This window comes from Sphingomonas sp. TF3 (assembly GCF_003985085.1).
In the GTDB taxonomy this organism is placed as follows: domain Bacteria; phylum Pseudomonadota; class Alphaproteobacteria; order Sphingomonadales; family Sphingomonadaceae; genus Sphingomonas.
The window spans coordinates 1-199,071 of the sequence record NZ_RWKS01000007.1 but is presented as its reverse complement, the minus strand read 5'-3'; the positions used below and the strand labels follow the sequence as shown (position 1 = coordinate 199,071).

The 199,071-nt window shown below is 65.0% G+C and carries 194 protein-coding genes, 1 tRNA gene and 1 pseudogene; 107 read left to right on the top strand and 89 right to left on the bottom strand.

The window, feature by feature from the left end:
- Window positions 1–138 precede the first annotated feature (138 nt).
- Together EJC47_RS08585 and EJC47_RS08580 are read left to right on the top strand one after the other, a co-directional pair.
- Window positions 139–897, top strand: a complete 759-nt coding sequence (locus EJC47_RS08585) for an ABC transporter ATP-binding protein (RefSeq protein ID WP_126846837.1) — start codon at window positions 139–141, stop codon at window positions 895–897.
- The gene (locus tag EJC47_RS08580) at window positions 894–2,354 is read left to right on the top strand and encodes a hypothetical protein (RefSeq protein ID WP_126846835.1); all 1,461 of its coding nucleotides are present in this window, start codon (window positions 894–896) and stop codon (window positions 2,352–2,354) included. Before EJC47_RS08585 ends, EJC47_RS08580 begins: the two co-directional genes overlap by 4 nt.
- A gap of 133 nt (window positions 2,355–2,487) precedes the next feature.
- Here the strand turns inward: EJC47_RS08580 and EJC47_RS08575 are convergent, their stop codons facing one another.
- Complete coding sequence (locus EJC47_RS08575; RefSeq protein WP_126846869.1) at window positions 2,488–3,474, bottom strand: NAD(P)H-dependent flavin oxidoreductase; 987 nt, start codon at window positions 3,472–3,474, stop codon at window positions 2,488–2,490.
- Window positions 3,475–3,907: 433 nt separating this feature from the next.
- Between EJC47_RS08575 and EJC47_RS08570 the strand changes: the two genes are divergently transcribed.
- On the top strand, window positions 3,908–4,969 hold the full coding sequence (locus tag EJC47_RS08570; protein ID WP_126846833.1) for a hypothetical protein: 1,062 nt from the start codon (window positions 3,908–3,910) through the stop codon (window positions 4,967–4,969).
- A 42-nt stretch (window positions 4,970–5,011) separates the two neighbouring features.
- Window positions 5,012–5,686 carry a hypothetical protein gene (locus EJC47_RS08565; protein WP_126846831.1) on the top strand — a complete coding sequence of 225 codons (675 nt, stop codon included), beginning with the start codon at window positions 5,012–5,014 and terminating at the stop codon, window positions 5,684–5,686.
- Between the two features lie 18 nt (window positions 5,687–5,704).
- Here EJC47_RS08565 and EJC47_RS08560 read toward each other — a convergent pair whose 3' ends face one another.
- Complete coding sequence (locus EJC47_RS08560) at window positions 5,705–6,964, bottom strand: aspartate kinase (RefSeq protein ID WP_033966526.1); 1,260 nt, start codon at window positions 6,962–6,964, stop codon at window positions 5,705–5,707.
- A 62-nt stretch (window positions 6,965–7,026) separates the two neighbouring features.
- Here EJC47_RS08560 and ubiG point away from each other — a divergent pair, with 62 nt between their 5' ends.
- Window positions 7,027–7,767 (top strand): bifunctional 2-polyprenyl-6-hydroxyphenol methylase/3-demethylubiquinol 3-O-methyltransferase UbiG, encoded by a 741-nt coding sequence (gene ubiG, locus EJC47_RS08555; RefSeq protein WP_126846829.1) that lies wholly within the window; start codon window positions 7,027–7,029, stop codon window positions 7,765–7,767.
- Window positions 7,768–7,907: 140 nt separating this feature from the next.
- Here ubiG and EJC47_RS08550 read toward each other — a convergent pair whose 3' ends face one another.
- Together EJC47_RS08550 and EJC47_RS08545 are read right to left on the bottom strand one after the other, a co-directional pair.
- Window positions 7,908–9,440, bottom strand: a complete 1,533-nt coding sequence (locus EJC47_RS08550; RefSeq protein ID WP_126846827.1) for an ABC transporter permease/substrate-binding protein — start codon at window positions 9,438–9,440, stop codon at window positions 7,908–7,910.
- Entirely contained in the window at window positions 9,437–10,219 is a 783-nt protein-coding gene (locus tag EJC47_RS08545; protein ID WP_126846825.1) for an ATP-binding cassette domain-containing protein, read from the bottom strand. The genes EJC47_RS08550 and EJC47_RS08545 overlap by 4 nt, the downstream gene beginning before the upstream one ends.
- 51 nt (window positions 10,220–10,270) lie before the next feature.
- On the opposite strand from EJC47_RS08545, the gene EJC47_RS08540 reads away from it, so the two are divergent.
- Window positions 10,271–11,071, top strand: coding sequence for an SDR family oxidoreductase (locus EJC47_RS08540; protein WP_126846823.1), 801 nt, complete (start codon window positions 10,271–10,273; stop codon window positions 11,069–11,071).
- Here EJC47_RS08540 and EJC47_RS08535 read toward each other — a convergent pair.
- Window positions 11,060–11,353 (bottom strand): 4a-hydroxytetrahydrobiopterin dehydratase, encoded by a 294-nt coding sequence (locus EJC47_RS08535; protein ID WP_126846821.1) that lies wholly within the window; start codon window positions 11,351–11,353, stop codon window positions 11,060–11,062. The two genes, EJC47_RS08540 and EJC47_RS08535, sit on opposite strands and share 12 nt — an antisense overlap.
- Window positions 11,354–11,404: 51 nt before the next feature.
- Between EJC47_RS08535 and ccmA the strand changes: the two genes are divergently transcribed.
- The 3 genes from ccmA to EJC47_RS08520 all read left to right on the top strand — a co-directional run bounded on the left by ccmA (window position 11,405) and on the right by EJC47_RS08520 (window position 13,921).
- Window positions 11,405–12,055, top strand: coding sequence for a heme ABC exporter ATP-binding protein CcmA (gene ccmA / locus EJC47_RS08530; RefSeq protein ID WP_126846819.1), 651 nt, complete (start codon window positions 11,405–11,407; stop codon window positions 12,053–12,055).
- The gene (locus EJC47_RS08525; RefSeq protein WP_126846817.1) at window positions 12,052–12,696 is read left to right on the top strand and encodes a heme exporter protein CcmB; all 645 of its coding nucleotides are present in this window, start codon (window positions 12,052–12,054) and stop codon (window positions 12,694–12,696) included. The genes ccmA and EJC47_RS08525 overlap by 4 nt, the downstream gene beginning before the upstream one ends.
- Window positions 12,697–12,817: 121 nt before the next feature.
- Entirely contained in the window at window positions 12,818–13,921 is a 1,104-nt protein-coding gene (locus EJC47_RS08520; RefSeq protein WP_126846815.1) for a glycosyltransferase, read from the top strand.
- Here EJC47_RS08520 and maiA read toward each other — a convergent pair.
- The 6 genes from maiA to pyrE all read right to left on the bottom strand — a co-directional run bounded on the left by maiA (window position 13,905) and on the right by pyrE (window position 18,437).
- On the bottom strand, window positions 13,905–14,543 hold the full coding sequence (gene maiA, locus EJC47_RS08515; protein ID WP_033966930.1) for a maleylacetoacetate isomerase: 639 nt from the start codon (window positions 14,541–14,543) through the stop codon (window positions 13,905–13,907). The two genes, EJC47_RS08520 and maiA, sit on opposite strands and share 17 nt — an antisense overlap.
- Complete coding sequence (locus EJC47_RS08510; protein WP_033966928.1) at window positions 14,540–15,613, bottom strand: AI-2E family transporter; 1,074 nt, start codon at window positions 15,611–15,613, stop codon at window positions 14,540–14,542. Before EJC47_RS08510 ends, maiA begins: the two co-directional genes overlap by 4 nt.
- A complete protein-coding gene (gene lepB / locus EJC47_RS08505; protein ID WP_126846813.1) occupies window positions 15,610–16,524 on the bottom strand; it encodes a signal peptidase I in 915 nt (304 codons plus the stop codon). Before lepB ends, EJC47_RS08510 begins: the two co-directional genes overlap by 4 nt.
- On the bottom strand, window positions 16,521–16,946 hold the full coding sequence (acpS, locus tag EJC47_RS08500; protein ID WP_126846811.1) for a holo-ACP synthase: 426 nt from the start codon (window positions 16,944–16,946) through the stop codon (window positions 16,521–16,523). The genes lepB and acpS overlap by 4 nt, the downstream gene beginning before the upstream one ends.
- A 184-nt stretch (window positions 16,947–17,130) precedes the next feature.
- Window positions 17,131–17,859, bottom strand: coding sequence for a pyridoxine 5'-phosphate synthase (locus EJC47_RS08495; protein ID WP_126846809.1), 729 nt, complete (start codon window positions 17,857–17,859; stop codon window positions 17,131–17,133).
- Window positions 17,856–18,437 (bottom strand): orotate phosphoribosyltransferase, encoded by a 582-nt coding sequence (gene pyrE, locus EJC47_RS08490; protein ID WP_033966935.1) that lies wholly within the window; start codon window positions 18,435–18,437, stop codon window positions 17,856–17,858. The genes EJC47_RS08495 and pyrE overlap by 4 nt, the downstream gene beginning before the upstream one ends.
- A gap of 208 nt (window positions 18,438–18,645) precedes the next feature.
- On the opposite strand from pyrE, the gene coxB reads away from it, so the two are divergent.
- From coxB to EJC47_RS08425, 13 genes are all read left to right on the top strand, one after another.
- Window positions 18,646–19,689, top strand: a complete 1,044-nt coding sequence (gene coxB, locus EJC47_RS08485; RefSeq protein WP_126846807.1) for a cytochrome c oxidase subunit II — start codon at window positions 18,646–18,648, stop codon at window positions 19,687–19,689.
- A 3-nt stretch (window positions 19,690–19,692) separates the two neighbouring features.
- Window positions 19,693–21,354, top strand: a complete 1,662-nt coding sequence (gene ctaD / locus EJC47_RS08480; protein ID WP_126846805.1) for a cytochrome c oxidase subunit I — start codon at window positions 19,693–19,695, stop codon at window positions 21,352–21,354.
- A 149-nt stretch (window positions 21,355–21,503) separates the two neighbouring features.
- The gene (locus tag EJC47_RS08475; RefSeq protein WP_185867608.1) at window positions 21,504–22,409 is read left to right on the top strand and encodes a heme o synthase; all 906 of its coding nucleotides are present in this window, start codon (window positions 21,504–21,506) and stop codon (window positions 22,407–22,409) included.
- Window positions 22,406–22,546: a hypothetical protein gene (locus EJC47_RS21000; RefSeq protein WP_171010507.1), complete on the top strand. Its 141-nt coding sequence runs from the start codon at window positions 22,406–22,408 to the stop codon at window positions 22,544–22,546. Before EJC47_RS08475 ends, EJC47_RS21000 begins: the two co-directional genes overlap by 4 nt.
- Window positions 22,546–23,085 (top strand): cytochrome c oxidase assembly protein, encoded by a 540-nt coding sequence (locus tag EJC47_RS08470; RefSeq protein ID WP_126846803.1) that lies wholly within the window; start codon window positions 22,546–22,548, stop codon window positions 23,083–23,085. The genes EJC47_RS21000 and EJC47_RS08470 overlap by 1 nt, the downstream gene beginning before the upstream one ends.
- Before the next feature lie 30 nt (window positions 23,086–23,115).
- On the top strand, window positions 23,116–23,973 hold the full coding sequence (locus tag EJC47_RS08465; protein ID WP_033965930.1) for a cytochrome c oxidase subunit 3: 858 nt from the start codon (window positions 23,116–23,118) through the stop codon (window positions 23,971–23,973).
- A gap of 10 nt (window positions 23,974–23,983) precedes the next feature.
- Entirely contained in the window at window positions 23,984–24,391 is a 408-nt protein-coding gene (locus EJC47_RS08460; RefSeq protein WP_126846801.1) for a DUF983 domain-containing protein, read from the top strand.
- The gene (locus tag EJC47_RS08455) at window positions 24,388–25,026 is read left to right on the top strand and encodes an SURF1 family protein (RefSeq protein ID WP_126846799.1); all 639 of its coding nucleotides are present in this window, start codon (window positions 24,388–24,390) and stop codon (window positions 25,024–25,026) included. The genes EJC47_RS08460 and EJC47_RS08455 overlap by 4 nt, the downstream gene beginning before the upstream one ends.
- Before the next feature lie 11 nt (window positions 25,027–25,037).
- The gene (thrC, locus tag EJC47_RS08450) at window positions 25,038–26,438 is read left to right on the top strand and encodes a threonine synthase (RefSeq protein WP_126846797.1); all 1,401 of its coding nucleotides are present in this window, start codon (window positions 25,038–25,040) and stop codon (window positions 26,436–26,438) included.
- Window positions 26,439–26,568: 130 nt separating this feature from the next.
- Window positions 26,569–27,435 (top strand): class I SAM-dependent methyltransferase, encoded by an 867-nt coding sequence (locus EJC47_RS08440; protein WP_126846795.1) that lies wholly within the window; start codon window positions 26,569–26,571, stop codon window positions 27,433–27,435.
- Between the two features lie 148 nt (window positions 27,436–27,583).
- On the top strand, window positions 27,584–28,549 hold the full coding sequence (locus EJC47_RS08435; protein WP_126846793.1) for a hypothetical protein: 966 nt from the start codon (window positions 27,584–27,586) through the stop codon (window positions 28,547–28,549).
- Window positions 28,550–28,551: 2 nt separating this feature from the next.
- A complete protein-coding gene (locus EJC47_RS08430) occupies window positions 28,552–29,079 on the top strand; it encodes a DUF2141 domain-containing protein (RefSeq protein WP_171010506.1) in 528 nt (175 codons plus the stop codon).
- Window positions 29,080–29,084: 5 nt separating this feature from the next.
- A complete protein-coding gene (locus EJC47_RS08425) occupies window positions 29,085–30,287 on the top strand; it encodes a glycosyltransferase (protein WP_126846790.1) in 1,203 nt (400 codons plus the stop codon).
- Here the strand turns inward: EJC47_RS08425 and EJC47_RS08420 are convergent.
- Window positions 30,274–31,722, bottom strand: coding sequence for a DUF2029 domain-containing protein (locus tag EJC47_RS08420; protein ID WP_126846788.1), 1,449 nt, complete (start codon window positions 31,720–31,722; stop codon window positions 30,274–30,276). The genes EJC47_RS08425 and EJC47_RS08420 overlap by 14 nt on opposite strands.
- Window positions 31,723–31,808: 86 nt before the next feature.
- Here EJC47_RS08420 and EJC47_RS08415 point away from each other — a divergent pair, with 86 nt between their 5' ends.
- Both EJC47_RS08415 and EJC47_RS08410 read left to right on the top strand, forming a co-directional pair.
- Complete coding sequence (locus EJC47_RS08415) at window positions 31,809–33,434, top strand: alkaline phosphatase D family protein (RefSeq protein ID WP_126846786.1); 1,626 nt, start codon at window positions 31,809–31,811, stop codon at window positions 33,432–33,434.
- Between the two features lie 70 nt (window positions 33,435–33,504).
- Window positions 33,505–34,512, top strand: coding sequence for a LacI family DNA-binding transcriptional regulator (locus EJC47_RS08410; RefSeq protein ID WP_033965262.1), 1,008 nt, complete (start codon window positions 33,505–33,507; stop codon window positions 34,510–34,512).
- Between the two features lie 46 nt (window positions 34,513–34,558).
- Here the strand turns inward: EJC47_RS08410 and EJC47_RS08405 are convergent, their stop codons facing one another.
- The gene (locus EJC47_RS08405) at window positions 34,559–35,599 is read right to left on the bottom strand and encodes a YeiH family protein (RefSeq protein WP_126846865.1); all 1,041 of its coding nucleotides are present in this window, start codon (window positions 35,597–35,599) and stop codon (window positions 34,559–34,561) included.
- 212 nt (window positions 35,600–35,811) lie between these two features.
- On the opposite strand from EJC47_RS08405, the gene EJC47_RS08400 reads away from it, so the two are divergent.
- Window positions 35,812–37,017, top strand: a complete 1,206-nt coding sequence (locus tag EJC47_RS08400) for an MFS transporter (RefSeq protein WP_126846784.1) — start codon at window positions 35,812–35,814, stop codon at window positions 37,015–37,017.
- A 28-nt stretch (window positions 37,018–37,045) separates the two neighbouring features.
- Here EJC47_RS08400 and EJC47_RS08395 read toward each other — a convergent pair whose 3' ends face one another.
- On the bottom strand, window positions 37,046–39,439 hold the full coding sequence (locus EJC47_RS08395) for a TonB-dependent receptor (RefSeq protein ID WP_126846781.1): 2,394 nt from the start codon (window positions 39,437–39,439) through the stop codon (window positions 37,046–37,048).
- A 100-nt stretch (window positions 39,440–39,539) separates the two neighbouring features.
- Window positions 39,540–40,616, bottom strand: coding sequence for a Gfo/Idh/MocA family protein (locus EJC47_RS08390; protein ID WP_126846863.1), 1,077 nt, complete (start codon window positions 40,614–40,616; stop codon window positions 39,540–39,542).
- 36 nt (window positions 40,617–40,652) lie between these two features.
- On the opposite strand from EJC47_RS08390, the gene EJC47_RS08385 reads away from it, so the two are divergent.
- Together EJC47_RS08385 and EJC47_RS08380 are read left to right on the top strand one after the other, a co-directional pair.
- Entirely contained in the window at window positions 40,653–41,561 is a 909-nt protein-coding gene (locus EJC47_RS08385) for an aldo/keto reductase (RefSeq protein ID WP_033965263.1), read from the top strand.
- On the top strand, window positions 41,558–42,628 hold the full coding sequence (locus EJC47_RS08380; protein WP_126846779.1) for an LLM class flavin-dependent oxidoreductase: 1,071 nt from the start codon (window positions 41,558–41,560) through the stop codon (window positions 42,626–42,628). The genes EJC47_RS08385 and EJC47_RS08380 overlap by 4 nt, the downstream gene beginning before the upstream one ends.
- Before the next feature lie 293 nt (window positions 42,629–42,921).
- On the opposite strand, the gene EJC47_RS08375 is transcribed toward EJC47_RS08380, so the two are convergent.
- The 8 genes from EJC47_RS08375 to EJC47_RS08340 all read right to left on the bottom strand — a co-directional run bounded on the left by EJC47_RS08375 (window position 42,922) and on the right by EJC47_RS08340 (window position 54,071).
- On the bottom strand, window positions 42,922–43,923 hold the full coding sequence (locus EJC47_RS08375; protein ID WP_185867607.1) for an alpha/beta hydrolase: 1,002 nt from the start codon (window positions 43,921–43,923) through the stop codon (window positions 42,922–42,924).
- A gap of 71 nt (window positions 43,924–43,994) precedes the next feature.
- Window positions 43,995–46,901 (bottom strand): TonB-dependent receptor, encoded by a 2,907-nt coding sequence (locus EJC47_RS08370; protein ID WP_126846775.1) that lies wholly within the window; start codon window positions 46,899–46,901, stop codon window positions 43,995–43,997.
- A 214-nt stretch (window positions 46,902–47,115) separates the two neighbouring features.
- The gene (locus EJC47_RS08365; protein ID WP_126846774.1) at window positions 47,116–48,684 is read right to left on the bottom strand and encodes a carboxylesterase/lipase family protein; all 1,569 of its coding nucleotides are present in this window, start codon (window positions 48,682–48,684) and stop codon (window positions 47,116–47,118) included.
- The gene (locus EJC47_RS08360; protein WP_126846772.1) at window positions 48,671–49,678 is read right to left on the bottom strand and encodes a sugar kinase; all 1,008 of its coding nucleotides are present in this window, start codon (window positions 49,676–49,678) and stop codon (window positions 48,671–48,673) included. The genes EJC47_RS08365 and EJC47_RS08360 overlap by 14 nt, the downstream gene beginning before the upstream one ends.
- Window positions 49,679–49,801: 123 nt before the next feature.
- Window positions 49,802–50,557: a 2-dehydro-3-deoxy-D-gluconate 5-dehydrogenase KduD gene (kduD, locus tag EJC47_RS08355; RefSeq protein WP_126846769.1), complete on the bottom strand. Its 756-nt coding sequence runs from the start codon at window positions 50,555–50,557 to the stop codon at window positions 49,802–49,804.
- A gap of 106 nt (window positions 50,558–50,663) precedes the next feature.
- Entirely contained in the window at window positions 50,664–51,503 is an 840-nt protein-coding gene (gene kduI / locus EJC47_RS08350; protein ID WP_126846767.1) for a 5-dehydro-4-deoxy-D-glucuronate isomerase, read from the bottom strand.
- Between the two features lie 17 nt (window positions 51,504–51,520).
- On the bottom strand, window positions 51,521–52,963 hold the full coding sequence (uxaC, locus tag EJC47_RS08345; protein ID WP_126846765.1) for a glucuronate isomerase: 1,443 nt from the start codon (window positions 52,961–52,963) through the stop codon (window positions 51,521–51,523).
- 82 nt (window positions 52,964–53,045) lie between these two features.
- Complete coding sequence (locus EJC47_RS08340; protein ID WP_126846763.1) at window positions 53,046–54,071, bottom strand: LacI family DNA-binding transcriptional regulator; 1,026 nt, start codon at window positions 54,069–54,071, stop codon at window positions 53,046–53,048.
- 134 nt (window positions 54,072–54,205) lie between these two features.
- On the opposite strand from EJC47_RS08340, the gene EJC47_RS08335 reads away from it, so the two are divergent.
- The 7 genes from EJC47_RS08335 (at window position 54,206) to EJC47_RS08305 (ending at window position 65,938) form a co-directional block, all read left to right on the top strand.
- Window positions 54,206–55,702: a UxaA family hydrolase gene (locus EJC47_RS08335; protein WP_126846761.1), complete on the top strand. Its 1,497-nt coding sequence runs from the start codon at window positions 54,206–54,208 to the stop codon at window positions 55,700–55,702.
- Window positions 55,699–57,138 (top strand): mannitol dehydrogenase family protein, encoded by a 1,440-nt coding sequence (locus EJC47_RS08330; RefSeq protein WP_126846759.1) that lies wholly within the window; start codon window positions 55,699–55,701, stop codon window positions 57,136–57,138. The genes EJC47_RS08335 and EJC47_RS08330 overlap by 4 nt, the downstream gene beginning before the upstream one ends.
- A gap of 94 nt (window positions 57,139–57,232) precedes the next feature.
- Window positions 57,233–58,027 carry a 2-keto-4-pentenoate hydratase gene (locus EJC47_RS08325; RefSeq protein ID WP_033966175.1) on the top strand — a complete coding sequence of 265 codons (795 nt, stop codon included), beginning with the start codon at window positions 57,233–57,235 and terminating at the stop codon, window positions 58,025–58,027.
- A 55-nt stretch (window positions 58,028–58,082) separates the two neighbouring features.
- Window positions 58,083–59,390: an MFS transporter gene (locus EJC47_RS08320; protein ID WP_126846756.1), complete on the top strand. Its 1,308-nt coding sequence runs from the start codon at window positions 58,083–58,085 to the stop codon at window positions 59,388–59,390.
- Complete coding sequence (locus tag EJC47_RS08315) at window positions 59,380–63,138, top strand: LamG-like jellyroll fold domain-containing protein (RefSeq protein WP_126846754.1); 3,759 nt, start codon at window positions 59,380–59,382, stop codon at window positions 63,136–63,138. Before EJC47_RS08320 ends, EJC47_RS08315 begins: the two co-directional genes overlap by 11 nt.
- Window positions 63,135–64,355, top strand: a complete 1,221-nt coding sequence (locus EJC47_RS08310) for a DUF885 family protein (protein ID WP_126846751.1) — start codon at window positions 63,135–63,137, stop codon at window positions 64,353–64,355. The genes EJC47_RS08315 and EJC47_RS08310 overlap by 4 nt, the downstream gene beginning before the upstream one ends.
- On the top strand, window positions 64,355–65,938 hold the full coding sequence (locus EJC47_RS08305) for a family 43 glycosylhydrolase (protein WP_126846749.1): 1,584 nt from the start codon (window positions 64,355–64,357) through the stop codon (window positions 65,936–65,938). The genes EJC47_RS08310 and EJC47_RS08305 overlap by 1 nt, the downstream gene beginning before the upstream one ends.
- On the opposite strand, the gene EJC47_RS08300 is transcribed toward EJC47_RS08305, so the two are convergent.
- The 7 genes from EJC47_RS08300 to EJC47_RS08270 form a co-directional block, all read right to left on the bottom strand.
- Window positions 65,925–66,563, bottom strand: a complete 639-nt coding sequence (locus tag EJC47_RS08300; RefSeq protein ID WP_126846747.1) for a tetratricopeptide repeat protein — start codon at window positions 66,561–66,563, stop codon at window positions 65,925–65,927. The genes EJC47_RS08305 and EJC47_RS08300 overlap by 14 nt on opposite strands.
- Window positions 66,560–66,967: a cytochrome c-type biogenesis protein gene (locus tag EJC47_RS08295; RefSeq protein ID WP_126846745.1), complete on the bottom strand. Its 408-nt coding sequence runs from the start codon at window positions 66,965–66,967 to the stop codon at window positions 66,560–66,562. The genes EJC47_RS08300 and EJC47_RS08295 overlap by 4 nt, the downstream gene beginning before the upstream one ends.
- Entirely contained in the window at window positions 66,964–67,491 is a 528-nt protein-coding gene (locus tag EJC47_RS08290) for a redoxin family protein (RefSeq protein ID WP_126846743.1), read from the bottom strand. Before EJC47_RS08290 ends, EJC47_RS08295 begins: the two co-directional genes overlap by 4 nt.
- Window positions 67,488–69,491, bottom strand: a complete 2,004-nt coding sequence (locus tag EJC47_RS08285) for a heme lyase CcmF/NrfE family subunit (protein ID WP_126846741.1) — start codon at window positions 69,489–69,491, stop codon at window positions 67,488–67,490. Before EJC47_RS08285 ends, EJC47_RS08290 begins: the two co-directional genes overlap by 4 nt.
- Window positions 69,492–69,639: 148 nt before the next feature.
- Window positions 69,640–70,074, bottom strand: a complete 435-nt coding sequence (gene ccmE / locus EJC47_RS08280) for a cytochrome c maturation protein CcmE (protein WP_033964859.1) — start codon at window positions 70,072–70,074, stop codon at window positions 69,640–69,642.
- A gap of 100 nt (window positions 70,075–70,174) precedes the next feature.
- Entirely contained in the window at window positions 70,175–70,915 is a 741-nt protein-coding gene (ccmC, locus tag EJC47_RS08275; RefSeq protein ID WP_033964858.1) for a heme ABC transporter permease CcmC, read from the bottom strand.
- 63 nt (window positions 70,916–70,978) lie between these two features.
- Complete coding sequence (locus tag EJC47_RS08270; RefSeq protein WP_010405266.1) at window positions 70,979–71,470, bottom strand: winged helix-turn-helix transcriptional regulator; 492 nt, start codon at window positions 71,468–71,470, stop codon at window positions 70,979–70,981.
- A 118-nt stretch (window positions 71,471–71,588) separates the two neighbouring features.
- Between EJC47_RS08270 and EJC47_RS08265 the strand changes: the two genes are divergently transcribed.
- The 3 genes from EJC47_RS08265 to EJC47_RS08255 all read left to right on the top strand — a co-directional run bounded on the left by EJC47_RS08265 (window position 71,589) and on the right by EJC47_RS08255 (window position 75,273).
- A complete protein-coding gene (locus tag EJC47_RS08265; RefSeq protein WP_126846739.1) occupies window positions 71,589–71,903 on the top strand; it encodes a CC_3452 family protein in 315 nt (104 codons plus the stop codon).
- Window positions 71,904–72,018: 115 nt separating this feature from the next.
- Window positions 72,019–74,121, top strand: a complete 2,103-nt coding sequence (locus EJC47_RS08260) for a RelA/SpoT family protein (protein WP_126846737.1) — start codon at window positions 72,019–72,021, stop codon at window positions 74,119–74,121.
- Between the two features lie 60 nt (window positions 74,122–74,181).
- On the top strand, window positions 74,182–75,273 hold the full coding sequence (locus EJC47_RS08255) for a glycosyltransferase family 2 protein (RefSeq protein ID WP_409574478.1): 1,092 nt from the start codon (window positions 74,182–74,184) through the stop codon (window positions 75,271–75,273).
- Between the two features lie 6 nt (window positions 75,274–75,279).
- On the opposite strand, the gene EJC47_RS08250 is transcribed toward EJC47_RS08255, so the two are convergent.
- Window positions 75,280–76,008, bottom strand: a complete 729-nt coding sequence (locus EJC47_RS08250) for a class I SAM-dependent methyltransferase (RefSeq protein WP_033964856.1) — start codon at window positions 76,006–76,008, stop codon at window positions 75,280–75,282.
- Between the two features lie 17 nt (window positions 76,009–76,025).
- Window positions 76,026–76,454, bottom strand: coding sequence for a GtrA family protein (locus tag EJC47_RS08245; RefSeq protein ID WP_231565078.1), 429 nt, complete (start codon window positions 76,452–76,454; stop codon window positions 76,026–76,028).
- A gap of 62 nt (window positions 76,455–76,516) precedes the next feature.
- On the opposite strand from EJC47_RS08245, the gene EJC47_RS08240 reads away from it, so the two are divergent.
- Entirely contained in the window at window positions 76,517–78,292 is a 1,776-nt protein-coding gene (locus tag EJC47_RS08240) for an AcrB/AcrD/AcrF family protein (protein ID WP_126846735.1), read from the top strand.
- A 123-nt stretch (window positions 78,293–78,415) separates the two neighbouring features.
- Here the strand turns inward: EJC47_RS08240 and EJC47_RS08235 are convergent, their stop codons facing one another.
- From EJC47_RS08235 to EJC47_RS08210, 6 genes are all read right to left on the bottom strand, one after another.
- Window positions 78,416–79,033, bottom strand: coding sequence for a MarC family protein (locus EJC47_RS08235; RefSeq protein WP_010405273.1), 618 nt, complete (start codon window positions 79,031–79,033; stop codon window positions 78,416–78,418).
- Window positions 79,030–79,719 carry a hypothetical protein gene (locus tag EJC47_RS08230; protein ID WP_260591520.1) on the bottom strand — a complete coding sequence of 230 codons (690 nt, stop codon included), beginning with the start codon at window positions 79,717–79,719 and terminating at the stop codon, window positions 79,030–79,032. The genes EJC47_RS08235 and EJC47_RS08230 overlap by 4 nt, the downstream gene beginning before the upstream one ends.
- On the bottom strand, window positions 79,716–80,588 hold the full coding sequence (gene folD, locus EJC47_RS08225; RefSeq protein WP_126846733.1) for a bifunctional methylenetetrahydrofolate dehydrogenase/methenyltetrahydrofolate cyclohydrolase FolD: 873 nt from the start codon (window positions 80,586–80,588) through the stop codon (window positions 79,716–79,718). Before folD ends, EJC47_RS08230 begins: the two co-directional genes overlap by 4 nt.
- Before the next feature lie 30 nt (window positions 80,589–80,618).
- Entirely contained in the window at window positions 80,619–80,921 is a 303-nt protein-coding gene (locus EJC47_RS08220; RefSeq protein ID WP_033964852.1) for a YggT family protein, read from the bottom strand.
- Between the two features lie 75 nt (window positions 80,922–80,996).
- Window positions 80,997–81,896 (bottom strand): acetylglutamate kinase, encoded by a 900-nt coding sequence (gene argB, locus EJC47_RS08215; RefSeq protein WP_126846731.1) that lies wholly within the window; start codon window positions 81,894–81,896, stop codon window positions 80,997–80,999.
- 126 nt (window positions 81,897–82,022) lie between these two features.
- On the bottom strand, window positions 82,023–82,673 hold the full coding sequence (locus EJC47_RS08210; RefSeq protein ID WP_033964851.1) for a queuosine precursor transporter: 651 nt from the start codon (window positions 82,671–82,673) through the stop codon (window positions 82,023–82,025).
- A 149-nt stretch (window positions 82,674–82,822) separates the two neighbouring features.
- Here EJC47_RS08210 and EJC47_RS08205 point away from each other — a divergent pair, with 149 nt between their 5' ends.
- A complete protein-coding gene (locus tag EJC47_RS08205; RefSeq protein ID WP_126846728.1) occupies window positions 82,823–84,088 on the top strand; it encodes a NupC/NupG family nucleoside CNT transporter in 1,266 nt (421 codons plus the stop codon).
- A 253-nt stretch (window positions 84,089–84,341) separates the two neighbouring features.
- On the opposite strand, the gene EJC47_RS08200 is transcribed toward EJC47_RS08205, so the two are convergent.
- The 8 genes from EJC47_RS08200 to EJC47_RS08165 form a co-directional block, all read right to left on the bottom strand.
- Window positions 84,342–85,085: a sigma-70 family RNA polymerase sigma factor gene (locus tag EJC47_RS08200; RefSeq protein WP_126846726.1), complete on the bottom strand. Its 744-nt coding sequence runs from the start codon at window positions 85,083–85,085 to the stop codon at window positions 84,342–84,344.
- Complete coding sequence (gene flhA, locus EJC47_RS08195) at window positions 85,082–87,133, bottom strand: flagellar biosynthesis protein FlhA (protein WP_126846860.1); 2,052 nt, start codon at window positions 87,131–87,133, stop codon at window positions 85,082–85,084. The genes EJC47_RS08200 and flhA overlap by 4 nt, the downstream gene beginning before the upstream one ends.
- 48 nt (window positions 87,134–87,181) lie before the next feature.
- Entirely contained in the window at window positions 87,182–88,087 is a 906-nt protein-coding gene (locus tag EJC47_RS08190; protein ID WP_185867606.1) for a lytic transglycosylase domain-containing protein, read from the bottom strand.
- A 99-nt stretch (window positions 88,088–88,186) separates the two neighbouring features.
- Window positions 88,187–88,543 carry a flagellar protein FlgN gene (locus tag EJC47_RS08185; protein WP_010405286.1) on the bottom strand — a complete coding sequence of 119 codons (357 nt, stop codon included), beginning with the start codon at window positions 88,541–88,543 and terminating at the stop codon, window positions 88,187–88,189.
- Window positions 88,540–88,827: a flagellar biosynthesis anti-sigma factor FlgM gene (locus EJC47_RS08180; RefSeq protein WP_010405287.1), complete on the bottom strand. Its 288-nt coding sequence runs from the start codon at window positions 88,825–88,827 to the stop codon at window positions 88,540–88,542. The genes EJC47_RS08185 and EJC47_RS08180 overlap by 4 nt, the downstream gene beginning before the upstream one ends.
- 99 nt (window positions 88,828–88,926) lie before the next feature.
- Window positions 88,927–89,466 carry a flagella basal body P-ring formation protein FlgA gene (locus tag EJC47_RS08175; RefSeq protein WP_171010591.1) on the bottom strand — a complete coding sequence of 180 codons (540 nt, stop codon included), beginning with the start codon at window positions 89,464–89,466 and terminating at the stop codon, window positions 88,927–88,929.
- A 48-nt stretch (window positions 89,467–89,514) separates the two neighbouring features.
- The gene (locus EJC47_RS08170) at window positions 89,515–90,066 is read right to left on the bottom strand and encodes a flagellar motor protein MotB (RefSeq protein WP_260591519.1); all 552 of its coding nucleotides are present in this window, start codon (window positions 90,064–90,066) and stop codon (window positions 89,515–89,517) included.
- Window positions 90,063–90,716: a motility protein A gene (locus tag EJC47_RS08165; RefSeq protein WP_126846724.1), complete on the bottom strand. Its 654-nt coding sequence runs from the start codon at window positions 90,714–90,716 to the stop codon at window positions 90,063–90,065. Before EJC47_RS08165 ends, EJC47_RS08170 begins: the two co-directional genes overlap by 4 nt.
- Window positions 90,717–90,951: 235 nt before the next feature.
- On the opposite strand from EJC47_RS08165, the gene flgB reads away from it, so the two are divergent.
- The 15 genes from flgB (at window position 90,952) to EJC47_RS08090 (ending at window position 104,161) form a co-directional block, all read left to right on the top strand.
- On the top strand, window positions 90,952–91,308 hold the full coding sequence (gene flgB / locus EJC47_RS08160; protein WP_126846722.1) for a flagellar basal body rod protein FlgB: 357 nt from the start codon (window positions 90,952–90,954) through the stop codon (window positions 91,306–91,308).
- Window positions 91,309–91,310: 2 nt separating this feature from the next.
- Window positions 91,311–91,721 carry a flagellar basal body rod protein FlgC gene (gene flgC, locus EJC47_RS08155; protein WP_010405294.1) on the top strand — a complete coding sequence of 137 codons (411 nt, stop codon included), beginning with the start codon at window positions 91,311–91,313 and terminating at the stop codon, window positions 91,719–91,721.
- A 3-nt stretch (window positions 91,722–91,724) separates the two neighbouring features.
- Window positions 91,725–92,411 (top strand): flagellar hook assembly protein FlgD, encoded by a 687-nt coding sequence (locus tag EJC47_RS08150; protein ID WP_126846720.1) that lies wholly within the window; start codon window positions 91,725–91,727, stop codon window positions 92,409–92,411.
- Window positions 92,412–92,444: 33 nt separating this feature from the next.
- A complete protein-coding gene (locus EJC47_RS08145) occupies window positions 92,445–93,692 on the top strand; it encodes a flagellar hook protein FlgE (RefSeq protein WP_126846718.1) in 1,248 nt (415 codons plus the stop codon).
- A gap of 23 nt (window positions 93,693–93,715) precedes the next feature.
- Window positions 93,716–94,459, top strand: coding sequence for a flagellar basal-body rod protein FlgF (flgF, locus tag EJC47_RS08140; RefSeq protein WP_126846716.1), 744 nt, complete (start codon window positions 93,716–93,718; stop codon window positions 94,457–94,459).
- Window positions 94,460–94,471: 12 nt separating this feature from the next.
- Complete coding sequence (flgG, locus tag EJC47_RS08135; RefSeq protein ID WP_029622597.1) at window positions 94,472–95,260, top strand: flagellar basal-body rod protein FlgG; 789 nt, start codon at window positions 94,472–94,474, stop codon at window positions 95,258–95,260.
- Window positions 95,261–95,271: 11 nt separating this feature from the next.
- Entirely contained in the window at window positions 95,272–95,955 is a 684-nt protein-coding gene (locus EJC47_RS08130) for a flagellar basal body L-ring protein FlgH (RefSeq protein ID WP_126846713.1), read from the top strand.
- A gap of 11 nt (window positions 95,956–95,966) precedes the next feature.
- Window positions 95,967–97,061 carry a flagellar basal body P-ring protein FlgI gene (locus EJC47_RS08125; RefSeq protein ID WP_126846711.1) on the top strand — a complete coding sequence of 365 codons (1,095 nt, stop codon included), beginning with the start codon at window positions 95,967–95,969 and terminating at the stop codon, window positions 97,059–97,061.
- The gene (locus EJC47_RS08120) at window positions 97,058–97,402 is read left to right on the top strand and encodes a rod-binding protein (protein ID WP_126846709.1); all 345 of its coding nucleotides are present in this window, start codon (window positions 97,058–97,060) and stop codon (window positions 97,400–97,402) included. Before EJC47_RS08125 ends, EJC47_RS08120 begins: the two co-directional genes overlap by 4 nt.
- Window positions 97,399–98,745: a flagellar hook-associated protein FlgK gene (gene flgK / locus EJC47_RS08115; protein ID WP_126846706.1), complete on the top strand. Its 1,347-nt coding sequence runs from the start codon at window positions 97,399–97,401 to the stop codon at window positions 98,743–98,745. Before EJC47_RS08120 ends, flgK begins: the two co-directional genes overlap by 4 nt.
- A gap of 8 nt (window positions 98,746–98,753) precedes the next feature.
- On the top strand, window positions 98,754–99,674 hold the full coding sequence (gene flgL / locus EJC47_RS08110) for a flagellar hook-associated protein FlgL (RefSeq protein WP_126846704.1): 921 nt from the start codon (window positions 98,754–98,756) through the stop codon (window positions 99,672–99,674).
- Between the two features lie 128 nt (window positions 99,675–99,802).
- On the top strand, window positions 99,803–100,666 hold the full coding sequence (gene motA / locus EJC47_RS08105; RefSeq protein ID WP_126846702.1) for a flagellar motor stator protein MotA: 864 nt from the start codon (window positions 99,803–99,805) through the stop codon (window positions 100,664–100,666).
- Between the two features lie 52 nt (window positions 100,667–100,718).
- The gene (locus tag EJC47_RS08100; protein WP_033964841.1) at window positions 100,719–101,627 is read left to right on the top strand and encodes a flagellar motor protein MotB; all 909 of its coding nucleotides are present in this window, start codon (window positions 100,719–100,721) and stop codon (window positions 101,625–101,627) included.
- Complete coding sequence (locus EJC47_RS08095; RefSeq protein ID WP_260591517.1) at window positions 101,624–103,018, top strand: glycosyltransferase; 1,395 nt, start codon at window positions 101,624–101,626, stop codon at window positions 103,016–103,018. Before EJC47_RS08100 ends, EJC47_RS08095 begins: the two co-directional genes overlap by 4 nt.
- 9 nt (window positions 103,019–103,027) lie before the next feature.
- On the top strand, window positions 103,028–104,161 hold the full coding sequence (locus EJC47_RS08090) for a GNAT family N-acetyltransferase (RefSeq protein ID WP_126846700.1): 1,134 nt from the start codon (window positions 103,028–103,030) through the stop codon (window positions 104,159–104,161).
- Here EJC47_RS08090 and EJC47_RS08085 read toward each other — a convergent pair.
- Genes EJC47_RS08085 through EJC47_RS08060 form a run of 6 tightly spaced genes read right to left on the bottom strand, consistent with a single transcriptional unit; the run spans window position 104,158 to window position 111,618 of the window.
- Window positions 104,158–105,774 carry a hypothetical protein gene (locus EJC47_RS08085; protein WP_126846698.1) on the bottom strand — a complete coding sequence of 539 codons (1,617 nt, stop codon included), beginning with the start codon at window positions 105,772–105,774 and terminating at the stop codon, window positions 104,158–104,160. The genes EJC47_RS08090 and EJC47_RS08085 overlap by 4 nt on opposite strands.
- 9 nt (window positions 105,775–105,783) lie before the next feature.
- On the bottom strand, window positions 105,784–107,535 hold the full coding sequence (locus EJC47_RS08080) for a hypothetical protein (protein WP_185867605.1): 1,752 nt from the start codon (window positions 107,533–107,535) through the stop codon (window positions 105,784–105,786).
- A 46-nt stretch (window positions 107,536–107,581) separates the two neighbouring features.
- Window positions 107,582–108,799, bottom strand: coding sequence for an argininosuccinate synthase (locus EJC47_RS08075; RefSeq protein WP_033966199.1), 1,218 nt, complete (start codon window positions 108,797–108,799; stop codon window positions 107,582–107,584).
- 60 nt (window positions 108,800–108,859) lie between these two features.
- Window positions 108,860–110,086, bottom strand: coding sequence for an SAM-dependent methyltransferase (locus EJC47_RS08070; RefSeq protein WP_033966198.1), 1,227 nt, complete (start codon window positions 110,084–110,086; stop codon window positions 108,860–108,862).
- Window positions 110,087–110,104: 18 nt separating this feature from the next.
- Complete coding sequence (locus EJC47_RS08065; protein ID WP_126846696.1) at window positions 110,105–110,866, bottom strand: molybdopterin-dependent oxidoreductase; 762 nt, start codon at window positions 110,864–110,866, stop codon at window positions 110,105–110,107.
- The gene (locus EJC47_RS08060; protein WP_126846694.1) at window positions 110,863–111,618 is read right to left on the bottom strand and encodes a cytochrome b/b6 domain-containing protein; all 756 of its coding nucleotides are present in this window, start codon (window positions 111,616–111,618) and stop codon (window positions 110,863–110,865) included. Before EJC47_RS08060 ends, EJC47_RS08065 begins: the two co-directional genes overlap by 4 nt.
- A gap of 96 nt (window positions 111,619–111,714) precedes the next feature.
- On the opposite strand from EJC47_RS08060, the gene EJC47_RS08055 reads away from it, so the two are divergent.
- Window positions 111,715–112,344, top strand: coding sequence for a flavin reductase family protein (locus EJC47_RS08055; protein ID WP_033966196.1), 630 nt, complete (start codon window positions 111,715–111,717; stop codon window positions 112,342–112,344).
- A gap of 6 nt (window positions 112,345–112,350) precedes the next feature.
- Here the strand turns inward: EJC47_RS08055 and EJC47_RS08050 are convergent, their stop codons facing one another.
- Entirely contained in the window at window positions 112,351–113,220 is an 870-nt protein-coding gene (locus EJC47_RS08050; RefSeq protein WP_126846692.1) for a 3-hydroxyacyl-CoA dehydrogenase NAD-binding domain-containing protein, read from the bottom strand.
- Between the two features lie 169 nt (window positions 113,221–113,389).
- On the opposite strand from EJC47_RS08050, the gene EJC47_RS08045 reads away from it, so the two are divergent.
- Complete coding sequence (locus EJC47_RS08045) at window positions 113,390–114,052, top strand: hypothetical protein (protein WP_126846690.1); 663 nt, start codon at window positions 113,390–113,392, stop codon at window positions 114,050–114,052.
- A gap of 20 nt (window positions 114,053–114,072) precedes the next feature.
- On the opposite strand, the gene egtD is transcribed toward EJC47_RS08045, so the two are convergent.
- The 5 genes from egtD to gluQRS are packed head-to-tail and all read right to left on the bottom strand — an operon-like array spanning window position 114,073 to window position 118,109.
- Window positions 114,073–115,050, bottom strand: coding sequence for an L-histidine N(alpha)-methyltransferase (egtD, locus tag EJC47_RS08040; protein WP_033966193.1), 978 nt, complete (start codon window positions 115,048–115,050; stop codon window positions 114,073–114,075).
- A 1-nt stretch (window position 115,051) separates the two neighbouring features.
- Window positions 115,052–116,311 carry an ergothioneine biosynthesis protein EgtB gene (gene egtB / locus EJC47_RS08035; RefSeq protein ID WP_126846852.1) on the bottom strand — a complete coding sequence of 420 codons (1,260 nt, stop codon included), beginning with the start codon at window positions 116,309–116,311 and terminating at the stop codon, window positions 115,052–115,054.
- A 35-nt stretch (window positions 116,312–116,346) separates the two neighbouring features.
- The gene (locus EJC47_RS08030) at window positions 116,347–116,946 is read right to left on the bottom strand and encodes a cob(I)yrinic acid a,c-diamide adenosyltransferase (RefSeq protein WP_126846688.1); all 600 of its coding nucleotides are present in this window, start codon (window positions 116,944–116,946) and stop codon (window positions 116,347–116,349) included.
- A 38-nt stretch (window positions 116,947–116,984) separates the two neighbouring features.
- The gene (locus EJC47_RS08025) at window positions 116,985–117,227 is read right to left on the bottom strand and encodes a twin transmembrane helix small protein (protein ID WP_033966191.1); all 243 of its coding nucleotides are present in this window, start codon (window positions 117,225–117,227) and stop codon (window positions 116,985–116,987) included.
- Between the two features lie 9 nt (window positions 117,228–117,236).
- The gene (gene gluQRS, locus EJC47_RS08020; RefSeq protein WP_126846686.1) at window positions 117,237–118,109 is read right to left on the bottom strand and encodes a tRNA glutamyl-Q(34) synthetase GluQRS; all 873 of its coding nucleotides are present in this window, start codon (window positions 118,107–118,109) and stop codon (window positions 117,237–117,239) included.
- Window positions 118,110–118,244: 135 nt separating this feature from the next.
- Here gluQRS and EJC47_RS08015 point away from each other — a divergent pair, with 135 nt between their 5' ends.
- The 3 genes from EJC47_RS08015 to EJC47_RS08005 all read left to right on the top strand — a co-directional run bounded on the left by EJC47_RS08015 (window position 118,245) and on the right by EJC47_RS08005 (window position 122,474).
- Window positions 118,245–118,811: an HNH endonuclease gene (locus tag EJC47_RS08015; RefSeq protein WP_033966190.1), complete on the top strand. Its 567-nt coding sequence runs from the start codon at window positions 118,245–118,247 to the stop codon at window positions 118,809–118,811.
- Between the two features lie 68 nt (window positions 118,812–118,879).
- Window positions 118,880–121,579, top strand: coding sequence for a phosphoenolpyruvate carboxylase (gene ppc, locus EJC47_RS08010; protein WP_126846684.1), 2,700 nt, complete (start codon window positions 118,880–118,882; stop codon window positions 121,577–121,579).
- A 64-nt stretch (window positions 121,580–121,643) separates the two neighbouring features.
- Window positions 121,644–122,474 (top strand): alpha/beta fold hydrolase, encoded by an 831-nt coding sequence (locus EJC47_RS08005; protein WP_185867604.1) that lies wholly within the window; start codon window positions 121,644–121,646, stop codon window positions 122,472–122,474.
- 3 nt (window positions 122,475–122,477) lie between these two features.
- Here the strand turns inward: EJC47_RS08005 and EJC47_RS08000 are convergent, their stop codons facing one another.
- From EJC47_RS08000 to EJC47_RS07985, 4 genes are all read right to left on the bottom strand, one after another.
- Window positions 122,478–123,089 carry a YbhB/YbcL family Raf kinase inhibitor-like protein gene (locus tag EJC47_RS08000; protein ID WP_126846680.1) on the bottom strand — a complete coding sequence of 204 codons (612 nt, stop codon included), beginning with the start codon at window positions 123,087–123,089 and terminating at the stop codon, window positions 122,478–122,480.
- A 104-nt stretch (window positions 123,090–123,193) separates the two neighbouring features.
- Window positions 123,194–123,769, bottom strand: coding sequence for a DedA family protein (locus EJC47_RS07995; RefSeq protein WP_126846678.1), 576 nt, complete (start codon window positions 123,767–123,769; stop codon window positions 123,194–123,196).
- Between the two features lie 127 nt (window positions 123,770–123,896).
- Window positions 123,897–125,972, bottom strand: a complete 2,076-nt coding sequence (locus tag EJC47_RS07990; RefSeq protein ID WP_126846677.1) for a S9 family peptidase — start codon at window positions 125,970–125,972, stop codon at window positions 123,897–123,899.
- A 45-nt stretch (window positions 125,973–126,017) separates the two neighbouring features.
- Window positions 126,018–127,844, bottom strand: a complete 1,827-nt coding sequence (locus EJC47_RS07985; protein WP_126846676.1) for a methyl-accepting chemotaxis protein — start codon at window positions 127,842–127,844, stop codon at window positions 126,018–126,020.
- Window positions 127,845–128,078: 234 nt separating this feature from the next.
- Here EJC47_RS07985 and EJC47_RS07980 point away from each other — a divergent pair, with 234 nt between their 5' ends.
- Window positions 128,079–129,872 (top strand): aminopeptidase P family protein, encoded by a 1,794-nt coding sequence (locus EJC47_RS07980; RefSeq protein WP_126846674.1) that lies wholly within the window; start codon window positions 128,079–128,081, stop codon window positions 129,870–129,872.
- Here EJC47_RS07980 and EJC47_RS21350 read toward each other — a convergent pair.
- The gene (locus tag EJC47_RS21350) at window positions 129,862–129,996 is read right to left on the bottom strand and encodes a hypothetical protein (RefSeq protein ID WP_260591516.1); all 135 of its coding nucleotides are present in this window, start codon (window positions 129,994–129,996) and stop codon (window positions 129,862–129,864) included. The genes EJC47_RS07980 and EJC47_RS21350 overlap by 11 nt on opposite strands.
- An 80-nt stretch (window positions 129,997–130,076) precedes the next feature.
- On the opposite strand from EJC47_RS21350, the gene EJC47_RS07975 reads away from it, so the two are divergent.
- The 8 genes from EJC47_RS07975 (at window position 130,077) to EJC47_RS07940 (ending at window position 138,085) form a co-directional block, all read left to right on the top strand.
- A tRNA-Thr gene (locus EJC47_RS07975) sits at window positions 130,077–130,151 on the top strand.
- A 292-nt stretch (window positions 130,152–130,443) separates the two neighbouring features.
- On the top strand, window positions 130,444–131,655 hold the full coding sequence (locus EJC47_RS07970; protein ID WP_126846672.1) for a DUF932 domain-containing protein: 1,212 nt from the start codon (window positions 130,444–130,446) through the stop codon (window positions 131,653–131,655).
- Window positions 131,656–131,779: 124 nt separating this feature from the next.
- Window positions 131,780–133,915 carry a ParB/RepB/Spo0J family partition protein gene (locus EJC47_RS07965; RefSeq protein WP_260591515.1) on the top strand — a complete coding sequence of 712 codons (2,136 nt, stop codon included), beginning with the start codon at window positions 131,780–131,782 and terminating at the stop codon, window positions 133,913–133,915.
- A 65-nt stretch (window positions 133,916–133,980) separates the two neighbouring features.
- Window positions 133,981–135,024, top strand: a complete 1,044-nt coding sequence (locus EJC47_RS07960) for a DUF7146 domain-containing protein (RefSeq protein ID WP_126846670.1) — start codon at window positions 133,981–133,983, stop codon at window positions 135,022–135,024.
- Window positions 135,025–135,327: 303 nt separating this feature from the next.
- Window positions 135,328–136,245: a DUF2493 domain-containing protein gene (locus EJC47_RS07955; protein WP_126846848.1), complete on the top strand. Its 918-nt coding sequence runs from the start codon at window positions 135,328–135,330 to the stop codon at window positions 136,243–136,245.
- A gap of 415 nt (window positions 136,246–136,660) precedes the next feature.
- Window positions 136,661–136,888 (top strand): recombinase family protein, encoded by a 228-nt coding sequence (locus EJC47_RS07950; RefSeq protein WP_126846668.1) that lies wholly within the window; start codon window positions 136,661–136,663, stop codon window positions 136,886–136,888.
- 217 nt (window positions 136,889–137,105) lie between these two features.
- Window positions 137,106–137,690 (top strand): recombinase family protein, encoded by a 585-nt coding sequence (locus EJC47_RS21570; protein ID WP_185867603.1) that lies wholly within the window; start codon window positions 137,106–137,108, stop codon window positions 137,688–137,690.
- Between the two features lie 56 nt (window positions 137,691–137,746).
- Complete coding sequence (locus tag EJC47_RS07940; RefSeq protein ID WP_126846664.1) at window positions 137,747–138,085, top strand: hypothetical protein; 339 nt, start codon at window positions 137,747–137,749, stop codon at window positions 138,083–138,085.
- A gap of 363 nt (window positions 138,086–138,448) precedes the next feature.
- Here EJC47_RS07940 and EJC47_RS07930 read toward each other — a convergent pair whose 3' ends face one another.
- Window positions 138,449–140,299 (bottom strand): phosphoenolpyruvate carboxykinase (GTP), encoded by a 1,851-nt coding sequence (locus tag EJC47_RS07930; RefSeq protein ID WP_126846662.1) that lies wholly within the window; start codon window positions 140,297–140,299, stop codon window positions 138,449–138,451.
- 107 nt (window positions 140,300–140,406) lie between these two features.
- Window positions 140,407–141,690: an MFS transporter gene (locus EJC47_RS07925; RefSeq protein WP_126846660.1), complete on the bottom strand. Its 1,284-nt coding sequence runs from the start codon at window positions 141,688–141,690 to the stop codon at window positions 140,407–140,409.
- A 234-nt stretch (window positions 141,691–141,924) separates the two neighbouring features.
- On the opposite strand from EJC47_RS07925, the gene EJC47_RS07920 reads away from it, so the two are divergent.
- On the top strand, window positions 141,925–143,214 hold the full coding sequence (locus EJC47_RS07920) for an MFS transporter (protein WP_126846658.1): 1,290 nt from the start codon (window positions 141,925–141,927) through the stop codon (window positions 143,212–143,214).
- Between the two features lie 19 nt (window positions 143,215–143,233).
- On the opposite strand, the gene EJC47_RS07915 is transcribed toward EJC47_RS07920, so the two are convergent.
- The 7 genes from EJC47_RS07915 to EJC47_RS07885 all read right to left on the bottom strand — a co-directional run bounded on the left by EJC47_RS07915 (window position 143,234) and on the right by EJC47_RS07885 (window position 151,440).
- Window positions 143,234–144,925 carry a thiamine pyrophosphate-binding protein gene (locus EJC47_RS07915; protein WP_126846656.1) on the bottom strand — a complete coding sequence of 564 codons (1,692 nt, stop codon included), beginning with the start codon at window positions 144,923–144,925 and terminating at the stop codon, window positions 143,234–143,236.
- A 23-nt stretch (window positions 144,926–144,948) separates the two neighbouring features.
- Complete coding sequence (locus EJC47_RS07910) at window positions 144,949–145,842, bottom strand: phosphate ABC transporter substrate-binding protein (protein WP_126846654.1); 894 nt, start codon at window positions 145,840–145,842, stop codon at window positions 144,949–144,951.
- A 13-nt stretch (window positions 145,843–145,855) separates the two neighbouring features.
- Window positions 145,856–147,403, bottom strand: coding sequence for an acetolactate synthase large subunit (locus EJC47_RS07905; RefSeq protein ID WP_126846651.1), 1,548 nt, complete (start codon window positions 147,401–147,403; stop codon window positions 145,856–145,858).
- Window positions 147,403–148,260: an HpcH/HpaI aldolase family protein gene (locus EJC47_RS07900; protein WP_126846649.1), complete on the bottom strand. Its 858-nt coding sequence runs from the start codon at window positions 148,258–148,260 to the stop codon at window positions 147,403–147,405. Before EJC47_RS07900 ends, EJC47_RS07905 begins: the two co-directional genes overlap by 1 nt.
- A 67-nt stretch (window positions 148,261–148,327) precedes the next feature.
- On the bottom strand, window positions 148,328–149,179 hold the full coding sequence (locus EJC47_RS07895; RefSeq protein WP_126846647.1) for an amidohydrolase family protein: 852 nt from the start codon (window positions 149,177–149,179) through the stop codon (window positions 148,328–148,330).
- A 91-nt stretch (window positions 149,180–149,270) separates the two neighbouring features.
- Entirely contained in the window at window positions 149,271–150,296 is a 1,026-nt protein-coding gene (locus EJC47_RS07890; RefSeq protein WP_126846645.1) for an amidohydrolase family protein, read from the bottom strand.
- Window positions 150,297–150,459: 163 nt separating this feature from the next.
- Window positions 150,460–151,440, bottom strand: a complete 981-nt coding sequence (locus EJC47_RS07885; RefSeq protein ID WP_126846643.1) for a PhnD/SsuA/transferrin family substrate-binding protein — start codon at window positions 151,438–151,440, stop codon at window positions 150,460–150,462.
- A gap of 245 nt (window positions 151,441–151,685) precedes the next feature.
- Between EJC47_RS07885 and EJC47_RS07880 the strand changes: the two genes are divergently transcribed.
- Window positions 151,686–152,927 (top strand): LysR family transcriptional regulator, encoded by a 1,242-nt coding sequence (locus EJC47_RS07880; protein ID WP_185867602.1) that lies wholly within the window; start codon window positions 151,686–151,688, stop codon window positions 152,925–152,927.
- 15 nt (window positions 152,928–152,942) lie between these two features.
- Here EJC47_RS07880 and EJC47_RS07875 read toward each other — a convergent pair whose 3' ends face one another.
- On the bottom strand, window positions 152,943–154,508 hold the full coding sequence (locus EJC47_RS07875) for an aldehyde dehydrogenase (NADP(+)) (protein WP_126846639.1): 1,566 nt from the start codon (window positions 154,506–154,508) through the stop codon (window positions 152,943–152,945).
- A gap of 305 nt (window positions 154,509–154,813) precedes the next feature.
- Here EJC47_RS07875 and EJC47_RS07870 point away from each other — a divergent pair, with 305 nt between their 5' ends.
- From EJC47_RS07870 to EJC47_RS07855, 4 genes are all read left to right on the top strand, one after another.
- Window positions 154,814–155,761, top strand: coding sequence for an amidohydrolase family protein (locus tag EJC47_RS07870; protein WP_126846637.1), 948 nt, complete (start codon window positions 154,814–154,816; stop codon window positions 155,759–155,761).
- A gap of 126 nt (window positions 155,762–155,887) precedes the next feature.
- Window positions 155,888–158,830 carry a TonB-dependent receptor plug domain-containing protein gene (locus EJC47_RS07865; protein ID WP_126846635.1) on the top strand — a complete coding sequence of 981 codons (2,943 nt, stop codon included), beginning with the start codon at window positions 155,888–155,890 and terminating at the stop codon, window positions 158,828–158,830.
- 46 nt (window positions 158,831–158,876) lie between these two features.
- A complete protein-coding gene (locus tag EJC47_RS07860) occupies window positions 158,877–159,866 on the top strand; it encodes an ABC transporter substrate-binding protein (protein ID WP_126846633.1) in 990 nt (329 codons plus the stop codon).
- 96 nt (window positions 159,867–159,962) lie between these two features.
- Window positions 159,963–160,952, top strand: coding sequence for an ABC transporter substrate-binding protein (locus EJC47_RS07855; RefSeq protein ID WP_185867601.1), 990 nt, complete (start codon window positions 159,963–159,965; stop codon window positions 160,950–160,952).
- Here the strand turns inward: EJC47_RS07855 and EJC47_RS07850 are convergent.
- A complete protein-coding gene (locus EJC47_RS07850; protein ID WP_260591514.1) occupies window positions 160,944–162,203 on the bottom strand; it encodes a LysR family transcriptional regulator in 1,260 nt (419 codons plus the stop codon). The two genes, EJC47_RS07855 and EJC47_RS07850, sit on opposite strands and share 9 nt — an antisense overlap.
- Window positions 162,204–162,806: 603 nt before the next feature.
- On the opposite strand from EJC47_RS07850, the gene EJC47_RS07845 reads away from it, so the two are divergent.
- Window positions 162,807–164,048 carry an MFS transporter gene (locus EJC47_RS07845; RefSeq protein ID WP_126846627.1) on the top strand — a complete coding sequence of 414 codons (1,242 nt, stop codon included), beginning with the start codon at window positions 162,807–162,809 and terminating at the stop codon, window positions 164,046–164,048.
- Window positions 164,049–164,346: 298 nt separating this feature from the next.
- On the opposite strand, the gene EJC47_RS07840 is transcribed toward EJC47_RS07845, so the two are convergent.
- Window positions 164,347–164,562: a hypothetical protein gene (locus EJC47_RS07840; RefSeq protein WP_126846624.1), complete on the bottom strand. Its 216-nt coding sequence runs from the start codon at window positions 164,560–164,562 to the stop codon at window positions 164,347–164,349.
- 321 nt (window positions 164,563–164,883) lie between these two features.
- Here EJC47_RS07840 and EJC47_RS20995 point away from each other — a divergent pair, with 321 nt between their 5' ends.
- From EJC47_RS20995 to EJC47_RS21565, 4 genes are all read left to right on the top strand, one after another.
- The gene (locus EJC47_RS20995; RefSeq protein WP_185867599.1) at window positions 164,884–165,048 is read left to right on the top strand and encodes a hypothetical protein; all 165 of its coding nucleotides are present in this window, start codon (window positions 164,884–164,886) and stop codon (window positions 165,046–165,048) included.
- 129 nt (window positions 165,049–165,177) lie between these two features.
- The gene (locus EJC47_RS07835) at window positions 165,178–165,570 is read left to right on the top strand and encodes a hypothetical protein (protein ID WP_126846622.1); all 393 of its coding nucleotides are present in this window, start codon (window positions 165,178–165,180) and stop codon (window positions 165,568–165,570) included.
- A 644-nt stretch (window positions 165,571–166,214) separates the two neighbouring features.
- Window positions 166,215–166,538 (top strand): DUF736 domain-containing protein, encoded by a 324-nt coding sequence (locus EJC47_RS07830; protein WP_126846620.1) that lies wholly within the window; start codon window positions 166,215–166,217, stop codon window positions 166,536–166,538.
- A 181-nt stretch (window positions 166,539–166,719) separates the two neighbouring features.
- Window positions 166,720–167,025, top strand: a complete 306-nt coding sequence (locus tag EJC47_RS21565) for a transcriptional regulator domain-containing protein (RefSeq protein WP_221885164.1) — start codon at window positions 166,720–166,722, stop codon at window positions 167,023–167,025.
- Between the two features lie 61 nt (window positions 167,026–167,086).
- On the opposite strand, the gene EJC47_RS21345 is transcribed toward EJC47_RS21565, so the two are convergent.
- Window positions 167,087–167,374 carry a hypothetical protein gene (locus tag EJC47_RS21345; protein WP_260591513.1) on the bottom strand — a complete coding sequence of 96 codons (288 nt, stop codon included), beginning with the start codon at window positions 167,372–167,374 and terminating at the stop codon, window positions 167,087–167,089.
- Between EJC47_RS21345 and EJC47_RS21560 the strand changes: the two genes are divergently transcribed.
- Complete coding sequence (locus EJC47_RS21560; RefSeq protein WP_409574479.1) at window positions 167,306–167,569, top strand: DNA -binding domain-containing protein; 264 nt, start codon at window positions 167,306–167,308, stop codon at window positions 167,567–167,569. The genes EJC47_RS21345 and EJC47_RS21560 overlap by 69 nt on opposite strands.
- Before the next feature lie 23 nt (window positions 167,570–167,592).
- Here the strand turns inward: EJC47_RS21560 and EJC47_RS07820 are convergent, their stop codons facing one another.
- Complete coding sequence (locus tag EJC47_RS07820) at window positions 167,593–167,790, bottom strand: hypothetical protein (RefSeq protein WP_126846615.1); 198 nt, start codon at window positions 167,788–167,790, stop codon at window positions 167,593–167,595.
- 226 nt (window positions 167,791–168,016) lie between these two features.
- Between EJC47_RS07820 and EJC47_RS07815 the strand changes: the two genes are divergently transcribed.
- Genes EJC47_RS07815 through EJC47_RS07805 form a run of 3 tightly spaced genes read left to right on the top strand, consistent with a single transcriptional unit; the run spans window position 168,017 to window position 169,568 of the window.
- The gene (locus EJC47_RS07815) at window positions 168,017–168,292 is read left to right on the top strand and encodes a helix-turn-helix transcriptional regulator (protein ID WP_126846613.1); all 276 of its coding nucleotides are present in this window, start codon (window positions 168,017–168,019) and stop codon (window positions 168,290–168,292) included.
- Window positions 168,293–168,333: 41 nt separating this feature from the next.
- On the top strand, window positions 168,334–168,873 hold the full coding sequence (locus EJC47_RS07810) for a S26 family signal peptidase (protein ID WP_260591512.1): 540 nt from the start codon (window positions 168,334–168,336) through the stop codon (window positions 168,871–168,873).
- The gene (locus EJC47_RS07805; protein WP_260591511.1) at window positions 168,870–169,568 is read left to right on the top strand and encodes a lytic transglycosylase domain-containing protein; all 699 of its coding nucleotides are present in this window, start codon (window positions 168,870–168,872) and stop codon (window positions 169,566–169,568) included. Before EJC47_RS07810 ends, EJC47_RS07805 begins: the two co-directional genes overlap by 4 nt.
- Window positions 169,569–169,625: 57 nt before the next feature.
- On the opposite strand, the gene EJC47_RS07800 is transcribed toward EJC47_RS07805, so the two are convergent.
- A complete protein-coding gene (locus EJC47_RS07800; protein ID WP_185867596.1) occupies window positions 169,626–169,898 on the bottom strand; it encodes a conjugal transfer protein TraD in 273 nt (90 codons plus the stop codon).
- 37 nt (window positions 169,899–169,935) lie between these two features.
- Window positions 169,936–170,241, bottom strand: coding sequence for a conjugal transfer protein TraD (traD, locus tag EJC47_RS07795; RefSeq protein WP_126846607.1), 306 nt, complete (start codon window positions 170,239–170,241; stop codon window positions 169,936–169,938).
- Window positions 170,242–170,394: 153 nt separating this feature from the next.
- Between traD and traA the strand changes: the two genes are divergently transcribed.
- Window positions 170,395–172,890: a Ti-type conjugative transfer relaxase TraA gene (gene traA, locus EJC47_RS07790; RefSeq protein ID WP_126846605.1), complete on the top strand. Its 2,496-nt coding sequence runs from the start codon at window positions 170,395–170,397 to the stop codon at window positions 172,888–172,890.
- Entirely contained in the window at window positions 172,887–174,680 is a 1,794-nt protein-coding gene (locus tag EJC47_RS07785) for a type IV secretion system DNA-binding domain-containing protein (protein WP_260591510.1), read from the top strand. Before traA ends, EJC47_RS07785 begins: the two co-directional genes overlap by 4 nt.
- A 3-nt stretch (window positions 174,681–174,683) precedes the next feature.
- Here EJC47_RS07785 and EJC47_RS07780 read toward each other — a convergent pair whose 3' ends face one another.
- Window positions 174,684–174,926 carry a helix-turn-helix domain-containing protein gene (locus EJC47_RS07780; RefSeq protein WP_126846603.1) on the bottom strand — a complete coding sequence of 81 codons (243 nt, stop codon included), beginning with the start codon at window positions 174,924–174,926 and terminating at the stop codon, window positions 174,684–174,686.
- Between the two features lie 129 nt (window positions 174,927–175,055).
- Between EJC47_RS07780 and EJC47_RS07775 the strand changes: the two genes are divergently transcribed.
- Window positions 175,056–175,271 carry a hypothetical protein gene (locus tag EJC47_RS07775; protein WP_126846601.1) on the top strand — a complete coding sequence of 72 codons (216 nt, stop codon included), beginning with the start codon at window positions 175,056–175,058 and terminating at the stop codon, window positions 175,269–175,271.
- 44 nt (window positions 175,272–175,315) lie between these two features.
- Here the strand turns inward: EJC47_RS07775 and EJC47_RS21340 are convergent.
- Window positions 175,316–175,509 (bottom strand): annotated as a pseudogene (locus EJC47_RS21340) (L-serine ammonia-lyase, iron-sulfur-dependent, subunit alpha); the annotation flags it as partial.
- 65 nt (window positions 175,510–175,574) lie between these two features.
- On the opposite strand from EJC47_RS21340, the gene EJC47_RS07765 reads away from it, so the two are divergent.
- Both EJC47_RS07765 and EJC47_RS07760 read left to right on the top strand, forming a co-directional pair.
- Window positions 175,575–176,066: a YHS domain-containing (seleno)protein gene (locus tag EJC47_RS07765; RefSeq protein WP_126846598.1), complete on the top strand. Its 492-nt coding sequence runs from the start codon at window positions 175,575–175,577 to the stop codon at window positions 176,064–176,066.
- Window positions 176,063–176,590, top strand: a complete 528-nt coding sequence (locus EJC47_RS07760) for a TlpA family protein disulfide reductase (protein WP_126846596.1) — start codon at window positions 176,063–176,065, stop codon at window positions 176,588–176,590. The genes EJC47_RS07765 and EJC47_RS07760 overlap by 4 nt, the downstream gene beginning before the upstream one ends.
- Window positions 176,591–176,815: 225 nt before the next feature.
- Here EJC47_RS07760 and EJC47_RS07755 read toward each other — a convergent pair whose 3' ends face one another.
- From EJC47_RS07755 to EJC47_RS07745, 3 genes are read right to left on the bottom strand one after another with little or no spacing between them, the layout of a single operon-like run.
- Window positions 176,816–177,595, bottom strand: coding sequence for a sulfite exporter TauE/SafE family protein (locus tag EJC47_RS07755; RefSeq protein WP_126846594.1), 780 nt, complete (start codon window positions 177,593–177,595; stop codon window positions 176,816–176,818).
- Window positions 177,596–177,602: 7 nt separating this feature from the next.
- The gene (locus EJC47_RS07750; RefSeq protein WP_126846592.1) at window positions 177,603–178,121 is read right to left on the bottom strand and encodes a rhodanese-like domain-containing protein; all 519 of its coding nucleotides are present in this window, start codon (window positions 178,119–178,121) and stop codon (window positions 177,603–177,605) included.
- 4 nt (window positions 178,122–178,125) lie between these two features.
- Window positions 178,126–178,440 carry an ArsR/SmtB family transcription factor gene (locus EJC47_RS07745; RefSeq protein WP_126846590.1) on the bottom strand — a complete coding sequence of 105 codons (315 nt, stop codon included), beginning with the start codon at window positions 178,438–178,440 and terminating at the stop codon, window positions 178,126–178,128.
- Window positions 178,441–178,511: 71 nt separating this feature from the next.
- Between EJC47_RS07745 and EJC47_RS07740 the strand changes: the two genes are divergently transcribed.
- The 9 genes from EJC47_RS07740 (at window position 178,512) to EJC47_RS07700 (ending at window position 186,767) form a co-directional block, all read left to right on the top strand.
- Complete coding sequence (locus EJC47_RS07740) at window positions 178,512–179,387, top strand: MBL fold metallo-hydrolase (RefSeq protein ID WP_126846588.1); 876 nt, start codon at window positions 178,512–178,514, stop codon at window positions 179,385–179,387.
- A 289-nt stretch (window positions 179,388–179,676) separates the two neighbouring features.
- Entirely contained in the window at window positions 179,677–180,117 is a 441-nt protein-coding gene (locus EJC47_RS07735) for a CBS domain-containing protein (RefSeq protein WP_126846586.1), read from the top strand.
- A gap of 267 nt (window positions 180,118–180,384) precedes the next feature.
- Window positions 180,385–181,089, top strand: a complete 705-nt coding sequence (locus EJC47_RS07730; RefSeq protein WP_185867595.1) for a hypothetical protein — start codon at window positions 180,385–180,387, stop codon at window positions 181,087–181,089.
- 80 nt (window positions 181,090–181,169) lie between these two features.
- The gene (locus EJC47_RS07725; RefSeq protein WP_260591509.1) at window positions 181,170–182,162 is read left to right on the top strand and encodes a 3-oxoacyl-ACP synthase III family protein; all 993 of its coding nucleotides are present in this window, start codon (window positions 181,170–181,172) and stop codon (window positions 182,160–182,162) included.
- Window positions 182,149–182,889: an ABC transporter ATP-binding protein gene (locus EJC47_RS07720; RefSeq protein ID WP_126846580.1), complete on the top strand. Its 741-nt coding sequence runs from the start codon at window positions 182,149–182,151 to the stop codon at window positions 182,887–182,889. The genes EJC47_RS07725 and EJC47_RS07720 overlap by 14 nt, the downstream gene beginning before the upstream one ends.
- Window positions 182,889–183,962, top strand: coding sequence for an ABC transporter permease (locus EJC47_RS07715; RefSeq protein WP_126846578.1), 1,074 nt, complete (start codon window positions 182,889–182,891; stop codon window positions 183,960–183,962). The genes EJC47_RS07720 and EJC47_RS07715 overlap by 1 nt, the downstream gene beginning before the upstream one ends.
- A gap of 83 nt (window positions 183,963–184,045) precedes the next feature.
- Window positions 184,046–184,435, top strand: a complete 390-nt coding sequence (locus EJC47_RS07710; protein ID WP_126846576.1) for a thioredoxin family protein — start codon at window positions 184,046–184,048, stop codon at window positions 184,433–184,435.
- A 304-nt stretch (window positions 184,436–184,739) separates the two neighbouring features.
- A complete protein-coding gene (locus EJC47_RS07705; protein WP_126846574.1) occupies window positions 184,740–185,465 on the top strand; it encodes a cytochrome c biogenesis CcdA family protein in 726 nt (241 codons plus the stop codon).
- Window positions 185,466–185,588: 123 nt separating this feature from the next.
- A complete protein-coding gene (locus EJC47_RS07700) occupies window positions 185,589–186,767 on the top strand; it encodes a hypothetical protein (RefSeq protein ID WP_260591508.1) in 1,179 nt (392 codons plus the stop codon).
- Here the strand turns inward: EJC47_RS07700 and EJC47_RS07695 are convergent.
- The 3 genes from EJC47_RS07695 to EJC47_RS07685 form a co-directional block, all read right to left on the bottom strand.
- A complete protein-coding gene (locus tag EJC47_RS07695; RefSeq protein WP_126846572.1) occupies window positions 186,710–187,558 on the bottom strand; it encodes a winged helix-turn-helix domain-containing protein in 849 nt (282 codons plus the stop codon). The two genes, EJC47_RS07700 and EJC47_RS07695, sit on opposite strands and share 58 nt — an antisense overlap.
- A gap of 144 nt (window positions 187,559–187,702) precedes the next feature.
- Window positions 187,703–188,287, bottom strand: coding sequence for an alpha/beta hydrolase (locus tag EJC47_RS07690; RefSeq protein WP_260591507.1), 585 nt, complete (start codon window positions 188,285–188,287; stop codon window positions 187,703–187,705).
- A 185-nt stretch (window positions 188,288–188,472) separates the two neighbouring features.
- Window positions 188,473–188,736 carry a hypothetical protein gene (locus EJC47_RS07685; protein ID WP_126846568.1) on the bottom strand — a complete coding sequence of 88 codons (264 nt, stop codon included), beginning with the start codon at window positions 188,734–188,736 and terminating at the stop codon, window positions 188,473–188,475.
- 404 nt (window positions 188,737–189,140) lie between these two features.
- Between EJC47_RS07685 and EJC47_RS07680 the strand changes: the two genes are divergently transcribed.
- From EJC47_RS07680 to EJC47_RS07665, 4 genes are all read left to right on the top strand, one after another.
- Window positions 189,141–190,544 carry an NAD(P)/FAD-dependent oxidoreductase gene (locus tag EJC47_RS07680; protein WP_260591506.1) on the top strand — a complete coding sequence of 468 codons (1,404 nt, stop codon included), beginning with the start codon at window positions 189,141–189,143 and terminating at the stop codon, window positions 190,542–190,544.
- 217 nt (window positions 190,545–190,761) lie between these two features.
- Window positions 190,762–191,712: a helix-turn-helix domain-containing protein gene (locus tag EJC47_RS07675; RefSeq protein ID WP_260591505.1), complete on the top strand. Its 951-nt coding sequence runs from the start codon at window positions 190,762–190,764 to the stop codon at window positions 191,710–191,712.
- Between the two features lie 189 nt (window positions 191,713–191,901).
- Window positions 191,902–192,438 carry a sigma-70 family RNA polymerase sigma factor gene (locus EJC47_RS07670; RefSeq protein WP_126846564.1) on the top strand — a complete coding sequence of 179 codons (537 nt, stop codon included), beginning with the start codon at window positions 191,902–191,904 and terminating at the stop codon, window positions 192,436–192,438.
- On the top strand, window positions 192,428–193,069 hold the full coding sequence (locus EJC47_RS07665; RefSeq protein ID WP_126846562.1) for an NrsF family protein: 642 nt from the start codon (window positions 192,428–192,430) through the stop codon (window positions 193,067–193,069). The genes EJC47_RS07670 and EJC47_RS07665 overlap by 11 nt, the downstream gene beginning before the upstream one ends.
- Before the next feature lie 66 nt (window positions 193,070–193,135).
- Here the strand turns inward: EJC47_RS07665 and EJC47_RS07660 are convergent, their stop codons facing one another.
- Window positions 193,136–194,437 (bottom strand): glycoside hydrolase family 130 protein, encoded by a 1,302-nt coding sequence (locus EJC47_RS07660; protein ID WP_126846560.1) that lies wholly within the window; start codon window positions 194,435–194,437, stop codon window positions 193,136–193,138.
- Window positions 194,438–194,621: 184 nt separating this feature from the next.
- Between EJC47_RS07660 and EJC47_RS07655 the strand changes: the two genes are divergently transcribed.
- On the top strand, window positions 194,622–195,449 hold the full coding sequence (locus tag EJC47_RS07655; protein WP_126846558.1) for a hypothetical protein: 828 nt from the start codon (window positions 194,622–194,624) through the stop codon (window positions 195,447–195,449).
- 165 nt (window positions 195,450–195,614) lie between these two features.
- On the opposite strand, the gene bufA2 is transcribed toward EJC47_RS07655, so the two are convergent.
- A complete protein-coding gene (bufA2, locus tag EJC47_RS07650) occupies window positions 195,615–195,893 on the bottom strand; it encodes a BufA2 family periplasmic bufferin-type metallophore (RefSeq protein ID WP_126846556.1) in 279 nt (92 codons plus the stop codon).
- 227 nt (window positions 195,894–196,120) lie between these two features.
- On the opposite strand from bufA2, the gene EJC47_RS07645 reads away from it, so the two are divergent.
- The 5 genes from EJC47_RS07645 to EJC47_RS07625 are packed head-to-tail and all read left to right on the top strand — an operon-like array spanning window position 196,121 to window position 198,817.
- Window positions 196,121–196,399 (top strand): BufA1 family periplasmic bufferin-type metallophore, encoded by a 279-nt coding sequence (locus EJC47_RS07645; protein ID WP_126846547.1) that lies wholly within the window; start codon window positions 196,121–196,123, stop codon window positions 196,397–196,399.
- Between the two features lie 11 nt (window positions 196,400–196,410).
- Entirely contained in the window at window positions 196,411–197,244 is an 834-nt protein-coding gene (gene bufB / locus EJC47_RS07640; RefSeq protein ID WP_126846545.1) for an MNIO family bufferin maturase, read from the top strand.
- Window positions 197,237–197,965 carry an HvfC/BufC N-terminal domain-containing protein gene (locus tag EJC47_RS07635; RefSeq protein WP_126846543.1) on the top strand — a complete coding sequence of 243 codons (729 nt, stop codon included), beginning with the start codon at window positions 197,237–197,239 and terminating at the stop codon, window positions 197,963–197,965. Before bufB ends, EJC47_RS07635 begins: the two co-directional genes overlap by 8 nt.
- A gap of 2 nt (window positions 197,966–197,967) precedes the next feature.
- Window positions 197,968–198,432, top strand: a complete 465-nt coding sequence (locus tag EJC47_RS07630) for a DoxX family protein (RefSeq protein WP_126846541.1) — start codon at window positions 197,968–197,970, stop codon at window positions 198,430–198,432.
- Complete coding sequence (locus tag EJC47_RS07625; protein WP_126846539.1) at window positions 198,419–198,817, top strand: hypothetical protein; 399 nt, start codon at window positions 198,419–198,421, stop codon at window positions 198,815–198,817. Before EJC47_RS07630 ends, EJC47_RS07625 begins: the two co-directional genes overlap by 14 nt.
- Window positions 198,818–199,071: the final 254 nt, after the last annotated feature.

The following is a 199,071-nucleotide window of genomic DNA, read 5'->3' as shown; positions in this document are numbered from 1 at the left end:
GATGCGGCCTTGCGTCGGCAAATCGAGGTCGGCGTGCGGCATGACGTCGCCCTGTAACGGCACGCGCGCCATCCGAAAACCCCGCATACGCCACCCGTACCCACTGGACGGCCATGGTGTATCGCTTAAACAGAACACATGATCGATTCCCCGCACGTGCCCGCCTTGCGCATCCGAGGCCTGGCCAAGAGCTTCGACAAGCCTGTCATCACCGGGCTCGATCTCGATATTGCAGGTGGCCAACTCTATGCACTGCTCGGCCCCAATGGCGCGGGCAAGACCACGACCTTGCGCATGGTGGCAGGGCTCGCCAAGCCCGACGCCGGATCGATCGAGATCTTCGGCATCAACACGCGGCGCGATCCGCTCGGGGCCAAGGCGATCACCGCCTGGCTGCCCGACGAGCCGATGCTCTACGACAAATTGTCGCCGCTGGAATATCTCGCCTTCGTCGCCGGGCTGTGGCGGATGGACCCCGGCTTCGCGGCGCGCGAAGCCGATCGCTTGCTGCACTGGCTCGATTTGTGGGAGCAACGCGACACGCGCTGCGAAGGCTTTTCACGCGGCATGAAGCAGAAGGTCGCGCTGGCGGGCGCGTTGATCCATGATCCCAAGCTGCTGATCCTCGACGAGCCACTGACCGGGCTCGACGCGAACATGGCGCGCTCGGTCAAGGATGCGCTGCGTGCGCAGGTGGAGGCCGGCAAGACCGTGATCGTCACCACCCATATCCTCGAGGTGGCGGAACGCATGGCGGACCGCATCGGCATCATCGGCGGGGGGCGCTTGCTCGCCCAGGGCACGCTCGACGAACTGCGCGACCGCGCGGGCACCGAAGGCATGACGCTGGAAGACACCTTCATTCGCCTGACCAGTGCGGAGCCCGTCGCCGCATGAACTGGGCGATGCGCTTGGCGCGCCCGGGAAGCTTCGCCTGGCTGGCGCTGCACGAACTGCGCCTGGCCTTTCGCGCCCGGCCCCGCAAAGGCGTTGCCCGCTGGATCGGCTATGGCCTGCTCGGCCTGTGGCTGTTGATCGGCTGCGCGACCGGCTGGGCACTGCGGGATACCCCGATTCCGGTCTTGCCCGAGATGTTGATCGGGGTGCTTGGGGCGAGCCTGCTCGCGCTGACCTTCATGACCGCACAAGCGATGATCGGCAGCCAGCGCACGCTCTATGAGAGCGGCGACCTGTCGCTGCTGTTTACCGCGCCCGTGCCCGAGCGAACGGTCTTGCTGGCCAAATTGCTGGGGATCGCCGGCGCGATTGCGCTGACCTACGCGACGTTGCTGTTGCCGATGGTCGTGCCGGTTGCGATTCTCGGCCATCCACAGCTGTTCGGGCTGGTCGCGTTGCTCGCCGCGCTCGCCTTTGCCGCCGCCGCTCTTGGCCTCGCGCTGACGCTGGCGATCGCTACGCTGGTCGGTCCGCGCGCCGCGCGCACCGTCGGCCAGATCGTCGCCGCAGTGCTCGGCGGCGCGATCTTCCTCGGCACGCAATTGGTGTCGCATAGCGACCGGCGCGCGGGTGCTTTGGTCGCGCTGTTCGAGCGTCTGCGCGCAAACGGCGTTGGATCGCACGGGCTCTCCGCTTTGCCCGGTCGCGCGGCCCTGGGCGATCCGCTCGCCATCTTCATCCTGCTGGGCGGTGCGCTGCTGCTGTTCGTCGCCGCCGGATCGGCGCTGCAGCGGCTGTTCCTGTCCGGCTATCAGGATGGCGGTATGCGCCTGTCGCGCAGCAAGCCGACCGGCCGCGCCAGCGGACGCCTGTTTCACGCCGGGCTGACGCGCACGATTTTCGCCAAGGAGTGGCGGCTGCTCGCGCGCGACCCGGCGCTCGCCTTCCAGATCGTGGTGCGGCTGATCTACATGGCCCCCTTATTGTTCGTCGCCTTTGGCAAGGGGCACACACTCCCGCTCCCGGCGACCCTGGCGTTTGGCAGCGTGTTCATCGCGAGCCAGCTCGTCGGCAGCTTTGCCTGGCTGACGGTATCGGCTGAGGATTCGCCCGATCTGCTGGCGGTCGCGCCCGTCGGCAAGGACGAAGTCGATCTCGCAAAGCTGCTCGCCGCCTTCGCGATGGCCGCGCCGTTCGCGCTGCTGCTGCCGATCGCCATCGCCACCCAGACGGTGCTGGGTGCCGCGATCACGCTGGTGATGACCGCCTTTGGCGGCGCGGCGGCCGGCTATGTCGAACTCAAGCTCGGCAAACCCGGCCAGCGCAGCACCTTCGTGCGCCGCCGTCAGGGCGGCGTGGTCGCGGGCATTTTGTCGCTGCTGATCGCCTTCATCTTCGGCGGCGGCGCGGCGCTGGCGGTGTTTATGCTCGGCGGCGGGCTGGCGCAGCTCGGCTGACGCCTAAGCCTGGCGGCCGTTCTTTGATCCGTTCGTTTCCAGCGTCATCAAGAAACCGCAGCACTCGCTGTTTCAGGTTTCTCGACGTCGCTCGAAACGAACGGAAGGGGTGATCCCTGACGCCGCTATCGGCTCAGGCCGCGCGCTGCGCCAGCGCGGCGGCGGCTTCCTCCATCAGGCTGGCGATGATGTCGGCGACGGGTTCTTCCTTGGTCACCATGCCGACCGACTGGCCCGCCATCAGGCTGCCATGCTCGACATCGCCCTCGATCACCGCGCGCCGCAAGGCGCCCGCCCAATAGTGCTCGATCTGCAATTGCGCCTCGGCCATCGCGATCGTGCCCTCGTCCAGCGCCTGCGCGACTTCGCGCTGCTTGGCGGTAAACAGATCAGCGCCCGCATTCTTCAGCGCGCGCACCGGGATGACGGGCAAGCGCGGATCGATCTGTACGCTTGCCACCGCATCACGCGCCGATGCGCGCAGAAAGGCCTTCTTGAAGTTCGGATGCGCAATGCTCTCGGTCGCGCAGGCGAAGCGCGTGCCGAGCTGCACGCCCGCCGCGCCCATGTCGAGATAAGCCGCGATCGCCTCGCCGCGCCCGATGCCCCCCGCCACGAACACCGGCACCTTGTCGGCGACTTCGGGCAGGATTTCCTGCGCGAGCACGCTGGTCGACACCGGCCCGATATGCCCGCCCGCTTCCATGCCCTCGACGACCAGCGCATCGACGCCCGAGCGGATCAGTTTCTTGGCCAGGCTGAGCGCCGGCGCGAAGCAGATCAGCTTGGCACCCTTGGCCTTGATCGCGTCGATCGATCCCGCCGGGGGCAAACCGCCGGCCAGCACGACATGGCCGACGCCGTGGCGGCTGCACACCTCGATCAGATCGAACAGCGCCGGGTGCATGGTGATAAGGTTCACGCCGAACGGCTTGTCGGTCATCGCCTTGGTCGCGGCGATTTCGGCATCGAGCAATTCCGGCGTCATCGCGCCACAGGCGATCAGGCCGAACCCGCCCGCATTGGAAATGGCCGAGACGAGGTGCCGCTCGGACACCCACGACATCGCGCCACAGATGATCGCGGTCTCGCTGCCCAGAAAGGCCGTGCCGCGCGCCATGCGGCGCTTAAGACGCTCCGCGCCGGAAAGCGGAGATACAATGGAAGTCGCTTGGGTCATGCCATTGTGCCTAGCCGCTACGGTCAAGACCATCTAGCCCCCTCCGACATTCCCCGAAAAGCGGTTTGCGTCGACGAAGCGGACGCTCGCTCTTTCCGCGCGCCATTCGCTCCAGATCGGATCGACCTCGCTCAATCCTCTCTACAAACCGTCAAATTGGTTCAGCAATACGGTGCAATAATATCCATCCATAGTATGATCGCCGTGTCGCTTATAGGATGTTGCGATGACACTATCACCGACGCCTTCTACGCATCATATCTATTGATCGTCTTTCATCGGGATAGCGATCTACCGCCTAGACTGGCTGATCTGATACCTCTTGTCGCAAGTTAGTGATGTGCAGCGTATCCTTCTCGCAATGGAGATGATCATGCCTAGCCAATATACCATCTATCTGGTCAACCAGTCTTCCTCGACTCAGACATTCTGGTGCTTCCTCACCCGGCCTGCGGAAATCGCCAGCGATCCCAATGTCTTTGCCAATTCGAGCGCCTCAATCGCGATCGATTCGAACGATCCGAGCACGAATTACTTTGTCATTCCCGTGCAATATTCGGTCGGCGCGGGTGCCAGCAACAACGCCGTCGGCCTCGACGTTCAAGTCACTTCGACGATCTCGCAAAACAGCGATCTCGCCCAGGTGTGGAACGCCGATTATGCCAACGCTCCGCCCAAAAAGGGGCCAAAACTGACCTTGGCGAGCACGTCGACCGGCCCGAACAGCATCAAACTCGTCACCAACTCCTTCAACCAGGAAGACAACGAATCGCTGGGCTGGTATAGCAACCAGTCGTTCGGCATCCAGACGGCCAGCGGCTTCATGGGGATGACCTGGTCTCCCTCGCCCAACCAAAGCCGGACACTGACGCCGAAGCTGAGCTTCTATATCAGCGTCGGATCGTTCGGATCGTCGACCCTCGCCGACTGGACGCAGGTGAGCAACGACTCCGCCCAAGTCTCGGTCCCCGGCTCCTTCACCGGCGGGGCCTGCACCGTGACCCTACTGAACAACGGAAAGTGGAAGATCGCCCCCGGCAAGCCAGCACAGTTCGCGTTGCTGGAAAATCTCGCTTTCCTGAAATCCGATGAGCATTCGCAGTTGATGGCGATGGCGTATCTGGAAGACGCCACGATCCAACAGGATACCGTGACGCAGGTTCACTGGGACACGTCGTCTGTGGCAAAACTTTCCGCCGAAGAAGAAGCGGAGGGCTATGTCGCAAACACGTTCCTCACCGGGACGATCACCGTGGCGACAGCGTTGACGGCCGGATTTGCCTACTTCGTGGTGAGCGGGGTGCAATTCTCGATCACCAGCGTCAACGGCGCGACCACCGTGAACTTCAGCTATAGCGGCGCGCAGTCGGCCGCCACCATCCAAAACCTCCTGGTCGCGGGTGCCCAGGCCATCTTTGGCGGCAACAGGCCCTGAAGGGCGCAACGGCCCGTACGGTTCGGCAAAGGCGACATCCCGGTGAAAACCACCCCCTTCTCACCGACGCCCGCCGAGATCGCACAGGCAAACCCGCGCTTCACCCCGGTGGCTGCAGACACGCTGTATGCAGCCACCGCATACCCGCCCACCACGACCGTCACCATCAAACCTGCGCAGGATTACGCGATCGCGCTGGTGGCTACTTTTTTTCCGTCGGACCTGGCGCAACTTGGCGGGGAACGCATCGTCGCCGGACTGCAGACCGTCGACACCAACGTGTACATCGCCTTCAACCGCGATCTGCCGGTGTCATGGTTCGCATCGATTTATAAGGCTGGCGAGATCAGCCCCAATGCGGCGGCTTTTCCCTATTCCAGCGATGCCGACAGCTTCATACTGCCGCTCAACAAAGCGGTCACGCTCACCCATGATTCGGCCGGGTGGCATATCCCGAGCTATGATGCCACGCTCTACAAAGTGACCGTCGGCTTTGGCCTCGGCAGCGATCCCATCTTTTGTGCCTATGCGCTGCAAGCCTCGCCCGTCAGCACCGCCGTGGTGGCAGCGGGGGGATTTCAGCTCGTCCGCAATGCGGGCGGGCAGGAGATCGGTGATGTCATCTCGGTGGCGGAGGAAGCCTGGTCGATGCCGATCGGCGGGCAGTATATTCTGACCTTCGATGCCTCCGGCAATGGCACGCTCAGCACCCGCTGAGCGGGCCGTTTTCGCCGTTCAGGCGGCATCCTCGGCATCGAGCCCGTATGCCGTGTGCAGCACGCGCACCGCCAGCTCGGTATAATCCTCCTCGATCAGCACCGAGACCTTGATTTCGGAGGTCGAGATCGCCTGGATGTTGATGCCGCGCTCGCCCAGCGTCGAGAACATCGTGCTGGCGACACCGGCGTGGCTGCGCATGCCCACGCCCACCACCGAAATCTTGGCAACGCGCGTATCGTGCACCAGCGAGGCGAAGCCGATCTTTTCGCGCGCGGCGTTCAGCGCCTCGATCGAGCGCGCCAGATCGGCCGCCGGCACGGTGAAGGTCACGTCGGTCGAGCCTGCCGCATGGGCGATATTCTGGATAATCATGTCGACGTTGATGTTCGCCGCCGCAAGCGGTTCGAAGATCGCCGCGACCGCGCCCGGCTTGTCGGGCACCGCCGTCAGCGTGATCTTGGCTTCGTTCTTGTCATGCGCGATGCCGGTGATGAGCTGGCTTTCCATGTCTTCAATCTCCTCTTCGCCGACGATCATCGTGCCGGGCAATGTATCCGCCATCGGTGCATCCTCGCCAGTGAAGGACGACAGCACTTGCACGCGCACGCCTTCCTTCATGGCAAGGCCGACCGAGCGCGTCTGGAGCACCTTGGCCCCGACGCTGGCAAGCTCCAGCATCTCTTCGTAGGTGACTTTCTTCAATTTGCGCGCGCGCGGGACGATGCGCGGGTCGGTGGTGTAGACCCCGTCGACATCGGTGTAGATGTCGCAGCGATCCGCCTTCATCGCCGCCGCCATTGCTACTGCCGACGTATCGGAGCCGCCACGGCCAAGCGTGGTGACGCGGCCATCGGCATCGATGCCCTGGAAACCGGGGATCACTGCCACTTCGCCCGCCGCGAGACTGGCCTCCAGCGCAGCCATGTCGATGCCTTCGATCCGGGCCGAGGCGTGCGCATCCGACGTCGCGATCGGCAATTGCCAACCAAGCCAGCTGCGCGCCGGCACGCCCGCCGCCTGCAGCGCGATCGCCAGCAGCCCGCTGGTGATCTGCTCGCCTGCCGAGACGACAACGTCATATTCCTTGGGGTCGTAAAGCGACGAGGCTTCGCGGCAGAAGCCGACCAGCCGATCGGTCTCGCCCGCCATCGCCGATACCACCACCGCGACCTGATTGCCCGCAGCAACTTCCCGTTTGACGCGCGCGGCAACGCTGCGGATCCGTTCGATCCCGGCCATCGAGGTGCCGCCGAATTTCATCACGATACGGGCCATGCGCAGCAGACATCCTTGAGCTGGGGCTTGGGCTAGTGGGGGCGTCCTGATAGGAAGCGCGCATGAAGAGCGCAACCGTAACGTCTGTAACCACCATCAACCCGGCCGAGGCCGCCCATTTCGGCGCGATGGCGGCGCAGTGGTGGGATCCGAAGGGCTCCTCGGCGATGCTGCACCGCTTGAACCCGGTGCGCTTGCGCTATCTGCGCGAACGGATCGATGCGCAGTGGCATGGCGACGAGACCGGCTTCACCCCGCTCGCGGGCAAGCGTGCGCTCGATGTCGGCTGCGGCGCAGGTTTGCTGTGCGAACCGCTGGCGCGCTTGGGAGCGAGCGTCACCGGGCTCGACGCGGCGGCCGAGAATATTGCGGTGGCGAGCGCGCATGCTGCGCAATCGGGCCTCGCGATCGACTATCGCACCGGCAGCGTCGAGAATCTGGACGGCGCAACCTTTGATCTCGTCACCAGCATGGAAGTGATCGAGCACGTTACCGACCCTGCCGCCTTCATTGCCGGGCTGGCGGGTGCGCTGGCGGAGGGTGGCCTGCTAATCCTCTCCACCCCCAACCGCACGGCATTGTCACGCCTCGCGCTGATCACCGTTGGCGAAGGGCTCGGGCAAATCCCGCGCGGCACGCATGACTGGGACAAGTTCCTGACGCCGGATGCCCTGACCGAATTGGTCGAGGCGGCGGGCTTGCGCGTCGTCGATGTGCGCGGGCTCGGCTTCTCGGTCGCCAAGGGCTTCGTACTGAGCGACGACACCAAGCTCGATTATTTCGTGACGGCGGTGCGGGCATAACGCCAACACGCGCGCCATTCTTCCCCCCCTCCCTGGAAGGGAGGGGCTGGGGGTGGGTGGCTCTCCGTGCTGGGCGACAGCGCGACCAACGGGCCGACCCACCCCCGCCCCCTTCCTTCCAGGGAGGGGAGCGCCGCTCACTACAACCCCAGCCGACGCTCCAGCCAGCGCGCCGCATCCTCGGGCGACACTTTGCCCCGGTCGCGGTCGACCAGATAATTCGCCTCGCGCATCGCCGCGACCGGGATGCGCCCGACCAGCGGCTTGAGCGCCGCCACCAGCCTAGCGTCCTTCGCCCGCTTGGGTGCCAGCAGCAGAATCGCGTCATAGCCCGGAATCGCGCGGCGCGGGTCGGTGAGCACGGTCAAATGCTCCGCCGCGATCCGCCCGTCCGAGGAAAAGGCCGAGATGACATCGACCTGACCGCTCTCCAGCGCGCGGTACATGAAGGTCGGGCTGTAGGCGTGCGTGGCGGCAAAGCGGATTGGATAAGCGCGCTGCACCGCCGCCCATTCGGGCCGCTCCAGAAATTCGAGGTCGGACCCGAGCGTCAGCCCCGGCGCCGCGCGCGCCAGATCGTCGAGCGAGACGATCCCCTTAGCCCGCGCCGCTTCGCCGCGCATCGCAAAGGCATAGGCATTTTCGAACCCCAAGGCCCCGAGCAGCCGCACGCCCGACGTCTGCGCGCTCCACGCACCGATCGCCGCCACCATCGCGGGCCGCGCGGGCGTGTCGCTGCGCCGCATCGCATTGGTCCAGAGCGTCCCCGCATAATCGACATAGACGTCGATCGCGCCCGAACTGAGCGCGCCATAAATCACCGCCGAGCCCAGCCCCTCGCGATATTCGACACGGTAACCCGCTTGCTCAAGCCGATGCCCGATCACGCGTGCGAGAATATATTGCTCGGAGAAGTTCTTGGCACCGATCACGATCGTCGGCGAACGCGGCACCGCCAGCGGCGCAAGCGCGGCCAGCACGCCGAGCAGCAGCACCGCGCCCGCGCCGTAAACCCGCCCGCGCCTGCGGGTCGCAATACCGCGCTCGATCAGACCGAGCAGCGCATCCACCGCCAGCGCCAGCCCCGCCGCGCTGACGCACCCGGCCAGTACCAACGCCCAATTCTGCGTCTGCAACCCGGCGAAGATCAGATCGCCCAGGCTCGGCTGGCCGACCGTGGTCGATAGCGTCGCCGCACCGATCGTCCACACGGCAGCCGTGCGCACGCCCGCCATCAGCACGGGTGCCACCAACGGGGCCTCGACCAGCCGCAGCTTCTGCCACGCCGTCATGCCGATGCCGTCCGCCGCCTCGATCACGGCGGGGTCGATCCCGGCGAGCCCGGTCACGCCGTTGCGCAGGATCGGCAGCAGCGCATAGAGCGTCAGCGCCAGCAGCGAAGGCAGGAAGCCCAAGGCCGGTATCCCGCCCCCGACCAGCCCCGACACGAACAGCAACAGCGGATAGAAGAGCGCGAGCAGTGCCAGGCTCGGGATCGTCTGCACCAAACTCGCAAAGGCCAGCGCGACCCGCGCAACACCCGGCCGCCGCGCCGACCAGATCGCCAGCGGCAGGCTGATCGCCAGCCCCAGCGCCAATGCCGCCGCCGCCAGCAACAGATGCGCGGCGAGCAGCGGCGGCACGCGCGTCATCGCCTCGAGGAACGGGCTCATGCCCCCTCCTCCAGCGCGCGCAACCGCCGCGCCTGTTCACGCGGTACCGCCACCAAGGCATCCGCCACCGCGCCGCCTTGCCCGGCGAGCAAGGCTTGCGGCGTGGCGTCCGCCACGATCCGCCCAGCATCCATCACCAGCACCCGGTCCGCCAGGATCAACGCCTCGGCCATGTCATGCGTCACCATGATCGTGGTCAGGCCCAACCGATCGTGAAGCGCGCGCACCGCTGTGCCGAGTTGGTCGCGCGTCACCGGATCGAGCGCGCCGAACGGTTCGTCGAGCAACAACAGCCCCGGCGCGGTCGCAAGCGCGCGCGCCACGCCGACGCGCTGCCGTTGCCCGCCCGACAGCGCATCGGGCATCCGCACGGCGAAAGCCTGCGGCAAATCGACCAGATCGAGCAATGCCGCCACGCGCGCGGCAGTGTCGCGCCCGCCCGCCAGCCGCAGCCCTATCGCGACATTCTCGCCCACCGTCATATGCGGGAACAGCCCGATATTCTGGAAGACATAGCCGATCCGCCGGCGCAGCGCGGGTGCCGCACCCTCGGCAACATCCGTCCCGTCGATCCGCACAAGCCCCGCGCTCGGCACGATCAAGCGGTTGATCATCTTTAGCAGCGTCGATTTGCCGGAGCCCGAACTCCCGACCAACGCGACGAAAGCGCCGCCCGCAATTTCCAGCGAGACATCGTCCACCGCGACCGCGCCGCCACGGTAGCGCTTCGTCACCGCGTCGAAGGCAACGCTTGGGCCTGTACTGTGAGAATCCGGCATCGACGCGGACACTGGGGGAGGATACCGTTCGCGTCAAAGGGGAGAGGGATCATGACCCAACAAAAGGCAATCTTCATCACCGGCGGCGGCTCGGGCATCGGCCAGGCGACCGCGCGGCTGTTTGCCGAGCGCGGCTGGCGCGTTGGCCTCGCCGACGTCAACACAACGGGTTTACGCGAAACCGCGGCGATGCTGCCGGCCGGGATGGTCGAGACCTATCAGATGGACGTGCGCGACCGCGCCGCCTGGGTTGAGAGCCTCGATGCCTTCACCGCCACCACCGGCGGGCGGCTCGACGTGCTGTTCAACAATGCCGGGATCGGCACCGGCGGGCCGATTATCGACATGTCCTTCGACGATCTCGACCGCGTCGTGGCGATCAATCTGGTCGGCGTGCTCAACGGTGCCAAGATCGGCTATGCCTATCTCGCGCGCACGCAGGGTTCCTGTCTGCTCAACACCGCTTCCGCCTCGGCGATCTATGGCACGTCGGGGCTACCCGTTTATTCGGCGACCAAGTTCGGGGTGCGCGCGTTGACCGAGGCGCTCGACGGCGAATGGTATGGGGCGGGCGTCAAGGTACGCGATCTGGTGCCAAGCTTCATCGACACGCCTTTGCTGGCAGCGCCAGCGGGCAGCACCAATTATTCGATCAAACAGGTCGTTACCAATGCCGGACTCGAACTGACCGGGGTCGATGCCGTGGCGCAAGCCGCGTGGGATGCGGTGCACGGCGACAAGGTCCACACCTATGTCGGCAAGACCGCCGACCGCATGGCCTTTGCCGCCCGCTGGCTCCCCGGCCGCCTGCGCAAGATGATGCGCCGCAGCCTCGTGGCCTCAGCCCACTAAACTGTCGATCGCCTCCGCCAGCGCCACGTCCTTGTGCGACAGCCCACCTGCATCGTGCGTGGTCAGCAGCACATCGACGCGGTTCCACACATTGGACCATTCGGGGTGATGATCGGCCTTTTCCGCCAGCAAGGCGACGCGCGTCATGAACGCGAAGGCTTCGCTGAAATCGGCGAAGGTGAAGGTGCGGGTGATCGCGTCGCGTGCTTCGTCGAAATCCCATTCGTCGAGCGTGTCGAGCGCCTCGGCCCGTTCGTCATCGCCCAGTGGTTCAACGCGCACCGCTTGCTCTCCTGCTGGCGCACCGTGCGCCTTCGCCGTAAGGCATAGCCGATGGTGCAGGCCGATCAACCTCCGGGCCCGTCTTTTGGCTCCGCCGCCGTTGTCGACGGGCGAGGCACGAACGCCGCTCTCGCCTTCCGCGACGTCACCTGCGTGCGCGGCGGGCGCGTGTTGTTCGAACGCCTGTCCTTTGCGGTGCCACCGGGCGGCGCGGCGCTGGTCACCGGCCCCAACGGCATCGGCAAATCGAGCTTGATCCGCGTCGCCGCCGGGCTGTTGCGGCCCGCCAACGGCGAGATTGCGGGAGCGGCAACGCGCATGCTGATGGCCGAAGCCGCCGCGCTCGATGCCGCGCGCCCTCTGCGCGAGGCGCTCGGCTTTTGGGCGGCGCTGGATGCCGACCCAGACGACCCGTACGGACGCGTCGCCCACGCCCTCCATGCGGTCGGCCTGTCGCATATCGCCGACGTGCCGGTGCGGCTGCTCTCCACCGGCCAGCGCCGCCGTGCCGCGCTCGCCCGCGTCGTGGCGAGCGGTGCGATGGTGTGGCTGCTCGACGAACCCGCCAACGGTCTCGACGTGGCGAGCGTGACGGTGCTCGAACACTTGATCGCGGCGCACCGGGGGCGCGGCGGCGCGGTGCTGGTCGCGACGCATTTGCCGATCGCCTTGCCCGACGCACAGACGATCTCGCTCTTATGACCGGGCTCGGCGCGCTCATCACTCGCGACGTGCGGATCGCCTGGGCCAGTGGCGGGGTGGTCAATGCGCTCGCTTTCTTCCTGCTCGTCACCGTCCTGTTTCCCTTTGCGGTTGGGCCCGACACGGCGTTGCTGGCGCGGATCGGCGGCGGCGTGATCTGGGCGGCGGCGTTGCTCGCGGCGCTGATGCCGGTCGAACGGCTGGTCGGCCCCGATGCCGAAAGCGGCGTGCTCGATCAGTTGAGCGTGCGCGGCTTTTCGATGCCGACGGTGGCGGCCGCAAAAATCGCCGCGCATTGGATCGGCTTCGGCCCGCCGCTGATGCTCGCCACGGTGGTTGCGGCGGGGTTGCTCGGCTTGTCGGCGCAGACGCTCGGCGCGGTCGAGCTCGGGCTGCTGATCGGCACGCCGGGGCTCGCCGCGCTGGCGGTTGCGACCGCCGCGCTGGTCACAGGGCTGCGCGGCGCGGGCTCGGTCGCGGGGCTGGTAATGCTGCCGCTGGCCGTACCGCTGTTGATTTTCGGCGCGGGGTCGATGGAGGGCGGTGTCGGCGCGATCAAACTGCTCGGTGCGGTCAGCCTGATGCTGCTGGCCGGTGCGCCGTTCGTCGCGGGTGCGGCGATGCGCGGAGCACTCGAGTAAGCGAGCCGTCGGCGGCCCCAAGCGCCGGGTTGCGCCCTTCCCCAAAAAAATTCTGAAAAAACTGTCATGCGCGACGGGCCGGGAAACATTTGCGACAAAGCAACGTTACACAAACCCAACGATGTTAAGCCCGCGCCCCCCCGCATCGCATATCCTCGCCTACGCCCAGACCCTTGATGGGGGCGGGGTCGAAAAGGCGCTGCTGCGGCTGGTCCGTAGCTGGAGCGAAGTGGGACGACGCGTAACGCTGGTCCTCGGGGACGTAACCGGGCCGCTTTCGCGCGACCTGCCTACCGGCATAGAAACACGCATCCTCGGACGGCACTCTATGCTTGGCATGGGGGCCATTGCCGCGTTGACCGAGGAAATCGCGCCCGACATCCTGTTTTGCCCAGGCAACCATTATTCGGCACTGGCCGCGTGGACCAAGATGCGACTCGGCCACCGCTGTCCGCCGATCGTGGCGAAAATCTCCAATGCCCTGGTACGGCGCGATCACGGCGCAGCCTTTGCCGCCGCCTATCGCACCTGGCTGCGCTGGCATCCGCACTTTGTCGACGAACTGGTCGCAATGAGCCCGGCCATGGCCGACGAGGCACGGATCGAAATGGGTGCGCGACCGGAGATGCTGCACGTCATCCCCAATCCGCCGCTGCGTCCGGTGCTTGGCGCGAGCATCCCCGCCTTGCCCAACGGGCGCTTTCTCCTTGGAGTAGGGCGACTCGCCCCGCAAAAGCGCTGGGACCGGCTGATCGACGCTTTTGGTCAGGTAGCGCAACGCGATCTGGCGCTGGTGATCATCGGCGAAGGCGGCGAGCGCGCCGCGCTCGAAGCGCAAGTTGCTCGACTTGGCTTGGAGGGCCGCGTGTTGCTGCCCGGCCATGTCGCCGATCCGACACCGATTCTGGCGCGCGCGGCGGCGCTGGCGCTAGTGTCGGATTTCGAGGGGGTGCCGGGCGTGTTGCGGGAAGCGCTCGCCGTCGGCACGCCGGTGGTGACCACCGATTCAAGCGTCGCCGTGCGCGAAATCGTGACCCACCCGTCGCTCGGCAGCATTGTTCCGCCGGGCGATGGTGTGGCGTTGGTGGCAGCGCTCGACGATTGGTTGGTTCCCGGGCGCGCACGCCCGACGCCTGTGCCCCAGCCGGGCGAAAATGCCGCGGCCGCCTATCTCGATTTGTTCGACCGCGTCGTGCTGGATCGCCGGGTCAAGCTTGCGGCTTGACGCGATCGGGATGCGCCGCGGCGATCTCGGCGACGTTTGAGGCTGCGGTGTCGGCAGCGAGCAGTCGCGGGAAAGCGTCGAGCGACACCGAAAAGCGCCGCGCATTATAAAGCTGCGGCACCAGGCACACATCGGCGAGATTCGGCATATCTCCGCCCAAAAAGGGCCCGGGCACATCGGCGGTCATCGCCTCCAGCGCGGCAAGGCCTTCGACCATCCAGTGCACGTACCACGCCTCGCGCGCGGCCTGATCTGCCCCGAACTGGCTGGTCAGCCGGTTGAGCACGCGCAAATTGTCGATCGGGTGAAGGTCGGCGGCGATCACCAGCGCCTGTGCCAGCACCGCCGCCCGCGCGACCGGGTCAGCCGGAACCATGGGGGGCGCTTTGTGGATGGCGTCGAGATAGTCGATGATCGCCAGGCTCTGCGTCAGCACCACCGTTCCGATGTCCAGCGCGGGCAGCAGCCCCTGCGGGTTGCGCGCCAGGAAGGCCGCCGACCGATGCTCACCCTGCGTCAGGTCGACCGCGACCCGTTCATAAGCGACGTGTTTCAGGCCAAGCGCGATCCGCACGCGATAGGAAGCCGAGGAGCGCCAATAATCGTAAAGGACCGGCATCATGCCTTTACCGCCGCTTCGTCCTCGCCTTCCGCCTCCGAGCTGCGCTCCAGCGCGACCTTGATCATCGCGGTCAGCGGATCGGCCAAGGTCAGCCCCAGCACGCCAAACAGCGTCCCCGCCAGAATCTGCATCGACAGCGTCAGCGCGGGCGGCAAATCCACCGTGCGCCGTGCCACCATCGGGATCACGACATAGCCATCGAGAGTCTGGATGAAGACATAGATGGCGATCGCCCAGAAGCCGGTGTGCATCCCCGCACTGAACCCGACCGCGACCATCAGCACGCCGCTGGTGATCGCGCCGATATTGGGCACAAAGGCCAAAATCCCGGTGATGATGCCGAGCACCAGCGCCATCGGCACGCCCGCCAGTGCGAGCGCAATGCCCGTCATCACGCCTTCCAGCGCCATGCCGAACAAGCGCCCGGCCAGCAGCCGCCGCATCGTTGTCGCCATCTGCTCGATCGTGCCGGCGAAGCGCGCGCGCTGGTCGCGCGGGATCAGCCATTGCAACCCGCTTTCATACAGCCGCGGCTCCATCGCGATGAACAGGCCGATCACCAGCACCATCACCAGGCTGGCAAGGGCCCCGAAGGCGATACCGAGATAGGAGGTGAGCTTGCCGAACGAGCCCAGCGCCTGTTGCGCGATGCCATTAAGGTCGGCCTTGCCTGGCATGATGCCGATGCGCGACGCCCAGTCCATCAGCTTGGTCGCTTGCGTCATCAAGGTGCTGCGCAATTGCTGGACCTGTTCGGTGATGCCCGCACCCGTCAGGTACATCACCCCGACGATGAAGGCGACGGTCAGAACCACCACGATCAATAACCGCCACGGCCGCCCGATCGGCAGCACGCGGCGCAGCAGCCGCACCCCGCCGTCGAGCATCGAAGCGAAGACAAGCCCGCCAAAGATGATCAGCAGCGGCTGTACCAGCAGCACCGCCAGCGCGATCGCCCCCGCAAGCCCGAGCCAGATCGTCGCGCGCTTCAGCTCCTGCCGCACGAAGGGATCGCGCAGTTCGTTGGGGGCCGGTTCGCTGACCAGCTCAGGCTTTGCGCCCTGGCTCATTTATCGCGCTCGGCATGAAGCGAGGTTCCCGCGCGACCACCGCGGAAGGACTGCCCCCAGGTCAGCGGATTCCAGCTCCCCAGCCCGGTCTTGGAAAAGGTGATGAACTCGGCGCGGCCGCCGAGATATTCCCACGGCACCGGCCCACCCAGCCCTTGTTCGGCCAGGCTGAAACGGCTGTCGGCACTGCGATCGCGATTGTCGCCCATCAGGAAAACATGCCCCGGCGGGATCAGCGTTTCGGGATAATTGTCGCCCGGCGATGGCCCCAGATCGACCGTCTCATAATGCCGCCCGTTCGGCAGCGTTTCGGTATAGAGCGGCAGACGGCAATAGTTCTTTCCGTCTGCCCCGGTGTGGAGCGCACCGGGATATTGCAGCGGATCGCAGGTCACGCCGGGTTCCGACACCAGCGGCGCGCCACCATAATTGGGAATGTCGACATAATGCAGCGGCCCGCGCTTCAGCGGCACGCCGTTCAGGATGACGATGCCGTCGCGCACCGCGATGCGGTCGCCCGGCAAGGCGATGAGCCGCTTGATATAGTCGGTCTCGGTACCCGGCGGCGTGACGATCACGACATCGCCCCGCTCGGGCAGCTGCCCAAGCAAGCGGCCATGAAGGAACGGCAAAACGTGGAAGGTCGGCGAGACAAACGACCAGCCATAGGGAAATTTGCTCACCACCAGCTGATCGCCGACGAGCAGACCCGGCAGCATCGATTCCGACGGGATATAGAAGGGCTTGGCGATGAAGGTGTGGAAGCCGAGCACCGCCAGGATCAACCACAGGATGCCGCGCAGTTCGGACGCCCAATCGGTCTTGCTTGGTTTGGCGGCGGAGGCGGTGGCGCGCTCGCTTTCGCCGGGCTCCCCGGCTTCGGTCGTGCTCAGCGCCAAGTCGTCCTTCATGTCTCGTCCTTCGGGCGCTCAGCCACTGCGCGCGCTTCAATGACGACCAGCGCCTGTGCCCAGGGATGGTCGTCGGTCATCGTCAAATGTACCACCGCGACGTGGCCGTCGGGCGTCAACGCGTCAAGCCTCGCCTTGGCCCCACCGGTCAGCAGCAAGGTCGGCGCGCCCGAGGGCGCGTTGACCACGCCAATGTCCTTCATGAAGACACCGCGCTTGAATCCGGTGCCGACCGCCTTGGAAAAGGCTTCCTTCGCGGCAAAGCGTTTGGCCAGCGTGCCCGCCTTCGTGAACGGGCGTCGCGCCGCCTTGGCGCGCTCCACATCGGTGAACACCCGCTGCTCGAAGCGGTCGCCGAAGCGGTCAAGCGATGCCTGGATCCGCTCGATATTGCACAGGTCGGAGCCGAGCCCGATAATCATAACGAATTCTCCTCCCGCGTGCGAGTTTTGGGTGAGCAGCGCCCCGCGCTGCTCAGGCTGTGCCGGGGGCACAGCCGACCCAAAACTGGGTTAGGGGAGTGGTGTAGCATCGCCGTAACGCTTGTCGGCGCAGGCCCTCCCCCACCCCCTCCAGCAAGCGGGAGGGGAGAAGGTACGCCGCCGATCACCGCGCCGCGTCCATCGCCGCGCGCATCTGCTGCACGCTGGTCGCCAACCCGACGAACAGCGCCTCGCCGATCAGGAAATGCCCGATATTGAGCTCGCGCACTTGCGGGATCGCCGCGATCGGCGCGACATTGGCATAGGTCAGGCCATGCCCAGCATGGACTTCGATCCCGTTGCGCGCCGCCAAAGCCGCCGCATCCGACAAACGGCGCAGTTCGACCGCCTGCGCTTCGCCCTCGAGCTCGGCATAGCGCCCGGTGTGCAGCTCCACCACCGGCGCGCCCAGGCGAATCGCCGCGTCGATCTGCCGCGCATCGGGTTCGATGAACAGAGAGACGCGAATCCCCGCGTCGCGCAACGCCGCCATCAACGGTGCCAGCGTGTCGAACTGACCCGCCGCGTCGAGCCCGCCCTCGGTGGTCCGCTCCTCGCGCTTTTCGGGCACGATGCACGCGGCGTGGGGGCGATGCCGCAAGGCGATCGCCAGCATCTCGTCGGTCGCCGCCATTTCCAGGTTGAGCGGGATCGTCAATTCGGCTGAGAGGCGCGCGATATCGTCGTCGGTAATATGCCGCCGGTCCTCGCGCAGATGCGCGGTGATGCCGTCCGCTCCCGCCTCCGCCGCCAGCAACGCCGCGCGCACCGGATCGGGATAGCCCGACCCACGCGCATTGCGGACGGTGGCGACGTGATCGATGTTGACGCCGAGGCGGAGCGGGGCGCTCACGCCGCGCGGCTCCCGGGCTTGATCGCGGGGATCGCCGCCAGTTCCGGCGGCAGCGAATCGGCGGCGTAAGTCGGCACGTCGAGCCGGATCAGCGGGAAGAATGGCACGCCCAGCTCGGCGGTGCCGTTCGAACGATCGACCAGAGCCGCCGCCGCCACGGTTTCCCCTCCCGCCCGGGCGATCGCCGCGATCGCCTCGCGCGAGGACAGGCCGGTGGTCACGACATCCTCCATCATCAGTACCTTGGTGCCGGGCGCGAGGCGGAAGCCGCGCCGCAGCTCGAACACGCCCTCGGGCCGTTCGAGGAACATCGCAGGCACCCCCAGCGCGCGCGCCATTTCATGCCCGGCGATCACACCGCCCATCGCGGGCGACACCACGGCCGCGATGCTGTCGCGAATCTCGACGGGAAGGCGAGCAGCCAGCGCCGTTGCCAGACGGCTACCGCGCGCCGGGTCCATCAACACGCGCGCGCACTGCAAATAGCGCGGCGAGCGCAGACCGGACGACAGAATGAAATGACCCTCCAGCAACGCCTCGGCGGCGCGGAATTCGGCCAGAACATCATCGTCGGTCATCGTGGTGGTCATCGTTTCTGATCCTGCGGAATGGGACGCCTGATTAGGGTCCGGGGGGCGGCGGTGCAACGATTGCGCCAAAAAAGGTGCCGCGCGGCTTGAGGCCCCGGCATCCCCTGCGTATAGACACCAGATAGAGGGCACATATCTGCCCCGTCCGGCCCCGCACGATCGGGGCGATTGATAGGGGTAGACGCAGGGGATGCACATGATCGGGATCAAATCGATCGTACTGGCAGCTGGGCTCGCGATGCTGAGCGTCGGCGCGGCGCAGGCGGCACCCGCTGCGCCAGCCGCGAAGCCGGTGGCGGCCCCACCCGCCACACCCGCCGCAGCAGTGTCGCACGATCCCATGCTCGCGGTCGACGGCGCGCCGGCCATGGCGATCGACCCCAAGGTCGGCCAGCCGGTCGATGGTCTCATCACCATCCAACCGCAGGTCACCCCCAATGGGCAACAGGCGCTGTGGTTTCACAACACGCTGCTGATGCCCGTCATCACCGGCATTTGTATCCTGGTGCTGGTGCTGCTCGGCTGGGTGGCGCTGCGCTACCGCCGCGCGGCCAATCCGGTTGCGTCCAAGACCTCGCACAACACCATCCTGGAAGTGTTGTGGACCGGTATTCCGGTGCTGATCCTGCTAGGCCTCGCTCTGCCGTCGATCGGGCTGCTGCAGGCGCAGTACAAGCCCGCGCCCAAGAATGCAGTGACGCTGAAGGCGATCGGCAACCAATGGTATTGGACCTATCAATATCCCGATCATGGCGGGTTCGAAATCACCTCGAACATGCTCAAGGAAGCGGGCGAAGTCGGCAAGGGCGAACGCGCGCGTACCGCGATCGACGGGCCGCGCCTGCTCGCCACCGACAATCGCGTCGTGCTCCCGGTCGGCGTGCCGATCCGGCTGATCACCACCGCCAATGACGTGATCCACAGCTGGGCGATCCCGGCCTTCTGGATCAAGCTCGATGCGGTGCCCGGCCGCCTCAACGAAACCAGCTTCACCATCAACAAGCCCGGCGTCTATTTCGGCGTCTGCTCGGAACTGTGCGGCGCGCGGCATGGCTATATGCCGATCACGGTCGAGGCGGTCAGCCCGGCAGTGTTCGCGCAGTGGGTCAAGGCCAAGGGCGGCACCATGCCCGGCGCGGCCCCTGCGTCGGCCGCACCCCCCGCTGCCGCCACCACCGCTTCGATTGCCACCCCAGGCGCAGCGGCTCCCGCCGCCGCCGTCGCCACCGCTGGACAATAAGCCATGACCGACACCGCCCTCACCCCGAGCGCCTTCGAGGCGCATCACGATGACGCCCATGCGCACGACACGCATGAAATGTCGTTCTTCGCGCGCTGGTTCATGTCGACCAACCACAAGGACATCGGCACGCTGTACCTGATCTTCGCGATCGTCGCGGGCATCATCGGTGGCGGCATTTCGGGCCTGATGCGCGCCGAACTCGCGCAGCCGGGCATTCAATATCTCGGCTATTGGGCAAGCTTCCTGCCCGGCGGCGAGCAGGGCCTCGACCATTCGCTGCACCTGTGGAACGTGCTGATCACCGCGCACGGCATCATCATGGTGTTCTTCATGGTCATGCCCGCGATGATCGGCGGCTTCGGCAACTGGTTCGTGCCGATCATGATCGGCGCGCCCGACATGGCCTTCCCGCGGATGAACAACATCTCGTTCTGGCTGCTCATCCCCGCCTTCACGCTGCTGCTCGCTTCGCCCTTCTTCGGCGGCGCGGGTAACGGCTGGACGCTCTACGCGCCGCTGTCGACGTACGGCGAGCCTGGCCCGTCGACCGACATGGCGATCCTCGCGCTCCACCTCGCGGGTGCCTCGTCGATCCTCGGCGCGATCAACTTCATCACCACCATCTTCAACATGCGCGCGCCGGGCATGACGCTGCACAAGATGCCGCTGTTCGTGTGGTCGGTGCTGGTCACCGCCTTCCTGCTGCTGCTGTCGCTGCCGGTGCTGGCCGCTGCCATCACCATGCTGCTGACCGATCGCAATTTCGGCACCACCTTCTTCGATCCCGCCGGTGGCGGCGACCCGATCCTGTACCAGCATCTGTTCTGGTTCTTCGGCCACCCCGAGGTCTACATCATGATCCTGCCGGGCTTCGGCATCGTCAGCCAGGTGATCTCGACCTTCTCGAAAAAGCCGGTCTTCGGCTATCTCGGCATGGCCTATGCCATGGTCGCGATCGGCGTGGTCGGCTTCGTCGTGTGGGCGCACCACATGTTCACGACGGGCCTCAGCGTGAACACCAAGATGTACTTCACCGCCGCCACGATGGTGATCGCGGTGCCCACCGGGATCAAGATCTTCTCCTGGATCGCGACGATGTGGGGCGGTTCCTTGAGCTTCAAGACGCCGATGCTGTGGGCGATCGGCTTCATCTTCATGTTCACCGTCGGCGGCGTTACCGGCGTCGTGCTCGCCAATGGCGGCATCGATGATTACATGCAGGACAGCTATTATGTGGTGGCGCACTTCCACTATGTGCTGTCGCTGGGTGCGGTCTTCTCGCTCTTCTCGGGTTTCTATTACTGGTTCCCGAAAATGTCGGGCCGGATGTACAACGAATTCCTCGGCCAGCTGCATTACTGGATCTTCTTCATCGGCGTGAACCTGCTGTTCTTCCCGATGCACTTCCTGGGTCTGCAGAACATGCAGCGCCGCGTGCCGGATTACACCGATGGCCTCGCGCATTGGAACTGGGTCGCCAGCATCGGCTATGCGGTGATGGCGGTCGGCATGGGCGTGTTCTTCGTCAACCTGATCTGGTCGCTGCTCGCGGGCAAGAAGGCCGGCGACAACCCGTGGGGCGAAGGTGCGACCACGCTCGAATGGACGCTGTCGAGCCCGCCGCCTTACCACCAGTTCGAAACGCTGCCCCGGATCGATTGATTATGGAGTACCCCTCTTCCACTCGCGGGAGGGGGGTACTTCTTTATTCCCCTCCCGCGTGCGGGAGGGGCTAGGGGAGGGCCATGGACGCCCGCCCGACACAGCCCTCCCCCAACCCCTCCCGCAAGCGGGAGGGGAGGATCGATTCGATGACGACTGCCACTATGCCGATCACCACCCTCCCCGCCGACTGGCGCGATTTCTTCGCGCTGACCAAGCCGCGGGTGATGCGATCGGTCGTGCTGACCGGGCTGTGCGGCATGTTGGCCGCGCCGGTGCATTTGCCCTTCGTGCTCGGCTTCACCGCCATCCTGTGCATCGCGCTGGCAGCGGGTGCGGCGGGCGCGCTCAATCAATGGTATGAATCGGATATCGATGCGCTGATGAAGCGCACCGCCAAGCGCCCGCTCCCGGCCGGCAAGATGGACCGCGAGACCGCGCTCCATTTCGGCGTCGGGCTCGGCGTGTTCTCGGTGCTGCTGATGGGTCTCGCCATCAGCCTGCTCGCCGCCGCGCTGCTGGCGGTGTCGATCCTGTTCTACGTGCTGATCTATACCGTCGGTCTCAAGCGGCTGACCCCGCAGAACATCGTCATCGGCGGGGCCGCCGGGGCCTTCCCGCCGCTGATCGGCTGGGTCGCCGCCACCGGCAGCATTTCGACGCTGCCGCTGCTGATGTTCGCGATCATCTTCCTGTGGACCCCGCCGCACAGCTGGGCGCTGGCGCTGCTGATTCGCGACGATTACGCCAAGGGCGGCGTGCCGATGCTTCCCGTCGTGGCGAGCGCGGCGACGACGCGCTGGCAAATGCTGTTCTACGCGGTGCTGATGGCCGCCGCCGCCGTGTCGCCGTGGGCGCTGGGGTTGGCCGGGATCGCCTATGGCGCGGTCGCCGCGATCGGCTCGGCGGTGTTCCTCGGCCTCACGCTCTGGGTCGTTGCGGCGCGCGCGGGCACCCCCGCCGAGATGAAGGCCGAACGCTTCCTGTTCGCCTATTCGATCGGCTATATTCTGATGATCTTCATTTCCCTCGCAGTCGATCGGCTCATCGCATGACCCCGGACCCGCACAGCGACCTCGTCCGCAAGCGCCAGCGCAGCCGCGCGACTGCGCTCGCGCTCATCCTCGGTGCCTTTGTGGTGCTGGTGTTCGCGATCAGCATCGCCAAGATCCAGGCCGGGATGCCGCACTGATGGCGATCGACCGCAAACTGCGCACGGCGCTGTTCGCGGTGGCGGGCATTTGCTTCATGAGCGGGCTTGGCTGGGCGAGTATCCCGCTCTACCGCCTGTTTTGCCAGGCGACCGGCCTCAACGGCACCACCCAGCGCGGGCTCGTGGCACCGGGCGCGGTCAACCGGCAGATCCGCATCGATTTCGACACCAATGTCGCGCCGCACATGCCGTGGAAGTTCGCGCCCGAACATCCATCCGAAACCGTCGATATCGGCGGACGCGACATGGCGTTCTTCACCGCGACCAACACATCGGACCATCCGATCACGGGCACCGCGACCTACAATGTCACCCCGGCGCAAGCGGGCAAATATTTCACCAAGATCCAGTGCTTCTGCTTCACCCAGCAGACGCTGAAACCGGGCGAAACCGCGCGCATGCCGGTGATCTTCTTCGTCGACCCGAAGATCCTTGCGGATCCGGACGCCAGTGACGTGCAGACGATTACGCTCAGTTACACTTTTTACCCGGTGGATTCCACCAAAGCCAAGAGCTAGAACCGAACGACAAAAGAGGACGAGGGACAGATGGCCGGCGCCAAGAACCACGATTACCACATCCTTCCCCCCAGCATCTGGCCGTTGGCCGGGGCGATGGCGGCGCTCGCCATGGCATCGGGCGGCATCATGTGGATGCATTCGGCGGCCGGGGGCGGCGCGGTGTTCTTCGCCGGCGTCGCGGGCGTGCTCGCAGTCATGTATGGCTGGTGGCGTCAGGTCATCCTCGAAGCCCATGCAGGCGACCATACCCCCGTCGTCCAATTGCACCTGCGCTACGGCATGATCCTGTTCATCGCCTCCGAAGTGATGTTCTTCGTCGGCTGGTTCTGGGCGTTCTTCGACTTTTCGCTGTTCCCGGCGCATATTGTCTATGATTCGGTGACCAAGACCGTCTCGGTCGCCGCCGATGTCGCAGCGCAATGGCCGCCCAAGGGTCTGGAAGTCATCGACGCCTTCCGCTTCCCGCTGCTCAACACGCTGATCCTGCTCACCAGCGGCACCACCATCACCTGGGCGCACCATGCGCTGATCCATGGCGACCGCGACGGCCTGAAGAAGGGCCTGTGGGTCACGATCATCCTCGGCCTGCTGTTCAGCTCGATCCAGGCCTATGAATATGCCGACGCGCCCTTCCCCTTTAAGGGCCTGAACTATGGCGCGTCCTTCTTCATGGCGACCGGGTTCCACGGCTTCCACGTGATGATCGGCACGATCTTCCTGATCGTCTGCCAGATCCGCGTCTATCGCGGCGATTTCACTCCGCAGCAGCATTTCGGCTTCGAAGCGGCGGCATGGTATTGGCATTTCGTCGACGTGGTGTGGCTGTTCCTGTTCGTCTCCATCTATGTCTGGGGTGGCTGGGGCGCGCCCATCCACGCCGGCTGATCGCCGTCCGATGACCGGAGTGCGGGCCGAGGCCGTAACGCCGACGCCCGAACCGGCCCCCTTGCCCGCTGCGTTCAAGGGCCTGTGCCCGCGCTGCGGCGCACCGAGCTTGTTCAAGGGCTGGCTCGCTTTTGCCGATCGCTGCGCCGTGTGCGGGCTCGATTACACCCGCTTCAATGTCGGGGACGGACCTGCCGCGCTGCTCGTCCTGCTGCTCGGCGCGATCGTAGTGGGCGCGGCGATCACGATCCAGCTGACGCTTGCCCCGCCGATCTGGCTGCAACTCATCCTCTGGGTGCCAGTGACGATCGCCGCCGTGATCGGTGCACTCCGCGTCGCCAAGGCAGCCTTGCTCGGTTCCGAATATCGCACCGCCGCGCGCGAGGGGCGCATAACCCCGCTCGACCCCAATCCATGAACCGCATCCCGGTCCTGCCGACCGTACTCGTCGGCATCGCCATCGCCGCGATGATCGCGCTCGGCGTCTGGCAATTGCAGCGCCGCGCCGAAAAGGAAGCGCAGCTCGTGCAGTATGCGCGCAACGTCACGCTGCCGCCTGTCGCCTTCCCGCGCATCCCGGTCGATGAGGATGGCAGCCTGTTGTTCCGCCGCGCCAGCGCCTTCTGCCTGCAACCGGTCAGCTTCCGCATCGAAGGCGGGCGCAATGCGCGCGGCGGCACCGGCTGGCGGCAGCTCGCCGAATGCCGCACCGGCGCAGAAGGCCCCGGCTTCACCGTGCAGATCGGCTTCGGCCGCGATCCCCATGCCAAGCCCAATTGGAAGGGCGGCCCAGTGCGCGGCTATATCTCGCACGTCCCCGGCCACGCCCCGCTGATCGCCTCCGCGCTCGGCGGTGCACCCAAGATGCTGATGCTCGTCGCGGATCCTCCCGCCGCGGGACTCGACCCCAATCCCGCGCCCGATCTGTCGGCGGTGCCCAACAATCACCTCGCTTATGCGGTGCAGTGGTTCGTCTTCGCCGCCATCGCTGCGATCATCTATGCGCTGGCGCTGCGGCGGCGGACGGTTGCCCCGGCGGCTCCACCTCGCTAACCGCAGGGGTCATGCGCTACACAAGCACGCGCGGCTCCGCGCCCACCCTCGATTTCCGCGACGTCACGCTCGCGGGCCTGGCCAAAGACGGCGGCCTCTATCTGCCGGAAAGCTGGCCGCGCTTCTCGACCGAGCAGATCGCGGCTTTGCGCGGCCTGTCCTATGTCGACACCGCCGTCGCGGTGATGCTGCCCTTCGTCGAGGGCACGCTCAGCGAAGCCGATCTGCGCACGCTGTGCACTCAGGCCTATGGCCGCTTCGCCCATGCCGCCGTCGTGCCGCTGGTCCAGCTCGATCCGCAAAACTGGCTGCTGGAGCTGTTCCACGGCCCCACGCTCGCCTTCAAGGACGTCGCGCTGCAATTGCTCGGGCTGTTGTTCGAGCGCTTCCTCACCGGCAGCAGCCAGCAAGTCACCGTGATCGGCGCGACCTCGGGCGATACCGGCTCGGCTGCGATCGATGCGCTGGCCGGCCGCGCCGGGGTCGATGTGTTCATGCTCCACCCCAAGGGCCGCGTGTCCGAAGTGCAGCGCCGCCAGATGACCACCGTCATCGCCCCCAACATCCACAATATCGCGCTGGAGGATGCCAGCTTCGACGATGCGCAGGCGCTGGTGAAGGCGATGTTCAACGACAACGCTTTCTCGGGCAAGTTCGCGCTGTCGGCGGTCAATTCGATCAACTGGGCGCGGCTGATGGCGCAAGTGGTCTATTATTTCTACGCCGCCGTCCGTCTGGGCGCGCCCGAGCGCCCCGTCGCCTTCTCGGTGCCGACCGGCAATTTCGGCGATGTCTTCGCCGGTTACGTCGCCGCCAAGATGGGCCTGCCCGTCGCGAAATTGATCGTCGCCACCAACGTCAACGACATCCTCCACCGTGCGCTCAGCGCCGGCGATTATTCGCAAGGCACCGTCGTGCCCACGCCGAGCCCGTCGATGGACATTCAGGTGTCGAGCAATTTCGAACGACTGCTGTTCGATCTCGGCGGCCGCGACGGTGCCGCGCTCGCCGAACAGATGCGCGGTTTCGAAACAACCAAGGCGATGCGGTTGACCAACGCGCAGCGCGAAGGTGCCGCCGCTCTGTTCGGCAGCGACCGCGTCGACCTCGACGACATGGCGCTGGCAATGCGCTGGGCGTGCGAATCGAGCGGGGAGATCATCGATCCGCACACCGCGATCGGTCTCGCCGCCGCGCGCCGCGCCGGGCTTCCCGCCGATGTGCCGGTGGTGACGCTGGCAACCGCCCACCCCGCCAAATTCGGCGATGCGGTCGAGCGCGCGACCGGCAAACGGCCGCCGCTGCCCGCACGGATTGGCGATCTGCTCGAGCGCGAGGAACGCTACGCCTCGCTGCCGGGCACGTTCGACGCGGTCACCGCCTATATCGCCGAACGCGCGAGCGCACGGTGAACTGCGCCGCCGCGTCCTCCCCTCCCTGGAAGGGAGGGGCTGGGGGTGGGTCGGCCCGTGGAGCGCGCACCGCCTGCCTTAGACCGACCCACCCCCGCCCCCTCCCTTCCAGGGAGGGGAGGAAGACCGCATGACCAATCTCATCACCCTCATCACCGAACCCTGGCCCGATTACGGGCTCATCGACTCCGGCCACGGCCGCAAGCTCGAACGCTATGGCCGGTTCCGCTTCATCCGCCCCGAACCGCAGGCGATGTGGGCCCCGGCGTCGGAAAGCTGGGAAGCCGATGGCGATTTCATCGGTGCGTCGGATGAAGAGGGCGGCGGGCGCTGGCATCTGTCGCGCGATGTGCCGCGCGGTGGCTGGCACGTGCGCTGGGAGGAAGTGCTGTTCCTCGCGCAGAACACGCCCTTCCGCCACCTCGCCTTCTTCCCCGACATGGCACCGCAATGGCAGTGGATGCGCGGGCGCGTCGCCGAGGGGGATCAAGTGCTCAACCTGTTCGGCTATACCGGGGTCGGCACGCTGGCGCTCGCCGCCAGGGGCGCGGCGATGACGCATGTCGATGCCTCCAAAAAGTCGGTCGAGGCGGGCAAGGCCAATGCGTTCCTGTCCGACATGGCCGACCGCCCGATCCGCTGGATGGTCGACGACGCCGCCAAATTCGCCGCGCGCGAAGTGCGGCGCGGGAAGCGGTATGACGGCATCTTCCTCGATCCGCCAAAATTCGGGCGCGGGCCCGATGGCGAAGTGTGGCGGCTGGAAGAGGGCCTGCCCGGCCTGATCGCGGATTGCCGTCGCTTGCTCGACCAGGACAGCAAGTTCCTGGTGCTGACGGTCTATGCCGTGCGCATGTCGGCGCTGGCGATCGGCGAGGTGGTGCGTCAAGCCCTGGCCGATCTCGGCGGCACGGTCGAAGTCGGCGAGATGGCGGTGCGCGAGGAAGCGCGCGGGCTGTTGCTGCCGACCGCGATCTTCGCGCGCTGGTCACGGTAAACCCGTCAGGCCCCCCGCAAAACGCCTCATCATATTGGATGGACCACGGTTCCCGCTCTTTTCTTGGCGTTTGCCGCGCCACACTTATGCCGCTAATGCGCGGCAATGGGGCCGCCCTGACCGGCCAAGAAGCGGACAAACGCGCCACGTGGATAACTATACGACTGGACCAGTGATCGGCGTTTCGACGCAGGGCACATCCGCGCACCTTTCGCTGCCGCCGATGCCCGGAACGCCCGATCTCGCCGGCCTTGAGCCGATGGCACCGCTGGCGCGACGCTGGCCCTCCTATCTGGGCGCAGCGGTCACGCTCGTAATGATCGTGTGGCTCGGCTTGAAGCTCCATGCGCTGGGCGTCGACAGTCTGGTCTCGGCGCTGCCGAGCAGCCCGCTTTTCTATCTGTTCTTCGGACTCTTCTACCTTTCTCCGGTGACAGGCGACTTCATCATCTTCCGCAAATTGTGGGGGATCCCGGCGGCCGGTTACGTGGCATTGACCAAGAAGCGCATCGCCAACGACGTGCTCAATTATTCGGGCGAGGCCTATTTCTACGCCTGGGCGCGGCAACGGTCGTCGATGGTGGCGGCACCGTTCGGCGCGGTGAAGGATGTCAGCATCCTGTCGGCGATTGCCGGCAATATGGTGACACTGGCGATGATCGCGATCGCGATGCCGCTGGGCATCGGCCTGCTTACCGAACAGCAATTGCACAATGCACTCTGGTCGGTGGTCGTGGTATTCGCCATGTCGCTGCCTTTCCTGATCTTCTCGAAACGCGTCTTTTCGCTGCCGCGCGCGACTTTGTGGTGGATCTTCGGCATCCACTGTCTGCGGTTGATTGCGGGATCGGTGCTGATCGCCTTTACCTGGCATTATGGTCTCCCAAGTGTGTCGCTCGGGATGTGGCTGCTGCTGTCGGCAGCGCGGCTGATCGTCGGGCGGCTGCCACTTGTGCCGAACAAAGACCTTCTTTTCGCCACCTTCGCCACCCTATTGATCGGTCAGGACGCAGCCTTGTCGGTGCTGATCGCGGTCACCGCGGCGCTGCCGTTGCTCGTCCATGTTGTGCTCGTCGCGATGTTCGGGCTGGTCGACTTGGTGAGAAAGAGTTGAAAATGGTGCGCAAGGTTTTGATGGCGGCGGCAATCACCGGCGCAGCACTTCTGCCCGTCACGGCAAGCGCGGCGCAGATTCTGGGTAGCGACGCCGCGGCCTGCACCTCGGGCGGCCCCGCGATTCGCGTGACCGTCGACGGGTTGAAGGATCGCACCGGCGAACTGAAGCTCGAGCTGTTTCCCGCCAACGACGCCGATTTCCTGAAGGACGATCGCGACCTGATCAAGGAAGGCAAGTTCTTCCGTCGCGTGCGCCTGCCTACCCCGGCCAGCGGCCCGATCGTGCTGTGCATCCGCGTGCCGACGCCTGGCCCCTATGCCTTGCTGTTCACGCACAATCGCGACGGCAAGAACAAGTTCAACCTGTGGCAGGATGGCGCGGGCTTCCCGACCAACGCGCGGCTCGGCCGGTCGCGCCCCAAGCTTGCCATGGCGCGGATCGTCGTGCCGCAGGGGGTGGTATCCACCGAGATTCGGGCGCAATATCTGCGCGGGCTCGGGGGGTTCGGGCCGCTCAAGGACGAATAGACGCCATGCGGATCGTCGACGTCAACGAATTCTACTCGCCGACCGGCGGGGGTGTGCGCACCTATATCGATCGCAAGATGGGCATCATGTCCGATCTCGGGCATGAGCTGATCGTGCTCGCCCCTGGTCGCGAAAATGCGGTCGAGGAACGCCCCGGCGGCGGCAAGGTTATCTGGATCCAGACCGGTCATTTGCCGCTCGACCAGAATTACGGGCTGTTCTGGGAATCGGCCCCGATCGTGAAGCTGCTCGACCAGTTGCAGCCCGATGTCGTCGAAACCTCCTCGCCGTGGCGCTTGCCGTGGGTGATTGGCAAGTGGCAGCCCAAATATGAGGGCGGTGCGGTGAAAAGCTTCTTCATGCACAATGACAATATGGCCGCTTATGCGCTGCGCTGGTTCGAGGGCCTCGCCCCGCAGGAGCGGATCGAGCGCGCTTTCTCCTGGTACACCCGCTATATGAGCGGCTTCCTCCAGCATTTCGATGCGGTCGTCACCAACGGCCCGGCGCTGGAAAAGCGGCTTAAGGCCCGCGGCGTGCGGATCGACGCGGCGATGCCGCTGGGGATCGAGCGTGGCCATTTCTCGCCCGATCTGCGCGACGATCGCTTGCGTGCCGCCTTGCTCGCGCAATGCGCTTTGCCGCCCAGCGGGCATTTGCTGCTCGGGCTTGGCCGCCATCATCCCGAAAAGCGCTGGCGGCTGGTGATCGACGCGGTCGAGCGCGCCGGTTCGGATTTGCCGGTCGGGCTGATCCTGCTCGGCACCGGGGTCGAAAGCCGCCAGATCGAGGCCCGCATCGCCGGATCCCCGCACATCCGCATGTTCCGCCCGGTCTATGACCGCGAACGCCTCGCCCGCATCGTCGCGAGCTGCGACGCGCTGATCCACGGATCGGAGGCGGAACCGTTCGGCTTGGTCGCGTCCGAGGCAATGGCGGGGGGCCTGCCCCTGATCGTGCCCGACACGGGCGGTTGCGCGGAGGTTGCCGACCGCCACGCCTCCGAATTCTACACCGCGCGCGATGCGCAAAGCGCCGCGGCGGCGATCCACCGGCTGTTCGCACGCGACCAGCGCGTGCTGCGCCGCGCGGTGCTGGTAGCGGCGGGCAAGGTGCGCAGCGACCGCGACCATGCGGTGGAACTGATGGACTATTATCAGGGGTTGGTCGACGCCAAGCGCAACGGAGCGCTGCTCAAGGTCGCCTGACGTACACACGGAAACGCGTACTGTTGATCGGCACCGTCCGATACCCTCGCGCGATCGCCCAGCGTTCGAGCAGGGCGTCGGTGTCGCTGTCGCCCGCTGTCCATGGAGCCTCGCCACCGACCAGCACGGCGGACGGCGGGTTGCGATCAAGGTCGGCGGGGCGATCCGCCGACACAACATGGAAGCGCGGCTCGGTCGCCGGGTCGGCGAGCCGGTGGGTGCGATAATAAAACGGACCGGCCGCAAAACGCGGGTCGGGCAAGCGTCCGGTCGCGCCGAGAAACTGCGGTGACAGCGTCGCCACGCCGCCCTGCACCCCGGCCGAATCGAGCGCGGCGCGGATCGCCCGGCCTTCGCGCAAAGCCACCGGCATCGACGCTCCTTCCAGCGCCTGGACCGCCGCAGCGGTCGTCGGCGCAAGGCCGGCGAAAATCGTCACCACGGTAAAGATCCGCAGGCCCCGCCCCGGCGGTGCCCGGTCCCACACCAACGCCAGCAAGACGAAGAGCGGCGGCAGAACCGGCAGCAGATATTGCCGCCAGGTGGGAAACGGCAGCAGCGCGGCGACCAGACCGGCCAGCACCAGCCACTCGATCACGCCGGGCCGCACCAAGCGGCGGCGCACCATCACCAGCGCCAGCAAGGCCGGGCCGAGCGCGAAAAACTTCAGCGCATCGACCGCCTTGGCGAGATAGGACATCTTCCACGATCCCGGCGTGTAATATTCCGCCGGAGCCAGCGCCGGGAAGCGCAGCGTACCGAACACGAAGGCGGCGGGGGCGATCGCCCAGGTCCAGGCGACAAACGCGACCATTGGCATTGCTCCGGCCAGCACGGCGAGCGGGCGATGCCGCCGATCGACGAGCGTATACACCCCATAAGCCGCCGCAGGCAGCGCGTAGGACACTTTCGCCGCCGCTGCTGCGGCCAGCAACAGCCCGATCAGCACCGCTTGTCCCGTGCTGCCGCGCCCGCGCTGCGTGCGCACGATCGGCACCAGCGCAGCAGCAAGCAAGGCGGCAGGCAAGGCGTCGTTGCGGGCAGTGGCGATGCTGAACAGCAGGATATCGCTCAGCGCGAGCAACCCCGCCGCGATCAGCGCGGCGCGCGCCGAGGCGCCGGCCTCGCGCGCCGCGCGCCAGACGCAGCCGACCAGCACCGCGCCGAGCGTAGCATTGACCAGCCGCAGCGCGGGCCACACCCAGGGCCCCGCCAGCCATGCGACCGGCGCGAACAGGAACGGCTGCAACGGCGTCTGCAGATAGGCAAAATCACGGAACGGCAGAAAACCATGTGCGGTCAGCACGGCCGCCGCAACATATTGGCTTTCGTCATGATCGACCGAGCGGAGCAGCGCGCAGAGCGCGAAGAATATCAAGATGCCCGCGCCATAACGCCAGGGGAACACCAGCGGATCGGTCCTTCGCTCGTCCATGCCCCGGCCTTAGCCAAGGCAGATCTCACTGTCACGCAGACGCCATATCGATGGCGCAGGAACGCGCGATCAGCTGGAGATGCCCCATGACGCTTCGTATCGACCGCCGCTCTTTCCTGCTCACCGGCTCGTTCGGGCTCGGCGCTTTCGCGGTGCCGGGCTTTGCGCAAAGCCCCTCGGTCGCGAATGCGCGCGGCTTCACCCATTCGGTCGCCAGCGGTGAGCCCGCCGGCGATTCGATGCTGCTATGGACGCGCTACGTCCCCGCCAGCGGCGACACTGCCGAACTGCGCGTCGAACTGTCCGAAACACCAGACTTCGCCAAGGTCGTCGCGGGCGGATCGCAAATCACGGGCGTATGGCGTGATTTCACCGCCAAGATCACCGTCGACGGCCTCGCCCCCGGTCGCACCTATCACTACCGGTTCGTCGCGCCCGACGGCAGCTTTTCGCCCGTCGGCACGACCAAGACCTTGCCCGTCGGCCCGGTCGACCGCTTCCGCACCGCGACCTTTTCCTGCTCGAACATGCCCTATGGCTTCTTCAACGCCTATGCCCATGCGGCGGCGCGCGACGATCTCGACCTGACGATCCATCTCGGCGACTATTTTTACGAATATCGCACCGGCGATTATCCCGCGCTGAAGGATCAGGTCACCGGACGCACCCCGCTTCCCGCGACCGAATTGCTCCACCTCGCCGACTACCGCATCCGCTACGCCAGCTATCGCAGCGACCCAGATCTGATGGCGCTGCACGCCAAATTGCCGATGATCGTGCAGTGGGACGATCACGAATCGGCAAACGATAGCTGGGAAGGCGGGGCCGAGAATCACCAGCCCGACGAAGGCGACTGGAATGCCCGCCGCGCCGCCTCGATCCAGGCCTATCGCGAATGGATGCCGGTGTCCGACGAGCCGTGGAAGGCCTATGAGATCGGCACGCTCGCCACGCTGTTCCGCACCGAGACCCGCCTGCTCGCGCGTACCAAGCAGCCTGACGTCGCGCCGCTGTTCAAGGCGAACGACCCGATCGCCGCGCTGAAAAACTTCCGCGATGGCGCGTGGACGGACCCGGCCGTCACCATGATGGGGTCGCAGCAGGAAAGCTGGCTCGGCCACGCGCTCGCGCAATCGGTCCGCCAGGGCCAGCGCTGGCAAGTGGTCGGCTTCGGCACGATCATGGGCGAAACCGTGATGCCGCAGGATGCGCTCGCCTGGGTGGCACCCGATGCCCCCGCGCGCGCCAAAAACTATATTCTGGCGGGCGTTGCTGCGGCCAAGCTGGGACTGCCGTTCAACTACGACAATTGGGGCGGCTACCCCGCCGCCCGCGCGCGCTTCCTGAAGGGCGCGCAGGCGCAAGGGGCCAATCTGATCGTGCTGTCGGGCGACAGCCACAACGCCTGGGCCTATGACCTGGCGCAGGACGGCAAGCCTGCCGGGGTCGAATTCGCAGGTCATTCGGTGACGTCCCCGGGCTATGAAGCCGCCAGCAAGACCGACCCCAAGGTGATTGCCGCCACGCTGGTGCGCGCCAATAAGGAGCTGAAATGGTGCGACACCTCGCGCCGTGGCTATATGGCGATGACGCTCACGCCCGACCGCGCGAGCAACGACTGGATCATGGTCGATACCATCAAGGCCCATACTCCCGCCGCCAGCATCGGCCACAGCGCCACGGTCCAGCGCGGTCGCAATATCATGGCATGACGGTTGCCGATGCCCCGCTGGTGCGGCACACCCGTGCGCCACACCTGCGGGGCTTTCGGGAGCGGCGACTTTGCGCGTAACCATCAAGGACGTATCTCGCGTTTCGGGGGTTTCGATCAAAACCGTGTCGCGCGTCCTCAACAAGGAGCGCTATGTCGGCGAGGAAACGCGCGCCAAGGTCGAGGCGGCGGTAGCCGAACTGAACTTCCGCCCGAATGTCGCGGCACGGTCGCTTGCCGGGCGGCGCAGTTTCCAGATCGCGCTGATCTGCGACAATCCCAGCCCTTATTATGTCTACGAAATGCAATCGGGCATCCGGGATCGCTGTGTGGCGGACGGGGTGCGGATGATCGCCCAGCCGTACGATCGCAATTCCACCACCTTGCTCGACGATATCGAGAATCTGGTCGACGCCACGCATGTCGATGGCCTGATTCTGACCCCGCCCGTATCGGACTATCCGCACGTGCTCGACTTGCTCCAACGGCGCGGGGTGCGGTTCGTGCGGGTTTCGCCGGGGAGCGCGCTCGATCTCGCCCCCTCGACCTTCATCGACAACGCTGCCGCCGCCGCGACGATGACCGCGCACCTGCTGTCGCTCGGACACCGGCGGATCGGCTTCATCGCCGGGCATCCGAGCTATGCCACCAGCGGCCAGCGCTTGCAGGGCTATGCGTCTGCGCTCGGGCAGCAGGGCATTGCCTTCGATCCCGTGCTGGTCCGCGAGGGCAGCTATGATTTCGCCTCCGGCGCGGCGGCGGCGGCGGCGCTGCTGTCGCTCGCCGAACCGCCAAGCGCCGTGTTCGCGTCGAGCGACGACATGGCGGCGGGGGCGCTGACGACGGCGCATCGCTATGGCCTGTCCGTACCGGGGCAGCTCTCGATCGCGGGCTTTGACGACACCGCGCTGGCAGGCTTCGTCTGGCCCCCGCTCACCACCATCCGCCAACCGACCCGGCAAATGGCGTATCAGGCAGCGGACCTGCTGCTCGCGCCCGCGCATGCACCGGTCGAACGCCGCGAAGTCGGCTATGAGCTGATCGTGCGCGAATCGACCGGGCCCGCGGCAACACAATAAGCGCGGCATTTCCTCCCTTCCGAGGAGGGGAGGCAGCGCAAAACGATCACCCGATCAACAGTAGCGCCGCCGCCAGCGCCAGGCCGAACGCCACCAAGGTCGCCGCCAAAATCACCAGCAACGGCTTGGGCCCCGCTTCCAACAATTGCGACAAAGGTGAGCGGATCGCGGTCGCCGTCACCGCCGCTGCCAACATTGCCGCCGCAACCCGCTCCGCGCCGGTCGCGACCACCGCCGGGATCACGCCGAATGAATTGATTCCGGCCAGCACGAAGAACCCAATCACAAACCACGGCACGCCCGGCCCCTTGGCGTGTCCCTCGCCGCCGCCACCCCAGCGCGCCAGGCCCATCGCCACCACCGCCAGCACCGGAGCCAGCAAGGCCACGCGCGTCAGCTTGACGATTGCCGCGATCGCCCCGGCTCCGTCCGAATAGGAATAGCCCGCGCCCAACGCCTGTGCGACATCGTGGATCGACGCGCCCAGCAGGAACCCGGCCTTCAGGTCGCTCATGTGGAAGGCATGTGCCACCAGCGGATACAGCATCATCGCCGAGGCACTCATCGCCGAAATGCCGACCAGCACCAGCGTCAGTTGCGCCTGAGTGGTGCGTTTTTCGCCCAGGGTCGTCGCCAGCGCCATCGCCGCCGACGCGCCGCAAATCGCCACCGATCCCCCCGCCAGCAACCCGAAGGCGGTATCGAAGCCGAAGCGCCGCGCCGCAAACACCCCCGCTGCCATCGTCGCCGCGACGATGCCCACGACGCACAGCAAGGCAACCGGCCCAAGCGCGACGATCTGCCCCGCCGTCACCCGCACTCCGACCAGCACGATCCCCCAGCGCAACAGCGAGCGCGAGGCAAAGGCCAGCCCCGGCGTCAGTCGCCCATCGGCGCTGAGGAAATTGAGCGACAGGCCGATCAGCAACGCCATCAGCGTCAGCGGCACGCCATAATGATCAGACAGGAACCCGGCGGCCAGCGTACCCATCAGCACCACCACCAGCCCGGGGGCATAGCCGCGCCAGTCATGCTTGGGCGCGGTCTCGATGGCACCGTACAAATCGCCATACAGGTCGGCAGCCATCGGAAGCGGGCGGGTTTGCCGGGAAATCGCCATCGTCTTTGCCGCCTCTTCCGTCACCCGGGGCTTGTCCCGGGGGCCACCGTGCCGCACACCGCACGGCACCTCTTGCCGCCCGGTCGCGCTTGGGACAAGCCCGGTGCCAGCACCTTTTGGACCTAGCCGAACCCCACCTTCTGTGACAACGCTGTCTCCATAAAGCCGGGAGCGGATCAATGGCACTACGCGGCGGCGCAGCACGCTGGATCATCGTCGCGATGGTGTTCGTCGCGGTGATGCTCAATTATGTCGACCGCCAGATCCTGGCGCTGCTCAAACCCACCCTGGAAGCGCAATTCCGCTGGTCCAACCAGGATTACGCCAATCTCGGCACCGCCTTCCAGGTGGCGACCGCCTTCGCCTTTCTGGGCACCGGCTGGTTCCTCGATCGCGTCGGCCTGCGCCTGGGCTTCGCGCTCGGCGTGCTGGTCTGGAGCCTGGCTGGCATGGCGCATGCCTTTGCCGCGACCGTCCCCGCTTTCTTCGCCGCGCGCATCGTGCTCGGCATCGCCGAATCGGTGGGCACGCCGGCCGCGGTGAAGACCGCAGCGACCTATTTCAACCATAAGGACCGGCAGATCGCCTTGGGCATCGGCAACATCGCACCCAATATCGGCGCGATCGTCACGCCGCTATTCATCCCCGCGCTTGCCGTCGCTTATGGCTGGCAGGCGGCCTTCCTGGTCGCGGGCGGGCTTGGTGTCGTGTGGGTGGCGATATGGTTCGCGATCCGCATCAAGCCCATCGCGCTCGACGCAGTGGCACCCGCCCCCGTGCCGTGGCTCAGCATCCTGCGCTCACGCGAGACCGCCGCGATCGCCATCGCCAAGGTGCTGTCGGATCAGGTGTGGTTCTTCATGTTGCTGTGGCTGCCCGATCTGTTCCACCGGCTGTTCGACCTGCCACAGGGCACGCTCGGACTGCCGATCGCCTTGGTTTACGGGATGGCGGCGTGCGGCGCGCTGACCGGCGGCTATTTGCCGACACGGCTGATCGCGCACGGGTGGAGCGTCAACCGCGCGCGCAAGCTGACGATGCTCGGCTATGCGCTGCTCGTGCTGCCAGTGATATTCGTCCAGTCGGTCGACAATCCATGGGTCGCGGCGTTGCTCCTCGGCTTGGTGCTGTTCGCGCATCAGGGCTTTTCGACCAACGTGTTCGGCGTAACGACCGACATTACCCCCGCCCGCGCGGTTGGCTCCCGCATCGGCATCGCCGCCTTTTGCGGCAATTTGTGCTCGATCGGGATGATCCAGTTTCAGGTCTACGCGCTGTCGCACGGCTGGGGTTACGCCCCCGCGCTGGCAATCTGCGCGGGGTCGTATCTCGTCGCGCTGCTCGCGATACACCTCCTGATCCCGGTGATCAGGCCGACACCGTGATCCTCCCCGCACGGGGAGGATCAAAGGCTCAGAAATTCACCCGCCCGGTCACGCCGAAGTAGCGATCGGCATCGCGCGGGATCTGGTAGCGATAGGCCTGTCCCGGTCCACCATTGGCGATCGCCGCAGCAAAGCTCTTGTCGAACAGATTGCGCACCTGGAAGGTCAATTTGTAGCGATCGTTCTTGCTGACCAGACCGGCACTGAGGTTGACCAGGCTGTACGCCCCGATCGTCCCCAACTGCCGCTGCACCGCATCGGCCGAGAACAGCCCGAGCTCGCTGCTCTGATACGATCCCTGCGCCCCCAGCAGCACATCGGCAAAGCCGCCGGTGCGCAGCCGATAATCGACGCTGACATTGCCCTTCCACTTTGGCGCAAAGCCAAGCGGCGTGCCCGCCGGAATCGTCGCCGAACCAGCGGGGGCGTTGAACTTGTCGACATGCGCGTCGGTATAGGCAGCACCGCCGGTGATGCTCAGGTCGCGCACCGGCCGCAGCGTGGCATCGAGTTCCACCCCGCGGGTCGACACGTCGCCGGCATTGGTGAAGCGCGTGACGACCACGCCCGCGACCAGATCCGGATTGTTCGCCTGGAAATTCTTATATTTGGCGTAGAATGCGGCGAGGTTGAGCGTCAGCTTGCCGCCGAGCAGCGTGTTCTTCAGCCCGATCTCATAGGAATCGGAGGTTTCCGGCGCGATCACATTGGTGCCGGTCGCGGTCAGATTGTAGAACACGTTGAACGCCGGGCCCTTATAGCCGCGCGCATAGGTCGCATACGCCGTCGAGCCATGCGAAATATCGTACTGCACGCCTGCCTTGCCCGACAGGTTCTCATTGGTCGCCTTGGCGCGGAACGGCACGCCGTTAGAAGCGCTCACCGCCTGCGGCGCGGCTGTCGTCGGCGAAACCCCCAGCGCAACCAGCCGGATATATTCGTTATACACGCCCTGATCGAAATTGGCGTTGATCCCCGGCCCCGCCAGTGTGGTGGCACGCGAATGGAACACGTCGAGCTGGTCGACCGTATAGCGCAAGCCACCGATCACGCGGAAGCGCTCGCTGATGTTGAGCGTCCCCTGTCCGAACAGCGCGACATTCTTGAACACCGAGCCGAAATCGGCGGTGCCGGTCGGAAAGGTCGAGGGGTTGGCGGACGCGCTTGAACACGGCGTCAGCGCGGTCGGCGCGGGCGTCACCGCCGACGTGCAGACCTGATCGTTGCGCGTGAAGATGCGCTCGCTCGCCGCACGCGAATAATATGCGCCCAGCACATAGGTGAGGAACTGGTGCCCCGGCGAGGTCAGCCGGATTTCCTGGCTGAACGTGTCGCCAGTCTGTGGCCCGAAATCGTGAAGCTGGTTGAAGCCGATATAGGCGGCCGGCAGGAAGTCGCCGTCGCGGATCTCGGTATTCTTGTAATTGCGATAGGCGGTGATGGAAGTGACCGTCTGCGTCCCCGCCTGAATATCGGCCTGGAGCGAGAAGCCGTAGCCGGTTTCCTTGGTCCGCGTCGTCAGATTCTGCGCGAGTTCGCGGGTGTCGGTTCCGCGTGGCGTTGGCAGCGCTGCTGTGGACGCATTGGTGGTGACCGCACCCGTCGCGGTGTTGATCGGACCGGTCGCTATCACTTCACCGCAGCAATCGTCATTGTTGCGGTGATAATCGGCGATGAAGGCGAGTTTCACATTGGGCCCGGCATCGGCATCGACCTGCAAGCGCCCGCCATAATGTTCGAAGCCGTTGACCAGCTTGCCAGTGGTGACGTTGCGGATGTTGCCGTCATAATTGGTGTAGAAGCCGGTCAGGCGCGAGCGCACATGCTCGCCCAGCGGCACATTGAGCGCGGCGCGCGCGCGATATTCGCTGTCGCTGAAGAACCCGTCCTCGACATAGCCGCCGAACGTGCTGGTGGGCTTTTTCGAGATGATGTTGATGACGCCGGCGCTCGCATTTTTGCCGAACAGCGTGCCTTGCGGCCCGCGCAGCACTTCGATCTGGTCGACATCGACCAGGTCGCCAAACGCTTCGCCCGCGCGGCTGTACACCACGCCGTCGACCACGGTCGAAATCGACGGCTCGCCCGCGATCGAGAAGGTCGAGGTGCCGACCCCGCGCAGGAACAGCGACTGGTTGAGCGTCGTGCCCGATTTCAGGAAATTGAGCGACGGCACCAGATATTGCGCGCCCTCAAGGCTGGTCTTGCCCTGCGCGGCGATCGCATCACCCGAGATAACGGTGACCGCGAGGGGCACGTCCTGCAAACGCTCGGAGCGCTTCTGCGCGGTAACGATGATGTCGCCGGGGTCGCCCTCTGCTTGCTGGTTCGCTGACGCAGCCGCGGGCGCAGTCTGTGCGGAACCCGGCGAGGCCGCCACCAGCGCGAGCGCAGCCGCACCCGTCAGGTAAAGTGCTTTCATCCTATCCCTCCTTCGAAATCCCATCTTGGCGATGGGTATTATTCTTTTCGCGGATCGGACATCGCTGTCATACTTGTCCGCCGTAAAGCTCGGCTTGGCGTCAGAACCCCAGTTCGGCCATCTCCACCATCCGATGTTCGCGTGCGCTGATCTCGGCGGCGGTGCCGATCGCGACCGCCATCATGCCATCGCGCGCAGTGACCTCGACCGGCCCCGCCCCGCGCACCGCAGCGTTGAAGCGCTGATGCTGGTAGAAGGTCGAACCGTGATGGCTCCCCGCATCCAGCGCGGCCTGGTCGACCTCGATCACGCGCCGCGTCACCTGCTTGGCGTTGCGGAAGCCGACGCGCGGGGAATGCACCAAAGCGCCTTCCGGGATCAGCACGTCGAGCCGGGCTGCGTCCCCCACGGCGGTAATCTCTTCCTGATTCTCCGCGCCATCGGCAAACATCGACAGGTCGAGCAACGCACGCACGCCGTTCGCGAAATCCACAGTCGTATAGCTGTTGTCGATAATGTCGGGCGTCTCGCCGCCATAACGCTCATCGACATGGTTCACGTCCATCGCGCCCGAACAATAGACGCGCACCGCCTCGCTGCCGGTGATCAGCCGCATCAGGTCGAAGAAATGGCAGCATTTCTCGACCATCGTGCCGCCAGTGTTGCGGCTGAAGCGGTTCCAGTCGGCCACCTTGACCAGAAACGGGAAGCGATGCTCGCGGATCGACAGCATCTGCAACCGCCCGATCGCGCCACCTTTGATCTCCTCGATAAAGGCGGCGGCAGGCGGCATGTAGCGATATTCCATCGCCGTCCAGAACACGCGGTCGCTCTGCGCGGCGCGCGCCACCACCCAGCGGCAATCGTCGAGCGTCGTCGCCAGCGGTTTTTCGCACAGGATGTGGAGCCCGGCATCGAACAACGGCTCGAGCACGCGGCGGTGCGTATAATTGGGGCTCGCCACGATCACCGCGTCGCACAGCCCGCTCGCCGCCAGCGCCTCGACCGAGCCGAACACCGCCGCCGCGCCCGCACGATCGCCCAGCGCCGCCGTCGCCCAACCGATCGATTCCGCCACCGGATCGGCAATCGCGGTCACCACCGCCCCCGGCGTAATCGCCAGGTTGGTGATATGCTCGACCCCCATCATGCCGGTGCCGACCAGACCGTAACGCACTTGCTCCATTAAGGTCTTCGCCTCTATATGACAACGATGTCTGAAATCATACTTACACCCGAATTGCGCGCCCTCGGCAAGAGCGGAGTGCAGGTCAGCCCGATCGCCTGGGGCATGTGGCGTTTCGCCAATGCGACGGTAGCGGAAGCGCGCGCACGGATCGAGGCGGCGCTCGCCGCCGGGGTGACGCTGTTCGACACCGCCGACATTTACGGCTTCGATGGTGCCGACGGCTTTGGCGATGCCGAACTGCTGCTGGGGCAAGTGCTTGCCGAAGCCCCCGGCCTCGCCGCGCAGATGGTGCTGGCGACCAAGGGCGGCATCCGCCCGCCATTCCCCTATGACCAAAGCGCCGCGTATCTCGGCCAAGCGCTCGACGCCTCGCTCACCCGGCTCGGGGTCGATCAGGTCGATCTCTACCAGATCCACCGCCCCGACATCCTCGCCCACCCGCAGGAAGTCGCGCGCACGCTGGAAGACATGGTCCGCGCCGGCAAGGTCCGCGCGGTCGGCGTCTCGAACTTCACGCTGGCGCAAACGCGCGCGCTCGAATCCTTCCTGACGATCCCGCTCGCCAGCCTCCAGCCCGAACTGTCGCCGCTCGAACTCGGGCCAATCGAAAACGGCTTGCTCGATCTGGCGATGGAGCGCGATATCGCCGTGCTCGCCTGGTCGCCGCTCGGCGGCGGACGGATCGGCGCGCCCGAGGACGACCGGTCGAAAGCCGTCGCGGTCGCGCTCGATGTCGCAGCCCAGGAGGCCGGCGTTTCCCGCGCCGCGGCGGCCTATGCCTGGATCATGGCGCACCCCGCGCGCCCGATCCCGATCGTCGGCACGCAGAATCTCGCGCGCATCGCCGAGATCGCCGAGGTCTATAAGGTCCGCTTCACCCGCCAGAGCTGGTATGACGTGCTGGTCGCGTCGCGCGGGGAGCGCCTGCCATGACCGCGCTGCCGCCTTGCGAAATCAGCTGGTTTTCCGCTTTGTGCGATGACGATTACGAGTTTCTCGGCGTCCCCGATGCGCATTTGCAATCGAGCTGGGCGCATTGCCGCGACATCGTGCTGCAGGCGGAGACCGGCGGCTTCGACAATATCCTGCTGCCCTCGGGCTATGCGCTGGGCATCGACACCACCGCCTTTGCCGCCGGCATCGCGCCGCTCCTGCGCCGCATCGCACTACTGATGGCGGTGCGCGTCGGCGAAAGCTGGCCGCCGCAACTCGCCCGCCAGATCGCGACGATCGACCAGATGCTGGGCGGTCGCCTGCGCGTCAACATCATCTCGTCTGAGATGCCCGGCGAAACGCTCGCCTCCGCCCCGCGCTACGCGCGCACGGTCGAGGCGATGCACATCCTGAAAACGCTGCTCAACGGCCAGCCGCTCGACCATGATGGTGAGTTCTGGAAACTGAAGGTCGATCCGCCGCGCTTGCGTACCGTCTCGGGCAAGGCGCCCTTGCTCTATTTCGGCGGCCTCTCGCCCGATGCGCGCGACGCCGCCGCCAAGGGTGCCGACGTGTTCCTGATGTGGCCCGACCGACAGGAGGCCGTCGCCGCGATCATCGCCGACATGACCGCGCGCGCCGCCGCTTATGGCCGCACGCTGAAATTCGGTTACCGTGCGCATGTCGTGGTGCGCGAGAGCGAAGCCGAAGCGCGCACCGCCGCCGACCGCCTGCTCTCCAAGCTCGACGCCGCCGAAGGTGCCGCGATCCGCGCCAAGTCGCTCGATTCGCAATCGGCGGGCGTCGCCGCGCAAGCCGCGCTGCGCGAAAATGCGGGCGATGACGGCTATGCCGAGGCGAACCTATGGACCGGCATCGGCCGCGCCCGCTCGGGCTGTGGCGCTGCGATCGTCGGCGATCCCGATCAAGTGCTCGCCAAGCTCGACGCGTACCGCGCCATGGGCATCGAAGCGTTCATCCTCTCGGGCTACCCCCACGCAGCCGAAGCCGATCTGTTCGCGCGGCACGTGCTGCCGAAGATCGAGCATGGGCTTTTGATGGGGTGACCCTCAACAGGGCGATCACACTACCGTAACCCGTTCGTTTCGAGCGAAGTCGAGAAACAGCCACATGCGCTGTGCCGGGTTTCTCGACGATGCTCGAAACGAACGGAAGGGGATAGTTCAAAGAAACGCCGTGCGAACCTATCTCGCATGATCCCCCCGCCTCGCCGAGCGACACCGCTCGGCCAGCGCAGGGCAGGTCCATCGGCACCGGGGCAAGTCTTGTTTCTCGGGAAGGGTTTGAGAAGCGGCAGCCGAGCCACCCAACCCTCGCGCGAAATTCCTATGAGGAGGCGTCACCCAAACCCCTGCGTCCGCGCCCAGCTCAAGAACAACTCCGGCCACGCCGCCACCGGCTTGCCCACCGTGCCGCGCAGGCCAAAGCCGTGCCCGCCCTGGGCGAACAGATGCATCTCCACCGGCACGCCCGCGCGCACGCACGCCGCGCGAAACGCCAGCGTGTTCTCCACCTTCACCACCCCATCATCCTCGGCATGGAGCAGGAAGCAGGGCGGCGTGCGTGGCGACACGTTGGCGGCGGTCGAGTGCGCCCGTTCCAGCGCCGCGCTCGGCGATGGCCCCAGCAGCAGCGCGCGGGAGCCAGCATGGGCGAGGTCCGCCGTCATCGCCTGCACGGCGTAGATCGGCGCGGCGAGGCACGGACGCGCGCTCAGGCGGTCGGCGGCATCGACCGGCGCATAGACCGCAGCGTCGAAGCGCGTCGCCAGATCGCCGCAGACATGCCCGCCCGCCGAAAAGCCCATCGCGCCGACGCGCTCGGGCACGATGCCATAGTCCGCCGCCCGCGCGCGGATCAGCCGCATCGCGCGCTGCGCGTCGGCCAGCGCCACGTCCGGTCCGGCCGCCCAGCCATCCCCCGGCAGCCGATAGAACAGCACGAACACGGTAAAACCGCGCGCCGCGAGCCAGCGCCCGATCTCATAGCCTTCCTTGTCGATCACCACTAGGCGATAGCCCCCGCCCGGCGTCACCAGTAACGCCGCGCCATTGGGGGTCGCCGGGCGGAACACGACCAGGCGCGGACGGCTGATGCCCTGCACCGCACGGTCGTTCAGCGTGCGATCCTTGCTGCGCTCGTCGACGGTCTCCACCGGCAGCGTCGGCGGCGCGCCCGGCGCGCCCTTGGGCCACAGGTCCAACGTTTCGTCGGGTTCGGGCAGCGCCGTCGCCGGTGCGGCACCGCCAACCCGTGGCGGCGGCGTCTGCGCAAGCCCGCGCGCCGCCCACCCGCTCGCCAGTGTCCCGAGGATGGCGCTGCGACGGTCGATCACGGGCATTCTCCGGAAAAACGAACGGGCGTCGCCATAGCTTTGGCAACGCCCGAACGGGGAGGAAGGGTCTTCCAAGCTTACATCTTCACACGCGCGCCGAACAGAATGGTGCGGCCGAAATGGTTGTTCTCATAATTCCGGTTCGCATCGACATCGGTGTAGCGATAGCGATAGGTGTCGGTCAGGTTGGTGCCCTCGACCGAAACCTCAAGCCATTTGGTCAGGCGATAGCGCACCGAGGCGTCGAAATTGGTGGTCGCGGCATAGCCTTCGAACACGTTGCCGGTGCCGCTATTCTGGTCGACATAGGGCCCGCGATAGCTGATCGAACCGCGCGCACTGAACTTGGCGTCCTCATAATAGAGCGTGCCATTGAACGCTTTCTTCGACAGGCCGAACAGCGTCGAGGTCCGCTGCACCGCAGTCGGCGCAACGAGCTTGCAGGTGAACTGCGTCGCGCAGACCAGGCTGGATGGCCCAACCACGCCGTAGGTCGCGCTGCTGTCGATGAACGTCGCGTTCGCAATGCCGCCGAAATTCTTGAGGAAGCCGGGCAGGAACTTGAACGGTGCCTGCACCGACAGCTCGATGCCCTTCAGCGACGCACCGGTGCCGTTCACCGTCGTGCTGACCGTGTAGAGCTGGTTGGGATCGAAATTGATGTAGGCCGGCGAGCTGGGCGGCAAGACCGATTTCGGCAATCCGGTCGAGGCGAAGGTCTGGGTCAGCGTGTTCGACACCGGGAAGCTGTCGATCGATTTCTTGAACAAGGCGATCGACGCGATCGACTGGGGTGCGAAATACCATTCCAGCGCGATATCATACGCCGTCGCGCGGAACGGATCGAGGAACGGGTTGCCGTTGCTGATCTTGTAGTTGAACCCGTCCACCGTACCGCCCGGCGTAAGGTTGCCCAGCGTCGGCCGCGTCATCACCTTGGCGACCGCGCCGCGCACGATGATCTTGTCGGTCGGATAGAAGGCCACGTTGAGCGCCGGCAGCCAATCGTCGTACGAGCGCTGGACCGTGGCGGCGGTGCCGCTGACAAGACCGGTCGAGCTCTGGTCGGTATGGACATACCGCACCCCGGCATTGAACGCATAGTTCAGCCCGAAGAGCGCGCCCTTGGTATCGAATTCCAGATACCCGCCCGTCACCTTTTCCGAAACGCTGCGGGTATTGCCGGCATCGACGACCAGCGCGCGATTATACAGGTTGGTCAGGGTCGCCGCCGCCGGGATGTTGGCAACGACATATTGCGAGGTCGCGCCGGACGGCTGCCCGGCCGAACCCAGATTGACCAGATCGGTCAGCGCCGCCGTCACCGGGAAACCGTAAACCGCGCCCGACCCGAATTGCGAGGATGGCGAACAGGTCAGCGTGCCGAGCACCAGATCCTTGCCGCCATTGCCGCACACCACGGTATCGCGGGTGAAGCCCACGGTGTCGAAGGTGAACTTGCGGTAGACGCCCCCCGCCTTGATCTGGAAGCCATCGGCCACGTCCCATTCGGTGCGCAATTGCACGGTACGGAATTTGTTGACGGTCTCCGACGGACGATCGCGAATTTCGGAAAGCTGGTAGGCGCTCGGGTCGGTCACGCTGCTGCCATAGCTCAGCGTGGGGTTCGACATGTTGGTATAGTCGTATTTGAAGCCCTGCGCCGCTTTGTTGTCCAGCAGGATGGTCGTCTCGACCGGGATATTCGCATCCGATTTCGACAGCCCGCCCAACAAAGTGAAGCGGAACTTGTCGGTTACGTCCTGATCCCAGGTGCCGCCGATCTGATAGAATTCGGTGCTCGATTTGCGCAGATAATGCTCGTTGCGATTATATGCATCGTTCAGCGTCGCCGAGACGATGTTATTGTTCGCATCGTAGACCGGATTGACGAGGTCGATCGAGCGCTCGTTGCTGCGCGCCAGCACCTCCAGCCATTCCTCCTCGCGGGTTTCCTTGAACTTGGAGTAGAGGCCATCGATCGAGATCTTGGTCTTGTCGGTCGGCGCGAACTGCACGCTGGCAGTGATGCCCAGGCGTTCGCGATCATGCTTGATCACACCGTAGCGCGGAATTCGCGGATGGAAGGCCTGCGCTGCCTTGTCGCACGCCGCGCTTTGCCGATAGACGCCGCCGCTATTGGCCGCAGGCGTGGTAAAGGCCTGCGCCGCTCCCGAACCGGTGGTGTTGTAATAACACGGCGTACCGTCAACCGAGTCGAACTGGGCCTGCGCCCAGCGTGTCGTGTTGTTGCCGAGTTCGAGCGTGTTGACCTTCGAATACGCGGCGGAAACCGACGCGCCGAAGGTGCCCGCCTCGTTCCGCCAGGACAGCAGCCCGGCGACGCGCGGCCCGAGCGTCTTGGCGAGGTCGTTATACGACCCCTGCACCGACAGCGCGCCCGAGAAACCCGCCTTTTTGCCGCCAAGCGGGTTGCCCGTGTTGAGATCGACGACCGCGCCCAACGACCCTTCGTCGAGCGACGCTTCGGCGGTCTTATGGACCACCAGCGAACTGAACAATTCGGACGCGAATACGTTGAAGTCGAACGCGCGGTCGCGGTTGGCGCTGGCACCGTCGGTCGAGGTCGCGACGGTTTCCATACCGTTCACGCGGACGCGGGTGAATTGCGCGCCAAGCCCGCGCACGGTGATCGCACGCCCTTCGCCACCATCGCGCTGGATCGAAATGCCCGGGATGCGCTGCAGCGATTCGGCAAGGTTCTGGTCGGGGAATTTGGCGATGTCCTCGGCGACGATCGAATCGACCGCTGCGACCGAGTTTTTCTTTACGTTGAGCGCCGCCTGGAGCGACTGGCGGAAGCCGGTCACCACGATGTCCTGCCCCGTATCCTCGCTGGCCGGAGGCGCGGACGGCGTCGGCTCGGTCTGCGCCAAGGCAACGCTTGGCAAGAACAGTGCGAGCGCAAGCGCGCCTACCGAGACACCGTGCTGCACCGTCGCTGCCGCAGAAATCTTGCGCATTCTTCATCCCCCCTGGGCGTCGCTGTCGCGCGACGCCGATTGACACCGGTAGCCATGCCGCGCCTGCAAATTGGCGGCGGAATGGCGAGCAGAGGAAGGGAAAGGTGCACTTTTGCGGCGCATCGCTCCTCTCCTGCCCGATGGTCGCTCTTCGGCAACTCATCCTGACGCCTAAATGTCGCGTTTGGTAACCGGTGTCAATCGGCTTTTTGGCTTAAGTGCCCGGCTGAATATAGGGAATGCGGGCGAACAGTTCGCGCTGCCAGCGGCGGGGATCGTCCTCGCTATGGGGTATTGAATCGAACACCATCGTCGCGCGTCGCGAAAGATCGTAGCGGGCCCATTGCGGAAGCCCGGCATGATTGGGGTCCCCGGCTTGGGCGAAGGCGACGAAGCTGTCCTGCATCGCCCGCGACGCTGCCTGCGCATCCGCCCCCGTCCCGGTTTGCGAGCCCTTCGCGCCAATCGTGCCGAAGACCAGCGGAATGTCGATGGTGTGAAAGGCCCCGCGTCGGGGGTCGAGGCGCGACGTGAAATCGACTTGATAGACAAAGGCCGGAGCCCCGGCGCTTGCGCGTGCCTCGGCCTCGATCACTTGTCCGCGCCAACTCCGCCCAGCGGTGGTCGCGCCGTAAAATACCTCGGTCGGCGACCATGCCGGGAAGTGCGCGCGATACTGTTCGACCACCCATTCGGGCAGAATGTCGATCCGCAATTCCGGTGCGATTCGCGCGGCGACATTATCCCAGTTGAGCCCGCGCACCTTGTCCGAATCGGGTGAGAGAAAGCCACGGGTCTCGTCTCGGACATTGCCCAGGATCAGCGGAATATCGAGGCCTTGCGGGTTGGCATCGGGCCAGAACGGATGCCGCGCGAGCCACTTCATATCGAGCACCGGCCCGAAATAAACGCCGCCGCCAAGGATCGGGTCGGCCGTGTCGAGTGCGGCGACGAGGCGCTCCTGCGGCATCGCCAGCAGCGGCGACAGCTCGCGCGTGTCCACCCCGAGCCGCGCGAGATACGCCCGCGTCCGCGCAGTGGCGTTGAGCGGCCCCGAAGCGGTCACTTGCTGCCCGCTCATCGTGGCCGCGCGGTGGAACAGCCCGTGCGCCGCGGGCATCCCCAGCATCGTCGCGATCTTCGCGCCTCCGCCCGACTGGCCGAACACCATCACCCGCGCCGGATCACCGCCGAACGCCGCGATATTGTCACGCACCCATTTGAGCGCGAGGATCAGGTCGAGCTGCCCGGCATTGCCGCTATCGGGGAAACGCGAGTCGAGCCGCGCGAGATAGAGATAGCCCAGCGCGTTGAGCCGGTGGTTGACCGTCACCACCACGACATCGCCACGCGCCGCCAGTGCCGCGCCATCATTGAGCGGATCGGTTACGCTGCCGCCGGAATAGGCCCCACCATGAATGTAGAGCATCACCGGTAGTTTGGCCGCGCGATCGGGCCGCGCGGTCCAGATGTTGAGGAACAGGCAATCCTCGCTTTGCGGGCCATAAACGCTGCCAGCTTGCGGGGCGACCGGACCGAAGCTGTCGGCTGGATGCGGCGCAGGCCCGTACACGAACGGCGTCGGTGCGCGAAAGCGTTCGGCCCGCCCGTAGCGGATGCCGCGATAGGCGCGGATCCCGTTCGCCTCTGTCGTACCGATGAATCGCCCCGCCGCGCACGCAACCTGCGGGGCCCGCGCGGCGCGCAACGGTGTGGTGGCTGCGGCCAGCGCTGCCGCGCCGCTGCCTATCAGCGCGCGGCGGGTCAGCTCAGCGCCGGACATCCAGCCCGCCTGCGAGATAGGCGTCGATATCGGCCTGGCGGAACAGGCTGGCATCGCCTGGAAGGGAATGTTTCAGCGCGGCCAGCGCAAGCCCGGTGCGTGCCGCCTCGGCACTGTCGCCGCCCCGGCGCAGCGCGTGCAGTACGCCCGCCGCAAACGCATCGCCGCCGCCGATCCGGTCGACGATTCCGGCGAGCACGACTTCCTCGGTCTGCGCCGATTCTGTCCGGGTATCGACCCGCGCCGACAGTCGGTGGAGATCGACATGCTCGACATGCCGCGCGGTGGAGGCGATCGTCTGGAGCTTGGGGAACGCCGCGAAGGCGGCATCGACCGCCTCGCGCCGCCGCCCCTCGCCTTCGCCGCCAAAATCGCGGCCGAGCAGCAAGGCGATGTCGCGGTGGTTGCCGAACAGCAAATCCGCCTCGGCGACGAGTTGCGTCAGGATGCCGCGCGGATCGCTATCCCAGCGCTCCCACAATTTGCCGCGCCAATTGCCGTCGAACGACACCGCAATCCCGCGCGCAGCCGCGGCTTGCGCCGCCGCAATCGCGCTCGCGGCGGGCACCGGCCCTAGTGCCGGGGTAATGCCCGACAGATGCAGCCGATCGACGCCATGCAGCAGCGTGTCCCAATCCCAGGCGTCGCTCGGCATCTCGGCGAAGGACGACCCGGCGCGATCGTAAATCACCTCGGTCGCGCGCAGCCCTGCCCCCGAGGTCACGAAATACAGCCCCATGCGGTCCCCGCGGAGCTGGATACCGGCGGTCGCGACACCGGCACCGCGCAAATAGGTCAGCGCCGCCCGCCCCAGATCGTTGTCGGGTACCACGCTGGCAAAGGCGACATCGTGTCCGAGCCGCGCCAGCGCCCCCGCAACATTGGCCTCGGCCCCGGCAACCCACACGTCGAGCCTGGGCGTCTGCAACAGCAACTCGCGCCCCGGCGGCGAGAGGCGCAGCATGATTTCCCCGAAAGCCAGAAACGTACTCATGCAAATCCCCTCAACGTCACCCTCACCCTTCCGGCGCTTCGCGCCTCCCTCCCTCTCCCACCGGGAGAGGGAAGGGGCCCGCCCGGCACCGCCGGGTGGGAAGGGTGAGGGTCCGTTCTTCCCTTATCGCGCCAGCCAGCCCCCATCGACCGCCAGAATATGCCCTTGCACATAATCCGCCGCGCGGCTGCACAGGAACACTGCCGCACCACCAAGGTCGGAGGGATCGCCCCATTTGCCCGCCGGAATGCGCTCCAGGATCGAACGGTTGCGGTTCTCATCGGCTTGCAGCGCGGCGGTATTGTTGGTCGCGATATAACCCGGCGCAATCGCGTTGACGTTGATGCCCTTGCCCGCCCATTCATTGGCAAGCAGCTTGGTCAGCCCGCCAATGCCGCTCTTCGACGCGGTATAGCTCGGCACGCGAATGCCGCCCTGAAAGGTCAGCATCGACGCGATGTTGACGATCTTGCCAGACCCTTGCGCGATCATGTGCCGCCCGGCCGCCTGGCACAGGAAAAACACCGATTTGAGATTGGTGTCGATCACCGCATCCCAATCGTCCTCGCTGAAATCGACCGCGTCGGCGCGGCGGATGATCCCGGCATTGTTGATGAGGATGTCGAGCCCGCCCAGCTTATCCACAGCTTCATCCACAACCCTCTGCACAGGCTCGATCGTGGAAAGATCGGCCGAGATGATCTCGGCGCGACGACCCAGCGCGCGGATCTGTTGCACGGTGTCGTCCGCCGGGGTTCGGCCGACGCAGGCGATGTCCGCCCCCGCCGCAGCAAGCGCCAGCGCGATCGCCTGACCGATGCCGGTATTGGCCCCGGTGACGACGGCGACCTTGCCGGAGAGATCGAAGGGATTGTTCATATCTCGGTCCTTCTCCCCTCCCGCTTGCGGGAGGGGTTAGGGGAGGGAATGGAGAGGACCTGCGCGCTGCCCTCCCCCAGCCCCTCCCGCGCGCGGGAGGGGAGCTTCACGCCAGCTGGCAAATATCCAGCACGCTCATATCGGTATAATCCTGATTCTCGCCCGCCATCGCCCAGATGAAAGCATAGGCCTTGGTGCCCGAGCCCATATGCACCGACCAGGGCGGCGAAATCACCGCCTCTTCATTGGCCATCACGATGTGCCGCAGCGCTTCGCCCTCGCCCATATAATGGAACACGCGGTCGTTCGGCCCATCCAGTTCGAAGTAGAAATAGATTTCGCTGCGCCGCTCGTGAATGTGCGGCGGCATCGTGTTCCACACCGAACCCGGCTTCAGCACCGTCAGCCCCATCACCAATTGCGCGCTGTCGCAAATGCCGGGGATGACCATCTGGTAGATCGTGCGCTCGTTCGATTCCTCGAGGCTGCCGCGCTCCAGCTTGGTCGCGTCGCCTACCGAAATCACGCGCGTGGCGAACGCCTTGTGCGCCGGGCACGACGCCAGATAGAAGCGCGCGCCTTCGCCGGAAAACACCACGTCCTTGGCGCCCATCGTCACATACAGGCAATCCTTGTTGCCCAGCGTGAACACCTCGCCATCGACAGAGACGGTGCCGTCCGCGCTGCCGACATTGACCACCGCCAACTCACGCCGTTCGAGGAACGGGTGCCCCGCCGCCGAGGCCGGCTCGGTCTGGTCGGGCAATTTCACCGCGGCATCCGCCACCAGCACGCCCCCGATCACGAAGCGATCGGCATGGGTATAGTTCAGCACGCATTCGCCCGCGCGGAACAGGTCCTGGATCAAATAGCGATCGCGCAGCTCGTCATTGGAGACGCATTCCATCATGTCGGGATGGGTGGCGTAATAGGTGTGGTCGAACATCGGGGGCTCTCCGGGGGTCAGGCCGCTTTGGCGGCGATTTCGGGTGAATCGATACGATAGGCGCGGCGGACGAGGCCGCTGGTCAGCTCGTGCGCGAGCTCGGCGGCCTCCCAATCTTCGAGCCGATGCTCGGCCACGAGGCGCGCGAGAAAACCGCAATCGATCCGACGCGCGACATCGTGCCGCGCCGGGATCGACAGGAAGGCGCGGGTATCGTCGTTAAAACCAACCGTGTTGTAGAAACCCGCCGTCTCGGTGGTCATCTCGCGAAAACGGCGCATCCCCTCCGGACTGTCATGGAACCACCATGCGGGCCCGAGCTTGAGGCAGGGGTAATGCCCGGCCAGCGGTGCCAGTTCGCGCGCGTAGACGCTCTCGTCGAGCGTGAAGAGGATGATCGAGAGCTCGGTCGAGGTGCCGAAGCGATCGAGCAAGGGTTTCAACGCGTGAACGTAATCGGTGCGCATCGGAATGTCGGCACCCTTGTCGCGTCCGTGGCTGGCCAGCAGCCCGGCATTATGGTTGCGGAAAGAGCCGGGATGGATCTGCATCACCATCCCGTCCTCAACCGACATCGCCGCCATTTCGGTCAGCATCTGCGCGCGGAACAGTTCCGCATCCGCGGGGGTCCAGGTGCCGCCGACAATCTTGCCGAACAACGCCTCGGCCTCGGCGTTCGAGAGGTTGGCGGTCGCGGCGGTCGGGTGACCGTGATCGGTCGCGGTCGCCCCCGCCGCGCGGAAATCCGCCCGCCGTTTGCGGTGCGCGGCAAGATAGCCCTTCCAGCCATAGACATCTTCGCCGGTCAGTTCGGCAAAGCGCGCCATTGCGCCGGCGAACTGCTCATGCTCGACATCGATGACGCCGTCCGGCCGATAGGTCGTCACGACGCGCCCGCTCCAACCCGAGGCGCGAATGCGGTGATGTGCGCCCAGATCGTCCTGCGGCCCCTCTGTGGTCGCCAAAAAGTCGATCTTGAAGCGATCGAACAGCGCGCGCGGGCGGAAAGCCGGACTGGCCAGCGTCTCGGCGATCGTATCGAAATACAGATCGGCGGTGTCTGCCGCGAGCGCCACCTCGAACCTGAACACCTCGGCAAAGACATGGTCGAGCCACATGCGCGAGGGCGTGCCGCGAAACAGATGCAGGTTCTGCGCGAACAACCGCCATGCGGCGCGCGGATCGGTCGCGGGCGTGCCGCTGCGACGCGGAATGGCGAGCGCGTCCAGGTCGATGCCCTGGCTGTAGAGCATCCGGAAAATGTAATGATCGGGCGCAAGCAGCAACGCGGTCGCGTCGGTCCAGGCGGTGTCGTCGGCAAACCACCCGGCATCGGTGTGGCCATGCGGGCTGACGATCGGCAGCGCCGCGATCTCCGCGTAAAGCGTGCGCGCAATGGCCCGCGTCGTTGGATCGCTCGGAAACAGGCGATCGGGATTCAGGTCGAGCGGCCGTGCCATTGTCATTCTCCCTCCCCGCACTGTTTTATGCGGGCTCTGGTAACCGGTGTCAGGTTGGGTCGCAACCCCGTTAGTGGATGATCTATATGCTCGGTGCCGCCACCGAGCCACGCCGAATCAAGGTCGACAGGAACAGCGAGGGTTCCTCGACAATCTGTTCCCCGTCCAACCCCGCCGTGAGCTTCAGCGCCGCCGAGCGCGCCATCGATGCAATCGGCCATCGCACCGTGGTCAGCGGCGGCCAGACGTGTGCAGCAACGGGCGTATCGTCGAAGCCGACGATCGACAAATCCTTGGGGATGTCGAGACCGCGCTGTCGTGCCGCATGCATCACGCCCGCCGCCATTTCATCGTTGCTGGCGAAGATCGCGGTTGGACGCGGCATCAGATCGAGCAGGCGCTCTGCTGCGGTCAGCCCGGATTCGAAGGTGTAATTGCCGTCGGCGATCATGCTCCGCGGGAGCGCGATGCCCGCTTTGCTCAGCGCTTCTTCGAAGCCCAGACGTCGCTCGCGCGCCGAGCGGAAGCCATGCGGCCCAGCGATCAGGCCAATCCGGCGATGCCCCTGCTCGATCAGATATTCGGTCGCGGCTCGCACCGCCTCGCAATCGTTGGAGGCAACCATATGATCGTTATCGTCCAGCGGAGCAGACCCCATGCGGACATAGCGACACCCGATTTCGGCACACAATTTGGCAATCGTGTCATTCTCGCTGATCGGCGGGAGCAGGACGAGCCCGAACAGGCGCTGACGTTCGAGGAAATGCCGCAGATCGACCAGCATCGTCGCCGATCCGCGATCGACCGGGCGCACCACCAGTTCGAATTCGGTGCCGTGCAGCGCCTCCAAAATCCCCTGCTGCACATTCATCACCATTTGCGCATTGGGGTTGTCGTGGACGAGCCCGATCAGGAAATTGCGGCGCAGCGCGAGCGCGCGCGCCTGCGGATTGGGAATATAGCCCAGTTCACCGATCACATCCTCGACGCGCCGCCGCGTATCGTCGTTGAGCAAGGGCGAGCGGTTTATAACGCGGCTGACGGTCTTTTTGGAAACGCCCGCGATCCGCGCAACATCGTTGATCGTCGGTTGTCCGGTGCTTTTCATGCCATCGGCTTAAACCCAGGATGACCGGCTTGGCTAGTCCGACGGCGCGCTACGGCGAGCATGGGTGCCCTTGCCAAGCGATACGCGCCTGAGGCAGAGGCTGATACCGGTTACCCAAAATAAGCGAGCGAGGCGTGGCAAAAGCCCTTCTGGTGCATCCCGACGACAGCGTCGCGACCTTGGTCGAACCTGCGTCGGCGGGCGATGCCGTCACTTACGACGGTCACGAGGTCATCGCGCTTGTCGCCATACCGAGCGGACACAAGGTGGCGATCGCGCCGATCGCCGCGGGCGCGCCCGTGCTGAAATTCGGTTTTCCGATCGGCACGGCCACCGTCGCCATCGCGCCCGGCATGCACGTCCATTCGCACAATCTGGCGACCGCGCTCGACGGGACGCTCGACTATCACTTCACCCCCAAGCCCCCCGCACCGACGAGCGACGCGCAAGAAGCGGCGAGCTTCCAAGGCTATGTCCGCGCCGACGGGCGCGTGGCCACGCGCAATGAAATCTGGATACTCCCGACCGTCGGCTGCGTCGCGCGCACCGCGACCCGTATCGCCGCGCAGGCCGATGCCGCATTGGTGAACGAGAGCGCCGACGGCACCGTCGACGGAGTCCACGCCTTCACCCATCCCTTTGGCTGTTCGCAGCTTGGCGACGATCTTGACGGTACGCGCAGCATCCTGGCTGCGCTCGCGTGCCACCCCAATGCCGGTGGCGTGCTGATCGTCGGGCTGGGGTGCGAATCGAACCAGATCGACGCCTTGCTGCGCGAAATCCCGGAGGAACGGCGTTCCGCCATCCGCACGCTCGTCACGCAACTGGCCGGGGACGAGATTGACGAGGGCGTGGCCAAGGTCGCCGAACTGGTCGCGCTCGCACGCAGCAAACGCAGCACCGTCGCGCTCGACCGGCTGGTGCTTGGGGTGAAATGTGGCGGGTCCGATGGCTTGTCGGGGCTCACCGCCAACCCGCTCGTCGGCCGCATCAGCGAGCGCGTGGTCGCGGCAGGCGGAAGCGTGTTGCTAACCGAAATCCCGGAAATGTTCGGCGCGGAACGCCTGCTCATGGACCGCGCGGTCGACGAAAGCGTGTTCGACGGCATCGTCACGATGGTCAATGCTTTCAAACGCTATTTCCTCGACCATGGCGAGCCGGTGTCGGAGAATCCGTCGCCCGGCAATGTCGCGGGCGGCATCACCACACTGGAGGAAAAATCGCTGGGGGCCGTTCAGAAAGCCGGACGCGCACCGGTATCCCACGTCATCCCCTATGGCGCGCGCGTCGGCGGAGCCGGGCTGACTTTGCTCGAGGCACCGGGCAACGATGCCGTATCCTGCACCGCGCTGGCCGCAGCGGGGGCGACCGCCATTCTGTTCACCACTGGGCGGGGAACGCCGCTCGGCTTCCCGGTGCCGACGATCAAGATCGCCTCGAACAGCGCGTTGGCCACGCGCAAACCGGGCTGGATCGACTTCGACGCGGGCGAAGTTCTCGGTCACGGCTTCGACACGGTGGCGCAGGCGCTGGCCACGCAAGTCTGCGCGATTGCGTCTGGCGCGGCGACCGCCGCCGAGCGTAATGGCGAACGCGAAATCGCAATCTGGAAGCGGGGCGTAACCTTATGACGCGTTTGGGATATGGCACGTTCGATACTGTGCCAGCACAGGTGGCCCGCCCCAACCGCACCGCACCGCCGACCACCGGGATCGTCCATTTCGGCCCCGGAGCCTTCCACCGCGCACACCAGGCGGCCTATATCGATACGCTGCTCGACGGCGAGCCGGGTTGGGGCATTGCTGCGGTGTCGCTGCGCAGCGCGGGTACGGTGGCGGCGCTCGCTGAGCAGCAGGGGCTTTATACGCTCGCAGTCCGCGACATCGCGCCCGCCTATCGCATCATCGGTGCTCACAGCCGCTTTCTGGGCCCCGACGACGCAGAGCAGACGCTTGCCCTGCTCGCCGACCCTGCAGTGCGGCTGGTGACGACGACGGTGACCGAGAAGGGCTATTGCCTCACGGCGGACGGCACGCTCGACCTCTCGCATCCCGACATCGTCCATGATCTGGCCGCGCCTGCTGTACCGCGCAGCGTCATCGGCTGGATCATTGCGGGGCTCGCCGCGCGCCAAACCGCCGGGATTGCGCCCTTCGTGGTGATGCCGTGCGACAACCTCGCCAATAACGGGGCCAAGGTGCGTACAGCGCTGATCGGTTTTGCCCAGGCGCATGCGCCCGACCTGGCGACGTGGATTGCCACGCATGTCCGCGTGCCCGGCACGATGGTCGATTCGATCACCCCCGCCGCCGACGAAGCGCTCTATGCCGATGTCGCGGGGGTGCTCGGCGTCGAAGACCGCGCCGCCGTGCAGCGGGAGGCATTCGCGCAATGGGTGATCGAGGATCTCTACGATCCGGTCTGCGCCGCGCTCGGTCGCGCGGGAGCGACGTTGACCGACAATGTCGCTGGCTATGAACAGGCCAAGCTGCGCATTCTCAACGGGTCGCATTCGACGCTGGCCTATGCCGGTTTGCTGCGCGGCCATTCCAGCGTCGCCGACGCGATGGGCGATGCCACGCTGGCCGGATTCATCGATGCGATGATCCGCGACGACATTATCCCGACGTTGCCGCCTGTCACCGGGCTCGATCTCGATAGCTATCGTTCGGCGGTGCTGGCGCGCTTCCGCAACCCCGCGATCGTCCATCGGCTGGAGCAGATCGCCGCCGATGGCAGCCAGAAGATCCCCTATCGACTCGGCGACACGCTGGCGGCGCACCGCGCGCAGGGCCGGTTGCCGCGCCATGTGCTCGCCGCGCTCGGCTGCTGGATCGCCTTTCTGATGCAGCGCGCGCGCGCGGGGGTTCCGATCCTGGACCCGGCGGGCTCCGTCCTCGCCGATCTTGCGGCAACGGGCGACGCTCGCGCGGTGTTGGCCCGGCTGATCGCGGCGAGACTGGGGTTTTCGGGGGCATTGGCCGAAGATTCGGAGGCTGCGCAGTCGATCGCGCTCGCCGCGCAGGCTGCGTTCGACGGCGATTGGGCGACTGCGCTTTCCGGCTGATCGCGCCGATCCGCGATCCCTCTTGTCAATGACACCGGTTTCCCATACCCACTCGTCGAGATCGTCCTAGCGATCCATGAGGGGATGAAGCCACGTGCAGGCCAAGAAACGTCAAGACAATATCGCGCGAGTCGCAACCGAATTTGTCAGCGCCCGGCGCAGCGCGTCCGCACTGGTCGATTACCCCGGCACCATGCCCGCTGCGCTCGCCGAAGCCTATGCGATGCAGGATGCCGCCATTGCGCTTGCCGACCGCGTGATCGCCGGCTGGAAGGTCGGGCGGATCAACCCGCCCCTGGAGGGGGCAGACCGCCTCGCCGGGCCGATCTTCGCCGACCAGACCTTCGACGCTGGAGAAACCCCACGCGCGATGACCGTCTATGCTGGCGGATTCGCGGCGGCAGAGGCGGAATTTCTGCTGCGGATCGGCACGGCACCCGACCCTGCCAAGATCGATTATACGCTGGCCGAAGCGACCGCGCTGATCGACCGGGTGTGTGTCGGCATCGAAATCGCCAGTTCGCCCTTTGGCGGCATCAACGACCATGGCCCCGGTGTCACCATTTCCGATTTCGGCAACAATAACGGGCTGGTGATCGGCCCCGATATTGCCGACTGGCGCGACCTCGACCTCAATCAATGGCCGGTCGAGTTGACCATCGACGGCGCATCGACCGGGGTCGCCACCGCCGCCGCCATGCTTGATGGCCCCTTCGGCGCAGCCCGCTTCCTGTTCGAACTGATGGCGCAGCGTGGCATCGCGCTCAGCGCAGGGCAGTGGATCTCGTCCGGAGCGGTCAGCGGCGTCCACCAAGTTCACATTGGCGCGCAAATTTCGGCCATCTTCGACAACCGGCTGACGGTGGCCTGTAGCATCGCAGCGCAATAACCGCGATTATGATCCGGCAAAGGTTCGAAACAGGGCCGCCGACAGGAGAGAGATGATGGCGACGGCCGAACTTCCGATCGAAACGGGTGCAAGCGGGACGATAGCGGCCGACGCAAGCACGGTCGGACGCTATCGCTGGGTGATTTGCGGCCTGCTCTTTGCCGCCACCGCGATCAATTATGTCGATCGACAGATGATCGGGCTGCTCAAGCCCAACATCTCGGGCGAATTCGGCTGGGACGAGAATGCCTATGCCGACATCGTCTTCTGGTTCCAGGCGGCCTATGCGATCGGCTATATCAGCTTCGGCTCGATCGTTGACCGGGTCGGGGCGCGTGTCGGCTATTCGATCGCCTTCATCATCTGGACGCTCGGCCACACCTTGTGCGGCTTTGCCGGATCGACCTTGCAGTTTGCGGCTGCCCGCGCGGTCCTGGGCCTTGGCGAATCGGGCAATTTCCCGGCGGGCATCAAGGCCGTCTCCGAATGGTTTCCGGCACGCGAGCGGGCACTGGCGACGGGCGTGTTCAACGCCGGTGCCAATATCGGCGCGGTGGTGACCCCGCTGATCGTACCCGCGATCACGCTCGCCTTTGGCTGGCAGATGGCGTTCATCGTCACCGGGGTCGCGAGCCTGGTGTGGCTGGTCGCCTGGATCGCCATCTATCGCCGCCCGCGCGAACAGCCGCGCCTCAGCGCCGCCGAACTCGCCCATATCGAAAGCGACCCCGCCGACCCCGCACAGAAGATCGCCTGGACGCGGCTGCTCGGCTATCGCGAGACTTGGGCCTATGCGCTGGGCAAGTTCCTGATCGACCCGATCTGGTGGCTGTTCCTGTTCTGGACGCCCGATTTCCTGTCCAAGGCCTATCATCTCGATTTGAAAAGCTTCGGCCCGCCCTTGGTGGTCATCTATCTGATCTCGGACTTTGGCAGCATTGCCGGGGGCTGGTCCTCCTCGCGGCTGATGAAGCGCGGCTGGTCGGCCAATGCCGCACGCAAGACGACGATGCTGGTCTGCGCCTTTCTCGTGATGCCGATCTTTTTTGCGCAATATATCGCCAATCTGTGGGCGGCGGTGGCGATCGTTGGGCTGGCGACAGCCGCGCATCAGGCGTTTTCGGCCAATCTCTACACCATCCCGTCGGACATGTTCCCGCGCAAGGCGGTGGGCTCGGTGGTCGGCATCGGCGGCATGGTCGGCGCGATCGGCGGCATGGGGATGGCCAAATTCACCGGCTACATCCTGCAGACGACGGGCAGCTACACACTGATCTTCGCGGTCGCGGGCAGTGTGTATCTGATCGCAGTCGGCGTCATCCATCTGCTGTCGCCGCGCCTGGCGCGCGTCGATGCGCTGTAAGGCCGGGCTGGCGAGCCTGCTCGCCATCGCTGTCGCCGCCCCGGCAGCGGCGCAGGATGCAAGCGGCCTGCTGTTCCGCGTTTCCGCCGACAGGAGCCTGACCGCGGACACCGCAATCGGCGATCCGGTGCCCAATTTCCGCAGCGGCGTCAGCGTCGTGCCCGATGGCGCGATCGGCGGCGCGGCGCGCTGGGCCGATGATGGCTATGTCGCGTGGAAGGCGCCCGGAAATATGCGGGCCGAGCGCGGCACGCTCAGCTTCTTCTGGCGACCCCGCGAAAAGATGGGCGTCGCGCCCTTCGTGATCTTCCGTGCGGGCTTTGCCGATCACAGCAGTTGGGACATGGCCTTCCTGCGAATCGACTGGAACGGCCACGGCTTCGACGCCTTCGTCACCGATGCCAACCTGTCGCGCATCCGCGTCTCCTGGACGATCGACAGCGCGCCCGCTGCCGATGCGTGGAAGCATATCGCCTTTGCCTGGGATGAGACCAAGGGCGTTCGGCTCTTCGTCGATGGCCGCGAAGTCGCGCGCAAGGATCAGGTCGCCGATCTCGATTCGGGGCTCGACCAGTTCGGCCTCGCCGGGCGCGTGCTCTCCCCCCACCAAGTGCAGAGCCGCTACCATTTCATGCGCGGCAGCGACCTGGATGAGATTCGCGTGTACGATCGGATGCTCGCCGCCGCCGACATCGCCGCCTTGGCCGGCAAGGGTGATCCGGCCCCCGCCCCTTCCGTGGACGCCGCCGCGCGCCGCACCGCCTGGCTGCACCGTTATGGCTGGGATGCAGGCGCGCCGCCGGTGCTCGATGCCCCCGCCACCACCGTGCGCAAGGTCGAGTTCGCCGACGCCAAGGATTTGAAGGAATGGATGTGGAAGGGCATCGACGGCATCGCCGAGACGACCTGGCCCGGCGTCTATAACCGCTCCAGACTGCCCGGTCGCGACGATTATTTCGAGCTGCCCGACTGGAACGTCTATGTCGAAGGCGGCAAGCGCTATGACCTGACCGTACCACCCGGCGAACGCTTCAACCGCGTCGAGATTCGCGGCGCGGCTTATGGCTCCCTGCTGTGGTCGGACGGCGGCAAAACCACCACGCTTGCCACCCGCGCCCAAGGCACCGTCCGCAGCGTCAGCGCGGTGTCCGAGCGTCAGGGCGGCACGCTAAGCTTCGTCAACACGATGCAGGAGCAGCCGATCCAGGAACTATGGGCCTATGACGTAAAGGCCGGTGCGGAACCGGCGGGATCGTTCAAACTCTCCTACACCGTCGATGCCAATGCCTCGACCAGGATCGCCGCGCTCGCCAGCCTCGAATCCTTCATCACCGGCCGTTATGCGCCCGACGAGCGCAGCATGGTCGTCGCCTTGCCCAGTTCCGGCATCAAGGCAGCGGTCGGCGCGGCAGCAGCGGGGGCTGGCGCACCAGCGCAAGCCCGCGCGCCCGGCCTGCCGATTGTCCACATCCTGATCCCGGCCAGCCTTGGCGATGCCTATGCCGACAAGCCGCTGGCGCGCGCCTTCGATTATGGTTGGCAGAATCTGCATGACGGGCTCGACGGCATCGCGATCGATCTGCCCGCGCTCGCCGGCACCGGGCCGGTCCCGCTCAATATCCGCGTGAAGGACCCGATCTGGCCCGGGCGGGACATGATCGACCTGTCGGTCAGCGTGCCTGCCGACACGCCGCGCACGCTGTGGCTCGACCTGCGCGACCGCATCCTGTCCAATGACAGCCTGTATCTCAGCATCGCCTCGGCCCTGCCCGGCTTCGATGCCGCTGCGCTCAACGGCGCGAAGATCCGATTGGTGTTCAAGGATCGCGCCGCCGCTTTGCCCGAGCATATCGCCGACCGGCTCAACCAGGTGAAGGACAATTGGGGCTTTCTGGTCGAGGAGCACACCGCCTCCAAGCGCGCAGCGCTGTACGCGCGCCTGTTCGGCGACATTACCGACTTGCTCCGCGTCGACCCCGACAATGTGACCGCGCGCCAATATTGGGCCGACATCAATTACCGCCCCGAAAACCTGCCCGCCGTCCCCCAGCCAACCGCCCCCCCGGGCGTGCCGCTCTGGGCGTTTCGCCAACTGGAAGATCTGAAGCTGGTGCGCCAGTTCGTCAATTGGTGGATCGACCATCGCCAAGTGCCGTATGGCGATTTCGGCGGCGGCATTTCCGACGATACCGATCTGACCCAGCAATGGCCCGGCCTCGCGCTGATGGGGGTCGAGCCCGACAAGATCAACGCTTCGGTCCGCGCCCTCGCCGATGCCGCGTACAAGAACGGGATGCGCGTGAACGGCCTCGGCTACATCGCCACCGACGAGCTTCACGCTTATGAGGAAGGGCTCAACTCGGATGCCGAGCGGCTCTATCTCAACTGGGGCGAGCCACGCTCGATCGAGCGGCTGATGGCAACGACCAAGGCGTTGCAAGGCGTGATCCTGAAGAACCCGGCGGGTCACCTGCATTTCGCCAGCAACTGGTATGGCGGGCGTATGATGTACCGCGAGGGGGCGTGGGAATGGCAGAAGCCCTATAGCTTCACCGTGCTGCACGCGCCGATCCTGCTCGGCCTGTATAATGGCAGCACGCCCGCGCGCGCGCTGGTGACCGGCGTGATCGACGGCTGGATGGCGCATGGCAAACAGGCGGCCGATGGCGCGTGGTCCTACCCCAATGAAATCAACTGGCGCAGCGATGCCGAGCGTGTCGGCGATGGCGGCGGGGTGAGCACGCCGCTGCAGGCAAGCTGGGCGGCGTGGCGCTTTACCGGCGATGCCAAATATCTGCGCCCGATCGAGGCGCGGGTCGCCAAGAGTCCGGCGGGGCTGGCCGAATTCAACGAAAACGCCTTCACCGCCTTGCCCGATGGCACCGCGTTGCGCGCGCGGGCGGCCAAAAGCGAGGAGCCGTTCGGCCGTTATGCCGCTTGGTCGGCAACGGGCGATCTAGACGTGCTCGCCACGCTGCACGGCGAGGCGATCGCCGATAAGATGCAGCATATGGCGATGTACACCGACGGCCATTGGTGGAGCGACCGCGTCGAACAGCCAAGCGACATCCTGCAGCGCGAACGGCTCGGCGGGATCGCGCTGAAGCGCAACCAGACCTGGCCGGGCAATACGGTGAGCTGGCGCTTCGCCACGCCGGACGCGGCGGAGCAGGTCGCGATTCTGCTGCCCGGCGCGACGCGCGACCGCTTCAAGGTGATCGCCTATAACACCAGCAACCGCCCGCAAGCCGCGACGATGACGGCGTGGAACGTCACCGCCGGACGCTGGTCGATCGCAACCGAGCGCGGCGCGGCACCTGAGCGCACGACGGTCGCGCTGGAGCGCAGCGCCGCGATCCCGCTCACCTTCGCGCCGGGCGAGACCGTGCTCGACTTTGCGCTGGTGACACCCACCACGCCGGTCGAAACCCGCCCCGATCTAGGCATTGGCCGCGACGATGTGCGCGTTGCGGGCCAGCGCGTCACGGTCACCGTCCACAGCCTAGGCGCAGTGCCAACCACGGCGGGCCGCGTGTCGCTGTGGCAGCAGGATCGCAGGATCGCCAGCGCCGCCGTGCCGCCGCTCGCCGCGCCGGGCGATCTCATCCCCAAAACCGCGCAGGTGACGCTGACGGTGCCCACGGGCATCGACCCGCAACAGCTCTTGGTTCGTGTCGAACAGGCTGATGGCGGTGCCGAAGTCACCCAGCAGAACAACACCGTCGCCATCGCCGATCGCACGCCATGACGACGCGGCGCGCGCTGCTCGCCGGTGGCGCGGCGCTGGCGCTGGCCGGGCGCGTGCGAGCCACGCCCCCTACTTCCTTACGCGCGGCGCTCGATGCGGCGGCGGCCTTGCCGCACGATCCGGGAGCAGCGCTGTCGCTGCTGGCAGGATATGACCGGAACGGCCTTGGCCCGTCTGCGCAGCTCGACCTCGATACCGCCCGCGCCGGGCTGGCAATCGACCTCGAGATCGTGCGCCGCTTCGCAGTCGATCCCCGCGCCAAGGGGCCGCCGCGCACCCCGGCGCACGCCACGCTCTTGCTCCGCCGCAAGCTCGGCAATGACGTCGATCCGCGCGCGGCGGCGACCCGGCTGGAGGCCGAACGCCGCCGCTGCGCCGCCCGCGCCGATGCCCTGTTCGCGCGGCTGGGGATAGCGGGGGCCACTACCGGCGCGCGCTTCTCGGCATTGTGGCGCGACCCGCGCCAGGCTTATGCCACCCCCGACGCCGCTTTGGCCGATATGAACCGGTGGCTGGCGGAGCTACGCGCGCGTGTCCCGGCCGTGGTCGGCGCGGTGCCGCGCTGGTGCCTGAACGTCGCCGCCGATCCACCAACCGCCTCCGACCGCGCTGCCGCCCATTACGGCTATCGCACGCTGCCCACGCCCACCCAGCCGGGCGGCTACGTCCCCGACCTCCAACGCCTCGCCGATCGCCCGGCGTTCACGCTGCCGAGCGTCGTCGCGCACGAATTGCTCCCCGGCCATATGGTGCAGATGCCGCTGGAAGCCGCTGCCGATCCGCACCCGCTCCGGCTCGATTATGCGCCGGGCTTTGCCGAAGGATGGGCGATCTATATCGAACGCCGCGTTGCCGATGCGGGAGTCTACGCCACCGATCCGCTCGCCGAACTCGGTTATCTCCACTGGCGGCTGTTCCGCATCGGGCGCGCGCTGGTCGACCTTGCCATCCATCTCCACGGCCTGCCCCTGGCCGAAGCACGCGCGCGCCTGGTCGCCTGGCAGGGCGAACCAGCGTATTTCGCGCCATTCGATGCCGATCTCGCGCGGATCATGCAGGAACCGATGACGCGCGCATCGGAAATGCTGTTCGCGCTCGCCATAGAAGACGGCGCGCGCGACCGATCCGGCGCGGCGCTGGTACGCTATCACCACCTACTGCTCGATCACGGCCGGATGCGCAGCGACCAACTGGCGCGCCGCGCCCGGGGGCGATGATGCGCCTCACACGCCGGGACGCGCTCGCAGCGGCTGGCGGCAGCGCTGCATTGCTGCTCCCCAGCGGCACCGCCGCCGCAACCGACACTCCCGCCGCGTATCGGCGCGGACTGGACCAGCAACGCATCGCCGATCTTGGCGACGGACGCTTCCTCAATCCCGTGCTTTCAGGCGACCGCCCCGACCCCGCCATCCTGAAAGACGGGCAGGACTATTACCTGACCTTCTCCAGCTTCGATTCCTATCCCGGCCTGATCCTGTGGCATTCCCGCGATCTGGTGAACTGGCGACCGATCGGCCCCGCGCTCCACCGCAACATCGGCTCGGTCTGGGCGGTGAGCCTCGCCAAGCATGACGGGCGCTATTTCCTCTATATCCCGACCAAAGCCTCGCCCAATGCGATCTGGGTGATCCATGCCGATCGCATCGAAGGGCCGTGGAGCGAACCGATCGATCTCGGCCTGCACGCGCATATCGATCCGTGCCATGTCGTCGGCGAGGACGACTCGCGCTGGCTGTTCCTCTCGGGCGGCGACCGCGTGCGCCTGTCCACCGATGGCCTGTCGACCGTCGGCAGCCCCGAACATGTCTATGATCCGTGGCACTATCCGAGCGACTGGGTGGTCGAGGGATTCTCGCCCGAAGGCCCCAAGATCGTCCGCCACGGCGGCTATTTCTACCTCATCACCGCCGTCGGCGGCACCGCCGGGCCACCGACCGGGCATATGGTGATCGCCGCCCGCGCACGCTCGATCCACGGGCCGTGGGAGGACTGCCCCGCCAACCCGCTGGTGCGCACGCGCGACCGATCCGAACGCTGGTGGTCGCGCGGCCATGCCTCGCTGGTCGAAGGGCCAGCGGGCGATTGGTGGGCGCTCTATCACGGCTATGAGAACGGCTATTGGACGCTCGGGCGGCAGACGCTGCTCGATCCCGTCGCCTGGACCGCCGATGGCTGGTTCAAAATGATGGGCGGCGATCTGTCGCGCCCGCTCGCCAAGCCCAAGGGCGGCAGCGCGATGCCGCACGGCATGGCCCTGTCCGATGATTTCCAGGCCCCAGCGCTCGGCACGCGCTGGAGCTTCTTCCGCCCGCGCCCGAACGAGACCGATCGCCTGTCGGTCGCCAATGGCACACTGACGCTCACCGCCAGCGGCACCGCGCCGGTCGATTCGGTCCCCCTGCTGCTGATCGCAGGCGACACCGCCTATCGCTTCGACTGCGAGATCGAGATCGATCCCGGCACCACCGCCGGGCTGCTGCTCTTCTATGACGACACACTCTATTGCGGCCTCGGCTTCGATCAGGAGCGCTTCGTCACGCACCAATATGGCCAGGAGCGCGGCCGCCCGCACAATCCGCACGGGCACCGGATGCGGCTGCGCGTCACCAATGATCGCCACATCGTCACCTTCGACACCAGCGGCGATGGCGGACGCACCTGGGCACGCTTCGATCGCGGCATGGAAGTGTCAGGCTATCACCACAATGTGCGCGGCGGTTTCCTGATGCTGCGCCCGGGGCTTTATGCGGCAGGCACAGGCAACGCGCGCTTTCGCGATTTCCGTTTCACGGCTTTGTAGAATGCGCCGCCGCCACTCTCAGGAATCGATCCAGCGCCATCACCCGCTCGGCGATATCGGCACGGTACGGCGCACCCGGCGGTGTTGCCGCAAGCGCAGAGTGCCAGGCCGGCTGCGCCGCCGCCAGATCCCCGACATCGACATAAGCGAGGCCCAGGAAGAATAACGGTCCGGGTGTCTCGGGTGCGAGCAGCACCGCACGGCGAAACGCGAACTTCGCCGCAGGGGACACCGCCCGGTCATGCAGCGCGAAGGCATAGCCAAGCCCGGTCCACAGCGCCGCATCGCGCGGACGCAAGGCAATGTCGCCGCGCAGCCCATCGATGGCGGCGCGCGCGTCGCCATCGCGCAACCGCGCATCGGCGCTGGCCAATGCCAGGCCGTCGGCAGGGGACAGCGCGAATATCGCGTCGCGAAACGCGACCATGCCGGGGTCGATCGCGATCGGTGTAACATCGGCGGCAACCGGCTTGCCCGGGACATGGCGTGGCCCCTGCGCGGCAAAACCCGCCGCCCCCAGCATCAGCGCCGCGCCCGCGATCGTCCACAAGGATCGCGACACGCCCAGCGCCGACAACAGGGCCGCCGTCGCAATCCCGACGACCAGCAGGATTCCCCAGTTCATGCCCGCCGCCGCTTCTTGAAGCTCGCCCGCGCAAGCCACGCGCCCAGCGCCAGCAGCACCAGCGGGGTGATCCACAAAGGCGCGGTCAGCGCGCTGAGCGGCGGATCGTAACTGACATAGTCGCCATAGCGCGAGACCAACCACGCGCGGATCGTTTCCGGGCTTTCTCCCGCCGCGATGCGCGTACGCACCAGGGAACGCATGTCCCCCGCCATCTCGGCATTGCTGTCGGCGATCGACTGGCCCTGGCACACCACGCAGCGCAGCGTGACCATGAGCGCCTGCGCCTGCCGCTCCTGCGCCGGATCCGTCAGCTGAACGTTGGCGAGCGGCGCGGGCGGTTGTTTGCTGTCGGCAAAAACCGGGCTGGACGCGATCAGCAAAAGGAGGGCCAGCCGCCTCACCGCGCATTCCTTACGGCCGCGATCAGGCCCGGCACATCCTCCTCGCGAATGTCGCCGACATGCTGCAGCACGATCCGCCCGTCACCGCCGATCACGAAGGTCTCGGGCACGCCCGAAGAACCCAGCGCGAGCTGTACCGCACTGACCTTGTCATCGCCGATCGCGGCATAAGGATCGCCATTGCGGGCCAGGAAATCGGCGATGGCAGCGGGCGTGTCCCGGACTGCCACCGCATCGATCTCGACCCCGGCCTGTTTGAGCGCGAGCAATTGCGGGGCCTCGGCGATGCACGGGATGCACCAACTGGCAAAGACGTTGAGCAGCCGCGGCTTACCCTTGGCGAACGCGGTCGTCGCCAGCCCCGGCTTGCCGGGCACGATCGGCGGCAGGTCGAATTTGGGCAAAGGCTGCCCGACCAGCGCCGAATGAATGGTGCGGTCGGCGGGCTTGTACAGGCCCCAGCCGATCACTGCGAGCAACGCGACCGCCGCCGCGAACGGCACCCAGATCAGCAGCCGCTTCATGCATATGCCTCGCGCAAAGCCGCGCGTCGCCCGCGCGCCAACCGCCCGAGCAACGACAGCGCCCCCCCGATCGCGATCAGCGCACCGCCCAGCCAGATCAGCGTCACGAACGGCTTCCACCACAGCCGCAATTGCCAGCGCCCGGTGCCGTCGGGCTCGCCCAGCACGGTGTAGAGCTGCCCGTCCCAGCGCGTCGCGATCGCGGATTCGCTCGTCACCGTCACCGGATTGGCAAAAAAGCGCGATTGCGGCCGCAGATAGAAGGTCGCGCCGTCATCGCCCCGCCGCACGCTGAGCCGCGCCTCCAGCGCCGACCAGTTGGGCCCGATCACCGGCTTGATCCCGTCAAGCGTCACGGTGAACGGCCCGACATGCTGCGGCTCCCCCACGCGCGCCGCAACCAGCGTCGCCTGCGTGAACGCCGTATCGCAGGCCATGCCGGCCAGGCTCACCGCGATGCCGAGATGCGAAACCACCATGCCATAGGTGAACAGCGGCGTGCGGCGCAGGTTGCGCTTCCACAAAGGTGCCAAGCTCGCCGCCGCCAGCCCGACCGCCAACGCCAGCCCGAGCATCGGCAGCAAGGCCACGCCCCCGATCGTCGCCAGCAGGATCAACACCACGCCCGTCGCCGCGACCGGCACCGTCATTCGCGCGAGCACCGCCGCCAGCGTATCGCGCCGCCAGCGCAACAGCGGGCCCACCGCCATCACCGCCACCAGCACCAAAGCGACCGGCCCGGCGGCCTTGTCGAAAAAGGGCGGGCCGACCGACAATTGTGTGCCGAATGCCGCCGCCACGATCGGGTAGAGCGTGCCGATCAGCACAATGCCCAGGATCACCGTCAGCAGCAAATTGTTGGCGATCAGCGCGCCTTCACGGCTGACGAAATCGAAGCTGTTGCCTTGCTTGACCGTGCCGACGCGCAGCGCAAACAGCAGCATCGCACCACCGATATACAGCGCGAGCAAGGCGAGGATGAAGCTGCCGCGCGTCGGATCGACCGCAAAGGCATGCACGCTGGTAAGGATGCCCGATCGCACGAGGAAGGTGCCGATCATCGACATCGAGAAGGCGACCACCGCCAGCATCAGCGTCCACGCACGCAAGCCGTCGCGCGTCGCCAGCACCGTCACCGAATGCAGCAAAGCCGTCGCCGCCAGCCACGGCATCAGCGAGGCGTTCTCGACCGGGTCCCAGAACCACCAGCCGCCCCAGCCCAGTTCATAATAGGCCCAATAGGAGCCTGCGGTGATCCCCAGCGTCAGGAAAATCCACGCGCCCAGCACCCACGGTCGCATCGCGCGCGCGAAAGCCGGACCGACATCGCGCGTCACCATCGCGCCGACCGCGAAGGAGAAAGCAATCGAGATGCCGACATAGCCGATGTATAAAGTCGGCGGATGGAAGGCGAGGCCGGGGTCCTGCAGCAACGGGTTGAGGCCATTGCCATCGGCTGGTGCCGGATCGAGCCGCGCAAACGGATTGGAGGAGAATAGCAGGAAGGCGTAAAACCCTAGCGCAATCGCGGCTTGCGCGCCGAGCGTCGCGATCAGCGTCGGCTTGGCGAGCGTGCGTTCGAGCACCGCCACCGCCGCCCCGGCTATGCCGAGGATCGTCACCCACAGCAGCATCGAGCCTTCGTGATTGCCCCATGCGCCGGCGATCTTGTACAGCATCGGCTTGTCCGAATGGCTGTTCTCGGCGACCAGCAGCACCGACATGTCGCTGCGCGCGAACACGGTGATCAGCAGCAGCATCGCCAGCAAAGCGAGCAACCCCTGCACCACCGCCACCGGTCGCACGGCGGCCATGATCTCCTCGGTCAGGAGGCGCTTCGCGGCGTCGCCCTCTTGTCCCGTTCGGGCTGAGCCTGTCGAAGCCCCCTGCGCAACGGACAGGCGACTGGTCCGCCACACCCCAAGCGCCGCCAGCACCAATTGCAGCAACGCGAGCGCTGCGGCGAACCACAAAGCGGCAAGGCCAGCTTCGGCGATCATTGCTCTGGCAATCCACAAAATACGCCGCGCGCGTCACCCCGGGCTTGTCCCGGGGCCCACCCAACCGCACGGACACGGTACGCGGCGCGGTGGCCCCCGGGACAAGCCCGGGGTGACGGAGCGAAATAGGCGCGCGGTGCCAGGCCGATCATTGTTTCAGCGTCTTTGTCTCGTGCATCTTGCCCGCAATCTCCGGCGGCATGTATTTCTCATCATGCTTGGCCAGCAAATTGGTCGCGGTGAAGCTGCCATCGGGATTGAACGATCCTTCCGCCACCACGCCCGATTTCTCGCGGAACAGGTCGGGGGCGATGCCCTTGAAGGCCACCGGCACGGTGGCGACGCCGTCGGTAACGACGAAACGCATCGACACGCCGTCGGGAAGACGCTGGATCGAATGATCCGCGACCATCCCGCCGAGCCGCACCGCGCGGCCGAGCGGAAGCCCGTCCTTCTTCACATCGCCCGGCGCATAGAAGAAGGCCGCCTGGTCCTTCAGCGCGGACAGCGCCAGCACGCTCGCCCCGCCGACCGCCGCGACCGCGAGCAACACCAGCGTCAGGCGTTGATGCTTGGCCTTCATCGTTTCTCGCTCCGGCGCATCGCCACGAAGCTCCACGCCGCCAGCCCGACCGAGACGACCCCGGTCAGCGCATAAGCGGCCATCACGAACGGCCAGGGGTTCATACGGCCACATCCACGACATGCGCCATGCGCCGCATCCGCGCCTCGGCCTTGGTCCGCGCGAGAATGGTACGCATCCGCATCAGCACGATCGCGGCGAAGAAGCAGGTGAAGCCGCTGAGCGTGAACCATAAGGGCCACAGGATCGTCGCATCGATCTTGGAGGAAGTGAGACCGATGCTTTGCCCCTGGTGCAGCGTGTTCCACCACACCACCGAATAGCGGATGATCGGCAACAACACCGATCCGGCAATGCCATAAATCGCCGGAATACGTCCGTCGCCGCCGCGATCGTCATCGGCGCGGGTCAGCGCCATGAACCCCAGATAGACGAAGAACAGCAGCAACATCGAGGTCAGCCGTCCGTCCCATTGCCACCACGTGCCCCAGGTGGGTCGCCCCCAGATCGATCCCGTCGCGAGGCACAAAGCCGCGAACGCCGCACCGGGCAGCGCGATCGCGCGCGCCGCGATCATCGCCAGCGGATGCCGCCATACCAGAAAGGTCAGCGACGACACCGCGATCCCGCTCCACCCGGCCATGCCGAGCCACGCCGTCGGCACGTGAATGTAGAGGATCCGCACCGTCTCGCCCTGCAGATAATCGGGCGGGGTCCGCGCCAGCCCGCCCCACACGCCGTAAGCGATCAACAGCACGCCCGCCCAGAACAGCGGCGGCGTCAACGGACGCGCCAGTTTCAGGAAACGCGCCGGATTGGCGAAGGTGTGAAGGCTTGCCACGCATCACCGATACGCAAGATCGATCGGCGAATCTACAGGGCGTTTCGTCGCAGCCCCCGCGGCTTATTCGGCGGCGCGCAACGCCTGTTCGTCATAATTGACGTCCTCCGGCAGCGCCCACAGCAAGTCGGGTTTGGTCAGCACCCGGCCATCCCAGGCGCGCACCTCGATCGGCGCGATCGGGCGCATGTCGCGCTTGTCGACCAGCACCGGGCTGGCGCGAAAGCCCGTTTCCCAGCGCTCGCCCCACTGCCGCAGCGCCAGCATCGTCGGCAGCAACGCCGTGCCCTTCTCGGTCAGTTCATATTGAATCTTGCGCCGGTCCTCGGGCATCGCCGTGCGGGTCAAGATGCCATGATCGACCAGTCGCCCCAGCCGGTTGGCGAGAATGTTGCGCGCGATGCCAAGTTCGGACTGGAACTGCTCGAAATGGTGCAAGCCGTTAAACGCGGCACGCAGGATCATGAAGCTCCAGCGTTCCCCCATCGCCTCCAGCGCCGCGGGCAGGCTGCACTTTACCAGTTCCCGCAAGGGTTCGCGCAGTTTTTCGTCCATAATCGTCAACCTTATCCCATCTTGACCCGTCATGGGACTGAAATATACGTTTCTACTTGCAACTCGCATGTGCAGCATTTAGGTGGCCCTTAGCAACTGATTTATGAGGACCGTCGCCATGATTCGTACGCTCGCCACCGCTGCCGTTCTGGCCTCGGCCACTTTGCTCGCGCCGATGGCCGCCCATGCCGCCGACGACAATGCGTATTACGCCGCCACCCCGGTCGCCGCCCCCACCAAGACCGTGCTCATCACCAGCGGAACGCTGTGGAAGTGGAACAACACTGCCTTCACCGCCGCCAAGGGTCCGCAGCGCGACGTCATCGTGTGTGAAATGGTGGCCCAGCGCGCTGGCAAACTTTCGGCCTTCACCGCAGCGGGTCAGGCGTTCGACGCCGATGCGCTCGCCAAGTGCAACGCCCGCGTCAAATAAGCATCCTCCCCGAGAGGTGCATTGCCCCTTCCGCGCCCGCGCGGGAGGGGCTTTTTTTGGCCTTCGGGCTAAACATGTTGCAAAGCAACAGGCTCAGACGCCATCTTGGGGCTAGATGCTACGCCAATATGAACTCGTCGATCGGGTCCTCGATTACGATCCCACTGCCAATGAGGCGCTGTTGAACCGCGCCTATGTGTTCTCAATGCAGGCACATGGCAGCCAGAAACGCGCCAATGGCGACCCCTATTTCAGCCACCCGATCGAGGTGGCCGGCATCCTGACCGATCTGCACCTCGACGACGAAACGATTGCGACCGCGATCCTGCACGACACGATCGAGGATACCGTCGCCACGCCCGAGGAGATTACACGGCTGTTCGGCCCCTCGGTCGCGCGGCTGGTCGACGGCGTAACCAAACTGTCCAAGATCGAGGCGCAGACCGAAAACGAGCGCGCCGCCGAAAACCTGCGCAAATTCCTGCTGGCGATGTCCGACGACATTCGCGTGCTGCTGGTCAAGCTCGCCGACCGGCTGCACAACATGCGTACGTTGCATTTCATCAAGAATCCCGACAAGCGCAAACGCATCGCGCGCGAGACGATGGACATCTACGCCCCGCTCGCCGAGCGGATCGGCATGTATGAGTTCATGAAGGAGATGCAGACGCTCGCCTTCGCGCAGCTCGAACCCGAAGCCTATGAATCGATCACCAAGCGTCTTGCCCAGTTGAAGGAAGGCGGCGGCGACCGCATCGCCAAGATCGGGTCGGGGCTGAAACTGCTGCTGTCGCGCGCCGGGATCGAGGCCGAAATTTCGGGTCGCGAAAAGCATCCCTATTCGATCTGGAAGAAGATGGCCGAGCGCCATATCAGCTTCGAACAATTGAGCGACATCATGGCGTTCCGCGCGATCGTGCCGACCGAGGAGGCGTGTTACGCGGCGCTGGGCGTGATCCACCGCCGCTGGCCGATGGTGCCGGGGCGCTTCAAGGATTATATCTCGACCCCCAAGCGCAACGGCTATCGCTCGCTCCACACCAGCGTCATCCACGCCGACAATACCCGCGTCGAAATCCAGATCCGCACACACGACATGCATGAAGAGGCCGAGCTCGGCCTCGCCGCGCATTGGGCGTACAAGCAGGACCCGATGAACGGGCGGGTGCGCCCCGACACGCAAGTGAGCTGGATCCGCGATCTGGTCGAAATCCTCGACAATGCCGAGAGCCCCGAGGAGCTGCTCGAACATACCAAGATGGCGATGTACCAGGATCGCATCTTCGCCTTCACCCCCAAGGGCGAATTGCACCAATTGCCAAAAGGCGCGTCGCCGATCGACTTTGCCTACGCCGTCCATACCGATCTCGGCGATCAGGCGGTCGGGGCCAAGATCAACGGTCGCGTCGTGCCGCTGCGCACGACAATCGAAAATGGCGATCAGGTGCAAATCCTGCGGTCCAAGGCGCAGGAGCCGCAGGCCAATTGGCTGAACTTCGCGATCACGGGCAAGGCGCGCGCCGCGATCCGGCGGCATTTGCGCCACAAGGAACGCGTCGAGACGCAGGCGCTCGGCCGCAAGATGTATGACGAGCTGGTCTCGCGCCTGCCCGCCCCGCTCGCCGGCAATGCGCAGGCGATGGCGATGCAGCGGCTGAAGGTCGCGGACGAAGCCGCCTTGCTCGAAGCGATCGCGCGCCGTCGCTTGCCCGATGCGGCGGTGATGGAGGCGCTGATGCCGGGTTCGGCCGGTGCCGATGCGTTGCGCGACTTGCCGCCGCAATCGAGCGCGATCTCGATTCGCGGGCTGACCGCCGGGGTCGCCTTCGATCTCGCCGAATGCTGCCATCCGGTGCCGGGCGACCGCATCGTCGGCTTGCGCCGCCCCGATGCGGGGATCGAGGTGCACACGATCGATTGCCCGATCCTCGCCGCCGCCGACGATGCCGATTGGGTCGATCTGTCATGGGGTGACAAAACCGAAGGCGCGACCGGGCGCATCTCGGTCGAGGTCAAGAACGAACCCGGCGCGCTTGGCACGATCGCGACGATCATCGGCGCGCAAAAGGCCAATATCGTCAATTTGCGGCTCGACAATCGCGACACCGGTTTTCACACCAACACGATCGATGTGGAAGTGCATGATGTCCACCATCTGATGCACGTCATCGGGGCGCTGCGCGCGGCGGACGCGGTTAACAGCGTGGTGCGGGTCTGATCTTGCCCCGCCGCGCAACTTCTCCATGACGGGGCCGTGACGACACGCTATTCAGCGCACATGTCGCGTCCCATATCCCCCCCAGCGTTATCCGTTGTCATTCCCTGCTATAACGAAGCCGCGTGCCTTGCCGTGCTGCACGCGCGCGTCACCGCCGCCGCGCGCGCTGCGGTCGGGGATGATTACGAAATCCTGTTCATCAACGACGGTTCCCGCGACGATAGCTGGGGCGAGATGCAGCGCCTTGCCGCCGATGACCCACGGCTGGTCGTCATCAACCTGTCGCGCAACCACGGCCACCAGCTTGCGCTCACCGCCGGGCTCGATCTGTGCTCGGGCGCGCAGATCCTGATTATCGATGCCGATCTGCAGGACCCGCCCGAATTGCTGAGCGACATGCGCGCCGCGATGGCCGCGCAGGGGGCCGATGTCGTTTATGCCGTGCGCCGCAAGCGCGAGGGCGAGACACTGTTCAAGAAAGCCACCGCCGCCGCTTTCTATCGCTTGCTCGACCGCGTCACCGACACCGCCATCCCGCTCGATACCGGTGATTTCCGCTTGATGAGCAGGCGGGCGCTCGACGCCTTCCTGTCGATGCCCGAACAGGCCCGCTTCATTCGCGGCATGGTCGCCTGGGTCGGCTTCAAGCAGATCCCCTTCCCTTATGACCGCGCCGAGCGCCATGCGGGGGAAACCAATTATCCACTCGGCAAGATGATCCGCCTCGCGCTCGACGCGGTCACCGGCTTTTCGACCGCGCCGTTGCGCTTCGCCAGCCATTTGGGCCTGGCGCTGACGGCGGCATCGTTGCTGCTGTTCCTCTATATCGCGGTCGGCTTTTTCAGCGGCAGCGCGGTCGCGGGTTGGACCTCGACGATGCTCGTCGTCGTGCTGCTCGGCGCGTTCCAGATGTTCGTGCTGGGCATGATCGGCGAATATCTCGGGCGGCTGTATGTCGAATCGAAGCGCCGCCCGCTCTATCTGGTTGCCGATGTGGTGGGGCCGATCCAGGGGCGGGCGACGCTCGGCTATCGCGCGGAAGCCCAGCCCCAGCCCGTTCGCCCGGAGCTTGTCGAAGGGCAGCGCTCACCGCAGGAACCAGACCTTGCGGAAAGCAGTGCTTCGACGGGCTCAGCACGAACGGAGGGGTGACCCCCCTTATTTCACCGAAGCGAGCGTCACGATCGACACGCCCGGCGACAGCGGTACACGACCGACCAGGTGACGCTCCAGCCGGAAAACCGCCTCGAACAGCGCGTTCACCGGCCCGGGCGGCGGCGAATCGTCGCTATCGTCCTTGCCGCGAATCCGCCCCGCCACGCGCGACGCCACCGCCAGCGGGAACAGCAGCGAGTTGAACCAGCGCAGGCCATTATGCTTCAGCCCCGCCTTGCCGATCGCCGCGCCCAGCGTCGCCTTGGAATAGCGGCGGTGATGGTGGTTGACGACATCGTGCGCGCTCCACATCCATTGGTGCGCGGGCACCGCGATCAAAATCTTGCCGCCGGGCTTCAGGCATTCCCCCATCGCCTTCAACGCCGCGACATCGTCTTCGATATGCTCGACCACATCGAGCACCGCGATCAGATCATAGGCACCGCGCTCGACCCCGGTCAGCTCGGGCAAGGGGGCAGCACCAACCGGCTTGCCCAGCCGCTCACTGGCAATCGCACGCGCGGCGGGATCAATCTCAATTGCCTCGACCGTGCCGAAAGCGCCAAGCATCGGCAGATTGTGGCCTGTGCCGCAGCCAATCTCCAGGATACGCGCATCGGCCGGCAAATGCCCTTCGCGCGCCAGATAGTCGGCCAGGATGTCGCGCCGCGCGCGATACCACCAATGCGTCGAATCATGCGCCGCCATGCGGTCGTAAACGATTCTATCCAAGGTCGACGCATCCCATCTTATTTGAACACCAGATAGCGGTTGAGCACGAAGGTCATCCCCGTTGCCAGCACGATCGCGGGCAGCAGCGGCACCCAGCCGGGATAGCCGAGCTTGGCGGTGCCGATCCAGGTGATCAGCGCGTTCAGCGCCATCCCCGATGCTTGCACCAGCACGAACTGCACTTGCTGCGCCGCCCCCCGCGCGCCCGTGCCATGCCCTTTGAAGCTCCAGCGGCTGTGCAGGAAAAACCCCGCCGTCACCGCGACCGCAAACGCGAACGGCACGGCATAGACCGCATGCTGCCGCTCGAACACATACAGCGTCAGCGGCAGGTACACCGCCGAATAGAGCACCGTCGACAATCCGCCGGCGATGCCGAACCGCACCATCTGGCCGAACAGCGGGTTCGACCGCCAGCGATCGACGTGTTGGAGGAGTGTCGTCACGTTTGCTTGCCCTTTACGCGTGCCGCAGTAGAGCGCGATCTCGGTCTAGGAAAGCGGTTTGGATGAAGCTTGGTTCGTTGACGCGCATGGTGGATCGCGATTGGATCCGTCTGAGCCTGATCGCCTGGCTGTGTATCGCAGTCTATTTCCTCCACGATCGCTGGGTCGGCATTCATTATCTGCAGCTGGGCGACACCGACGACAATATGCGGCTGATGCAGGTGCGTGCCTGGCTGGGCGGGCAGGGCTGGTACGACCTGCGCCAATATCGACTGAACCCGCCGGGCGGCTATGACATTCACTGGAGCCGAATCGTCGATTTGCCGATCGCCGGGCTGATCCTGCTGCTGCGCCCGTTCGTCGGCGCGCGCGAAGCCGAGATGCTCGCCTGCGGCATTGCCCCGCTGCTGCCGCTGAGCATCGCCATCCTTGGCCTGGGGGCCACGGTCCGGCGCCTGATCAGCCCCTATGCCTGGCCGCTCGCGATCGCCTTGCTGCTATGCTGTTCGGCGACGCTCTTGATGTACATGCCCGAACGCATCGATCATCACGGCTGGCAACTCGCCATGCTCAGCCTGACGGTGGCGGGCCTGTCCGATCCAAAGGGGATACGCGGCGGTGCGATCGTCGGATTGGCCAGCGCGGTATCGCTGGCGATCGGGCTCGAAATGCTGCCTTACACCGCGATTGCCGGTGCGATCCTGGCGCTGCGCTGGATCTGGGACCGTGCCGAAGCGCAGCGCTTGTCCATCTATGCACTGTGCCTGGGGGCGGGCAGTGGCCTCGGCTATGCGCTGTTCGCCTCTTACGGCAACGCCGCCTTGCGCTGCGACGCGCTGACGCCGGTGTGGCTCAGCGTGATGGTGATGGCGGGCGGGCTGCTGTTCGCGCTCGCCTGGGTCAATCCGACCAACCGCTGGGTGCGGCTTGCGCTCGCCATCGCGGCGGGCGCGGTGATCGTGATCGGCTTCGCTTTGGTCTTCCCGCAATGCCTCGGCCGCCCCGAACAGGCCTCGCCCGAATTGCAAAAGAACTGGCTCAACATGATCCGCGAGGCGCGGCCAATCTATGTCCACCCGTTCCGCGTCGCCTTCCCGGTCGCGATCATGCCGGTGGTCGGCGTGATCGGCGCGATCATCGCGACGTGGCGCGCGCGCGGCACCGCGCTGGGTGCGGCGTGGGCGACGGTCTTGCTGTTCGTCACCGGGGCCGCCTTGCTGTTGCTGTGGCAAGCGCGCGCGGGGCCGGCCGCGCAAATGCTGGCGGTGCCGGGCGCAGTGGCGCTGGCATGGCTGTTAATCCCCTATCTGCAAGCCCAGCGCTCACCGCTGGTGCGCGTGCTCGGGACGGTGGCGGTGATATTGCTGGTTGGCTCAGGCCTGTTCGCCGGGCTCGCTTTTCGCTTCTTGCCGATCGACCGACCGACCAAGCGCGTCCAGATCATCGATCGCGCCAGCGGTTCGTGCCCGACAATGACGGCGCTGAGCCCGCTCAACCGTTATCCGGCGCAAACGATCTTCAGCTTCGTCGATCTGGGTCCGCGCATCATCACCATCACGCATCACAATGCGGTGGCGGGGCCGTATCATCGCAATGGCGATGCGATCCTGGATGTGCAGCACGCCTTTTCCGGCACGCCGGACACTTTCCGCGCCATCGCCAAGCGCCACGGCGCGACGCTGCTGCTGATTTGCCCGAACATGGCGGAATCGACGATCTACCGCGTGCGCGCGCCCGGCGGCTTTTACGACCAGCTCGCCCACCGCAAGACCTTCGATTGGCTCGAGCCGCTGCCGTTGCCTGCCAAATCGCCGCTGCGGCTGTGGCGGATCAAATAGCGCAAAGCGCAGTCTTTTCGCCTTCTTCTTCGTGCCTTTGCGTCTTCGTGCGAGAGAATTTCTTTGATCGCACAAAGACGCAAAGGCACGAAGAAGATATGAAAAAGCTGACCTGCGGTCGGCTTAGCCAAGGCTGATCTTTACACCGTCGATCACGAACTGCACGGCAAGCGCCGCCAGCAGCACGCCGAGCAGCCGCGTGATCACCGCTTCGATCTTGGCCCCCAGCACGCGCATGATCGGTCCCGCCGCGAGCAAGGAGACCAGCGTCAGCAGCAGGATCGTCGCCAGCGCACCGAGCACGACAAGCGAGCGCTCGATCCCCTCATTGCGGCCCATCAGCAGCATGACCGAGGCGATCGACCCCGGCCCCGCGATCATCGGCATCGCCATCGGGAAGATCGACACATCGTCATGCGGCTCGGCAGCGATCTTGGCGGCGCGGTCCTCGCGGCGTTCGGTGCGTTTTTCGAACACCATTTCCAGCGCGATCAGGAACAGCATGATCCCGCCCGCGATGCGGAAGCTCGCCAGGCTGATCCCCAGCCCATGCAGCAACGCTTCGCCGAACAACGCGAACACCAGCAAAATGCCCGCCGCCACCAGCACCGCGCGCAGCGCCATCGCGCGCGCATGCACCGGCGTCGCCCCCGCCGTCAGCCCGGCATAGATCGGCGCGCACCCCGGAGGATCGATCACCACGAAGAAGGTGATGAGCGAGGAGATGTAGAGTTCGATCATTTCGGGGCCGCAATCTTGTCGTCGACTACCGCTTTCCAGCGCTTGCCGGTCCATATCGCAGCCCAGAACCGGCGCGATCCGTCCTGTGCTGTCTCCCACATCCAACCAAGGGTACGATCAGACGCACGACCGCCGCCAGCATTGTCCGATGAAAGAATTGGGTCTTGAGTCGGTGTTCCCGCGCAGGACCCAACCTCCGATTGGATGATCCGAGGCTTATCGCGCCCGACCTTCAAATCATCCCCACCATCGACGATCCACTTCCAGCCGCCATCCGGCTGGCGCTGCCACACGGTGGAAAAATAGCCGACCGACCCATCGGGCCGCTTCCACCCGCCGGTGTTGACTGCAAGCGATCCATCGCACGACACATAGCTTGCGGTCGGCCACCAGCTGATCGCCTTGGCCGGGTCCGTGCGGTCCTTCAGCCAGGCTTGCGCATTGACCGGCTGGGGCACGAACATCGTCGCATCGCTCGCCGCCCATTTGCGGAAGGCGGTCCATTGCCCGAGCGTCTGCGCATCGGCGGCAAAGGCGCGTTCGGCGTCGAGCGCCGACCCAAGCTCCGTTCTCCCTGAGCCTGTCGAAGGGCTCCTCTCCGCGCGCGCGGTGGCAGGGGCTTCGACAGGCTCAGCCCGAACGGATGCTGGGGAAGCGATGGCCAAAAGCAGCAGCGCTGCGATCACAAATCGCCCTCGCCGACCACGCCTTCGCGCCGCTCGGCCGAGAGCAGCGCGTTGCGCAGCAGGCAGGCGATCGTCATCGGGCCGACGCCGCCCGGCACCGGCGTCACCGCGCCCGCCACGCTCATCGCGCCCGCGAAATCGACGTCGCCGACCAGCCCGGTCTCGGTGCGGTTGATGCCGACATCGATCACCGTCGCGCCGGGCTTCAGCCATTCGCCCTTGATCATCTCGGGCCGCCCGACCGCCGCCACGACGATGTCGGCGCGCTTGATCACGCTCGACAGGTCGCGCGTGCGCGAATGCGCGACCGTGACGGTGCAGCTTTCCGCGATCAGCAATTGCGCCATCGGCTTGCCGACGATGTTCGAGCGCCCGATCACCACCGCATCGAGCCCGGCGAGATCGCCCAGCACATCCTTCAACAGCATCACGCAGCCAAAGGGCGTGCACGGCACGAAGCCCGGCAGCCCCGTCGCCAGCCGCCCGGCATTGACCGGGTGGAAGCCGTCGACATCCTTGTCGGGGTCGATCCGGGTGAGCACGGTGCGCTCGTCAATATGCCCCGGCAGCGGCAATTGCACCAGGATGCCGTCGATCGCGGGATCGGCGTTGAGCGCATCGACCAGATCGAGCAGCGCGTCCTGCGGCACATCCGCAGGCAGGCGATGCTCGACGCTGACCATCCCGGCCTCACGCGTCGCGCGCCCCTTGTTGCGGACGTACACCGCCGAGGCCGGGTCTTCGCCGACCAGCACCACCGCCAGCCCCGGCGCGCGCCCGGCCTGGCCCACGAACGCCGCGACCCGCGCGGCAATGCGCGCGCGCAAGCCAGCCGCAAAGGCTTTTCCATCAATCAACGCGGCGGTCATGCCAGGAACTTTCGGTTTGGAACGGGCAGTTTAGAGCGGGGCTCCGAGGAGCAGATGCGCATCGAGATTGACCAGCACGATGCTGATCAGCCGCAGGATCAGCAGCACGGCGAACGGTGCCAGATCGAGCGCGCCGAAATCGGGCAGCACACGGCGCAGCGGGCGATACAGCGGATCGGTGCCGCGATTGAGCCCGGTGTAAATCGCCCGAATGAACTCGTTATAGGTGTTGATCACGTTGAACGACACCAGCAGCGACAGGATGACTTGCACCAGCACGATCAGCGTCACCGCGTCGATCAGGACCTGCAAGAGTTGGATGATCGTATGCAAAAAGCGTCTCCGACGTTGGTGATGCTATTCTAGCGCGATCGCGCCGATGCGACCACCCCTGGCGACGAACGGTGCTTAGCGCCGCACCAGCGTGCCCGCCCCGCGCCGGGTGAAGATTTCCAGCAGCATCGCATGCGGCACGCGCCCGTCGAGAATGACGGCGGCGTCCACCCCGCCCTCGACCGCATGGACGCAGGTTTCGAGCTTGGGGATCATGCCCCCCTTGATCGTGCCGTCGGCGCGGAGTGCCGCGACGCCCGCGGGGTCGAGATCGGTCACCAGTTCGCCATTCTTGTCGAGCACGCCGACAACATCGGTCAGCATGAACAGGCGTTCGGCACCCAAGGCCGCCGCGATCGCGCCCGCCATCGTGTCGGCGTTGATATTATAGGTGTGCCCGTCGGCGCCGATCGCGATCGGCGCGACCACCGGGATGATCCCGGCTTGCGACAGCGTATCGATGATCCGCCGGTCGACCCCGACCGGCTCGCCGACAAAGCCCAGATCGACATGGCGTTCGATCCCCTGCAAGGTGTCGGGCGTATCGCGTCCAACCTTGGCAGCGGTGACGAAGCCCGCATCCTTGCCCGAAATGCCGACCGCGCGCCCGCCCGCCTGGCCGATCCAGCCGACGATTTCCTTGTTGATCGATCCCGCCAGCACCATTTCGGCGATGTGCGCGGTCTCGGCATCGGTCACGCGCAGGCCATCGACGAAGCGCGATTCGACCCCCAGCCGCTTGAGCATGGCGCCGATCTGCGGGCCGCCGCCATGCACCACCACGGGGTTGATGCCGACCGCCTTCATCAGCACCACATCCTCGGCGAAATCGCGCGCGAGTTCGGGGTCGCCCATCGCATGGCCGCCATATTTCACGACAAAGGTCTTGCCAGCGTAACGCTGCATATACGGCAGCGCCTCGACCAGCGTCTCGGCCTTGGCGAGCAATTCGGGAGCGGGGGAATGATCGGTCATGGCGGGAACCTTCTGCTCCCCTCCCGCTCGCGGGAGGGGTTGGGGGAGGGCCTGTCGGGCAGTCGGGCGCTCCATGCCCTCCCGACGCCAGCCGCGCAACAGCGCGCATGGCGCAGGACACGAATCTCAGCGGTCGAGCCGCTTCCCCAAGGCGACGAAGCCGGTGATCAGGAACGGCACCAGCACGATCGACAGCACCACTTTGGTCAGCATCTGGCCCGCCATCAGTTCGACGATCGGGCGTTCGCCATAAAAAGAGATCGAGATGAACAACACGGTGTCGACGATCTGGCTGACGACACTCGCCACCATCCCGCGGAACCACACCAGCCGCCCACGCCCCTCTTGTCCCTTCAACTTATCGAAGATGAAGACGTTGAGCGTCTGCGATGTGCCATAGGAGATGAATCCCGCCACCATCATCCGCAGCCCCTGCCCGACGACAATCGGAAAGGCGGCGACGGCGGGCGGGTACATGCCCGAGTCATTGGGCAGCGCCAGCACCAGCTGGATCAGCAGCGCCGACACGATCAGCGGTACGAACCCGAAGCGCACCAGCGCGGTGGCGGTCTTCTGCCCATGCAGTTCGGCCACCGCGCTCGACAGCACGACCAGAATCAGAAAGCCGAAAATCCCCGCCTCGACCGCAAGCGGCCCCAGCGCGACCTGTTTGACGCCGAGCACGCCCGCCATGCAGACCATGCCGCCGTACAGGATCGAGAAAACGAAAAGCGAGCGCGGAATGCCGCCAACCGCGGTGGGAGCAGGGGTGTTCATCGCAGCGACGCTAGCCGGTTTCGCCGCCAGGTCAAAGCACGCGACGCGAGCCGAGCCACCGCAAACCCCTATCGCTCACGAAACCCACGTGTATGGTGGGCCGCCGTGCGCGCCGATTGCGGCGGCCTGGGCGTTACTGCGGGGGACATGTGGGTACTTTTCCGGTCGGCATCATAGGCATCCTCGTCATCCTGGGACTCGCCTTCCTGCTGTCGAACAACAAGCGCGCGATCCGGCTGCGCGTCGTCGGGGCGGCGTTCGCGCTGCAAGTGACGATCGCGTTCATCGTGCTGCGCAGCGACGTCGGCCGTCACGTGATTGAGGGCATGTCGCGCGGGGTCTGGGCGCTGCTCGGCTATGCCAAGGCGGGCACGATGACGATTTTCGGCGGCCTTGCCAGCGACCCCACCTTCGGCAGCGCGTTCGTCTTTTCGGCGCTGCCGGTGATCATCTTCTTCGCGGCCCTGGTCTCGATCCTCTATCACCTCGGCATCATGCAATTCGTCATCCGCTGGGTCGGCGGCGCGATCGAACGGGTGATCGGCGTGTCCAAGGTCGAAGCGTTGTGCGCCGCTGCCAACATCTTCGTCGGCCAGAGCGAGTCGCCGCTGGTGATCCGCCCCTATCTCGCCAGCCTCACCCCTCCGCAATTGTTCGCGGTGATGACGGTCGGCATGTCGGGCGTCGCGGGCACGATCCTGCTCGCTTACGCGACCTTCCTCGGCCAGGGCGCGCTGCCCTATCTGCTCGCCGCGTCGTTCATGTCGGCACCGGGCGGGCTGCTGATGGCCAAGATCATCATGCCCGACGTCTCGCTCACGCCCGTCGGTGAATTGCCGCTGGGCGACGATCCCGAAGAAGCCGTGCTCCACGTCGCCGAACAGGCGCTGGAGGAAGAACGCGCCGCCAACCTGATCATGGCGGCGGCGAACGGCGCGCAAACCGGCGTGCGCATCGCGGTCGCCGTCGGCGCGATGGTGCTCGCGTTCGTCGGACTGGTCGCGCTCGCCAACGGGATGCTCGGCGGCATTGGCGGCTGGTTCGGCTATCCCGACCTCAGCTTCCAGGGCATTCTCGGCTATGTCTTCGCGCCGGTCATGTATCTGCTCGATATCCCGTGGAACGAAGCCCGCATTGCCGGGCAATTGTTCGGGCAGAAGATCGTGCTCAACGAGTTCGTCGCCTTTATCGATCTCGGCAAGATGAAGGACCTGTCGCCGCACACCACTGCAGTGGTGACTTTCGCGCTGTGCGGATTCGCCAATTTCTCCTCGATCGCGATCCAGATGGCCTCGACCGGCAGCCTTGCCCCCAACCAGCGCCCGATGATCGCCAAGCTCGGCCTGCGCGCGCTGGCGGCGGGGAGTCTGGCGAATTTGATGTCGGCGGCATTGGCGGGGCTGCTGCTGGGGTGAGGGGATCGCGGGGGGCTGTTCTCACGCGAAGGCGCGAAGCCGCGACGAAGAGATAAGAATTGGTTCGCGCCGAGGCGCGGAGGACGCGGAGGACGCGCGCCCGGTATCAATCGGGAGACCGAACGGAGCGAATTTGGACGCACAGGGGGTCGCTCCAAGCCCTTCCTTCTCTGCGTCCTCCGCGCCTCTGCGCGAACAAACCTTCTTCTCTTCGCGCCTTCGCGGCTTCGCGTGAAAAGGATACGCGCAGCGCTCAGCGCCGCAGCATCGCCTTTTTCAGCTTGGCATGCGCCGAGGCCTTGATCTGGCACACCCGCGCCGCGCCGACGCCAATCACCTGACCGATCTCTTCAAGGTTCATTTCCTCGACATAATAAAGCTGCACCACCAGCATCTCGCGCTCGGGCAAGCTGGCGATCGCCCCGATCAGCGTGTCGCGCTCCTCGCCTTCGGACAGTTGCGCGAAGGCGTCGGGCTCATCGCTCGCAAACCACGGCCCTTCATCCGAATAGACATCCTCGATCGGCTCGAAGCGCACCGGCTGCGCATTGGCATAGTCCAGCCGCAGCTTGTCCGGGGTAACGCCGAGCCGGGCTGCGACCTGCGCCTCCTCGGGCGCGCGGCCGAGTTCGGTGGTGAGCGCGGCGACGGTCTCGGCATAAAGGCGTTTGCGCTGCATCGCGCCGCGCGTGATCGTGGCGCTGCGGCGGAGCGCATCGATCATCGATCCGCGCACGCGCGTCACCAGATATTGCTCGAAGGTCACTTGCCCGCGTTCTTCAAAGGCGCTGGCCGCTTCCACCAAGGCGACAAGCCCGATCTGCACCAGATCCTCAATCTCGATCGCGGACGACATGCTGCCATGCACGTGCCACGCGATCCGGCGCACCAGCGGCAAGTGCTTCTTGGCCAGCAGCGACAGGTCGGGCGTGCCGGAGCGGCGATAGACCAGCGGCATCGCCTCGGTGAAGGTCGCGAAATCGGGCTGCGCGGTCATGCGGGCAGAGCTCCAGGGGCGCCGATCACGGCGACGACTTCGACCGATTTGTCCTCTGGGACTTCGAAGAAGCTCATCACCGGAATGTCGGGCAGGCAGGTTTTGACGAGTTTGCGGATCGCCACGCGGATCGCGGGCTGGACGACCAGCGCAAACGGCTTGGCCTCGTCGACAAAGGGTTGCGCGGCGCGCTGCAGCGCATCGACGATGCGGCGGCCGAGATCGGGCTCGATCGTGTGGCGACGCGACGGATCGCTGCGGATCGCCTGGCCGAGCAAGCCTTCCAGCCCGCCCTCCAGCGTCATCACGCGCAGCGGCTCGCGCACGCCGCACAATTTGCCGATGATCAGCCCGCCAAGATCGGGGCGGATCGCCTCGATGATCTCGTCAGCGTCGAGCGTCTTCTGCGCGGCAACGGCGATCGCGGCGGCGATGCGACGGAACTCCTTGAGCGGAATGTTCTCCGCCAACAGCCCGCGCAGCACTTGCGTCAGCGTGGTCAGCGGCAGCGGATTGGGCGACAGCGATGCGACGAGGTTGGCGGCGCGCTCCTTCAGCCCGTCGAGCAGCGCCTGCACTTCGTCGGGGCCGAGCAACTCGGCCGCATGCACGCCCAATTGATGGTTGAGATGCGTCGCCATCACGGTGCCCGGATCGACCACGAGATAGCCCGCCCCCGTCGCAGCATCGGCATCGCCCGGCGCGATCCACACCGCGTCGAGCCCGAAGGTCGGGTCCTTGGCGCGCTTGCCCATCAGGCCACCAACCGCTTGCCCCGTGTCGAGCGCCAGCATTTCCTCGGGCGACACGCTGTCCTCGCCGACGACCACGCCGCCGACGATGATCCGGTAAGCATAAGGCGACAAATTGATGTCGTCGCGCACGCGCACTTGCGGGATGACGAAGCCCATTTCCTTGGAAAGCTGCCGCCGCACCCCGGTGATCCGGCCCATCAGTGGCGCGCCGCGACGCTCGTCGACCAGCGGCACCAGGCCGTAACCGATGTCGAGATTGACCTGCATCGTGTCGGCGACTTCGTCCCAGCCGATCTTGGAATGGTCGACCGGCTCGGCGGGCGCGGTTTCTACAGGGGCCGGGCGGTTGGCGGCCTGGCGCATCTTCCATGCGGCAAAGCCAGCCAGCGCGGCGGCGGGCAGGATGACGAGATGCGGCATCCCCGGCATCATCCCCAGCAAAGCCAGGATGATCGCGACCGGCGTCCACGTCCGCGCCGAGCCGAACTGGCTGCCAATCTGCCCCGCCAAATCCATGCTGGAGGTCACGCGCGTCACGATCGCCGCCGCCGCGATCGACAGCATCAGCGACGGGATCTGCGCGACCAGCGCGTCGCCGATCGCCAGCAGCACATAATTGTGCGCCGCCGCCGAGATGGTCATGCCGTGGCTGACTGGCCCCAGGATCAGGCCGCCGATGATGTTGGCCGCCAGGATCAGCAGGCCCGCAACCGCGTCGCCCTTCACGAACTTGGACGAACCGTCCATCGATCCGTAGAAATCGGCCTCGGTCGCCACTTCGACGCGGCGCAATTTGGCTTCTTCCGGGGTGATGAGGCCGGCATTCAAATCGGCGTCGATCGCCATCTGCTTGCCGGGCAAGGCATCGAGCGTGAAGCGTGCCGACACTTCGGACACGCGGCCCGCGCCCTTGGTCACCACGATCATGTTGATGATGACGAGGATCGCGAAGACGAACAGGCCGACGACATAATCGCCGCCGATCAGGAAGGTGCCGAACGCCTCGATCACATGGCCCGCGGCGCTCTCGCCCTCATGCCCATGCACCAGCACCACGCGCGTCGAGGCGACGTTGAGGCTCAAGCGGAACAACGTCGCGAACAGCAACACCGTTGGGAAGGCCGAGAAATCGAGCGGCTTCTGCGCGTTGAGGCTGACCATCAGCACGGCGAGGCTGATCGTGATGTTCATGATGAAGAACACGTCGAGCAGCGCCGACGGGATCGGCACCACCATCAGCACGACGAGCAGCAGAATCGCCACCGGCAAAGCGGCGGAACGCAACAACGGCAACACGCCACCAGATTTCAGGGCACCCGACTTCAACGCAATCGCCACCACTTACGCTCCCATCTGCGCGAGCATCATGTAGGCCAGCCGGGCATTGGCCGGGGTCGGGCGCAGCAGACTGGCGCTTTCGACACGGGTGCCATTGCCGCTGGCGGATCCACTCAGCCGGTCGAGTGTCGATTGCGCCCACACGGCCGCATCGGCGGTCGAGGTTTCGCCATTGCCGGGGATGACATCCGCCCCCCAGCTCCCGAGCCGCGTCGCCGCGAGCCCCGACGTCGCCGCAACCGGCGCGCTGGCCCCGGCGGCGCTCTGGTCGAGCTTGGCCGAGAAGCGGCTGTAAATGTCGGCAAGCGAGCGCGGCTCGCCATTGGCGGCAAAGAAGACGCTGCGATTGGCATGGGCAGCGGCGGGGAACATCGCCGCGCCGCTCTTGTCGGGGGAGGTCTGCAAAGCGGTCAGGAACGATCGTGCCCCGCCAAGGCCCAGGAAATGCGCCATATAAAGGTCGGTGCCGGTCGCCGTCCGCCCGGTCGCGCTTTCCAGCGCGCTCTTATTGTCGCTGGCATGTTCCGCCGCCATCATCGAGGCGGTGGCGGGATCGTTGCGCAGCGCCAGGATCGCGCGGCGCGTCGCCGGATCGGCAACGGTTGCGCGGCCGGTCGACGAAACGCTGATCGCATCGGCTGCCCAGCCAAGCCCGTGTTCCGCGCCATGCGCCTTGACCACACGCAGCCAGCTTTGGTCGACGAATTGATACAGGCCGGTCGCGCTCGACGTCCCCGCCTTGGCATCGGCACGCAGGCCGCTTTCCAATTTGGCCTGGCCCAGCAGATAATTGAAATCGATGCCAGTCGACTGGCTGGCATTGGCGATCGCCGTACGAATCGCCCCGCCGCCGAGGCTTTTCACCTCGCTGGCGGCACCGTTCAAAAGGGAGAGTGGATTGAAAGGCATCGGTCCCCGGCTGCGTCGCGGCTATTCGAGCGAATAGTCAGGCGAACATCAGCAAGAGCCGTGCCAGTTATCCTTAATGAGGCGTAACCCGCGCTTGGGTCAGGCGTAGGCCGCGATTCCCATGCCGGGGCGATACACCGTCCCCGGGGCGGAGCCGACCGCGACACCGGCAGACCCGGTCAAGGTTTGCAGGCGGCGGCGAACATTTGCCGCCATCAGGTTGACGTAGATGCGGCACGTCTCGTTCAGGCGATGCGCCTCATCGGCAAGCGCGCGCAATTCCGGGCTGGCGGGTCCAGTGCCGAACGCCGCAATCGCTTCGATCGCGCCGAGCTTTTCCTGGGTTGCCGCCTCAAGCGCGAGCACGTCATTGGTCTTGAGCGCGGCGATCTCTGCGTGGAGCGATTCGATGACGCGGATCAGCGCATCCCGCCGCGAGGAACCGGGAGAGGTCATTTCTTCGGGCTCCAATAGAGTTTCAGGGCGAGCATCCGATCGGCAATGGTTTCGGGGAAGAGCGGATAACTGCCGTCGCGCACGGCCTGGCGCACCTGTTCCACCCGCTTGCTTTCGACCGGGGCCTGCTTTCCAAAGTCAAAAGCGAGCGCCGACAGTTCCAATTGCTTGGCCGCCGCCTCGCTCGGCTGCGCTGCCGCTTTTGCGGTTTGCGCAGATGCTGCCACCGGCACGACCAGACGGTCTTGGGTCGTGACAGCCTTTGCTCCGATCGGTTCCACCATTGCCTGCACCTTTGCGGTTTCCGCTGACATGATGGAAGAACGACCGATCGCGACGGACCTTAAGAAATTATTCTATCCATCGGCAGATACGGTGCCGACTCATTCGGTCCAACCGGGCAGTGTAGCGCGGCCATTGGCGATCGCGACCGCCTGGATCGGCGCGCGCGCGCTGTCGATCTTGACCAGAAAGCGCCCTCCGGCGACCGCATCGCCCGCTGCAATCCCTTCCCGGGTGATCGAAAAGCCCGGCGATCCGGCGCTGATCGTCACCGGGTCGCCGCGCTTGATAACATAGACCGGCCGCAGCGGGGTCGCTTCCGATGGCGTGATGACCAGCGGAGCCGCTCCCTTGGGCACCACGGCCGGGGTGCGGATCGGCACGAACAACCGCCATTGCGGCCCAGTGCACGTGACCACCACCGCGTCATGCGTCTCCGACCGCCACGCCATCGAAACCATCGGGCAGGCCGCCAGCTTCAGGCGGCTGTCGACCGGGGTCCGCGCGCCCCCTTCCTCGCCGATCGCCTTGCCGGCAAAGGCGGCAACCGCGCGGTCGAGCGTGGCGGTATCCTGAAAGGCTGGTGCCGCAGCCGCCGGGCTGACCACGGCGATCAACACCAAGGGGAGATGACGCAACATCGCATTATCCTCTGCAAAAGCGGCAAAGCGCGGTTGCCGGGCGGCACATCATTGCCGCCCTCCCGCATAGCCGGTGGAAACGGTCACGCTGCGCTGGCCCGGGCGGGCGGCAGCGACGATAGTGATACGGTTGGCGGGAACCGCGTGCGCCAGCAGCAGCGCGCTTGCCACCGCACGCGCGCGGTCTGCAGCGAGCACGGCACCACTGCCGGTCACAGGATCAACGTCGCCCGGAGAACCATCGACCGCACCGGCAACCCGCAGCAGCACCCGATCGTCGCGGGCCGCATCGCGGGCCCAGCCGATCAACGCATCGGGAGCTACGGGCAGCGCCGCCGAGCCCCGCACAAAGCCGCGCATCGCGCCCGCCGACACCGCCATCGGTTCGGGCGTCGGGACTGGTGAAGGCGCAACCACATCCCGCACGCCAAACCCCGCGCGCAGCCCGCGCGCGAGCGCTGCACGGTCAATCTGCTGGCTTGCCTGCAACAACACAAAAAATCCGACCAGCAGCAACGCCAGATCGGCGAGCGTCATCAGCCAGATCGGTCGCGTAGGCGCGAGGTCGGGAAGATCATCCTCGAGCGCGAGCGACATCATGCCACCTCCGCCATCACCGCGCGCGGGGCCTCGCGGGCTGCGAGCGCAATTAACGGGGCGTCGAGCCGCAAACGTTCCACCGCCTCATCCCGCGCGTGGCGGCGCAAGCGTGCCGCAATCGGCGCAAAGACCAGATTGGCGAGCACCGCGCCATAGAGTGTCGCAAGCAACGCAACCGCCATCGCCGCCCCGATCGCGCTCGGATCGCGCATTTTGACGAACATGCCGACCAGGCCGATCAAGGTGCCGATCATCCCCATCGCAGGGGCGGTGTCGGCCGCCCCGGCCCACAGCTCGGCGGCCGCCACGGCCCGTTCGCTGCGCGCGCGGCGGCGCTGGCGGAGCAGATCCGCCACCTCCTCCGACGTGCCACCATCGACGATCATCGCAACTGCGGCGGCGACATCGGTATCGGCAATGACCGAACGATCCAGCGCCATGACGCCGTGCCGCCGGGCGATCCGGCCGAAAGCGGCGATCTGGTCGAGCAGCGCATCCGCAACGAAATGCCGCCGCCCCAGGGTCAGCAAAGCCGCAAAGCCGTTCGCCAGATCGCGCGCGGGGGTACGCAGGATCATCGCGGCAAGCGTGCCGCCGCCAACGATCGCGAAGGCGATGGGATCAAGGAACGGGGCGAGCAAGGTTATCATCCGCCTCGACACTGCAAGGCGCGGGCCAGATTGCCCCGGATGGACGACACGCCGAGCGATGCCAATCGTCCGCGCCGTCTTCGCCCGCACCGGAGGCAAAACCGGCAACCGCGTTGCCGCCAGGCGGCAAGCCCTTGCCGGTCAACCGTGCCGCAGGCCCTTTTCTGCCGCTCCGGCGCATTTGGCACGCCCTTTGCTGATACCCCGTTGCGCAATCCGGCGCAGGAGACGGGCAATGCCCAACGAAGGCCTTTTCGGAGTTCATGGTGCCGCACTCGAAGTGCGCTCGCAGCGCATGGGTGTGCTCGCCTCGAACATCGCGAATGCCTCCACGCCGGGCTTCAAAGCGCAGGACGTGGATTTTCACGCCGCGCTTGCGGCGGTGGAAAATGCGACGAACACCGGCGGCGACGTCAGCATCAAGGGCGCGCTGCAATATCGCGTGCCGTCGCAGCCGTCGCTCGATGGCAATACCGTCGAGCTGTCGACCGAACAGACTGCCTTTGCCGAAAACGCCGTCGCCTATCAGACGACGCTGTCCTTTCTCAACGGGCGCATCGGGCAAATCACCCGCGCGTTGAAAGGCGAATAAGCATGGCCGATCAGCCGCTCACCATTTTCCAGGTCGCCGGGCGCGCTATGTCGGCGCAGCTCGTGCGGATGAACACGACCGCGTCGAACCTCGCCAATGCCGGGTCCGTCGCGACCAGTGCCGACACCGCCTATCGCACGATCAAGCCGGTGTTCCGCACCCAGTTCGACAAGGCGACCGGGCTCGCCACCGTCAATGTCGAAAGCATCGTCCAGGCCGGCGAAACCCCAAACAAACGCTACGATCCGTCGCATCCGCTCGCCGACAAAGACGGCAATGTGTGGGAATCGGCGGTCGATGAAACGCGCGAGCTGGTCGACATGATGGAGACCGCGCGCAGCTACCAAAACAATGTCGAGGTCATGCAGACCGCGAAATCGCTGATCCTCGATACCCTCAAGATGGGACGGTAAACCATGGCTTCGACCTTCGATTCCACGCTGAACAGCCTCGGCATAAACTCCACCACCGCCAACACGACCAGTTCGGCGGTGGCCAAGAGCTCGCAGTCGCTCGGTACGTCAGACTTCCTCAAGCTGATGACCGCGCAGCTGCAGAATCAGGACCCCTTCGCGCCCGTCGACAACAACCAGATGGTCGCCCAGCTCGCGCAGATCACCAGCACGTCGGGCATCAGCGACATCAACACCACGCTGAAGGCCATTCAGGACAAGCTCGGCTCGACCTCTTCCAGCGACGCGCTGTCCTATGTCGGGAAGACCGTGCTGACCGAAGGATCGACCGCTTATGGCCGCACCTCGGGCGGCCTGGCCGGCGCGGCCGAGCTCGATGCCGACGCGACCGACGTGACCGTCTCGATCCGGGATGCCAATGGCCAGACGCTCAAGACGCTGTCGCTCGGCGCGCAAAAGGCCGGCACCGTGTCCTATGACTGGGATGGCAAGACCGAGAGCGGTGCCGACGCCGGCACCGGCCCGTTCACCGTTTCGGTCGCCGCCGCCGCGAACGGCACCAGCGTTACCAGTCGCAACCTCGTCTGGGCCCCCGTCGCGGCGGTCTCAATGCCCAGCTCAGGCACCCCTGTCCTCACCGTGCCCGGCGTCGGGCAAGTCCCCATCACCGCCGTCCGCCAGGTCGGCTGATCCCCTCACCCCCATCGTCCAAGGAGCACCGCAATGTCTTTCTACACCTCGCTCAGCGGCCTGCAGGCGGCCCAGACCGAACTCTCGGCCGTTTCGCACAACCTCGCCAACGTTTCGACCAACGGCTTTAAGAAGAGCCGCACCGATTTCGCCGATGTGATCGCATCGAGCATCTCGACGGATCCGACCAAGATCGTCGGATCGGGCGTGGTGGTGAAGGCCAACAAGCAGCAGTTCACCGAAGGCAACCTCAAGACCACGGGTGCCGCGCTCGATCTGACCGTCGCCGGTGACGGCTTCTTCGCGGTGAAGACCAGCGGCCTCAACACCAGCACCGCTTATACCCGCAACGGTGCCTTCCAGATCGATCCGACCACGCACAACATCGTCGACGCGCAAGGGTCAACGCTGCTCGGCTATCCCGTCGATGCCAAGGGTAACGTGACGGCGAGTGGTGCCGATGGCCTGGTGCCGATCAACCTGCCGCAAACGAGCGGAACCCCGGCACCGACCGGCAATGTCGCGCTGAAGGTCAACCTCTACGCGGCCGCCTCGGTCCCGACGACCACCTTCGATCCGACCAACGCCTCTAGCTACAACAGTTCGACGACGTCGACGATCTATGACTCGTCGGGCAAAGCGAGCACGTTGACCAATTACTATGTCCACACCGGCACCGACGCGTGGACCGTCCACAGCTTTGTCGGCGACAAGGAACTCAGTGTTGGCGGCTCGACGACCGGCACCCCGGTCACCTTCGACGCAAGCGGCAAGATCACCGCGCCGACCACGCCGGTGTCCTATGATGCTTTCACGCCGACCACGGGCGGCGTTTCGCAAACGCTGAAGTTCGATCTCTCCGGATCGACCCAGAATTCCACCGCTTTCTCGGTCAATGCGCGCAGTTCCGACGGTTCGTCGGTCGGCGATCTGTCCGGCGTTACCGTCAATTCCGAGGGCATGGTCACCGCGACCTATTCCAATGGCGATACCACCGCGCTCGGCAAGGTTGCGCTCGCCAACTTCTCCAACCCCGCCGGCCTGCGCCAGGATGGCGACAGCTATTGGTCGGCCAGCGGTGTGTCCGGCCAGGCGTCGCTTGGCTCGGCGAAGGAAAACGGGTTCGGCTCACTGCTCTCGGGCACGCTCGAAGGGTCGAACGTCGACATCACCGAGGAACTGGTCGCCCTGATTGCAGCACAGCGCAATTTCCAGGCGAACTCCAAGGCGCTCGATACCAGCAACCAGATCACGCAGACGATCGTCAACCTGCGCGCCTGACAGGAGCCTAATCGGAGCATAGCATGGACAAGCTGGTCTATACGGCGGCCTCGGGCCTCAAGGCGCATCTCGCGTCGCAGGCGGCGATCGCCAACAATATGGCGAACGCGTCCACGACCGGCTTTCGCGCCGATCGCGTCGTGTTCGACCGGCTGTCGCTGCAAGGCTCCGATTTCGACACCCGCACCCCGGCCTCGGCCGAAGTGGTCGACGCCGATCGCAAGCCCGGCGCGATCCAGCAGACCGGGCGGTCGCTCGACATCGCGATCACCGGCGAAAGCTGGCTCGCGGTGCAAGCGACCGACGGGAGCGAAGCCTATACCCGCCGCGGCGATTTGCAGGTCGCGCCTTCGGGCGTGCTGCAGACCGGCGACGGGTTCCCGGTGATCGGGTCGGGGGGCCCGATCACCGTCCCGCCCGCGCAGAGCATTTCGATCTCCGAGGACGGCAAGCTGTCGATCGTCCCGCTGGGCGGCGACGCCCGCAACCCGCAAGTGATCGACACGCTGAAGCTCGCCAGCCCCAAGGGTTCGGAGACCGTCAAGGGCACCGACAATTTGCTGCACGTCAAGGGTGGCGGCGTGCTGCCAAGCGACCTCGACGCCAAGGTCGAGACCGGTGCGCTCGAGGGGTCCAACGTCAACATGACTCAAGCGCTGGTCGATATGATCGAGAATCAGCGCAGCTACGAAGTCCAGGCCAATTTGATGAAATCGGCCAAGGACATGGATGAAAGCGCCGCATCCGTGATGCGGCTGCCGTCTTGAAGGGAATAGACCATGGGTAGTGCAGCCATGCAGATCGCGCGGACTGGGATCGATGCCCAGGACATGCGCATGCGCGTCATCTCGAACAACCTCGCGAACGTCAACACGACCGCGTACAAGAAGGATCGCGCGGCGTTCGAGACGCTGGCGTACCAGACGGTCACCGCGCCGGGCGCACCGAGCACCGCCGAATCCAAATATGCCACCGGCCTGAACCTCGGCACCGGCGTGCGGGTGCAGGGAACCGCGCGGATCGACACGCAAGGGTCGTTCCAGCAGACCAATGGCAGCCTCGACCTCGCGCTCGACGGCGACGGCTATTTCCAGGTGCAGATGCCCGGCGGCACGCTCGGCTACACCCGCGCCGGCAATTTCTCGCGCTCGCCCGAAGGCCTGCTCGTCACCAGCGAGGGCTATCAAGTGCAGCCCGGCATCACCATCCCCGAAAATGCCAGCGGCATCACCATCGGCACCGATGGCACCGTCTCGGCGATCGTGTCGGGCCAGACCGGCTCGACCCAGCTCGGCCAGATTCAGGTGGCCAGCTTCCCCAATGCGGGCGGCCTGCTCAACAAGGGCGACAATTACCTGGTCGAAACCTCGGCCAGCGGTGCCGCCAATCTCGGCGTTGCCGGGCAGGATGGCCGCGGCAACATCCGCCAGGGGCAGCTCGAAGGCTCCAACGTCAACGTCGTGGAGGAGCTGGTCGACATGATCGAGACGCAGCGCGCCTATGAGGTCAATTCAAAAATGATCTCGGCCACCGACGAAATGCTCAAATATGTTAACCAAAATATCTGATGGTTAATCCGATGAAACCATCCGCCCTCCGAATCGGCCTGATCGTCGCCGCCCTGCTGGCCCCCAGCGCCGCCAACGCGAATCTGTTCGGCAAGAAGCAGCCGCCGGTCGATTTCTCGGCGGCCTTCCCGCCGCCGCCGCCCGCCGCCCCACCGGCCGCGACCGGGTCGATCTTCCAGGTCTCGCAAGGCTATGCCGCATTGTATGAAGGCACGCGCGCCCGCCGCGTCGGCGATCCGCTGACGATCGTGCTGGTCGAGCGCACCGCCGCCTCCAAATCGGCGAGTTCCAAACTCGATTCGAGCGGCGGCCTCGGCATTACGCCGCCAACCACCGGTGCCCTGTCGCTGTTCAAGGGCACCGACGCGAGCGCAAGCGGCACGCGCAGCTTCACCGGCCAGGGCGCGACCGACCAGTCGAACACGCTGTCGGGCGAAGTCAGCGTCACCGTCAGCCAGGTTTTCCCCAATGGCACGATGCTGGTCCAGGGCCAGAAGCGCGTCACGCTCAATCGCGGCGACGAGTTCGTGCAGATCAAGGGCCTGATCCGCATCGCCGACATCGACGCCGACAACCGCGTCCAGTCCACGCGCGTCGCCGATGCGCAGATCGCCTATACCGGCAAGGGCGATGTCGCACGTGCCAGCCGCCAGGGCTGGCTCAGCCGGTTCTTCTCCGTCGTAAGCCCCTTCTGAGGATCGCCCGGATGCGTCGCTTCCTGATCGCCCTGCTCGTTGCGCTGACCGTGGCGACGCCCGCTTATGCCGACCGGATCAAGGATCTCGGCGGCTTTCAGGGCATCCGGTCGAACCAGCTGACGGGGTATGGCATCGTCGTGGGGCTCCCCGGCACGGGCGACGACAATCTCGAATATACCATCCAGTCGATGAAGGCGGTCGCCTCGCGCTTCGGCCTGCAACTCCCCTCGAACGTCAATCCCGGCCTGAAGAACGCCGCCGTCGTGCTGATCACCGCCGATTTGCCGCCCTTCGCCAAGCCGGGCCAGAAGCTCGACATCACCGTCGCCTCGATGGGCAAGGCCAAGTCGCTGCGCGGTGGTGCCTTGATCCTGACGCCGCTGCTCGGTGCCGATGGCCAGATCTACGCGATGGCGCAGGGCAACCTCGCGGTCGGCGGGCTTGGCGCTGAGGGCAAGGACGGCTCGCAGATCGTCGTCAACATTCCCTCGGCGGGGCGTATCCCCGAGGGGGCAACGGTCGAACGCGCGGTGCAGACCGGCTTCGAAACGACGCCGGTGCTGACCTACAACCTCACCCGCGCCGATTTCACCACCGCGCAGAATGTCGCAGCGGCCATCAATTCGCGGCTGGGCGCGGGCAGCGCGCAGGCGGTGGATGCCGTCTCGGTCTCGGTTCGCGCACCGATTGGTGGGGACGTCCGGGCGACACTGATGAGCGAGATCGAAAATCTCGACGTGGTCTCGGCCGAACCTTCGGCCAAGGTCATCGTCAATGCCCGCACCGGCACCGTCGTGATCAACTCCACCGTCCGCGTTGGCAGCGCCGCCGTCACCCATGGCAAGCTGACCGTCCGCATCGACGAAACCGAAAAGGCAAGCCAGCCTGCCCCGTTCAGCCAGGGCCAGACGACCAAGGAACAGAAATCGGCGGTTGCCGTCGACGAGGAAAAGCATCCGATGTTCCTGATCGAGCCCGGCCCCAAGCTCTCCGACGTGGTCAAGGCGGTCAATGCGATTGGGGCATCGCCCGCCGATCTGGTCGCGATCCTGGAAGCGTTGAAGGAAGCAGGCGCGCTCAAGGCGGAGCTGATCATCCTATGAGCGACATTCCCGCCATCACGCCGGTCGCGGCACCCGCCATTTCGGCGGGCGTCGGCGTCGACACCAGCCGCCTGCAAAGCCGCGCCAACCTGGAAGCGGCCGGCAAGAAGTTCGAAGCCGTCTTCACCAATATGATGGTGAAGGCGATGCATTCGACGCATCTCGCCGAGGACACGCTGTTCGGGTCGAAGGGCATGGACACCTTCAAGGACATGCAAAGCACGCAACTCGCGCAGAGCATGGCCGAGCATGCGCCGCTCGGCATCGGCAAGGCGATGACCGATTTCCTCGCGAAATCGCAAAAGGGATTGCAGGCCGACCCGCCGGGTGATCAGCCGTGAGTGATCTGCTCGGCATCGGTGCAAGTGGCGTGCGCGCGTATCAGACCGCGCTGACCACCGTCTCCGAGAACATCTCGAACGCAAGTACGCCCGGCTATGCCAAGCGCACGACCGATTTGCGCGAGATCGCCCCGGCCAACAGCCTCACCGCCAACAATGCGACCACGACCGGGCAGGGCGTTTCGGTCGCCGGGGTCACGCGCGCGGCGGATTCGCTGCGCGCGGCCGATGTGCGCAACGCAAGTGCGGACCTCGCGCGGAGCGAAACCGGCATTGCCTGGCTCGACCGGATCGAGACGGCGTTGACCGGCAACCAGTTGGGCGACCGCCTTACCGGGTTCTTCAATGCCGCCAAAGCCGTCGCCGCCGACCCGACCTCGACCACACCGCGCAGCGCGCTGCTCGAACAGGCTAGTTCGGTTGCCAACAGCTTCACCGCGACCGGCAAGGCGCTCAACAATCTCGATGCCGATGTGGACGCCACGGCCGACAATGCCGTTGCCACGCTCAACACGCTCGGTGCCTCGCTCGCCAAGGTGAATGAGGGGCTCGGCCGCGTCACGCCGGGGTCGAACGGTGCCGCCCAATTGGCCGATCAGCGCGACGCCATCCTGGATCAGATCAGCGCCATCTCCGATATCACGGTGACAACCGATTCGGTCGGGCGCGCGACGGTCAAACTCGGCAATGCCGGTGGGCCGACCTTCGTCGAAGCCAATCAGGCCGCCAACGTCACGTTCGCGCGTGGCACCGATGGCACGGTGTCCTTTGCCCTCCATACGCAGCAAGCGGTTTCGACCGTCACGCCCAATGGCGGCGCGCTCGCCGGTGTCATCGATGGCGCGGCCCGCATCGCGGACGCGCGCACCAAGCTTAACGCCATCGCCACCGCCTTTACCGATGGCGTCAACGCCGTGCAGGCGCAGGGCAACGACCTCGACGGCAAAAGCGGAGCTGCGTTGTTCTCGGTCGGCACCACGCCGACCGACATTTCGCTGTCGCTGACCGATCCGCGCGGTGTCGCCGCCGCCGGGGCGGGCAAGGGCGTGCGCGATAACAGCAACCTCGCCAATCTCGACGCGCTGCGCACGAGCGGCGCGTTCGAAGCCAACACGACCGCCTTGATTTCCGGCAACGCATCGACGCTGGCCAATCGCAAGCAAGTCGCCGATGCGCAAAGTGCCATTCGCGACAATGCGGTCGCCGCGCGCGATGCCGTGTCGGGTGTCAATCTCGACAGCGAAGCAGTCGACCTGCTGCGCTTTCAGCAGGCCTATCAAGCATCGAGCCGGGTGATCCAGGTCGCGCGCGACACGCTGCAGTCGATTCTCGATATCCACTAGAGGCCGCCATGCAAATCGGGACCAGCCAATTCTACGCCACCGGCGCATCGCAGCTCGGCAAGCTGTCGGCGCAGGCGGACACGCTCAACACCCAGATTGCGACGGGCAAGAAGATCACCGCGCCCTCGCAGGACGTGGTCGCCTATAATCGCCTCAGCGCGATCAAACAGGCCAATGCCGACAACACCGCTTATGCCAGCAATATCAGCCTCGCAAAATCGTTGCTGCAGCAATCCGATACGACGCTCACCGCCGTCACCTCGCAGCTCCAGCGTGCCGCCGAGCTGACCACCCAGGCCGCCAACGGCACGCTGAACGACGCCAATCGCAAGGCGATCGCGACCGAGCTGCAAAGCATCCGCGACGATCTGGTGAACTTGGCGGGAACGACCGATGCGCGCGGCCAGCCGCTGTTCGCGGCGGCGACGGGCAAGGGCGCGGTCACGCAGGCCGCCGATGGGACCGTCACGTTCGACGGAACCGGTGAAGTCCCCGCGATTCCCGTTGGCGACGGCACCGACGTCCGCGCGACCGACAGCGCGCAGCGCGTGTTTGGCGGGATCTCCGACGGCAAGGGCGGCACCACCGATATTTTCGCGGTGTTGTCGACCTACATTTCGGCGCTCAACGCCGGTGGCACGGCAACCGCCACCGCCGCATCGGGCACCGCCGCGACCGCGATTCAATCGGCGCTCAACCAGTTATCGGACGTGCAGGGTTCGGTCGGTGCGCGCGCCGCCCGCCTCGATATCGTCTCGTCCCAGGCGACCGACGCCGCAGGCGCGCGCGAAGTGGACCGCACCGCGCTTGAGGATACCGATATTTCCACCGCGATCGTCGATCTGCAAAAAACGATGACGATCCTGCAGGCAACCCAGGCGAGCTTCACCAAGCTCGGCCAGCTTTCGCTGTTCGACTATCTGAAATGACCGCGCGCACAGCGCGCCCGAACAAAAATACCCTGCGTGGTTAACCGATTGGCGACGTATCCGCGCTAACCCTCAGAAATACCGCACGCCTTCTGTAGGGCGGGCCAAAAAGGGGCACCCCGCGACTCATGTTTCCCGTCATCGGCCTTGTCGTCCTTCTCGTGATGATCTTCGGCGGCTTCGCGATCACCGGCGGGGCGCTCGGCCCGGTGATGGAAGCGATTCCGCACGAAATGCTGATCATTGGCGGTGCCGCGGTCGGCGCGCTGATCATCGGCAATTCGATGAAGGAATTGAAGGCGCTGGGCGGCGGCCTGATGAAGGTGTTCAAGGGCCCAAAATATAAGAAGCAGGATTATCTCGACGTCATCTTCCTGGTGTCGAAGCTGATGAAGATGCTGCGTACCGAAGGGCCGATCGCACTCGAACCGCATGTCGAGGATCCGCAATCCTCCGCCGTCTTCGCCGAATATCCGCGCCTGCTCGCCGACCACACGCTGGTCAACCTGATCGCCGACACATTGCGGCTGGTGGTGGTGTCGTCGGGCACGCTCGACGTCCATGCGGTCGAGGACGTGATGGACAATATGATCAAGACGCATCACCACGAAGTCGAAGGCCCGCAAGGGACCATCGCGACGCTGGCGGATGCGCTGCCCGCACTCGGCATCGTCGCGGCGGTGCTCGGCGTGGTCAAGACGATGGGCTCGATCGACAAGCCGCCCGCGATCCTGGGCGCGATGATCGGGTCGGCGCTGGTCGGCACCTTCATGGGCGTGCTGCTGGCGTACGGCATCGTCGCCCCGCTCGCCAACCGGCTGAAGCAGGTCATCGAGGCCGACGCCGCGATCTATCACGTCGTCAAGCAGATCATCATCGCCTCGCTCCACGGCCACCCGCAGCCGCTCGTCATCGAAGCCGCCCGCTCGGGCATCGCGCACTCGAACCAGCCCGGCTTCGCCGAGGTGTTCGACGGTCTGCGGGGGCGGTAAGCGTGGTCTGGTCCACGCCTTCGCGTGAAAATTCTTTGGCCGGTGTCCGCTAATGGCCACCGCGCGCGCGCCGCACGGCACCAACCTGCCGCCCAAGATCATCTACAAGAAGGTCTATATCGAAGGGCATGGCGGCCATCACGGCGGCGCGTGGAAGGTCGCTTATGCCGATTTCGTCACCGCGATGATGGCGTTCTTCCTGCTGATGTGGCTGCTGGGTGCAACCAACGAAAAGCAGCGCAAGGCGCTCGCCGACTATTTCTCGCCCACTCTGGTGCAACTGAAGGAAAACAGCGCGGGCTCGATGGGCCTGTTCGGCGGATCTTCGATCACCGACCAGGACAATTACCAGCATAAGGCATCGCAGACCGGCACGCGCTCGATGACGGTGCCGGCCGACGCCGTCGGCGGCGCACAGGTCGGCACCGGGCAAAAGGGCACGCTCAAGGATCGCGCTGCCCTGTCGGCCGAGGACCGCAAGAATTTCGAGACGATGAAGCGCCAGATGGCGCGCGCAATGGCGGCAACGCCCAATCTCGCCAAGCTGTCCAACCATGTCCGCTTCGTCCAGACGCGCGACGGCTTGCGGATCGATCTGCTCGACGATGCCGACTATTCGATGTTCGACCTGGGCACGACCCAGCTTGAACCGCGCGCCTCGGCGCTGATCGGCCTTGTCGCCCAAACGATCAAGGACACCGAGAACCCGATCATGATCCGCGGCCATACCGACAGCCTGGGCTATGGCGACCCGCTGGCGATGAACAACTGGATGCTGTCGAGCGCGCGCGCCGAGGCAACGCGGCGTAGGCTGGCCGCAGGCGGCATTGGCGAAACGCGCTTCAATCGCATCGAAGGCGTCGCCGACCGCGAACCGATCATCAAGGGCAACCCCACCGATCCGCGCAATCGCCGAGTCGCGATTACCTTGCTGTACCGCGCGACCAGCTTCGGTCAGTGACCGTCGGACCAAACCCGATCCAGAATCTCGTCAAATGGGGCGTGCAGGCCGCGCTCGGCGTGTTTCTTCTCTATGGGTTGACCGCGCTGCCCGATTTCGACGGCCGCTGGGGCGTTTCGCTCGCCAGTATCGTGGTGGCCTTGGGCTGGATCGCCCTGGCAGGATTCGGCTTTCGCCTGTTGCGCGATCCGCCCGCGCCGCTGCCGGTCGCGGCATTGGCGACCGTCCTGATCGTGGTGCGCGTCGCTTTCGCGCTGTTCGCGGTGGGGCGAACCTCGACGGGCGACCCCAATAGCTACCTCAATTTGGCCAAGGGTCTGCTTGCGGGCCAGGGCCTGGTCATCCACGAGCCATATTTCGGCAGTGCCTGGCGCGCGCTGTTCCCGCCACTCTATCCGCTCCTTCTGGCGGGCTGGGGCGCGCTTGCCGGATTTACCACGCCGTCGGTGCTGGCGCTCGGAACACTGATCGATGGCACTGCGGCGTGGTTGATCGTCTTATTGGGCCGCCGCCTCGGCCGCGCAGTCGCGGGACGACGCGCAGCGTGGCTTTATCTGATGTGGCCGTCCGTGCTGTTTTCGGCACCGCTCGCACAAAAGGAGGGGCTGTGCGGGCTGCTGATCCTGGCGCTGGCACTGGCCTGGATCGACCGTCGACCCGGCTGGCGCGGCGCGCTCGCGCTGGGGCTTCCGGCTGGCTTGCTCGCTTTGACCCAGCCGGGCGAGGCACCGCTCGCCGCGCTCTTTGGCCTGGTGCTGGTGCGCCGGATCGGGGTGTGGCCCATGCTCGCGGCGGGGCTGCGCGGCGCGCTCGTTGCCGGGGCGGTGCTGCTGCCGTGGTGGGTTCGCAACTGGATCGTCTTCCATGCCTTCGTACCGCTGACCACCGCCAGCGGTGCCAGCCTGTGGATCGGCAACAACCCCGACGCCACCGGCAATTGGGAGCCCCCGCCCGCCACTCTCAAAGGCATCCCCGAGCTCGCTTATGGCAAACGGATCGGTGCCATCGCGCTCGGCTGGATCGAAGCGCATCCGGCTGCCTTTCTCCGGCTGACCGTGACCAAGTTGCTGCGGGCCTGCGGTATTGCCGAATTTGGTATCAATCGCCTCCTCGCAATGGGGCCGCCCTTTCCGCGCGTGCTCGCGGCGGCGCTATGGCCGCTGGCGCAGGGAGCGCATCTGGCGATGCTCGCCATCGCCGCGCTTCGGCTGGCGCGCATTCCCTTCACGCTGGTTCTGCTGATCGCGGCGTGCGGGTTGCAATGCGTGCTGTTTGGCGTTTGGTTCGAATTCGGCGAACGCCACCGCGACTTCGCCACGCCCTTCCTGCTGCTGGCCTTGTGTTGCTCGTTCGCCGCCACAACGGTTGAGAAGCTGGACGTGAAGCCCTAGCTTAAGCGCGTGAGCAACGCCGTCACCGCCCGTATCGCCGATGGCGTCTGCGCTATCCCGGCGGAGGCATGGGATGCGTGCGCCGGCCGCTACAATCCGTTTGTCAGCCATGCCTTCCTGTCGATCCTCGAACGTTCGGGCAGCGCGCGGGCGCGCACCGGCTGGCAACCGATCCCGATCCTCATCGACGGGGCCGATGGCCAACCCGCCGCGATCGCGCCGGCTTATGCCAAGAGCCACAGCCAGGGCGAGTATGTGTTCGACCATGCCTGGGCCGACGCATGGGAGCGGGCGGGTGGCAGCTATTACCCCAAGCTGCAGGTCGCGGTGCCGTTCACCCCCGCGCCGGGCCCGCGGCTGTTGCTGCGCGACCCTGCACAAGCCCCCGCGCTGATCGCCGCGATCGAGGCGGTGACCGACCAGCACGGCCTCTCCTCCGCCCACGCGACCTTCGTCTGTCCCGATCAACTCCCCGCCTTTGAGGCGGCAGGCTGGCTGATCCGCGAAGGCACGCAATTCCACTGGCAAAATCAGGGCTACGGTGCCTTCGACGATTTCCTGGGCGAGCTCGCCAGCCGCAAGCGCAAGGCGATCCGCAAGGAGCGTAGCGGCGCGATCGAAGGGCTGACGATCCGCCACGTGTCCGGCACCGACATCACCGAAGCCGATTGGGATGCCTTTTGGGTGTTCTATCAGGACACGGGCGCGCGCAAATGGGGCCAGCCCTATCTGACGCGGCAGTTCTTCTCGCTGCTCGGCGAGGCCATGCCCGACCAGGTCCTGCTGATCTTCGCCGAACGCGACGGGCGGCCGATCGCGGGCGCGCTCAACCTGATCGGCACCGACACGCTGTACGGCCGCTATTGGGGCTGTACCGAGGAAGTGCCCTTCCTCCATTTCGAACTGTGCTATTATCAGGCGATCGACGCCGCCATCGCGCGCGGATTGAAGACGGTCGAAGCGGGGGCGCAAGGCGAACACAAGCTCGCGCGCGGTTATGTGCCTGTGCCGACTTGGTCAGCGCATTATATCCCGGACCTGGGCTTCCGCCGCGCCATCGCCGATTTTCTGGTCCGCGAACGCGAGTCGGTTGAATCCGACCAGGAATTCCTCGGCGCGATGACGCCGTTCAAGCGCGGTTAGAACGGCGTCGGCACCGGGCGGATGCGCGGGCGGAGCGCTTCGTCGCTGATCTTGATGCCCGGCGCACCATGGTCGACCCGGTAGAGCACGCTCGTCCCGTCGCGCCAGATCGGCACCAGCCCGGCATTGAACTTGGGATCATAAGCGGGCGGGCGGATCAGCCAGACATAGTCGAAGGCGTTGCGCGGGAAGCGCGCCATCGCACGGCTGATCGGCCGCCACCATTCGCGCGGGCATTGCACGCTGGTCACGATTTGCGACGGATCGTGCGAGAAGCGCCCGGCCGGCAGATAGCGCGTGGTCAGCAATTGCGCCCCGGCCATCGACCATTGATCGTTGGTATAGGCCATCTTCCGCTCGAGCGCGATCGCCGACAGATGTTCGAGCCGCGTCATCGTCCACGGGCTGCCGCATTCGGTGCCGATGAAGGTGACCAGCCGCGCGCCAACCGGCAGATGATCGAGCGCTTTCAATTCGCGGTCATAATCATCGGCGAACATCCAGAAACTGACCGTGCCCGCCGCGATCCGCACCAGGAAAAACGCCAGTCCCGCCGCCGCCAGCGTCGCACTGCCGCGAATCGACAAGCCCTTTTTAGGGCGCAACGCGATGATCGCGATGCCGAGCATGAACGGGGCAAGCCGCATGTCGGCATAGGCCGAGCCAAACACGATCCGCGGCAACACGATGAACACGACGAGCAGGAACAACGCCGACAGCCCGAGATTGCGTGAATATTCGACATTGGGATCGCGAAAGCCGCGAAACAGGATCAAATACAGCACCGCGATCGACGCGATATCGAACGCCATCCAGCGATCGCGGAGCGCCATCGTCAGCCAGCCGATTTTGGCGCGCCAGTTGAACCAGTCGCCGGTCTCCCCGCCGACATGCTCGCCGCTGCGCCATACCACCATCAGGATGATCGGCAAGGCAAGCGGAACGCAGCCGAGCCCGGCGCGAACCCATGCCTTGATCCAGCTCATCGGCCCCCGGTCGGTGCGCGCATCATGCTGACGGACCATTTCCGCCGAACAGGCGAGCACGCCGAGCACGCCCCAGCCAAAGGTGTGGCACAGCCAGATCAGGCACGACAGCGGCACAAAGATCGCCGCGCGCAACCGGAAATGCCCGGTGCGCGCCAGCCGCAACCACAAGGCAAAGGCGTTGAGCGCCAACGCCATCGACAGCGCGAAATTCACGAACCCGAATTGGAAGGCATAACTATAAGCGAGCGGCAACGCGAACAGCGCGGTCGGCGGAATGCGCCCATGCACTTCCCGCGCGATCCACAGGAACCCGGTGACGGTCAGCGCCGGGATCGTCATGACGATCAGCTTGACCGCAAGTTCCAGCCCGAACAGCTTGGCCAGCGGGATGATCAGAATGTCGATCCCGAGATTGCCGATCAACTGCCAGCTGAAATTGTACCAGTCGGACAGCCACGGATACGCATCGCGCGACAATTGCACGCGGTAGCGACCCATATGCCCCGGCAAATCGACCAAGGGCGGGATTTCCGGGCGCAATAGGGGGATGATCGCCACCAGCGCCATCAGCGCGACGAACGTGCGTGTCTGCCACCAGTGCAGCTTTTCGAGATCCCCCTGCATTTGCGGCTCTTACCGCGCAGGTTGCTTCGGAAACAAGCCGCCTTGAACGCGATAAAGAAACAGCGCCCGCTCGCGCGTGGGAATGCGCCGCAGCCAAGGCGGCGGCGCTCCCCGTTTCAGCGCCTCCGCCAGCGTTCCCGCCGCTGCCCCGCCGAAATCGTCGGCGCGCAGCGCGACATAGCGCAATTGCCATGTTTTCGCGACGGTTACGCCCTGATCGGGCTGCCCGAGGAAGAAGCGATAGACCGCCAGATTCCCGACATTGTTCCGATGATAGGGCGCGCCCACCACCTGCAATCGCGTCGCGCCGATGGCATAGGCCCCGAGATCGAGCGGAGCCAGCAACCGCCCGGGCGGCAGTGCGGCAAGGTCGAGAAGCCCCTTTTCGCCGGAGGCCGCTGCCGCATCGGCGGCACGTGCGCCGGGTTGCGCCGTGCTCGCCCGCGCGGCCACGGCTTGCGCGGCCATCGGATAGAGCATCCCGGCCGAGGCAAGCCAGGCCCCCGCCAAGGACAGCGACCCGCGCGCGCGCGCCGCCGCAATGACCGCCGCCAGTGCGGGGGCCGCCAGGATCGCCCCGGCATAGGCACCGCGCAACTGCAGGCAGGTTACCAGCAAGGCCGCCACCTGCACCAACAGGAGGCTGGCCCAGCGCGGATCGCGCGTGACCGACACCCGCCAAGCGCTCGCTGCCACGCCCGCCACCATCACCCCGGCATAACCAATGGCGATCGGCAACGGTGTCGCAAACAGCGGCTGTGCCTCGCCCACCTTGGCCAGCCACAAGCGAGCCAGCATCGGATCCACCATGCCATAAGGCGACAAGCATTGCGGCGCGACCAGCACCATGCCGACGCCGACAACGATGACGATGATCGACCCCAATATGGCTCGGGTCGCGGGGCGCGCGATGTCGCGGGCCGCCAGTGCCATGCCCATCGGCGCAAAGGCCGCGATCACGGCGGCGCGCCAAGTGACCATCGTGAAGCCATCGCACCCGGGATAGCCCCAGGAGGAGGTCCGGAAAACGATCGACGCCGCCAGCAACCCGGCACCAAGGCCGATCCCGAAGCCCATCATCCGGTCGTCGCTCCCGGCGCTCGCCCGCAACCATCCGATGGTCATAGCGACGCCCGCCGCCGCGATCAGCGGCGCGGTTTCCAGCCCGATCACCACGCTGGCAGCAGCAGCGAGGCCGGCGACCAGCCCCGGCTCCATCGCCGGACGCGCGACCAGCGCGCGCACGACGATCAGCAACAAAAACACCTGAAGGCCGTGATGGTCGACTCGTCCGGGCACGAAGATCGTCGTGGCAGGAAAGGCGACCGCCGCGACAACGGCGGCAGTCCGCGCGATCGCCTGACCGCCCAGCACACGCGCAATCCGCGTCGTCAGGCAAAGCGCGCCTGCGAACAGCAAGGTCGGCCATGCGATCACCGCGACAAGCTCAGCCCAGTGGCGCCCGACGACCGGGGTCAGCGACACGATGAACGTCGCGGGGAGGAGGTCGGGAAGGCGCGACCAGTGCATTTCCAGCCCCGCCCCCCAACCCAGACGGTGTTGCGCGAGATCGGAAAAGCCCTGACCCGCAATCCAGTCGCGAATCTGCTGGAGGCGCATCATGTCGTCGGTATCGGTCAGTTGCAGCGCGGACAGCGCGGCCCAGTCGCGCCACGCCCAGCCCGCGCACAACACCGTAGCGAGCGCGAACGCACACAGCGCATCGCCCAACCGCGTCCGACGAAATTCGACCAAGTCCATGCCCGCGCTTTAGACGCAGGCCGTTAAAACAGCGTGTAGACCCGTGTTAGCGGTCGCGCCGTCCGAGCAACCGCAACCGCAACGCATTGAGCTTGATGAAGCCCGCCGCATCGCGCTGGTCATAGGCACCCTGATCGTCCTCGAAGGTGACGACCTTCTCGGAATAGAGCGAGAAGGGCGATTTGCGCCCGGTCACGATGACCGAGCCCTTATAGAGTTTCAGCCGCACGGTGCCCGCGACCTTCTCCTGGCTATGGTCGATCGCCGCCTGCAGCATCTCGCGCTCGGGGCTGAACCACAATCCATTATAGAGCAGTTCCGCATAACGCGGCATCAGCTCGTCCTTCAAATGCGCGGCACCCCGGTCGAGCGTGATCTGCTCGATCCCGCGATGCGCCAGATGATAGATCGTGCCGCCCGGCGTTTCATACATGCCGCGCGACTTCATGCCGACGAAGCGATTCTCGACCAGATCGAGCCGCCCGATGCCGTGGCGACGGCCCATTTCGTTGAGCGTTTCGAGCAAGGTCGCCGGCGACATGCCTACGCCATTGACCGCGACGCCATCGCCACGCTCGAAATCGATCGTGATCGTCTCGGGCGCGTCGGGCGCGTCCTCTGGGTTCACCGTGCGCGAATAGACGTAATCGGGGACTTCATCCCACGGGTCCTCGAGCACTTTGCCCTCGGACGAGGTGTGCAGCATGTTGGCGTCGGTCGAGAACGGGGCCTCGCCGCGCTTGTCCTTGCTTACTGCAATCTGATGCTGCTCGGCGAACTCGATCAGCTTGGTGCGGCTGGTCAGATCCCATTCGCGCCACGGCGCGATCACCTTGATGTCCGGTGCCAGCGCATAATAACCAAGCTCGAAGCGGACCTGGTCATTGCCCTTGCCGGTCGCGCCGTGGCTGACCGCATCGGCATTCACCATCCGCGCGATCTCGATCTGGCGCTTGGCGATCAGCGGCCGCGCGATCGAGGTGCCGAGCAGATATAGCCCCTCATACAGCGCATTGGCGCGCATCATCGGGAAGACGTAATCCTTGACGAACTCTTCGCGCAGATCGTCGATGAAGATATGCTCGGGCTTGACCCCGGCCAGTTCGGCCTTCTTGCGCGCGGGCTCCAGCTCCTCGCCCTGGCCGAGATCGGCGGTGAAGGTGACGACCTCGCATTGGTAGGTCTGCTGCAGCCATTTGAGGATGACGCTGGTGTCGAGGCCGCCCGAATAGGCGAGGACGACGCGGTTGATCTTATCGGTCACGGGCAGGATCCTTCGTAGTCGCGTGCCCCCTATGCGAGGCGGCGCGGCCGTGCAACCGGGTTACCGCCGCAAACGCCGCTCGCCCTCGATCATATAATCACGCGTGATCGGCAGGACGTGGCGATTCTTGGCGAACTGCACCTGGTAATTGACCAGCCCGCCAAAGTGAAACGCAGCCCCCGCGCCGGCGAGGTAGAATTGCCACATGCGGAAAAAGCGCTCGTCATAGAGCGCCACGATCTGCGCACGCGCCGCAACCGTACGATCGTACCAATCATCGAGCGTATAGGCATAATGCAGCCGGAGCACCTCCACATCGGTGACCATGAAGCGCAGGCTTTCATTGGCGGAAACGATCTCCGACAGGGCGGGGTTGTAGCCGCCGGGGAAAATGTACTGCGTCGTCCATTTGTCGGTCACGCCCGGGCCACCCGCGCGCCCGATCGTGTGGAGCAGCATCACGCCGTCCTCGGTCAGCAAGTCGCGACACTGGCGGAAGAAGGTCTTGTAATGTGCGGGGCCGACATGTTCGAACATGCCGACCGACACGATCCGGTCGAATTTGCCCTGCACATGGCGATAATCGATCAGTTCGAACGTGACCATGTCCGACACGCCTGCGGCCGCCGCGCGCTCCCGCGCGACTTTCAACTGCTCTTCGGACAGCGTCACCCCCAGCACCCGGGCACCGGTCATCTGGTGCAGGTACAGCGCCATCCCGCCCCAGCCGCAGCCGATGTCGAGCACGGTCATGCCGGGCTTCAGCGCCAGCTTGGCGGCGATATGCGCCTTCTTGTCGTCCTGCGCCTGCTCCAGGCTGTTGGACGGGTCGGTGAAATAGGCGCAGCTATATTGGCGGTCGGCGTCGAGGAAGAGATCGTACAGGCGGCCCGACAGATCATAATGGTGCGCAACGTTGCGCTTGGACCGGCGCGCCATGTTGATTCGACCGATGCGATGCGTCACGGCCTGGATAGCACGGCGCATCGGCGAAGGGGCAAGTCCGTTCTGTCCGGCCTCCCACGGATCGTTCATCGTCAGCAGCCGGACGAGATCGCGCACATCGCCCTGCTCGACCACCAGTCGCCCGTTCATATACGCCTCGCCTGCACCAAGCCCCGGATCGCGCACGATCGCAGCGGCAGCCCCGGCATCGGTGAAGCGGATCGCCACGTCGGGGAAACCGGGTTCGGGCGTCCCGAAGTTCAAGGTCTTGCCGTCGGCGTGGTGGACGGTGAGCGTGCCGCGCTGAACGCGCTTGGCGAGAAACAAATCAATCAGTGCCATGCACAGGCCACTAACGCGTTAAATGCCTGCATACCAATCGTAATCGACACGATCTTCCCAATATCCGCCTTTTCCGAGCCCGATCCCGGCGAGCGAGGCGACCGCGTCGATCCGCATCACATATTTGGCGTGCTTATATCCAAGCTGCCGTTCAACCCGCAGCCGGATCGGCGCACCGTGCGCCACGCTCAGCATCCGGTCGTTCATCGCCCACGCCAGAATCGTCTGGGGATGGAAGGCGTCGATCAGGTCGAGCGATTCGTAATAGGCTTGGCCCGAATAGAGATCGGCGCAGGTAAACACGACATAGCGTGCGGCCCTGCGAATATCCGCCGCATTCAGGATCGTGCCCAGCATCGGCCCGTGCCATTTGCCGATCGCGCTCCATCCCTCGACACAATCGTGCCGCGTGATCTGCGTGCGCGCGGGCATCGCCATCAACGCCTGGTGCGAAATGGAAAGCGGGCGGTTGACAAGCCCGCCGACTTCCAGCCGCCAATGCGCGAAATTCTCCGCGACCATCGCGTTATATCTGTCGGTATTGGGGTTGTTGGTGCCGTTGACACGGAAGATTGGCGACATCTGGTCGGGCCGATATTCTTTCGCCAGACTGTTGCGATCGGTCAGCGCGCGCGCGAGGCCGTAATTCATCTTTTCGCCGGAGAACAGGATCTTGCGAAGCGACGGCGTGTTCGCGACCTGGTCGCACCCGCTGAGCAGCGCACCCGCGCCCAAGGCTCCGCTGGTGAGCAGCGCGCGCCGCGTGATGATCGCGCTCATGCCGCTTCCTCCGCATCTTGGTCGGCGGGAATCGTCCACCAGCCCGTCACCATCGATTTCACCTCGGGCCACGCCCCGGCGAGGATCACCAGCACCAGATGGACAATGATAAACAAAACCAGTCCGCTCGCCGCGATGAAATGCACCGAGCGCGCCGAAGCCCGCCCGCCGAGCACATCCAGCATCCACGGCCACGCCGCGACCATGGTCGGCGACAATACCAGCCCCGACAGGATCATCATCGGGATCAGGCCGAAAATCACCAACACATAAGACAGCTTCTGGAAAATATTGAATGCGCCGGGATTTTTGGGATCGTGGAAGCGGAAGGCGAGATGTTCCTTCAGATCGAACCATAAATGCGCCGGAGCGAGCTCTTTCAGCCGAATCCGCAAGTCCTTCTGAAAATGCCGGTTGACCAGGCTCGATACCATGAACGCCAGCAAACCGAACGCCAGCACCAACGCGAACAGCAAATGCCAGCGCCGCGCGATTGCCAGATTGTACCCGGCCGGGATCGTGAGAAACGATGGCGCATGGGGCGGGTTGAACCACGCATGATCCGGATTCGCGCCATATTGCCCCCAGTAAAGATGCGGATGCGCGTTGAGGATCGTCAGTCCGCTGCCGATCATGATGAAGATCGTCACCACGTTGAGCCAATGCCACAGGCGTGTCACCAGCCGGTGGCGATACAGCACGGTGGCGGCTGCGGGAGGACTATCGGAGGTCGGCGGGCTTGTGTCGGTCATACAGAACCCTATTCGAGCCAAGGGGCGGCGTGGTTACAGCTACGCCAAATCGGTCGCGCACGATATTCGAATTTCGAACGGAAGGCCTGCTTCAAGATGACAGAGCACCATTTCTACGAACCGCGCAACGGCCACAGGACCGTCCCCGGCCTGGCCCACGATCCCCTGAACGCGATCGTGGCACCCCGGCCGATCGGCTGGATCAGCACGCTCAGCGCCGAGGGCGTGCGCAACCTGGCACCATATAGCTTCTTCAGCCTGTACAATTACCGCCCGCCCATCATCGGCTTCACCTCCACCGGCTGGAAGGACAGCGTCGCCAACGTCACCGCCACGGGCGAGTTCGTATGGAACCTCGCCACGCGCGATCTTGCAGAGGCGATGAATGCGAGCGCGGCGACGGTCGCGGCGGATATAGATGAATTCGACCTCGCCGGTCTGGCGATCGCACCCTCCCGCATCGTCGCGCCGCCACGGGTCGCGGCAAGCCCCGCCGCGTTCGAATGCCGTCATACCCAGACGCTGCGGCTGGCATCGGCAGATGGCACGACCCTCGACACCTGGCTGGTGCTGGGCGAGGTCGTCGGCATCCACATCGCGCCGCATCTGATCGCGGACGGTGCCTATCGCACCGCCGCCGCGCACCCGATCCTGCGGGGAGGCGGGGCAGCCGACTATTTCGAGATAGGCGAGGCCGCGCGCTTCGCGATGCGGCGGCCGGACTAGCCGCCCTTACCGTGTCGGCACCGGCTCCGCGCCGGTATAATCGTAAAAGCCGCGCTTGGTCTTGCGGCCGAACCAGCCGGCCTCGACATATTTCACCAGCAGCGGGGCCGGGCGGAATTTAGGGTCGCCCGTCCCTTCGAACAGCACGCGGGTGATTTCCAGGCACGTGTCGAGCCCGATAAAGTCGGCAAGCGTCAGCGGCCCCATCGGATGGTTGAGCCCGAGCTGGCACGCCAGATCGATGTCGCGGATCGTCGCCACGCCTTCGCCCAACGCGAAGCAGGCTTCGTTGAGCATCGGCATCAGGATGCGGTTTACGATGAAGCCCGGCGCATCATTGGCGTGGACGATCGCCTTGCCGAGCTTCTGCCCAAACGCCTCGACCGCCTGCACCGTCGCGTCCGAGGTGGCGAGGCCGCGGATCAGCTCGATCAAGCCCATCACCGGCACGGGGTTGAAGAAATGCACGCCGACGAAACGGCCCGCATTGGGGGCGGCCTGCGCCAGCCGCGTGATCGGGATCGAGGAGGTGTTGGACGCGAGGATCGCGGTGTCGGACAGCACCTTGCCGACCTCCGCGAAGATCGCGCGCTTGATTTCCTCGCGCTCGGTCGCCGCTTCGATGACGAGGAAGGCCGGGCCCATCTCGGCGACGCTCGCCACCGGCTCGATCAGCGCGAGCGCGCCGTCGCGCGCATCCGCAGTGATCTTTTCCTTGGTCACCAGCCGGTCGAGCGCCTTGGCGATGCCGGCCTTGCCCGCTGCAGCGCGTTCCAGCGACACGTCGCTGAGCAGCACATGAAACCCCGCTTGCGCCGAAACCTGCGCGATGCCCGCGCCCATCTGGCCCGCGCCGATTACGCCTACCGTCTGCATGCCGCTCTCCAATCCTCTCTGCTCCTTGCATCCCCCTTTTTGATTTGTCATCCTCCGACGCACAAACATTCTCGTGATGCATCCCCCAACACCCCCCGCCACGGCTTCTGGACCTTGTTGCCTTGGGGCAAAGTAATTAAGCTGGGGATTGACGGCGCGGGGGCAGAACATGAAATCACGAACAAGGTTTAACTGTTACCGAATTTTGATTGCGGCATGTTCCATAGACATCGTGTCTTTTGCGGCTCCCTGCGCAGCACAGGTAAATATTGGGGTACCAGCCACGCCCGTTGCTCCGGAAAACAAGCCACTTCCCGTCGAGCAATTTATCGACGCCATTTTGCCGGCCAAGACGGAGTTGCTGCTTCAAACAACGACTTCGTTAAACTCTTCCACCTTGGCAGTCGGTCAGAAAGTGACGCTAAAAATCTCCTACGACGTCAATCTCGACGGAGCAGTTGCTATACCACGCGGAACACCGGCCTTTGCCCGTGTCACCGCTGTCAGCGGCAAAGGCATGTTCGGCAAGGCTGGGCTCATCAAGCTAGATATGGTTTCTCTCGACCTGAACGGACACAGCTACGCTATCTCGGGGCATCTCGAACAAAATGGTGCGACCAACTTGAAGAGGATGAGCACCGCAGTCGCAGTGGCCGGACCTCTGGGCGGAATGCTGACCAGCGGCAGCGACGCATTGCTCGACACGGATCGTACGATCATTGGCTTCACCGAGGAGGCCATTCCGGTTCGGGTAGCACACAAGCCCCCTGAAGTTGACCAGACACCCGAATTGTTCCGCGTCGACTCGTCAGATCTTACCCGCAAGAACTAGAGGTTTGGTGCCTGCCACTATCACGGTGCGTGCCGCGCGGGCTGCGCCTCCGCCAGGATCACCGCGAACAGCCCGTCCGGATCGGTCCACTCCGCAACCGGCGTCCATCCGCCCGCCCGCAGCAGGATGCGGGCATCGCGCGGGCCGTATTTGTGGCTGTTCTCGGTGTGGATCGTCTCGCCCGCCGCCATGTCGAACGGACGCCGCTCGATCGTGAAGGCGACGTCGCGGATCGCTTCCAGATGCATCTCGATCCGCGCGCGATCGTCGTTCCAGATCGCGCGGTGGCGAAAAGCGTCGAGCGGGATCGTCCCATCCAGTTCGCGGTTGATGCGTTCGAGCAAATTGAGGTTGAACGCCGCCGTCACGCCCTGCGCATCGTCATAGGCCGCCTCCAGCACGGCCGCATCCTTGATCCGGTCCATCCCGATCACCAGCATCGCGCCCTCGCCCAGCGACGCCTTCATCGCGCGCAGCAAATCGACACTGGAATGCGGGATCATGTTGCCGATGGTGGAGCCCGGGAAGAAGCCGAGCTTGGGCGTCTCCGTAACTTGTGCGGGCAGCGCGATCGGATGGAGGAAGTCGGCTTCCACCGGCAACACCGGCAAGCCGGGAAAGGCGGAGGCGAGCCCGGCCGAGGATTCGCGCAGGAAATCGCCTGAAATATCGATCGGCACATAAGCGGACGGCTCGACCGCACGCAGCAGGATCGGCGTTTTGGTCGAGGAACCCGATCCGAACTCGACGACAGCGCGCCCAGCGCCCGCGATCCGCGCAACCTCGGCGCAGCAGGCCCGCAGAATCGCGGTTTCGGTGCGCGTCGGATAATATTCGGGCAGATCGGTGATCGCTTCGAACAATTCCGATCCGCGCCGGTCATAGAACCAGCGCGCCGGAATCGCGCGCGGGCGGCTGGCAAAGCCGCGCAGCACGTCGTGGCGAAACGCCGGATCGGCGAGCGTGACCTGGCCGTCCTCGATTTCCGGTTTCAACATCTCAAAGGTCCTTCGCCAGCCGGACGCCGGTGAACTGCCAGCGCTGGTGCGGATAAAAGAAATTGCGGTAGCTTGCCCGCATATGGCCACGCGGTGTCGCGCACGATCCCCCGCGCAGCACACACTGCCCGCTCATGAACTTGCCATTATATTCGCCAACCGCGCCCTCGACCGCGCGAAAGCCGGGATAGGGCCGGAACGCGCTGCCGGTCCATTCCCACACGTCCCCGAAGAAAGCGGGCCCACCCGTCGCCGGGCGCGGCTCGACCGGGCCTGCCATGTCCATCTGGTTGCCGCCTGCGGGATCATGCGACGCAGCCGCGGCTTCCCATTCGGCCTCGGTCGGCAAACGCGCGCCCGCCCAGCTGGCATAAGCGTCGGCTTCGTAGAAGCTGACATGCGTTACCGGAGCGGCGGGATCGATCGCGCGCCGTCCATCGAGCCCGAAGCGCGTCCAGCCGCTATCGGCCCGCTCCCAATAGAGCGGCGCGGCAATGCGTTCGCGCTGCACCCATGCCCAGCCATCGGACAGCCAATGGCGCGGTTCGGCATAGCCGCCATCGGCGATGAACGCGGCCCATTCGCCATTGGTGACGGTGCGATCGGCCAGCGCATGAGCGCCGAGCAACACCGCATGGCGCGGCCCCTCGGCATCGAAGGCGAACCCTTCGCCGTCGTACCCGATTTCGACAATCCCGCGTGCGCCCTCGATCCAGCCGACCGGCCCCGGCATCGCCACAGGCACCTTGCGTGGGGGTGCCCATATGGCGGGTTCGACCGGGTTCTGCGCCATCAGATGGACAATATCGGTGACGAGCAATTCCTGGTGCTGCTGTTCATGCTGGCAGCCCAGTGCCACCAGGTCTTGTGCCGCCTTGGGAAGATCGGGCAGCGCCGCTGCCAGCGCCGCATCGACATGCGCGCGATAGGCCAGGATCTCCTCAAGCGATGGCCGCGTCACCATGCCGCGCCGCGCGCGCGCGTGGCGCTTGCCCTCGGCCTCGTAATAGCTGTTGAACAGGAACGGAAAGCGCGCGTCATAAAGCGCATACCCACCGACGAAATCGCGCAACACGAACGTTTCGAAAAACCAGCTCGTATGCGCCAGATGCCATTTCGCGGGCGAGGCGTCTTCCATCGACTGCACGGTGGCGTCGGCATCCGACAGCGGTGCGACCAACGCGACCGACAGCGCGCGGACTGCTCGAAAACGCTCCACCAGCGGGCTTGCCGGGCGTTTGGGGACTGGTCGCCTTTGCATCGTCATGTCCCCTTCCCTCAGAAACGCCAGCCGTGCTAGCGCGTCGCTCCCGGTCGCCACAAAACGTCGCCACCCGCCATTTGGTTCACTATGCGCGCGGCGACGAACAGATAATCCGACAGACGGTTGAGATAGGCGAGCGCGAGCGGATTGAAAGCCTCCGTCCGCGTCGCCGCGACCGCAGTACGCTCGGCGCGACGCACCGTCGCACGGGCGATGTGGAGTGCCGCTGCCCCGGGTGTTCCGCCCGGCAGGATGAAACTGGTCAAGGGTGCCAGACCAGCGTTCATCCGGTCGATCTCCGCCTCAAGCCGTTCGACTTGCGCCGTCACCACCCGCAGCGTCCTTTCAGACGGTGCGAAGTCGTCGCCGTCGCTCTCGGCTTTCGGTGTCGCGAGATCGGCACCGAGATCGAACAAATCGTTCTGGATACGCTCGAGCCATGCCGACAATTCGGCGGCGGGCAACCCCTCTTGCGCCAGCGCGGCGATCGCCGCGCCAATCGCGCTATTGGCTTCGTCGACATCGCCCATCGCCGCCAGCCGCGCGGCGTCCTTGGCAATGCGCGATCCGTCGACCAGCCCGGTCGTGCCGTCATCGCCGGTACGCGTGTAGATGCGGTTGAGCTTGACCATATTTTATCCCAACCGCCGGGCTGCGCCCAAAGCGAAGTTCAGCCCTTGCCGGCGAGCCACATCAACAACACAACCAGGAAAATCGCGACCGCCTGCAACATCACGCGATATTGCATCATCTGGTTGGACCGCACCGACGATGCGATCCGCGCCTCGCCCGGGTTCGCCCCGTCGCGCAAATCCTGGCTCGCGCCGAGCAGGAAAATGACCAGTCCGCGAACCAGCACGACGACCACCGCGATCATCGCGGCTACCAGCAGGATTGTCAGGAAAGTGCTCATGCCCCTAACCTAGGCGCTTTGCCCGGCAATGCCAATGCCCGCTCCCCCGGCCCGCAACCGCGCCGCCAGCGCCCGCCCATCTTCGCCGCGCAACCGCACGCTTTCGAGCGTCGGCGCGTCGTTGCGCTTGGCCAGCCGCTGCCCGTCGGGGCCGACCAGCAGCGCATGATGGTGATAGAGTGGCGTCGGCAGCCCCAGCAGCGCCTGTAGCAACCGATGCACGTCGGTCGCCGCGAACAGATCGGCCCCGCGCACGACATGCGTCACGCCTTGCGCGGCATCGTCGACCGTCACCGCGAGATGATAGCTGGCCAGCGCATCCTTGCGCGCCAGCACGACATCACCTTGCGCCAGCGGATCGGCGCGCACTCGCCCGGCATCCGCATCGCGCCACCACAGGCACTCGCCTGCCGCCAGCGCCACCGCGCGCGCCATATCCAGCCGCCAGGCATGCGGCACCCCGCCTGAGATCCGCGTCGCGCGTTCCGCCGCGCTCAACCCCCGGCACGTTCCCGGATAGACCGCTTCGGGACCATGCGGGGCCGACTGGCTCGCGGCGATTTCGGCGCGCGTGCAGAAACAGGGATAGAGCAGCCCCATGTCCCGCAAGCGCGCCAGCGCCGCGGCATAGGCATCGCCGCGCGTCGACTGGAACAGCACCGCCCCGTCCCAATCCAGCCCCAGCCACTGAAGGTCGGCCAGGATCGCAGCGACATGATCGGCGCGGCTGCGCGTGCCATCGATATCCTCGATCCGCAGGAGGAAGCGCCCGCCGCCCGCGCGCGCCAGATCGTACGCCAGCACCGCCGAATAGGCGTGCCCCAGATGCAGCCGCCCTGTCGGACTCGGCGCAAAGCGCGTAACGACGTCGCGCACGATCACCCCAACACCGCTCTTGACCACGAGTCGCGCGCTGTGCTGAAATCGTTAACGACAGGGTGCGGTGTCATCACAGCGTCATCCTAATGGGCTTGAAGCCCGGCAGGAAGCGCCACTCAGTGGTAAAAGGGGGTCCGTATGTACCATCCCGATCTGATCCGCCATCCGGATGGCTGTCCCGCACTCGTGCTCAATGCGGACTATACCCCGCTGAGCTATTATCCGCTTTCGCTATGGCCGTGGCAGACCGCGATCAAGGCGGTGTTCCTCGACCGCGTCGACATCGTCGCCGAATATGAACGCGAAGTGCGCAGCCCGACGCAGCGGATCAAGCTGCCCTCGGTGATCGCGCTGAAATCCTATGTGCGACCCTCGGCCTTTCCCGCCTTCACACGCTTCAACCTCTTCTTGCGCGACAAGTTCATGTGCCAATATTGCGGGGCCGGTCACGATCTGACCTTCGACCATATCGTGCCGCGCGCGCAGGGCGGGCGTACCACCTGGGAGAACGTCGCCACCGCTTGCTCGCCATGCAACCTCAAGAAAGGCGGTCGCACGCCCAAGCAGGCGGGCATGCCGCTGCACATCGACGCGATCCGCCCGACCAGCTGGCAATTGCAGGAACATGGCCGCCGTTACCCGCCCAACTTCCTGCACGATACCTGGCATGACTGGCTGTATTGGGATGTCGAGCTGGAAGCATAGGCTGCGGACGCTACGGTTTTTGTAACCGAAACGTTGACCCCCGCGCTGCCGCAATGCAGCATGGACCGATGGCAACCCTCCCCGGCATCGCAAACAATCCCGACATCCGCTTCCTGGGCAAATTGCTCGGCGATGTCATTCGCGCTTATGGCGGGGATACGCTGTATCAGCGGACCGAATATATCCGCGCCGCCTCGGTCGACCGGCATCGCGGCGGGACCGATGTCGATCTCGGGCTCGACCGGCTCAGCCTCGACGAAACGCTCGATTTCGTGCGCGGCTTCATGCTGTTCTCGATGCTCGCCAATCTCGCCGAGGATCGCCAGGGCGTCACCGCCGAACGCGGGGCGGACCTTGCCGCCGCGCTTGAACGGCTGGCGGCCGAGGGCATCGACAAGGCGCAGGTGATGCACCTGCTCGATCACGCGCTGATCGCCCCCGTGCTGACCGCGCACCCGACCGAAGTGCGCCGCAAATCGATGATCGACCACCGCAACCGCATCGCCGCGCTGATGCTGCTGCGCGACGGCGGCGCCACGGAAACCCCCGATGGCGACGATGTCGAAGAAGCGATCCTGCGCCAGATCGCCTTGCTGTGGCAGACGCGCGTGCTGCGCCGCGAGCGGCTGTACGTCACCGACGAAGTCGAAACCGCGCTCAGCTATTTGCGCGAGGTGTTCCTGCCCGCCCTCCCCGCGCTCTACCAGCGCTGGGACCGCGCGCTTGGCGAACGCGTGCCAAGCTTCGTGCGGCCGGGCAGCTGGATCGGCGGCGACCGCGACGGCAACCCCTTCGTCACCGCCGACAGCCTGACCACCGCGCTGGCCAAAGCCAGTGAGGCAGTGCTGGTCTATTATCTCGACGCGGTCCACGCGCTCGGCGCCGAACTGTCGATCTCGACCGATCTCGCGCCCGCCGATGCGGGCGTGCAGGCGCTGGCCGAGGCGAGCGGCGACGCCGCCGAAAGCCGCAGCGACGAGCCCTATCGCCGCGCGCTGTCGGGCATTTACGCGCGCCTCGCCGCAACGCACCGCGCGCTCACCGGCAAGCCCGCCCCCCGCCCCGGCGCGCTGAAGGGCGAACGCTACCCCGATCCACAGGCCTTCCGCGCCGATCTCGTGATCATCGCGCGCGCGCTGCGGCAGGAAGACCATCAGGGGGGCGGAGCCTTGTCCTCGGGCGGCGCGCTCGGGCGGCTGGTGCGTGCGGTCGAGACCTTCGGCTTCCATCTGGCGACGCTCGATTTGCGCCAGAACAGCGCGGTGCACGAACGCGTCGTCGCCGAACTGCTCAAGGTCGCCGGCGTCGAGGGCGATTATCTCAGCCTCGGCGAATCGCAGCGCGTGTCGCTGCTGCGCCACGAACTGTCCAACGCCCGCCCACTCGCCAGCCCGTTCGCCGCCTATTCGGACGAAACCCAGTCCGAACTCGCCATCCTGCACGCCGCCGCACAGGCGCACGCCACTTATGGCCCGGCCTGCATCGCGCAGCATATCGTGTCGATGGCGCAATCGGTGTCGGATCTGCTCGAACTCAACATCCTGCTGAAGGAAGTCGGCCTGTACCGCCCCGGCGGTGCCTCGGGCGAGCCGTCGAGCGCAGCGATCATGGCAGTGCCGCTGTTCGAGACGATCGGCGATCTCGAGGCCGCCCCCGCCATCATGACCGAATGGTTCGCGCTGCCCGAAGTTCGCGGCATCACCGCCGCGCGCAGCTTCCAGGAAGTGATGATCGGCTATTCGGACAGCAACAAGGACGGCGGCTATCTCACCTCGACCTGGAGCCTGTCCAAGGCATCGACCGCGCTGAAAAGCGTGTTCGCAGACGCCGGCGTCGGCATGCAATTGTTCCACGGCCGCGGCGGCGCGGTCGGGCGTGGCGGCGGATCGTCCTTCGCCGCGATCCGCGCGCAGCCGCCCGGCACGGTGCAGGGCCGCATCCGCATCACCGAACAGGGCGAAGTGATCGCGGGCAAATATGGCACGCGGGACAGCGCGATGACCAATTTGGAGGCGATGGCCTCGGCCACCCTGCTCGCCAGCCTGGAGCCCGAGGCGCTGTCGGCGGCGGACACCGCGCGCTTCTCGGCGGCGATGGACACGCTCTCCGCCTCCGCCTTCCACGCCTATCGCGATCTGGTGTACGGCAGCAATGGTGACGATCGCGGCTTCCGCACCTTCTTCCGCCAGATGACGCCGCTTGCTGAAATCTCCGGCCTCAAGATCGGCAGCCGCCCGGCGAGCCGCACCAAATCCGACCGGATCGAGGATCTGCGCGCCATCCCCTGGGTGTTCAGCTGGGCGCAGGCGCGCGTCATGCTGCCGGGCTGGTACGGCGTCGGCCATGCGCTGGCGGCGTTTCCGGACAAGGGCCTGCTCGCCGAAATGGCGCAAGGCTGGCCGTTCTTCGCTGCCAGCCTCGCCAATATGGAACAGGTGATCGCGAAATCCGACATGGGCATTGCCGCGCGCTATGCCGGGCTGGTCGAGGATCGCGCGCTTGCCGATGCGATCTTCCCGCGCATCGAAAGCGGCTGGCAGCAAGCGCATGACGGGCTGTTGCAAGTGACCGGCCAATCGCGCCTGCTGGAGGCGCACCCCGCGCTCGACGCCTCGATCCGCCTGCGCCTGCCCTATATCGAGCCGCTCAACCTGCTCCAGATCGAACTGATCAAGCGCCGCCGCGCGGGCGACGAGGACCCCCGCATCGGCGAGGGCATCCTGCTGTCGATCAACGCGATCGCGACCGCACTGCGCAACAGCGGCTAGGGTTGCTCGCTTTCCTCCCTTGTGTATTATATTGATACTACACAAGGGAGGTGCCGCAATGTGGATGGCAACGAGGCTTACGCTGGCTTTGGCCGCGTGCATGACGTTTGCGGCGGCAGCACAGGCAAACTGCTCCGCGACCAAGATCGCGATCGGCCACCAGCGCCTTTTCGTCGATCTCGGCGGCAACGGGCCGGTGACGCTGGTGTTCGAAGCGGGCAATGGCGACGATTCGCGGGTCTGGGCCAATTTGGTGCCGAAAGCGCAGGCGCTTGGGGTACGGACCTTCGTGTATGATCGCGCCGGGCTGGGCCAGAGCGACCGGCGACAAGGTGCCTATTCGATCGACAAGGACGTGCGCGCGCTACGGGGCGCTCTGGATCGCTGCGCGGTGCAAGGCCCGGTAATCCTGGTCGCGCACTCTTATGGCGGCTTCATCGCCCATCTGCTGGCCGCGCAGGACCGGCGCGTCGCCGGAATGGTGCTGGTGGATGCCAATATCCCCGCCTTTTTCGATCCGGCCGAAACCGAAGCCATCGTCGGGCGCTATCGCCCGCAATATGCGGCCCTTCGCGCCCAAGCTCCGGCGCTGGCTGAACTGCTGATCCCGATCATCGAGGCCTATCCAAAGACGGCGCGACGTGCGCGCGCGGTCGCCCTGCCGCCTGCTTTGCCGGTGATCGACATCGTGGCGGAACGGTCCTGGGCGGAGACGCCGGACGAGGCGGCCCGGATGCGGGCCGCGCACGCGGCCTTCGTCGCAGCGAATCCGCGACGCAGCGCGATGCTCGCCGACGGCAGCTCGCACGCCGTGATGAAAGACCGCCCCGATGTCGTTCTCGCCGCAATCACGCAAATGGTCGCGCAGGTGCGGGGCGAAAAGACAGGACGCTAACGGTCAAGCAGGCGCAACGCCCGGATCGAGCGTTGCGGAGAGCACCTGACCCCGCGCGTACAGCCCGGTCAGCATCCCCGCACCGATCACATGGCCCGCAATCGCGTTGAGCACCGCGCCGCGCCCAGGTGCCTCGCCCAAGTCGGCGGCCGGGCAATCGAGCGCAAACAGTTGGAAGACGTAGCGATGCTCGCCATGCCCCTTGGGCGGATCGGGCGCGAGCCAGCTTTGCGAGAGGAAGGAATTCTTGCCGGTGTCGCCAGTTGCGGCATCGGCAACGATCGCCCCTTCTGCCAGCGTGTGCATTCCCGCCGGCAGGCCCCACACAATCGCGTGGACCAGCGGCGCGGGCGTGGGCGAATCGGCATCCTCGACGATCAGCGCCAGGCTCTGCGTGCCCGGCGGTAGTGCGTCCCATTCGAGCGGCGGCGATACGCCCGCGCCGTCGGCGGTGAAGCGCACCGGCATCTCCGTCCAGTCGGCAAAGGCAGGGCTGCTGAGCGCAATCGGTGCGAAACCGCTGCCCAGGGCCGGGTTGACGATGACCAGATGCTCCGCGCCCGCACGCACCCCGCTGAGCGAAGCGCCAAGCCATTCGGGAAGATGTTCGAGCATCGCTGCGACCTTTTTGTGGGTTTACGCCTTGAAGCCCTGGACGAGGCAACAGGTTCCGCGCGACCCTGATAAAAGCCGCGCCGCGCCGAAATACGTATCACTCCTCATGCGTCCGCGCGCGTGCGCGTGCGCCACCAATGCCACCCCCCGACCAGTGCGGCGAGCGCGACCCCGCCCGCCGCTAAGATCAGAATGGCATGCCGATCGGGCAGCAAGCGCTCGATCGCTTTTTCAAAGCCGTGGCCGAACAGATAGCCGACGCCGGTAAACACCACGCCCCACACAATGGCCGAGACCCCGTTCACCAGCACGAACAGCCGCGCCGACACCCTGGTCGTGCCGATCGCCACCGGGCTGATCGTGCGGAAGCCATACAGAAAGCGAAAGGCGAAGATGAAGCCGATCGGATAGCGTTCGAGCAACCCCAGCGCGCGTTCGAACAGCGCGCGCTGGCGCACGCGCCTCACCCACGGCCGATCGCGGAAATAGCGGCCGAGCGCAAAGAAGATCTGGTCGGCCAGGAACGACCCCGCCGCCGCCGCCGCCATCGCGCCCGGCAAGGAAAACAGCCCCTTATGCGCCAGCAACCCGCCGGCGATCACCACCGTCTCGCCCTCGATGCCAGCACCCGCGAACAAGGCAAGCAGGCCGTATTTGGCGATGAGGGCTTCGATGCTCAACCGCGCGCCCTTCCATCGTCACCCCGGGCTCGTCCCGGGGTCCACCGGGATGCGCATCCTGCGGCGAAGGGATATCCGGCACGGTGGACCCCGGGACAAGCCCGGGGTGACGACATGCTATAGCGCCTCACCCCTCAATGCCGAGCTGCCACAGCACGAAGGCATGCTCCTCCGCACCCTCGCGCAAACTTTCGAAGCGGCCCGATTTGCCGCCATGCCCAGCGCCCATATTGGTCTTGAGCAGCAGCACATTGTCGTCGGTCTTGGTGGCGCGCAGCTTGGCCGCCCATTTGGCCGGCTCCCAATAGGTCACGCGCGGATCGTTGAGGCCGCCCGAAATGAACAGCGGCGGATAGGCCTGCGCCTTCACCTGGTCATAGGGCGAATAGCTGCGGATCAGCTCGAACGCGGCCTTGTCCTCGATCGGATTGCCCCATTCGGGCCATTCGCCCGGCGTCAGCGGCAAGTCGGCATCGAGCATGGTGTTGAGCACGTCGACGAACGGCACATCGGCAATCACCGCGCCCCACAATTCGGGGTCGGAATTGACCACCGCGCCCATCAATTCGCCCCCGGCCGAACGCCCGGCAATTGCGATCCGCCCCGCCGACGTCCAGCCATCCGCGATCAGCCCCTTCGCGACATCGACGAAATCGTTGAAGGTGTTGGTGCGCTTTTCCAGCTTGCCGTCGAGATACCATTGCTGGCCCAGATCATCGCCGCCGCGAATATGCGCAATGGCATAGGCAAAGCCGCGATCGAGCAGCGACAGCCGCCCGGTCGAAAAGCCCGGCGGAATCGCATAGCCATAAGCGCCATACGCATAGAGGAACAAAGGACGCGACCCGTCGCGCGGGAAGTCCGCCGGATAGACGATCGACACCGGCACCTGCGTGCCGTCGCGCGCGGTGATCTTAAGCCGCTCGGTGCGGTATTTCGCCGCCTGATAGCCGCTCGGGATTTCCTGCACCTTGAGCGTGGTCAGCTCGCCCGTCGCCACGTCATAATCATATTCGGTGCCCGGCGTGACCATCGACTCATAACCGACGCGCAGCACCTGCATCGCATATTCGGGATTGTTGCCGAGCCCCGCATCATAGCTCGCCTCGGGGAAGCGGATGCGCTGCGGCGCGATGCCCTCCTCATAGCGGTGAATCTCGATCTGATCCAAGCCATCCTCGCGCCCGTCGACGATGAAGAAGTCGCGGAAGCAATCCACCCCGGTCATGTAGAAATGCGGCGACGGCGCGATCTTCTCGACCCATTCGCCCGGCGCCGAGATATGCGCGGTGCACAGCCGAAAATTGGGGTCGGTGTCGTTGGTGTGGATGAACAGCGTGTCGCCATGCATGTCGACATCATATTCACGCCCGACCTGGCGCGGCGATACGCAGAGCGGCGTCGCCAGCGGGTCGGTCGCGGGCAGCAGATAGATTTCGCTGGTCACATGGTCGCCGCTCGACAGCACGATCCACTTGCGGTCGCTCGTCTCGCTGACGCCAACGCGGAAACCCTCATCGGCTTCCTTGAACAGTTCGATATCGTCAGCGATCGGCGTGCCCAGCCAGTGCAGCCGCGCATTGTCGGTGCGCCATTGGTCGTTGGCGAGGCCATAGAGAAAGCCCGTGTCGTCGGCGGTCCACACGATTTCGGACAGCATCCCCGGAATGACATCGGGCAAATGCTCGCCCGTGATCAGATCCTTGACGCGCACCTCGAAGCGTTCCGAGCCATTGTCGTCGATCGCATAAGCCAGCAGCCGCCCATCATTGCTGACCGAAAACGCGCCCAGCCGGAAATATTCCTTGCCCTCGGCCAAAGCCGGTTCGTCGAGGATCAAAACGTCCTGGCTCTTGTCCTCGCCCGCTGCGACCGGCCTGCGCCACCATTTGCGATACTGCCCGCCGGTTTCGAACGCGGTCCAATAGACCCAGTCGCCGTCCTTTTGCGGAACCGAGCTATCGTCTTCCTTGATGCGGCCCTTCATCTCTTCATACAGCCGGTCGATCAACGGCCGGTGCGGTTCCATCACGCTCTCGAAATAGGCGTTTTCGGCCGCGAGATAGGCGAGCACATCCGCGTCATCGACCTCGGGATAGTTCGGGTCCCTCAGCCAGGCATAGGGATCCTCGATCGTGTGCCCATGCAGGGTGAAGCTGTGCGGGCGCGTGGCGGCGACGGGGGGCGAGAGCGGTTCGGTCATCCCCTCTCCTACCCGCTTGCCGCAGGTCAAGTCGAGGTGTCGCGGTCAGGTGCGCTGGAGCGTCCGCGACGGTGCCAGCCGGACCGTGCGTCCGGTCGGTGCCCGACGCGGAGCCGGTTCCGTCACACGCCCCGGCTCGATCGCAACCGGGGCATCGCCATCACGGCTGTCATACCGAAACGCCGCCGCGCGCGCCGCCAGCGTGGCGATATCCTGCGCCAGCGTCGCCGCCGTGGCGGAGGTTTCGGTCACCATCCCGGCATTCTGTTGCGCGATCCGGTCGAGTTGCGTCACGGCACTGGTGATTTCGCCGATTGCTTCGGCCTGCGCGGCATTGTCGCTGGCGATCGCCTGGGTCAGCGCGACCGCATCGGTGCAACTCGCCACGATCGTTTCGAGCGCGCCATGCACCAGCCCGACCGCGTCGACCGCGACCGCCACTTCCTGCTGCGTTGCGCTCAGTTGGGTGCGCGCGCGCTTGGCTTCCTCCTCGGCGCGCATCGCCAGCGTCGAGACCAGATCGGCCACGACGGCAAAGCCGCGCCCGGCCTCCCCGGCCCGCCCCGCCTCGACCGCCGCATTCATCGCCAGAACGCGCGTCTGAAAGGCGATCTTGTCGAGGCCCTCGATCACATCGTCGATGCCGGCGGCACTGCTGGAAACGCGGTTCATCGCCTCCATCGCGCCATCGGCACGCACGCGCACTTCGCCCGCCGCCGCCAGCGTCGCTTGCGATCCGTCGGAGGATTTGTGCGCCGCCTGCACCGTGCTGCGCAACCGCGCGTCCATCCGCCCGACTGCGGCGGAGGTCTGTTCGATGACTGCGGCGCTGCTCTCGGTGCGCTGCGCCAAATCGCCGGTCGCGCGCGCGATCGAATCCGATGCCCCGCCAATCTCGGTGGTCGTCTCCACCACCGCCTGCACCATGGACCGCAAGGTATCGACCGCATCGTTGAGATCGCGATTGACCGCAGCATAGCTCTCCGGGAAGCGCAGCGCCGCACCGCCGCGCAAATCGCCCGCCGCCATCGTCCGCAACACCTGGCCCAGCGCGTCGGCGACCTCCTTCTGCTCGGCACTGGCCTGCGCCTCTTGCGCCGCACGCTCGGCGGCGGCGCGGCGGAAGGTGTCGACCGCGCGCGCCATATGGCCAAGCTCATCGACGCGATCGAGGTGCGGCACGCTGCGCTCCGCGCCGTCGGCCAGCGCATCGGTCGCCTCGACCAATTGCCCGAGCGGGGCCATCACCCGGTGCGTCAGGTACAGACGCGATCCGATCGCCAGCGCGAGGATCGTCACCGCCAGCGCCAGCAAGGCGATCGCGGTGATCGTCAGCGTGGTCTCCGAATGCGCCTTGAGCTCGGCCTGTTGCTTGCCCGCCAGCGTGACGGCGGTGTCGATCCGCGTGCGATGCGCGGCATAGGCTTCGGACACGCTGGCATAGCTGCGGGCGAGCTGCGCCGCGTCGTGCGCGCGTGCGGCGGCGATCATCTGGTCGACCTCTGCCCAGAAGCGCTGGGCAGGCGCATCGGCATCGCGCGTCAAGGCGGTCACCAACGCCGGATCGAGCGTCGAACTGTTCCAATAGGCGTGGCGCTCATCATAGGCCTTGCGCAGCGCCGCCAGCCGCGTCGCGCGCATGTCGACCTCCTCGGGATGGCTGGCGAGCAAGGTCGCCTCCAGAAACGGCTCGAGCACATATTCGGGCGGCGGCAGAATGTCGGCGACATAATCGGATTGCGCCTGGATCTGTTCGCCGATCGGCCCCCCGATCCGCACGAGGTTGATGCCGTAAGCGGCGATCACGATCGCCAGCAACATGGCAACCGTAATCAAGGCCGAGCCGATGCGAAGGCGCTTGGCAATGGACATGAAGGGACGACTTTCCAGCGAAGAGGCGGTGCGACATCATTATAGACGACGCGCGCGCCAAGCGTCGGGCCTGCGCCTATGTCCTACTACGCCGACATCTGGCATTCTTCGCGGATGACCGGAGACATGGTGCCGTCGGCATTGCCCGGGAACCGCCGCCGCGGACTTTTGCCCTGACAAACGTAGCGCATTTCGCCTAACCTTAGCCTAACCTTCCATTCCCGAAAGCCACCCATGTCCGCTTATCCCGCCCGTCTCGTCGCCCTTCGCGCCCAATTGGCGCAAGACCAGCTAGACGGCTTCGTCGTGCCGCTGACCGATGAATATATGTCCGAATATGTCGGGGCTTATGCCCAGCGTCTGGCCTGGTTGACCGGCTTCCAGGGCTCGGCCGGCAGCGCGGTCGTGCTGGCCGAAAGCGCCGCGATCTTAACCGATGGCCGCTATACGCTGCAAGTGCGCGAACAGGTGTCGGCGGACGACTGGCACTATGTCGCCGTCCCTGCGAGCAATGTCGCGCGCTGGCTGGGCGAGCATGCCCCGGCGGGTGGGCGGATCGGCTATGATCCGTGGCTGCACACCAGCGCCTGGGTCGCCGATGCCCGCGCCGCGCTGGCCACGCGCGGGGCCGAACTGGTCGCGGTCGAGCGCAACCCGCTCGATGCCGTGTGGGCCGACCGCCCTGCCCCCTCGACTGCCGTGCTGACGGTACAGGATGAGGCGCATAGCGGGCTCGGCTCGGCCGCCAAGCGCGCGCAGATCGCCGATTGGCTGACAGAGACCAAGGCCGATGCGGTGGTGCTGACCGCGCTCGATTCGATCGCTTGGACGCTCAACCTGCGCGGCAGCGACGTGGCGCACACCCCCGTCGCCCTGGCCTATGCGATCGTCGATGCCGATGGCACCGCCGACCTGTTCGTCGCGCCCGAAAAAGTGACCGATGCGGTGCGCCAGCATCTCGGCAATGCGATTCGCCTGCATCCGCGCGACGCCTTTGCCGATGCTTTGCAGGCCTTTGCCGGCAAGCGCATCGCCGCCGACCCCGAGCGCGCCGTGTCCGCCATTTTCGATTCGCTGACCGCAGGCGGCGCCACCGTCCTGCCGCTGCGCGATCCGGTGGTGCTGGCCAAGGCGATCAAGAACCCGGTCGAGATTGGCGGCCACCGCTCGGCCTCCGCACGCGACGGGGCGGCGGTCGCCCGCTTCCTGCGCTGGGTCGAGGCGGAAGCGCCCAAGGGCGGGCTGACCGAGCTTTCCTGCGTCGCCCGGCTGCAAGAGTTCCGCGAGGCGACAGGCGTGTTGCTCGACACCTCCTTCGATACGATCTCGGCGACCGGCGCGCATGGCGCGAGCCCGCATTACCATTCGACCCCCGAATCGAACGCACCGCTCGAACTGGGCCAGCTCTATCTGGTCGATTCGGGCGGCCAATATGCCGATGGCACGACCGACCTGACGCGCGTGCTGCCGATCGGCACGCCGACCGACGAGATGCGCGACCGCTTCACGCGCGTGCTGCAGGGCCATATCGCGCTCGCCACTGCGGTCTTCCCGGTCGGCACCACCGGCGGGCAACTCGATTCGTTCGCGCGCGCGCCTTTGTGGCAGATCGGGCTCGATTATGCGCATGGCACCGGTCACGGCGTCGGTGCCTATCTGTCGGTGCATGAAGGCCCGCAGCGCATCGCGCCGCCGACCTATCCCGGCGGTGGCGCGGCCGAGCCGCTGCGCGCCGGCATGATCCTGTCGAACGAGCCGGGCTATTACAAAGCCGGGGAATACGGCATCCGCATCGAAAATCTGCTGCTGGTCGAGGAACGCCCCTTTGCGCACGGCGTGACGATGCTCGGCTTCGAGACGCTGACTTTCTGCCCGATCGAACGCTCGCTGATCGTCGCCGAGATGCTGAGCCCGCGCGAACGCGCCTGGCTCGACGCATATCACGCGCGAGTCGTTGACGTGATCGGGTCGTATCTGGATGCGGACGAGCGCGCCTGGCTGGCGGCGAAATGCGCGCCTATTGCTTAGGCGCGTCGGGGGCGGTGACGGTGTCAACCGCGTCCAACGCGCGGGCGCGGCCCTTGCGGCGCTTCAGGTTCTCGCGCAGCGCCGCCGCCAGCCGCTCGGCTTTTTCCGCATCTTTCGTCGCCACTTCGCCACACGCTCCTTGACAATGTCCGCTCCAGCGGCTCTTAGGCCGCTTCCGCCCGCGCCGTAAGGCGCTTCGGACATGCTGCCGTAGCTCAGTGGTAGAGCGCATCCTTGGTAAGGCTGAGGTCGTGAGTTCAATCCTCACCGGCAGCACCAGCATCCTCCTGATTTAGCACAAAAACTTCCCCGAAAGGGGCGCAAGCTAGGCCTTACGCGGGAGCCGCTCTGGGCTAACGTAATAACCGCGTAATCAGATGCCGGCGTAGTGCTTTCGGCGTAAAATTGTGGGTTGAAGAGGGGAAAGCCTTCCCCTGCCGGCGAGCCGCGTCTCGCCGGCCCCCTTCTGCGGGAGGCCCCGCAACGCCCCAAAAGGAAGAGGAGAGCGGCGATTGCCGTGACGGGTTAAGGTTGAGAGAGAGGCTCTCGGCGCCCGTCATGGAGATTTCCCATGGCGACTATCCTTTCCGATCCGCGTGCCTCCGGTGCGCCGCGCCCGGCCCAGCCCGGCGGGTACAAGGTCGACATCTCGCGGGGCGAACGAATCGGCCGCGTCTCGTCCGAGTGGTTCTCGCGTCCCGATGATGAGCGGTATCTATCGCTGTCGGCGCTCCACGACGCAGTCCTGCGCCGGGCCGAGCACGCGACCGCACGCACCGTGGAGACGCGGGAGGTCCGAGTCGAGGCGAGTCGCGACGATGTCGAGAACCTCGCGCTGGTTCTGCCGGGTCGGGACCAGCCGGTCGCGCCAACCCACTGGTCGTTCGGTCAGCTCTGCAGCCTGGTCGGCGCGCCATCGGGCTATCTGCGCCAACTGCCGGGACCGCTCGCCGGCATCAACATGCAGCATGGGCTGCTGTCGCACCGGGCAGAGCTTATGAAGACCCTGGAAACCGAAGATGGCCGTGTCGAGCTGCGCGCGGTCACGGGTCCAGACTATGGCCGGATCTGGGATCACGAGCTGGTTGCGGCGGTGATGAAGATCGCGGGCAACGGGACCGGCGACACGCGCTGGAAGGTGCCTGGCGTCCTCGACTGGTCGACGATGACGCACAATCCCTTCGTCAAGATCACGAAGGACACAACGACGCTCTATGCATCCGACCGTGACGTCTTCCTGTTCCTAGTCGACGACGCCCATCCGATAGAGGCTGGCCGCCTGCCAAACGGCGACCCTGACCTGTATTTTCGCGGCTTCTACTGCTGGAACAGCGAGGTCGGATCGAAGACGCTCGGCATGGCCTCCTTCTATCTTCGCGCCGTCTGCATGAACCGGAATATCTGGGGCGCCGAGGGGTTCGAGGAAATCAGCATCCGGCACAGCAAGTTCGCCGCCAACCGCTTCGCGCACGAGGCGGCGCCTGCACTGGAGTCCTTCGCGACCTCTTCGCCGATGCCGTTCATCACGGGCATCAAGGCGGCACGCGAACGCGTCGTGGCGCGCACCGATGAAGATCGTACGGGCTTCCTGCGCCAGCGCGGTTTCTCACGGCCCGAGACCGAGAAGATCATCGCGACCGTTCTCGATGAGGAAGGCCGGCCCCCGGCCTCGATTTTCGACTTCGTCCAGGGGATCACCGCACTGGCGCGGGACAAGCCGCATCAGGACGCCAGGCTCGAACTTGAGGGCAAAGCGGCCAAGCTGATGGCGGCCGCGCGCTGATCCACGTCCGTCCCGCCTGAGTTGGCGTGGTCCTCCCCCTTTTAGAGGGAGAGGGCTGCGCCGGCTCCATGACGGGTTGAGGGTCGAGAGAGAGTCTTCCGGCCGCCCGTCATGGAGAAGACCCATGACCAAGCATGTGAAGATCGCGCTCAATGTGTCCCGCGACATCCCGTTCAGCCAGCTCGTGCTGAGCCAGGCCAACGTGCGGCGCGTAAAGGCTGGCGTGTCGATCGACACGCTCGCCGCGGACATTGCGCGCCGCGGCCTGCTGCAGAGCCTCAGCGTTCGCCCGCAGCGTGACGCCGAGGGCAACGAGACGGGGCTGTTCGAAGTCCCGGCCGGCGGCCGCCGTTTTCGAGCCCTTCAGCAGCTCGTAAGGGGCAGGCGGATGGTGAAAACCCAGCCCGTCCCGTGCATCGTGCGCGACGATGCCGAGATCAGCGCCGAGGAAGACTCGCTCGCTGAAAACACCCACCGCGAGGCCCTGCATCCGCTCGACCAGTTCCGCGCGATGCAGCAGCTCGTCCAGGGCGGCACCGACATCGAGACGGTGGCCGCCACCTTCATGGTGACGCCCGCGGTGGTGAAGCAGCGGCTGAAGCTCGCCTCTGTCTCGCCCAGGCTGCACGAGGTCTATGCCGAGGACGGCATGAGCCTCGAACAACTCATGGCGTTCTCGGTGTCGGAGGACCACGCACGGCAGGAACAGGTCTGGGATCTGCTTCAGACGAGCTACAACAAGCAGCCCTACTTCATTCGGTCGAAGCTCACCGAAGATTCGGTGCGCGCCTCGGACAAGCGCGTCAGCTTCCTCGGCCTTGACGCCTATGTCGCCGCCGGCGGCTATGTGCTGCGCGACCTGTTCGAGACCGACGATGGCGGCTGGCTGCAGGATGTCGCCCTGCTCGATCGGCTGGTGGCCGAGAAGCTCCAGACCGAGGCCGCCCGCATCGGCGAAGAGGGCTGGAAGTGGATCGCGGTCGCAGTCGACTTCTCCTACGGCTACGACCACGACCTGCGCGAGTTGCAGGGGGTCCAGCCCGACCTGACGGAGGATGACGAGGCGAAGCTCGCTTCGCTTCGTGCCGAGGCCGACGCGCTCGAAGATGAATGGGCGGGTGGCGGCGACGTGCCCGAGGAGATCGAAGCTCGCGTCACGGCCATCGACGAGGAGATCGCCGGGCTCGTGTCGCGCCCGCTGATCTACGATCCGTCCGAGGTCGCCCGGGCCGGCGTGTTCATCAGCATCGATGGCGATGGCTCGCCCTACATCGAGCGCGGCTTCGTCCGACCGGAAGACGAACCGGCCGATGCGACGGGCAACGGCGAGGAGGCCAGCGCGACGGACGGTGACGACCTTCCCGTTGAACTCGACGACGACCGACCGCAGCGTACCGTCATCAGCATCGGCGGTGCGGCGGCATCCATGCTCGAGGAGGAGGACGAGCAGGAGGACTTGCTCAAACCGCTCCCGGACCGACTGGTGACTGAACTCACCACCCACCGCACGCTGGCGCTCCGCGATGCCGTCGCGGCCCATCCGACGGTGGCGTTCGCGGCCGTTCTGCATGCCTTCGTGCTCGAGACCCTCTATCGCTACACGCAGGTCGAGAGCTGCATGGAGGTGTCGATCCGGGGCGGCAGCCTGTCGGTTCATGCTCCCGGCCTCAATGACAGCATCTCGGCACAGGCGATCGAGCGGCGGCACGATGCTTGGAAAGAGCGCCTTCCCGATGACGCCGAGCAGCTCTGGGATGCGCTCATCGCGTTCGATGGCGACGACCAGGCGGCGCTGTTCGCGCATTGCGCGTCGTTCGGCATCAATGCGGTGTGGGAACCCGGCAATCGCTACAACGATGGCCGCGTCTCGCCGCATAAAATCGAGCGCCGGATCGCGCACAGCCATATCATCGCGCGCGCTGCCGACCTCGACATGGTTGCCGCCGGGTGGAGCGCAGGCGTCGACAACTATCTGGGCCGTGTCACCAAGGCCCGGATCATGGCAGCGGTCGGCGAGGCCAAGGGCAGCGAGGTCGCCAACCGAATCGCCACGATGAAGAAGGGCGACATGGCGAAGGAGGCCGAACGCCTGCTTGAGGGCAGCGGCTGGCTGGCGGAGCCGCTGCGCACGCCAGCAGCCGTTGAGCCCGATGACAAAGCCCCGGATAGCATCGGCGGCGTACCGGCCATCGACAGCGACGCCGGCATTCATGATCCTTCGGACTTGGAGGAGGAACCGCTGGCGATCGCCGCCGAATAGCGTCCGCCTCAGCCCCTGGGGGTTCGCCGACGAGGCGAGCCCCCTTCTTTGTCACGGAGGCCATCATGCCCGACACCGTCGGCGATATTGCCCGCCAACTCGCGCGTGACGCCGAGCGGGTCTGCCGCACCTATCTCCCCGCCGGGCACCGCGAAGGCCATTACTGGCTCGCCGGTGATGTCCAGGGTTCGAAGGGGCGCAGCCTCTATGTCCGATTAAAAGGCGGCGACCACGGCAAGGGCGCGGCCGGCAAATGGACCGATGCTGCGACCGGCGAGCATGGCGATCTGCTCGACCTGATCGCCCTTAATCTCGGCCACGATCAATTGAGCGCGACGCTCGACGAGGCCCGGCGCTATCTCGCACTTCCCAAGGCCGCCGACCATCACGACCGCGACATGGTCCGCGCGCCAGCCGGATCGCGCAAAGCCGCTCAACGTCTCTTTGCGGCCTGCCGTTCGATCGCCAGCACGCCTGCCGAATCCTATTTGGGGGCGCGGCAACTCCATCGTCTGCGGACCGAGCGCTGGCTCCGCTTTCATCCGCGTTGCTGGTACCGGCCATCGGAGGACGATCCGCCTGGCACCGCCAACACATTCCCGGCGCTGATCGCCGCCGTCACCGATGGTGCGGGAACAATCACCGGCATCCACCGCACCTGGCTCGATCCTGCCCGACGCGACAAGGCCGACATTGCCACGCCGCGTCGAGCAATGGGCGACCTGCTCGGGCACGGCGTCCGCCTCGGCAATGCCGGCCCCGTCATGGCGATCGGTGAAGGACTCGAGACGATGCTGTCTTGGCGCATGATGCTTCCCACGATGCCGACGATTGCGACGCTTTCCGCTGCCCATCTCGCAGCACTCGAATGGCCAACGGTTGTCCAGCGCCTCTACGTCGTGCGCGACGATGACGCAGCAGGCGACGCTGCCTGGACACAACTCGACGATCGAGCCGGAACGCGGGGCATCGACCTGATTCCTGTCGTCAGCCCCACCGGCAATGACCTCAACGACGGTCTGATGGCGCTCGGGCGCGATCGGCTCCTGTCCGAACTCGCACCCCAACTGAGATTGGAGGACATCGAGCGTTACCAGATCCGCACCTGACACGAGCATGCTGGCTCGGAGAGCCGCGCGCCGGCCTTCGAGAGGGGCGCTCTGGCGGCAGGGAGACAGCGCCCGCAACGGCCGGAGGCGGCTATTTTCCGCCGCTTGAGGATCGTGCCGATCCCCAAGCTTTGCATCGCGAGCCAAAATAGCCGCCTCCGGCCGTCCTCCGCTTCGCTTCGGCCCAATGCGATACTTCGACATTGAATCACGAGAACCCATGGGTGCGGCCGCCATCTCCCTGCCGCCCGGATGATCGCCCAGGAAGGCCGCGAGGCGCGCGGCTCCGACGAGGAGATCATCATGACCATCGACCCAACCACAGACCAAGAACCGGAAAGCTCGACTACCGCCCATATGCTCGAAGAGCTGGCCTTGTTTGGCTATCGTCCATTCGACGACGAACCCGATCCCCGACCGCTCCCGGAAGCGAGAATTGCCAGCGGGGCAATCGCCGACATGTTCGATGCCATGGTCTCGACCCTTCAGGACACCCGGCTCGAACCCGATCTCGAACCCTTGCTCTGGGGCATCGGCAACATCTTTCACCGCGCGGCCGAACGGATCGAACGCGAATTGGACGACAATGAAGTGGCGCAGCAGCGATCGCAGCGCGAGCAGGATGGCTCCGAGGTCAAATCGGTCGAACTCGAACGGTTGCTACGCGAGGGCACAACCCTGATCGAACGCCGCGACGCCATGGAATTCTTCCGCGAGGCCTGCGCCGACCAATTCCGGCTGCACACTAAACATGCCTGGACGCCGCACAGCGGTTCAATGGTCAATCGCAAGGCGCTTATCAGTAGCATGATCGACAGCCGCGACTTCATCAACGCGCGCAAGCGCGCCAATCGCGAAGTGCTTCTCCCCACCGGCACGAGAATCGCGATTACCGGTGGGGCCGATTATCTGGATCACCGCACGATCTGGGACGCGCTCGATCGGGTCCACGCCAAGCATCCGGACATGGTCTTGCTGCATGGCGGTACGCCCAGCGGCGTGGAACGGATCGCCGCCTGTTGGGCCGATAATCGCAAGGTGACCCAGATCGCATTCAAGCCCGACTGGGCACGTCATGCCAAAGCAGCTCCGTTCAAGCGCAACGACACGATGCTTGAAGCCCTGCCGATCGGTTTGCTGGCATTCCCAGGAACCGGGATCAGTGCCAATCTTGCAGACAAGGCTCGGAAGATGGGCATCCCGATCTGGAGGTTCGATTGAAAGCCGAGTGCGATTGATGACCCAATCCGGTTAGCTTCCGCTTGGCGGGTTCTCGACACAGCGAGGTAGCGGTCTCTCCTGCGGATCAGTTTGAGCGCCCGCTGTCGACCAACTCAAGTCGTTCCTGACTCCCGAGGGAATGACCGCTCCTGCACGAACCGGCCATTCTTGAAATAGTGAGCGGTCCGGAAGCCGTCGCCCAGTAGTGTCGTCCACCTACCGCGCTTAGGCGACCGACATTCTAATTCTGCTGGCGGATAAAAGATCATTCATCCTTTGCCTGCACCCGACACAACCCCGACCGGGATTCCTGCAACCACTGTCGCGAAGCGGCGCTTGCCATCGCCCGTCTGCTTGCGCGCGACCTCGCGCGGATTCATGCTGGCTCCATACCTTCCGACCTGCAGTCATCACAATGAGGGTTGCGATCTACGCGCGCTATTCGACGGACAAGCAGGAGCGCATCTTGATTGCGGTCCAGAACGAGAATGCCCGTGCCTACATCAGAAAGCAGGGCTGGACCGAGGTTAGCGCCCATGCCGATGAAGCCATCAGCGGCGCGGTCATCGCCAAGCGCCCGGGCATGAAGGCACTACTGGCATCTGTGGACCGCAGTGAGGTGGACCTGGTGCTGGCCGGATGAACACGACCGGCTGTCGCGCAGCCGTCGCAGATACCGATGATCTACGAGCGGCTGCTGTTCCTGGGTGTTAGGCTCCATACCATCGCCGAGGGTGAAATCGGGCGGGTCCACGTCGGCCTCAAGGGCACGATGAACGCCGAGCAGCTTGCGGCCATTGCGCGTAGAGGCGCGACGCGCTCGCCAAGCGGTTCCGGGACGGCCAGAACTCGGGCGGTTTGTGCTACGGCTATGCGCTCGACTTCGTTGCCGACGCGCGCGGCGACCGCATCCCCGGACACCGCAAGATCGTATACGCCGAGGCCGAGACGGTAATTCACATCCACGAGCAATACGCTGCCGGTCGCTCTGGCCGGGACATCGCCATGGAGCTCAACGCAAACGGGATTCGCGCCCACGAGGCGGCCGCTGGAGTGCGTCGACCATCAATGGCAACAAGAGCCGGGGCACCGGCATTCTGAACAACCCGCTCTACATCGGCCGTCCGGAGCACCTTCGGCACAGCTACCGCAAGGACCCGGAGAGCGGCGCACGACACGCGTTCCGCAATGCCGAGGACCAGCGGCAGACGGTCGAGGTACCACATTTGCGCATCATCAGCGATGCGTCGTGGGAGCGGGTGAAAGCGAGGCAGGCTCTGGTCGCGCATGGACCACGCACGACCGGCAACGTCGCTCTGGCACCGTTCTGGAGCAAGCAGCGCCCCAAGTACCTGCTGACCGGCAAGCTCAAGTGCGGGGAAGCGGCGCCGGGTACAGCAAGAAGGGCAAGCACCGCGCAGCCTGCCACGCTGCGACCAAGCTAGGGCCGAGCGCCTGCTCCAATCGGCTGACCGTCCACGTGGGCGAACTAGCCACCCAGGTGCTGACTGCGCTGCAGTCCGACCTCATGCAACCCAAAGTCGTCGAAGCCTTCATCGCCGAGTATGTAAGCGAAGCCAACCAGATCGCCCGCCAGCGCGACAGCGGCCGCACCGAGCGCGAGACCGAGCTGAAAGGCGTGCGCGCGCATATCCAGCGCCTGACCAAAGCCATCGTGAACGGCGTGGACGCGACGCTGTTCGCGGCCGAGCTGAACCAGATGGGACGCCGCAGGACGGTGATCGAGCAGCAGCTGGCAGTAAGCAGCAGCGCGGGGCAGACCCTTCCCTGCTTCACCCGCGTCTGGCGCAGATTTACCGCGCGAAGGTCAAGGCGCTAACAACGGCGTTCGAGATCCCCGCGTCGCAAGCGGAAGCGCAGGAGATCATTCGCGGCCTTATCGAGGTTGTAATGCTCACCCCAATCGACGGCCAGCTGCGGGTCGAGCTGAAGGACGACCTCGCGGCCATGCTGCTCATTGGTCATGACGCGAAGCGCAGAAAAGCCCCGGCAGCGGATGCTCTCGAGGCTGTGCAGAAATCGACAGACTCGGGCCGAGATCGACGCCGATCAGCAAAACGTCGACGATCCGCCGCGGCGGATGCAACTGTGCGACCACGGTGCTCGCGACCAGTCCGGCAGGTAGATAGTTAATCAGGTGGCATGCCAGGGCAACGATCGTGCCGGATACTCGTGCGGCCGACTACGATCGAGACGCCAAGCCATTGGCGGCCGACATGCCCAACCGAGCCTCGAGCAGTGCTTGTTCGCGCCACAATGCGGACGGGACGCGATCGCCGAGCGCAGCGAGATCGGCAGCGCTGGCCTTCGCCTCGGCGATCCACGCTTCGGGTTCGACCGACAGCAGCGCCGCCATCGCGCCCTCGCGGAGCGTCAGGCCCGATACGTCGATCGCATCGGCAGCCGGCAGTCGGCCGATCGGGGTCTCCACCGCGGCGCCTTCCCCTTCGCAGCGCTCGACGATCCATTTGAGGACCCGTGCATTGTCACCGAAGCCGGGCCACAGGAATTTGCCCGCATCGTTCTTGCGGAACCAGTTGACCAGGAAGATCCGCGGCAGTTGCTTGCCATCGGATTCGGCGGTACGGCCGAGACGCAGCCAATGCTCGAAATAATCGGCCATGTGGTAGCCGCAGAAGGGCAGCATCGCGAACGGGTCGCGGCGCAGCGCGCCGACCGCATTCTCCGCCGCCGCGGTACCTTCGGACGCGATGTTGGCGGCGAGGTAGACGCCGTGGTTCCAGTCGAACGCTTCGGTGACGAGCGGCACTGCGTTGGCGCGGCGGCCGCCGAACAGGATCGCGCTGATCGGCACGCCGGCGGGATCGTCCCACTCCGCCGCGATCGACGGACATTGTGCGGCGGGAACGGTGAAGCGCGCATTGGGGTGCGCGGCCGGCTTGCCGCTGTCCGGCGACCACGGTTCGTCCTGCCAGTCTTTCAAGCCTGCGGGTGCCGTGTCGCTCAGCCCCTCCCACCACACGTCGCCATCGGCGGTCAGCGCGGTGTTGGTGTAGATGGCGTTGGCGGCGAGCGTGGCGATCGCATTGTGGTTGGTCGTTGGGCCGGTCCCCGGCGCGACGCCGAAGAAGCCTGCTTCGGGATTGACCGCATAGAGCCGCCCGTCCTTGCCGAAGCGCATCCAGGCGATGTCGTCGCCGATCGTTTCGGCCTTCCACCCGGCGATGGTCGGCTCGAGCATTGCCATATTGGTCTTGCCGCACGCGCTGGGGAAAGCCGCTGCGATGTAATGCACCTGCTGCTCTGGCGAGGTCAGCTTGAGGATCAGCATATGCTCGGCAAGCCAACCCTCGTCGCGCGCCATCACGCTGGCGATCCGCAGCGCGAAGCACTTCTTGCCAAGCAAGGCATTGCCGCCATAGCCCGAGCCGTATGACCAGATCTCGCGCGTCTCGGGATAGTGCACGATCCACTTCTCGTCGGCGCACGGCCAGGCGACATCGGCCTGCTCCGCGCCAAGCGGCATGCCGACCGAATGGACGCAGCGCACGAAGAAGCCGTCCGCGCCAAGCATGTCGAGCGCGGGCGTACCCATCCGCGTCATCACGCGCATCGACAGCACGACATACGGGCTGTCGGTGAGCTCGACCCCGATCGCGCTCTTGTCCGAGCCGAGCGGGCCCATCACGTACGGCACGACATAGAGCGTGCGCCCCGCCATGCAGCCCGCGAACAGTGCGCCCATGTCGGCGCGCGTCGCGACCGGATTGCGCCAATTGTTAGTCGGGCCGGCATCGCTCTCGCGCTCCGAGCAGATGAAGGTGCGGCTCTCGACCCGCGCCACGTCGCGCGGATCGGAGCGGGCGTAGAAGCTGTTGGGCCGCTTCGCGGGATCGAGTCGCACCAGCGTTCCCGCATCGACCAACTGATCGGTCAGCCGCGTCCACTCGGCATCGGAGCCATCGCACCACACCACCATATCGGGCCGCGTCAGTGCGGCGATCTTGTTGACCCAGTCGGAAAGCGCGGCGTGACGCGCCGTGGCGGCGCAATCGAGTGTGGCAATGGTCATAAGCGTATCCGTCCATGAATGTACGCGCCGTTCCCAACAGGGCGGCGCTTTTTTAGGTCGCCGGATGCATCGCGCGAATGATGTGCCCCCAAATTGCGTCCCGGCGGCTACGGTTGATCGTCTTCTGCCCTGAGGGACCAGGCGCGCTTCAGCACGAACGCGGTGGTGAGTGCGCCGATCACCAGGAAAACGAAGATCACTTCGATCGCGAGCGTGTAGTTTCCGCCGAAATGGATCAGCCACCCGGTCAGGATCGGCGCGACGATCCCGGCGATCGCCGTCGCAACCTGCTGAAAACCCGTGACCATTCCGACGGTCGAAGCCGGGATCAACGTCAGCCGGCACAGCGCGTTATAATTGGCGGTGGCCAGTCCCAGCCCCGACAGCGACGCCACGTTCCAGAACAACGCCACATTCAGCGACGTGGCATAAGCGCTCAGTACGACGGTCGATGCGATGGCAAACCCCGCGATGGTGAACGCCTTCCGGACCAGCACCGCGTCATGGCCGCGATCGATCAGCCGGTCGGCCGCCCAGCCGGCGGCAAGCGCTACCATGGCGATGCCGGCAAAGCTGAAAAACGCATACAACCCCATCCGCTCAAGGCTGAGGTGGCGCTGCTCGACGAGATAGGCCGGCATCCAGGTCATGCAGTAGAAGGCGAAGTAATTGTAGCAAAAGTTCACCACCAACGTGCCCCAGATCAAGGGGCTGGCCAGGAGGCGACGGGCGGAGAGCGCCGGCGCGCCGACCCGCGCCGGGCGCGCATCGCGCCGGAAGTCGTTTCGAACACACAGAACCCACGGCACCAGCCAGATCAGCCCCGCCGCGCCGAGCACGAGGAACATCGCGCGCCAGTCGGCGACGACGATCAGCCAAGCCGCGAGTGGAGCGCCGAGGGCAGGACCGATCTTAGTGCCGAACATGAAGATGCCGACCGCAGTACCGCTCTGGCGTTCCTTGAAATGGGTGCGCATCCAGCGCCAGCTCGCGGGCACCACGATCGCCTCGGCCGCGCCGACGACCAGCCGCATGGCGATCAACCCGGCGAAGCTTCCGACGAAGGCGATGCCGATCGTCGCGGCGCACCACAATGCGAAGCAGATCGCATAGGGCCATTTGACGCCATAACGATCCACCACCCAGCCGAGTGGCACCTGCAGCACCGCATAGGACCAGAAGAAAGCGGAGTTGACCCAGCCGCGATCGAGGTCTGACAGCGCGAACTGGCGTTTGAACTCCGGCGCCGCCAGCGCCGCGGACAGGCTCGTGCGGTCGATGAAGGAGATCATCACCCCGAGCGCGATCAAGATCAGGATAAACCAGCGCCGACGCGTGTCGTCCGGCCGTTCCTGGGGCGCTGCCGCGCAAGGTGCGACTTGCGGGATCATAATATTCCTATGCGCTGCCGAAACTTGCGTGCCGGCTGACACATCCCGCGAGGGTACGTAAGTCTTCAACTGCACCTCGGACAGATCATACGGACCGGACCATAACGGCGCGCGGTGCGCTGCGGTGATGCATTCTACACACCAAGCGATAAGCTGGCGACACGATCGTCGGATCCACGATGGCGTCCAAGCGCAAGATGACCGAAGCACGCGCGAACTGTCGGAAGGTCTGTCGTGTCTTCATCTCCTCACCCTTTCGCCTATCGCCAGTTTCGCCTTTTCTGGGCGTCGCGGCTCTGCTCGACGCTTGCGCAGAACGGCATGGTGGTCGTGATCGGCTGGCAGGTCTACGATACCGCACGGCGCTCACTCTCGATCGAGGCGTCGTCGATGCGGCTCGGGTTGGTCGGGCTCGCGCAATTCTTGCCGCTGTTCGCGCTGACGATGGTCGCCGGCTGGGCGGCCGACCATCTCGACCGCCGTCGGATCGCGCAATGCGCGAGCGGCCTGCAGCTCGTCGCGGCGGCGGTGCTCGCGGTGTTGAGCCTGCGCCCGGTCGTGCCGTCGCCGGCGTTGTTCGGGGTGGCGGTCGCGCTCGGCATCGCGCGGGCCTTTTCCAACCCGGCGACCAATGCGATCGCCCCCAATCTCGTACCCGTCGCGGTGCTGCCGCGCGCGATCGCGACCAATGCGATCGCCGGCCGGGTCGGCGGAATTCTCGGGCCGGCGCTGGCGGGCTTTCTCTACGCGTGGAAGCCCGCCCTCCCGCACGCTGTCAACGTAGTGCTTCTCGCGAGCTCGGTGATCGCGATGGGCTTGCTGCAATCCATTCCCCGTGGCGTCGTCCCCGGTCTGCAGACGCCGTGGCGGCGGATGGTCGAGGGGTTGCATTACGTCCGCAACAACAGCCTGGTGCTCGGCGCGATCAGCCTCGACCTGTTCGCGGTGCTGCTTGGCGGCGCGACGGCAATGCTGCCGGTTTATGCGCATGACATTCTGCACATCGGCCCGGCGTGCCTGGGCCATTTGCGCGCGGCACCTGCGGTCGGCGCGATGGCGACCGCTTTGTGGTTCTCGGTCCGTCCCCTGCGCAACCGGGTGGGGATCAAGATGCTGGGCGCCGTGGTCGTGTTCGGGATCGCCACCACTGCCTTCGGCCTGTCGCGCTGGGTCCCGCTTTCATTGGCCTGCCTCGTCCTGCTTGGCGCTGCCGACATGTTTTCGGTGTTCGTGCGCCAGTCGCTGATCCAGATGTCAACGCCCGATCACATGCGCGGGCGGGTGGGCGCCGTATCGGGGTTGTTCATCTCCGCCTCGAACGAGCTTGGCGAGGCCGAGTCGGGCTTTCTTTCCGCGGCGGTCGGCCCGGTCGCTGCAGTGGTCGCCGGGGGCATCGGATCGATTGCGATCGCCTTGTTCTGGGCGCGCCTGTTTCCCGCACTGCGCCAGGCGCACCAGTTCGGCGAGCCGACTGGCGCTCAGATCACGACGTCTGCCAAGGTCCCGGGGCCGAAGACTTCGTAAGCGCCGGCAACGTCGCGCATCACCCCATCCACCGACTGACCGGGACCGCCGACTCTTCGAGCGGTTGCGCGATGACGTCGATCAAGGTCGGACCATCATGGGCGAACGCAGCGCGCACCACCGCGTCCATCTCGGCCGGATCGCGCACCGTCCAGGCCTTGAGGCCAAAAGCTTCGGCGATCCGCGCATGATCCGAGCGCGTGAAGTCGACCGAGAAATAGCGCGCGTCGTACCCGGCGCGCTGGCTTGCCTTGATCCAGCCATAGGATGCGTTTGAAAAAACGATAAAAGTGATCGGCAGGCGCTTGCGCACGACCGTCTCGAGCTCGCCGACCGCAAATCCGAAACTGCCGTCGCCCATCACCGCGACGATCTTAGAGGCCGGCGCTCCATAGGCGGCACCGACCGACGCGGGTAGCGAAAATCCGAGCGCACCGTGCGCGCGATTCGTGATAAAGCGCCGCCCCGTGGTGTTGAAATCGAAGAAACCCGAAAAATACGGGCAGGGCGTCCCGGGATCGGCAACGATGATTCCGTCTCGCGGCAACGCCGCTTGGATCGAGGCGAGCACCCGCTCGGGTCGGATCGGCGTTTCCACAGACGCGGCGAGCGCGGTGAAGCGCGCCCGTTTGGCATTCCGTAACAGCGCCAGTCGACCGGCGCTGTCTGTTTTGCGTGGCGTGCTGCCGAGCCGAAGCGCGATCTCGCGGCCGAGCGCCGCCAGGCACAATCGCGCATCGCCGACCATCCCTGCTTCGATCCGATAATTCGCGCCCACGACCATCGGATCGATGTCGATATGCACGATCGGGATACCTCGCGCCGGCATCGTCCCGTGTTCGGTCGTCGTCGACCCAGCGCGGCAGCCGAGGAAAATCACGAGATCCGCAGCCATGATGGCATCGCGCGTCTCATTGGTTCCGCCGTTAGCGCCGACCACGCCAACCGCAAGCGGATGGTCGTCCGGGATGACGCCGTGCCCGCTCACCGTCGACGCGACCGGCGCATCGAGCAATTCGGCCAGCGCGATCAGCTCCTCGCTTGCGCCTGATGTGATGACGCCACCGCCGCACACGAAGGCCGGACGCTTGGCCCCGAGGATCGCGTCGGTACAGGAAAAAACGAGCTCCGGATCTGGCGCCGTCCGGAACGCCGGGAAGGTAGCGTGCGCCGGATTTGCCCAAACATCGTCGGCATCGAGCGTCTGCTTTTGCACATCGTACGGCAGGCCGATATGCGTCGCGCCGGGGCGGCCGGTGGTCGCCGCGCGGAATGCGGTGCGGAAGACGTGTGGGATTTGCGAGACGTGGTCGACCACCGTATTCCACTTCGTCAGCGGCGCGAACAAAGCCTTCTGGTCGAGAGCGGTCAGCGGATAACGCCCGCGCGCGGTGACCGGCACGTCCGACGTGATCGACAGCAGCGCCACCGACGATTCGTTCGCCTCGACCACGCCGGGCAGGAGGTAAGTGGCACCGCCGCCGCTCGGCCCTTCGCACACGCCGACCCGTCCGGTGACGCGTGCATAAGCATCCGCCATATAAGCGGCGCTGCGTTCGTCGCGAGTGAGGACATGATCGATGCCGTGATCGAGCCGGGCAAGTGCATCGTAGAATGGCAGGCTCGTATCGCCGCACAAACCGAAAATATGTTTGACTCCATGCTGCTGCAGCAAGTGGACTGCGGCCTCGGCGCCAGTGACAGTGTTCACCCCTTTCTCCTCCTCGGCACAGGTTAAATCGACAGCGTCGCCGTGACGTCGTCGAACAGCTCGTCGGCCGAGATCCGGCGCGGAATGAACTTCTGCTCAAACGCCCAGTCGCTCGCCAGCTGGATTCCCTTGCGGTTCTCCTCGAACCCGACCGGCGGGAAGATCGCGGGTACGCCGCCTTCGGTGAGTTTGCGGCTCTCGACGAGCATGCGGTAGATTTCTTTCACCACGTCCGGCCGGGTTCTGGTAAGGTCCTCGTGCACCACGAACATATGATTGATCGGCACCACGCCATCGCGCGCGTACCAGGCCTTGGCCGCCTCGAACGGCTCGGGCACGAGATACGCGACGCGCGGATCCTTGGGGAGATCGACGCCCTGCAGCGTCGCCACGAGCTCGCCGTCGAGCATCATCTGTCCGATGTCCGAGCCCTTGGGCAGCCGCTCGCAATTGGCGGGATCGCTATATTCGAGTAGGTGCCCCTCGCCCACGGTGCACCACGTCACCTTGTCGAGATCGACGCCATATTCGTGCTGCAGAATGCCGCGGATCCACAGTCCAGTGGTCTGGGCATAGGAGCGCACTCCGACGCGCTTGCCTTCGATATCCTTGGGCTTGAGATCGAACAGCTCTTTGTTGAAGCCGGCGCAATGGTGCTGGAAGCGACCGCTGATCGGGATCGGCAGCGCCACGAACGGCTTACCGAACGCCTTGGCCTGCAACAGCGTGACGATCGCCAGTTCGCCGCAGTCATAGGCGTTTTCGCGCAGCATCGCCTTGAAGCCGTTATGCGCCTGATCCGGTCCGCAGATATCGAGCGTCACCATGTCCGACGACACCCGACCGTCGCGGATCGACTTGGTAACGGGATATTCGGCGAGATTGGTCTTCAGCGTCGTGGTGGCAGTGGTGGCCATACGCCCTCTCCTATCAGTACAGTTTGACTTCGATCAGCGACGGGCCCGGCTCTCCGGCCGAACGCACCATCGCCCTGTGGAAATCCTCGGCATTCGAAACGCTGACGCTGGGCACGCCCATGCTCTTGGCCATCGCGCACCAGTCGATCGTCGGGCGATCGATATCGATCATGGCCATCGCCTGCGGGCCCGGCGTGCCGGCACCCATGTTGGTGTATTCGGCCTTGAGGATCGCATATTGGTTGTTGGCGAAGATGATCGTGGTGATGTTCAGGCCTTCGCGCGCCTGCGTCCATAGCGACTGGATCGTGTACATCGCGCTGCCATCGCCAACCATGCAGAACACCCGCCGGTCGGGACACGCGAGCGCCGCGCCGGTCGCGACTGGCGTGCCATAGCCGATCGAGCCGCCCATGTTGTTGATCAGGTCGTGCGGGCGCGCGCCGACGGTAAAGCCCATTGTCTGGCGTCCTGTGGTGAGCGATTCATCGACCAAGATACAATGATCGGGCATCGCCGCGGCGAGCGCATAGGCGATGCCCTCGGGAGTCAGCGCGCCCGACGGGATCGGGGTCTCGACACGTTGCTGCACAAGCCCCTGCGTACCGCCGAGGCCGAGCGCCTCGACCAGCATCTCGAGCCCGGCAACGCTGTCTTCGTCGGTCTCGACCAGCGGGTGGACGATCGTCTGCGGGCCTTTGAGCAGGCTCGGCTTGTCGGGATAGCTGAAGAAGGCGACCGGCTCGCGCGTCTCGAGCGTCACGATATGCTTGAACTCGGCGAGGAACGCCTGCGCCAGCGGCACGGCATAGGGGATGCGCTCAAGCGGCGTGCGCCCCGCGCCACGCTCGATCCGCGCGGTGAAGAATTGCGAACCGAGCCGCGCGCCGGTGCCCGCGGCGATCTTGCCAGCGAGCTCGAGCGCACGGCCACGGGTCGCCTTGTTGCCGAGGATGATCAGCACCGGCTCGCCCGAGCGCAGCACCTTGGCGACCTGATCGACCCGCGCGGTATCGGGTGCCGCGCGTGGCTTGACGAGGCCCTTGGGCACGACGACCTCGCCCGCATCCTTCCAGGCGGTGTCGCCCGGCAGGATCAAGGTCGCGATCTGCCCGGGATGCTCGGATGCCTTGGCGACCGCGGTTGCGGTATCCCACGCGATTGTGGTCGAGCCCTCGGCGCGGCGCACCCAGTGGCTCAGCGGTCGCGCGAGCCCCTCGATGTCCGAGGTCAGCGGCGGATCATATTTTAGATGGCTCGCCGAATGCTCGCCGACGATGTTGACCATCCCCGAGCTGGCGCGCTTGGCGTTGTGCATGTTAGCGAGACCGTTGGCGAGTCCCGGCCCCAGATGCAGCAGCGTCGAGGCCGGCGTGTCCTTCATCCGGTACCAGCCATCGGCGGCACCGGTGCAGACGCCTTCGAACAGGCACAGCACGCTCTTCATTCGCGGGTTCTCGAGCGCGGAAAGAAAGTGCATCTCCGACGTGCCGGGATTGGCGAAGCAGATGTCGACGCCCTGATCGACCAAAGTCGTGACGAGGCTTTCGGCGCCGTTCATCAGTAGCCCGCCAGTTCGCGGCCCTGGCCGACGACGCCATAGCTGCGCGACGGTGCCGACATCAGGAACTTGTAGCCCTCGCCGAGAAGCCGTTCGACATTCTTGGCGCCGGTGTGCGGGTTGCCGACCACAACCTTATGCTTGTGGCAGGTCTCGACGATCTTGGTCATCGCGCCGAGCACTTCGGGATGTTCGTATTGCCGCGCATAGCCGAGCGCCTGCGAGAGATCGCCCTCGCCGATCAGGCAGAAGCCAATGCCTGGCACGTTGGCCAGCATGTCATCGAGATTCTCGATCGCCTCGGGGCTTTCGATCATCAGCCCTACGAGCAATTCGCCATGCGGCGCGAGCGGCCAGACGTCGGCCTTCGCGTAATAATCGGGCTGGCTGAGCCCCCAGTAGCGCGCCGCGGTGGCGGGACCATCGCCGCGCACGCCCTTTGGCTCGTACAGTGCTGCGCCGGTCGGCTTGGCGTAGCGGCACGAGGCGACGGCGTTGTATGCCTGCGCCGTCGTCGCGACGTGCGGGGTGATCACCCCATAGACGCCGCGATCGAGCACCTGCTTTGCCTGAAACTGGTTCATCTCGACCCCGTTCGCCGGGATGCGCGCGATCGGCGTCACCGACGGCGCGACCGAGCCGGTCTCGGCAATCTTCTTGCGGTTGAGCATGTATTGCAGCGCGTCGCCGAGCACCGCGACGTCATAGGGGTTGTGCTCCATCTCGAACACGATGCCGTCATAGGGCGCGTCGGTCATCTCCTGCGCGGCGAGCTTCTCGACTTTGGAGAAACAGGTGAACGCAGGCTTCCCTGCTTCCCAAGCGCGGATGATGCCGTTGAGGCGGGTGTCGGCCATGTGTCGTTCCATATTTCGTTATTGTTAGATTGAGGTGCGACGAGCGGCGGCGCCGGCTCCAGAGATATCAGTCCGCCAGACGCGGATAGAGGATTTGGGCGGTCTTCCCGAAGATCCAGGCCTGGTCATCTTCAGACAAATTCGAGAGACGTTCTCTGGCCGTTCCCAAAATCGCGGCAAGCGACCCTTCGGACGTCGGATAATTGGAACCCCAGGCCATCCGATAGGCACCGAACATTGCGACAAGCTTTGGAAAAAGCGTCTCGGCTGATGCGGCCCCCTTTTGGGAATCGCCCATGATCCGTGGTGTGAGCTTGAGGAAAATTGATTCAACCGCCGCAAGATCGAACAGGCTTTGCGCGGCGGCATAGGGCGGGCCGTCAGTGACATCGGGGCGGCCAAGATGGTCGAGAATGATGGGCACGTTTGGAAAGCGCTTGGCCAGCGTCGCCACCGCCCCTAGCCCAACCGGACCAGTCTGGATGCACATCGTAAGTCCCAGCTCACCGAGCAATTCCCACGCCGGATAGACGCGCGGGTCATCGAGTTCGCTCGGATCAAAATCCTTGGTGCTGCCGCCGGTGAACACCCGCAGGCCGCCCAACCCCTTGTCTACCCAAGCGCGGATCGTCGCGATCGCGTCAGGCGCAAGCAGATCGACCGAGCCGACCGGGATGAGGCGATCGGGATAGGCGTTGCAGGCATCGACGACGTAGCTGTTATCGAAGCCGTAGGTGGTCGAACTATGAACCACCGCGGCCTTGAGAACCCCGGCCTCGTCCATCGAAGTAATGAGAGTTTCCACCGTTGACGGCCGCTCCTGCGACCAGTCCGAGCGCTTGCCGAACAAAGGCGCCGGCGGATAGCGCGCTTCGTCATTCGAGATAACGTGCGGGTGAATGTCGACGATGGAAGACATCGGTGCTCCTTGATGTTCGGGGATAATAGCTTCCGCTGCCGCCGCCTTCGCGCCCGACCGCTGCGTCGGATGCGAAGCCGAGATGCGCCGTTTACAAGCTCCTGGCCTTCAGCCGCGCGTCCAGCCGCGGATAGACGCGGCGCGCATTGGTCTCATAGATCTTGTGGCGATCCGCCTCGCTTAGCGACGGGATCGCATCCACATAGCGCTTGGTGTCGTCGAAATAATGCCCTGTGTCGGGGTCCTTGCAGCGCACCGCGCCTATCATCTCCGAGCCGAATAGCACGTTGTCGGCCGGGATCACCTTTGTAAGCAGTTCGACACCCGGCTGGTGATAGACGCAGGTGTCGAAGAAGATGTTCGCGAACATTTCCTCGAGCGGACGTTCCGCGATCTCAAGCGACATGCCGCGATAACGGCCCCAGTGATACGGCACCGCGCCGCCGCCGTGCGGTATAACGAAGCGCAGCGTCGGGAAGTCCTCGAACAGCTTGGATTGCAAAACCTGCATGAACACTGACGTGTCAGCGTTCAGATAATGCGCGCCGGTACCGTGAAAATTAGGATTGCACGATGCGGCGACGTGGATCATCGCGGGCACGTCGAGTTCGACCAGCGCTTCGTACAGCGGATACCATTCCCGATCGGTGACGGGCTTACCGGTCCAGTAGCCGCCGGTCGGATCGGGATTGAGGTTACAGCCGACAAAGCCGAGCTCTTCGACGCAACGCTTGAGCTCGGGAATGCTGTTGGCAGGCGGCGCTCCAGGCGACTGTGGCAATTGGCAGACCGGCACGAAGTTGTCGGGATAGAGTTCGGTTACGCGGTATACGGTGTCGTTCGACAGCTCGGCCCACTCCAGGCTGGTGCGCTCGTTGCCGAGATGATGCGACATCAACCCGGCAATCGGTGAGAACAGTGTCAGGTCGCTGCCGCGCTCCTGCTGAAGCTTGAGCTGCCCGCCGCCAACGCCTTCGCGAATCTGATCGTCAGTGATGCGGCCTTCCCTGATCCTAGGCGCGTTGACGGGGTCATCAGCGAACTCGACCTGCTTGGCTCGCCAATCGCGGAATGATTTGGGCACCGTAGTGAAATGACCATGGCAATCGATAATCATATGCTCTCCTGCGCGTTCGCAACGCGACATCGATCGTTAACTCCGTCTACGGAAATGCCGACTTGCAACGGAGATTGATTATGACAAGCGGCGCATAAGTCTTGAGCGTGCGAACCGCGAACCGATGAGACCGCTATGGGGACGGCCGCTCGCAGGCTGGTCCTTATGCGCGGCCACTTTCCGGATCGACGAACAGTTCCTCGAGCGACATACGCCGCGGCGTCAGTCCCTGCTCGAAGGCCGTCTTCTCCAGTGCTTCGATGGTCTGAATGTTGGCCGCAATGCCGTAGGGGAGCGGGTCATGGCCGACGATCGACCGCAACTGATCGTAGCGCTGGTCCGACGCCGTGGTCGCCTCGCCTGCGTCGAGTCGAGCGAGCCACTCGTTCTTTGCCCGGCTGAATGCGTCGAAGATCGACTTTGCCACCCACGGATGCTCGGCCAATACCGAATCCTTGACCACAATCGTGCCGTGCATGGGATAGATGCCGGTGCGCGTGTAATATTCGGTTTCCAGCTCTTGGGCATTGGGAAACAAATCGGGATAATCTGCTTCGACTTCTTTCCAGCCGCCTGTCGGCGCGCCGGTGCGCCCGATGCCTGCATTAGCTTGGAAGCCCGCAACTAGCTCTCCATCAGCCATCATGTCCGCAAGCGAGCGTCCCTCGGGCGCGTGGATCACATTGAGCGGCAGCCTCATCTGCGTGACATGTTCCTCGTCATCGACCACCCACGTGATCTTATCATTGTCGACTCCGAACTCGTCGATGAGCACCTGACGGGTCCACACGCCGGTGGTGACCGAATAGGCGCGCACGCCGACCTGGTGCCCCTCCAGATCCTTGGGCGTCTTGATGCCCGCTTCAGGTCGCACCAGCAGTCCGGCGTGATGGAACCGACGCATCACAAAGATCGGCAGCGCGACGAACGGCGCGCCATAAGCGCGCGCGATGATATAGGTCGTTGGCGCCAGCTCGCATACGTCGAACTCCACCTGCCGTACCATCCGGCGGAATGCGCCAATCTGCGGCTTCACCGTGATAAACTCCGCGTCCACGCCTTCGATCGGAATAGACCCGTCGCGAAGCGCTGCGGTGTGCGGGGCGTCCGCCACCGCAAACGTAAGGTGAACTCTGTCTGCCAAGATTGCTCTCCTGAGGGCTAGCGCTGCCCGGTCAATTGGATTTCGGCAATTTACCGCCGATACGACCACGCTGAAGGAGAGGAGTGCATCGCCCGACAGTCAACTTGACCGCTACCTAGACCATTCACGCGCAGCGCCGTTTCAATGACCCCAATTGAGCCACCCGCGCTGCTTTCAGGCACGCACACACGACTTCCATAGGTGATAAGTTTTGTGATAGACCACTCTCGGAGAGGATGCCAAAAATGATACAATCGGATGTGCATCAGCGCGCGGATCTAGTCAGTTTTCGCCAGCTTAAACTGTTCGACAGCATTGGTCGCTTGCGCAGCGTGCGCAAAGCATCGGAGGAGTGTAACCTCTCTCAGCCTGCGGTCACCCAGGCGCTCGCCAAGCTTGAACAGCAGGTCTGCGTTCGATTGGTTGAGCGACGGGCAAGCGGCAGCTATCTCAACGAGTTCGGCGAGATCTTCTACAAGCGCGCGGCGCGTTTCTTCGAGCAGGTCGAGCATGCGCTGATTGAGCTGGGCGTTCCTGGCGGAGAGGAAGGCGCGCGGGTAATCCTCAAGCGCATTTCCCGCTCGCAGACCCGAGGCTTGATCGCAATCATCGAGCATACGTCGTTTGCACTTGCCGCACAGTCGCTCGCGTTGTCCCAGGCGTCGCTGCAGCGCGCTACGCGGGACTTGGAGAGCAATCTACGCAGGTCGATCTTCTACCGCACGGCGACTGGTATCGTGATCACCCAAGCGGGCCTCGAGTTCGGCCGCAAGATTAAGCTCGCAACCCAAGAAATTGCCTGGGGCATTCGTGAACTGGACGCCGCTCAAGGCAGCTCGGCAAGCGAAATCGTGATCGGCGCAATGCCGTTTGGCGGCAGCGTACTGCTTGCGTCAGCCCTGGACGACTTCATCTCCGCGTATCCGCAGGTCGACGTACACATCCTAAACGAAAATGCGTCGGTAATGCTGAAGAGCCTGCGTTCCGGCGACGTTGATTTCGTGATCGGCCTCTTACCCGAAAAAGCGGAGGAGGATCTTACGCGCGAGGCTTTCGCCCGAACCCCTTATTCAATTGTTGGACGGAACAGGCATCCGCTGTTGCGCAAGGGCAAGCCGACAACCGACGATCTGCTGGCCTACGACTGGGTAGTAGGGACAGTGGGGTCGAGCCGCAGAGCGTGTTTCGACGCGCTATTCGAAAACCGTCGCGGGCCGCACGCTTCGATCGTCACCTGCGCGGTCCCAGTCGTGCGCCGTCTGCTCGAGCGAAGCGACAGGCTGACGCTGATGACGTCCTATGAGCTGATCAACTCGGACGACAATCTTACTGCAATCCCATTCGATGCGATCAACCCGGTGCCGTCGATCGGCGTGACGATGCGCAAGGATTGGCTGCCGACCCAGCTGCACACCGACTTTATCGAAATTGTGCGACGGCGCATGAAATTACCGGTCGTCCGCCCGCACTTGAAGCAGGCCACCTGACGCAATCCGGCCAGGTCATTCGTCGGGCTTTCCGTCGCGCAGTCGGGGCAGGTCGAGCGGATTGGCGTCCTGCAAAGCACGCGGCAGCAGGGCGTCGGGGATATCCTGATAACAGACCGGCCGCAGGAAGCGCTCGATCGCCGCCGCGCCGACCGAGGTCGTCCGGCTGTCGGACGTCGCCGGGAATGGTCCGCCGTGCACCATCGCATAGGAAACCTCGACGCCGGTCGGCCAGCCATTGGCCAAGATGCGCCCGGCCTTGCGCTCAAGCAACGGCATCAGCGACAGTGCTGCCGCATGATCGCCCTCGTCGAGCTGCAGCGTTGCGGTGAGCTGCCCCTCCATCGATTCCAGGATCGTTGCCACTTGCGCGATGCTTTCGCACCGTACGACGATCGACGCCGCGCCGAACACTTCGTGCGCGAGTTCGGGGTGCGCGACGAACGCTGCCCCGTCGGTAACGAATAGCGAAGCCTGCCCGCGATTACAGCCGGTGCCCGTCGCACCGGAGGCGACACACTCGACCGCGGCATGGTTGAACAATGCCACAACGCCGCGGTCATAGGCCGCATGAATCCCCGCGGTGAGCATGACCTGCGGCTGCGCCTTTTCCAGCGCCGTCGCGGCCGCAGCCAGGAACGCGTCCAGCTCGGCACCGGCTAGCGCCAGCACCACGCCGGGATTGGTACAGAACTGGCCCGAGCCAAGCGTCAGCGACCCAACATATCCCTCGCCCAGCGCAACGCCGCGATTTGCGAGCGCGTGCGGGAACAGCAGCACCGGGTTTACGCTCGACATTTCGGCGTAGACCGGGATCGGCTGCGACCGGGCGCGGGCGATCTCGACCAGCGCTAATCCGCCCGCGCGCGAGCCGGTAAAGCCGACCGCCTGGATGCGAGGATCGGCAACGAGCGCCGCGCCAAGGTCGTTCGAAGGCCCTTGCAGCAGCGAAAATACCCCCTCGGGCAAGCCGCACTCGATGATCGCGTCGTGCACTGCCGCCGCGACCATTGCCGAAGTGCCGGGATGCGCCGGATGCCCCTTGACGACCACCGGACACCCTGCGGCGAGCGCCGAGGCGGTGTCGCCACCCGCCGTCGAGAAGGCAAGTGGGAAATTGGACGCACCGAACACCGCGACCGGCCCGAGCGCGATGCGACGCTGTCGCAAATCGGCGCGCGGCGGCGCGCGATCCGGCAGCGGACTGTCGAGTGTGACGCCGGCCCACCGTCCGCCGCGTAATACGGTGGCGAACAGCCGCAGCTGCCCGGTCGTGCGACTGCGCTCACCGGTCAGACGCGCGTGTGGCAGCCCGCTTTCGAGCATCGCGCGCTGGACCAGCGCGTCGCCGAGCGCGTCGATCTTGTCCGCCACGATTTCGAGAAAGCGGGCGCGCTGCTCGGGATCTATTTCGCGAAAGGCATCGGATGTCGCCGCGGCGCGCCTGCAGGCCTCGGCGACATCGGCAATCGTCGCGACCGGAAAGTCCGGGGCGACCGTGGCATTCTGCGCTGGATCGTGGGCACGAAAGGTGTCCTCGCGCTCGACCCTCTCAGCGCCGTTCAGAATTTTTCCATCCATCTCTTCTCTCCGATCGAGCGGCCAAACACGCGGCGATAGCGCCACCTAGCCCGTTCCGGCGTAACGCCGGTGATAAGTATCGTGCGGAAGGACGTTGAAAGCTTTGGACCGGCACCCGGGCATGGCCGCGCGCCGCAGTATAGCAAAATCTGTTGGCTTCGACCGCAATACAGCTTTGCGCAGTCGCGGTGATTCCGGCAAATGTCTTTCAACAATGGAGAGGAAAATCACGCAGATAGATTTTGCTATTATTGCAACTACGCTCACGATTAAATGTGTAGAGATATAACTATACAGAGTAAATATTGGCTTCGTTGTTCTATAGACAAAAACTTCAATCGCGTGATCTTCGATACTCCTTGCTTGAAGGCGAGGATAGAGATTTTATGAACATCGTCGACACTCACCCCCACGTCGTATCGTCGGATACGGCGCGCTATCCGATCTCACCGCTTGGCGACAAACGCTCGGACTGGTCGCATGAACGGTCGATCACCACCGAAGAGCTGATCACCGCGATGGATGCGGCCGGCATCGCCAAGGCGGCGCTGGTGCATTCCTCTACGACCTATGGATTTGTCTGCGATTACGCAGCCGACGCGATTGCTGCTTATCCCGATCGTTTGACCGGCGTCTTCTCGGTCAACGTACTGGCGGACGACGCCGTCGAAAAGATGGAGCACTGGTATGCCAAGGGGCTGACCGGAATGCGCATCTACGTCAAAGGGACCACAGTCACGACCGCGTGGCTGGCGCTCGACGACCCGCGCCTGCTCGCGGTCTATGAGTGCGCGGCATCGCTTGGGATCACTGTTGCGGTCAATGTGAACGCGGCCGACGGCTTCGCCGCGCTCGAGGCGGCCTTGCAGCATGCCCCAAAGGTAAAGTTCCTGCTCGATCATGCTGGGCGAGCTGACTATTCGAGCGGCGAACCCTTCCCCTTGGCGGCGCCGCTGCTCGGCTTGAGCCGCTTCCCCAATCTCTACCTCAAGGTTACGTCGGTCAATTTTCTCAAAGGCAAAGGATGGAGCCATCCGGCCCCGATCCTCGAGCGGCTCGTATCCGAATTTGGCGCGGATCGCTTGGCCTGGGGCTCAAACTATCCGGCAAGCCCGGGCGGTCTCATGACATTGCTGGATGTGGCGATCCGTGGCTGCGAGACCCTTTCGGCGGCAGACCGGGAATGGATCTTCTCGAAGACCGCGCTCAGCCTTTATCCAGCACTCGCGTCGCCTGAAATGATTGCTGCTTGAGTATAAGATAACGACTGATCAGAGTATCCGGCGAGATCACATAACTGACAGCCGCACAAATTCCAAATAATATGGTCAACCTTTTCAGAAGAAGGCAATTGACCGGACCAAGGTGAGGATAATATCATGTCTTTTAAAGCACAGTTGTTCTTAAGCAGTGTCAGCCTGCTCGCTTTTGCAACCTCGGCGCGAGCGCAGCAGACGGCGCCTGCGCCCGCGCCGACGTACAGCGATGCGCCGGACGCCGCCGTCGAGAGCGGTCAGACCGCGGCAAGCGAAAAGGCGCCACAAGGCGCGGCCGGGGCGAGCGATGGCGCCGCGACGGCGACCGCGCAGGACATTGTCGTGACCGGCTCGCGCATCGCGCGCAACGGCAACAGCAGCCCGTCGCCGGTCACCGTCGTGGGCGTCTCCGACGTTCTCACCACTACTCCCGGCGTATCGCTCGGCGAGGCGCTCAACACCATTCCGGCATTTTCCGGTTCGCGCCAGAGCACGTCCAATCCCACCAACACCGGCGCGCAATCGGGTGGAAACGGCGCCGCTAACGCGCTCAACCTGCGCAACCTCGGCTCGACCCGGACGCTGATTCTTGAAGATGGCCGGCGCGTGCCGCCTACGCTGTTTAACGGCTTGGTCGATGTCGACATCATCCCGCAGATGCTGATCGACCGTGTCGACCTCGTCACCGGCGGCGTCTCCGCGGTGTATGGCTCGGATGCCGTATCGGGTGTGGTGAACTATGTGGTGAACCGTAAGCTCCAAGGCTTTCGCGCGCAGGTCAGCTCGGGCATCTCGCGCTACGGCGACGATGCGCGCAACGACATCGGCGTGGCGTATGGCACGAAGATCGGCGACCGGCTGCATATCGAGGCCAGCTACGAATATCGCACCGAGGATCCGATCACGAGCCGCGCCAGCCGCCCTTACCTCAACCAGGTCGGCGTGACAGGTGCGGGCACGACCGCCAATCCCTATGTCCTGCAGACCAACCTGCGCCAGTCGGGCTTTCCCGCGGGCGGCCTCATCACCAGCGGCGCCTTGGCGGGCAAGGAATTCAGCGCCAATGGCGTGCTTACGCCGTTCGTGGCCGGCATCGCCACCGGTACGTCAGGCGTCCAGATCGGCGGCGATGGCGGCTACTTCGATGGCAGCCTCATCAGCGGCAGCGTGGCGCATCAGGCGTTCGGCCGTGCGGACTACGAAATCACCGACAGCATCCATGCCTTTGTCCAGGCGTCGGGCGACTGGAAGACCAACACCAGCGATGGCGATTCGGCCCAATTGTCTAACGTCACGATCAACCGGACCAATGCGTTCCTGCCCGCCACTGTCCAGTCGCAGATACCCGTGACTCAACAGACGTTCACCTATAGCGAATTACTCAACCAGATTCCCGATGCACACGAGAACATCGTCTCGCGCCAATATGTCTTCACCGGCGGCTTCGATGGGAAGATCGATCGCTTCAAATGGGCGATCGACTATACCCATGGCAGCACTACCCTGATCAACACGCTATCCAATGACGTCAACCGGCAGAAGCTGTCCGCCGCGCTCGATGCGGTGTCGAGCAATGGCCAGATCGTTTGCAATGCATCGCTGACCAACACGGCCTACGCGAATTGCGTGCCGTTCAATGCGTTCGGGCCGTCTGCAGCGAGCGCCGCGGCAATCGCCTACGTCACCGATCCCGTCACCTATCGAACGCTGACCACCACCGACGACGCGACCGCGCAGATCAATGGCGACCTGTTCCAGGGCTGGGCCGGCCCGATCACCGCAGCACTTTCGGGCGAATGGCGGCGCATCGCCTTCAAGTCGACCAGCACCTCGGCGCCGTCGAACGTCGCGGATTGCACGGGCCTGCGCTACAATTGCGTGACCAGCACGAGCTCCGCGGTCGCTGCCACCGCGCTCAACGACTTCCAATTCGGCGCGTCGCCGGGCGGACTCAGTCAGACCGTGTGGGAAGTCGCCGGCGAGGTCGAAGTGCCGGTGCTGAAGGATCTGTGGATCTTCAAGGCGCTCAACGTCAACGGCGCGGCGCGCTACACCAACTACAGCACGAGCGGACACTATGTGACGTGGAAGATCGGCGGCGATCTCGAGATCACCGACAGCCTGCGCTTTCGCGCCACGCGGTCGCGCGATATCAGGGCGCCTACGCTGTACGAGCTTTACGCGCCGAGCAACCAGACGATCGTGCGCTCGCTCGACGTGCTGACCGGACTTAGCCCGTCGACGCCGCAGGTGACGCTGGCGAACCCGACGCTGACCGCGGAGATCGGCAACACCTTCACGGCGGGCGTCGTGTGGAAACCCACGCACAGCCTGAGCTTCGCGGTGGACGGCTATCACATCAACATCTCGAACGCGATTACCCAGGTCACCGGGTCGACCACAAATCTGCAGAACGCATGTTACGCAAGCGGGGGCACTTCCCCGTATTGCGCGCTGCAGGTGCGCCCCAACGCGATCACCGACACGTCGGCCGCCAACGTCGTCAGCAAATGGCTTGTGCAGAACATCAACCTGTCGGAGATCGATACCTATGGCATCGATGTAGAGGCCAATTTCTCCTCGCATCTGTTCGGCCGCCTGTTCCAGGCGCGCGTTCTGGCGGCGTACCAGCCGCACATCAAATATATCCAGCCCGGCGTGGCGACGGTCGACCAGGGGGATGTCGCGTTCGGCCCGCTGGGCCTGTACGCGGCGCCGTCCGTGCGCATCAATGCCAACGTGCGGTATCAGTTCATCGACAACATGACGGTCGAGATCGGCGAACGCTATCGCAATCCGATGAAGCTCGGCGGCGATCCGACCCAGGTGTTCGTCGATAACCATATCGGCAGTTTCTACACGACAAGCCTCAACCTGGCGTGGGACGTAAAAAGCAGAGGCAATGCGTTTCAGTTCTTCGTCAACGTCCAGAACCTGTTCGATGCGCAGCCGCCGCTCGGCGCCTATTCGGGCAACGGCACCCGCGCCGGGCTCCGCGATGGTTTCGCGATCGGCGACGATGTCCGAGGCCGATATTTCACGGCCGGCGCCAAGGTCCAGTTCTGAGCCGGTCGCAGCGCCCCCCATCCCCTTGCTTCCCAGGAGAAATCGATTGACCGACAAGGTTCACCTCACGCTTGCGGTCGCGGAGCATCCGCATACGGCGCGCATCCGCGACGGGTCGATCCCAATCGCGGGGGTCGATGCCGAATTCATCACGGTCAAGCCGCAGATCGGCGCCTTCCGACGGATGGTGCGCGATCTCGAGTTCGACGTCTGCGAGCTCGCGCCCACCACCTACATCATCGCGCGCGCCTATGGCGCACCGTTCGTGGCGCTGCCGATCTTCGTCGTGCGTCGCTTCCATCATGCCGGAATGCTGATCCGCCCGGATTCGGGTATCAAGACGCCGAAGGATCTCGAAGGAAAGAAGGTCGGGGTCCGCGCCTATTCGGTCACCACCGGCGCTTGGCTGCGCCAGGTGTTCATGGACGAATACGACCTCGATCCGAGCAAGGTGACCTGGGTGGTGGACGACGAGGAGCATGTCACGCAGCTCAAGCTGCCGCCCAACGTGATCCACGCCCCAGAGGGCCGCTCGCTTGCCGAGATGATGGCGACGGGCGAGCTGCAGGCCGGCGTCGGCGCCAATGCCGGCATCGGCCGCACCGGCAGCCCGACCGGCGGCTGGACCGAGGTTGCCGCCGATTATCCCGATCTGATCCCGGACGCCGAAGCGGTCGAGGCTGACTATTACCGTCGCACCGGCGTGTACCCGATGCACGGGACGGTCGTGGTCAAGGACGAGATCCTCGCGGAGCATCCGTGGGTCGCGCGATCGCTTTACGATGCCTTTTCCCAGGCCAAGAACGAATGGCTCGCCCAGCTCGAGTCGGGCGAAGCGACCGGCAAGGGCGCCGACAAGTATCGCAAGCTGCAGAAGATCGTCGGCCCCGACCCCCTGCCCTACGGCATCGAAGTCAACCGCCCGACGATCGAAGCGCTCGAGGCGACCGCCTTCAAGCAGGGGCTCACGCCCAAGCGCATGACGATGGAGCAACTTTTCGTCGACCCCGAGACGATCGCGCCCTTCTCGCAATAGTCGGAGAGACCCCGCCACGCGATTGGCGCTGCGGGGGAGATCGACCCGCCAAAGCTCCCCTTGCAGGAGATCGCTATGGACCCGAATCGTCGTGATATGCTGCTCGGTGGCGCGGCAGTCGCGCTGCTGACCGGTCAATGGGGCCGGAGCACGGCCCCATTGTCGATCCGCGTCGCGAGTAATCAGGGCGTCGAGAATGCGACGCTGCAGCAGTTGATGGTCACGCGAGGGTTCGGCGCGCGTCTAGCGCTGGATATCGCCACCGTCGACAGCCTGGATATCGCCGGCCCAATCGCCGCGCTGGAAGCGGGGACGGCGGACCTGTGCATGATCTCCGCCTACGCTGGCGTGCTGCCCGCGATCGCTGAGGGACGACCGATCCGGCTGATCGGATCGGCGATGCGTGTGCCCGCGCTCGCCGTCTGTTCCGCCGATCCGACGCTGCGGGACGTGCGCGCGCTGAGGGGACGGCGAATCGGAATCGGGGAGCAAAACGGGCTCTTGCACCTCGTGATGATCGCGCTGCTCCACCGTCACGGCATGACGCCCGACGATGTCCGGTTCGTTTCGGTTGGCAGCAACGCCCAGGTCTTCAAGGCCGTGCTGAGCGGCGCGGTCGACGCTGGCGCCTACGGCGTCGCTGACCTGTCGGACACCCGCGCGCACATGCTAGCTGGTGGCGCGCTGTGGCAGGCGCTTCCACAATTCCCGTATCAATTGGCCTATGCCTCGCGCGACGCGCTGTGCACCCGTAGGGACGCCATCGCCCGGTGCCTGGCGGCATATGCGCTGCTGTTCCGCTTCGTTTCGGAACCCAGCTCGCGCGACGCCTATCTCGCCGCGCGCGCGGCGGTGGGCGGCGATCGCGTTGAAGGTGATCAGGTCTGGCGATTCATCCACCGCACCCAGCCCTATGCTCGCGAGCCCGGACTTTCGGCCGGCCAGATCGGCTATCTGCAGCGGTTGAATGTCGCGGCCGGGGTGCAGCGTCGAATCCTGTCGTTCGACCAGGTCGCCGATCTCGCCCCGGCAATGGAGGCGCGCAGACTCCTGGAGCGCACCAGACACCGCGGCGCCTCAGCCTGACCCGCGCGCGCCGCCACCGGCAACGCGCGCGAGCAGCCGATCGGTCATCGGTCCGTGGCGCAAGAAATCCAGGAACGTCCCCTGAATTTCTGATGGGGTCCAATACTTTCGCGTCGTCACGCCGATATGCGCATCCAACGGCGGCATCTTGTAATCGATTTTCGACAAATTGTGGCCGAGGCTCTGGTCGAGCAGGATTTGCGATTCGGTGAGCACCGTCATGCGGTCGCTCTCGGCAAGCAGCAGTAGCAATATCGTCAGCGAATAGGTTTCGATCCCCGTATGCGGCGCCGGCGTAGTGTTGGCGAACAGCTGCTCGAACACGGTGCGTCGCGCAGTCAATTGCCCGGGCATGACCCATTCATAACAGGCGAGGTCCGCCGACGAGATATCGTACTTGCCGTCGAGCGGATGACCTTTGCGCGCTACGACGATGTAGGGATCGGGTGCAAGAATTTCCTCGACAACGTCATCGGCCGGAGGCGGCGATTTGACCATGCCGACAATGAAGTCGATCGAACCGGCGCGAAGTTTCTCAAGCAGGACATCGTACGAAGCAGTCGCAATATCGACGTTGACGTCGGGATGCGCGATCGAAAAGGCGCTGATTGCCGAAGCCAGGAAGCCGCTGCCGGCGAGCAATAGTCCCCCGACCAGTATGCGCCCACGTTCCCTCAGCTTTTGAGCTTCGATTCGTTCATAAGCGCCCTCGAGTTCGCGGACCATCAGCTGGAGCCTGTTCGCCAGACGGTAGGCGAGTTCGTTGACCGCCGAGCCCCTGGCAGTGTTGCTGAAAAGCTGCACACCGAGATTGCATTCGAGCGCGCGCGCCGTGCGATGGATGGTCGGCTGTGCGACACCGACACGCCTCGCAGCCTGCAAGAACGACCCCGAGTCCTTGATCGAAATGAGCGCGATGATCTGCGAATTGGTGATGCGCCGCGACATCCGACGGGCGGCGCCAGCACCTGGATCGGCGCGCGCCGACATGCATTCGCGGAGCGCTTCTTCCATGTTTACGAACAGCACATCCGTATAATTCTTCAGGATATTGCCGACCTCGGTCAAATAGCTTCCCTTGCTGCGCCTCTCGAAAAGCTGGCAGTCGAGATCCTGTTCGAGCCGCGCGATCGCCTGGGTCACCGCGGATTGCGAAAGATTGAGATCTACCGAGGCTTGCGAAATGCTCTCGAGTTGGCACACGGCGAGGAATGCTCGCAAGCATCGCAAACTCGGGAAAAAGCCGAACATGGAATGTTTGCGACCGGACTCGCTAGGTCCGCCCGATAGTATCGGCACCGCACGTGCCGGTGGCACTGTCGCCATCGCTGCAACCTCTCCGGCACAGGGGCCGATTGCCGCCTCCTGTGAAGGCCGGTTCTTATCTCGAAACACGGGCGGCAAGCGATTTGCCCTGCCGGTGGCCGTGACGTCAGAATATAGGCCGCCGCGCTTAATCCTGGAAGGTCGTTATACCTTAAACTGATATCGCGACGCATCAATCGCGCTTGTCATCGTGGTGACCACCACCGACAATGATCGCACCCTCGACGAGACAAGCAAGCCTCAATGGCTGAGTGGGACTTAGGAGAAGAGATGCGAAAGATGCGCTTCAAAGCTGAACCAGGCACCCCGCCGCACGGCGGCCCAGCTATTACTTCTGCTAATGGGCACCACCGCTCCTTGCATGCCGTATAGGTGCGGTGGTCGCAACGCTGGCGTACCCGGCTTGTCCGTCCGACGTCCATGCCGACATCGTCCGATATCGCACGACCCAGCGCTGCCACGATAGGCCAGCCTTGCGAAAGGTTTCGGTCGTCCCACTGAATTTGAATTTTAACTGCCGAGGTACATATGGCACTTAATTGGTATGGCGAGCTCAAGAAAGACGAACGGCGGTCCTTTCTGGCCTGCCTCGGCGGCTACACGCTCGATTCCTTAGACTCGCAGATGTACGCGTTGCTGGCTCCGGTGCTCATCACCGTGCTCGGCTTTACCAAGCCGGAGATCGGCGCGCTCACGACAGTCGGACTGCTCGGCAATGCACTTGGCGGCTGGATCGCGGGCATCGCGGCGGATCGATTCGGCCGCAAACGATTGCTGCAGATCACGATCCTCTGGGTCGCGGGATTCTCTGGTCTCGCCGCGCTCTGCACCGCTCATATAGAATTTTTTGCAGTGCGGTTTCTACAGGGTGCCGGCTTCGGCGGCGAAGCAGCGGTTGCCGGCGTGCTGCTGGGCGAGGTCGTCCGCCCGCATCTGCGCGGCCGCGTCGTGACCGGCGCTCAAGCTGGTTATGGTCTCGGCTATGCCTTGGCTTTGCTGGTGATGCCGATCCTGTTTGCCGGATTTGACGAGCAAATCGCCTGGAGGATCATGTTTGCGGTTGGTGCGGTGCCAGCGTTGCTCGCACTTTATGTCGGAAAGTACGTTCCGGAAAGCGAAGCCTTCGAGACCGTCAAGCTTCTCCGCCGCGAGGGCAAGCGACCGGCGCCCCCCTTCTGGACCATCTTCAATCCCGCGAACCGGAGGGCGGCATTCGTCGGCGTCCTGTTGTCGACGGGCGTCCTCGGCGGCGGCTTTGCCGTTCACGCCTGGCTCCCCACCTATCTGCGGTTGGGTCTGCACCTGCAGATCGGCAAGACCGCGGCGTTCTTGGCGTTGAGCATTGCCGGCTTGATCGTCGGGCCATTGATTGGCGGGTTCATCAGCGATCGCATCGGGCGCAAGCATACGTTTCTTTCGCTGATTCCGATCCACGCGCTGGTGATCGTTGCTTTGCTCTTCATCAAGCCCGGGGTGGAGGCGACCCTCATGCTGATCTTCCTGCAGGGGGCGCTTCAGGGTGCGGTGGCGGGTGCCATGCTGCCGACCTTCACCGAGATGTTCAGGACGGACATTCGCGGCACCGGCGTCGGATTCTGCATCACCGGCGGGCGGGGCATCGGCTCGATCAGTACCACGGCCGTGGGCGCACTGGCAGTAACGCTCCCGCTAAACGAGGCGATGGGGATCTGTACGCTTAGCGCATTCTGCCTCGCTATCGCGGCCGCGCTCTTTTTGCCGAGCCGCTCCGGGCTCGAACTCGCGAATTGAGCGCCCACCAGAAGCGGTCTCTGAGGAATGATCGCCGCCTTCCGGCGGCGCGCTTCAGGAACTCGATTTTCGCGGTGGAGCGGTGACGAACGCAAGTCGACGAACGTTGAATGTCGGCTTCTGACGAGAGCCGCCGTTCAACACCTCACACTCGAACGGCGGCAAAGTCCCAGGATTTGACATTCCTCCCGGCGACGGAAGATCAACCGACGACAGCTACTGGGATTGCGCACCAGACCGGTTAAGCGCGAAACTTGGGCGCTTAGTGCCATGGAAAAGAATCCATCGGCGGCTCCGCCTACCGTTGAGGTGCCTCACCTGTAACGGCGATATGGGCGGCGACCGCGTAATGCTCGAGCTCCACATCAGACTCGATCAGTTGATCGAGGAGCTCCTTCATATCGGTCATGTCCGATCCGCTCTGAAATGGACCGGGCATACGCTCGATCGCCAGCACCGCGATGGCGAGTGCCTTCTTCACCAGATGGAGATCACGCCCGCTGAACTCAGCCATCGTTCGCATCCGTCTGTCGATACTGCGGATTGAATATCAGGCGACCGCGCACGTGACCATCAGCCGGATTGCAAATCCTCGGCGATAATGCGGCATACGCCAGGGATAGCGTCGGCCACCGCCGCGGGCCCACTCCCCGCTCTTTGAGGCGCTATTCCTCCCCGCCCGTCGGCCTCCTCACGATCAACCCGTAAAGGGTCCGCTATGCTTTGCATGCGGCCGCTTGGACTGCGCCCAGCGCGGTGACGTGAGGCCGTCGGCCGGATGCGTCGGCGCCTGTCGAGCGGGGAGTGGCCCCGCTCCATCGACAGGAGCCAGTCCATGTCCCTCGAAACAGCACAGCGTCTCGCCTGGAACCTAGCTTGCACCCTCAAGGTGATCATCATCCTCATCGAGACTCCGGAAGGGTATCAGGCGATGCCGAGTGACGACTATGACGGCGACGCCGACCAGGTGGTGCGCGAATATGATGTATTCGCTGCATAATCAGCGACGGATCGGATCGAATGCTCAGCGTCCGCCGGTTTCGGCGGACGCTTCGATCTGCTATTATCCCGATGCGCCGTGGTGGATGGTGGTGGCGCGTCCCCAACCGAATGGAAGGACGCGTTCGCCATGATGATTCTCCTGCCCCTGTCGCTTATTGGCATCGGCGCCTTCATCTATTTTCTGTTCAACGCGGCAAGTCATGCACTGCCGCTGGCGATAGCGGGCGCCGCCGCGCTCGCCTGTGCGCATGTCGGCGCATCGATACCCGGCGCGCTGCTGGTCGGGGTCATCGGTTTCATGCTCTTGACGGGCGTTGTCCGTTTCATCGGGCTCACAGCTCCTTTTCCGGCTCGTATCGTCGCCGCTGCCGCATTGGCGATCCCAGCCGCGATTGCGGGCTATCAGCTCGGCGGCGGGCTCGCCGGTCTATCGGGTCTGTCGGCGTGGTTCCCCGCGGCCATCGCGGGGACGCTCACGGGCCTTGCCGCCGCGAAGCGCATTGCACGACCCGTGCCCTAGACTTCTATCGACCAGGTTGAAGACGCTCCTTGCTCAGCCCGCCGGGTTTCAATCCGGGCGGGCTTCATCCTGCGACAGTGCAGAATGCCCCGGAAGGATGACGATACCGGTTTGTGTCGGGTCTTGTCGTCAGGAGCGCATCGGACAGGTGGCGGCGGTTTGTGCTTGCGTGAGGACACGCCCCCGTTGACGCGGAAAGAACCCGCGGCGGGATTGCCGGCCGATCGCATGGGTGACGAGGCGGGTAGCTGGAGCGAGGTCATTGGATGATCATCAGCCCTGCCAGTTCGTAGCCGGGACTCTCCGATCGCGCGACACCCGGCACCGAGCTCTTTTTTGCGACGCGAGGTGTGCCATGTCCTTGTCTGGCGGATCACGGACCCGGTCCCACACGGCCTCTCTCAGATGGCTTTGATGACCGAAACCGGCTTCGCCTCTGCCGCCTGAGCCGCAACGGGGGCCGGCTCGCTATTTTCCCCTGGACCCTGACGGGATCCATTCCTCGCGAGGCAAAATAGCGAGCCTTCCCCCGTCCTCCGCTTTGCTTCGGGCCTGTCGGCTGCGGCGGCGGCAGTCCCGGTCACCGGGCAAGCCATCGAGGCCGCGATGGGCGCGGGTTCGAAGATCAAGACAGGAGTTTCATCATGGCAACCATCGGCACCTTCAAGAAGACCTCGGACGGCTTCACCGGCGAGATCGTGACCCTCAGCGTCCAGGCCAAGGGCGTGCGCATCGTTCCCGAGACCAACCGCTCCAGCGATGCCGCTCCCTCGCACCGGGTAATGGTGGGCCGGGCTGAGATCGGTGCGGGCTGGACCAAGCAGTCGAACGAGGGTCGCGAATATCTCGGTCTCAAACTCGACGATCCCAGCTTCACCGGCCCGATCTACGCCAATCTCTTCGACGACGAGGACGGCGACACATACAGCCTGATCTGGTCGCGCCCCGCCAAGCGCAACGGCGACTGATCGGATCGACGGAGCCCCGTCCGGACCTGGTCCGGGTGGGGCTCTCGCTATGCTCGTACGCTGAGCGCGCGCGGCACCATAAGGTCGCCCTTATACCTGCATAAGCCCTCGGCCGCTTGAGCGGAAAATCGGCCTCAATCAATCTCTTCGATGGCGGGGAAACAGCATCGAGGAGGAAGCGATGCCAGGTTACCACACGTTGCGTCTGCCCGACAGGTATAGGGCATTGCTCGAACTTTCATCCGTCGGATTCGCTTGGGAATGGCTTCGGCGCAATCCCGAATACCGCGCGCTTTGGGCGACTGCGCCCGCCGACGCGATACGCGCTTCGGCGCAGGCAAGGGCGTCGGCCCGGCGAAACGCCGGGGTCACTACAACCTTGCGCCAGCACCCGCTGGGAAGGAGGGCGGCCCATCTGGGCCTCACCTTTCCCGGTTCCACCCGAAGTACCGGCGACCGACCGGCCACTGATCGGGTGGGCGCCTGAGCGTCTCGCCGACACGGTCACCGTCGTCCGCCCAGTCACCTGGGCTCGCCCACTCGGTGCATTACGCTTCGAGCCGGCGCGCTGGGGCCGAGCGTATCGGCTTGAAGCGGAAGGCGGCGCACATTTGCTGATCCGCCGCCACGGCGCGCCAGAACTGGCGCTCTGGTTGCCTGCCGACTTGGAGCCGATCGAAGGCGAGCCGTTCGGGATCTATGTTCATCCCGACCAGCATCACGCCGCCCGGGTCGCTGCCGTCGCGCGGTTCCGCCGCGCGATCGGAATGGGCCCGCCGCTCCGCTTTGCGCCATACCGTGATGCGCCCCGTCAGGCGGCTATGCTCGCGATCCACGATGCGGCAGCCGACGGCATGACGCTCCGCGACATCGCCGCCACGCTGCTTCCTCTTATGCCCGACGACTGGCGAACGAGCTCCGAGCGATCCGATCTCCGTCGATTGCAGGACACGGGTCTCTGGATGAGAACGGGGGGATATCTGTCGCTGCTAAGCGGGTGGGGCACGTCAATTCGAGCTCAATCATCCTAGGGCCGGTGCCATCCGCCCAGCCGCTAGTGAAGTGTCGCATCAGACTGGATGGAAAGCGCAACAGCATTGCGGATGACGAACCATGCCGACAGTTGCTCCAAGTCGGCCGAGGCCATGAGCGCATCGATCTTGTCCTGCAGGAAACGCCCGACATCGTCCCCATGCTGTTCGATCAGCTCTCGGGCGATGAGAAACGCTCTGGCGTCGTCGATGCTATCCACGCCGCCTTATTAGCGTCCATCAGGTTCCGATTCCATCAGGTGCATTGAGCCTGCGGCGAGGTAAGCGAGCGCAGCAACCGATCTGCTCGACAGTGCGATTGTCCCGGGTGTGGCCGAAGTAATGGCCCCCTCTTTCCGGCCACCCACGACCCCCTTCGAGCGCCGATGATCTCCGGCATCGCGAGTTGCCCGCCGGGCGCCCGCGATGCCTCGAATGGAGATTACCATGCCCGATATCATCAAGGACACGCGCTACCTACGCACCAAGGAGGCCGCGCATTATGTCGGCCTGTCCGCGCGCACGCTCGAAAAGCACCGAACCTATGGCACCGGTCCCGCCTATCGCAAAATCGGCGGTCGCGTCGTCTACACATTGGAGGAACTGCGCGCCTGGGCCGACCGTGGCGCCTGCGCCTCCACCTCCGATCCGAACAACGCGAACGTGCTCCCTGCGGTTCGCCGTCCCGAGGAGCGCAACGGTGCCACCGGAGGGCAATCGTGATGGCGCAGATACCCAGCGCAGAAACCCCGAGTGTCCCAGCGTTGAGACGTCCGCGACACGGCGCATGGTCGCTTTCCGGCCGTCGGGCGATCATCGCAGCGTCCGCTGTTGCGCTCGCAACGCTGACGCTGCCGTCGATCGCACGGCCCAATCTGCGCTTGGTCTGGAACGTGTCGGCGAGCGTGCCGCTGGGCCTCTATCGCATCGAGCCGGGCCGCCATCCACGGGTCGGCGAACTGGCCGTTGTGCGTCCGTCGCCGGCGCTCGCGCGGCTGATGGCCGATCGCCACTATGTCGAACAGTGCGCCCTGCTGGTAAAGCCGGTGGCGGCCGTCACCGGCGCGCGCGTTTGCCGCGACGGTCACACGGTGACGATCGACGGATTGCAGGTCGCTTCGACGCTCGATCATGATCGCTTCGGTCGCGATCTGCCGCGCTGGTCCGGCTGCCGCGGACTTGGCGCCAGCGACTATTTCCTGCTCGCACGCAACGTCCGCGCATCGTTCGACAGCCGCTATTTCGGGCCGGTCGCAGCCGCCAGCGTGATCGGGCGGGCAACGCCGCTCTGGGTGTGGTCATGAGCGGAGGTCGCCTCCTGCGCACCGCTGGCCTCGGCATGACTTGCCTCGCCTTTACGGCATTCCCGGCGCCGGCCAAATCGCAACCGTCCGACACTTGCGCGGTACATGCCCCGGAAGCGGCGATGCGCACCGGTCTTCCCCTCGATATGATCCTGCACGTGATGCGCGCCGAAAGCGGCGGGAATCCTCGCGCGGTGTCGCAAAAGGGGGCGATGGGCTGCATGCAGATCATGCCAGCGACTTGGGCGACATTGTCCGCGCGCTACGGGCTCGGGGCCGATCCGTTCGATGCGCGCATGAACATGATCGGTGGTGCGCTCTATCTGGCCGAGTTGCGCACGCGGTTCGGCATTCCCGGCGCCTACGCCGCCTATAATGCCGGACCGAACCGTTATACGCGCTTCGCCGCCAGCGGCGTGCCGCTTCCTGCCGAAACGGTCGCCTATGCAGCGCGTCTCGGTGGTGCCGGCGCCCTGATCATCAAGGCCGACGCCCAGGCGCGCTGGCAGGAGGCGGCATTGTTCATGGCGAGACCCGCCAGCACGTCGAAGCCGGCCGGTGTCGCACCGACATCGGCGGCCGGCACGAACGATGGTAACGCCGACCGCGCTGCCGCACCGAACGATTCTGTACCGACCGTTCGCTCCGATGCGATGTTTCCATTGGGCGTCCGGAATGTCGCCCTGCGCCGCTGATAGTGCTGTTCTCGGGGCCGGCCTGCGCGCTGCGCGGCTGGCCCCGTTACATAGAGTCTATTCCGCATCGCTGCGCTGGCGGAATGCCGCTCGCACCTTCTCGCGTTCCGCCTCTGCCGCTTGCTCCGCTTCATCGGCAAACGCCCGCGCCCCGCGTCGCTTGAACAGCGCGGTCGCGTGGGCAGCCTCATCGCTTCGCATCCGCATCGCGATGTCGAGAAAGGCACCGTACAGCACTTGCCGATCGTCGGCGGCGAGGTCGACCAGGCCGGCCTTCTGCACGAGGCCGCCGAGTTCGATCAGGTGCCGCGTTCGGGTCCGTCGTGCCACTACCCATGCCCTCCTGTCGGTTCGTGCGATTACCGCCTCAAGCCGGTTCCGCGCCGCCCGCAGCCGCTTTGCCGCTCTCGCTGATGCCACGAGCGCGGCGCGAGGATTTCCGGCTCGTTTCACGAAAGAACTGCGCACCGCGTGCCGTCCATGCCTTGGTCGTGGTGCCCTCCTTTTCCGCCACCGCTGCAAGCAGCGCGCCGGCCAGCAGATCGGGCTCCAATGCATCGGCGCCGGTCGCCTCGATCAGTTCACCGAATTGCTGGATCTTGCGCACCCTGAGCTGCTTTGCCCGGTCACCCAGCGCCTTCAATTCCGCATCGAAATCTCGCACCTTACGCATCGTCGCATCTCCATCTCGCTGGTCGATGCGCTCTAGCTGGGCAGCGTGACGCCCGGTTCAACGCGTCAAATCTCTCATGAGCGCTCTAGCGTAGGAGAGCGCGCTTATACGTCGTACCGACGTCGCGAGATCAGGCGTAATTGGTTGGCCATAATGGCCATCTACCACTTCTCCGCCAAAATCATCGGCCGCGCCAATGGCTCGAGCGCAGTGGCGTCCGCCGCCTATCGCTCGGCGTCACGGCTCCATGACGAGCGACTCGATCGTCACCACGACTTCACCAACAAGTCGGGCGTCGTCCATTCTGAAGTGATGTTGCCCGAGGGCGCACCCGAGCGGTTGCGGGATCGCGAAACGCTGTGGAACGAGGTCGAGGCGACCGAGAAGCGCAAGGACGCCCAGCTTGCCCGCGAAGTGGAATTCGCGATCCCGCGCGAACTGACCCAGGAACAGGGCGTGGCGCTCGCCCGCGAGTTCGTGGCCAAGGAGTTCGTCGGCCGCGGCATGGTCGCCGATCTCAACATCCACTGGGACGTCGGCGCCGACGGCCAGGCCAAACCGCATGCGCATGTCATGCTCGCCACCCGCGAGATCGGACCGGACGGGTTCGGCGCCAAGGTGCGTGAGTGGAACGCGACAGCACTGCTCCAGCAATGGCGCGAGCGCTGGGCCGATCATGTCAACGACCGACTGACGTCGCTCGGCATCGAAGCCCGTATCGATCACCGCAGCTACGACACGCAAGGGATCGATCTGGAGCCGCAGCACAAGATCGGCGCGGCCGGCGCGCGGCGGTTGGAGCGCGGCGAGGATGCCGAGCGGGCCGACGAGCATATCCGCATCGCTCGCACCAACGGCGCGACCATCATCGCCCAGCCGGAAATCGGCCTCGATGCACTGACCCGACAGCAGGCGACGTTCACGCGCCGCGACATGGCGATGTTCGCGCATCGCCATTCGGACGGACAGGAGCAATATGATCGCGTGCTCGCCGCGATGCACGGCTCGGATCAGATCCTCGCGCTCGGCCGCGACGGACGCGGCGAGGAACGCTTCACCACCGTCTCGATGTTGAGCGCAGAAGAAGCGCTGACACGCAACGCGACGATGCTTTCGGCCTCGCGACATCCGGTCGGTCGGTACGATGTCGAACGCGCAGTTGCGGGGGCAGTGGATCGCGGCCTGGTGCTCGGACGCGATCAGCGTGCTGCCCTCGACCATGTCGTCAAAGCGCCCGGACTCAGCCTTGTCGTTGGCTATGCTGGTGCCGGTAAATCGGCGATGCTTGGTGTTGCGCGCGAGGCTTGGGAAGCCGCCGGCTATATCGTCCGGGGCGCTGCGCTATCGGGCATCGCTGCCGAGAATCTTGAAGGCGGCTCCGGAATCGCATCGCGCACCATCGCCAGTTTCGAACATGCCTGGGCGCGTGACCGTGATCGGCTGACGGCGCGCGATGTGTTGGTGGTCGATGAGGCCGGCATGGTGGGCACGCGGCAATTGCAGCGCGTGCTGGCGGAGGCCGCCGGCGCTGGCGCCAAGATCGTGATGGTCGGTGATGTCCAGCAGCTTCAGGCGATTGAGGCCGGTGCTGCGTTCCGCTTGCTCGCTGAACGCCACGGGGCGGCCGAGATCGGCGAGGTACGCCGGCAGGCCGAGCAGTGGATGCGTGATGCGACGCGGATGTTCGCGACGGGCCAAACCGGTGAAGCGATCGCCGCCTATAGCCAGGCCGGCATGGTCCACGCCGCAGACACGCGCGACGCCGCGCGCGACGCGCTCATCGACCGCTGGGACATCGACCGGCGGGCAGCGCCGACCGAATCCCGCATCATTCTTACCCATATGAACAAGGAGGTTGCGATGTTGAATCAAGCGGCGCGTGAGCGGCTCCAAACACAAGGCGAGCTCGGCCGCGACGTAAATGTGCAGACCGAACGGGGCGAACGGCAGTTCGCCGAGAACGATCGCATCCTGTTTCTGAAAAACGAGCGCGAACTCGGCGTAAAGAACGGGTCGCTCGGCACCATCGAACGCGCAGGTCGCGATACGCTGGCCGTGCGGCTGGACGACGGCCGCAGGGTCGAGGTCGACCTGAAGAGCTACGCCCATGTCGATCATGGCTATGCCGCGACCGTCCACAAGACGCAGGGCATGACGGTCGATCGCACCCATGTGCTGGCGACACCCGGTATGGATGCGCATTCGAGCTATGTCGCCCTGTCGCGCCACCGGACCGGAACCGCGCTCCACTACGGCCGGGACGAATTCGCCGATGAGGGTCAGTTGCGTCGCACCCTTGGGCGCGAGCGTCCGAAGGACATGGCGCTCGACTATGAGCGTGAGGGCGCACCGCCGCCGCGCACGAACCGTACTGCCCTCAGCAGCGCGCGCGGCGCGGCCGACGGGAATCCCGCGCCACAACCGGCACAGGCGGCCGCGAATGCGCAGGCGCGGGGACCAGTCGGGAAGGACGCGAGCGGATCGAAGGCCAGCCTGGAGCAGGACCGTGCGCGGCAACTGCGCGAGACGTTCGCGGCACTCGGCAACGCGCCGCCACGATCGGCCGAGCAAACCCGCGCGGCTTTCGCCGCCGCGGCCAAGGCAGTGCCGACACCGGGCAAGGATCGCGACTACGGAGCCGAACGGTGAGTCAGGGCGGCGGCGCAGCGGGTGGGGGTCAAGGGTCCGGCTCGGATCCGATCGTCCATCAAATCGCCTTTCTTCTTTCGGTTGTCGCGATTGGTGTTGGCTGGCCGATTGTGGCGCATTTCATACCCATTGATGCGCGCTTCGCGTGGCGCGATCTTGTTCTCGAACATTGGCGCCATCGCGATCGCCTCGAGCCCTGGCTTGACCAGCGCTGGCTGTGGCTCGCGCTGCACCGGTATCATTTCTGGTTCGCGGTGGCGGCGCTCCCCGGCACGATTGCGATCGGCGTGGTCCAGGCCGTTGATCGGCGGACGCCATGGGCCTTGCTCTCCGCACCCGTTGGCTGGGGTTGCGGGCTGCTGATCGGTTTGTGGCTCTATACAAGCTTCCTCACCGACACCCCGACACTCGCGGTGATGCTGCCGGCGGTCTTTGCTTATCTTGGCGGGGCGGTCGCCGCGCGCCTCGGCGCCTGGCCGAAAAAGGTCATTCATCTGCGCGGCACCAGGATGCGCGGAACCGCCAATCGGCTGCGCAGCCGATTGGTCGTCGGCCTTACCGACCGTGTTGCACTGGCTGGCGTGCCGCTCACGCCCGAAGATGAAACGATGCACATCGCGGCGATCGGCACGACGGGGTCTGGCAAATCGACGGCGCTCCGCGCGATCATCGCCAGCGCGACGCGGCGTAAAGACCGTCAGGTCGTTGCCGACCCCGACGGCACTGCGATGAGTGTCTTCTACCAGGCCGGCGACATCATTCTCAACCCGTTCGATGCGCGGTGCGCCCATTGGGATCTGCTCGGCGAGATCGAGCAGGTTGGCGACTTCGCAATGGTGGCTCAGTCGCTGCTCCCTCATCTCGGACATGGCGATCACGACCAGTGGATCAGTTACGCCCAGCAGTTCCTGAGCAGTGCCATGGAAAGCTGGGTCGGAAACGCGATGGGCAGTTCCGCCGATTTTGTTGCCGCACTCACCCAGGCAAACAGGGCGCAGCTGAAAGCGCTGTGCGACGGGACGCCGGCTGCTCGCTTTTTTGAAGAAGGGGGCGAGCGCATGCTCGCCAGCATTCTCGGCACGATCACACCCGCGGTCGCTAGCCTGCGGAGCTTCGGCGTTCGGGCGGGGCCGGGATTTTCGATCCGGCGCTGGGTGCGTGAGGGCGAAGGTTCGCTCTGGATGCCCTATGCCGCCAACCAGATTGCGGCTTTGCGTGGCCTCATCTCCTGCTGGATGAACCTTGCCATCATGGAGACGCTATCGCTCGCCCCCTCGAGCGAACGTCGGATTTGGTTTCATGTCGATGAGCTCGACGCGCTGGGTCGGATTGAAGGGCTGAAGGATGCCCAGGCTCGACTACGGAAATTCGGCGGGCGGGTCGCGATCGGCTTCCAGAGCTTTGCTCAGGTCAAACAGATCTACGGTGAGGGCGCTCACACCATTATCGAGAATTGCGGTAATCTGTTGCTGCTCCGCTGCGGGCTCAGCGAGGGCGGCGGCACGGCCGAACTTGCGTCCGACCTGATCGGCAATCGCGAGGTAGAACGCGACGATGTCAGCCGGTCGCGCACGCGCGGGCGGTTCACATCGCGGTCGACATCGATGCAGAGCAAGCGAAGCGTCGAGGATGTCGCGCTCGCCAGCGAGATCATGCAACTGCCCAACCGGGAAGGGTTTGTGAAAAGGGCGACGGCACCGGACTGGTGGCGTGTGCGGTTTCCATATGTCTCTTATCCCGAGCGCGTCGCGGCGTTCGATCCATCGGGCACCCTGCGGTTGGAGCGCTGACAGTTAGCCAATCTGAGAGCTCCCTTCGCCCGCGAGCGCTAAGCCATCGACGGAAAGCACCTCCGCCACGTCGAGATATTCGAAGATGTCGAGGCGGCGCTCGCCCGTCTCATAGCGTGAGACATATTGCTGCGGTTTGCCGAGCCGCTGCGCCACCGCTTCCTGCGATAGGCCCAGTTTCTTCCTTGCCTCGACCAAGCGCTCGATCACCCAGCGATAGCGACTATCGTGGATGCCTCGCGCCACGGACCCTCACATCAAATTGATGTGAGGACCCTGCTTGGCCCTTTGCTCTACACCAACTTGATGTAAACTGGACTCGTGACGGCGTGCATGACAGGCGCTAGCGGTTAACCGCCAAAATGGATGTATCGATTGCCAATTGAAGACCTTCTATCCGCCGACGATCGGAACGAGCTTGAAGCCGTGCGTTTGATTGCATTGGCGCGCGACTTGCTGAGCGGCGAGAGTCGGCAACCGGTCAGAATCTGTCTCGATAGCGCGATCACGATGCTCGGCGAGTTGCGTGATGGCGGCGCTCCAGGATTCGCTATCACGAATGCCGCGCGTGTTCGACCGGACAGTGCGTGAGCCTAGAAACGCTGGATTGATTCACCTGCAGCGAAGTGGAGTCGTCAGCATTCGACGACGTTGACCGCAAGCCCCCCCCCCCCGAGAATGGTCTGTTTGTATTGGGACTGCACGTCCTCGCCGGTGGCGCATTGTCTCGATGACGCCATCGAGTGAGACGATGTGATGCCCATCCCGATGCAGAGGCAAAAAGGCGGCATCGATAGCCTTTTACGGCACCCATGATGTTGCTTGTAACCTGGTGGCGGTGTCCGGCGAAGTCACGAGCACGCGAGCTATGCGCTCGCGATCGGGAGATTCTGTATGCTGCGAATGAATTATCGGCGTCTCGTCGCCGTGCTGTTGATCACTGCCGCCCCGTTTTCTGCCCTGGTACCGGCATCCACTCAAGCCGCGGTTCCCGGATCGGCTTCGCCCGTAAACGTAGATCAAGCGGGGTTGGCGCTGCGCGGATACGATCCTGTCGCCTATTTCGACAGCGGAAGGCCGACCCAAGGTGACGCTGCTATCTTCACCATGTTCAACGGTGCGCGTTATCAATTCGCAACCGAGGCACATCGTCAGGCATTCCTGTCAGAACCCACGAAATATGTTCCGCAGTTCGGTGGCTTCTGCGCGGTAGGGACGTCCTTCGGCGAAAAGGTTGACGCCGATCCGGCGACCGGCCGTGTCGTCGGCGGCAAGCTCTATGTGAACTATAACGAGAAAACGCAGGGCGTCTTCAACAAAGACGTGACTGGTACCATCGCTCGGGCGGAGCAAAACTGGCCGAAGGTAAAAGACAAAGTCCAATGAGCTGTCGCAAGGCCGCTCTCTATTTCGTCGCAGCGCACGCGGTTCTGCTGGCGGTGGTGGGCGTCACAGCAACGTTGATACATGCCGAAACCGCGATCGCTCCGACCGCTTCAATCGCCCGGCTTCCAACACTGAGCAGTGACGGCCCGGGCCCCGTCAAGCTCGCCAGCTTGCGAGGACACCCGGCTATCGTCAACTTCTGGGCTAGCTGGTGCGTGCCCTGTCGGGCGGAATTGGCCAGTTTGGAGCGGCTCGCCGCGAGCCGGTCCGGTGTAACGGTGATCGCCGCGTCTGTTGACGAGGATCCCAAGACAGGCCGGTCCGCCTTTGGCACAGCATATCCCCATCTCCGGCTCGCATTCGCATCTCTCCACGAAGTCGAACTCTACGGCGCCCTCGGCATGCCCTATTCGATTGTGCTCGATTCCAAGGGGCGCGAGGTGAAGCGGGTGACGCGGGCGATCGATTGGAGCGGCGCCGATGGTGCCCAAATCCTGGTATCAGCAAACCGAACGGGCGGTTGAAGCCGCATACCGCCATTCGGGAACGCGCGCGAAGTTCAGGGCTTCTCTAAGCCGAGTGGGCAACCCGAGATCCAAGTCGCGGAGCGGTATGCTGAACTCGGCATCACCTGGTAGCCCCTCTACCGCTATCTCACGCCAAGGCGGGATCGGGCCTGACAGCGAGACGCGTCCAGCGCGAGATCGTCTTTCCTTGGCCTCTGGAACCGTTCTTTCGGATTATCTGAGTTAGAGCGACGACGTAGCTACATAGAGTCCCATCGCGACGACTGCGATGGCGAACCCTCGTTCGAGAAGTCCTTTGCGTCTGGAGAACATCCGACCTGCTGCAATGCCAGCCCCGGTTCCTGCCGCCCCGCCCACGATCAGAAGCGTCGTCACGGGCCAATCGACCAGACTAGACATGGCATAGGAGGTCGCGGTCGTTAGACCGAGCGCGCTGACCACGACCAGCGACGTCCCGATCGCAAAAGATAGCGGCATGGCGGTGGCAAGAATCAGGCCCGGCACAATCAGGAACCCGCCGCCGATACCGAAAAACCCGGCCGCAAATCCCACGCCCAGCCCAATCGGGACTAGCCGTGGCAGCAGCGCCGGAGCACTGCCGCGTGTCAGGCGAACGTCCGATTTCTCTGCCGTACGCCGCTTGCGCAGCATCGACAGACCAACGCCGACCATCAAAAGTCCGAACAGCGCGAGCAGCCGCTTGCCGTCGATCGCCTTGCCGAGCTCGGCACCGAACGCCGCGCCGATCATGCCTGACACCGCGAAGACCCCCGCGCACCGCCATTTGACGCGCCCCGCACGGGCATGGCCGGCCAGGGCTGCAAGGGCATTCACCGTTACGGCGACCGCAGCGGTGCCGATTGCCATGTGCGCCGACCCGACCCCGACGACATAGACCAGCAGCGGCACGGCGATGATCGAGCCGCCCCCGCCAACCAGACCAAGAATGAGACCGATCACCCCGCCCGAAGCGAGAGCTGCAAGGATGGTGGTCGTCTCCATCTTCGCCTCAGGCGGTGACGCGCCTGTTCCACGGCATCATGCGCACCAGTTTTGTCATCCCACACCAGCCCGTGGCACCGGCGTACATTAGCCCTGCGCCGATGAACGCGGACACGCCGAGAAAACCAGGGGAGACGAAAAGGCCGAGCAACACGCCTGCCAGCACCAGCGCACCGGCCGTGATCTGCACCTGCCGCATCATGTCCAGCGGCTGAGAGCGATCGGTAATGGTCGGATGGCCGGCGTTACGCCAGGCGTCGATGCCGCCCTCGAGGATATAGGCCGGCGCGCCGCGCGCGGCATCGGCAAGCTGCCGCGCATTGGCTGCGGTACGCATCCCCGAGCGACAGTGGAACACGACCGGACGTTCGTCCCGCGCCAAATCGCTGATCCGGTCGAGCGGTAGATTGAGCGAGCCGGCGATGTGTTCGCGCGCATATTCGTCGGCTCCGCGGATATCGACGAGGCGGGCGCCGGCATCGATCGCGGTGCGGGCATCGGCGGGGGAGAGCTTTGTGGGGGTCATCGCATCAATCCTTGCAATAAAGCTGGTAGAGCGTGGTGAGCAGCATCTCGACGCGGGGATCGCCAAGTCGATACCAGAGCGTCTGGCTTTCGCGGCGGAAGGCGACGAGGCCTTCTTCGCGCATCTTCGCGAGATGCTGCGAGCAGGCCGACTGCGACAGGCCGACATCGCGCGCGAGGTCGCTCACGGTCACTTCGCCGTGTTCGACCAGTTTGCACAACAGCATCAGCCGCCGCGCATTGCCGATCGCCTTCAGGGTATCCGCGACCTGGTCGGCCTTCTTCTCGAAGGTCGCCAGATCCATCGGCGGCTTAAGCATGATCGCCACTCCGTTAGAGGTTGCTAATTTAGTGATTGTTTATATATAGTCAAGTCACAGCGGAGACGACGATGACCCGACCTTCGATCACGGCATTTTTCGACGAGCCGACGAACACGATCAGCTATCTTGTCGGGGACCCCACGACGCGCACCGCCGCGGTCATCGACCCAGTGCTGGACTTCGATCTGGCGAGCGGCGTCGCCGATACTCGCTCCGTCGAGCGGATCATCGCTCTCGCGCGCGAAAAGAACTGGCGGATCACAATGGTGTTGGAGACACACGCCCACGCCGACCATCTCTCGGCCGCGCCGTTTATCAAGGCGCATACTGGCGCATCGATCGGCATCGGTGCGCACATCCGCGACGTGCAGCGTATCTTCCGCCCGGTGTTTGCGATGACCAACCTGAAAACCGATGGGTCGGACTTCGACAGACTGTTCGAGGACGGGGACCACCTTGCGATAGGCGAATTGGTTGTGGAGGTTTTGCACGTCCCCGGCCATACGCCGGCCGATATTGCCTACCGGATCGGCGATGTGGCCTTCGTCGGCGACACGCTGTTCATGCCCGACTACGGCACCGCGCGTGCTGACTTCCCCGGCGGTGATGCGCGCACACTATACCGCTCGATCCGGCGGTTGCTGTCGCTTCCCGATGAGACCCGCCTGTTCCTGTGCCACGATTACAAGGCACCCGGTCGCGACGAGTATCGTTGGGAAACAACGGTTGGAGAGCAACGTCGTACCAGTGTCCACGTTCATGACGGCATAAGCGAGGACGATTTCGTTGCAATGCGTGAGCAGCGCGATGCGGGATTGTCCGTGCCCAAGCTGCTGTTGCCCGCGATTCAGGTCAATATTCGCGCCGGCCGCTTCGACGAAGCGGAGGCCAACGGCGTCACCTACCTGCGTATTCCGGTCAAATGGCGCGATAACCATGGCTGAAGCTATACAGCCACCGTCACACCGGCACGAGTTGCACGTGCGTTTCGAACGTCGTCTCACCTATCCCGGCTAAGGGGAATCTTGTCGCGTCAACTTCCTCGGCTGATCAATGATCACCGAAGAGCCGCCCCGATCTTTCGACGAATGTCCCTGCACCGCGGCGGACGAGTGATCGCGTCGGTATCAAGCGATTCAGAGCTCGCCATTGTAACCAAAAAGGCGAGCGGACCGAATTTCTTTCCAGGCTCATCCAAACACAGATGGCCTCCTCTAGTAGAGAGTAAGTGCCATGCTCGTAAGCGACGTTCTTCAGAAAAAAAGTGCCGACGTTCACCAGATCATCGAGACCGCGACCCTATCGGCGGCGGCAGGGCTGATGGCGTCGTCGCGCGTTGGCGCGCTGATTGTTGAGGGGCTGTCGGGCGCGTTGAGCGGGCTGATCTCGGAGCGCGAGATCACCGCCGCGGTGGTCCGCTGGGGCGGCGAGGCCCATCGGCATACCGTCCGCGAAGTGATGGTGAGCCAGCCGCTGGTTGCCCGTCTCGACGACAAGCTCATCGAAGTAACGGCGGTAATGACCCATCACCGGGTCCGCCACATGCCGGTGGTGTTCGACGGTGCAGTCGTCGGCATCCTCAGCATCGGCGATGTTCTCAAATCGCGCCTCGACGAGAAGATTCACGAGAACCTCGTTCTTCAGGATATCGCGCGCTGGCGCCACGCCGCATAGATGTCGCGAATGCGGGCGGGCGCCCAACGCGTATCGGCGCCCGCCTCACAGCAGCTGCGATATCGTCAGGCGGCGGCGACGACACCCGTTTTGCCGGGGCGATGATCGAGCGGGCCTGACAATTGAGCGCTTGAAAACACCGAACGAAGCACCGCGTGCCAGCTCCGGGCGCGACAGGCTGCGGGATTGATCCGCCCACTTCCAAAAACGCGCGCCTCCGCACCCAAACTTTGTAACGCGTCGCCACTGGCGGACGAATTCACCAATATGAATAGCCCAACCGCCTCGGATTCGGATCTGCGCGTTAAGTCGCCCAGCCTTCGGTGCTTCACCCCGGCCAAGGCCGCTATCGCCGCACCAGTCTACGGCGCCCTTCCCGAAAAGGCAGCTCACGCACTAGCTGTGCTTTTGCCAATCCTTGGATGTGGCGAAGAGGCTGCCGGGCTCGCCTTCTACGACTTGGCCGATGGCGAAGACCCCGAAGCAGGCAATGTACTGCGCCGTGTAGCGGCGGAGGAACAGGTTCACGACGGATTGATCCAGGCGCTCGCGGCCGGGCTGCCCGCGCCTCCGGACCAAACTCGGTTGCGAGCCATGTCGCGGCGGTTTCACCTCGAGCTGGGCCGTGGTGACTCAGCCATTCGCCTTGCCCGTATCGCCGCACTGGATTCCGCAGTCTGCCTGCTTCTATCGCGGTTGCTCAGACCGGGAACGCCCCTCGCAGGGGACGCAGCGTTGGCGCCGGTCTTGCGAAGGATAGCCCGCGATGAAGCACGGCATGTCCAGATCACCCGTGAGCTCGTCATTTCGCGGATGAGTGAGACCAGCCTGAAGATCGTGGGCACCATGGTTCGCGAACGGTTGGGGGCATTGCTCGTGGAGGCGAGCGACGCGTTTGAGGCATTGTCGTTCGATCCTCATTGGCTCCAAACCGATGTCGCCCGCCTCCCAGCCGCACTGTATCACGCGTGAGCACAGGCCTAGCTCAGACTTGGCAATCGCAGGGTGAGCTGTCGGTCTTAGGAACGGGATCAGCCTTTCCCGGACCACTCGTGACGACCGAAACGTTGGTCCGCCAAGCCGGCCTGAGCGGTCGCCAGCGGACCTTGGCCCTGTCCGTCGCGGAGCGAATGGGTGTCCGCACGCGCCATATCAGCCGGGCCTGGACGGCGCGGATAGACACTCAGGCTGAAAGGGCGAGCAATCCTGTTCTGGCCGCGCAGGCCGTCGATGCCGCGCTTCGCGATGCCGGCCTCCAAGTAGCAGATCTCGGCTATCTGATCTCGCATACGGCCACACCCGCACAGCCGTTGCCCTCCAATGTAGCCTTCGTTGCCGACATACTCGGATATGCCGGCCCTCACGTCGAACTGCGACAGGCATGCACAGGTTTTGCCAACGCGCTGATGATCGCCTTCGGATTGCTGGCGCAGCCGGGCGCCCGACCGGTGGCGATCGTCGGATCGGAAACCGGGTCGGTCTTTCTCGACCTGGAAAGGCTTGAGGGGCAATCCGGCCAAATCGTCAACCTCGTTCAAATGGGCGATGGTGCGGGTGCCGTTATCCTTGGCCCGCCAGGAACCACCTCCGATAAGCTTCACACCGCTTGGTTCGGCGCTCTCGGTCTTCATCGTCCTCCGGGGTTACAAATGCGCGAAGGCGGATCGGAGCGATCCGGTACCGGCAATGCTGGTCCGCTCACGTTCGAGCATGATTTCGCCTCGGTGCTACGGGACGGCGTCAAACTGTTCGACGCCGGTGTTCAGGCTGCGCTTGATCGCGGGTTCGAAATTGGGCGGGCTGATTGGATCATCCCGCATCAGGCGAGTGGCAGAATTGGCTCACAGTTGGCCGGGTATCTGAAGCTGCCCAAAGAGCGGTTTCTCGTGAACGCCGATCGCGTCGGCAACACCGGGTCCGCGGCGATCTGGACCGCGCTCGCGGAGTTGCGCGCGCGTCGCCCGGCTTCGGGCACGCTGACGCTCGCGCTCGGGGCCGAGGCCACCAAATATATGTTCGGAGGGTTCGTCCATGAGGCCGGCTGAGCCCGAAGCCCGGATCGTTAGGGTCGATGGCCTGGGCAAGCGCTATGGTGGCACCTGGGTCGTACGCGACGTCGCTTTCACGCTTGAGCCGGGCGCAATGCTCGGTCTGGTCGGTGCCAATGGCGGTGGCAAGACGACGACGCTCAGGATGCTCGCTGGCCTCGTGCGGCCGGATGCTGGCGAAGGGCATGTGTTCGCTCACGACATCCGTAAGCCGAGCACCGCTCTCCGCTGGACGATCGGCTATATGAGCCAGAGGTTGTCGCTTTATCCCGAACTGAGCGTCGTGGAAAATCTCGCTTTTCGCGCGGCGGTTCTGGGGCTGCGAAATCGATCGGATGTGATCGCGCGGGCGGCGGGTCGCTACGAACTCGCCGACGTTCTCGCCACCCGCTTCGATCGCCTGTCGGGCGGCTGGGCCCGGCGGGCGCAGTTTGCCGCCGTCATGCTCGGCGATCCGGCGCTGCTGTTGCTTGACGAACCCACGGCGGGACTCGATGTCGCCACCCGGCGGGCTATCTGGCGCTGGCTCGGGGAGTTTGCGGCCGCAGGGCACATCGTCATCGTCAGCACGCACGATCTGGCGGAGGCCGGAAACTGCGCGAGCGTGCTCCACTACGCGGCCGGGATCGCCGAAGGGCCGATGACACCGACGGATCTCGTCGCGGCGTCGGGGGCTAGCGACCTTGAAGATGCCGTGCTCCGTCTGGCGGAGCCGCGAGGCTAATGGCTCTGATCCGAATCTCGCTCGCTGTCGCGAAGGTCGAACTCCTCCGCCTGTTGCGCTCACCAACGAGCTTCACGTTGCTCCTCCTGGTGCCGGCCCTACAGATACTGCTGTTCGGCTATGCGATTAGGCCGTCGGCCGCTCAGGTGGAGGTGGCGATCGCCGGATCTGGGCCTGATCGTGATGATGTCGCCCGCCTAGCCGGTGCCGCCCAGCTCCGCGTCGTCAGGAGTAACCTCGCACCTGGCCAGGCAGAAGCGATGGTGCGCGCCGGAAAGGCGGCAGTCGCGATCGAACTCCCGACGAGTCCCTTCCAACCGGTGCGAACGGTTATCGACGCCACGGATCCGAACCTCTCGGTCGTCGCCGAAGCGAGGGTCGAGGCGATCTACTGGCACGCTCTCGCCAAGCGGAATGACGTGGCCGACTATGGTCCACGTCTTCGTATCGAGCGGCTCTTCAATGCTTCCGCGCGGCCGGACTGGGCGTTCCTACCGGCTCTCATCGGCACGATCATGATGATCAGCATGTTGATGCTCGGTGCACTCAGCCTGGCGCGCGAGCGCGAGCTTGGTACGTGGGAAGCGCTGGCGGCCCTGCCGATCGGACGATTGCCGCTGCTGCTGGGTAAGGTCGTGCCGCTTGCCGTCATCGGGTCATTGCAGGGCGTTATCGTGCTGGCAGCGAGCATCTGGCTATTCGCGCTGCCGGTCCGCGGAAACATGTTCGCGTTCCTTGCCCTCTTTCCACTGTTCGCCGCCGCGCATCTGATGCTTGGGCAAGCGCTTGCGGCGCGCGCGCGGACGCAGCTGGCGGCGCTTCAGGGCGCGGTCGCCTTTTATCTGCCGGCGATGCTGCTTTCCGGATTTCTGTACCCCTTTTCGACACTGCCGCTCTGGGCACAGCGTCTCGGCGAGATTTTCCCGCTGACCCATTTCGTGCGCGCCGCGCGCGGTGCGACGCTGCGAGGACAGGACGGATGGACGATACTCTCCCAAGGTGCGCCGATCGGGACCTTTCTCTTGGTGGTGCTCGCGATCAGCTTGATGCAGCAGCGAACGCGGCTGGATTGAGGCGTCGTATGTAACCCCTCAAGCATCGCGAACGAACCCATTGGAGGGCCAACCGGCTCGGCCACTTCCTGGAGATCGTCATCATGAATCTGCGTTTGAGCTCCGCCCTTTTCACGGCGGCGATAGTGGCTGCGGCGCCCGCGCATGCCGCCGAGTTCCGGGAGTTCGATCAGGCCGCCTTCGTCGCCGCACAGGCGCAAGGCCGACCCATTCTGCTCGACGTGCACGCCTGGTGGTGTCCGGTGTGCGCGTCGCAGAACCACACGATCAAACAGGTTGTCCTTTCGCCGGCCTATGACAAGCTCATCGTGTTTCGGATCAACTACGACAAGCAGAAGCCGATCTGGCAAAGTTTTGGCGTAAGAAAGCAAGCGACCCTGATCGCGTTCCGCGGCCGGCAGGAGGTAGGTCGCTTGGCCTACATGACCAACAAGGATGCCATCACCGCAGTGATGGCCTCTGCTGTTCGGTGAAATAATCCCCGGGCAACTCGCTAAGGCGCGGCCCTCGAAACGCAAGTAGACGTAGACCAAGCGTTATCCGCAGTGGGGGTGGCTGTTGGATCGTTGGGTGGCCGAACTGCGGGGGGATGCGCGCGAATACCGGCCGCGCCTTCAACTGGAAGATTACGGCGCCGACTGTAACCGCACACGCCCCTCTCGCGAAATCCTTGTCACAGCCGCGCACTGGCCGGCGACCTTCATGACAACGGAACCTCGCCATGCACATTCAATTCCCAATCTGTGCCGTATGCCCCTCAGGAAAGGACATGGGGCAATGAGCGGTGCTCTGAACCCGGTCCTCGCCTATGCCGCAGGCGCGCTCACGATCCTGTCTCCTTGCGTGCTTCCCCTCGTTCCGATCATTCTGGGCAGTGCCGCGCAGAAGCACCGCTTTGGACCGCTGGCCCTGGCCGCGGGGCTGGTCGTATCGTTCACCGCGACCGGCTTCGTGATCGCGACCGCTGGGGAGTCGCTCGGGCTCGACAGTGACGTCGTGCGCGTAGCCGGGGCAGTCATCCTGGCCCTGATCGGGTTGGCGCTGGTGGTACCGCAGTTTCAGCGTGTCACCGAGCGTCTCGCGGCGCCGCTCGCAAATTGGGCGGGTGCGCGGCAGGCTGGGCTGGAGAGGTTCGGCCTCGCAGGACAGGCGGGCATCGGCGTCCTGCTCGGATTGGTTTGGAGCCCGTGTGTTGGCCCGACGCTGGGCGCAGCGACTGTGCTTGCGGCGCAGGGGCAGGATCTCGGCGAAGTCGCTTTCGTCATGGCGGCCTTCGGCCTCGGCATCGCAAGCGTTCTCCTGATCCTTGCGTTGCTTGCACGTTCGGTCATCGCTCGCTGGCGCGGTCGGCTCATGAGCGCGGGCAGCGGCGGCAAAAAGGCACTGGGCGGACTGCTGATCGCGGTCGGCCTACTGATTTTCACCGGTACCGATCATCTGATCGAGGGCGTGATCCTCAGCGTATCACCCGACTGGCTCACGAACCTCACAACCGCGATCTGACCACCGTGCTGCAGCGGTACCGCATCTGGGAAGACACCGGGTTCTGTAGGTTATCTTTACGTCCTTTATCTTCTCTTTATGCGACATTGGTGCGCGCGCTCTGCACTTGATGCTTCGTATTCATTGGAGCCGATCATGTCCCACAGTTTCCTGCGCTACACACAGTGCCTCATCGTTGGTGCGCTGCCGCTCAGCCAGGCAGTCTCCGCAGCGCCGGCTGCCTCCACCGCCGCGGTCGCAATGGCCTATCCCATGACGCCAGATATCTGGCGGGGGGAGAAAACGACGTTCGCGCCAGACGAGGCCTTCCCAGGCGGGTTGATGACCGTCACCGAGGGGTATGCCGAGACGAACGCCGGCACCTTCGCTGAGGGAACGGTCGAGTTCGATATCAAGGCACTCGCTTACGCCGATACCGGGATCCTTCTTCACCGTCGCGACGCGGATACCGCTGAGTTCATCTATGTGCGGGCCAATCCCGACTGCCCGGCGGCCAATGATTGCGTGCAATATGCCCCGATCACCAACGGGCGCATGCAGTGGAACGCCTATTCGCGTTACCAGCACAGCGCGCCCCTCGTGGCGGCGGGCTGGAACCACCTCCGCATCGTGATCGCGGACGGGCGGCTACGACTGTTCGTCAACCACGCCCTCGAGCCATCGCTGGATGTCCCGCGCCTGCAAGGCCTCGCCGATCGCGGCGGGTTCGCCGTGAAGGGACCTGCCATCTTCGCCAACTTCGTCGTTCGGCCCGACGACAAAGGTTCGTCCGCGCCGCCGCCGGTCGATGTCCCGCAGCCCGGCGTCGTCCGTCACTGGCTACTGGGTCCCGTTACGCCAGCGCCAGCTAACGGCATCCCGACCCTGAACGATTTGCCGAACACCGGCTGGCAGCCGTTGGAAGCCGAACCCGACGGTTTGGCCAACCTCGCCCGTGCCATTCCGAAGAACGATGGCCCGCGCCGGCAAGTTGCTTGGCTCAAGGTCGAGATCGATGCCGTCGCCGATGGCGCCAGGACGGTCGACCTCGGCTTCGTTCCCCGTGCTTGGCTGTTTCTCAACGGCGCACGGGTCTATGGTGGCGAGAACTTCTATTACCCGTCCGCCAAGCGGTTGGCGCCGGCGGGACGGTTCGCTCCCGACAACGCCAGGGTCGAGCTCTCTCTCCACAAGGGTAAAAACACGCTCGTGCTCGCCACTGACGACGCCTGGCGACGCACCGACGGAACGCTTTGGCCAGACCATTACGGTTGGGCGGCTATGGCACGCTTCGAGCAGCCAGCGGGATTGACCCTAAGATGAGGCCGCGGGCGGAAGCATAGTCTGGCCTGGAAACTCTTCAGTTGCGTGATCGTCGCCGATGCCAGCCCGTTGGGTGGCGCAACAGCCATCCCCGTCCAGATGACATGTCCGACGCCATCGACGGCCTCCATCGACAACGTCGAAATGCCGTTCCATAAGATGAGCCGCGACCGTAGCCATAGCATATGCTCCTGCTCGGACCGGCCAGCTGGGGTTTGTCCCGCTACGACGTACATCCCCATGCCGGCGAGCCGGTCGGTGACCAGCGCCTGGAGTGACGTTGCGAGCGGTTGATATTGCGTCTGCCCCGTATCGTTCGCCGTTCGGGCAACGACAACCGTAATGTGGTCCGCACCAAATCGATCGCGCAGCGTGAAGATCACCGAACCGAGCAAGGCAACCATCGCCAGAGCGATCACGAGCGCCCGAGGGATGAGCGTTCGCGTCGGAACGGGACGTGGTGGCTCAACGGCTTCGGGTGCCTCCTCGAACAATCGATAGCCGCGTTTGGGCACGGTGGCGATAAAGCGGGGCGCGCCCGCGTCGTCGCCGAGAGCGCGCCGCAAATCAGCAACGACGACGGCGACGCTGTTGGCGCTGACTGATCGGCCCTCCCAGACGTGCGCCAAAATCGCTTCACGTGTTACCAGTCGACCGCGCTCACGACACAGAAGTTCGAGCGTGCGGGCCGCACGATGCTCGAGCGGCGTCTCGTTCTCTGCCTCAATCAGACGTGCACCCTCGGCGTCGAAGGTCCACGAGCCAAGCTGCCAACGCGTTCGTTCTGCCATGCTGATTCCCTAGCATTCGGATCGGGAGGATCGGAACCAGATAGCGGCGGAAATTAGCAGATTGCGAAGCACCGAAGCGCTCGTCGTGCCATCCGCCCAGCCACTCCTTACGTGGCTCGAGCTGCCAATCTCAAATCATTCAAGTCAAGGAAAAGACCGCCGCAAGAAGGTCTCGACGGCCAGCCAATTCTCAGGCGCTCCCTCGGGATCGCGGTCGGCGAGCAAGGTGGACGACCCATGGATGCCGCGTCGCGGGACGAACTGCTGCTTGGTTTGCGATGGTGAGGCGGCGAGGATGGACCTCGCAGCGGCCACTTCCCCGGCGTCGCTCGCCGATGTGACGTATAGCGGCATACGAAGTCTTGCCGCCGCTTGGTGGACAGGCATTGCGTTGCCAAGATATTCGCCGGGAGAGAATGCGAGAACCGCTTTGATGTCGGTCTGCTTTGCCGCTTCGAGGAAAACCAACGCCGCCGAATAACTGCTGCCCCAAAGAACGATCGGAAGCTTGCGGCTGTGAGCCCACGCGATCGCGGCATCGAGATCCTTCGCCGCATCGAGATAGCCCGTTTCCTTGCCAAAGCCGGCGGCCGTCTCGTTACGGCCAAAAAGCGAGCCGCCGGAGCGCTGATCGATGGCCAGCGCGCTAAACCCGTCCCGGACGAGGCGGGGCGCGATAGTACGATATTCACCCCTGCTTGATCCTGCCTGGTGGAAAAGCAGGATCAAGGCCTTGGGCCGCAGCGCGGCATAATAGTCGCCGTGAACCTTCACGCCGTCCGCTGCCTGAAGCGTGACCGGCGAACCCGGTATATCGGCGCGCGCAGGCGCGACTCCGAGAGCTAGGGAGGTGCAGAGGAGCCAACCGTACCGCATCACCTTTCTTACCTTGCTCCCTGACGCGCGCCCCGCGCTCAGTGGCTATTCTTCTGCATGCTGTCCGAAGGCTGCATGGAATCGCCCATAGCGTTGCCGGCGGCCACGGAATTACCGTCTGCGGCCATGCTGTTGTCTGACGTCATTGCCGCGCCGTCCGCCATGCCACCGCTATTTTCGGTCGCACTCATCGCGCCGGACGCGTTCGCGGACGGCTCGGCTTCCTTACTGCAAGCCGAAAGCAGCCCCAAGCTGACGAGAGATGCTGTAGCGATCATCGTACGAATGCGAATGGCATGCATGACTGTTCCTCCAATTGGTCTCGACGCATTCGTCTCCGAAACAGCTATGGTTACAGGCGGCCAAAAAAAATCGCGAACGACCACCGCTAGCTGTCGGTTACAAGGCGGGCAGTCGGTGGACGCCGGCCCGGGCTCATGACATCGAGCCGCCGCGCCCGGTCAGGCGCTGCATCAACCCGGCGCATCGTGGGCAGGTGGCGCCCCACGACGCTGCCCACCTGTTCCTCCGAGCGCTTTGATGCTGCGGGCCGCGCGTTAAGCGGCGCGGAAAATTTGGGCGAAACCGCACCCTCGGACGGTGCCGAACCGATGCGCGCAGGGCGCGTAGAACTGGGCACTGTCCGAGTAACCCGCGTTCCCGCTTGGTCGAACTGGGTGGTGGAAACATCATTAGGAGCATCGACGTGAACCGGTCGAAAGAGTTACTGCACGGCCCTAATGACGGCCGGCGGGTGCCGCATGTTGTCATCGTTGGCGCCGGCTTCGGCGGTCTCGCCGCCACCAAAGAACTGGCGCGGTACGACGTCAACGTGACGCTTGTGGACCGGCAGAATCACCATCTGTTTCAACCCTTGTTGTACCAAGTTGCCACAGCGGGTCTGTCGCCAGCGGACGTCGCCGCGCCGATCCGTTCGATCGTCAAAGGTCAAAAACGAACCAGGGTGCTGCTCGATCGCGTCGATGGCGTCGATCACGAACGTAAGGTCGTGAGCCTCGCCAGCGGAGCGAGGCTGACATACGATTCATTGGTACTGGCGACCGGCGCGACGCACAGTTACTTTGGTAACGAGGGCTGGGCGAAATACGCGCCGGGCATCAAAACTATCGACGACGCGCTCCACGTTCGCAGGCAAATATTGCTCGCACTCGAACGCGCCGAAACCAACCGCCAGGAAGATGTCGAGGAACGCGCAGAATTCCTGACGTTCGTGATCATTGGCGGCGGCCCGACCGGGGTGGAAATGGCCGGCGCCGTCGCCGAATTGACGCGGCATGCGGCGGAGATGGATTTTCACTACATCACGCGGCGCTGCGTGCGGATTATCCTGATCGAGGCAGGCCAGCGGCTACTCAGCACGTTTCCCGAAAAACTGAGCGAAGCCGCAAAGCGTTCGCTCGAGAAGCTCGGCGTTGAGGTCAGACTCGGTTCAAGAGTGGCCCAGATCGATGAAAGCGGAGTGGTGGTCGATGGGGTGCTGATCCGCTCTGCCACGATTATCTGGGCCGCCGGCGTCAAGGCCTCGCCCGCTGCGCGGTGGCTTGAAGTCGAGCCAGATCGGGCGGGTCGGGTCATCGTCGATGGAAACCTACAGATCGCCGGCCGTGACGGGGTCTATGCGATCGGCGACACTGCGGCAGCGACAGGTGCCGCGGGCAAGCCTGTCCCAGGGATTGCGCCTGCTGCCAAACAGCAAGGGATTCACGCGGCGCGGCATATCGCCGCAGAGCTCGGCTATCGTCGGCTGCCGGCACCGTTCCGCTACCGCCACTTCGGTAGCCTTGCGACGATCGGTCGGAAGCGAGCGGTTGTAGAATTCGGATGGGTGCGCTTCTCCGGGCTCGCCGCGTGGATCCTCTGGTCGACCGCACATATCTATTTTCTCGTCGGCTTTCGTAACCGGCTCGTCGTGGGCGCCAACTGGTTCTGGAATTATATAACCTTCGATCGGGGGGCGCGCCTGATTACGGGATTAGGCGCCGAAGCCGATCAGATGCAGCCCATCCACCGCGCTCGCTACCGCGCGGAGGGCGAAGTGAATGCAGCACCAGTCGGCTCCTCGATCACGGGCAGGGTCGCGGCCCATTGAGTGCGATGACCAGCGAAGCGTTACGAGCGCAGCAAACCGCCCCTGACTTGGTGCTGGTGGCGGGCCGCCGCCGAAGTCTGCCCCCAACACATGCCTTATCGATCTCATAGAGGCGTGCGAATGCGCCCGTGCCGGATCATCCACCGGCGTGCCGCATCATCCGTATTTTTATCTTCGTTGCGAATCGTCTGGAATCATTGCGACAAAACGGCACACTATGCCCGTTATGAATGACGCCGCGATCGACCAGATTCTTGCTGCGCTCGCGGTGAACGTGAAGGAGTTCGCAGTCTGCGAGTTCACCGCGACCTCGGCGATTGAAATCAAGCAGCTCGACAAGATCGAGGTTCACTTCATTCTCGCGGGTACGCTCTATCTCGGCCTCGCCGATGGCGAGTGCATTGAGGCACCGGTAGGCAGTGTGGTCCTGGTACCGGCGTATATCGATCAAGTGATCGGCGGTTCGGCCACGCCCTCCAAGATCCTCACCTCGCAGGAGACGGGCAGCAGGCGGCGCGATGGCTTGATGCACTACGATGCCACCATGGGGAGCCGGAGCAGCGTCGTCGTCGCCTGCGGTCAGATCAAAGCCGACATCGGTGGATCGTTTGGGCCATTCGAGGGGCTGAAAGAGCCAATCTGTTCGCATGTCGGCGATGAACCGGTCGTCGGCGTCGCGTTCTCGACAATCCTTCGTGAAACAGGTGTCGCGTCACTGGGGAGCAAGGCCCTCGTCGGATCGCTGATGAAGGCGTGCCTGATCCTGGCATTGCGCCGATCCGCTCAGGACCGTGGTTCGCGGGAAATCCTCCCGGGCCTGTTCGAGCGGCCGTCGCTGGCCCGGGCGGTGGCGCTGGTCGTCGAGAATCCAGCCTCAAATCATAGCCTGGCCGATCTTGCCCGCGCGGCCGGCATGAGCAGGTCCAAATTCGCGAAAGTCTTTGCCGAGACGGTGGGGTCGCCACCGATGGAGTTTGTAAGCCGGGCACGTCTCGACAAAGCGCGGCAGCTTCTCTTGTCCACGGATCTTTCGGTCTCCGACATCGCCAATCAGGTGGGCTTCGCCAGCCGCAGCCATTTCAGTCGCAGCTTTCGCAGCGAATTCGGCATTGATCCGACCCGCATGCGCCAGAACGGCCTGAACGGGGAGGTCCAGGATGCGCGATGAGCGACAGCCCGCAGAGGTCATAGCACGACGCGTCCCGGTGCCGGGGCAAAGAACCCCACGACAATTTATTTTCGTAGAGACTGTAACCGGCCGGGAGGCTTGGTCGAATGACGGGCGGTGCAGCCCCGCCTCCATCTTGCGTTCCAACGATCGGTCAGCGCGTCGGCCCTGGTGCCGGGGAGCTCGTCGATGAGCGAGACCGCCGACCAATGGGGCGAGTTGATGGCCGCGGCCCAAGAGGGGCACGCCGCCGCCTATCGACGGCTGCTCGATGAAGTCAGGCTTTGGCTGAAGGTTTTCTACGCGCGGCGCCTCCCCCCCGCCATGGTGGAGGATGCTGTCCAGGACACGCTGGTCGCGGTCCATGAAAAGCGACACACCTATGACCCGGAAAGGCCGTTCAGGCCGTGGTTGATGGCGGTCGCGCGGTACAAGTGGATCGACCGCCTGCGGTCGATGAGCCGCTCCCGGACGGAGGAGCTTCCTGACGAAATTGCTGTTGAGGACCATGAGAGCAGCGTGACCAGCTCGGTCATTTTGGCGCGGTTGATGACGGAACTGAAACCAGCACAGGCCGAAGCTATTCGGCTCGTGAAAATCGAGGGTTATTCCGTTGAAGAAGCCTCCGAGAGAACCGGCCAGTCCGGGTCCCTCATCAAGGTGAACATTCACCGGGGGCTGGCGCGGTTAGCCGCGATTGTTCAGAAGCAGGCCGATGTCGAATGATGCGCTGATCGATAAACTGGTAGGTGATCTTCGTCCGGTTCCGCGGCCGAGGTTCGGCCACCAGCTTGTCATCCTCTTTGCTCTAGCTGCTGTCGAGCTCGCGGGCTTCCTGGCACTTGGTACGATGCGGCCTGATATAGGCGCGGCGATCGGCCGAGCAGCCTTCTGGTGGAAAATGGCGGGGCTCGGCGTTCTCGCCCTCATTGGTGTGAACGTCGCTTTGCGTTCCTTCAGCCCGGAGTCTTTGCCACGAAAGGGGCTTCGCCGCTGGGCGCTCGCCCTGGCGGGAATCGTCTTCGTAGGCGTGGTTATCGACGTTGCTGGTCAGGGTCTGGATGGGCTTGCTGCCCGGTTGATGTGGCGAATGGGCGTCGAGTGCCTGACCGTCATGACGGTCCTCTCGGTTCCGCCAGTGGTCGCCTTCGGGCTTATGATGCGGCGCGGCGCGCCGACCGATCTTCAGGCAAGCGCAGCTGCCGTTGGCGTGGCGTCTGCGGCTTGGGGCGCCTTCATTTTCGCATTCCACTGCCCAAGCGACGACCCCTTCTACATCGTGTTCTGGTACGCACTCAGCTGCGCCGCCATCACGCTGCTCACGCGTGCCGTCCTGCCCCTGACGTCGCGCTGGTAGCGCCGGCGAGGAGCGAAAGAGTACCCATGTGCGTGCGCGAGCGCGTGCTGATTTGCGACCGCCCGGCTACTCCATCGCGGCCAGAATGTCGGAGACATTGGCCGTGGCGATCGTCGCGAAATCATCGGCGACGCCGTAAGGCAGAAATAGCGTGCGTCCTCGCACCAGACCGCCGCAACTATAGACCACGTTGGGAACATAGCCGTTGCGATTGTCCTGCGCGGGCTCGAGCAATGGTTGCGGCGTCCGGGCCAGCACCTTACTCGGATCGTCCTTGTCGAGCAGACATGCGCCAATGCAGTAGTTGCGGACACCCCCGACACCGTGGGTCAGCACCAGCCACCCCTCGTCGATCTCGATCGGTGACCCGCAATTGCCCATCTGGACGAATTCCCAAGGGTAGCGCGGGCAAAGGATCCTGGTCCCGCCGTTCCATCTTTCCAGATCATCCGACGAAAGTAGCCAGATATTCTCGTTGTCGTGGCGCGACAGCATCGCATATTTGCCGCCGACCTTCCGCGGGAACAGCGCCATGCCCTTGCCACTCGCCGCGTCGCCGCGAAGTGGTCGCATATCGAAATTGCGGAATGTCTCCGTCTCGAGCAGCTCGGAACGGGCAGCGGCGCCGCTGAAGGCGGTATACGTGCCGTAAAACCGCACGCTTCCGTCATCCTCGACGAAACGGACGAGCCGAAGATCTTCGATCCCCTGCCGCTGGCTGGGCGTTATCGGAAACAGGACCGTCTCCGACAGGGTGTAGCTTCCGCCACAAAGCAGTTTGACGCCCAACAGCCCCTCATGCGCGTCCTGCAGGATGATCGGTGGCACCGCCGTAGGGCTGGGTACATCGACGGTCACCGTTTGGTCGGCCCCGATCAGTCCGGTTCTGAACGTGACCGAGGAGACGTGCCCCTCGCCGATCGCGCGCAGTGCCATGATGAAGCGAACCGCTCCGTCTGGAACATCCGATTGATCCGGGTGGATGACCATGCTCGGATTAAACAGGGCGGCCGCCTCGAACGAATATTCGTTGCAGAAATAGGCGCCGATCAAAAGCGCCTGATCCGGCCGAACAGCCGCCGGATTGATGCAGAAGCCGCCACACCGATCGATGACATCGTCGAAGCGTCGCATGAGCATAGCGTCGACATCGCGATGCCGTTCGTCGAGCGATTCCGTGATTTTCCGCCGCTCCCGAGCAACCTCCTCACGACCAAGGGCCATGATGCGATCAATGATCCGCTGCGATCGCGGCATGCTCGCGACTGCGAAAGCACCCGGGTCACCTGGCACGAACGGCCGTACAACAGTGCGGGATGGATCGGGCCGTAGCATGATCGGCAGATGGTTCATGAAGTTGGCTGACATGGGTCGTTCTCCGTTGTCGAGGAGTTCGATCCGCCATCACCTAAGGTTACTTGCCCGAGGGAAATTCGACCAAGCCGAGCCGCTAGTCGATCGGTGGCTTGCCGGTGGGGCTGAGAGTAGCCGATGTACTGAACTTGTGGAATAGTGCGGGCCGTCTAGCGGTCTTCCGGCGGAGCAAACGATCATGCCGACAAGCACGGACCGGCGCACTGTGAGCGCGATGCTCCTGATCGTCATGCTGCCGGTCGCGATCGGCATCGTCGGCGCGCCGATGCGCTATGCCACACCGGTCGCCACCGCGCTCACTGTCGCGCAACTGCTGTTGATCGGCGGCGCAGCCTACGGTCTGGCGGGCCCCGCCTGGCGCTCGGGCGACGAGAACCGCCGCCGCATCGTCGTCGTGGGCATGCTGCTGATCCTGCCTTGGGCACTGCTCACCCTGATGCCGGGCTATGGACCGCCCTTCGCCGCCAACCTCGCGATGAATCATATCCGCTACGTTATCCTGTTCGTCTCCGCGACGTTCATGAGCGCGGCGTTCCTGATGCTAAAGGACACGCTAGCAGATGCCGGTGAGCGCCTGTTGGCGCCCTTGGGTCAAGCAGCCGGGCTGCTCGGCACGCTCGTCCAGCTCGTCTGGACGGCGATATTGATCGGCTGGATGATAACGCTGGCGCACAAGCCTGCCACTTATCTGCCGGTCTATGGCACCCTGACTGAAAACAGCTCGGACGTGCTCCTGTTCTTCGCCGGCTTGCTGACCTATGTCGCGACCGGCTGTTATGCGCTCGCCTTCGCGCGCGCCGGCTGGCTGGGACCGATCAAGGCCAAGCTCGTCGCCGTGATCGCGACGATCGCGATCCTCGGTCTGGCGGCGCGCGGCCTCGGATTTCCCGATCTTGGCGAGGACTGGTACATGGTTCCGGGCGACATCGTCGGCATCCCGGCGATCCCGTGGCTCATGCCCTATCTGCTCGGCGTGGCCGCGCTGTTCCGGGCGGCGCGCGACTGATCGGATCGATCCAGCCGGATTGCCCGCCGCAAGACCCGCTATCTCGTCCCCACGACTTGTGCGGGGGAGCTCCTTCAGACGCACAATACCGCCCAGCAGCATGAAGCCGCCGGACGGTATTCCGCGGAGGTGGAGCCCGGCCGCTCAGCCGGGCCCAGCGGCTGCTCAGCCGGCCTTCGGGGTGAGGCTGCCGCCCTGCTTTGCACAAGCCTTGGACGAGATGTCCTTGAAGCCCTGGCCCTTGCAGTCGTTCTGGCCCTTGCAGTCATGGGTGCCGGACTTGCAATCGGACGTGCCCTTGCACGAATTGACGCCATAACAGGGCTGCACCTTGCCCGATGCGTGCGCGCCGGCGGCCTGAGCCGGGCTGACAGATGCGATACCCGCAAAGGCGAGCATGGCGGCGGCAGAGGCGATGGCAGCGCCGGTCTTGAAGGTCTTCATAGGAAACTCCTGAATTGAGACGTTGTCTTGCCGAGTGGCAGCCATGTTTTCGCCGGCCGAGGACTGCCGGTTACAAACCGACACAAAATCTATTTGCAGGTTCGATCTGTAACCGCAGCGCCTGTTCGAGCGGACTCGTTGGCATGGTCCGACCCTATCAGCCTCCCGGACCATCGTGCGGCGTCCCATCCCGGGGCGCCGTACGTGAGGCTGAATGGAGACTGCACATGAAGAACCGTACCACCACAACGCTCAGCGCCCTGCTGCTCGCATCCCTCGCCGCCGGCGCCACCACGGCCGCCCACGCCCAGGCGAGCAAGCCAATGGAGAAATGCTACGGCGTCGCCAAGGCTGGCAAGAACGACTGCAAGGCCGGCGCCGGTACCACCTGCGCGGGCACTTCGAAGATCAACTATCAGAAGGACGCCTGGAAGCTCGTGCCGGCCGGCACCTGCGCCAAGATCAAGACGCCTAACGGCTTCGGCTCGCTCACGCCCGGCGCCTGAGGAGTCGTCAAATGACCATGACCGCAGGCCTGGGCTTCAAGCTCGAGCATCTCGACGAAGCGCTGACGGCGCGAAACCCGGGCCTGTGGTTCGAGGTCCATGCCGAGAATTATATGGTCGATGGGGGACCGCGGCTGCGAGCGCTAGTTGCGCTCGCTGAGCGCTTCGCGATCTCTCTCCACGGCGTCGGCCTCTCGCTGGCGTCGGTGGAACCGCCTGCGGAGGATCACCTCCGCAGGCTGCGGGCCCTCGCCGACCTGATCCGCCCGGCCGCCATCTCCGACCATCTCGCATGGCAAAAGTGGGAGGGCGCGCATCACTCCGATTTCCTCCCGTTTCCGCGAACGGGCCAGGCCCTCGACATCACCGCAGGTAACGTGGCGCGCGTGCAGGACGCGCTTGGCCGAACGATCATGGTCGAAAACCCCTCCCTCTATATCGACTTGCCGGGACACGAACTCGACGAAGCGACCTTCCTGTCGGAACTGGCGCGACGCACCGGGTGCGGCTTGCTGGTCGATGTGAACAACATCTACGTCAGCGCCGCAAACCTGCGCTTTTCGCCGGAGGCTCGGGTCGACGCGATCCCGGCGTCGATCGTCGGCGAAATCCACCTCGCCGGCCACCGCCCTGATCCCGACACTGAGAGCGGGTTGCTGATCGACAGCCACGATGCGCCGGTCTCCGACCCGGTCTGGCTGCTCTACCAGCGCCTGATCGACCGCGTCGGGCCGCGTCCGACCCTGATCGAACGCGATGACGAAATTCCACCCTTCCAGGAGCTGATTCTGGAGCGCGACCGCGCTCACCGCCTGCTCGAGCAGAGGATGCCGATCGATGCTTGATGCCGCCGATTTCCAACACGCCTTCGGCGCGATGCTTGCCTCTCCGGATCCGTCGAATGATCCGGCAATGCGGCGCGCGGTTGCGATCCACCGCAACACGGCGAGTAAGGCGGCGCGCGATGCGCTATTCGCCAATTACCCCGTGACGGCGGCGATGGTCGGAGAGGACGCCTTCGCCGCCTGCGCAACATCCTATGTTGAGGTCGCCCCGCCACGCGAGCCCCGGCTTTGCCTCTATGGCGACAGGTTCGGGCACTTCGTCGACGCCTGGACCCCGTTTGCTGAAGCACCCTATCTTGGTCCCGTCGCAGCGCTCGAGCGCCGCGTGACCGAGGCGTTGTTCGCAGCAGACCACCCTCCGCTGGACGCAGCGGCGCTTGCGCGAGGTATCGACCCCGACGCGGCCCTGCAGTGGCACCCCGCGACGCGGGTCGCTCAGACACTCGTGCCGGCGGCAAGCTTGTGGCTCGCGCACCAGCCCGAGGCCGGACCCGATGCCTTCGACGCGATCACCTGGGATCAGGAGATCACCCTGATCACCCGGCCGGGCGATGCAGTCGAAGTTCGCGTCATCGATGCGCCGACCAGAGCCTTCCTCGCAGGAGGAACGCTCGCCGAGGCCGCTGCCAAGGCATCCGACCAAGGCGGGGACGTCACTTCAATCTTCGCATTGCTGCTGTCTGCCGGCGCCTTCGCCGAAGAAAATCCAAGGGGAGAATGACAATGAACTACTACGCCCGCTTCTGCACGCTGCTCGATCGGCTTCCCGGTTCGATCCTGCTGTTGGTCGCACGCTTCGGCGTCGCTGCTGTCTTCTTCATGTCGGGCCGGACCAAGGTCGATGGTATTCTGCACATCACCGACAGCACCTACTCGCTGTTCGAAACCGACTATAAAATCCCGCTGATCCCGCCGCACATCGCCGCCCATCTGGCGGCGTATCAGGAGCATCTGTTTCCGATCCTGCTGGTGCTCGGGCTGTTCAACCGGGTCGCGGCCCTGGGCCTGCTCGGCATGACCACGGTCATCGAGGTTTTTGTCTACCCGGACGCATGGCCGACCCATCTGAGCTGGGCGGGGCTGCTGCTTCCCATCATTTTCCGCGGCGGCGGCAAATTTTCGCTCGACTATCTGCTCGGCCTGGATCCGAAGCGCGAGCGCAAGGGACGGGACTATGCCGCGGACTGATCACCGGCAGGGTGCGTCGCTGCTCTCGCGGCTCGGCGCGCTCTGCTACGCGGCGTGGGGCCTCTTCCACGTGAAGGTCGCGGCGGACATCTGGCGTCTCGGCGCGGGGCAGCAGGGTCTCGCGCAGGCGCGTCTTTACCAGCTCGCCGCCTACATGCTGACGATCGCGCTCTTCGTGCTCGTGGTCGGCCTGTGGCGAAACTGGCGCAACGACAAATCCGGTTACTGGCTCAACCTCGCCGTCGCCGGATGGGCGGACTCGATCTGGGTGTTGGTCGTGGTCGTGCCTGGCTATGTCGATCTGGTGCGCGGGTTGGTGCCGCCGGCCTTTTATGTCGCTGGCGCTGTCTTAACCACTCTTGCCCGGAGAGACCGCGAGCGCTGAGCGGTGAGATTTCGCAGCGGGTCTCTCGCGGCCGACTTACGGATAAGCCAGCGGTCAACTCTCAAAGCGGGAAGTCTGTAAGCGCTCCAAAGCCGGCTGCTTGGCGTCCCGAAAATATTCCCGTTTCTCCACGCTCAACAGGGCGTTTCGAGAAAACTCAGTCGGGAACAGCTTTCGGGAAAGCAGCCTCGCTAGGCGCATGAAGAGACCGAATCCGGCCCCGGCCGCCCCGCTGCACCTTCCTATTCGAGAAG

Bases quoted from the DNA above. Each gene is read 5' to 3' on its own strand.
- uxaC (WP_126846765.1), bottom strand. From the start codon at position 52,963: ATGGCACGGCCGCTCGACCTGAATCCCGATCGCCTGTTTCCGAGCGAT.
- EJC47_RS21565 (WP_221885164.1), top strand. From the start codon at position 166,720: ATGCCAGGTTACCACACGTTGCGTCTGCCCGACAGGTATAGGGCATTG.
- flgG (WP_029622597.1), top strand. From the start codon at position 94,472: ATGGGTAGTGCAGCCATGCAGATCGCGCGGACTGGGATCGATGCCCAG.
- EJC47_RS08570 (WP_126846833.1), top strand. From the start codon at position 3,908: ATGCCTAGCCAATATACCATCTATCTGGTCAACCAGTCTTCCTCGACT.
- EJC47_RS07660 (WP_126846560.1), bottom strand. From the start codon at position 194,437: ATGTCAGCCAACTTCATGAACCATCTGCCGATCATGCTACGGCCCGAT.
- egtB (WP_126846852.1), bottom strand. From the start codon at position 116,311: ATGCAAAGGCGACCAGTCCCCAAACGCCCGGCAAGCCCGCTGGTGGAG.
- EJC47_RS07855 (WP_185867601.1), top strand. From the start codon at position 159,963: ATGCTGCTCGGTGGCGCGGCAGTCGCGCTGCTGACCGGTCAATGGGGC.
- EJC47_RS07730 (WP_185867595.1), top strand. From the start codon at position 180,385: ATGAATAGCCCAACCGCCTCGGATTCGGATCTGCGCGTTAAGTCGCCC.
- EJC47_RS07925 (WP_126846660.1), bottom strand. From the start codon at position 141,690: ATGATCCCGCAAGTCGCACCTTGCGCGGCAGCGCCCCAGGAACGGCCG.
- EJC47_RS08315 (WP_126846754.1), top strand. From the start codon at position 59,380: ATGCGCTGTAAGGCCGGGCTGGCGAGCCTGCTCGCCATCGCTGTCGCC.
- EJC47_RS07965 (WP_260591515.1), top strand. From the start codon at position 131,780: ATGACCAAGCATGTGAAGATCGCGCTCAATGTGTCCCGCGACATCCCG.
- EJC47_RS07745 (WP_126846590.1), bottom strand. From the start codon at position 178,440: ATGCTTAAGCCGCCGATGGATCTGGCGACCTTCGAGAAGAAGGCCGAC.
- EJC47_RS08030 (WP_126846688.1), bottom strand. From the start codon at position 116,946: ATGGTCAAGCTCAACCGCATCTACACGCGTACCGGCGATGACGGCACG.
- EJC47_RS08395 (WP_126846781.1), bottom strand. From the start codon at position 39,439: ATGAAAGCACTTTACCTGACGGGTGCGGCTGCGCTCGCGCTGGTGGCG.
- EJC47_RS08270 (WP_010405266.1), bottom strand. From the start codon at position 71,470: ATGGACGAAAAACTGCGCGAACCCTTGCGGGAACTGGTAAAGTGCAGC.
- EJC47_RS08045 (WP_126846690.1), top strand. From the start codon at position 113,390: ATGAAATCACGAACAAGGTTTAACTGTTACCGAATTTTGATTGCGGCA.
- thrC (WP_126846797.1), top strand. From the start codon at position 25,038: ATGCGCTACACAAGCACGCGCGGCTCCGCGCCCACCCTCGATTTCCGC.
- EJC47_RS07865 (WP_126846635.1), top strand. From the start codon at position 155,888: ATGTCTTTTAAAGCACAGTTGTTCTTAAGCAGTGTCAGCCTGCTCGCT.
- EJC47_RS07665 (WP_126846562.1), top strand. From the start codon at position 192,428: ATGTCGAATGATGCGCTGATCGATAAACTGGTAGGTGATCTTCGTCCG.
- EJC47_RS08055 (WP_033966196.1), top strand. From the start codon at position 111,715: ATGACAGAGCACCATTTCTACGAACCGCGCAACGGCCACAGGACCGTC.
- ccmA (WP_126846819.1), top strand. From the start codon at position 11,405: ATGGTGCAGGCCGATCAACCTCCGGGCCCGTCTTTTGGCTCCGCCGCC.
- EJC47_RS08520 (WP_126846815.1), top strand. From the start codon at position 12,818: ATGTTAAGCCCGCGCCCCCCCGCATCGCATATCCTCGCCTACGCCCAG.
- EJC47_RS08560 (WP_033966526.1), bottom strand. From the start codon at position 6,964: ATGGCCCGTATCGTGATGAAATTCGGCGGCACCTCGATGGCCGGGATC.
- EJC47_RS07675 (WP_260591505.1), top strand. From the start codon at position 190,762: ATGCCCGTTATGAATGACGCCGCGATCGACCAGATTCTTGCTGCGCTC.
- EJC47_RS08425 (WP_126846790.1), top strand. From the start codon at position 29,085: ATGCGGATCGTCGACGTCAACGAATTCTACTCGCCGACCGGCGGGGGT.
- EJC47_RS08460 (WP_126846801.1), top strand. From the start codon at position 23,984: ATGACCGGAGTGCGGGCCGAGGCCGTAACGCCGACGCCCGAACCGGCC.
- EJC47_RS07695 (WP_126846572.1), bottom strand. From the start codon at position 187,558: ATGGCAGAACGAACGCGTTGGCAGCTTGGCTCGTGGACCTTCGACGCC.
- argB (WP_126846731.1), bottom strand. From the start codon at position 81,896: ATGACCGATCATTCCCCCGCTCCCGAATTGCTCGCCAAGGCCGAGACG.
- EJC47_RS08255 (WP_409574478.1), top strand. From the start codon at position 74,182: ATGTCGCGTCCCATATCCCCCCCAGCGTTATCCGTTGTCATTCCCTGC.
- EJC47_RS08510 (WP_033966928.1), bottom strand. From the start codon at position 15,613: ATGAGCCAGGGCGCAAAGCCTGAGCTGGTCAGCGAACCGGCCCCCAAC.
- EJC47_RS08475 (WP_185867608.1), top strand. From the start codon at position 21,504: ATGACGACTGCCACTATGCCGATCACCACCCTCCCCGCCGACTGGCGC.
- EJC47_RS07910 (WP_126846654.1), bottom strand. From the start codon at position 145,842: ATGGCCACCACTGCCACCACGACGCTGAAGACCAATCTCGCCGAATAT.
- EJC47_RS08440 (WP_126846795.1), top strand. From the start codon at position 26,569: ATGACCAATCTCATCACCCTCATCACCGAACCCTGGCCCGATTACGGG.
- EJC47_RS08400 (WP_126846784.1), top strand. From the start codon at position 35,812: ATGGCACTACGCGGCGGCGCAGCACGCTGGATCATCGTCGCGATGGTG.
- EJC47_RS08375 (WP_185867607.1), bottom strand. From the start codon at position 43,923: ATGCCCGTGATCGACCGTCGCAGCGCCATCCTCGGGACACTGGCGAGC.
- EJC47_RS07755 (WP_126846594.1), bottom strand. From the start codon at position 177,595: ATGGAGACGACCACCATCCTTGCAGCTCTCGCTTCGGGCGGGGTGATC.
- EJC47_RS08085 (WP_126846698.1), bottom strand. From the start codon at position 105,774: ATGCAGGGGGATCTCGAAAAGCTGCACTGGTGGCAGACACGCACGTTC.
- EJC47_RS07760 (WP_126846596.1), top strand. From the start codon at position 176,063: ATGAGCTGTCGCAAGGCCGCTCTCTATTTCGTCGCAGCGCACGCGGTT.
- EJC47_RS08340 (WP_126846763.1), bottom strand. From the start codon at position 54,071: ATGAAAAGCACCGGACAACCGACGATCAACGATGTTGCGCGGATCGCG.
- EJC47_RS07630 (WP_126846541.1), top strand. From the start codon at position 197,968: ATGAACTACTACGCCCGCTTCTGCACGCTGCTCGATCGGCTTCCCGGT.
- EJC47_RS08130 (WP_126846713.1), top strand. From the start codon at position 95,272: ATGAAACCATCCGCCCTCCGAATCGGCCTGATCGTCGCCGCCCTGCTG.
- EJC47_RS08320 (WP_126846756.1), top strand. From the start codon at position 58,083: ATGGCGACGGCCGAACTTCCGATCGAAACGGGTGCAAGCGGGACGATA.
- EJC47_RS07685 (WP_126846568.1), bottom strand. From the start codon at position 188,736: ATGCATGCCATTCGCATTCGTACGATGATCGCTACAGCATCTCTCGTC.
- EJC47_RS08405 (WP_126846865.1), bottom strand. From the start codon at position 35,599: ATGGCTGCCGACCTGTATGGCGATTTGTACGGTGCCATCGAGACCGCG.
- EJC47_RS08060 (WP_126846694.1), bottom strand. From the start codon at position 111,618: ATGACCGACACAAGCCCGCCGACCTCCGATAGTCCTCCCGCAGCCGCC.
- EJC47_RS07805 (WP_260591511.1), top strand. From the start codon at position 168,870: ATGAGCGGAGGTCGCCTCCTGCGCACCGCTGGCCTCGGCATGACTTGC.
- folD (WP_126846733.1), bottom strand. From the start codon at position 80,588: ATGACCGCCGCGTTGATTGATGGAAAAGCCTTTGCGGCTGGCTTGCGC.
- EJC47_RS08000 (WP_126846680.1), bottom strand. From the start codon at position 123,089: ATGCTCGAACATCTTCCCGAATGGCTTGGCGCTTCGCTCAGCGGGGTG.
- EJC47_RS08235 (WP_010405273.1), bottom strand. From the start codon at position 79,033: ATGATCGAACTCTACATCTCCTCGCTCATCACCTTCTTCGTGGTGATC.
- EJC47_RS08070 (WP_033966198.1), bottom strand. From the start codon at position 110,086: ATGGCACTGATTGATTTGTTTCTCGCCAAGCGCGTTCAGCGCGGCACG.
- traA (WP_126846605.1), top strand. From the start codon at position 170,395: ATGGCCATCTACCACTTCTCCGCCAAAATCATCGGCCGCGCCAATGGC.
- EJC47_RS08585 (WP_126846837.1), top strand. From the start codon at position 139: ATGATCGATTCCCCGCACGTGCCCGCCTTGCGCATCCGAGGCCTGGCC.
- EJC47_RS08170 (WP_260591519.1), bottom strand. From the start codon at position 90,066: ATGATGTCGCTCGCGCTCGAGGATGATCTTCCCGACCTCGCGCCTACG.
- EJC47_RS08005 (WP_185867604.1), top strand. From the start codon at position 121,644: ATGGCAACGAGGCTTACGCTGGCTTTGGCCGCGTGCATGACGTTTGCG.
- EJC47_RS08260 (WP_126846737.1), top strand. From the start codon at position 72,019: ATGCTACGCCAATATGAACTCGTCGATCGGGTCCTCGATTACGATCCC.
- EJC47_RS07655 (WP_126846558.1), top strand. From the start codon at position 194,622: ATGCCGACAAGCACGGACCGGCGCACTGTGAGCGCGATGCTCCTGATC.
- EJC47_RS08240 (WP_126846735.1), top strand. From the start codon at position 76,517: ATGAAGCTTGGTTCGTTGACGCGCATGGTGGATCGCGATTGGATCCGT.
- EJC47_RS07830 (WP_126846620.1), top strand. From the start codon at position 166,215: ATGGCAACCATCGGCACCTTCAAGAAGACCTCGGACGGCTTCACCGGC.
- EJC47_RS07705 (WP_126846574.1), top strand. From the start codon at position 184,740: ATGAGCGGTGCTCTGAACCCGGTCCTCGCCTATGCCGCAGGCGCGCTC.
- EJC47_RS08455 (WP_126846799.1), top strand. From the start codon at position 24,388: ATGAACCGCATCCCGGTCCTGCCGACCGTACTCGTCGGCATCGCCATC.
- ppc (WP_126846684.1), top strand. From the start codon at position 118,880: ATGGCAACCCTCCCCGGCATCGCAAACAATCCCGACATCCGCTTCCTG.
- EJC47_RS07890 (WP_126846645.1), bottom strand. From the start codon at position 150,296: ATGATTATCGATTGCCATGGTCATTTCACTACGGTGCCCAAATCATTC.
- EJC47_RS07980 (WP_126846674.1), top strand. From the start codon at position 128,079: ATGTCCGCTTATCCCGCCCGTCTCGTCGCCCTTCGCGCCCAATTGGCG.
- EJC47_RS07715 (WP_126846578.1), top strand. From the start codon at position 182,889: ATGGCTCTGATCCGAATCTCGCTCGCTGTCGCGAAGGTCGAACTCCTC.
- EJC47_RS08550 (WP_126846827.1), bottom strand. From the start codon at position 9,440: ATGAGCCCGTTCCTCGAGGCGATGACGCGCGTGCCGCCGCTGCTCGCC.
- EJC47_RS07850 (WP_260591514.1), bottom strand. From the start codon at position 162,203: ATGTTCGGCTTTTTCCCGAGTTTGCGATGCTTGCGAGCATTCCTCGCC.
- EJC47_RS07900 (WP_126846649.1), bottom strand. From the start codon at position 148,260: ATGGCCGACACCCGCCTCAACGGCATCATCCGCGCTTGGGAAGCAGGG.
- EJC47_RS08290 (WP_126846743.1), bottom strand. From the start codon at position 67,491: ATGAAGCGGCTGCTGATCTGGGTGCCGTTCGCGGCGGCGGTCGCGTTG.
- EJC47_RS08200 (WP_126846726.1), bottom strand. From the start codon at position 85,085: ATGACCGCGCAGCCCGATTTCGCGACCTTCACCGAGGCGATGCCGCTG.
- EJC47_RS08175 (WP_171010591.1), bottom strand. From the start codon at position 89,466: ATGTTGCGTCATCTCCCCTTGGTGTTGATCGCCGTGGTCAGCCCGGCG.
- EJC47_RS08120 (WP_126846709.1), top strand. From the start codon at position 97,058: ATGAGCGACATTCCCGCCATCACGCCGGTCGCGGCACCCGCCATTTCG.
- EJC47_RS07955 (WP_126846848.1), top strand. From the start codon at position 135,328: ATGACCATCGACCCAACCACAGACCAAGAACCGGAAAGCTCGACTACC.
- EJC47_RS07740 (WP_126846588.1), top strand. From the start codon at position 178,512: ATGACCCGACCTTCGATCACGGCATTTTTCGACGAGCCGACGAACACG.
- EJC47_RS08540 (WP_126846823.1), top strand. From the start codon at position 10,271: ATGACCCAACAAAAGGCAATCTTCATCACCGGCGGCGGCTCGGGCATC.
- EJC47_RS08150 (WP_126846720.1), top strand. From the start codon at position 91,725: ATGGCTTCGACCTTCGATTCCACGCTGAACAGCCTCGGCATAAACTCC.
- EJC47_RS07750 (WP_126846592.1), bottom strand. From the start codon at position 178,121: ATGACCCCCACAAAGCTCTCCCCCGCCGATGCCCGCACCGCGATCGAT.
- EJC47_RS08330 (WP_126846759.1), top strand. From the start codon at position 55,699: ATGACGCGTTTGGGATATGGCACGTTCGATACTGTGCCAGCACAGGTG.
- EJC47_RS08190 (WP_185867606.1), bottom strand. From the start codon at position 88,087: ATGCCTTTCAATCCACTCTCCCTTTTGAACGGTGCCGCCAGCGAGGTG.
- EJC47_RS07645 (WP_126846547.1), top strand. From the start codon at position 196,121: ATGAAGAACCGTACCACCACAACGCTCAGCGCCCTGCTGCTCGCATCC.
- EJC47_RS08100 (WP_033964841.1), top strand. From the start codon at position 100,719: ATGGCCACCGCGCGCGCGCCGCACGGCACCAACCTGCCGCCCAAGATC.
- EJC47_RS08025 (WP_033966191.1), bottom strand. From the start codon at position 117,227: ATGAGCACTTTCCTGACAATCCTGCTGGTAGCCGCGATGATCGCGGTG.
- EJC47_RS08305 (WP_126846749.1), top strand. From the start codon at position 64,355: ATGCGCCTCACACGCCGGGACGCGCTCGCAGCGGCTGGCGGCAGCGCT.
- EJC47_RS07815 (WP_126846613.1), top strand. From the start codon at position 168,017: ATGCCCGATATCATCAAGGACACGCGCTACCTACGCACCAAGGAGGCC.
- EJC47_RS08370 (WP_126846775.1), bottom strand. From the start codon at position 46,901: ATGCGCAAGATTTCTGCGGCAGCGACGGTGCAGCACGGTGTCTCGGTA.
- bufA2 (WP_126846556.1), bottom strand. From the start codon at position 195,893: ATGAAGACCTTCAAGACCGGCGCTGCCATCGCCTCTGCCGCCGCCATG.
- EJC47_RS08365 (WP_126846774.1), bottom strand. From the start codon at position 48,684: ATGTCCGGCGCTGAGCTGACCCGCCGCGCGCTGATAGGCAGCGGCGCG.
- EJC47_RS07930 (WP_126846662.1), bottom strand. From the start codon at position 140,299: ATGACCATTGCCACACTCGATTGCGCCGCCACGGCGCGTCACGCCGCG.
- coxB (WP_126846807.1), top strand. From the start codon at position 18,646: ATGATCGGGATCAAATCGATCGTACTGGCAGCTGGGCTCGCGATGCTG.
- EJC47_RS20995 (WP_185867599.1), top strand. From the start codon at position 164,884: ATGTCCCTCGAAACAGCACAGCGTCTCGCCTGGAACCTAGCTTGCACC.
- acpS (WP_126846811.1), bottom strand. From the start codon at position 16,946: ATGATTATCGGGCTCGGCTCCGACCTGTGCAATATCGAGCGGATCCAG.
- egtD (WP_033966193.1), bottom strand. From the start codon at position 115,050: ATGTTGAAACCGGAAATCGAGGACGGCCAGGTCACGCTCGCCGATCCG.
- EJC47_RS08420 (WP_126846788.1), bottom strand. From the start codon at position 31,722: ATGGACGAGCGAAGGACCGATCCGCTGGTGTTCCCCTGGCGTTATGGC.
- EJC47_RS07720 (WP_126846580.1), top strand. From the start codon at position 182,149: ATGAGGCCGGCTGAGCCCGAAGCCCGGATCGTTAGGGTCGATGGCCTG.
- EJC47_RS08180 (WP_010405287.1), bottom strand. From the start codon at position 88,827: ATGGTGGAACCGATCGGAGCAAAGGCTGTCACGACCCAAGACCGTCTG.
- EJC47_RS08285 (WP_126846741.1), bottom strand. From the start codon at position 69,491: ATGATCGCCGAAGCTGGCCTTGCCGCTTTGTGGTTCGCCGCAGCGCTC.
- EJC47_RS07670 (WP_126846564.1), top strand. From the start codon at position 191,902: ATGAGCGAGACCGCCGACCAATGGGGCGAGTTGATGGCCGCGGCCCAA.
- motA (WP_126846702.1), top strand. From the start codon at position 99,803: ATGTTTCCCGTCATCGGCCTTGTCGTCCTTCTCGTGATGATCTTCGGC.
- EJC47_RS07950 (WP_126846668.1), top strand. From the start codon at position 136,661: ATGAGGGTTGCGATCTACGCGCGCTATTCGACGGACAAGCAGGAGCGC.
- EJC47_RS07845 (WP_126846627.1), top strand. From the start codon at position 162,807: ATGGCACTTAATTGGTATGGCGAGCTCAAGAAAGACGAACGGCGGTCC.
- flgL (WP_126846704.1), top strand. From the start codon at position 98,754: ATGCAAATCGGGACCAGCCAATTCTACGCCACCGGCGCATCGCAGCTC.
- EJC47_RS21000 (WP_171010507.1), top strand. From the start codon at position 22,406: ATGACCCCGGACCCGCACAGCGACCTCGTCCGCAAGCGCCAGCGCAGC.
- EJC47_RS07895 (WP_126846647.1), bottom strand. From the start codon at position 149,179: ATGTCTTCCATCGTCGACATTCACCCGCACGTTATCTCGAATGACGAA.
- EJC47_RS07635 (WP_126846543.1), top strand. From the start codon at position 197,237: ATGCTTGATGCCGCCGATTTCCAACACGCCTTCGGCGCGATGCTTGCC.
- EJC47_RS08470 (WP_126846803.1), top strand. From the start codon at position 22,546: ATGGCGATCGACCGCAAACTGCGCACGGCGCTGTTCGCGGTGGCGGGC.
- kduI (WP_126846767.1), bottom strand. From the start codon at position 51,503: ATGTTCGACCACACCTATTACGCCACCCATCCCGACATGATGGAATGC.
- EJC47_RS07985 (WP_126846676.1), bottom strand. From the start codon at position 127,844: ATGTCCATTGCCAAGCGCCTTCGCATCGGCTCGGCCTTGATTACGGTT.
- EJC47_RS07835 (WP_126846622.1), top strand. From the start codon at position 165,178: ATGATGATTCTCCTGCCCCTGTCGCTTATTGGCATCGGCGCCTTCATC.
- EJC47_RS08430 (WP_171010506.1), top strand. From the start codon at position 28,552: ATGGTGCGCAAGGTTTTGATGGCGGCGGCAATCACCGGCGCAGCACTT.
- ctaD (WP_126846805.1), top strand. From the start codon at position 19,693: ATGACCGACACCGCCCTCACCCCGAGCGCCTTCGAGGCGCATCACGAT.
- flgF (WP_126846716.1), top strand. From the start codon at position 93,716: ATGGACAAGCTGGTCTATACGGCGGCCTCGGGCCTCAAGGCGCATCTC.
- EJC47_RS07905 (WP_126846651.1), bottom strand. From the start codon at position 147,403: ATGAACGGCGCCGAAAGCCTCGTCACGACTTTGGTCGATCAGGGCGTC.
- lepB (WP_126846813.1), bottom strand. From the start codon at position 16,524: ATGAAGGACGACTTGGCGCTGAGCACGACCGAAGCCGGGGAGCCCGGC.
- EJC47_RS07960 (WP_126846670.1), top strand. From the start codon at position 133,981: ATGCCCGACACCGTCGGCGATATTGCCCGCCAACTCGCGCGTGACGCC.
- EJC47_RS08380 (WP_126846779.1), top strand. From the start codon at position 41,558: ATGACCGCGCTGCCGCCTTGCGAAATCAGCTGGTTTTCCGCTTTGTGC.
- EJC47_RS07625 (WP_126846539.1), top strand. From the start codon at position 198,419: ATGCCGCGGACTGATCACCGGCAGGGTGCGTCGCTGCTCTCGCGGCTC.
- EJC47_RS07735 (WP_126846586.1), top strand. From the start codon at position 179,677: ATGCTCGTAAGCGACGTTCTTCAGAAAAAAAGTGCCGACGTTCACCAG.
- EJC47_RS08210 (WP_033964851.1), bottom strand. From the start codon at position 82,673: ATGAACACCCCTGCTCCCACCGCGGTTGGCGGCATTCCGCGCTCGCTT.
- EJC47_RS08145 (WP_126846718.1), top strand. From the start codon at position 92,445: ATGTCTTTCTACACCTCGCTCAGCGGCCTGCAGGCGGCCCAGACCGAA.
- EJC47_RS08050 (WP_126846692.1), bottom strand. From the start codon at position 113,220: ATGCAGACGGTAGGCGTAATCGGCGCGGGCCAGATGGGCGCGGGCATC.
- EJC47_RS07765 (WP_126846598.1), top strand. From the start codon at position 175,575: ATGCTGCGAATGAATTATCGGCGTCTCGTCGCCGTGCTGTTGATCACT.
- bufB (WP_126846545.1), top strand. From the start codon at position 196,411: ATGACCATGACCGCAGGCCTGGGCTTCAAGCTCGAGCATCTCGACGAA.
- EJC47_RS07840 (WP_126846624.1), bottom strand. From the start codon at position 164,562: ATGGCTGAGTTCAGCGGGCGTGATCTCCATCTGGTGAAGAAGGCACTC.
- maiA (WP_033966930.1), bottom strand. From the start codon at position 14,543: ATGATGCCGGTCCTTTACGATTATTGGCGCTCCTCGGCTTCCTATCGC.
- flgB (WP_126846722.1), top strand. From the start codon at position 90,952: ATGCCCAACGAAGGCCTTTTCGGAGTTCATGGTGCCGCACTCGAAGTG.
- EJC47_RS08125 (WP_126846711.1), top strand. From the start codon at position 95,967: ATGCGTCGCTTCCTGATCGCCCTGCTCGTTGCGCTGACCGTGGCGACG.
- EJC47_RS08185 (WP_010405286.1), bottom strand. From the start codon at position 88,543: ATGACCTCTCCCGGTTCCTCGCGGCGGGATGCGCTGATCCGCGTCATC.
- flgC (WP_010405294.1), top strand. From the start codon at position 91,311: ATGGCCGATCAGCCGCTCACCATTTTCCAGGTCGCCGGGCGCGCTATG.
- kduD (WP_126846769.1), bottom strand. From the start codon at position 50,557: ATGAACAATCCCTTCGATCTCTCCGGCAAGGTCGCCGTCGTCACCGGG.
- EJC47_RS08310 (WP_126846751.1), top strand. From the start codon at position 63,135: ATGACGACGCGGCGCGCGCTGCTCGCCGGTGGCGCGGCGCTGGCGCTG.
- traD (WP_126846607.1), bottom strand. From the start codon at position 170,241: ATGCGTAAGGTGCGAGATTTCGATGCGGAATTGAAGGCGCTGGGTGAC.
- ubiG (WP_126846829.1), top strand. From the start codon at position 7,027: ATGAAGAGCGCAACCGTAACGTCTGTAACCACCATCAACCCGGCCGAG.
- EJC47_RS08065 (WP_126846696.1), bottom strand. From the start codon at position 110,866: ATGAGCGCGATCATCACGCGGCGCGCGCTGCTCACCAGCGGAGCCTTG.
- EJC47_RS07710 (WP_126846576.1), top strand. From the start codon at position 184,046: ATGAATCTGCGTTTGAGCTCCGCCCTTTTCACGGCGGCGATAGTGGCT.
- EJC47_RS07880 (WP_185867602.1), top strand. From the start codon at position 151,686: ATGATACAATCGGATGTGCATCAGCGCGCGGATCTAGTCAGTTTTCGC.
- EJC47_RS08415 (WP_126846786.1), top strand. From the start codon at position 31,809: ATGACGCTTCGTATCGACCGCCGCTCTTTCCTGCTCACCGGCTCGTTC.
- EJC47_RS08545 (WP_126846825.1), bottom strand. From the start codon at position 10,219: ATGCCGGATTCTCACAGTACAGGCCCAAGCGTTGCCTTCGACGCGGTG.
- EJC47_RS07875 (WP_126846639.1), bottom strand. From the start codon at position 154,508: ATGGATGGAAAAATTCTGAACGGCGCTGAGAGGGTCGAGCGCGAGGAC.
- EJC47_RS08580 (WP_126846835.1), top strand. From the start codon at position 894: ATGAACTGGGCGATGCGCTTGGCGCGCCCGGGAAGCTTCGCCTGGCTG.
- pyrE (WP_033966935.1), bottom strand. From the start codon at position 18,437: ATGACCGACGATGATGTTCTGGCCGAATTCCGCGCCGCCGAGGCGTTG.
- EJC47_RS08385 (WP_033965263.1), top strand. From the start codon at position 40,653: ATGTCTGAAATCATACTTACACCCGAATTGCGCGCCCTCGGCAAGAGC.
- EJC47_RS08360 (WP_126846772.1), bottom strand. From the start codon at position 49,678: ATGAGTACGTTTCTGGCTTTCGGGGAAATCATGCTGCGCCTCTCGCCG.
- ccmE (WP_033964859.1), bottom strand. From the start codon at position 70,074: ATGAAGGCCAAGCATCAACGCCTGACGCTGGTGTTGCTCGCGGTCGCG.
- EJC47_RS08525 (WP_126846817.1), top strand. From the start codon at position 12,052: ATGACCGGGCTCGGCGCGCTCATCACTCGCGACGTGCGGATCGCCTGG.
- EJC47_RS21560 (WP_409574479.1), top strand. From the start codon at position 167,306: ATGGGCCCGCCGCTCCGCTTTGCGCCATACCGTGATGCGCCCCGTCAG.
- EJC47_RS08575 (WP_126846869.1), bottom strand. From the start codon at position 3,474: ATGGCGCGCGGCACGGCCTTTCTGGGCAGCGAGACCGCGATCATCTGT.
- EJC47_RS08165 (WP_126846724.1), bottom strand. From the start codon at position 90,716: ATGATAACCTTGCTCGCCCCGTTCCTTGATCCCATCGCCTTCGCGATC.
- EJC47_RS08465 (WP_033965930.1), top strand. From the start codon at position 23,116: ATGGCCGGCGCCAAGAACCACGATTACCACATCCTTCCCCCCAGCATC.
- EJC47_RS07990 (WP_126846677.1), bottom strand. From the start codon at position 125,972: ATGACCGAACCGCTCTCGCCCCCCGTCGCCGCCACGCGCCCGCACAGC.
- EJC47_RS08080 (WP_185867605.1), bottom strand. From the start codon at position 107,535: ATGGACTTGGTCGAATTTCGTCGGACGCGGTTGGGCGATGCGCTGTGT.
- EJC47_RS08300 (WP_126846747.1), bottom strand. From the start codon at position 66,563: ATGAACTGGGGAATCCTGCTGGTCGTCGGGATTGCGACGGCGGCCCTG.
- EJC47_RS08015 (WP_033966190.1), top strand. From the start codon at position 118,245: ATGTACCATCCCGATCTGATCCGCCATCCGGATGGCTGTCCCGCACTC.
- EJC47_RS07970 (WP_126846672.1), top strand. From the start codon at position 130,444: ATGGCGACTATCCTTTCCGATCCGCGTGCCTCCGGTGCGCCGCGCCCG.
- EJC47_RS08265 (WP_126846739.1), top strand. From the start codon at position 71,589: ATGATTCGTACGCTCGCCACCGCTGCCGTTCTGGCCTCGGCCACTTTG.